The following is a 230,686-nucleotide window of genomic DNA, read 5'->3' on the forward strand; positions in this document are numbered from 1 at the left end:
ATGTAAACATTCTCTAAGTTATTTATTTTATCATCGTAAGATAAGCACCTAAATGAAAAAGTTAGCAAAACCAATAGATATGTGAATTTAAATCTTTCGCCCACCACAAAGCCTCCCTGCATAACTTGTCATTCCATTATTATAGTATGCTTCTATTTTTTATGATAGCAACTTTTTATTGCGCTCAATCGTTTTAGATTTATAATGAAAGTATTGTAATTTAAAGCAAATCAATGACTATTGCAATTCACGAATTAGAGAGGATCATCAAACAATCGTTCCCCGACGCTGATATAAAGATTCATGATCTTGCTGGAGATGATGACCATTATCATTTAAAAATAAACTCCAAGTGTTTTCTTGGAAAGACAAAAATAGAACAGCATAAAATGGTATATAAAGCTCTGGAAGGTCAGTCTATACACGCCTTGCAACTGGAAACTAATACTTAAAAATAAGGTGAATTTATGAGCAATTTTGAACAAATAAAAAAAGATATAACAGAAAATGATGTGGTATTGTATATGAAAGGCACTTCTGATTTTCCTCAATGCGGATTCTCTGGACTCGTCGTGTCAATCCTAAAAAAATTGAACGTGAAGTTTAAGTATATTAACGTGTTGGAGAATGATGAAATACGTGAATCTATAAAAAAGTTTTCTGATTGGCCAACAATTCCACAATTATATATAAAGGAAGAGTTTATTGGTGGTTGCGACATCACTCGCGAGATGTACGAAAAAGGCGAACTGCAAAGTTTATTGAAGGAAAAAAAAATTATTGCGGAATAAGTACCAAGAAACCAGTGCCCAGACGCTGGATAACGTAGTATAGCTATGAAAAAGGATCTTATGTCTTAAACCGTATCCGTTCAGGGGAGCGGCAAAATAGTAACCGTTCACGGAATATTCCCAATTAGGCAGGAATAGCGACTAAATTCTGTAGTTTCTGGACAGGATTCTGATCATTCAAACGTGCAGTCAAAAATATCGAAAGCATTCTTTCAATGAACTTTTCTCCACGTTCTGACCAAGTGAAAAAACTATTTTTACGATAAATGACGTACCGTCTAGCCTGACGTTCTGCAAGGTTATTGGTTGTCTCGATCAGATCAGGATTGCGCACGAATCTCCACATCATATCTTCAGAACGTAGTATATTGGCAGCCATTCTCGAGGCCTGAGTTCCTTTTGCAACCCTTGTTATCTCTCGCAAAAAATGTTTCACCCTTTTTCGAATCTTCCTCATTAACCGGAAAAATCTTAAATTGTCTATCAGGTTTTGTTTACGTGCTCTATCTACCACAAATACCCTGTTGCTCAGCGATTTTAATGCTGCGCCAATTCTGCTCACTTCAACATTTTTACTGTAAAAAAACCTTTCAAAGTCCCTTGCTAAATGGGCCCAGCATATCTGTCTGTTTTCACGATTAAAGTAATTATACGCAGCATACCTATCGCTTATAACTATTCCATCATACTCTGGCAATAGCCCTTTTAATATCTTCTTTCCGCGAGATCCAACTAACTTCATAAGTGTTGCTGTTTTATTCGTTACTACCCAACTCCAACCTTTCTTTCCCTGGTTCCTATGGCTTGTTTCATCTATATGTAAATACTTGCTTTTCCGTAGCTCTTCTCTTATTTTTTCGTATTCAGATATACATTTTTCTGATACTCTACCCTCGGTCTTTGATACCAAACCTAGGCTTATATTCAGATTAAATATGCTGCTCAAAATTTGCTGTACTTCCCTTTTTGAATTGATAAAAAATCCACTAAAACTGCTAATTACTGCTTTTGCATTAGCTCCTAAAAGATCCCTTGTCACACCTTCAGGCAGACTAGCTGAGATCCTTTTCTTACACGCCTTACAGTAGCCTTTTTGTAGCCTATATTCAGTCACTATCGGTTTAATTTTTGGCAATTCAACCTTTTGATGCACAGTTTCTTCTTCTAAAATAACTTGGCTTCCACACATGCAAATTGTATCAATTGAACATTTTACCACCTCATCTGCTACCATCAATTCCCGCTTGTGCGCTTCATGTCCTGGCTGCCCGCCTGGTTTTTTATCGCTCTTCTTTTTTGTCTTTTTGCGATATACATCTTGCGATGGTGGCAGCGATGAATTTTTTGAATTTAAACCCAGCTTATCCTCTAGCTCAATTATTTTTGTCCTTAACTTATCATTCTCTGCTTTCAGAGTACCAACTTCTGACTCCAATACCACAATCTTTTCTTGTAGCACCTCTATCATCAACCCCTCATCTATCTAGTTTATTGTTTTTTATACTAATTATGCAATTTTTGTAAACTACTTTCTTATACCGTGAATGGACAAAGTTGATAAGCCTAAACGCCATCATGTCTTTAGGAGAGTCTGCTAATGAAGGCTCTTAAGTTGACGCCATTGCGTGAACGGTTACGCAAAATAAGGTAGACAAAGCAAGATAATAATGTTGATGTTAACACTATTGTCAAGTTTACTGGCCTTTCTATTAGTGAGATTGAAGAATTAAGTGTGAGCGGTTACAAATAATTTACCATTTCTTCTGGTTTCACTATCCTTTCAAACTCTTCCTCAGTGAGCAGTTGAAGTTTTGCTGCTGCTTCTTTTAGAGTGATATTTTCTTTATAAGCAAGCTTCGCTATTTTTGCTGCATTGTCGTACCCTATATGCGTATTTAATATAGTGACCAACATCAACGACTGATTCAGTAAATCTTTTATCCTCTCTTCATTTGCTTTAATACCAATTACACATTTTTCTGTAAAATTTAAACTTGCGTCAGCTAAAAGTCTTATAGACTGCAAAACATTGTAAATTATCACTGGCTTAAACACATTCAATTCAAAATGACCGTTTGAACCACTAATGGTTACAGCAACATGATTTCCCATAACTTGAGTGCATACCATAGTCACCGCTTCACACTGAGTTGGATTCACTTTACCTGGCATAATTGAAGAACCAGGCTCATTTTCCGGTAACATTATTTCCCCAATTCCGCATCTTGGACCAGAACCAAGCAACCTTATATCATTTGCAATTTTCATTAAACTGACTGCTACTGTATTGAGTGTTCCACTGAGCTCAACTAAAGCATCATTTGCTGCTAGCGCTTCAAATTTATTGCCTGCTGAAGTAAATGGAAGGTTAGTAATTTCTGCAACTTGGCTTGAAAAATCTTCAGCAAAACCCTTTTTAGTATTGAGTCCCGTGCCAACTGCAGTGCCACCTTGTGCAAGCTCATATATATCACTTAAAGTTGATTTTACTCTCTCTATCCCCTTTTTAATCTGGACTGCATAGCCAGAGAACTCCTGTCCTAGTGTTAGGGGCGTTGCATCTTGCAGATGAGTACGTCCTACTTTTATTATATCTTTAAATTCCTGAACCTTATTATCCAGCACCTTATGCAATTTTTCAAGATTTGGAATAAGCAAGCGGTTTATCTGGTCTGCTGCTGCTATATGCATTGCTGTTGGAAAGGTGTCATTTGACGACTGACCATAATTCACATGATCATTTGGATGTATTGGAGATTTACTACCCAAATTACCACCTAAAATCTCTATTGCACGATTGCTGATCACTTCATTCATATTCATATTAGTCTGCGTTCCGGATCCGGTTTGCCAAACAACAAGCGGAAATTCATTATTAAATTTGCCATCTATTACTTCCCTCGCGGCTGTGCAAATTGCGTCCCCTACCCTATCATCTATAACACCATGTTTCATATTAACACGCGCTGCTGCAAGTTTTACTATTGCTAATGCTTTAATCAGAGGCTCTGGCATTTTTTCTGTGCCAATCTTAAAATTTTCTAAAGAACGCTGAGTCTGCGCTCCCCAGTAATGTTCACTTGGTACTTTTACTTCCCCTAAGCTGTCTGATTCTATTCTCGTCTTTCTATCCATATTTTCCTCCTGGTGTTATGCAAACTGGTTCACTACATAATTTTTTCATGCCTACTTCTTGGTTAATTAAATCATACTAGATCCAAGTAGTCAAGTGTACGAACATTGCAATTTTCAGGTAACTTGCATGGTAGATGCAAGTAGCTGACACTGATTCACTTTATGATGGTGTCATTCCAGTCTGGAATCCAGCCTTTTCATAATCATCAAAACGTTGTATTTTAACATAAAACGGCTACTTTTATGCTTACCAACTTAATAAAATTCCTGGATCCCAGTGTCTGGGCACTGGGATGACACCCTTCTGGTGGACTCAAATCACGATGTTTGCACAGCTGTACGCTTAGTTCTGGTTGCACGCTACCATTCTTGTACATCCATAAATAGAAAATTTACGCTTTAAAAGGATCATATACATCGATTTCCTTAGAATTACTCTTTTTCAATTTTTCACTTAATAATCTTAAAATAGGCTGTAAATCACCATTAATTGATAAGCACAGCACTTCTTTATTGAGATAATTAGCTAGGTGATTCTTCTTTTCCAGAATTTCTGCTTCCCTCAATAAGTCGCATTTGTTTAATACTACAATCTCTTCTTTTTCAACAAGATCACTATTGTAAAGTTCCAATTCATTATGGATACAACTATAAGCCGAAACAACGTCATCGTGAGTTACATCGATTAAATGAAGTAAAATTTGACACCTTTCTATGTGCTTTAAAAATTTATGCCCGAGCCCAACTCCAAGGTGAGCATCAGTAATTATTCCAGGAATATCTGCTATTACAACTTCGCTATCATCCACTTTTACCATGCCTAAATGAGGTCTTACGGTGGTAAATGGATAATCGCCTACTTTTGTATCGGAATTTGAGCAGCGAGTCAAAAATTTTGATTTACCTGCGTTTGGCATGCCAATAATTCCAACATCTGATAAAACTTTTAGTTTTAATAATACATGTTTTTCTTCGCCAGGCTGACCGTAAGTAAAATGTCTTGGTGCCTTATTAGTAGAAGATTTAAAATTAGTATTTCCAAGTCCACCTTTTCCACCCTGTGCTACTTGAAATTCCATACCAGGCTTGTCAAGGTCTACTATTATCTCTTCACTTTCTTCATCAATTATTTGTGCACCGACTGGAACTTTAAGTATAACGTCTTTCCCTGCTGTGCCAGATCTATCCCTGCCTGCACCATTTTTTCCACTATCTGCTTTAATGTGTCTTCTATAACGAAAATGAAGCAAAGTGTTGAGATTAGCGTCGCTGATGAAAACTATGTTTCCACCCTTTCCTCCATTACCACCATTTGGACCACCAAATTCAACGAACTTTTCTCGACGAAAACTTGCACAGCCATCACCACCGTCACCAGCTTTTAAACACAATTTTACTTCGTCTATAAAACCCATGCTAACCCACGATAATATTTAGCATCCTTTCCTAATGCGCTTTCTATTCTGATTAGCTCGTTATACTTCGCGAGTCTATCAGAACGCGATAGCGACCCGGTTTTTATTTGCCCGCAATTTGATGCAACTGCTATGTGGGATATTGTTGTGTCTTCTGTTTCACCTGAGCGATGAGAAATAACAGCTTTATAGCCATTTGATTTTGCCATTTCAATAGCAGCAAAAGTTTCTGTTAACGTCCCTATTTGATTTGGCTTGATCAGTACAGCATTTGCCATTTTTTCCTCTATTCCTTTGCATATCAGTTCACAATTTGTAACAAACAAATCATCCCCAACCAATTGAATTTTACTCCCCAATTTTGCAGTAAGTAATTTCCAACCTTCATAGTCGTCTTCACTCATTGCATCTTCTATAGAAATTATTGGATATCTTTCCACAAGATTACAATAATATTCAGTCAACTCTTCTGAAGTAAGATCTCTGTGTTCAAATTTGTAAATTCCATCTTCATAAAAAGTAGATGAAGCAACATCAAGGCCTAGTGCAAGATCACTTTGCGCTGAATAACCTGCTGATTCTATAGCGTATATGATCAAGTCAAGTGCTTCTTCAGTACTTTCAATATTTGGTGCAAAACCACCTTCATCTCCTACGTTTGTGCTATAACCTTTTTTCTTAAGAATGCTACGTAAGTTGTGGAACACCTCCGCAGACATTCTGATTGCTTCACTGAAAGTCTCAGCCCCGACCGGAAGAATCATGAATTCTTGGAAATCGAGCTTATTGTCTGCATGTACTCCACCATTAATTATGTTAATGAGTGGAACCGGCATAACACTCATCTGCTCTCCTCCCAAATATCTGTAGAGCGGCATATTGAAGCTGTTTGCTGCTGCTTTTGCAACCGCAAGAGACACACCCAAAGTTGCATTTGCTCCAAGTTTAGATTTATTTTTTGTTCCATCCAGTTCAATTAATGCTTTATCAATTGCATTTTGGTCCGCTGCATTCATTCCAAAGATTTCATCTGCTATTATCCCATTTACAGCTTGAACAGCTTTCAGCACTCCCTTACCACAATACCTTTTCTCATCTTGGTCCCTGAGTTCCAAGGCTTCTAATTTACCAGTTGAAGCTCCAGAAGGTACAGATGCTCTACCTATTACTCCATCACAGAGTTCAATTTCCACCTCAACAGTAGGGTAACCCCTGCTATCTAAAATTTCTCTTGCAAATACATTGTTGATTATCTTATTCATTACATTAACCCTTTACTAGATTCACAATTGTGTGCACGGAACGTTCTGTCTCGGAAGATGTTATCCCAGCGCTGTAACATTTCAGTGTATGAACATTGCAATATACAGGTAATTTGAGTAGCGGATGGTGTCATGCAAGTAGCTGACACTGGAATCCAGCTTTTACTATACAGCCACCTGGTGTGCTCATTTACGATTAAGTTTTCTGGATCCCAGTGTCTGGGCACTGGGATGACATCATTCTTAGTGGAAGTTACCCCCATATCACAACGTTCGTACAGTTGTGTGCTTCGACACTGGGATGGCTTTGTTGCATCGCTCTTCGGATAGTAGGTAACGTACAATAAATTCATGAAGCTATCTCAAACTTAGCCATGCCTATTTCAGTAAATTTGTTAAGCAAATAACACTTGAGTAGCAGTTCCTTCTCACGATTAATTTCAGATTTGCTCCTAAAACTAAACCCAAATGTCTTTTTTAATCGCGAGAAAAAACCTTCTATATAAGATCTTTTTCCATAACTCATCTCTTTTTTCCACTTCTTTATACCATCTTCATCATATGACTTTATGAGCTTGACTGCAGAATTTCTCTCAGCCATATAGTCTAACTTTGGATGCTCTGCTGCGTTGTTTTTCGGAGGAATTTTCGTTTTTATACCATATTGATTACACAGCTTATAGAGCTTTTCTCTGTCATATGCCCTATCTGCATATAGTACTTTTATGACATACTGAAAATCGACTTCTTTTAGCAAATCACAAGCTCCATAGTGATCAGAGTAGACACCGTTACTGTATTTTACAGCTATGGCTTTTTTGCTGTTTGTATTCAACATTACATGCAATTTTCTTGTCTGTTCATAGCTGCGATACTTTCTATCTTCGCTATTTTCTTTGCTATGACCAGGAGTGTTGTTGTATATACTAATTCCTGTACTGTCTATAGCAATTTCGATATCTTCCATATTATTTTTATCAATTCTGCAATCATTGATCTTAATATTGAGTTTCTTAAACCTTCTTGATGATTGTGAATAGCTGATAACTTGCAAATTTTTCCCAATTTGCTCAAGGTATCCTGCTATAAACCCAACTGTTTGCCTCAGGCCTATTCTAAATAAACAAGTTATTATGTGCACCAAAATTACAACTTTATCGCTATAAATATTGTTGCCACCTGGTATTTTTGGACCATTCTCGTACCACTTTTCTATGGCTTCGTTGATATAATGAAAAATATTTCCTCTTTTTTCTAGAAATTTGTTATATTCGCTATGGTTACTGACCCTCATTTTTTGTGGCATATTTTTTCTTCAACAGTTAAATCGCTATTTATAATGAATTTTGTCAGTAACTGCCAGTTCTTTTCACTTGAGCGATGCAACAAAGCCCACTGGGATCCAGCCTTATTACACAATTTTATCATATAAATCCTCCCAGTCCGGATTCTTTTTCTCAATTAAATTCATTTTCCATATATATAATTGACTAGATTCCAGTTTGCATGACACCAGTACTTGCATTTATTCTATCGTTTAACTAGATGTTTGTATAGTTTCTGCTATGAGCTTTGCAGCTTCCTTTGCCAATTTAGCTATATTACTACCAGCACCAATAAATAATACTATATCACCTGGACTTGTCGAATCACTAATAAAATGTGAAATGAGCAAAGCATCATTCATAATTTTTGTGTTATTAAATCCATTACTGATTAAAGCTTTTTGTATATCATCAATTCCACAACCAGGAATGGGCTTATCTTCTGGAGGATGAACAGGAGTAAGGATGACATAATCAAACATCATGAAAATTCGTATGAATTCATCAAAAAAATTACGAATGCGAGCAAAACGAAGTGGTTCGATAATTCCTATTACTTTTCCTTTAGTAATCGAACGTGCAGCCGTTAAAGTTGCATATATTTCATTTGGATGATGGGCATAATCCTCAATTAACTTAACACCTTTAATATTGGCAATCAAAGAGAATCTTCTTGCTACTCCTTGAAATTCCAAAAGGCCTTTTTTAATATCTGCATCGCTAATCCCGAGTTTTATCGCAACTGATATTGCAGCCAAGGCGTTGCTTACTTTGTGAATACCTATTGCGTTTGATAGTACTATGTTTTTTAAAGGGCTGGATCCCAGTGTCACGCACTGGGATGACAGAGGGTGATGGGATGACACCTGCTTTTTTGTCATGCAAGTAGCTGATGCTGGAATCCAGTTGTTCAACACGTCAAATTCTATGCTGTTAGCATGCTGTTTAATGTTGCTGGCTCTTATGCTACCATTCTCAAACCCAAACGTTATAGAATTACTCGCATCATAATCGATGTCTACAGAATCAGGTAAAACTGCAGAACCTGCATTATTCACGAATTGGGAAAATGCATTTTTGATATTATCAAATGTGCCGTAATAATCTATGTGGTCATTGTTGATACTTGTTATGACAGCAATCTTTGCAGGGATTTTTAGCATAGTTCCATCAGACTCATCAGCCTCGATCAGAAAAGTGTCACTCTTTCCAAGTTTTGAATTACTCTGATACGAATTTAGTATTCCTCCTACAATTACAGTTGCATCAATATTAGAATGATCAAAAATGGAAGCAATCATAGCCGTTGTTGTTGTCTTTCCGCTTGAACCTGAAACCGCTATCACATATTTACCTTTCATAATTTCAGCAAGTATGTCTGATCTATGCAAAACGGTTTTATTGTTATTTTTTGCCGCAATTAACTCCACATTATCAGATTCTATTGCAGAAGAATGTACAACTATTTGAGCTTGGCTTATATTATTAGCATTGTGACCAATATAAACCTCTATACCTAGCTTTTGTAACTTATTTATATTGTCGTTTGATTGTGCATCACTGCCTTGAACTTTGTAATTGGAATTGTGAAGAATTTCAGCAATAGCGCTCATTCCGATTCCACCTATACCAATAATATGTATTATTCCTTTTTGAGTTTTGTTAATATTTAGCAGTAGATGTTTACTCATTACTAAATTTATTATAGTATAATTTAAAATCCTCATAGTATCGAACCCTCTTACCGAATACAATGATAAAAAACCTAACCTTTCTATGCCTAATATTTGTTTTGATAAGTAGCTGCAGTGTTAGCAACAGGTTTAACTGCACTGCAGGTCATTATAAAATTGGCAGCAGCTACACAATAAATGGTATAACTTATTATCCAAAAAACTGTAAACACTATGAAGAGATAGGGATAGCATCGTGGTATGGAATAGAAGATCATGGCACACTTACAGCAAATGGTGAAGCGTTTAACCGTCACTTGATCTCTGCAGCGCATAAGACTTTGCCCTTACCCTGCTTTGTTCTTGTCACTAATTTAGAAAATGGAAGAAAGCTTGTTACAAGGGTTAACGATAGAGGGCCTTTTATTGAAGGCAGAATAATAGACTTATCAGAAAAAGCAGCTCAAGTCTTAGGATTTCATAAATCTGGGCTTGCAAAAGTAAAAGTTCAATACCTAAGAAAGATGTCAGAACAATTGATACAAAATACTCCTCATTATAGAAAGCAGTATGAAAAAGAAATACAGAAACGTCACCCAAAACAAGACAATGCAGAAAGTAAGGGATATGTTGCATTTTTTAAAAGTGCTCAGGCTGCTAAGTCAGCTGCATCAAAGCTTCGCAATCAAGGAATAAAAAATGTTAGATTGCTTTTTAAGAACGATCAATATTGCGTGAAAGTGAGTTATAGGTAGTGGTGAGTGCAGAATTTGAAAGATTTGGTTAATGTAAGGAACGCTGGCTAACTATTGTAAGTTAAAAATGTGATATAAAAAAGATATCAACAATTTATAGCTATACCACCGCGATATCTCTTAGCCGCTAACACGTAGCGGAATGACGAGCTTATCGTCACGCCACCGCTAACCGTCATACCGCGATTTATTCGCGGTATCTCAGCCGCTAACAAGTAGCGAAATGACAGCAATCCTACGTCATACCGTCACGGTATCTCTAGATCCCGCTAACAAGTAGCGGGATACTTGACCTTTACAGGGATGACAGTTGTCGTTTAGCTGCAAATGTTAAGAAATTTACCAAATAAAAAAAAAGGCAAAGAAACCCTAGGGTAGCTAGTATTCAAATTCTCCCTTGTCTATTTGACGTCTTTTACTGTCTTAAACACTTTATAAGCGCGTTTCGGCTTGTATAGGTAGAAACCTAAAAGTTTTATAAAGACATGAGGTGCACATAGTGCAAAAAATTAAGCATGATTTACGCCAAATACATTAAGTTTTTTGTCATTAATCCACTGCAGAGATTGCGAAGATAAATAAATAGCTTCAGTTTCATGATAAGAGGGCTGGCGGAGTTTGTCAAGTAAGTTTTTCGTTTCATCCAATGCGCTGCCAAAAGTTTGTTATGCAAGAATGCACTAGCCATTTCTCACAGATTCATTTAAACTTAATCAAGTAGGAGTATTATTAACGCGAAAAGAGTTTAATTAGAGATTTAAGTGATATGGCGCGTGAGGAAGATATAAACCAATTAGTAGAAAATGGATTTGATATTAACTCAAAAGATGCAAGTGGAATCACTCTCTTGCATAAGTTCACAAAAGAAGGCGATTTAGTTGGAGTAAAGTCATTACTAGAGCACGAAGCTGATTTCAATGTCGTAGACAACGAAAATAGAAACCCTCTGCATTACGCCATTATGCATGGACACAAGAAAGTTGCTAAACTTTTTGTTAACCAACTGACAATTAATTCCAAGGATAAAAATGGATTCACTCCACTGCACCTTGCTGCACTACAAGATGACACGGAATTAATAGATTTTTTGATAATAAAAGGCGCAAAAATTAATGAAAAAGATGTCAAAGAGGGCTATACTCCTCTTCATATAGCTTCACTATACGGTTCTAAAAAAAGTGTTCAAATTTTAATTGATAGCGGAGCAAATCTCGAATGTGAAGATAACAATTTTCGTACTCCTTTGTTTTTAACCATTTATCAATGCACCGCACATTATGACAGCAGAGCAGAAATTATAGAATATCTGATAAAGAAAGGTGCAAATGTAGAAGCCAAAGATGCAGAAAATAACACTACGCTTTTCCTAGCAGCGTATAACAACAAAATGCAAATAGTAAAGCTTATTGCAAAAAAACAGCAAGCAAGTAACGATAAAATTAAACTTAAAGAGTTTTTTTGCACAAAAAATAACCATGGTTTTGATGCATTAGATTGCGCTATTGAGCATAATAATAGAAAAATGGTAACATTTCTTGTATCAAAAGGAATAGATGCAAATGATCAAGATTTTAATGGCAACGCCAGGCTGCATAAAGCTAGCCATAATGGTAACACTAAAACAGTTAAGCTCTTATTGAGGCTTAAGGTAAACATTAATGCTGTTACTAAATGTAACAGAACTCCCTTGCTACTCGCAGTTAAAAAAGGCCATACACAAATTGTGAAAATGTTATTGGAAGTTAGAGCCAATATGAACATTTGTGAGCAACAAGGTTTTGCACCTCTACATCTTGCTGTTCAAAAGGATTATTTTGATATAGCTCAGTTGTTAACAGAAAAAGGTGCAGACCTTAACATTAAGTGCAATAACGGTCATACCGCAATAGATATGTTCATTAGCAAGGCTCATAGCAAAAAAAACATCGAAGAAAATTACAAAAAATTTTGTAGATTTTTGATGCTTTACCTGAAAGAGCTACATAGTAAACACAAAGCCTGTTGTATACTTTCAACCCTAGCTCTAAGCTTAACAATTATAGGCTTACCATTTATTTTCAAGCCTATTATTAAATACAGAGAAAGAAGTAAAATATATAAAAAAATTAGGGCTATGCTGGTCTACATTTAAGTACAAGAAGAGTATACAAAAAATAAATAGCCAAAGCTAATACACGACAATTATCTGCTCGATGAAAATGAGATTAAATACATTTTTAATATTTTTATAGAAATCTATTAGTATAGATTTTGTATGCTGTTCTAATGGCTATTTTTAAATGCTTAATACTCCTCTTCATTATTTCTTGCACACATCTACCTACCAAGCAATATCCTATTAACATAGACAATTATAAGCACGATTATCCGTTGCAACAATATAACACCTCTTTGGAGATTAATGAACCGGCAATACCAGAAATTATGCCTTTACCAATAGAGTTTCCCGATCTCACAATCAGTAATCAGCTTATTTCTATTAATGTTAGTGAAGAAGTATCAGTAAAGGATTTGCTGATTGAGATAGGAAAACTTTCTGACGTTAACTTGGATATGGACCCAAAAATATCAGGTAATATTATTTTAAAGCTAAAAGATAAGGATATAAACGAAGTAATTCAGAGTATAGCAAATAGCGCCAAACTGCGTTACTCAACAAGTAATGGTGTAATTAGAATTGAGCAGGACTTGCCATACGCACAAAATTATTACGTAGACTTCATCAATATTCAACATTCTGCTCAAAGCAGTTTCGTTATTAATAACAATATTACTAACAGTGATGGAAGTAACGTTGATAGGGACTATAACAATGTTATGAAGTCTCAATACAGTAGTGACTTATGGAATTCATTAGAAAAAGGCTTGAATGCAATAATGGATGTTAACGGGGTGGATGATGGCAAATTCCTTTCATCCAACAGAGAAGCTGGTGTTATTATTTTGAATGCTAGAAAAGATGTCCACAAAGCTGTTGAAGAATATATTAATAAGGTTAAGAAGTTAGCGTCTTCTCAAGTAATGATAGAGGCAAAAATAGTTGAAGTTGTGCTAGATGACAAATACCTTTCTGGTATGAACTTAAATGACTTACAAGATGGAACTAAGTCTATAATAAATCAAGATAACTCCATTATTAACCTAGCAATGAACTTTGGTGCGAATGATCTAGGAGATTTAGTAAAAAATTTAGACAAATTTGGCACTTCAACTGTAATTTCAAGCCCCAGAGTACATGCTATAAATAATCAGCAAGCGATGATTTCATTGACTAAAAACCATATTTATTTTACCTCCGATATACAAAAAGATACTAGAAACTCTAATCAGACCTTAATTACCAAGATGAATAGCGTCCCAATAGGTGTTGTGCTAATAATCCACCCAAGCATTAACATTGATACTAGTGAAATATTCATGGATATACATCCAACTTTATCAAGAATTAACGGCTACACTAAAGATCCAGATATAGAGTACGTCGCACAGCAGAGTAAAATGAAATTAAATAGCGACATTCCAATTGTTGAAATCAGAGAAATGAACTCTATGTTAAAAATTAAGAGCGGTGAAATTATGGTAATCGGCGGGCTTATAGAACATAGAGAAGATAAGCAAAGCTTATTGCATCAGAAATCAAAAAGGCTAGCGAATAATATTAGAACAGTAGAAACTGTCATTTTTTTAAAAGCAACAATCGTACCAACATTTGGTTTGTTAGATAGAAAAGATAAGAATTTATATATATATTAAATTATCACTAAAAATTAAATATCAAACCAACTTCAATATTGTGAGTAGATATGTCATCTGCAACAGGTATCGGAACGCTAAAGTAACGATAGCCGAGAAAGGTTTTGATTTCTGGGATTATTGAATAATCAACACCAAGTTTTATTTGATAAGCAAACCAAGGAACATTCAGTGGCATTGAATTTTGGGGTGACCCATTAATCCTTTTTAATCTAAAAACTGTTGGTCCTATACCAAGACCGATGTACGGAGCAAATTGTGTATCCTGAACGCTGGGATTATAATAGAAGTTTAACAAAAACGCAAATATACTTGCTGATTTATCAAATACCGGAGGAGAATTACTATCTTCAATATTGGCTATAGAATACGCGGCTTCAAAATCAATTTTACCATTTTCTCCAGCATAGTAACCTAAAGACATGCTGCTAAACCACTGGAAATCAATTTTACCATCAAATTGCTGTATACTTTTAATTTCATCTGCCACTATATTTTTTATTATAAAACCATAATGACTTTCAACTAAAGTTAGGACTCTCTCCCCTATTGCCTTTATACCCTTTACAAATGTTTCTGAATTATCATGGTATACCTTACCACCGTTAGCGCTAACATAAAAATCAAGTTTTTTTGATTTTTCTTTTGTAGGCTCAGCTTGATCTGCAATACGTGACCACATATTTTTCTGATCAGCTACTTGGAGAATAGAAGGTTGTTCAATAGGACTATTTTCAGGTTCTTGATATTTTAAATCCTCTGTTAGTACTTCTTTTTCAGTAACCTCTTTAGAATGCATTACATCTTCATTATTGTCCGTTTCTAGTTTTAAGAGTTGTGTTCCAATAACTTGTTCAACGTGTACATAATTACCGATATAAGTAATAAAAAAATAGACACATGAAATTAAAATCAAAAATAAAGTAATAGATCTTTTAGTTATCACAAATGAACCCATAATTATCATTTATAGTATAACCATCATATCATATATTTCTTTAATGTACAAAAATTAAGAAAGAGTATTTCCAATTAAATAATTATTCTCTACGCCTGTAACATTAACTTTCACAATACTTTTAGCTTGCGCTCTTGATTCAAGCTTTATTAATGCAAAATTTTCTGCTCTACCGACATTATTTTGCTCAACCAGAACACTTTGCTTAGTGTTGATCAAGGATTGACAAAAACTGCTCATAATTTCTTTATTTACTTCTCTTAAATTTTTTACTCGTTCTTTACGCACATTCTCTGGTACTTGTGGCATTCGTGCAGCAGGTGTATTTTTCCGCTCTGAATATGGAAAAGCATGTAGGTAAACTATATTTGTTTTTTTCAGTAAATCAACTGTATCCTGAAACATTTCATCAGTTTCTGTTGGAAATCCAGCAATAATATCAGCGCCAAATGCTATATTAGGCCTCAAGCCCTTCATTTTATGACAAAATTCTATCACTTGTTCTCTGTTGTGACGACGCTTCATTCTCTTTAGTATTAAATTATTACCAGATTGTAAACTCAAATGTAAATGAGGCATAAGTCTTGACTCATTAGCTATTAAATCCATTAATTCGTCGTCAACTTCAGCAACATCGATAGAGGAAAGTCTTAGCCTCTTCAACTCTGGTATATCCTTTAAAACTCTCCTAATCATTGAACCAAGTGATGGCTTACCCAACAAATCTGTACCAAAGTCAGTAATATCAACCCCTGTAAACACTACTTCTTGATATCCATTTTCTACAAAGATCCTGATTTGCTCTATAATACTGTTTATTGGCACAGATCGATTATTCCCTCTTGCCTCAGTAATTGAACAAAATGTGCAGCTATGATTACAACCATTTTGAATTTCAATAAATGCCCTTGACTTATCTTCAAATCCATTAATTAGAACAGGTTCTACTTGGTTATCACTGACCAAGATTTTATCGTCATTTAGTAAGTAATTTTCAGCTTTTAGCTTATCTTGATTACCGAGCACTTTACTTACACCAGGAATGCTACTGTAAACTTCTGGATCCAACTGAACAGCACAACCAACTACGATAATTTCTTTATTTGGATCATTTTTGTAAATCTTACGTATCTTTTGCTTTACCTGACGTTCTGCTTCGTTTGTCACTGCACAGCTATGCACCACAACAACATTTTCTCTCTTTGCTTTTTTTAATGCTTCTTTGATTAACTCGCTCTCGTAAAAATTTAGACGACAACCAAATGTTATCACTTCATTCATGTTAGTATTTTTTGCTTTAATAGACCTAAATTATATCAAATATCCAAGCAAAGTCTCTTGCATGACTATTTTTTTGTAAATAAATGCTATGCAAGCAGCAGACACTGGGATCTCAACGATTTTCACTCAGACACAGTATCACTCCTTTGCTTAGAGGTTGTCCGGAAACAAGTAAAAGGCTATAATATCTGAAATTTTAGTACGGGGTAAAGATGAGAAAAAAGTATCCAACAGATCTAAGCGAAAGGGAATGGGCAAGAATAGAAAAACACTTCAGAGTATCATACAAGAAAGGAGGAAGGCCGCCAAAGTATAGCAAAAGAGAAATATTAGAAGCAATTTTCTATGTATTGCGTACAGGGTGTCAATGGCGGTATTTACCAAATGATTTTCCGCTATGGAAGACTGTGTATGAGCAGTTCAGGCAATGGAAGAAGCAGGGAATTTTTGAGAAAATGAATTATGAAATTACAAAATATAGTAGAAGAAAAATAGGAAGGAATGAGCAGCCGAGTGCCTGTATAGTAGATAGTCAATCTGTAAAGACTACAGAAAAGGGGGGATCAAAGGCTATGATGGAAGTAAAAAAGTAAAGGGTAGAAAAAGGCATATAATTACAGACACTCAGGGTTTTATACTAGGTTGTTACGTAGGCGCTGCTAACGAAAATGATAGAGATGGTATTAAAATAGCATTAAACAATATGAGAACAAAATATACTAAAGTTAAAAAAATGTGGGCTGACATGGGATACCAAGGAAGAAATTTAAAGAATCACATAAAGGAAGAATATGACATAGATATTGAAATTGTTACAAGGCCTCCATGTAGATTTTGGGTGCACAAAGATACGCCACCTGAGCTACTACCAACAAGAGAACAAGGGTTTAAAGTACAGCCAAGAAGATGGGTTGTAGAAAGGACTTTTGCTTGGGTTAATAGGAATAGAAGGCTATCGAAGGAGTATGATTTACTCACAACATCCACTGAGAATTTCATATACCTAGCTATGAGTAGGGTTATGTTAAAGAGGGAATATGCTTGAATTTACTAGTTTCCGGACAACCTCTTATTATAGTCTTTTGACCTTTGACCTTTTTAAGATACAATCCGGATTGGATACTGAGTTGGTGAGTATAAAAGTATAGCTTCTACGTCATACCGCTGCGGTATCTCTTAGCCGCTAACAAGTAGCGGGATGACGATTGTCGGTGAATCTAAGTTACCTTAGCTACATTTCTAGCTGTAACTATAAATGTATGGATTTTTTATCGTGCCATGTTATAATTAACGTCTTGCTAAAAATTAAATATTGATGAATGAACTAAGAAAGTTAAGTATTACACAAATGCATGACGGGCTCAAAAAAAAGAGTTTTTCTGCCGTTGAACTCGTAGAGGCGCACATCAGTGCGGTTGAAAATGAGAAATTAAATGCATTTATAACAAAAACCCCAGAGATAGCAATGAAAGCTGCTAAAGCTGCAGATGAACATTTCTCTAGGCAAAAGGATGATTTAATCTCGCCGCTCATGGGTGTACCAGTTGGCATCAAAGATCTATTCTGTACAAAAGGAATAAAAACAACAGCATGCTCAAAAATGCTGGAAAATTTCGTTCCGACTTACGAATCTACGGTGTCTGACTTGCTTTTAAAAAGTGGAGCAGCCATGCTCGGTAAGCTTAATATGGATGAATTTGCTATGGGTTCTGCGAACACAAATAGCTATTTTGGCCCTGTTGAAAATGTGTGGATTAGAAAAAGCGATGGGGAAAAAGTTGTTCCTGGTGGATCATCTGGTGGATCTGCAGCATCGGTTGCTGGATTTTTATGCGCTGGAGCGTTAGGGAGCGACACCGGTGGATCTGTACGCCAACCAGCAGCTTATTGTGGAGTAGTTGGAATAAAGCCAACTTATGGAAGATGCTCGCGTTTTGGTATGATTGCATTTGCGAGTTCTCTGGATCAAGCAGGAGTCATTACTCGTTCTGTCTCTGATTCAGCATTAATGCTGGAAGCAATTTGTGGCTATGATACAAAAGATTCAATATCGAGCGAAAAGCCAGTGCCTAAATTTTCTAGCTTTATAAATGGTGATGTCAAGGGTAAGTGTATTGGTATACCAAAAGAATATAGGATGGATGGAATTTCAGAGGAAATAGTTCATAATTGGGAAAGAGTTGCTTCCTATTTAAAAGAAAATGGCGCTGAAGTTGTTGACATTACTCTGCCACATACTAAATATGCAATACCAGTCTATTATTTAATCTGTTCTGCTGAAACTTCATCCAATCTTGCTCGTTACGATGGTGTGCGTTATGGATTAAGGGTTGATGCTGATACCCTTGAAGAAATGTATTCACTAACAAGAGCAGAAGGTTTTGGTAAAGAGGTGAAAAGAAGAATTTTAATTGGCGCTTATGCGCTTTCTTCAGGTCATTATAATGAATATTACGAAAAAGCGCAGTGCATTAGGGCATTAATCAGAAATGATTTTATAAAAGCGTTTGAAAAAATAGATTACATACTTGTGCCATCTGCTCCAACAGAAGCTTTTGGCTTAAATGAAAAGCCAGATCCGCTAATTATGTGCATCAATGATGTGTTTACTGTGCCGGCAAGTCTGGCAGGATTGCCTGCTATTTCTGTTCCTGTTGGGCTCTCCAATGAGGGTTTACCACTTGCCTTGCAAGTGATTGGAAATTATTATGATGAAGCTGGAATATTAAATGTGGCAAGTGTGATAGAGCAAAATTGCGGCAGAATAATTAGACCTCTTGCATAATCTATTTTTTGATAGTAATTTTTGCATTAAAATTTGCTTACGCTCCTCAACGTACTCTATGGTTCCATTTTTAGATGAATAGCAAAAACAGGGTATATTAATCTGTTTACAAAATTTTCGTGTAACAGTTCACACTTAATTAAACAGACTGAATTCTGTAATTTTGGGATGTTGAAAAATTTACCTCACGTTGTCATTCCAGCGCATAACGCTGAAATCCAGATTTATAGAAACGAAAAAACTTGCTTGACACATTTTGCCAACCCCCTTATTACGATGTGTAGTACAATGATACAAATTAAGAATTCCCCCATCCTGTGCTGGTTCTTCGATCTGAAATCCTACTTCTACCTGATCACAACCAATGTTAATTTGTCCTATTAATGCTTTAATAATGCCGCGCTTAGTTTGCCAATCTAGCTGTTCCAGGTTCGATTTTACACTAGAATAAAAATTCTTTATGCTATTTATAATAAGACTTATTCCTTTTTCTACTGCCTTCTGATCAACTACCTTTTTTTTCTCTTCTTCTATCCCTTGTAAGCGTTCTTTCATTTTTCTCATTGTCTGTTTAAATTCTTCCTCGCTTATATATCCTTTCTCTCCTGCATTTTCTTGACTATAATAATCTTCCATTAATTTTTCGATACCTTCTTTTATTTGATTTTCTCTTCTTGCAAACTTTTTCTCTGATGATTCATCATTTTTATTTTCTAATACTCTACGTTGGTATTCCTTTTTTATCATCTCTGGGTTTTTTAGTACATCTTTCACCTTTTCCCATACTGACCTTACCCAGAAAAAGTGGAGAGAAAGAAAGGAGTTTTTTCGGGTAAAATAAAATTTTGGAGGATTAGAAATGGCAAGAGAATATACGGCAGAATTCAAATTGGAAGCTGTTAAGCTGGCAAATGAACAAAGAAAGGTAGGTCAACCAGTTGCAAAAGTAGCAAGAGATCTAGGAATAAGGGATAGTGTATTAGGAAAATGGATGAAGAAATATAACGAAAAAAAGTCAGCGGCAAATGCATTTCCAGATGTAGCACCTTATGACAAAGAGAGATTTGATTTACAGAAAGAGTTAGCAAAAGTAACAAGAGAAAGAGACATTTTAAAAAAAGCCCTGGCCAGTCAAAAAGAGTAAAATATTTTTTCATAAAAGAGCATAGTAAACACTATAAAGTGCAGGAATTATGTAGGGTTTTCTGCTAGTGGCTACTATAAGTGGACTACAAGGAAAATAAGCAGTAGAGAATCAGCAAATAAAGAGTTATTAGCAGATATTCAAAAAATATATCAAGCTTCTAAATGTAGATATGGAGCTCCTAAAATTCATGCTGAATTAAAGGCTTTGGGTAAAAGTTGCAACTTAAAAACAGTGCAAAGTATTATGCAGAAAAATGGTATTCAGGCTATATTGAGAAGAAAATTTAAAATTAAGAAACAACAAACGGACAGTAGCTCCCAATATATTAGACCAAAACTTTATTGTCGATAACCAAATAAAGTATGGGATTACTTATATAAAAACCAAAGAAGGATGGCTATATTTGGCAACAATAATCGATCTATATTCACGCATGGTAGTTAATGAGCAGTTCAATAAATAAACAATAGGTTATGGACTCTTTATTAATGGCCGTTAACAAGCGTAAACCTGCCAAAAATCTACTATTACATAGTGATCAAGGTTCACAATATACTTTGCAAGGTTATCAATATCTCTTATCCATAAAAAACATAGATGAGTCATAAAGGTTGTTGTTACGACAATTCTGTTGTGGAAAGCTTCTTCAGTTCTCTAAAAAGGGAGTTACCAATAGACACCTCTCGGCACTCTAAACAGCATATCAAAACTGCTATATTTGAATATATAGAAATTTTTTATAACAAACAACGTCACTATTAACTATTGCATTCCTGAGCATTTTGATTCATCATTCTCTTTGTGAAAAACATTCCAAACTTTCTCTCCACTTTTTCTGGGTAAGGTCACATGTCAATGGCTCCATAAGTTCACATTCTATTCCCAAACTTTTTTTAACTAACTTTAAAATCATAGAAAATACTGTCGAAAAAGGAAGTTTTCTTGTTCGTGTAAAACTCAACACAATGGATTTTCTGAAAAGTTTTCGAGTATATTGCATTTTTAATTTGTAAGATAAGATCTTTTCCTTTTTGCATGCCTCACCTAAAAAAGACACATTTTAAACTTTTTTGTTGCAATAAAATAGAAACAAAAGTGCTGTCCCTTGCACTCTTTGGATAATTTAATGATAAAAAATTTGGAGAGAAATTTTATACACTATCGCTGATATTTTTCCTTAAGTTGACGCCATTGCCTGAACGGATACATGACAAATCTATCGTTTATCAAATCGTCGGTAAGCCTAAAGCTATAGCCATTAAGCACGATAAAGAAAATCATTCATAATCGCTATAGCAACTAGTGTAGACACTTGACGTTCCTTGTGATTTGATAAATAGAGGTTTTTATCTGACTTCACAACAAGGGCTTCTGGATGACTTTGAAAGTGAACATTACCATGCTTATCTTCAATAGCCTCTATTACCCCCTCACTGGAAAATGCTGCAACTTTATATCCAAGTGACTCCAATTTTCTTCTATTTTCTGGTGTATTACTTACTGCTCCTGAATGAGCATCTGGAAAATATGTTGAAAACCAGCCATTTTCATTAGGTATTAGGAATTTGGCTACTACTTCTGCTAAACGACTATTTGGAACGATCTTTATCTGCTGGAGAGGTACATCCTCTTTCTGTGGATTAGGTGCTGATTTTAAATGAGATCTTCGTTTCTCTTCATCACTCACAACACTCACTACTTCAATTCCCTTTGCATTCATTATGCCTTCACATATGCCAAGCAAATGAATTACAGGGTTATCATCCACTATTTTTACAATTGCTTCAGTAACAAGCTGGCGACAAGGAGTGGGTGCTGAGTGTAAATTATCCGGAATAAATATTCTATTTATTTTGTGCTCTTTAACAAACTTTGCAACTTCAACTTTTATTCGGTCTAATGTTAGCTTCTTTGCCAATGTTTCATCTTGTTTTGCAAAGATAAGCGACTTTTCTTGGATTTCTTTTAAGTTAATTATTTTATTGTAATCAATGAGTACGGTTTTAACTCCAAAGTTATTAAACATCTCGTAGATATTTTGAGATAGCCCAAGCTCATGTGCTTCTTCCGTTTTCAACAAACCAACAACTATGTCATTATTTACTGTATTTTCTGCCGTCAAGACAGTTGACGCTGGTTCTTCTTTTCTGGTTACATGTTGAGATGCCGGTTTTTCACTAACGCCAGCATAAGTAATATTGCTTAATAATAGAACTATAATTAATAAGATATTAAATAGTTTATTATAATATTTATATACCATGACTTGCCTCCCTAATATTTATATTACGATATAGAGTATTTTATAACAAAAAGGCAAGTTCGCCAAGAAAGAGAAGGTGGCCTGAGCAGGAATCGAACCAGCGACACAAGGATTTTCAGTCCTTTGCTCTACCAACTGAGCTATCAGGCCAACTGTATACTTTTATTTTTAGATAAAAAATGTTATTATGTCTATCAAAAGTTTTTAAAGTAGTTTATAAAAATAAAGGATGAACATTAATGACAAAATAGGAATCTACCCTGGCACATTTGACCCTATAACTTTTGGGCATCTTGACATAATCAAAAGAGCGTGTAAACTAGTCGATAAATTAATAATAGGGGTTGCAGAAAACGTTAATAAGCATACTGCCTTTGACACAAAGCTACGCACAAGCATGGCTGAAAATGAAATTAAAGGACTAGGAATTGATGCAGATGTTATATCTTTTAATGGGTTGCTAGTGAAGTTTGCCAAAGAGCAGAATGCTTCTGTTATTATTAGGGGATTAAGAGCAGTATCGGATTTTGATTACGAGTTTCAAATGAGCTGGGTAAATTATAAACTTCTTCCTGAAATCGAAACCATATTTCTTCCTGCTTCTGAAGATACTCAATTTATCTCATCAAGCTTTGTAAAGGAAATAGCAAGATTAGGAGAAGATGTTAGCAAATTTGTATCAAAAGGTGTTCAAAACGAATTGATTAACCTGAATAGGATAAAAAATGGAGAATAGTGCTTGTTGTTTTTTATTTCTGAATGGGTATATTCAATATATAAAATGTTATAAGCTAAAGGAGCAGCATGTCAAAAGTGAGGGTTAATAATAGAAAAGTTTGTTGTCATGGTGATGAGAATGATGAGGGTTCCGGCCATCCATTAATATATTTAGATATGGGAGAAGAAGAGGAAATAGCCTGCCCTTATTGTGAAAAGACGTTTGTCCATGACTGCACTGTAGAAGCGGTTGGGGAGCTGACTAGGGATGAGCTCTAATGGCACTTCTGCAGACTTAGCTTATGTAAATAGCAATAAGAGGGGCAGTAAAAATGAAACTGTCCATACGGTCGAGCACTCCCCCATGGCCAGGTATCATATTTCCACTATCTTTAACACCGTAAGCTCTTTTAACAAGCGACTCAGTGAAATCGCCAAGTTGCGCTAGAATAGCAATTGCAAGGCCAATGATTGGAGAATAAAAAATTGAAAATAGACCAAAAAATATTGATCCAAAAATTGTGCACACTACTCCAGCTAAAATCGCACCAAGAAGTCCTGCCCAAGTTTTTCCAGGGCTAAGAATTGGGCAAATTTTAGCTCCACCAAAATTCTTACCAAATAGGTAGGCAGTAACGTCAATTCCCCAAATGGTTAAGACGAACCATACTAATGCGTATTTTCCTTGTGGTAGATTATATAAATATATTAATGAGGCGCTTGGTAGTGCAATCAATAATAATGCAAAAACGTATAAAATTTTATTTCCTTGGGTTAGATTATACCATTCAAAAGAAGATAAAACTGCTATTGAAAAAATCAATAGGTAAAACGATAAATCACTGAAATATGTAGCAAAGGAAAATATGAATAATATTACTATTGAGGACAACATTCTAATTATAAAATTATTATCTACCATATTTTTTCTCTCTTTTTGTATAATCTTCTAATGCTTTACTCAAATCTTGACAAGAAAAATCAGGCCATAAAGTATCACAAAAATACAATTCAGCATAAGCTGCTTGCCATAATAAAAAGTTGCTTAACCTTTTTTCGCCACCAGTGCGAATTAATAAATCCAATTTTGGCAAATCTTTAGTATATAGAAATTTTTCAAATTCCTCTTCTGATACATAAGCAATATTTTCTTTTATAATATTGCTTATAGCTTGTGTAATTTCTTGCTTTGCTCCGTAACTGACTGCCACAGTGAGTAATAAACCATCGTTCTTATGTGTCATTTCTTCTGCTTTTTTAATTTGATCCAATATTTTACTGGGTAACAGACTTAAATTGCCAATAAAATTCAACTTAATGTTACAATTGTAAATGAAATTGACTTTATCTTCATTAGTTAAAACGGAGTAAAATAAATCAAATAGACAGTCAGTTTCGTTTTTAGGTCTAAGCCAATTCTCCATAGAGAATGCATACAAAGTTAAGTAGGGTATAGTTAAGTCCGTACAATACTTGGCAATATCGTATGCAACTTCACTGCCCTTTTTATAACCATCAATTTTTACTCTTCCTTGATTGTTTGCCCATCTACCATTACCATCCATAATAATTGCTAAATGTTTCGGTAAAGATTCTTGATTCAACATTTAAATTTAACCTAATTTTGACTTGAGTGAAATTTTTTGGATTTCAATGGACACCTGGAAGGTGTCAGCTACTTGCATGACAGGAAGAGAGTTACTGTAGTGACACCAATAGTTGATACTTGAATGCAAAATTGGTGTCATCCCAGTGCTCCGACACTGGGATCCAGGAAATTTGATTTCAAACAAGTGCATCAGATAGTTGTATAGTAAAGGCTGGATTCCAGTGTCAAACACTGGAATGACATCATTTGCTATGTAAGCTTTCTCCATATCATTTAGTGATTCAGTATATCCTTTTCTTTGATGGACAATTCACCATCAATCTTTTTTATATTATCATCAGTAATATTTTGTATTTCCTTCTTAGCACCATGAAAATCATCTTCTGAGATTTCTTTATTTTCCTTCATTTTTTCTGTTTCTTCCATAATATCTCTACGTATATTTCTAATGGCAATCCGTGCATTTTCAGCAAACTGATGCAATAATTTCACTAATTTTTCACGGGTTTCTTGTGTCAAGTCCGGAAGAGCTATACGTATGGTATTGCCCTCAACAACAGGATTTAAATTCAAGTTGGCATTTAATATAGCATTTTTCACTTCACCGACAACATTAATATCCCAAATTTTAATTGATAGAGTTTTGTTATCTATAACCGAAACACCTGCAACCTGATTTAACTTTTGATGTCCACCATAGATATTTACAACTATACCATCAAGCAACGATGCGCTAGCTCTACCAGTGCGTACGCCTTTAATATCATCATGAAAGGACTGAATAGTTTTTAGCATTCTTTCTTTTGTTTTAGCTTTTATTTCATTTAACATAAATTACCTAATGTTTACAATCTGAAACTATAGTATAAGTACCTTGACCCTTAATAATATTGACTATTTTTTCTCCCTTCAAAGAAAAAACTATAATTGGAATAGAATTCTCACGAGCAAGTGAAATTGCTGATGCATCCATAACTTTTAAATCACGAGTCAATAAATCCGTGTAAGAAAGCCTATCATACATTACAGCATCCTCATTTTTTTTCGGATCAGCGGAGTATACACCATTTACTTGCGTACCCTTTAGAATAACATCACAATTCATTTCAACAGCACGTAAGGCTGCAGCTGTATCTGTAGTAAAAAATGGGTTGCCTGTGCCTGCTGCAAAAATTACCACTCTACCTTTTTCTAAATGACGAATAGCTTTCCTTCTGATGTAAGGTTCGCATACAGTGGCCATGGGTATTGCAGATAATACCCTAGAAGCTACTAAATTTTTTTCTAAAAAGTTTTGTAAAATTAAAGCATTGATTATAGTTGCAAGCATTCCAATATAATCACTGCTTGCTCTTTCACAACCACTTAAAGACGCAGATGTGCCACGAAAGATATTACCACCACCAACAACAATACATACCTGAACTCCAAGATTACAAACTTCAACTATGCCTTTAGATAACTCACCTATAGTCTCCATATCGTGACCAAATTGCTTTGATCCCATCAAAGCCTCACCAGAGATTTTAAATAACACCCTGGAATATTTTATTTCGCTTTTTTCATTTGTTGAAATAAACATTTTTTGCTATTTAATCTGCATCACCCAAAACAAGTAACTTGTAATTAGAGAGTTTAACAGCACTCAACTCGCTTGATTTTATAAAATCAGAAATCTTCATCTTATCATCCTTTATAAATTTTTGCTCCAGTAAAACAACTTCTTCATAGTACTTAGCCATTCGTCCATCTACTATTTTTTTTGCTACTTCTTCAGGTTTATTTAAGCTCCTCACTTGCTCTTCAATTATAGAACGTTCGTTGTTCAACTTCATTTGATCTAAATCATCTATAGACAAGGCTTCAGGCTTCATAGCAACTACATGCATAGCTATTTGTTTCCCAATCTCTTGTAGCTTCGCCTTATCACCAGATGATTGCAATGCAATTAAAGCACCAATCTTACCTAAGCCATGCGCATCACCATGTACGTAGCCAGCAATAACTCCATCCTTAGCTTCTAAGTAACAAAGCTTGCTTAACTCTAGCTTCTCACCAAGAACTGACGTACCATTCATAATAGCTTCCTGCACTGTGCCAATGCTTTCATACTTGGCATTTTTTAACTCATCAACGCTAGTACAGCGTTCTTGATGAGCAATTGATGCTAAATTTAAAACTAACTCTATAAATTTCTCATTCCTTGCGACAAAATCGGTTTCGCAATTGAGTTCAATCAATACACCACAATTTTCAGTCAAACACATAGCAACGAGCCCATCTGAAGCTACTCTATCAGATTTTTTGTCAGCTTTAGCAAGACCTATTGTACGTAACTTATCAACGGCTTTCTTAATGTCACCATCACATTCTTCTAATGCTTTTTTACAGTCACTTAAGCCAAGCCCTGTTCTATCACGTAATTCTCTTATATCATCTAGATTCATCTTCATTTGTTACTACCTCCCTTTCTTCTTCTTTGTAAACTTTACTACGTCTCCTTTTAGTTTGCACAATACCATCTTCTTTTTCTTGAATAAACTCATCACCCCTTATATCATCAATCTTAACTCCAGATTTTGCTAGACTAGACTCTATTCCAGCTAATATAGAGTCGGTAGCTAATTTACAATAGAGCTCTATTGATTTTCTTGAGTCATCATTTCCAGGTATTAGATAAGTAATACCATCTGGGTCAGAATTAGTATCAAGTATTGCAACTATTGGAATTCCTAACTTCTTAGCCTCCTTAACCGCTATATGCTCTTTATTAGTATCAATGATGAATAAGATATCAGGAATTGCTCCCATTTCTCTAATACCGCCAAGCGCCTTATCAAGCTTTTGCTTTTTCTTTTCAATGTTTCCCAATTCTTTCTTTGTTAAAATGCTATCCTCGTCATTTAATATTTTCTCATATTGCATCAAGGTTTTTATCGAAGAAGAAACAGTGCCCCAATTAGTAAGCATACCACCAAGCCAACGATGATTCACATAATATTGACCACAACGAATCGCTTCACTTGCAATAATATCAAAAGCTTGAAACTTTGTACCAACAAATAGAATGCGACCACCTTGAAATGCAACGTCATATAAAGCCTTCATGGCCACCTGTAGCAATGGTAGTGTTTTTCGCAAATCAATTATATGTATACGATTTTCTTGATGCACTCCATATATGTATGGAGCCATTTTTGCGTTCCAGCGACTAATTTTGTGACCAAAATGTACACCAGATTCAGCTAAATCACGCACAGTGACTTTAGGCAAATTTGTCATATATCATTCCTCCAAATAGTTTATCTTCCATGGCATAACCCTAATGGGACTACTTGTACAAGCCATGTGTGAAATTAAATTATTTACATAGTAATAGAAAAGACAGCAAAGCGCAAACAAAAAATATTGACAAAGGGCAACATGTTTATTAGCTTTAAAGTTGAAGCCCGAAAACGCTAAAAAGAAATTAGGGGGGTGTAGCTCAGTTGGTTAGAGCGCATGCCTGTCACGCATGAGGTCGTGAGTTCAAGTCTCATCACTCCCGCCATATTAGTTTTAGCATAACTTAGAATTCGCAGTATTATTGCCGGTATTGAGAAACGCCTTCACCAAACTTGACATGGCATGGTATTGTAATTAATACTTAAATAGGTTTGTTTTTATCATTAACAATTAGGATTAAATATGCTCATTTCTGAAGTTTTTGCAGCAGATGCAACTAGCAATACATCAAGTATCGGCGCATCTTTTGCTAGTTTTACTCCATTGATTTTAATATTTGTGGTATTTTATTTTCTCATTATTCGCCCGCAACAAAAAAAACTAAAAGAACATAGAAAGATGATAGATCAAATAAAACGTGGTGATACAGTCATTACTTCTGGTGGAATAATAGGTGAAGTTAATAAAGTTGATGAGGCAAATGCACAATTTATAATAGAAATAGCACCAAAAGTTGAGATAAAAGTTCTAAAGTCCGCTATATCTGAGGTTTTAAGCAAAGAAACTCAAAAAGTAGCAGCTAAACCAATTAAAAAGGTAAAATCGAAAGAGTGATAAAAAGAATATAAATCAACCAGTAATAAAGGCAAAAATGCTTAACATGTTTAGAAAAAAGTTTGTTTGGTGATCCATTTGTGTGCGGAATATTTGGTGTAGTAAGTAGCGGTGATTCAGTAATACCAACCTTACTAACTGGGTTACAAAAATTGGAATATAGGGGATATGATTCCTCAGGTATAGCAATCATAAATAACGAAGGTAAGATAGAAGTCAAAAAATCAGAAGGTAAAGTCGAAAGGTTATGTGAAGTTGTTGATGACAGCAAGATGTCTCACAGTACAGTTGGTATAGCACATACTCGCTGGGCTACACATGGAGTCCCAGGCCTTAAAAATGCTCACCCCATTCGTACAAATAACGTTGTTGTTGCTCATAACGGCATAATTGAGAATTACAATCTGCTAAAAAAGGGCCTAGAAGAAAGGGGCATGTCATTCCATACTGACACTGACACAGAGATCATACCAAACATGCTAACCTTATATCTCGATGAAGGATTGTCGCCAGTTGATTCTCTATTTAAGTGTTTAAACAACCTACACGGCTCATTTGCCTTGGTCTTATTATTTGCAGAATATCCAGACGCCTTATTTGTTGCGAAGAGAAATTTGCCTTTAGCAATAGGCTATAACTGTAACACAGTGTTTGCTGCATCTGACTCTAATGCTTTAAGTGCATTTGTGGAAAAAATATCGCATTTGGAAGATGATGACATTGCAGTGATAAAATCTAGTGGAGTTAGTATATACAACAATGGTACACAAGTTAAACGCAGTATAGAAAATAGTAGTCCAAGTGATTTTCTAATTAGCAAAAATGGTTACCCTAGCTTCATGTTAAAAGAGATTTTTGAGCAACCGCGTGCATTAAACAAAACAATAAATCAATTTTACAAGCAATATAAAGAGGTAATATTTGCTAACAAAAAATTGTTTTCTGAGCTGAGTTACATTACTATAGTTGGATGCGGGTCATCTTATTTTGCTGGGCTAATAGCAAAGTATTGGCTGGAAAATGTCGCTCAAGTTCGAGTATATCTAGAAATCTCATCAGAATTTAGGTATAGCAACGTCAAGCTGGAAGAAGGCAGCATTGGGTTATTTATCTCTCAATCTGGCGAAACTGCAGATACCATAGAAGCGCTGCGTTATGCGAAATCACAGAAGCAAACAATCATAAGTATAACTAATACATTTAGCAGCAGCATTGAAAAGATCTCAGATATTGTGTTACATACTCTTGCTGGGCAAGAAATTGGTGTTGCTTCAACAAAAACCTTTTCTGCGCAACTTGCAACTTTAGCATGCTTTGCCGCGGAGCTTGGAAAAATAAAAGGTATACTGGGTGGAGAGAGAATAAAACAGCTAAGCAACGCTATTAACTCTATTCCCAAGTATGTTGAGCATGTTTTAAATGTGATGAAAATACAACATATATCAGGCAGCATATTAGAACACAATAACGTTATTTTAATTGGCAGAGGAAGTTCATACGGAGTTGCAATGGAAGGCGCATTGAAAATAAAAGAGCTTTCATACATCAATACCATTGGTATTGCAGCGGGAGAAATGAAGCATGGTTCTATTGCTTTAATAGACTCTACTGTGCTTGTTATAGCAATTATCCCTTATGATGATTTATTCTTTAAAACGCTATCTAATATACAAGAGATTATTGCAAGAAAAGGCAAAGTAATTGCCTTCAGTGATAAACAAGGAGCGCCATTCCTAAGGGGAGTTTGCGCAGATGTGGTGCAACTTCCAGACACTGATAACTTTATCTCTCCAATCATCTACAGTGTTGCTATGCAATTCCTTGCTTACTTTACTGCAGCAAAAAAAGGGTTAGATGCAGATTGTCCAAGAAATTTAGCTAAGTCTGTCACGGTTGAGTAGTTCATTTAAAGTTAAAGCTAAACTTCTAATTAAGGTAACCAGACTGCATTCTGTGATTTTTAGCAAAACACGATACACAATCGTCATTCCGCTACTAGTTAGCGGAATCTATGCCGAGATACCGCGAATGAATCGCTGTATGACGGTTCGCGGTGGTATGACGGTTAAGTAATTCGTCATCCCGCTGCTTGTTAGCGGGATCCAGAGATACCGCGGCGGTATGACGGTTCGCGGCGGCATAGCTATCTTCAAAAATATGGTTGAATAATTGTTAATAATAGTGTATAATTATTAATATTTTTAAGCACTTTGGCTATGGCTTTATCTAAGTTTCTCGACCCTAAGCTGGATTTGACCTTCAAAAAAATATTTGGCACTGAAAAAAATAAGAATATTCTCATACATTTTTTGAATGATATTTTAGGGTTTACTGAGATAAATACTATACAAGAAGTGGAATTCCTCAGTACTATAATGGATCCTGAAATTGCATCTGATAAACAAAGTATAGTTGATGTTCTTTGCAGGGATTCTAGTGGGGCCAGGTATGTGATTGAAATGCAGCTTACTCGCGATAAAGGCTTCGAAAAACGAGCTCAATTATATGCTGCTAAGGCTTACTCAAGGCAAGCTGATAAATCTGGTAAGTACATTGATTTAAAGAAGGTTTTCTTTATTGCTATCTCTAATTGTAATTTATTTCCTGATAAGCTTGATTATATATCCAGCCACACTATAAGAGATGAGAAAACCAATGAGCATGACTTAAAAGATTTTCAATTTGTATTTATTGAACTACCTAAATTTCCTAAGAATAAGGAAGAACAGCTAGAAAGCATAGTGGATCGTTGGTTATTTTTCTTCAAATATGCAGATGAAACTACGGAAGAAGACTTAAGGAAAATAGCAGAAAAAGCACCGATAATAAAGTTAGCCTACGATGAATTAGACAGGTTTAGCTGGAATGAAAAAGATTTAGTAGCTTATGAAGAAAGAATAATGGATCTACGCAAAGAAGAAGCCATTCTTGAATACAGACTTGATCTTGCTACTGAAAAAGGAATCCAAATTGGCGAAGAAAGAGGCATCAAAATCGGTAAAGAGGAAGGCAAAATTGAAGGGAAAATTGAAGGGAAAATTGAAGTCGCAAAAGCAATGCTGGCTAATAATGTTGATGTTAACACTATTGTCAAATTTACTGGCCTTTCTATTAGTGAGATTGAAGAATTAAGTGTGAACAATTACTAATTAAGAACTTTAGAGGTTGTCCGGAAACAGGTAAAAGGCTATGATATTTGAAATTTTAGTATGGGGTAAAGATGAGAAAAAAGTATCCAACAGATCTAAGTGAAAGGGAATGGGCACAAATAGAGAAGTACTTCAGAGTATCATACAAAAAAGGAGGAAGACCGCCAAAATATAGTAAAAGAAAAATGTTAGAGGGAATTTTCTATGTATTGCGTACAGGGTGCCAATGGCGGTATTTACCAAATGATTTTCCGCTATGGAAGACTGTATATGAGCAGTTTAGGCAATGGAAGAAACAGAGGATTTTTGAGAAAATGAACTATGATATCACTAAATATAGTAGGTCAAAAATGGGAAGAAATGAAGAGCCGAGCGCATGCATAGTGGACAGTCAGTCGGTAAAAACCACGGAAAAAGGGGGGTCAAAGGTTATGATGGTGCGAAAAAGGTAAAGGGGAGAAAAAGACATATAATTACAGATACTCAGGGTTTTATACTAAGTTGTTACGTAGGAGCTGCTAATGAAAATGATAGAGATGGTATTAAAATAGCATTAAACAATATGAGAACAAAATATACTAAAGTAAAAAAAATGTGGGCTGATATGGGGTACCAAGGAAAAGATTTAAAAACCCATATAGAGGAAGAATATGGCATAGATATTGAAATTGTGAAAAGGCCTCCATGTAGGTTTTGGGTGCATAAAGATACACCACTAGAACTATTGCCACAACGGGATCCTGGATTTTTAGTACAGCCGAGAAGGTGGGTGGTAGAAAGGACTTTTGCTTGGATCAATAGGAATAGAAGACTATCAAAAGAGTACGATTTACTTACAACATCTACTGAAAGTTTCATATATCTGGCTATGAGTAGGGTTATGTTACGGAGGGAATATGCCTAAGTTTACTTGTTTCCGGACAACCTCTAACTTTGCTATTTTTCTCTCTAGATTCTTGCAAAGTTCTACAAGATTAACCACATTACCTCACGTTTTCTCTATGATTATTTTTTTAGATTACTTGTCTACCTTATTTGCCGTTCTCCTGAACGAATATACATAAGCTATAAAAACTATCTAATAGCTACCCAAAACCCTTATTTCCCACTCAAGTTCAACATTAAATTTATCCTTTACTGCATCTTTTACTTTGTTGCCAAGGTTTTCCAAGTCAGATGCAGTTGCATTATCGTAATTGAGCAAGAAGTTACAATGTTTCTTAGAGATTCTAGCTCCACCAATATTTAACCCTAGGCAGCCAGATTTATCAATTAACTCCCATGCTCGGTAGTTTTTTGGATTTTTGAATATGCACCCAGCAGTTTTTCCTCTTATTGGCTGGCTTTTATTTTTCCTCTCAATAACTTCCTTTAACCTTTGCAGTATAAGCTCATACTCTGAGTTTACTCCTTTAAACTCAGCTTCAACAAAAATCCAATTTCCTTTTAGGCTATGTCCACGGTAAAAATACCCCATTTCTTCGCTGGAGAACTCATATAGGTTTCCATCCTCTAGATTCACTGCTTTTATGGATTGTACAACGCTTGCGATGTCACTACCATACGCACCTGCATTCATTTCTATTCCGCCACCAACTGTTCCTGGAATTCCAACTAGAAACTCAAGTCCACTAATTTGTTGCTCTCCTGCAAAGTAAGCAAGGTTCCTGAGCAGCGCAGCACCACCTGCAACAATGGAGTTGTTACCTTTACTTTTTATATATGAAAATTCCTTACCCAATTTTACTATTATTCCTCGAATGCCACTATCCCGCACTATTATGTTGGATGTTGCACCGATAACGTTGATTGGCAACTCAGTGTTTTTAATCAAGCATGTTAAATCTTCAATATCACGTGGTTTAAATAATATATCAGCTCGTCCACCGACATTTAACCACGTTGCTTTAGACATTAAGATGTCATAACGATAGACTCCACGTACTTTAGGTAAGCTTATAAGCATTTTGATTTCAACTCTAACCCTGCATCCATACCCATTTTCTCCGCATCTTCTATAAATGAAGTGCGCTCAGTGAAGTATATATTTTTTTCATCTGCCAACATACAACGAAGATGTAGCATATTTTCGCTCACATATTCAGCCAAAGCTGCAAGTGGTGTAAAACATGAACCATTCACTGTCTTCATAAAACTGCGCTCTGATTTCACTCTTATAAAAGACATATTATTATTAATTTTCTCTAAAAGATCGATAATTTTTACATCATTCCTTCTACATTGAATACAAATCGCTCCCTGTCCCACTGCACTTAACATAACTTTTGGTGGCAATACCTCTGTAATTAAGTGATGTTTTTCTAATCTTATGAGCCCTGCTTCAGCTAAAATTATTCCATCAAAACTTTGATTTTGCAATCTAGTTGTTACATTTCCACGTAACGGTACTATATTTAAATCTGGTCTAAAATTTAGTAACTGAACTTTTCTTCTTATTGCAGAAGTGGCAATAATAGCCTGTTGTGGCAAAGACTCAAGGCTATTGTGTTTATGAGAAATAAACGCATCGCATGGACTTAGCCTTTCTAAAACACAAGGAATTGTTAAGCCCCCTGAGAAAAACGCAGGCACATCCTTTAACGAATGAACTGCCATATCTATATTATTTTCGAGCAATTCAGCCTCAATTTCTTTAATGAATAATCCTTTACCTCCTATTTCAGCAAGATTTGCGTTTGCATACTTATCTCCAGAAGTTTTTATCTTAACAATTTCAATAGATAAGTTAGGAAAAGAGTCCAGCAACTTTTGTTTTGCTTCCAAAGCCTGGGCAACTGCAAGCTTGCTTCCTCTGGTACCTATTTTGACTAGCATATGTACGACTGTTTGAATACCAAACCTTAACCTAATTAATTATTTAAACACTTTGGTAACGTGTATCGCATGAACTTCGGTTACCCTCTCTCTGATGTCATCCGAGTAGCTGACTACTTGGATCCAGTTTATATGAGCCTTTGCATTTATTGTACTTTAACTTAAAACCAAAAGCAACTTTGCCTTTACAAAATAATAACCTTTTATATGCATAAATAAGCTTACTGGATTCTAGTGTCAAGCTACTTGCATGACAAGGTATAAACCTTATCGTCATACCACCGCGAACCGTCATACCGTCACGGTATCTCTAGATCCCGCTAACACGTAGCGGGATGACGAATTATTTAACCGTCATACCGCGATTCATTCGCGGTATCTCTAGATCCCGCTAACAAGCAGCGGGATGACGGTTGTCGTTTAGCTATAAATATTAAAAAATTTACCAAGCGAAAAAAAAGGCAAAAGAAGCCCCGTGGTGGTTGGCTATTTACTATGTACTAAAATATCGGCGTTTTTTTTATTCTAAAACGCTTGATTAAGAGCGATTTAGCTGCTTTTAACTTGCAACTAACCTACACCGCAAGTGTTTAAGAAATTTACTAAGCAGGAAAAAAGGCAAAGAAACCCCGTAGTAGCTAGCATTCAAATTCTCCCTTGTCAATTTGACGTTTTTTGCTGTCTTAAACGCTTTGTAAGCGCGTTTCGGCTTATATAGGTAAAAACCTAAAAATTTTTAAAGACATGCGATGCACGCAGTGCGAAAAATTAAACATGAGACGCCAAATACCCTAAGTTTTTTGTCATTAACCTGCACAGATTGCGAAGATAAATAAATAGCTTCAGTACCATGATAGGGGGGCTGACAAAGCTTGTCAAGGAATTTTTATGGCCTAGCGTCACGTGCTGGAATGACATTTGGGAATATGTTATCCGTTTGTCACTTCTAAATGATAAGAGCCTCAATGAATTTATTAGTTTATTACATGTCTCTTTTCATGTATAAATCTATAGAAAGTTTTATACGGAAGTTGTTTTATGAGCAAAATTATAGAAATCAGAGCACCAAAAACTCTTGGTGGTGAATCAGTTACAGAAGGTATAGTAAAAATAAAGAAGGGTATTGGAGAAGCAGTAAAAGTAGATGACTTGATCTTTGAAATTGAAACTGACAAAACAGCACTCGAATTAACTGCAGAAGCTTCAGGGCAAATAACTGAATTTCTTATAAAAGAAGATGATGTAATAAGTCCTGATCAATTGTTAGCAAAGCTTTCCATGGGAGAAGTAAAAGAGGAAGCGAGAAAAGAAGATAAAAGCGAAAGTGCTGCTAAAAAAGATGCTCCATCAGCTCGTAAAATTATGGAAGAAAATGCAATCAGTGCAGAAAGCGTCAAAGGAACTGGCATGGGAGGCAGAATAACAAAAGCAGATGTGATAGGCCATATGAACAAAGCTGAACAACCTGCAATAAAACAATATGAATTGCCAAAAAGTGTAGTAAATGGAGAGCAAAGAGAGGAACGAGTAAAAATGAGCAAAATAAGGCAAGTAATTGCCGCTCGTTTGAAAGCATCGCAAAATACTGCTGCAATACTGACCACGTTCAATGAAATTGACATGAAAAATGTCATGGATCTAAGAGCAAAATATAAGGACGCCTTTGAAAAAAAATATGGAATAAAACTTGGTTTTATGTCGTTTTTTATAAAGGCAACGGTGCAAGCATTGAAAGAAATTGCTGAAATTAACGCTGAAATCTCAGGCGATGAAATCATATATAAACATTACTATGACGTAGGTGTTGCTGTTGGCACCGATAAAGGTCTTGTTGTACCAGTTATTCGGGGTGCCGATCAGATGTCATTTGCAGAAATTGAGTTGACTTTGGTTGCTCTTGGCAAAAAAGCTCGCGAAGGTAAATTACAAGTATCAGAAATGGAAGGTGCAACATTCACTATCTCAAACGGCGGAGTATACGGTTCGCTTCTTTCTACTCCGATAATAAACCCTCCGCAATCTGGAATACTTGGAATGCATTCAATACAAAACAGGCCAGTTGCTGTTGGTAATGCAGTAGAAATCAGACCTATGATGTACATTGCTCTCTCTTACGATCACAGAATAGTTGACGGCAAAGGAGCAGTAACTTTCCTCGTTAAAATAAAAAATTATATAGAAGATCCAAATAGATTAGTTTTGGAAGTGTAGCTCAAATGAATTGTTGTTAATCCAGTATTGCTAAAAACCTAAATGTCATCTAGTTCTGCCAGCAGTTTAGCAACTTCCGGATGATCAGGGCCATAATGTTTCTCAAAAATAGGCAAGGCCTGTTCAAGCAATTTCTCTTGTTTCTTGTGATCGCCCAAAGCGCCATAGGCAATACCAAGATTTGCCAGTAGTTTGGCAACTTGAACATGACCAGAGCCATAATGTTTCTCAAAAATAGGTAAAGCTCGTTCAAACAACTCTTTTGCTTTCTGATGATCGCCAAAAGTGCCATAAACGATACCGAGGGTTGCCAGTAATTTAACAACTTCAAAATGGTCGAGGCCGTAATGTTTCTTTCGAATTGCTAGAGCCTGTTCAAGCAACTCTTTTGCCTTCTGGGGATTACCTAAAACCCTATAAGAATTACCGAGGTTTGCCAGTGTTCTAGCAACTTCAAAATGGTCAGGCCTGTAATGTTTCTTTTTGATTGCTAAAGCCCGTTCAAGTAACTCCTTTTGTTTTTTATAGTCACCTAAATCCACATGAGAGATACCAAGGTTTGTCAGAGTAATAGCGACTTCAAAATAATCGGGGCCATAATGTTTCTCTTGAATTACTAAGGCTCGTTCAAGCAACTCTTTTGCTTTCTGAGGATTACCCAAATCCCTGTAAGCGTTACCTAGATTCACTAGTGTCCTAGCAACTTCGAAATGGTCGGGGCCATAATGTTGTTCATTAATTGCTAAAGCCCGTTCAAGTAACCCCTTCTGTTTCTCGTAGTCATCTAAATCCCCATGAAAGACACCAAGGTTTGTTAGTGTAATAGCAACTTCAAAATAATTGGGGCCATAATGTTTCTCTTGAATTACTAAGGCTCGTTCAAGCAACTCTTTTGCCTTCTGATACCAATTCCCATTACAGGGCAAACAGATGGACAATGATGGAAGAAAAGCCATACTGAAGTAAGTAAAATAGCGAGGTTTAAATGGCATTAAGATCAAAATTATTGGATGAAAAAGTAGTAGAATCAGCAAAAGAAATGCTGAAGAAAGTAAGGAATAATGCATATGTTTCAAAAAAACTAAATGCTGTAATTGCAGCAAAAAAGTACAGTATAACGGCTGTAGCAAAAATATATTGCATTTCAAGAAGCGCACTAACTTCGTGGGTAAAACTCTTGAAAATTGGCAGAGAAGAAAAACTGTTTGCTCCTTCACAACGTCGTAGAAAAACTAAATTAAATCAGGCTCAACTACAGCAAATTGAAGAGTGGATAGAAGAAAATCCTAATATCACCATTAAAGAAATGAGAATAAGAATCCAGGAAAAGTTCGGATTAAATATCAGCAAATCTACAGTACACCGCCATATGCAAAAGATGAAATTCTCATATATTACACCAAGACCAGTTCATAATGGACAAGATAAAAGCAAAAAAGAGGAATTCAAAAAAAAATCTCAATGGAGCTATTAGCAAGTATCCAGAAAAAGAGCTATTTTTCTTTGATGAATCACGGTTTGGCACACATTCAAAAGTTGGACATGGGTGGTTTAAAAAGGGGATTAGAACACAGGTTAAAACAAAATTAGGTAGGCAAAATTTCTATCTCTATAGTGCAGTTAATCCTAGAAATGGAGAGAGTTCTAGCTTATTTGCACCAAATGTCAACACTGATTGCATGAACATATTTCTTGAGCAAATTTCGCAATATCTAGAAACACGAGAGGCTTTTCTCGTTATGGACTGTGCTAGTTGGCATAGGTCAAAAAATTTAAAGGTACCTAAAAATATCGACATTATATACCTACCTCCATACTCACCTGAGCTAAATCCTGTTGAGAGGCTTTGGTTATATATAAAACAGAACATTTTGCGCAATAAAATATACGATACAATTGCTCTACTTGAGGGTGCTTTGTGCAAATTTATTACTTCTCTTGCCAGCTCCACAACTAAACAACTCTGCAATGTTTCCTATTTGACTGGACAACAATGAGAATTGGTATGAGGATCACTTAAATTCCTGTAAGCATTACCTAGATTCACTAGTGTCCTAGCAACCTCAAAATGATTAGGTTTATAATATTTCTCTTGAATTACTAAAGCTCGTTCAAGCAACTCTTTTGCCTTTTGAGGATCACCTAAAGTACCATAAACGATACCCAGGTTTGCCAGTGGTTTAACAATTTCAAAATGGTCAGAATCGTAATGTTTCTTAAAGATAACTAAAGCCCGTTCAAACAACTCTTTTGCTTTCTGAGGATCACCTAAAGCATAATGAGCGGTGCCGAGATTTGTTAGTATGGCAGTAACTTCGAAATGGTCAGGGCCATAACGTTTTTCATTAATTGCTAAAGCCCGTTCAAGCAATTCCTTTTGTTTCTTATGATCACCCAAATCCCCATAAGCGATACCGAGGTTTGTTAGTGCTATAGCAATTGTGAAATGATCGGGGCCATAATGTTTCTCAGAAATAGGTCAAGCCCGTTCAAGCAACTCCTTTTTTTTCTTGTGATCACCTAAATCTCCATAAGCATTACCTAGATTTATCAGTGTTTTAACAACTCCAGAATGACCAAAGCTATAATGTTTCTCTTGAATTATTAAAGCTCGTGCAAGCAGCATTTTTGCTTTCTTGGGATCGCCTAAAACTATGTAAACGCCACCTAAGTTTGTCAGTAGTTTAGCAACTATAAAATGATCAGGGCCATAATGTTTCTCTTGAATTATTAAAGCCCGCACAAGCAACTCCTTTTTTTTTCATGATTACCTGACGCACCATAGGCAATACCAAGATTTGCAAGTGGTATAGCAACTTCAGGATGATCAGGACTGTAGTGTTTCTTAAGGACGGGTAAAGCCCGTTCAAGCAACTCTTTTGCTTTTTGAGGAGTACCTAAAGCCCTATAAGAGTTACCAAGGTTTGCCAGTGTCCTAGCAACTTCGAAATGGTCAGGGCCATAATGTTTCTCTTTAATTGTTAAAGTCCGTTCAAGAAGCTCCTTTTGTTTATCATGATTGCCTAAAGTCCCGTAGGAACTACTTAGGTTTGTCAGTATGGCAGCAACTTCGAAATGGTCAGGGCCATAATGTTTCTCAGAAATAGGTAAAGCCCGTTCAAGCAACGTCTTTTTTTTCTTGTGATCACCTAAATCCCCGCAAGCGATACCGAGGTTTGTCAGTGCCGTGGCGACTATAAAATGATCAGATCCATAATGTTTTCTAAAGATAGGTAAAACCCGTTCAAGCGACTCCTTTTGTCTTCTAGGATTACCCAAGTAATAATATCCATCACTCATTCGTATTAACAAATCCACAAGATAATCCTTCTCTATTGTTTGCTTTTCTAAAGGATTTTTTCCTAGCCAATCATCTATATGTGATAAGAACGTTTCTAAATGTGGTAACAACTGTCGTTTCTTAGCATAATCTTCTAATTTGTCACTGTCGTCAGGGAAGCTTTCTTTTAATAATTGAAAAACGGTTTTTATATCTTTTTTAATTTTTCCACTTTCCTTTGACTTTAGCCTAATTACATCTTGTACTAAACAGTGAATAGAAACACTACTACTCTGCTCATTGGACACTAGCATCGAATATCTCAATAATATACCTAATACTTCTTCAAAAGGTTTTTCTTCAGAATTGTTCTCTACAATCTCAGGAAATATTCTTAACAAATCTTTAGGAATATCATTGTCTAAATATGCACAAGCTACTAACAACTTGCTTGCTAGTTTAGACTCATTACGAATTGCGTCCATTGTAATATCCCAAGTAATAAACACAGGCTCATGGTTAGAATCCTTAGGTAGTGTTTTATGAGATAATAAATAAAGCTTCCTTTCTGCATAAATTTCTAAGTAACGTGAGATAGTCATTTTGTTTTCTTTGATGTAAGCGCAAGCCTGAGCTAATGCCAAAGGTAATCTACCTAACTTTTCTGCCAATATACCTATATTTGGCCTATCGCTTTCTGAAACCTGGCCTAGAATTTTCTTAACATATAATTCTGATTCTGGAGGAGTAAAAACGTCTACACCTATACTCCCTTGTGGCCATTCAGTATTACGAGACGTAACTATTATTTTGCCGCCTTTTGTAGGTCTGAGCTTAGAAATGACTTCATAATTTGATACATTATCATAAATCAACAACCAGCCTTCACGTTTAGAATCTTCTAGCCAGTTTTTCACATAATAAGCTCGCTGTGCAATAGAAATGTTGTCTTCATCGTGAATAATATTTAATTTTCTTCCTAAATTAACATATTCACTGAGTAGTTGATCTTCATCTTTTGCATTAAACCAACATATTGCCTTGTATTCTTTCCCATGTTTTTGAATAAAATCTAGCACTGACTGTGTTTTACCTACTCCACCTAACCCGTACAAAGCAGTTAATATAACTGGCTCATTTTTTGTCTTTAGATGATTTACTATTTCTTCATTGAGATATTCTCGTTCAATGAAATTTCCACTAGCTATTTTAGGTGGAATGTTCCACCGTTCAAATAGATCTTCTCTAGGTTTGAGACTATAAAGATGTTCTATAGCTTCCCTAAAATAATCGTCTTTTCTTGTTAGATAAGAAACTTTGCTACCCTTTTGTGCCCACCATTTCTCTACCTTGTCAAATACACGGACAAAAACCGTATCAATATCTTCTTCCCCTGATATTTTGTATATATTCCCTATTTCTTTCTTAATAATATCATCTAATTTTGAATGATTAGGTTGATCAACTACAAACCTTATTCTAAGTAAAAAATCTTCTATTTCATCGTCACTACCACAACTGAAGTATTTTTTCAGTTCAGTATGATTTTTTATTTTGTAGCACGTTCCTTTTTGACCTTCATAAATATTTAAAGTGTTATCATTTGTTAACTTTGACTCTTCCAGATACTTCTCTAATGTTTCTACGCTTCCTTGCTTCTCTGTACCTTTTTTTAGGTTCACATTGACATTAGTATGAATGACAAGCGTAATATCACTGTTCTTACACTCAGGGTTTTGCTTAATCTCAGGATGAGATTCAAAATATTTGTTTAACCCGAAATCTTCTTTCTGTTGCTTTCTATCATTTCCATCAATAAACAAATCTTCAAAAGTAATATTCTTCGAAGAGCGATGTGTATTGCAGTGCTTAGCTTGAACCAAGATAATTCTCGATTTGTTCTTCTGATCTTTATACTCAAAAAAAATATCATCAAAGGCTCCAAAAGCTTCCATGTTTGATGCTAACCAAAAGTCAATTTTACTACTTAACCCATGAAGTAGATACAGCATTAATAATTTTACTTCATACTTGCGACCATGATCACCTGTTGATGTGCCATCTCTCTTCTTAAATGTACGATTACTAAGTACTTCAGACTGTTTGTTTTCTACATTCATACCCTACTAAACCTACGAATAACTTCTTTCTATAAAAAATTAAAGTCACCAAGTGCCTAAGATAATGCAACAGATTCTTTAACATTGTAATAACAGTGCCGAACAGGGTCAATTTTGTTTGCTGTCTTAAGCATAAAGATTCCCCGAATCTAATATGTCATTGCTGTAGGCTGCATTTAGTAATATAATCTCATATTAAATAAGACTTTACTTAAGTTTATGCTAGATTCTCCGCTAATTTTGACAGCCATTCTTATATTTTTTATTTTTACGTTGTCATTCTTTTTTATAAGAAAGATATTTGGATCAACAAACAAGAAGATAATAAAATCCTTTAGGAAAATTGTTCAGCAAATAAATGCATTAGAAACAGAAATGCAGAGCTTATCTGATGAGGAGCTTGCTGGTAAAACTGAAGAATTCAATCGAGAATTGAAAAATGGGAAAACGTTAAATGATCTTCTCGTACCTGCATTTGCAGTTGTGCGTGAAGCCTCTCGAAGGTTTCTTAACATGAGGCACTTTGATGTTCAACTGATTGGTGGAATGGTGCTCCACAATGGCATGATATCAGAAATGAAAACAGGAGAGGGAAAGACACTCGTTGCAACTTTAGCAGCATATCTAAATTCCTTAGAAGGGAAAGGCGTACATGTCGTAACTGTTAACGACTATCTTGCAAAACGAGACACAGAGTGGATGAGCAAATTATATAATTCTCTTGGGGTTTCTGTTGCGTTTATTACGAATAACTTGACAGACGAAGAGAGGAAAGAGGCTTACAGTGCAGATATCGTGTATTCCACAAATAACGAGCTTGCCTTTGATTACCTGCGAGACAATATGAAATTTTCTCAAGAAGACATGGTTCAGAGAGGCTTTCACTACGGAATAGTTGATGAAGTGGACTCAATACTCATTGATGAAGCTCGCACTCCGCTTATTATTTCTGGCCCGGTTGAGGAAAACAATCAGATATATAAGCATATCAATAAAATAGTAACCAAATTAGTTGACTCCGATTATGAAGTAGATGAAAAAGGTAGAACGGTATTCTTGACTGAAGATGGTATTTCACGAGTGGAGGAACTACTAAGGTCATACAATCTCATTCCTGAAAATTCCTCGCTCTATGATACTGACAGCATGATAATGACTCATTATATAGACCAAGCATTACGTGCATATAAGCTGTTTACTGCTGATAAAGATTATATAGTAAAGGATGGCAAGGTAGTGATTATTGATGAATTTACTGGGCGTATGATGGAGGGCAGGAGATATTCCGATGGTCTTCATCAGGCACTTGAAGCGAAGGAGAATCTTGAAATTCAGCATGAAAACCAAACTTTAGCATCGGTCACATTTCAGAATTACTTTCGTATGTACAATAAACTTTCCGGAATGACGGGAACAGCAGCAACAGAGGCAGAAGAGTTTCGTGATATATACAGATTAAATGTAGTAAAAATTCCAACCAATGTACCTGTAAAAAGAGTTGATATTGATGATGAAATTTACGGTACAGAAAAGGAAAAATTTAATGCTGTGTTGAAGTTTATAGAAGAATGCTACAAACGCCTTCAACCGGTCCTTGTTGGCACGGTGAGCATCGAAAACTCTGAGAAGCTTTCTGCGCTTTTGCAAAGCCATTCTCTTAAGCATTCAGTATTAAATGCTCGTTATCATGAACAAGAGGCGTACATAATAGCGCAAGCTGGAGTGCCAGGTAGTATCACTATAGCAACTAACATGGCAGGACGTGGAACTGATATTCAGCTTGGTGGAAATGCTGAAATGATTGCAAAGGTGGAGCTAAAGAAGATAAAAAATGCTGATGAAAGAGAAAAAAAATACCAAGAAATAGTTGAAAGAGTAAAAAAAGATAAGGAAATTGCTATAAAAGCTGGTGGTTTATGTGTGGTTGGAACCGAAAGACATGAAAGCAGGAGAATAGATGATCAATTACGCGGCCGTTCTGGTCGTCAGGGGGATCCTGGACTTTCTAAGTTCTTTTTATCGCTCGAAGATGACCTAATGAGAATATTTGGCTCTGATAGAATGAGAAGTTTTTTACAAAAAGTAGGGCTAAAGAATAACGAAGCTATTCATCATCCATGGATCAATAAGGCACTCGAGAAAGCACAAAAGAAAGTTGAAGCTAGAAACTATGACGTGCGGAAATCTCTACTTAAGTTTGATGACGTAATCAACAACCAACGTAAAGTTATTTTTAAGCAGAGAAACAATATCTTAGGCAACGAAATTAATGATTTACTTGAAGTATATAGCGAAGTAAATGAGAGCGTAATAGAAGGTATAGTCCAAAGTGGCTATTATGAGGATTATATTGAAGATATAGTCAAAGAATTCCATACAAGGTATGGAATAACGCTTGATAAAGAAGATTTAGCAAAGTTTTTAAACAAACAAGAAGCTTTGGATTATATAAATGATAAGATACAAGAATTTTTTACTGAGAAAGAAAAATATTTCAACAGTCAGCACACTACAGATTTGTGGAATACGATCGTGAAGCAAATGATGATAATGACACTTGATCATTTATGGAGGGAACACCTTTCAGTTCTAGAGAGCCTAAGACAAAGCATAAGCCTACGTGCCATGGGGCAGAAAGATCCACTGAATGAATTTAAACGCGAAGCTTTCTTGATGTTTGAGTCAATGCTTGAAAAATGGAAGGAACTCACCATTCACCGCCTAGCGCACTTTAAGTTGGCAGATAACCAAGAGATAGGCAATAGGTTACATTCTGCTAGAAATAGCAGACTTCCCAAAGTCTCAAGAAACGACAAGTGCCCTTGTAATTCTGGAAAGAAGTACAAACACTGCCACGGCGCGGTTACTGTGGTGAATTAATAATTATGGTTGTACAGTTTGTTTATTTCCATCAACATTACTGCAGCTAACCTCACTTAGCTTACTGTTTAATGAATGCTCTGATGACTTATATGCAACCCCATAGGAAATTCCACCAACGATCAGTGCAGATGCCACAGTAATTCCAACTATTGCTAGTGCAGGTAATGCAGTAGCATAAATGAGTGCTAATGGAGCAACAATGGCAGCTAATATACCTACAGTAATTCCTGCTGTTATAGCTTCAGGTCTATGAATAAATGATGGATCTGCACCATAATTTAGCAGAAGTTTCGCTACTTTTGGATGTTGATAATTTAGTCTTGGATGTTCACCATGAGTGTAATAAACAGCATAATATAAAGGAGTTCTTCCGTCTTTATCTTGTGCATTAACGTCTGCTCCCTCTTCTAGCAAAACTTCTACTACTTGTGTGTATCCATTCTCAGCAGCATAATGTAAAGGACTTCTTCCATATCTGTCCACTACATTAACATCTGCCTCTTTTTTTATAAGATGTTTTACTACTTCTATATGACCACTATAAGCAGCATAATGCAAAGGAGTCCCTTTATCTTCATTTTGTGCATTAACGTCTGCTCCTTCTTCTAGCAAAACTTCTACTACTTGTGCATGTCCATGCTGAGCAGAATAATGTAAGGAGGTTTTTTCCCATTCATCTTGTACATTAACATTAGCTCCGTTTTTTGTTAAGTATCTTACTACTTTTTCATAGCCATTTTCAGCTGCTATAAGTAATAAATTGCACTTGAGCACTATAAACGTGTAATTTATATCAAATTCGTTTTTTTTCCACTCATCATATGTAAGTTGATTTTCCTGCTGCAGCTTATCTTTAATTCTATCAATTAAATTTTCCTTACTCAGATCTGGACTACTGTTGACTTCTTGTAGTGTTAACCTTAATGTCATTTCCTTCTCCAAGATATAAAATTTTATTATGGCATATGGAGTGGATTATGTCAATGAAAAACTAAGAAACTGGTTCTTCTTTTTTTCTATAGCTTTAGGTTTACCTACAATTTGAAAAACAACAAATTCGTCATTCCGCTACTCGTTAGCGCCTCGGCGGTATGATGTAGGGAAACCTTTCTTGGGTTAGCTATAAAGTTAAAATTCGACCAGGGCAGCCGCAATAAGGTAGCAAACGCCATCATGTCTTTAGGAGAGTTTGCTAATGAAGGCTCTTAAGTTGACGCCATTGCCTGAACGGATACGCCAATTTTTATGTTCATTTGTAACCGTTTATTATTTTACACCCCAGTCTTTTTCAAATATTGCTAGTCCTTGGTCAGTAAGTGGGTGATTAATTAATTGTCTAAGTACTTTTGCTGGCACAGTAATTGAATCAGCACCAAGCCTTGCAGCTTCTATTACATGCGCTGGGCTTCTCACTGATGCAACAAGAACTTTAGTATCAAAACCGTAATTAGAATATATAGTACATATATCTTCTATTAGCGATAAGCCATCATAGCTTATATCATCAAGGCGACCAATAAAGGGGGAAATAAAACAAGCACCGACCTTAGCGGCAAGCAGTGCTTGTCCAGGAGAAAAACATAATGTGATGTTAACAGGTATTTTATGCTCTGTCCATAACTTTTTACAAGAAATTAATCCTTCATGTGTAAGAGGTAATTTGATCACAACATTATCAGCAATTTTTGCTAAATTCAGACCTTCTGTGATCATCTCTTCATGGCTATCTGCAACAACTTCAACACTAACAGGCCCTTTTATAATAGAGCATATTTCACGCACTAAATCCTCGTATTTATCTTTACGCCCGGACTTTGCTATTAAAGAAGGATTAGTTGTTATGCCGTCAATGAACTCCTTTAGTTCTTTAATTTCATTTAAATCAACGCTATCAAGAAAAATTTCCATATTAATCTCCTATAAAAAAAATACCCTTGCAAAATCTTGTCATCCTACCGCTTGACTTACAACCGTATGAACTTCCTGCGTTGTAAACATCAAACGGCCGATAACACAACTGTACAAATATTGAGACATAAGAGTAATTTGTACCAAGAAAAAAGATGTCATCCCAGTGCCCAGACCCCTTAGACAATGTACCATCTTTTGATTTTGTCCATTCTGGGCGGGGTTTTCAAGTTCTTTGATCTTAAATACTACATCTACTTTATCAAGATCAATGTTGACTTCTTTTACTAATGTCCTAATAAGACTACGTTTGGCTTGCCAATCTAGGTCCGATTTAACACTAGAATAAAAGCCCTTTATGCTATTTGTAATAAGATTCATTTTCTGCCGTATTCCCTTTTACCTTTTTCTTCTCTCCTTTAATCTCTTTTAAACGTTCCTTCATTTTTTTTATTGCCTGCTTAAAGTCTTCCTTACTTATAGTTAGTGCATACTTTGTTGCCGTAAAAACTTCTGGTACCCAAACAATTGTAATAAGTATACACAATCTTTGTCAACTATTTTCGGCACTGGTATATTGACCTTACCCAGAAAAAGTGGAGAGAAAGAAAAGAGTTTTTTTGGGTAAAATAAAATTTTGGAGGATTAGAAATGGTAAGAGAATATACAGCAGAATTCAAATTGGAAGCTGTTAAACTGGCAAATGAACAAAGAAAGGCAGGTCAAACAATTACAAAAATAGCAAAGGATTTAGGAATAAAGGGTGGTTTATTAGGAAAATGGATAAAGAAACACAACGAAAAAAAGTCGGCAGCAGATGCATTTCCAGGTAGAGGTAACATGGCTCCTTACGACAAAGAGAGGTTTGATTTACAAAGAGAGTTAGCAAGAGTAACAAGGGAAAGAGACATTTAAGAAAAAGCCCTGGCCAGTCAAAAAGAGTAAAATATTTTTTTATAAAAGAGCATAGTAACTGCTATAAAGTACAGGAATTATGTAGGATTTTCTGCTAGTGGCTACTATAAGTGGACCACAAGAAAAATAAGCAGTAGAGAATCAGCAAATAAAGAGCTACTCGAAGCTATTCAAAAAATATATCAAGTTTCTAAATGTAGATATGGAGCTCCTAAAATTCATGCTGAATTGAAGGCTTTGGGTAAAAGTTGCAATTTGAAAACGGTGCAAAGTATTATGCAGAAAAATGACATCAGGGCTATACTGAGAAGAAAGTTTAAAATTAAAAAACAACAAACAGATAATAGAGCTGTAGCTCCCAATATACTAGATCAAAACTTTATTGTTGATCAACCAAATAAAGTATGGGATTACTTACATCAAAACCAAGGAGGGATGGCTATATTTGGCAGCAATAATTCTCACGTATGGTAGTTAATGAGTAGTGCAATAAATAAACAATTGGTTATGAACTCTTTATTAATGGCCATTAATAGGCGTAAACCTGTTAAAAATCTACTGCTGCACAGTGACCAAGGTTCACAATATACTGCGCAAGGGTATCAATATCTCTTAGCTGTAAAGAATATAGATGAGTAATAAAGGCTGTTGTTACGACAATTCTGTTGCAGAAAGCTTCTTTAGCTCATTGAAAAGAGAAATACTTATTGATACTTCACAACACTCTGCTCAACAAACTAGAACTGCAATATTTGAATACATAGAAATTTTTTATAACAAACAACGTCACTATTAACTATTGCATTCCAGAACAATTTGATGCATCATTCTTTTTGTAAAAAACATTCCACACTTTCTCTCCACTTTTTCTGGGTAAGGTCAGATACTATAAACTATAAAAAAATTTCTCCGATAGTTCATATAGCAAGTAAATTCACAAAATGAAGACTATTATTTTTATTACAGGTGTATCTACGGTTGGAAAATCAAGTTTGGCTCATATATTAGGTTCAAAGCTTTTTATGCCTAGAAACTTTGCAATTCCACTAACTATAGCTAACCCAAGAAAGGTTTCCCTACGTCATACCGCCGCGGTATCTCAGCATAGATTCCGCTAACGAGTAGCGGAATGACGAATTTGTTGTTTTTCAAATTGTAGGTAAACCTAAGCCACTTTAGCTATACTTGTAGAGAAAAAAGAATAGATGATGATCCTAAATATTTAATAAATTTGACCACTGAGGAATTTCAAAAATCTCAATTTTTTATTAATTGTGATATGGTACATTCTATCTTCATATAGCTTTCCTCTTCATACCTCAACTAATGAAATCAGAAGCATCAACTCCCTTTTGCAAGCAAGCAGCAATAACAGTGTTCATCATTAGAAATGCAATGGTCATTGGGCCAACGCCCCCGGGTACTGGGGTCATAGCTTTGGCTTTCCCTTTTATTCCTTCAAAGTCAACATCACCTACAAGCTTTCCTACGTTAACGCTATTTATGCCAACATCGATCACTATTGCACCTTTCTTTATCCAGTCTGCTTGAACAAAATTTGGCTTTCCGACTGCTGCAACTACTATATCCGCTTTAGAGCAATATTCAGCTAAATCCTTGCTTTGTGAATGCAAGATGGTGACAGTGCAGTTTTCTTGCAATAGCAGGTAAAACATTGGCTTGCCCACGATATTTGACCTACCAATTACCACTGCGTTTTTACCGGAAAGGTTCTCTTCAATTGACTTAATTAAATGCAAAGAACCTTTAGGAGTGCAAGGTATAAGGCAGTTTTTTTCACCTTTAACTAATTTGCCAACGTTTTCATCATGAAAGCCATCTACATCTTTTTCAACACTTACTGTGTTAATTACTCTGCTTGCACTAATATGATTTGGTAAAGGCAATTGCACTAAAATGCCATGCACAGATGGATCTTCATTTAATTCATTGATTTTTTCAATTAATTCATCTTCTGAAATATTATCAGGCAAAACAATGGTCTCAGAACTTATGCCTATTGATTCTGCTTTTTTCTGTTTGTTGCGAACATAAACCTGACTTGCTGGATTGCTGCCCACGAGAATTACTTTCAGGCAAGGAAAAATGTTATACTCTCTCTTTAAAATATCAATTTTTTGTGATAGCCTCTCACATAGGTCGTTTGCTATTTTTTTACCATCAATAATAATTGTCACTTCCTTGCCACTCCTTAAAGTCGGGTAATTTGATATCAAATAAATCCAATACTTTGCCAACAGAATGATTAATAATATCATCCAACGATTTCGGTTTAATATAAAAAGCAGGCACTGGTGGAGCAATAATTGCTCCCATCTCCGTTAATTTTAACATATTTTGTAAATGCCCAAGATGCAGTGGTGACTCTCGCACCATAAGAACTAACTTTCTTCTTTCTTTTAGCGTTACATCTGCAGCCCTTGTCAATAGATTGGAAGTAACACCTGATGCGATTTCAGACATTGTCTTCATAGAGCATGGTGCTACAATCATCCCTGAGGTTTTAAATGAGCCGCTTGCTATTTTTTCTCCAATCTTTTCTTCAGAATAGTAAAAATCTGCAAGTGATGTAATATCTTCAAGTTTTTCTTTAATCTCGTGAGCTAAAGTTATTTTCCCAGCACGACTTATCACTAAATGAGTTTCATAATCGACGTCTTTCAACGCTTCTAAAATACGCACACCGTAAATAGAACCAGATGCTCCACTTATTCCAATTACAATTCTGCTATTCACTTAACTCTTCTTCGTAGCTCATTCCCAATGCACGTTTATAGGTATCAAGCAATATTTCTTGTTCCTCTCTGTCATCATCATCCATCTTCCTCAGCCTAATAATTTGTTTCATCACTTTTATATCCCAACCTTCATCTGCGGCTTTTGCATATACATCACGAATGTGATCTTGCACATCCCTCTTTTCTTGTTCAAGTTTTTCGATTCTCTCTATGTAACCCTTTAACTCTTCAGCCGTTATTTTTACTGTATCTTCCATGAAACTCCACTAATTAATTGCTGCTACTAGTATTACCAGTTTTTACTTGCACTTCAACAACAGTAATAATATTTTTATCTTTTTTTAAAATCTTAAAGCGAAACCCATACATGGAAAACTCCTCGCCTTCGTCAGGAATGCGCTCTATTTCATTTACAATCATACCTGCTAGAGTTGTAGCTTCTTCATCAGGGAGATTCCAGTATAACTGCCTGTTAATGTCCCTAATAGTAGATTTTCCTTCTATGTGATACATATTATCAGATATTTTCTTTATAAAATTCTCCGTAATCAAATCATGTTCATCCGAAATTTCTCCAACTATTTCTTCCAGTATATCCTCAAGAGTTACAATTCCCTGCAGTGCTCCATACTCATCAATAACAAATGCAAGGTGTTTCCTGTTCTTACGGAAGTTGTGAAGTTGCACGCTGAGCGGTGTACTTTCTGGTATGAACCAAGGCCTTGACATAACTTGGGTAATGTCAACTTCTTCCGCTTTATTATTCTTTTCACGCAAAGCATTTATTAGAGCTTTCACGTGAATTACACCTACAATGTTATCTGGTTCCTTCTGCCATAAAGGTACTCTACTGTGACTGCTGGTTAAAATCTCTCTTATTAACTCTTCTTTATTCCGATCTATATCAAGAGAAAATAGGTTTCTTCTATGGGTCATAATTTGTGATATCTCTGTCTCAGCCAAATCAAGTATGCTGCTTAGCATATCTAAATCCTGTTGCAACATAGTTCCTTCACTGCGGTGAAGAGTAATCATATTACGCATTGCATCCGCTGCAGATATCACTTCCTTATCTTTATGCAGCCCACATAATTTTAGGATGAGGTTAACAATAAATTGAATACCTAGTGTCAATGGAGAAAAAATCTTTACAAAAAACAATACAAAATAAGCAGAAAATGATGCAAATTTTTCAGGATTTTGAATAGCATAAGTTTTTGGTAGAACTTCGCAGAACAATAAAATACAAAATGTCATTATAATTGTTGATAGGAGAATGCCCTCATTTCCAAAAAGATTGATAAATATTGCTGTAAATAAAGCAGAGCAAGTAATATTAATAATTGTATTGCCGAGCAATACCGTTCCTATTGTCAATTCTTTCCTATTTAATAAGCGATCTATTACCCTGGCTTTTTTGTTACCGTCTAGCTTTAGCTTATTAACTCGAGAACGGCTAATTGAGGTTAAGCCTATTTCTGCTCCTGAGAACAAAAACGATAAAACTAACAAAACAAAAATTGCTGATGATACTAAGACCAATAACCAATCCATTAAAGTACGATGTTATTGTGATAAAAAATAAAATTAATTTTACATGTTATGAGAGGCATTTGCAAGCCTGAATTTATATTGCCGAATTTTATATACCTTTAATCTTAAAAAACAAATCATAAAGCATATTACACGCTGCGTTCACATGCTCATCCTCAATGATAAGTGGTGGGGTTACCCTTACTACTTTGTTGTTTAAAACCCTAGTTATTATTAAACCTTTATCAAGAGATCGACTAATAATTTTATCAGCTACAGGAGTTGCTAGTTCTATTCCCATTAGTAACCCTTCTCCACGAACTTCTAAAATCATCTCAGGAAATTCTTTAGCTAAAAGCAACAGCTTTTCTTTTAAATCTTTACTAATTTTTTTAACATGATCAAAAAAGCCTTCTTTTAGCATTATATCGAGCACTGCATTACCAACAGTCATGGCAAGTGGATTGCCACCATAGGTTGATCCATGAGTTCCTGGAGTGATTGCTTCTGCTATATAATCTTTCACTAAACATGCAGCTAAAGGAAAACCGTTACCCATAGCTTTTGCACAGGTTAGCATATCAGGTTCAATGCCGACATTTTGATAATGAAATAAAGAACCGATGCGTCCATATCCGCACTGCACTTCATCAAAGCACAAAATTATTCCTTGAGCTTTTGTTATTTCCCTTACTTTTTGAAGATATTCTACGTCTAGTGGATATACTCCACCTTCGCTTTGTATGGGCTCTAAAAATACAGCAGCTATTTCATTGTTGATTTTTTCTTCTAATGCTTTAATGTCATTTCTTGGCACTTTATCAAAACCAGAAAGGAGCGGAGCAAAACCTTCGCGTGATTTTTCATTGCCTCCAGCAGAAATTGCAGCAATACTGCGGCCATGAAAGCCTCCTTCAATTGTAATAATACGATTACGTTTTGCTTGCCCTTTTGAATAAAAGTAACGACGAATAAACTTAATTGCAGCTTCTGTTGCTTCAAGCCCACTTGAGCAGAAAAAAACTTTATCTGCAAAAGTAAGGGTTGTTAAACGCTCGGCAAGCCTTTCTTGCTCGGGAATAGTGAAAATGTTAGAGCAGTGCCATAATGAGCTCGATTGCTCTTTCAGCTTATCTGTAATGTATGGATGACAATGCCCTAAAGAAGTTGTAGAAATACCTGCAGCAAAATCTAAATATTTTTTACCATCTTTATCAAAAAGATATGCCCCTTCTCCCCTGACTATAGGAGTGTCAAGTCTATTATACGCATTAACAACATGATCCATTTTATAAGTATTGTGGTATTATCTATACTATACCTGAAATGAATCCATTAACACAAAGCTTTTCCTTTAACCTCTTATGCTACTTCAACTAAAAATTTGGCTAATGCAAACCTTTTTTGTCATTCTATAGCTAAAGTGACTTGGTTTTACCAACACTTATTAGCCATTGTAAAAGTTTTTGTTTCTATTGAATGATAGTTGTAGCCTATGCAAGAAGTTTATTGACTTTGAGCGCACTTTAGCCTATACAATTTTAATATCTTAAACTACTGGACATGCCCGATCTAAAGACAATGATGTTAAATTTTGGACCTCAGCACCCAGCTGCACATGGAGTGTTGCGTCTTGTTTTAGAGATGGATGGTGAAGTGATCGAGAGGGCAGATCCCCATATTGGGCTTTTGCACCGCGGTACTGAAAAATTAATAGAACATAAAACGTATCTTCAAGCTTTGCCTTATTTTGATCGCCTTGATTACGTATCACCAATGTCACAAGAGCATGCATATTCACTTTGTGTGGAGAAATTGTTGCAATGTGAAGTGCCAATTAGGGCAAAGTATTTACGTGTCTTGTTTTGTGAACTGACGAGAATACTAAATCATTTACTGAACGTTTCTTCTCAAGCACTTGATGTTGGAGCAATGACCCCTCTTTTATGGCTCTTTGAAGAAAGAGAAAAAATACTGGAATTTTACGAAAGAGCTTCAGGTGCAAGGTTTCACGCAGCTTACATCAGGCCAGGTGGAATTGCAGCAGATGTTCCAGAAGATTTGATTGAGGATATTGCAAAGTTTATAGAGCAATTTCCAAAATATATAGACGATGTTGATGAACTTTTAACAGAAAATAGGATATGGAAGCAACGCACTGTAGGAATTAGTGCAATATCAATTAAACAGGCACTTGATTGGGGCTTTAGTGGCCCAATGTTGCGCGCTGCTGGGCTTGCTTGGGATTTGCGAAAAAGCCAGCCATATGAGATATATGATCAACTAGATTTTGATATACCGATCGGCCAAAATGGCGACTGTTATGACCGTTATCTAGTTAGAATGGCAGAGATTAGGCAATCTATCAGTTTGGTGAAGCAGTGCATAGAGAAAATGCCTGAAGGGCAAATAAAAACTGAAGATAGAAAAATTTCTCCACCGTCAAGAGCAGAGATGAAAAAATCTATGGAAGCTCTGATTCACCATTTTAAGCTCTATTCAGAAGGATATCACGTACCAGAAGGTGAGGCTTACGCAGTTGTTGAGGCACCAAAAGGTGAGTTTGGAGTGTATATAGTTTCAGATGGTACCAATAGACCTTATAGGTGCCGAATAAGAGCACCTGGCTTTGCGCATTTACAAGCCTTAGACTTTATGGCAAAAGGACACATGCTTGCTGACGTTGCAGCAATTATTGGCTCACTCGATATAGTTTTTGGTGAGATTGATAGGTAATCATTGGTACCCGTTCAGGCAATGGCGTCATGCAAGTAGCTGACACATAACTGTACGAACATTTGTTTGCAAAGGCAGTATGTTAAGTGTTATAGCCGATTTTGCCTCAAACACAAAGGCAGTGCCTTGACTACTTGGATCCAGAAAAATTGATTGTGTACTATACAACATTTTTGATCAAAAGCGTAACCGTTCACTGTTAGACTGCATTCTGTGATTTTTAGCAAAACATGATCTTTCATTTGAGCTTCCTTCAATTTAAAATAAATACAGAAAATTGCTGCCTATAGCTAAACTGACTTAGATTTACCAACAATCGTCATCCCGCTACTTGTTAGCGGCTAAGAGATACCGCGGCGGCATAGCTATCTTCAAAAATATGGTTGAATAATTGTGTGTATAATTATTAATATTTTTAAGCACTTTGGCTATGGCTTTATCTAAGTTTCTCGACCCTAAGCTGGATTTAACCTTCAAAAAAATATGTAGGGTCAAGAACTGGCGCGCCTACTTTAGGGTTTGGTGGCTGATCCATTGTTTTCACAATAGGCCTCAATCCAAATTCCCATGTTAACGTTTCCAGCTCCCGCCTCGTCAAACGCAGCATCCGCACTACGCTTTCCTAGCAGATTCTTTACCAAAGTTTATAACATATTGTGCTGGTGATGCTTTCGGTTTGTAATACCTTATTCTGTAGTCTGAATATAGACCCAGCGTTTTGTATATCCATTCGCTACTCCACTTCTTCCAACCAAACCCTCTCTTCACTTTCAGCTAATAAGTGATTTTCTATTTCACCTTCCAAACTTGCCTCCAGCAGCTTTTTTATAAATGGTGTAAATGCTCCATCCCTTCCTGTTAATGGTCTGCCTTCCCTTATTGATGACAGTATATTTGCTTCCAGTTCTTTGTAATCTACCAAACCGGTAGTTCTGTTTACTACTTTCTGACTCATTGTCAAACCTCCATTTTTTTTATATCAATTTATTACTTTTTTTTTGGTTTGACACACTTTTTTGAACATTCCCTGTTAAGATGCCTAATCTACTTTCAGCTCCTCAGTATGTAAACTGCGTGGTAAAGACTCTAATTCCTTTGCAGCACTTAAACTTTTATTTTTTGCATGTATACCAAGCTTATTGAATTCTCGAGCAGCAGGAAACACCCTTGCTTCAAGAGAGCCAGCAGTTTTATTATAATGATCAACAGCACTTTTTAAGCTCCTGCGCAAATTATCAAAGTTTTCACCCATTGTGCAAATGCGCTCATATAAAATATGACCTAGTTCACTGATTTTCTTTGCGTTTTCAGCTATCATCTCTTGCTTCCATCCATACGCTATTGCTCTCAGCAACGCAATTAGAGTGATCGGTGTTGCAATGATCACTTTTTTTTCCACTCCAATCTCTATCAAAGCAGGCTCATATTCCAGTGCTGCGCTAAAAACCCCCTCCCCTGTTAAGAAAAGCACCACAAGTTCTGGCGTATTTTCAAATTGATTCCAATACTCTTTTTTACCCAAGTCATTTATGTGTTTTTTTATTGCCAGGGAATGGTTCTTTAATTTCTCCTTTTGTATTTGCAAATCATTTTGTGATATAGCATCCATGTAAGAATCAAGCGGCACTTTAGCATCTATTATTATTTGCTTTCCAGATGGCATTTTGATTATTAAATCAGGACGCAATAAATTATCCTCGTTTTTATCAATCACTGACGGCTGAGTAAAAAAATCGCAATACTCAATCATTCCTGCCATTTCTACCACTCTTTTGAGTTGCATTTCACCCCATTTGCCCCTAATGTGAGGTTTCCTCAGGGCATTAGCAAGGTTGGAAGTTTGGTTCATCAGCGCTCCAATTTGCTCCTTTAAACCTTCATAGGCCCCTACCCTCTCCTTTTCTAGCTCACGTATTTCATTATCGAATTTTTCTAATTTTTCTTTTATTGGAGTTACAACTTCGTTGATCGTTGCTTGTCTTTTTTTGAAATCGCTTTCCGTTTCTTTTAATTTACTATCGATTACTTCCTTTGCTAAGTTCAGAAAATTATTGTTATTTGTTTGCAAAGCATCAAGAGAGAGCGCTTTAAAAGTGTTTGTTAATCTCTCCTCTGCTTTTGTTAGTAATTCTATTTCCTTTTTCTTTTCCTCACGTTCTTTTTGCAGAGTTACTTCAAGTTCTGCTCTTTTGACCCTTAAATCAACTATTTCTTCATTCTTCGTAAGCAAAGTTTGCTTTGTTTCTTGAAGTTCTTGCTCTAATTTACATAAATTACCCTCAAGGTTTGCTTTCTTTTCGCTCAGTTTTTTTACGATAATGTAGAAAAATAGTAATAGAGAGACAACCAGAGCTATAGAATTGAAAAGCATCAGAATAAAAAAGCTGTATTTACAATTCTATATGATTTTTCTGTGTATAAGAAAGAAAAAAGGAGCACCTAAAGAGGTGACCTTACCCAGAAAAAGCAGAGAGAAAGTTAAGACGTTTTTATCATGAGAATAAATTGTGCAGGAATGCAATAGTTAGAGGTTGTCCGGAAACAAGTAAAAGGCTATAATATCTGAAATTTTAGTACGGGGTAAAGATGAGAAAAAAGTATCCAACAGATCTAAGCGAAAGGGAATGGGCAAGAATAGAAAAACACTTCAGAGTATCATACAAGAAAGGAGGAAGGCCGCCAAAGTATAGCAAAAGAGAAATATTAGAAGCAATTTTCTATGTATTGCGTACAGGGTGTCAATGGCGGTATTTACCAAATGATTTTCCGCTATGGAAGACTGTGTATGAGCAGTTCAGGCAATGGAAGAAGCAGGGAATTTTTGAGAAAATGAATTATGAAATTACAAAATATAGTAGAAGAAAAATAGGAAGGAATGAGCAGCCGAGTGCCTGTATAGTAGATAGTCAATCTGTAAAGACTACAGAAAAGGGGGGATCAAAGGCTATGATGGAAGTAAAAAAGTAAAGGGTAGAAAAAGGCATATAATTACAGACACTCAGGGTTTTATACTAGGTTGTTACGTAGGCGCTGCTAACGAAAATGATAGAGATGGTATTAAAATAGCATTAAACAATATGAGAACAAAATATACTAAAGTTAAAAAAATGTGGGCTGACATGGGATACCAAGGAAGAAATTTAAAGAATCACATAAAGGAAGAATATGACATAGATATTGAAATTGTTACAAGGCCTCCATGTAGATTTTGGGTGCACAAAGATACGCCACCTGAGCTACTACCAACAAGAGAACAAGGGTTTAAAGTACAGCCAAGAAGATGGGTTGTAGAAAGGACTTTTGCTTGGGTTAATAGGAATAGAAGGCTATCGAAGGAGTATGATTTACTCACAACATCCACTGAGAATTTCATATACCTAGCTATGAGTAGGGTTATGTTAAAGAGGGAATATGCTTGAATTTACTAGTTTCCGGACAACCTCTAATATGGAAGATATCGAAATTGCTATAGACAGTACAGGAATTAGTATATACAACAACACTCCTGGTCACAGCAAGGAAAATAGCACTGACAGAAAATATCGTGGCTATGAGCAAACGAGAAAATTGCACGTAATGTTGAATATAAACAACAAAAAAGCCATAGCTGTAAAATACAGTAACGGTGTCTACTCTGATCACTATGGAGCTTGTGATTTGCTAAAAGAAGTTGATTTTCAGCATGCCATAAAAGCACTATATGCAGATAGAGCATGTGATCATACGCGTCAAGTTAAGAGATTGTGAGCAAATTTAGAGAGGTTAAAGTGGATACTCTAGCCCTTCTACGTTTGTCTTTTAATGAAAATCGCGACCAAGTTATAGTGAGTTTTTTAAGAAATGCTTTTAAACTATTAATCTTGGTTAATACTAAAAATAACTCTCTAACCCGCCTTTTTAGCTCAATAAATGCCTTTGTTAAGCTAAGTTCTGTATTCTTTTTCACTTCTGTGCAACCAACTATGCCGTAAAATATAAGAATTGCGCACAATTTAGCATATAGTTCACATAATACTCTGCATGGCTTTCCTTTTAGCTTATCAAGCCTGATATGACTTTTATACAATTTAAATAATTTGCCACCTTACTCTGTAATACTTGCTCAGCACTAATTTTATTTTCTGGAACATTAGTTATACCAATTCAACAATTTTTGATTTCTTTTAGAGGATCCTGCGATCTTGCTAATCTATTAGCTTTCCTTCTTCTGGCTATAGACTGTTCTTCAGTTAGTTTCTGACATATAATTCTTACTCTAATTTTTGCTTCTTTTCCTAACAATACCTCGTTTTCTAAAAATAACTTATCCTCTAAACATTCTAATAACTCCATTTTTTGATTTGTTTCTACATCATATACGTTGGTATCGACGACTTATGAAATAAGCTCCTATTTCATTGATTTGTTTAAAAGAACTTGGCACAAAATAACCGAGATCAGATATTAGCAAATCATTGCTTGATATATTACTTAAATGTTTCCTATATCCCTGGTCTGATCTTATTCCCTCCGTTAAATTAAGTTGGTCTATTATCTGATTCATGTAATCGAAAACTAATTGTAACTTTATTCCAGACTTAGTATTGCTTTCATAGCCACTGTAGCTAGTACCATAACCTTTATACATCTCTTCCATACTGTTAGGTAGAGTAATATAGCTACTGTCCAATAATTTAACACTATTAAATTGCTGTAAGATTTTGCAATCAACTTGCAAGATATTTTTAAAGAGAACCACAGATTCATTATACATCCTTTTCATAAATTCCACTGCTTCTTCAGTAAATCTAAAATCCAAACCTTGTTTTGTTATATCTATCGAGTCCTCGTTTAGTAATTGACACATTGTTTCTACGCTACAATTATCAACTCCTATATTACCCAAGACCATGGCTTTTACGAATGATGAACCTTTTAGCTTTCTCTTTCTTTTTATAAACCTTGTTGTAATTGAGATTTTCTCTGCTTTTTCATTAAAAAATTCTTTGAGCTTTTTTGATAAGCAAGTTATTTTATTCATTGGTTCTCTCACTAAAAGTATATCTGGGAGAACTTATACCTTATTATTCTATCTCTTTCATACCTTTATTTCCTTAACTTGACGCGTATGGAGCATGTGATAGGCACAAGTTTTATAAGTTGTGTAACAAATATGATATAAAGACAAAAATTCCACCAATAAACAATGCGGCAGAACATCCAGAAATAGATTATATGTCTGACAGGAATGCTGCTATTAGGTTAATAAAATTATACGGTGAAGATGGCATGAAAGAATGGAAAAAAGAAGTAAATTATGGGAAAAGATCTTATATTGAAGGGTTTTTCTCAAGATTAAAGCAAATATTCGGATTTAGTTTTAGGAATAAATCTGAGATAAATCGAGAAAAAGAACTAAATGCTATTTGCTTAATAAATTCACTGATATTGGTATGGCTAAATTTGAGATAGTTACATGAATTTACCATAAATCACCATCTCATAAAGTGTGATGCAACAAAGCCATCCCAGTGTCAAGCACTGGGATGACACCCTTTTGGATAGAAACCAGTGTCAGGTACTCGGATGACACCATTTACAACCACTCTCCTACCCTTTCTAGCTGTTTATAGCTGTTAAATCTCAAGAATTTATCAAAATATGGAGAGGCAATAAAGGGTGTGGAATCACTTAAATAGTTAGATAAAAAACCAGGCAGATCATTTTTTAATTCTTGCATTTTGTATCTATAATTTTGTATAGAAATAACTTTTATTTTATCATAATCAAGTTTCCAATAAGCAAGTTCTGAGACTTCTCTTTTTGTTATATGTTCTACCGCTAAGGCTTGTAAAATTAATTGCGGAAAAAACCCCGACATCACTTCTTCATTGGAAGGTGGTGTACCAAGCTTATAGTCTATAATTGCTACTTGCCCACTTGGTAGATACTCAACTCTATCACATCTTGCTGTCAGTAAGATTTCTTGTGGGATCAGATCTCTATTCGTCATCCAAGCAGTTTCATACTGATCACAAGAACCAGTGTCACGCGCTGGAATATGAAATATCGGACAGGAAAAGCTCTTTTCCAACTCAACATAATTGCTTCGAGTTTCATCAAATTCGACAAAAGATTGAATTATCTTTTGTAGTCTTACCCACCACATATTTGAAAAATTAAACTGACTAGTCGAGAATGCTTCTCGTGCAATGCTCATTGGAGATTTTTTGTTGCGTAAATATCTTGCAAGAATGTTGTGTACCATAGTGCCAAATTCCAATATCGATGGCTTAAAATTCAAGTCTCTTAATTGTTTAAGGCCCAGTATATACTCAACGTAAAATGAATAAGGATTACGAATTAGCTTTTCTATTGCACTGCAAGACATCACCTGCATTTTTTCTTTTCTAACTTCGGTTTGAGGTTTTGGCATAGGCTGAGTACATGGAACAGTACATTCAGGCGTATTTAATATCCTTAGCCAATCACGATAAGGATATTTTGACCCCTGCAACAGAATTTCCAAACGCTGCAATAGCATTGGTTTTCTATGGCTTAGCGATCTTGTAATATAAACCTTACTTGCACAAAACAAATTGTGTAAAGTATAAAAAAAATACCCCTGCTCTTCTTGCGCAGAAGGAAGATTAAATTTTTCTCTCGTAAGTGCATTCAAAAGCGGACTTTGAAAGCTTGGCGCTTCATTAAATCCAGCAAGTATCACAACTTTGTTGTGATATAAGCTGAATTTATTCAAGTCACTTGCTACAGAGAAAAACTCTTTCTCTAAAAATAAGGTCAGAATTTGGCTATATAACTCTAAGGAGCATTTAATTTCTACACCCTCACATGCATTTGAAAAATTACAGGTAAAATTACCTATTTCACTATTTAGCTCTGAAAAATTTATACCAGATAATATATTAATACACTGCAAATGAGTTGCTACCACATCAAAAATAGAGCAATTTATAGAACGAAGTAAAGGATTAAATATAACCTCTAACTTACTGATAATAAGTAATATATCTTCTTTGTATTTTAGCTTTTTATGGGCATTGATAGCATTTATAATATCGCTCAGGCCATTTGTACTAAAGTTGCGTAATATCTCTATTTCAAATTCAGATAAAATCCGAGTGTACTCTTCTTGAGTGTAACCAAAAGTCACTAGCCTATGTTTAAGGAGCGAAAGTAATGACACACTGCTCCAATTTGAGGTCAAAACTTCGATACTATAAAGCAGAAGCGTTATATAAGGGTAATTTTCCGGTATGGCACTGTGTTGCCTTGATAAACATGCTATACGAGCTGCAAGTAATTTATCAAAGACGACCAAAGAAATGTTTTCATAACCTTCATTTTCTATAATTAATGATGTCACTTGTGCTTCTTCCTCTCTGGAATCACAAGTGATGACTTCAATATTGCCAACATGTCCACTACTAACTTTGCTTAGATCGGCAGTTGTATCAAAGACGTAATCTAGATATTCCTCAGGACTTCCTGTTATCCCAGCCCTTTCTTCTGTCATCCAAGTAGCTGACACTGGGATCCAGTTTTCATTATACAGCCACCTGGTGCGCTCATTTAAAGTTAAGTTTTCTGGATCCCAGTGTCTGGGCACTGGGATGACACCAGAACACGCTTCTGGCAGAAAACTAACATCCCTTCTATCCACTTTTAAATAATCGAGTAGATCTTTCAGGCAATATTGATAGTGTTTTTTATCAAGCAATTTCCAGTCTTTCTCTTTAATTTTCAAATTCAGGTTAGGCAAAATTATTTTTCCAAATGGCAGATCATATATAGCCTTAATTAACGACTTATCCTTTCCAATTCCAACAAAGATTATATGTTGGTCTTTTTGTAAAGAGGTTATCATATTGTTTATGTAATCACTCTTATGTTTTAATATATCTACTACTTCTAAATCTTTTAAAGTTTTACTCCAAGTCTCAGTGAGTAAGCTTATGAAATTCTCTATTTTTTTTGAATGTTCATCAAATTGATAACAATCCGTTGTTTGGGTAGATTGAATTTTATCAAGCAATGATGGCAGGCTATAAGCTAAATCAATTGGGAAATTATCATTATTTTTTCTATTCCATTCCAATATGAATTGAATGAGTAGCAGCGTCCTTTTTATTGGACTTATAACTTTAACTCTATCAAGATTTAATATTAAATCTTCCTCATCAATGTTCTCTAGCGAAACTATCTCTGGCAAAATTATGCATTTTTCAGCGTTATAATTCTTGAATGCACTCAGCAGCGCTATCACATCCCTCTTGCAAGGAAGTATGACCTTTATCTCGGGAATTTTTTCTCTTTCATATTCAGAAAATATGTGCTGAACCAGCACATCAAAAAGGGATTCATCCACATTAACAGTAAAAACTCTTCCCACTAACAGTAACAATTAATACAATACTTTTATTGTATAGAAATTATTTAAAATATAAATGTGCTCGCAGTTTCTTATGCTATGATATATTAAAGTCTTTCACAATATTACATGGCAAACATCAGAATAGAAGTTTTAAATAAATGTGAACAATTTGGCCGCAGAAGGGTAGTTAATGTTTACTTGATTTACATAAGCAAAGAATTACCATCAAAATTACATGAAGAAATTTGTGGGCTATTTTATAATAAAGTCATACAAGACTGCCGTTATTATTCCTACAATGAAAACCTTGAAGAAGTTCAATATAACTTCATAGAACCACAAGCAAAGTGGGGCTTGGAGATAAGCTTTTTACCTGGCATGACTGACAATGTAGGCAACACAGCGAAACAAATTGTTAGAGAATATTTAATAAACAAGGACTACATTGATGAAAATGTTTGTATAAAAGCAAGAAGTTCAAAATTGATTCTAAGTCAAGCAACTGAAGATGATATAAAACAAGAATTTAATCCTATCACTGAGTATTGCATTCTTGTTTATAAAGAAAACGGCAATTGCTATTGGAGGCATTACGGTAAATTAAAAGGTGTCATCCCAGTGCCCAGACACTGGGATGGCTTTGTTGCATCGCTAGCTATGATGGATTAAAGATAAAAAAGATAGGGAATATCAGTAGCTTATTATTCTGGTATTTATAACAAGAACGGTCAGTGAATACCTAAATTTGAGTAAAAGAAATTTCACTACCACTCACTAATCTGGCTAAAATTCAAGAATTTCAATGCTTTAGCTATTTTCAATAGAATTAAATTTATTAATATAAATAACAAATTACTATTCTTAAATTTGATCAGATTGATTGCAAAAAAACAAGATTTTCAATAGGTTGCTTATAATCCTAACTATAGTTAGCCTTTCATAAGTAGCGATGCAACAAAGCCCACTGGGATCCAGAAAATTTCAAGCAATTGTATAATGAAAACTGGATTCCAGTGTCAAGCACTGGAATGACAGAAGGTAGGGTTGGGATGACAGAGGATAGTACTAAGTCCGTTGACCTCAATGTAAGTGACCAAGAGCTTGAAAAGATCAGCAGAGATGGAATCGATGGTAATGGCACTTTAGGGCTCTCTCTGGCAGCAATGAAAGCTATAAAGGATTACTTTAAAAAACTTAATAGAAATCCATATGATATTGAACTTGAGTCCCTAGCACAAACTTGGTCTGAACATTGTAAGCACAATATCTTTTGCTCTCCCATTGATGAAATAAAAGATGGCCTATACGCACATTATATCAAGCGTGCAACGCGTGAGATAAATTCTGACATATGTGTGTCAGTTTTCTCTGACAACGCAGGAGGAATAATTTTTGATGACGATTACTTGATTGTAGATAAAGTTGAAACTCACAATAGCCCTTCAGCTCTTGATCCATTTGGTGGAGCAATGACTGGAGTGCTTGGAGTAAATCGTGATATAGTTGGTTTCGGTAAAGGCGCAGAGCCTATAATGAATACCTATTACTTTTGCTTTGCCAAAGAAGCAAAAGGCAAGTTTTATAGGGATAAAGAGCGCACTGATGAGATCTTACCGCCAAAATATATAATGAAAGAAGTGATTCACGGTGTTAATGTTGCTGGTAATTGCTCTGGTATTCCAACACAACTTGGATCGGTATATTTTGACGATAGATTTTGTGGAAAGCCGTTAGTCTTTGTTGGCAGTGTCGGAATTATTCCACGCAACATAAATAACGCACCTTCACACATCAAAGGGCCTAAAAACGGCGATAAAATCGTAATTATTGGCGGAAGAGTTGGAAGGGACGGAATTCACGGTGCAACGTTTTCCTCAGAGGCTTTGTCGGGAAACAGCCCTTCAACAATTGTGCAAATTGGTGACCCTATAACACAAAAAAAATTATCCAACGCCGCCTTGGAAGCAAGAGATCTTGATCTTTATAATGCAATAACGGATAATGGAGCAGGCGGTCTATCATCATCTATTGGTGAAATGGGAAAAGACGGATTTGAAGTTGATTTGAGCAAGGTTCTCCTTAAAAACGATGGTATGGCTCCGTGGGAAATATGGATATCAGAATCACAAGAGAGAATGACCTTAGCAGTGCCAGAAGAAAATCTCCCTATGTTTAAGCAAATCATGAAAAAACATGATGTGGAGGTTTGTGTGATTGGAGAGTTCAATGAGAGTGGTAAAGCTGTTGTTAAATGTCCTAAAGGGAAAGTAATAATGGATATCGGAACTGAATTTCTGCATGATGGTAATCCTAAAGTGCATTTACAGACAAAGCCGTGGTCTAAGGAGTCTGCTGTATCCTTTCCTGTCATCCCAGTGCTTGACACTGGGATGGCTTTGTTGCATCGCTCTTCGGATAGTAGGTAACGTACAATAAATTCATGAAGCTATCTCAAACTTAGCCATGCCTATTTCAGTAAATTTGTTAAGCAAATAACACTTGAGTAGCAGTTCCTTCTCACGATTAATTTCAGATTTGCTCCTAAAACTAAACCCAAATGTCTTTTTTAATCGCGAGAAAAAACCTTCTATATAAGATCTTTTTCCATAACTCATCTCTTTTTTCCACTTCTTTATACCATCTTCATCATATGACTTTATGAGCTTGACTGCAGAATTTCTCTCAGCCATATAGTCTAACTTTGGATGCTCTGCTGCGTTGTTTTTCGGAGGAATTTTCGTTTTTATACCATATTGATTACACAGCTTATAGAGCTTTTCTCTGTCATATGCCCTATCTGCATATAGTACTTTTATGACATACTGAAAATCGACTTCTTTTAGCAAATCACAAGCTCCATAGTGATCAGAGTAGACACCGTTACTGTATTTTACAGCTATGGCTTTTTTGCTGTTTGTATTCAACATTACATGCAATTTTCTTGTCTGTTCATAGCTGCGATACTTTCTATCTTCGCTATTTTCTTTGCTATGACCAGGAGTGTTGTTGTATATACTAATTCCTGTACTGTCTATAGCAATTTCGATATCTTCCATATTATTTTTATCAATTCTGCAATCATTGATCTTAATATTGAGTTTCTTAAACCTTCTTGATGATTGTGAATAGCTGATAACTTGCAAATTTTTCCCAATTTGCTCAAGGTATCCTGCTATAAACCCAACTGTTTGCCTCAGGCCTATTCTAAATAAACAAGTTATTATGTGCACCAAAATTACAACTTTATCGCTATAAATATTGTTGCCACCTGGTATTTTTGGACCATTCTCGTACCACTTTTCTATGGCTTCGTTGATATAATGAAAAATATTTCCTCTTTTTTCTAGAAATTTGTTATATTCGCTATGGTTACTGACCCTCATTTTTTGTGGCATATTTTTTCTTCAACAGTTAAATCGCTATTTATAATGAATTTTGTCAGTAACTGCCAGTTCTTTTCACTTGAGCGATGCAACAAAGCCCACTGGGATCCAGCAGGTAAAGCCTGCAAACATTTTACGCCAAAACTCATCTAATGGTGGAATTGAATGTGAAATGGATTCCAGTGGGCTTTGTTGCATCGCTAGCTATGATGGATTAAAGATAAAAAAGGTGGAGAATATCAGTAGCTTATTATTCTGGTATTTATAACAAGAACGGTCAGTGAATACCTAAATTTGAGTAAAAGAAATTTCACTACCACTCACTAATCCGGCTAAAATTCAAGAATTTCAATGCTTTAGCTATTTTCAATAGAATTAAATTTATTAATATAAATAATAAATTACTATTCTTAAATTTGATCAGATTGATTGCAAAAAAACAAGATTTTCAATAGGTTGCTTATAATCCTAATTATAGTTAGCCTTTCATAAGTAGCGATGCAACAAAGCCATTCCAGTGTCAGCTACTTGCATGACACCCTTTGCGTGTCAGCTACTTGCATGACATCAAGCCAAGAAACTGAACTAAAAGAAATGCTGAGCAGACCAAACATTTGCAGCAAAGAGTTCATAGTGGTGCAATATGATCATGAGGTTCAAGGATCGTCAGTGTTAAAACCACTGCAAGGCAAGGGAAGAATGTGCAGCGAAGCTATTGTCTCAAGGCCTGTTCTTTCTTCAAATAAAGGTGTTGTAAAATCGCAAGGATTTGGCTCAAGTTATGGAGAAATTGACACCTACCACATGGCAGCATGTGCAATTGACACCGCGATACGCAACTATGTAGCCGCAGGAGGAAATATAAATCATCTAGCGTTGCTCGACAATTTTTGCTGGTGTGATGCTTATAATCCAGAAAGGCTATGGCAGCTAAAGAGAGCTGCAGAGGCTTGTTACGACTTTGCAACTGCATTTAAAACACCATTCATATCCGGAAAAGACAGTATGTTCAATGACTTCAAGGGATATGATGAAAATGGCGAGAAAGTGATAATCTCCGCACCACCTTCATTACTCATCTCAGCAATTGGAATTATAGAAAATATTGAAAATGCGGTATCGCTTGATGTGAAAATGCCGGGAGACTTGATATATGTACTTGGAGAAACACTTGATGAACTTGGTAGATCTGAATATCAGTTATATAGTGGAATAGGTAATAACAACGTACCAAAAGTTGATGCAAAGAGCGCTAGGAAGTTGTATGAGCGTTACAACCAGGCAATAAAAGATGGCATAATTGCCTCTGCAATTGCACCAAACTTAGGCGGATTAGTTATTGCTCTGGCAAAATCGCTAATTGCAGGAGACCTTGGTGCTGAAATCGATCTTTCACTAGTGCCAATAGGAAAAATACAAAATACAGACATAATAAACAAGATAATAATGTTTTCTGAATCGCAAAGTAGAATTTTGGTTACTATTGCACCACAAAATCAGAAGAGGTTTGAAGAATTGTTTGAAGGTGCAGTTTATTCATGTATTGGCAAAGTAACAGAGAAAAAGGTGCTAAACATAAAGGATGTTTTAAAAGTAGATCTGAAAGATGTGGCATGCTAATATAAAATATTTTTCTTATTATGCTAAATAACTCTTTTACTATATGTAATGTTTATTTAGAATGAATGTATGTTATTAATTTTGGGTAGGTAATTATGTCTATTTTATCGATACTCCTGTTTATCAGTCTTTCTTTACTCAACACTTCAAATAAATTGATGATATGTGCTGCCTTATTTGTGGGAGCTGCTTTAGTTGTAAATTCAATGGTTGAATTTTATGGCAGAAGCAAAGCTACGTACAACTTAATAGTGTGTACAGCGCTATGTTGTGTTTTTAAATGGCAAAGTTTTAATTTGATGATATTGATTTCATATACTGCAATTTTAGTATCTCTTCTCTCAAGCATAATTATTTTTGAAAAATTGAAGTCCAAGTTGAATTTTCATATGGCAAATTTCATTACTTTAATTATAGCATCAGTGGTTGATAGTGCCGTTGTATGTGTTGGATTACTATACAAATTTTCTGCAGGTAAATGCTTATCAATATACATTAGAGATTTAATTTTTAAGTTTTCTTATGTGTCAGTATTGAGCATCTGCTTGTTTGTAGGAATGTATTTATTTTGCTTGGCGAACAAGAAGTATTTTAAGATTTCCACATAACCTGTTTTCTGATATAGCTAAACTGACTTTGGGTCCTGGGGGTGTATTTGGTGGTCCTAATACGTAACAACAGTTTAGAATTTATAGGTAGCCTAAACTCACAACTGTACAAACACTATGATTTGAGCCTATCAGGGGGGTGTCATTCCAGTCTGGAATCCAGAAAAAAGAATGGTGTCATCCCAGTGCTTGACACATAGCTGTACGAACATTCATTTTTGAAGGTAAATTGCACAGCAAATGGTGTCATTCCAGTCTGGAATCCAGAAATTTTGCTTATAACTGAGCTGATGAGCTAAAGGTAGTTGTCTTACGCTAAAACAAACGTTTTTAATTAAGTTGCATAGAACCAGTGTCTGGGCACTGGCCCACTGGTGGGAATTGCTCCTAAACTACAACGTTCGTACAGCTATGTGCTTGACACTGGGATGACATCATCAGGGCACTGGCCTACTTAACCGTCATACCGTCGCGGTATCTCAGCCGCTAACAAGTAGCGGAATGACGATTTATCAAACGCTGCCTAATTTTCCGTAACAGTTGAAAAAATCAATAGAAAATCAATATATCACTATAAATTCACGTATTTTGAGGCTATAATGGTTAATACGCTATATGGTATAATATGGACGATTTTATCAGAGTTAAGGGCGCAAGGGAACATAATCTGCAAGGTGTAGACGTCAATATACCGAAAAATAAGCTAGTTGTTATAACTGGGCTAAGTGGTTCTGGCAAGTCTAGCCTTGCATTTGATACGATTTATGCAGAAGGCCAACGCCGGTACGTTGAAAGCCTGTCAGCTTACGCGCGTCAATTTCTCAACATTCAGGATAAACCAGATGTTGAGTCGATTACAGGTCTCTCTCCTGCAATATCTATCAACCAGAAATCGATCTCAAAAAATCCAAGGTCAACAGTTGGAACTGTTACCGAAATTTACGATTACTTGCGCTTAGTATATGCACGAATAGGAGTTCCTTATTCACCTGCAACTGGATTACCAATAACAAAACAAACGGTGTCTCAAATTGTAGACACTATAATTGCGTTACCTTTAGAAACTAAGATATATATACTTGCCCCTGTTGTGCGTGGTAGAAAGGGAGAACATCTTAAAGAGATATTGGAAATTAAAAGACAAGGTTACGTAAGGTTCAAAATAGATGGTGAAGTGTACAATGTAGATGACTTGCCTAAACTCGATAAGAACAAGAAACACGACGTTTTTGTGGTTGCAGATAGAATATCAATATTGGGCGATATAGGAAATCGACTGCCAAGTAGTATAGAATCCGCACTAAAACTTGGTAATGGTCTAATGTATGTAGAAATAGTAAACCTACCTGACAACCATAATTCCGAGTATAAAAATGGTCAAATTCTAACTTTTTCAGAGAATTTTGCATGCCCCGAGTCTGGTTTCACTCTTGAGGAAATAGAACCAAGATTATTTTCTTTTAACAGCCCTTACGGTGCATGTGGTTCGTGTAATGGGCTTGGTAAAAAACTAAGTGTTGATATAAAGCTAATAGTACCGGATGAAACTCTTTCAATATCTGAGGGTGCTTTAAAGCCAGTGGGATCAATGTTCCGTCAAGTGCACACAGGTTATGGATTTCTAAAAAGTGCAATTCTATCACTGGCTGAAAACTACAAATTTAACCTTGATATTCCGTGGAAGAACATAGATCAAGAAGTAAAAGATATGATACTCTTTGGCTCTAATAAATTTCAAGGTTTGATCAGTATCTTGGAGAACCAGATGGATTATGATGAAACACTTGTTGAGCGATATTGCTCTGTCACTCACTGCAGAGAATGTACTGGCTATAGATTGAAAAAAGAAGCGCTTACAGTGAAAATTGATAGCAAACATATAGGTGAAATATCAAGGCTCAGCATCGATGAATCCCTTAAATGGTTTGAAAATTTGCCAGACAAGCTCACAGAACAACAGAAGCAAATCTCAAGTAAAATATTAAATGAAATAATCAAGAGGCTAGCATTTTTAAAGAATGTAGGGTTGAATTACCTAACGCTTGATCGAGAATCTAGCACTCTCTCTGGTGGCGAGAGTCAGAGGATCAGGCTTGCTTCACAAATTGGCTCTGGTTTAACAGGAGTGCTGTACGTGCTTGATGAACCCTCGATAGGCCTTCATCAATGCGATAATGATCGGTTAATTGCTACACTGAAAAACTTGAGAGACATGGGTAACACTGTAATCGTTGTTGAGCATGATGAAGATACAATAATGGCTGCTGATTATGCGATTGATATTGGTCCTGGAGCTGGCGTAAATGGTGGAAAAGTTGTTGCAGAAGGAACACCAGACCAGGTGCAAAGAAATTCAGGGAGCATAACAGGGCAATATTTAAGTGGAGAGAAAAAAATTTTAATTCCAAGAAGAAGAAAGCAAGCAACTCAGTTCATAAAAGTAATAAATGCATGTGAAAATAACTTAAAAAATGTGAACGTTAAATTTCCTATAGGGAATCTTATTTGTGTTACTGGAATATCAGGAGGGGGAAAATCAAGTTTAGTCATAGAAACGTTATATAAATATTCAGCACATAAGATACATCATTCGTCTGCACGGTATGGCCAATGCGATAAGATAGAAGGCCTTGAATATATAGATAAAGTTATAGAAGTTGATCAGTCGCCAATTGGTAGAACTCCTGCGTCAAATCCAGCAACATATGTCGGTATGTTTACTCATATAAGAAATTGGTTTGCAGGTCTTTCGGAGTCAAAAGCAAGGGGGTATAATATAGGCCGGTTTTCATTTAATACCAGAGGGGGAAGGTGTGAGGCTTGTAAAGGTGATGGGCACTTAAAGATAGAGATGCATTTTCTACCGGACGTTTACGTGAAGTGTGAGCAGTGTAAAGGACGAAGGTATAATCGGGAAACATTGGAAGTTACTTATAAAGAAAAATCAATCTCTGATGTGCTTGATATGACGATAGATCAAGCTTGTGATTTTTTTGAAAACCTTCCAATGGTAAAAGAAAAGTTGGTTTCTTTGCAGGAAGTGGGGCTTGGCTATATAAAACTCGGACAGTCGTCAACAACGTTGTCTGGGGGTGAAGCACAACGAATAAAGCTGTCCAAAGAGCTATCAAAACGATTTACCGGAAGAACATTGTATATTCTTGATGAGCCAACAACTGGATTACACTTTGAAGATATAAATAACTTACTAAAAATACTCCATAGATTAGTCGATCTGGGAAACACTGTTATAGTTATCGAGCACAATTTGCACGTTATAAAAACTGCAGATTATATAATAGACATCGGACCAGAGGGCGGAATAAAAGGCGGAGAAGTGATTGCTACTGGAACTCCAGGAGAAGTGGCAAAAATTCCAGAAAGTGTTACAGGCAGGTATCTTAAAACGTATTTATTATAAACTATTTCTTAATTATATTAGGCTAGGTTGCATATTTATGATTTGGAGATAAGAATGTCAGTATATCGATACTTTAGAAGGTACGTTGAATATGGAGTTGTACCTGCTAAGAAAGCAGAAGATAACACACTAGTTCCAGAAAATAGTTTCTATAAATCTGTACGTTACGTTGATAATGTGCTAGGACCTGTGAAAGATGTAATTTGTGGAGTTGAGAGTAAAGACAATTATAACAAGTATTATCAAGATAATGATAAACGTGGGTCACAGGGCAGAGAAAGTGTATTCATTGTGTGCACTTGGTGCTATTTTAGCAGCCAACATAATATTGCAACCTTTATGTTTGATACTATAACTAAAGTGACTTAGGTTTACCGACGATTTGATAAACGACAAATTCGTCATCCCGCTGCTTGTTAGCGGGATCTAGAGATACCGCGGCGGTATGACGTAGGAAAACCTGACTTGCACTAGCTACAGCACTCAGCAGTGGCTCAGTTTGAACTATATTGAAATGAAATAAAAAGTGAAAGAGTGTAAGCTTAAGTTACTTTAGCTATACTATATAAATTATTTTATAATATATTTAATGAGTTGTGAACCTTCTCTTACTAAAAAAAGCTACAAATCTCATATTTCCAAGCGTATGCGTAAGTTGCGAATGTATCATTGATGAAAATCTTAATCTGTGTAGTGAATGCAACAAAAAAATCAATTTTCTAACTAAGCATTACTGCAATGTTTGTGGCGTAGTAATCTCAGACAATATTTATACGTGTGGTAAGTGCATCATCAATCCTCCACCGTTTAAAGTATTAAGATCAGTTTTTGCTTATGATCAACATAGTAGAAACATGAGAGGTTGTCCGGAAACAAGTAAAAGGCTATAATATCTGAAATTTTAGTACGGGGTAAAGATGAGAAAAAAGTATCCAACAGATCTAAGCGAAAGGGAATGGGCAAGAATAGAAAAACACTTCAGAGTATCATACAAGAAAGGAGGAAGGCCGCCAAAGTATAGCAAAAGAGAAATATTAGAAGCAATTTTCTATGTATTGCGTACAGGGTGTCAATGGCGGTATTTACCAAATGATTTTCCGCTATGGAAGACTGTGTATGAGCAGTTCAGGCAATGGAAGAAGCAGGGAATTTTTGAGAAAATGAATTATGAAATTACAAAATATAGTAGAAGAAAAATAGGAAGGAATGAGCAGCCGAGTGCCTGTATAGTAGATAGTCAATCTGTAAAGACTACAGAAAAGGGGGGATCAAAGGCTATGATGGAAGTAAAAAAGTAAAGGGTAGAAAAAGGCATATAATTACAGACACTCAGGGTTTTATACTAGGTTGTTACGTAGGCGCTGCTAACGAAAATGATAGAGATGGTATTAAAATAGCATTAAACAATATGAGAACAAAATATACTAAAGTTAAAAAAATGTGGGCTGACATGGGATACCAAGGAAGAAATTTAAAGAATCACATAAAGGAAGAATATGACATAGATATTGAAATTGTTACAAGGCCTCCATGTAGATTTTGGGTGCACAAAGATACGCCACCTGAGCTACTACCAACAAGAGAACAAGGGTTTAAAGTACAGCCAAGAAGATGGGTTGTAGAAAGGACTTTTGCTTGGGTTAATAGGAATAGAAGGCTATCGAAGGAGTATGATTTACTCACAACATCCACTGAGAATTTCATATACCTAGCTATGAGTAGGGTTATGTTAAAGAGGGAATATGCTTGAATTTACTAGTTTCCGGACAACCTCTAATTTAAATTTAGGTGCACTTAGCCCATTCTGGTGATAACAAATTGGAATAGATAAGATATGATAACTAACTCTTCTGCGAGTATATAGTTTTGCCGGACACAACAGTACGTACTACGTGTCCTTTTACTTTGCGACCATCGAAAGGAGAATTCTTTGATTTACTAGCAAAGTTGTCAGTTTTAATTTCCCATTCATGATTGAGGTCAACTAAAATTAAGTCTGCAGCAAGGTTTTTTTGTATACGACCACGTGGTATGTGTATTATATCTGCAGGCTTATATGTCAATTTTGCAAGCACATCAAGTAGACCCATTTGCCCACTGTGATAGAGTTCAAGTGAAAGGGGCAGCATTGTTTCAAGACCAACAATACCAAATGCAGCATTTTCAAGTGGTAGATCTTTAGAACTACGATCATGCGGAGCGTGATCAGTTGCAATGCAATCAATCACACCTGTCTTTAAACCTTCAACCATAGCTAAACGATCTTCTTCAGTGCGAAGCGGCGGATTCATTTTTGCAATTGCCCCATGTTGTTTTACTATATCTTCAGTCAAAGTGAAGTGATGAGGGGTTACTTCGCACGTAACATTTAATCCCAAATCTTTTGCACGTTTAATAGCATCAAGTGAATCTTTTGAAGAGACATGTAGAATATGGTAGTGCACATTTTCCATATCCTTCATTAGCAGTATATCACGATTTACCATAACCGATTCTGACGCACTCAAGATCCCCTTTACTCCCAATTCTTCAGAAATTTTACCTTCGTTGATTGCGCCACCAGCAGATAAATTTAAATCTTCTGCATGTTGAGCAATAGGGACATTCAGCATACTTGAATAAAGCAGTGCCTGTCTCATAATCATTGGGTTCATAACTGGCATGCCATCATCAGTGAACCCAACCGCACCTGCTTCCTTTAAAAGTGCCATTTCAGTCAACTTTTCTTCCGAAGTGGTGATTTTAGCGTAAAATTCAACGTTTACATGTGAAGTTTCAAGTGCTCTATATTTCAAATATTTAGCCAAAATAACGCTATCAATTGCTGGAACAGTGTTTGGCTGACAAACTACAGTTGTAACTCCCCCCGCAGCTGCAGATTTGCTGCCTGTATATATAGTTTCTTTATGTTCCTGGCCTGGTTCACGAAAATGTACGTGAATGTCAATAAGGCCTGGCATTAGAACAAGCCCTTTACAGTCTATTGTTTCATCAACTCCACTTGTTGAAAATAATGATTCACCAAAGTCAACAATTTTATCCCCTTCAGTCAATAATGAACCTTTTATATCAAGTTTAGTTTCCGGGTCGATAATACGAGCATTAGTATACGCAATTTTATAGCCTTCCTTTTGCCCTGTTTGCAACAAATCCCAAGTTTGAGTCATTATATTTGAGTATCGATTATAAAATAAATCTAAAGTTTTTTTAATAAAACACAACCAAATTAAAACACAGACTAAGAGCTGTCTTGAATTAAAGTGCTTTCATTATCCTAAAGATTTGGTTCTTATAACCTAGTTAGCTCAGTTTTAACGTTAATGTGTGAAGCTCTGAGTTCTGTTGAAGGATTTTCCAGCTGAATATCTAGCTCATTCTGTATGTTCGATAAACAAATTAAAGCTGAATCAAAAATTTCATCACACTGCTTTGCTTCATGTATATCATCAATTATTTCCTCGAATTCTTCCACATCATCCATTTCTTGCGGCGCACTTTTTAATATCGCTTTTATTTGGTTTAAGTTTTGACGAATTTTCTCCTGATATCCAACAATTCTCTCTTGATATATATCAATCATTTTTTGACATGCGTTGCCTCTAAATGGATGTTCTTTTTTCTCTTTTATGTAAGAATTTTGAAAGTCTTTACAGTTAAGGATTGCTTCTCTATGTTTTTTTATGTCATTAATTGCGCTGATTATCGACTTATCTATTTTCTTTAAATTTTCTTCCCGTTCTTCTCTTTTAATTATACTTTTGGATTCATTTTTTATCTGGTTCATTTTGTCATACAGGTTTCTGCATCCTTTGTAAGATGCCATTGGTTGTAACATTTCTTCTTTTACACCTTTATTGTAAAAATTCTTCAACTCATCACTTGATAGTATTGTTATAGCATCTTCCCTTTTACCTTGTGATTTAGGATACTTTTTATTCAATAAACTAACATGATTTAACAAGAAATCTCTAACTAGCCCTTCTTTTTTTACTTCGGATAATCTTTCTAGTGTTTCTATATATTTCAGAGTTTCCGCAAAGAGCTGTCCACCAGAGGGAGCAAATCCTTGAAGTGATTTACTCTGTGCTTTACAAAAATCGGTTTGTAAAAAATCTTCAGCTTGTTTTTTTATTACTGAAAGTTCATTAAAGGCTTTTTCTGGATTGATTTTTCTCAAAATACTAATAGCTTTTCTAATCGCTTTTTCTCTCTTTTTATTATCTTGCTTTTCATTTAATATGAGATGTTCAGTTTTGGTAAAAGCATTACCTTGATCACTCTTTGCAATGTTACAAACGATGTTTTTTACAACTTCTTCGGTTGCTGCATAATCTATTTCTTTTGCAAAGCAGTCAACAAATGATTGCCAAACTTTTTTATTAACAAGTTTACTTGTCTTATTTTCAAAATCTTCTATATCTTTGAATCCTAAAATAGTATAGAGATTTTTTTCGATTATTGGTTCGGCATGTTGTTTTGCCACTTTACCTTTTATATTGAATGGAAATTTACTAATCTTAGTTGTACCCACAATGTTACCTCAATATTAACGCTATCTATAAAAGTATAAAGATTTAATATTTAATTTTTAATTAATACTAGCACAGCTAACTACGGGAGCATTATGCTAGCATCAATTAACACTTTAACTTCTTACTTGTCATCAGTAATATTGTTTATATAAAAACTATAATTTTTTATGCCTGAACTTGGGAATATATTGCTATTGCTAGCCTGCTTATTGTCTTTGACATATTTGTTTTTACCGCTTAGTTCTTGTCGGTTTATTACCACTGCCATATTTTTTTGTGTATCAGCGTCAATGGCTATTTTGATCTACTGCCACATTACAAATGATTTTTCACTTGAAAACGTATACTACCACTCACACACAACAAAACCTTTGATCTACAAGATTTGTGGTGTTTGGGGAAATAAAGAAGGGTCCATGTTGCTTTGGGCATTAGTGCTTACCTTTTACCTATTTCTGATGGATATTTTTACTGATAACGACAGTAAATTGAAGAAAGTATCCTTGATCACCCAAGGCTTGATTTGCTTTTGTTTTTTACTGTTCACTTTACTTGAATCCAGCCCCTTCACTAAAATGCCAAGCGTTGAAAAAGATGGTCTTGGTTTTAATCCGATATTGCAAGATATAGGCCTTGCTATTCATCCACCGATATTATATTTGGGGTACCTTGGGTTTAGCGTTCCTTTTTCGCTCTCTATAGCTGGATTAATTGCAAAAGTTGAAGGAAATGTTTGGGCTAAAATTGTCAGGCCTTGGGTACTTATTTCTTGGTCGCTGCTCACTTTGGGCATCAGCTTGGGTAGCTGGTGGGCATATCGCGAACTTGGGTGGGGTGGATTTTGGTTTTGGGATCCAGTGGAAAACGTTTCTTTGATGCCGTGGCTAATTGCAGTAGCGCTGACACATTTGTTGCTCGTGGTACGGAATTTCAATGTTTTAAAGAACTTTGCTATTTTACTTACGCTTACAACTTTTATATTGAGTGTGACTGGAACATTTCTAGTCCGCTCAGGAATACTCACCTCAGTGCACACGTTTGCAGATGATCCAAGGTATGGACTGTATATATTAGCTCTACTTGGTGTAATTACAGTCAGTAGCTTAGTAATATTTGTAGTATTTACGAGAAAAAATCACACGTCTGCGATGTCATTCCAATGCTTGACACTGGAATCTGAAAAGAAACCTGCTACTCAAGTGACAGAGGGTAGAAGATTCTTTTCACGCCTTACGATGATGCTGATGAACAATTTATTATTCATCACTGCCTTTTTCATTGTGTTCGTTGGCACTTTATACCCTACAGTGCTCGAATATTTAACCGGTGAATTAATTTCAGTTGGAGCACCATATTACAATTCTTTATTTAATCCTATTGCACTGGCTATTCTAGCCCTCACGATAATTGGGCAATACTGCAGTTGGCAGGGAAATAGTCTATTGCCAATATTCCGTGAATATAGATTTTCATTTTGTAGTGCTGCAGCTATTTTGCCGTTTATTTTTCACATGGAGCTAATAATTGTGCTATCAATTACTATCTCCATAGCATTATTAATCTTTGTTTTAGAAGCATACAGTAAAAGAATTTGTTTATTTAAGGTAGCATTTGGTGAATCAATTTTATTAGCAAGAAAAGTTTCTAAATCCTACTATGCAATGATGGCAGCTCATGCTGGAGTGGCAATTCTAGTGCTTGGTATAGCATATTCGGTTGGTTGGCAGGAGAAAAAAGAAAATTACTTAAAAATAGGGGATAGCATAACAGTCAATAAATTTAAAGTTACTTTACGAAATATTGAGCTAATAAAAGAAAAAAATTTCCATGCAGTGAGAGGTACAATGTATATCAGGAATTTGCTGAATAATAAGATATTAGGTGAGATGACCCCTGAATATAGATTTTACCTTGCGGAAGGTCAAAAAAATGTTGAAAGCAGTATCTACCACAATTTGCTTTCTGATATTTATGTTGTAATTGGAGAGATTGATAAGAGTAAGAGCAAAATTGCAGCTAAAGTGCACTATAAACCTGGAATGTCTATAATCTGGCTTGGATCCTTTCTCATCGCTTTTGGTTCGCTCTTTGCTGCTTTTCCTTTTAGTAAACGGGCGAAGGTTGTCTAGCTGTCGTGGATTTATTAACAACGCTCCTAGGTCCAGAGTGCAATATATGAGAAATTACCGGGCTATAGATACTGATTTGCAAAGGTTAGAACCAAAGAAAGTTATATTTTTTTATTGACAGACCTATATATTACGATATTCACTAAGGGATTAGTGAGTAATGGTTATACAATATGAATGGTGGGGTATCAGGCAAGGAAAAAGTTATACGCACTGCTTTCGATTTTAAGGAGCCTTACAGCGATTGGCGTCAAATTTTTAAACGTCCTAATCAACAGTATAACCCTTCCAACTATGATTCGTCGAGCGAAATAAATGAACACGATATAGAAACTCAAAAGATTAAAGAAGGTGATGGCCATGATTCAGGTATTAGTTCCGATGATGAGGATGACCGGACAACTTATACAGCAGTACAATTAACTAATGATTCTCTTGATAGCCAAAGATATACAGGAATATATATTCCAACAACAACTGATGGTTGGGTAGGTGAAAATAATCATCAGACTGGTTTATCAGGTAATTTGCCAGACGGAAGTAATAATCCACAAATTTTTGAAAGTACTGATTCAGTAGAGCATAATTCTACCTGCAATGATCATGTAATTTGTGATTCAGGTCACAATTCTGACGATGAGGATCAGTTTAAACTGTTGTACGAAAAGGAGAAAATAGAAGCACAAAATAATCAAAAATATACAGAAAATGTATGTAATCCAACAAATGGTGGTTTGTTAGGTGAAAGTGATAATCAACAGATTTCTGAAGATACAGAAATAACTTCTGATTGTAATCCAGATGATTCAGATCCAAAAGGGAATGAGGGCTATGGTTCAGATGGTTCTTGTGAAAGTAAAGAAAATTTGACAAAGGGCGCTGGTGGTAGTAATCAGACTTTTGAAGGTGAACAGAAAAGCTCAGAATTTCCGAAAGTTGACAATTGGTTAGATAGTGATGGGAACTCAGAAGATAGTTCGGACTCAAAAAAGGGTTCGTACTATAGCTCAGGTAATTTTGATTCAATGGAGTTAACAGATGATTTGGATTCAGAAGATGATAATCCTTTTCTAAAAGACTCACTTTTTATGAAACTAAAAATGTCGTTAACTCAAAGTAAACAGGATCTGATTGATAAATGCTGTGGGGAGGTGAGAGGTATAACAGAACAAAATGAACAAAAAGATATAAAAAATACTCCAGAAAGTATTAAGTGCATAGTAGCTAAATACTTAGAAAAAGAAGTAATGTTAAATTTAAAATGTAGTTGTTGTAACAAAACTGTAACAAATACAGTATTTGAAGAAATAAAAGATCTTACTAGTGGTAGTCATATAAGTAACAGAAGTAACACTTTTGTATTTGATAACTTTCCCTATCAAAGTAAAGATAAAAACTGTAACAAAGAAAGTGAAGATCAAAACTGTAACAAAAAAAATGAAGTGTCCGAAGAGGACATTATCAAAAGCATTGTTAGTAATTTATTGTTAGAAGGTGGGAAGGTAAAACGCCATAATTTTTTCGATGGGAATGAGTTTGAGCAGATAGTTACTTGTAATGGATTTGATGATGGTCTTTCTGAGAAATGTAAGGAAATTGAAAGCAAGCTAAAAGGTTTAGCATATGAAAGTATTGTAAACAAAAGCAAGCAGACTCAAAATGTATTAGGAGTAGACAAGGATAATAGATATTTTTGTATAGAGTACTCGCAAGATAGTATTGTTGAAGTTGCAGAAATCCTAAACAATGAAAAAGCCAAAGACTTAAATTTAAGAGTTGGCATACTCAAAATTGGAGAAAGTATAGTAAGAGTTGAAAATGTAGAAGAAATAGGGGGAAAAAGAAATTACATGGATGTCTCAAAAGGTGGTATTGAAATGTCTTTTACTACTGAGGTAGGAGAGATAAGTATTTATCTAAGTCCTAGTGAGAAAGGCAGCAATAAAATAAAAGTGGAGATTGATGGGGAAAACAGAGCAAGGCTTAATGAGTTAAAAAATAGGGGAAAAAGTTTAGGGGAAAACTGTCTTTTAGGAGGAAAAAGTGTTGAGGAAGCTATAGAGCATGAAAGTTTTGAAAGATATGGCAGTGTACCTAACACTGCTATGAAGGAACCTAGCTTAGGTTGCGTTGCTAACATAGCAAGGGGGGGATAAGCTTGCAGAGATAAAATGATGGGCCAAATTGGCGGTATTTTGCTCTTGTAATGTACTTCAAAATTGCAAAGTTTGCACTAGATAGAACTTAATTGACAGACAAGAATCAACTGACAGAAAAATTTACATAGTCAAACAATCACAGAATAAACTAGTGAATTTTTTGAAAAGTATATAAAATTCAAGTTTAAGTAAATAGCATGGCACTTAGACTCATTCCAGATAACCTCAATATAAAATTTAGTAAATATAGGGATTTGACTGCATTAATTAGCATTATTCTTATCATCTTTTCAATATTCACTGTTGTGCTGCGTGGAGTGAACTTAGGCATAGACTTTGCAGGCGGAATTTTGATAGAGATAAAATCTTCAGATGAGAATCACTCTATTCTCGATGCATTAAAAGAAAATGGTTTTACAGTGCAGAGTTCAAAAGCGGGTGATAATTTAGTCATGCGTTTTAAAGATGAAGGAGATGAAGATAAAATCAAAAAGATAAAAAGCATACTAGAAGAAAAGCTGGGGAGCTCAATAAGCTATCGTAAAATAGACTATGTTGGCCCACAAATAAGCTCAACACAAATATTTGAAGGAATGTTATCCATGTTGATCGCAATTGTTGGAATATTTTTTTACGTTTGGTTTAGATTTAATTGGCAATGTGGATTCAGTGGAATAACAGCACTGATTCATGACGTGATTTTAACTGTTGGTTTTATTAGCCTAACTGGCATTGAGTTTAATATTTCATCAGTTGCAGCTCTTCTCACTGTCATTGGTTATTCAATCAATAACTCAGTAATTATATACGATCGGATTCGAGAGTATTGCAAGAGTGGTAAAAGTGGGCGGATGAGTGAGATAGTAGATGCAAGTATCAACGCTACATTATTTCGCACTATATTAACCTCGGGTACAACCCTTCTTGCTGCTCTTCCTTTGGCATTAATCTGCACAGATGCAGTGAAAGACTTCAGCTTGATCATTTTTTTTGGTATTTTGATTGGCACTTGTTCTGCAATATTTATTTCTGCTCCTATATTAACCTACAGAGCTTTGATAAGTAGATTGTAGAAGTGTTTAGTCGCGGTATAATATCAACTTATTATCTCTTATAGTGAAATGAAAATACCTTAAAAAGCTCATTCCAAGTAGTGAATGAGACATAGAATGAGTGTTAACGCTTGCCTGTACATCATTAATCAAAAAATTTCCTATTTTAACTTGAGGTATTTGAACCACTCCAGCTTTTATTTGACCTTTCGCAGTTTCATATATTTTAAAATCCTGAACATTTTGTAAGTTAATACCAACATGTAATGCGTCTTTTTGTGATAGAACAATATCGGTTGCTCCAGTATCAAGCAAAAACGTTATATTGCGATCATTGACTTGAGCCTGAATATAAAAGTGTCCATCATATGACTTCGTAAATTCAATACTTCCACTATTCTGACCGCTATTTTGAATTCTTCCTTTATATGGTAAAAAAGTACTGAGAAATCTGTCGCTTAGTTTGTCCCTTTGTGAATCAATAAGCATTGCAGTAGTGGCTATTATTAGCAACCAAATAACTAGATTTTTCACCGCGTTCATATTGTTAAAATTTGAAGCTATTAAAATAAATTTTAAAGATCAGCGTTAAAAGTTATTATTAAAAATAAGTAAATTTCATTGTTTTAGTACAATATTTAGTATACACTTTAAGAAGATATGTTTGATTTAATTTCATGTCAGAAGCAAAAAGTTTAATTTTGGCAGCTATCCTTTCCATGTTAATCATGGTGTCTTGGCGTATTATTTATGATAATTTTTTTAGTACAAACCAAAACCAGCCATTGATTGAAAATATTGAACATATCGAATCTTTTAACGACCTTGCTCCTATAATATACCAAAATCGTTCTGAAATTATTAATTCTACTCGAGAACAGAGGGTTAGTTTAACCAATAACATGATTAAAGGATCAATTTCTCTGAAAGGTGCAAGGTTTGATGACTTAATTTTAACTAATTACCACTTAGAACCGAGTTCTTCTTCTCCACAAGTGGTGTTACTGTCACCTGCAGAATCAAAAGATGTATATTTTGCAGAATTTGGGTGGCTCGATCCGAGTAACAAGATTAAAGTTCCAGATTCTAAAGCAGTCTGGCGAGCAGATAAACTTAATCAAAAAGAGGTCAATTTATCTTGGGACAATGAGAATGGCATTTTATTTAGAATGAAAATTAACCTCGACGATAATTACATGTTTAAAGTTGAGCAAGTTGTTGAAAATAATACAAAGGATAATGTAGTTTTGGTTCCTTATGGTAAAATTAACCGTAAACGTGACAATATCAACGAATCTTATTGGATATCCCATGAAGGAGTACTGGGTGCATTTGATAATAAACTAGAGGAGTGGACATATAAGGATATTTCCAAAAAACATTTAATAAAAGCAAGCACGAGTGAAAAAAATTGGTTTGGTTTTGCTGATAAATACTGGCTCACAGCCATCATACCTGAAAAATCTGATAAAATAAATGTAAGCATTAAACATACTAACGCTAATGATATTGATAAATTTCAAGTAGATTTTGTTAAGTCTTATAAGAGTATACTTCCTGGTGCAAGCACTTCTAATGTGAATTATTTTTTTGCTGGAGCAAAAAAGTTGAATTTACTGGATTCTTATAAGGATACTCTCAATATACCTTTGTTTGATAAAGCTGTAGATTTTGGTGTTCTTTACTTTATAACTAAACCAGTGTTTTTACTGCTTGAATACTTTAACTTCGTTTTAAAGAATTTTGGCTTAGCAATATTATTGCTGACTTTAGTAATCAAACTTTTGATGCTTCCCTTATCTAATAGATCATATGTTTCAATGTTCAAGGTGAAAAGCTTGCAGCCTGAGCTAACTCGTGTAAAAGAGTTGTATAAAAATGACAGCTTAAAGCAGCATAAAGAGACAATTGCATTGTTTAAGAGAAACAACGTAAATCCAATGTCGAGCATTTTTCCCATGCTAATACAAATACCGGTATTTTTTGCTCTATATAAAGTATTATTTGTTACTATAGAGATGAGGCATGCTCCTTTTTTTTTATGGATTAAGGATCTTTCAGCTCCTGACCCAACGAACATCTTTACATTATTTGGGTTGTTTAATTATAACTTTCCTATTTCTATAGGCATTTTACCTATAATTTTCGGTGCCACCATGATAATTCAGCAGAAGCTAAGTGAGAAAGATCAAACCAGTAAAGATGATATTCAAGTAAATGTTATGAAGTTTTTACCTTACATTTCTGTCTTTATTTTTTCTTCTTTTCCTGCCGGCCTGGTAATATATTGGATATTTAGTAATATTATAACTCTAATTCAACAGTCATTAATAAAGTTGTTTTTAACAAAAAAAGTGGTAGTAAATGTCGAGAATACTAATAGTTAATTCGATTTATTATACTGAAACAGCGAACCTTTTGCTTGAAGGTGCAATTGATAAATTAAAAGGCAGTAATGCCAGTTACGATGTAGTTGAGGTTCCTGGTACATTTGAGATACCAGCTACAATTCTTTTTGCAGTCAAGAGTGGGCATACTAATTATGATGGTTATTTAGCTCTTGGGTGCGTAATTCGCGGTGAAACCGATCATTATCAATATGTTTGTAAAGGAGTAATTGAAGGCTTAAATGAGGTTGTTATGCATTATGCAATACCCCTTGGTATGGGTGTAATTACCGCTGACAGCAAAGATAAAGCACTAGTTAGAGCTGATAAAAACAAAAAGAACGTTGGTGGCCATGCAGCCTCAACTGTTTTGCGTATGATAGATTTACACAATAAATTAAAATAATGGAGGAAAAACCAGTAGATAAAAAGTGGCGCATAAAAAGAAGCACGGCAAGATTTCTTGCTGTACAAATTGCTTATTCAAATATTTTCGTAGGTTACAACAAAAGCACTTTTAAACTGGAAAATTGTGAGCTTAAGGACTACATAAATAAGTTGAAAGATATATTTGAATGTGAAGAATTTGAACATCAGTTCTTAGAAAACTTGTTATATAAGGTTATAAAAAGCAGTGAAGAATATGATAAAATAATAGAGTCTTATTTACACCCAAGTTGGTCCCTTTCACGGTTAAATCTTATAAGCTTATCTATTTTGCGTGTTGCAATATGTGAGTTAGCTAATTGTGATACGCCAGTTCCAGTTGTCATTAATGAATATACTAACATTGCATCTGATTTACTTGATAAACCAAGCGAAATTGGTTTTATTAATGGGTTATTGGATAAGGCAAAAGATGCAGTTAAATTAAATAAAAATCCTTAGCAATTATAGCCAGCAAGCACAAGGTGTCATCCGAGTAGCTGCTGTATGAACATTGTCTACCAGATCCCAGTGTCAGCTACTTGGATGACAAGAAAGGGAGCACTGGAATGACATTATCTGTTGTGCAATTTACCGTAACCGTTCACGGAATATTCCCAATTAGGCAGGAATAGCGACTAAATTCTGTAGTTTCTGGACAGGATTCTGATCATTCAAACGTGCAGTCAAAAATATCGAAAGCATTCTTTCAATGAACTTTTCTCCACGTTCTGACCAAGTGAAAAAACTATTTTTACGATAAATGACGTACCGTCTAGCCTGACGTTCTGCAAGGTTATTGGTTGTCTCGATCAGATCAGGATTGCGCACGAATCTCCACATCATATCTTCAGAACGTAGTATATTGGCAGCCATTCTCGAGGCCTGAGTTCCTTTTGCAACCCTTGTTATCTCTCGCAAAAAATGTTTCACCCTTTTTCGAATCTTCCTCATTAACCGGAAAAATCTTAAATTGTCTATCAGGTTTTGTTTACGTGCTCTATCTACCACAAATACCCTGTTGCTCAGCGATTTTAATGCTGCGCCAATTCTGCTCACTTCAACATTTTTACTGTAAAAAAACCTTTCAAAGTCCCTTGCTAAATGGGCCCAGCATATCTGTCTGTTTTCACGATTAAAGTAATTATACGCAGCATACCTATCGCTTATAACTATTCCATCATACTCTGGCAATAGCCCTTTTAATATCTTCTTTCCGCGAGATCCAACTAACTTCATAAGTGTTGCTGTTTTATTCGTTACTACCCAACTCCAACCTTTCTTTCCCTGGTTCCTATGGCTTGTTTCATCTATATGTAAATACTTGCTTTTCCGTAGCTCTTCTCTTATTTTTTCGTATTCAGATATACATTTTTCTGATACTCTACCCTCGGTCTTTGATACCAAACCTAGGCTTATATTCAGATTAAATATGCTGCTCAAAATTTGCTGTACTTCCCTTTTTGAATTGATAAAAAATCCACTAAAACTGCTAATTACTGCTTTTGCATTAGCTCCTAAAAGATCCCTTGTCACACCTTCAGGCAGACTAGCTGAGATCCTTTTCTTACACGCCTTACAGTAGCCTTTTTGTAGCCTATATTCAGTCACTATCGGTTTAATTTTTGGCAATTCAACCTTTTGATGCACAGTTTCTTCTTCTAAAATAACTTGGCTTCCACACATGCAAATTGTATCAATTGAACATTTTACCACCTCATCTGCTACCATCAATTCCCGCTTGTGCGCTTCATGTCCTGGCTGCCCGCCTGGTTTTTTATCGCTCTTCTTTTTTGTCTTTTTGCGATATACATCTTGCGATGGTGGCAGCGATGAATTTTTTGAATTTAAACCCAGCTTATCCTCTAGCTCAATTATTTTTGTCCTTAACTTATCATTCTCTGCTTTCAGAGTACCAACTTCTGACTCCAATACCACAATCTTTTCTTGTAGCACCTCTATCATCAACCCCTCATCTATCTAGTTTATTGTTTTTTATACTAATTATGCAATTTTTGTAAACTACTTTCTTATACCGTGAATGGACAAAGTTGATAAGCCTAAACGCCATCATGTCTTTAGGAGAGTCTGCTAATGAAGGCTCTTAAGTTGACGCCATTGCGTGAACGGTTACCAATTTACCTTCAAAAATGAATGTTTGTACAGTTATGTGTCAAGCACTGGGATGACAAGAAAGGGAACACTGGAATTTTTGTTTCAGCATTAGCCATGCATCTAAACAGATACGTTGCCTTGAGAATCGCAACATCCATGCAGTTATGCGCGTAACACTAAAAATCAAAAAAAACAAAGAGGCAGACTTAATCTACCTCTTTTATTTCACTTGGCTATACTGTCTGTTGTTGAGAAGCAACTTGTTCAACAATAAGCGAGCCTAAATAAGTGTTAACCTCTTTAGCACCCTCTTTTTCTAAACCTAATGTTTTATTCCATTCTGTTTTATCTACCATACGCGTCAAGTTAAGGAATGTAGAGAGCTTAAAGTAGATACCCTGGTCTTCCTATATCTGTCTTTCAAAGAAAACTTTGACCAGATTATAGTAAGCTTTTTTAGAAAAATTTTTAAATTATTGACAATATTGTTTAATATCAAAAAGAGCTCTCTAACCCGCCTTTTCAATTCAATAAATGCCTTTGTTAAACTGAGCTCCGTGTTCTTTTTTAGTTTTACACAGCCAATCATTCCGTGAAATACGAGAATAGCACATAATTTTGCGTATAGCTCGCACAATACTCTAAATGGATTTGTCTTTCCTTTTAGTTTATCAAGATTGATATGACTTTTATATAGTTTAAATAGTAATTCGATTTGCCATCTTACTCTATAAACCGTCAATATTTGTTCAGCATTAATTTTACTCTCTGGAACATTAGTTATAAATATTGACCAATCTAATAACTTTTGATTCTTTTGAGAAGATGTATATCCATGTGACTTTGCTAATTTATTAGCCTTTCTTCTTCTAGCCATAGACTGTTCTTCAGTTAGCTTTTGACATATAATTCTTACCTTAATTTTTACTTCCTTTCCTAATAATACTTCTTTTTCTGAAGATAAGTGACCTTCCAAATACTCCAATAGCTCTATTTTTTGATTTGTTTCTATATCATATATATTGGTATCAGACTTATAACGACTAACAAAATATGCACCTGCTTCATCAATCTGTTTAAAAGAACTAGGCACAAAGTAGCCCAAGTCAAATATTAGCAAATCATTGGCTGATAAACCGTTCAGATAATCCCTATAACCTTGATCCGACCTTTATTCCTTCCATAAAATTTAACTTATCTAGCGCTTGATTCAGGTAATCAAAGACTAACTGTAGCTTTATTCCTGATTTGGTATTATTCTCACAATCTCTATAGCTACTGCCATATCCTTTGTACATATCTTCCATGCTACTGGGCAGGCTAATGTAGCTGCTATCCAATAATTTAACGCTTCCAAATTGCTGTAAAATTTTGCAATCAATCTGTAGACTTTTTTTAAATAAACACAAAGCTTCGTTATACATTTTTTTCATGAACTCAACTGCTTCTTCACTAAACCTAAAATCTAAACCCTGTTTTGTAATTTCTATCGAGTCTTCATTTAGCAATTGGCACATTGTTTCTATGCTGCAATCATCAACTCCTATGTTACCAAAAACCATAGCTTTTATGAATGATGAGCCATTAAGTTTTCTCTTTCTTTTTATAAAACCTACTGCAATTGATATTTCGTCTGCTTTTTCATTAAAGAATTCATTGAGGTCTTTTGATAAGCAAGCTATTCTGTCCATTGTAAGTTCTCTCATTCATATATCCAAGAGAATTTATACCTTATTATTTTCCTTCACTCTATCAACTTTACTTACACTTTTCCTTAACTTGACGCGTATGGTTTTATCTACTGTCTCGAACTTACCTTCTTTGTTTTTCACTTCTAGTGAATCTATCTCGAAGAGTGAAGTATTGCCTAGCTTATTGGTAAACTGATTAATATCAACAATAATACGGTAGTTCTTGCCTTCTAAGCTGAAGTCTATATAATATTTATCCTTTTCTACCTTACCTTCTTCATCTTTAACTTGGTTATTCCTTGCAATTTCCCTAAATGCGTCTTCTGTTACTAGCAACCCATCCTTAATAACCTTCAGAGCTTTCAACTCAGATATTTCGTTATTTTTGCTGATAGCATATATTGCTAAATAAGTCAGCGCAGCAGCAACAAATGCTAAAACGCCCATTCCAAGTGGTGTAGCTGCAAAAGCTGCTAGCTTGCAAGTTGAAGGCCTCCAAAGCGGTGTTGAAAGTATTGCTAATCCACCTATAACGTATATAGCAGTAAATGCAACAAATACAGTGTTTGCTTTGTGGAGCTGGCCACAATGATTTTTGAAAGTTAGCATAAACGACTTCATTTAATAAAATATTAATATGCTTAAATTGTGTATAAAAGAACTGTCATAGTCAAGCTTTTTCGTAAGCTACCTGCCGCTTGAGCCAAAGCCCCCTGCATTGCGACCGGTTTCTTCTGCGCAGAATTCTTCTCTGTCATCCCAAATTACCTGAGATACAGGAGAAATAAGGATTTGTGCGATTCTATCTCCTCTTTTTATTTCGTATGGCTGATTACTTAGATTAATTAGACAAATTTTAACTTCACCTCGATAATCAGAGTCTATAGTGCCCGGAGAATTTAAGACAGTGATTCCATGTTTTGCAGCAAGACCAGAACGTGGGCGGATTTGCCCCTCAAAACCGTTTGGTATTGCAATCACAATTCCAGTTGGAACAAGTAATCTTTCAAGTGGATTTAAAACAGCAGAATCATTCAATGCAGCATAAAGATCCATGCCAGCACTCTGCGTAGTTGCATAACATGGAAGAGACAAGTCTTCTCCGTGTGATAATCTTTTTATTTCTACTTTAATTTTACTTCTTTGCACTCCAATTTACCATCTATGAAGACTCAATTATAGCATGTAAATTGTATCTGCAAAAGTGATAAATGTTACATCGTAAATGATGTCATTCCAGCGCGTGACGCTAGGCCATAAAATTCCTTGACAAGTTCAGTGCTCCTTTTTTTGTCATCCCAGTGCCCCTATGATGTCATTCCAGTCTGGAATCTAGTCCTTATTATGCAGCCACTTGGTTGAAATTAAGTCTTCTGGATCCCAGTGTCTGGGCACTGGGATGACACCCTGACAACCTTCATCCCGCTACTTGTTAGCGGGATCTAGAGATACCGCGAATGAATCGCGGTATGACGTGGATTGCTGTCATTCCAGTGTCAGCTACTTGAATGACACCCTCTTGGTATTCGTGTGGTTGTAAGCAGTATAGCTATAAATCACTCACAATCAATATGCTTGAATTACTCTCAGTAAATAAATCAAGCATAATGTTAGGTATTCTACCATCAACTATGTGAACAACTCCAGCACATTCCTCCGCCATTTTAACGTATGCCATAAGCCTTTCAATAAATTTTTCCCCTTTAATTTTCCCACAATCAATCGATGCATTTAAATTTTTAACAGATATCTTCCTGCCACCAATTTTATCTATTTCTTCATCTGTGTCACTCAAGATTATCATTTTAGATGCAGAAACTGCAATTGCAATTGCGCTTGCAGTGCTATCGGCATCAATATGATACGTTTCCCCATCTTTTCCATGACCAATTGGTGCAATAACTGGTATAAAATCTGATTCTTCAATAAAAAATAATATATCAGGATTGATTTCAGTGGGTCTACCGATGAACCCCATGTCTAATATCTTTTCGATATTATTTGATCTATCTTCTCTAAGCGTAGCGGTTATTTTTTCGGCTTTAATTAAGTGACCATCTTTTCCACATAATCCAATAGCTGAACCACCAGCAGAATTTATATACTGAACAATTTTTTTATTAACTGAACCACACAGTGCCATTTCAATGATTTTCATAGTGTCTTTGTCTGTAAGTCTGATACCATTCACAAACTTACTGTTCATATCCAGCATTTTTAACACTGAGTTAATTTCATATTCTCCGTCATGAATTATTACCGGATTTATACCAAGCTGCTTCAACAAGACAACATTATGCACAAAAGTATTAAATAGTGTTTCATCTAAGATTATTGTACCACCGCATTTAATGACAAAAGTCTCGCCTACAAAGCTAGGTATGTTAGATAGCACTTCAAGTAATATTTCTGCTTTTTGTTCAAATGATACCTCACCCTTTAAAAATTCACTACTCTTCATTTTTTTATCTTGTAAACTTGAAAAACTCATCTCTTACCTTGGTTATTTTATGCTTAACACGGATGCTCATTTGATGAATTGACACATTCTCATTATTAATCCATTTTTGAATATCTTCTATAACAGCACCTAAGCTTTTTTGACTTACTTTATCTATTTTTGTTAGCACAATGTTAAAGTTAATGTTATTATATATTAACCAATAAATGAAGTCTTTGTCTATTTCTTTTAATCCTACCTTGCTATCTATCAACACAAACACTCTTCTTAGATTTCTTCTTTGAATTAGATAATACTCAATTAAGTTTAAATATTGTATAATTTCCTCCTTACCTGCATGAGAATAACCATACCCTGGCAGGTCAACAAGCCTGAACTTATCATTGTACATAGAGTAAAAATTTATTTGTCTAGTGCATCCAGGTTTAGAGGAAACTCTGGCAGCTTTTTTGCTGTTTATCAGTAAGTTAATCAGACTGGATTTTCCTACATTTGATCTACCAGCAAACGCAATCTCTGGAGCCGATTCATCTGGTAATGTTTTTATGTCCGAAGCTCCAAATATGAAATTGCAGTTTGATGTTATCTGTTTTGCCATTATATTCAACTAGAAGGTAGTAGGTATATTATAGTGTTATTGCTTGATATAAGAAATTTTTTATTTCAGTATATATTACTTAGCTAGATCTGTGCTATATGGATATGGAAAATAATTTACAAGACTTAAAGAAAAAATTTAATGATATAGAGAGGAATTTGGAAAATCCTACCAATTTAAGTCAAAAAGAATTCATTACCCTTTCAAAGGAATACTCTGAGCTCAGGCCAATAATCAAGATAATTGATGAATATAACACGCTGAAAGAGGAAATTTCAGACTTAGAAGAAATAATGAAAGATGAAAACAGCGAAGGTGATATAAAAGAGTTAGCAAAAGAAGAATTTTTCGAAAAGCACAAGGTATTATTACCAAAAATAAAAGCAAAATTAAAGTTAGCATTATTGCCCAAAGATGAAGATGACTCAAGAAATGCAATATTAGAAATTAGAGCAGGTACAGGCGGAGAAGAAGCAGCATTATTTGCAGCAATGTTATTTCGTATGTATCAAAAATATGCAGAAAGAAGAAATTGGAAGTTCGAGCCAATAAGCATTTCTAATACAGGTATAGGTGGCTATAAGGAAGCTTCTGCACTCATTAATGGAACAGAAGTTTTTGCAAGGTTGAAATTTGAATCAGGGGTGCACAGAGTACAGAGAGTGCCAGAAACTGAATCCTCAGGAAGGTTGCATACCTCTGCCGCTACTGTTGCGATATTACCTGAAGTAGAAGAAGTTGACTTTAAAATAGAAGAAAAAGACTTACGAATAGATGTTTATAGATCCAGTGGTCCTGGAGGGCAATCAGTGAATACAACTGACAGCGCAGTAAGGGTCACCCACTTGCCAACAGGGATAGTTGTGATACAGCAAGATGAAAAATCGCAGCACAAAAATAAAGCTAAAGCGCTCAAAGTATTGAGGGCAAGGCTATACGAAATTGAAAGACAAAAAAAAGAAATGGAAAGGTCAACAATGAGGAAAAGCCAAATTGGCTCTGGTGATCGTTCCGAGCGCATAAGAACATATAACTTTCCACAATCAAGAATAACAGATCATAGAATTAATCTAACTTCACATCGGTTAGAGCAGATTATAAAAGAAGGTGAACTAGATGAATTTATTGAGGCATTAATTTCACGCAATGAAGCAGAAAGATTGGCCGGGGAAAGTTAGCAGCCTACAATGGAATATCTTTATTAATTACATAGGATCTTTTAAACGCAATAGATAGACAGTAAAAACAAGTTCTAGTACTATCGCGGATAAAACAAGAACAGCTACACTAATTGTTTGACCATTGTAAATGTAGCTTGTTAAGCCGATAAAAATAGCCATGATAAAAGCTCTAATGAACGAGACTGCAGAAGAAGCTGTGCCTTTAATTTCAGGGAAAACATTTATTGATGCATTAAAAATCACTGGCTGGAAAATTGCACAACCGATAGAAAAAATAATCATAGACAGTGTTACTAAGAGGTTGTCCGGAAACTAGTAAATTCAAGCATATTCCCTCTTTAACATAACCCTACTCATAGCTAGGTATATGAAATTCTCAGTGGATGTTGTGAGTAAATCATACTCCTTCGATAGCCTTCTATTCCTATTAACCCAAGCAAAAGTCCTTTCTACAACCCATCTTCTTGGCTGTACTTTAAACCCTTGTTCTCTTGTTGGTAGTAGCTCAGGTGGCGTATCTTTGTGCACCCAAAATCTACATGGAGGCCTTGTAACAATTTCAATATCTATGTCATATTCTTCCTTTATGTGATTCTTTAAATTTCTTCCTTGGTATCCCATGTCAGCCCACATTTTTTTAACTTTAGTATATTTTGTTCTCATATTGTTTAATGCTATTTTAATACCATCTCTATCATTTTCGTTAGCAGCGCCTACGTAACAACCTAGTATAAAACCCTGAGTGTCTGTAATTATATGCCTTTTTCTACCCTTTACTTTTTTACTTCCATCATAGCCTTTGATCCCCCCTTTTCTGTAGTCTTTACAGATTGACTATCTACTATACAGGCACTCGGCTGCTCATTCCTTCCTATTTTTCTTCTACTATATTTTGTAATTTCATAATTCATTTTCTCAAAAATTCCCTGCTTCTTCCATTGCCTGAACTGCTCATACACAGTCTTCCATAGCGGAAAATCATTTGGTAAATACCGCCATTGACACCCTGTACGCAATACATAGAAAATTGCTTCTAATATTTCTCTTTTGCTATACTTTGGCGGCCTTCCTCCTTTCTTGTATGATACTCTGAAGTGTTTTTCTATTCTTGCCCATTCCCTTTCGCTTAGATCTGTTGGATACTTTTTTCTCATCTTTACCCCGTACTAAAATTTCAGATATTATAGCCTTTTACTTGTTTCCGGACAACCTCTTAGAGGTTGTCCGGAAACAAGTAAACTTAGGCATATTCCCTCCGTAACATAACCCTACTCATAGCCAGATATATGAAACTTTCAGTAGATGTTGTAAGTAAATCGTACTCTTTTGATAGTCTTCTATTCCTATTGATCCAAGCAAAAGTCCTTTCTACCACCCACCTTCTCGGCTGTACTAAAAATCCAGGATCCCGTTGTGGCAATAGTTCTAGTGGTGTATCTTTATGCACCCAAAACCTACATGGAGGCCTTTTCACAATTTCAATATCTATGCCATATTCTTCCTCTATATGGGTTTTTAAATCTTTTCCTTGGTACCCCATATCAGCCCACATTTTTTTTACTTTAGTATATTTTGTTCTCATATTGTTTAATGCTATTTTAATACCATCTCTATCATTTTCATTAGCAGCTCCTACGTAACAACTTAGTATAAAACCCTGAGTATCTGTAATTATATGTCTTTTTCTCCCCTTTACCTTTTTCGCACCATCATAACCTTTGACCCCCCTTTTTCCGTGGTTTTTACCGACTGACTGTCCACTATGCATGCGCTCGGCTCTTCATTTCTTCCCATTTTTGACCTACTATATTTAGTGATATCATAGTTCATTTTCTCAAAAATCCTCTGTTTCTTCCATTGCCTAAACTGCTCATATACAGTCTTCCATAGCGGAAAATCATTTGGTAAATACCGCCATTGGCACCCTGTACGCAATACATAGAAAATTCCCTCTAACATTTTTCTTTTACTATATTTTGGCGGTCTTCCTCCTTTTTTGTATGATACTCTGAAGTACTTCTCTATTTGTGCCCATTCCCTTTCACTTAGATCTGTTGGATACTTTTTTCTCATCTTTACCCCATACTAAAATTTCAAATATCATAGCCTTTTACCTGTTTCCGGACAACCTCTTAAGAAATCTTACACTGTCTCCGAATAAACACATCCTCTTATCTTTCCCTAATCTGTAAAGTTATTTTGTCTATCAATCTGATTCCAAAACAGCAAAATTATTGTATAATGTTACTTTGAAGTTTTATTTTCAATGCACAAGTTTGCAATACTTTTTTCTATACTGCTTGCAATAGTTGCTTACTACCTAAACAATGAAATCATATTTGAAATAGCAAAGCTATTTAGTGATATCTTTATCAGCTTGCTCAAATTAATAAGCTTACCTCTGGTTTTTTTATCCATAGTTTCCACAATTTCCGGGCTCAAAGACTCAATTGAAATCAAAGTCTTAGTTAAGAAAACACTATTTTATACTCTGCTTACAACTATTATAGCTGCGTTTGTTGCATTATCGTTTTATTTGTTAATAGATCCAGCAAGAAAAAATTTCATAAGTAATACAATAGGGAGTATTAACAGCAATAACCACAGTTATTTTTCATATTTAAAATCACTCATTCCTTCTAATTTTGTGCAAGTTTTTCTTGAAAATAATATGATTGGTAGCATATTAATCGCTTTTTTGATGGGTGGAGCTATTGTTTCACTTTCAAAAGAAAAGCAGGATATATTATATCAAGTATTCTCTGCACTTTTTGATACGCTACTTAAAATTGCTCAAGGGTTATTAAAATTTATTCCGCTTGCTGTTTGGTCTTTTATTACTTGTTTTTTGCATGAATTAAAAGGCGGTAGTGAGTTCTACAATCTTTTATGGTATTTTGTTTGCATAATGTCTGCAAATTTTGTGCAGGCATTTCTGATTTTACCGCTATTTATGTGGTATAAAGGCATATCACCAATTCAAACGCTGAAAGGGGTTATGCCAGCACTCACACTTGCGTTTTTTTCTAAATCATCCAGTGCAACATTGCCAACAACTATAGAATGTGTGCAGAACAAGCTAAAGGTGCCAAAGAAATTATCGTCTTTTATTTTACCAATATGCACAACAATTAACATGAATGCATGTGCTGCATTTATACTAATCACTGTAATGTTTGTTGCAGAAATGAACGGATACGTATTTTCCTTAAGCGAAATGTTGATATGGATTTTTTTAGCTACAGGGGCTGCAATTGGTAACGCTGGAGTGCCGATGGGGTGCTATTTTATGGCAACCAGTTATCTCATGTCGATGAATGTTCCTCTGCATATTATGGGACTGATTTTGCCTATTTATACAATCATCGATATGTTTGAAACTGCAATAAATGTGTGGTCTGATGTTTGTATCACTCAGATAATTAATAAAGAATGTAATAGTGAAACTTAAAAAATGATATTAGACGAAAATAACCTAATAATAAAAGAATTTAAAGAAGCAGAAGCAATTTTGCATGGGCATTTTGTTTTATCATCCGGGCTGCATAGTGACACATACATACAGTGTGCGAAGATTTTTGAAAATCCAAGCAGAGCCATGAAAGTTTGCGCATTATTAGCAGATAAAATAAAAAAAGAATTAAATAGCTCCATAGATTTAATATTATCTCCTGCAATTGGTGGAATAATTGTGGGTTATGAGATTGGCAGGCAGCTTGGAATAAAGACAATGTTTTGCGAGCGCGTTAATGGTAAGTTTGAATTACGCCGTGGATTTAAGATCAAAAAGGGTGAGAAAATATTGCTCATTGAAGATGTAATAACCACAGGTAAATCTTCACTTGAAGCAGTGGAATGTGCAGAAGGGGAAGGAGGTAAAGTTGTTGCTGAAGCTTCTTTGATAAAGAGAAATAGTGAAACGAAACTGCCTTTTCCTGTCATATCTTTGATTGAACTGAACATCAAAAACTACAGCGAGGAAGAACTTCCAAGTGAATTAAAACAACTACCCATAACAAAACCTGGGAGTAGGGAATATTTAACAAAGTAATCCTATAATATCTTGGAAACACAGCATTTATACACAGCTTTAGTTATTTACTCCAAGTGTATTTTATGTATACTTATTACTAAATTAATTTTGAAATGATAGAAAATGAACGAATTTAAATCGATCCGAAATATAGCAATAATCGCACACGTTGACCACGGTAAAACTACTTTACTTGATAACATGTTAAAACAAAGTGGCACATTCCGCGAGAATCAAGAAGTTCAAGAACGAGTGATGGATAGTGGCGACCAAGAACGTGAGCGCGGGATTACAATACTTGCAAAATGCACATCAATAATGTGGGGTGATGAAAAAATCAATATTATTGATACGCCAGGGCACGCAGACTTTGGTGGAGAAGTAGAAAGGGTATTGTGCATGGCAGACGGCGTGTTGCTGCTGGTTGATGCTGCAGAAGGTCCCATGCCACAAACAAAATTTGTGCTCTCAAAAGCACTAAAAGCAAATTTGAAGCCAATTGTGATAATCAATAAGGTCGATCGACCAGACAGCAGAATTGATGAAGTATTAAATGAAATATATGAGTTATTTTTTAACCTTGATGCAACCAACGAGCAGCTAGATTTTCCAGTGTTGTATGCTTCAGGTAGAAATGGCTGGTGTGCTAAGGAGCTTTCTGATGAAAGAAAAGATTTAAGCCCATTATTTTCAACGGTTATAGATTATATAAAACCTTCTGTTTATAATCAAAATGCACCTTTTGCTATGTTGGTCACTCTACTTGAGTCTGATAAGTTTCTTGGCAGAATATTGACAGGAAAGGTTTATCAGGGCATTGCAAAAGTCAATTCAGATCTTAAGGTGCTTGACCTCGATGGCAAAGTAATTGAACGAGGAAGATTAACTAAGTTGCTCTCATTTTCTGGCTTGAAACGCATTCCAGTAGAACAAGCTGTGGCAGGAGACATAATTGCAATTGCAGGGCTTGAGGAAGCTTCAGTTTCAGACACTATAGCAGCACCAGAGGTTACAACTGCAGTAAGCTCAACTCCAGTTGATCCGCCGACAATGGCGATTACTCTGAGTGTTAATGATTCACCTTTTGCTGGGCAAGAAGGTACAAAGCTTACCTCAACTGCTATAAAGGATCGCTTATACGCGGAGGCAGAAACAAATGTTGCAATTACTGTGACTTTAGCACCAAGCGGTGAAGCGTTTGAAGTAGGTGGACGTGGTGAGCTACAGCTTGGGGTGTTAATTGAAAATATGAGGAGAGAAGGTTTTGAGCTTTCGGTATCACGCCCTCGAGTGCTATTTAAGGAAGAAGATGGCAAAAAACTTGAACCTATAGAGGAAGTAGTAATTGATGTAGATGATGAATATAGTGGAATCATCATGGAAAAACTCAGCTTCCGTAAAGGTGAAGTAACTGACATGAGACCTTCTGGTAATGGCAGGACAAGATTAACGTTTTTAGTGCCATCAAGAGGATTAATCGGTTATCAAGGAGAGTTTTTAACTGATTCTCGTGGCACAGGCATAATTAACCGTTTATTTCACAGTTATGCTCCACATAGAGGTCCAATTTCTGGAAGGCGCAATGGAGTTTTAATTTCTACAGATAAGGGTGAGGCTGTGGCATATGCAATTTTCAATTTGCAAGACAGGGGAATTATGTTTATTAAGCCACAGGATAAGGTATATTGTGGCATGGTTGTCGGCCAGCATAGCCGTGACAATGATTTGGAGATAAATGTGTTAAAGGGTAAGCAATTAACAAACGTAAGAGCTTCAGGTAGTGATGAAGCTATAAAGCTCACTCCACCAAAGATAATGACACTGGAGGATATGATAGCGTATATAGATGATGATGAATTGGTGGAAGTAACTCCAAAATCTATACGTTTACGCAAGAAATTCCTTGATCCAAATGAACGTAAGCGTGCAGGAAGGGCAAAGAATAAGGAGTAATCAGAGGTTGAACATTTGCGAAAAATAGTGTATAATTATTCGTCTCCTAATTGTATTTAATTATGGCCTTTTCGAAATTTCTCGATCCAAAAAACAATTTCGCGTTCAAGAGAATATTTGGCACTGAGAAAAATAAAGATATTCTCATTCACTTTCTCAATGATATATTGGGCTTCGCTGGCAAAGATGAAATAGAAGAAATAGAATTTCTCAGCACTATCATGGATGCTGAGATTGCCTCTAAAAAACAAAGTATTGTTGATGTTTTCTGTACTGATTCTGCTGGAACCCAGCTAATTATTGAAATGGTGCGACCTGAAAGTCTTCGGTCATATTGTTTAAAAGGAGAGGAATTCCTTCAGAAAGAAACTAAAAGAGTTCTAAAACTTATTAAACCAGATGTTTTGCCATCTGAGTCTACGCATCAGTGCGAATCGGGTAACCGGTTGGTGCCAAGCGATGCGGACAATGAACCTCCTCTTGAAAAAGAAGATGCTCAATCGTGAAAGGAGCATAAACTACAAGCATCATGTGGTTGGAGAGCTAGGCTTAGTGGTATGGTGAACGTAAGTGAAGCTTCATAAGTATCGTAACGATTAAAGAGCTAAAGATGCTGATAAGCTCCGACCAAAAGGTAATGTGACATTTTTCATTTCTGGATGTACGCAAATCACCGGTATAGAGAAGTCACCTAACCCACTGTTGTATGACAGAAGGAACAGGGTAAGCCTGTATTTCCGCCTATATGGCAAGCAAACCGCAAGGAACGCTGATGAAAATGCAGGTAAAGGATAATGGAGAAAGCGAATGCCATTTTGTAACGAAATGTATAGAATTTGTAACATTAATTCGCGTGAAAACGAGCAGATTTCCATTTGGTCCCTCGTGACAAGAAACTTTGTTAACCACTTGAAGTAGAGAAGCAGATGACCTTACCCACAGAAATGATGAAGAAATTAGGAATATTTTTTACAAAAAGGACAATACTAACAAAAGAACTTTATTCTATTTATACCAATTCTCATTGTTGTCCAGTCAAATAGGAAACATTGCAGAGTTGTTTAGTTGTGGAGCTGGCAAGAGAAGTAATAAATTTGCACAAAGCACCCTCAAGTAGAGCAATTGTATCGTATATTTTATTGCGCAAAATGTTCTGTTTTATATATAACCAAAGCCTCTCAACAGGATTTAGCTCAGGTGAGTATGGAGGTAGGTATATAATGTCGATATTTTTAGGTACCTTTAAATTTTTTGACCTATGCCAACTAGCACAGTCCATAACGAGAAAAGCCTCTCGTGTTTCTAGATATTGCGAAATTTGCTCAAGAAATATGTTCATGCAATCAGTGTTGACATTTGGTGCAAATAAGCTAGAACTCTCTCCATTTCTAGGATTAACTGCACTATAGAGATAGAAATTTTGCCTACCTAATTTTGTTTTAACCTGTGTTCTAATCCCCTTTTTAAACCACCCATGTCCAACTTTTGAATGTGTGCCAAACCGTGATTCATCAAAGAAAAATAGCTCTTTTTCTGGATACTTGCTAATAGCTCCATTGAGATTTTTTTTTGAATTCCTCTTTTTTGCTTTTATCTTGTCCATTATGAACTGGTCTTGGTGTAATATATGAGAATTTCATCTTTTGCATATGGCGGTGTACTGTAGATTTGCTGATATTTAATCCGAACTTTTCCTGGATTCTTATTCTCATTTCTTTAATGGTGATATTAGGATTTTCTTCTATCCACTCTTCAATTTGCTGTAGTTGAGCCTGATTTAATTTAGTTTTTCTACGACGTTGTGAAGGAGCAAACAGTTTTTCTTCTCTGCCAATTTTCAAGAGTTTTACCCACGAAGTTAGTGCGCTTCTTGAAATGCAATATATTTTTGCTACAGCCGTTATACTGTACTTTTTTGCTGCAATTACAGCATTTAGTTTTTTTGAAACATATGCATTATTCCTTACTTTCTTCAGCATTTCTTTTGCTGATTCTACTACTTTTTCATCCAATAATTTTGATCTTAATGCCATTTAAACCTCGCTATTTTACTTACTTCAGTATGGCTTTTCTTCCATCATTGTCCATCTGTTTGCCCTGTAATGGGAATTGGTATTAGAGGTTGTCCGGAAACAGGTAAAAGGCTATGATATTTGAAATTTTAGTATGGGGTAAAGATGAGAAAAAAGTATCCAACAGATCTAAGTGAAAGGGAATGGGCACAAATAGAGAAGTACTTCAGAGTATCATACAAAAAAGGAGGAAGACCGCCAAAATATAGTAAAAGAAAAATGTTAGAGGGAATTTTCTATGTATTGCGTACAGGGTGCCAATGGCGGTATTTACCAAATGATTTTCCGCTATGGAAGACTGTATATGAGCAGTTTAGGCAATGGAAGAAACAGAGGATTTTTGAGAAAATGAACTATGATATCACTAAATATAGTAGGTCAAAAATGGGAAGAAATGAAGAGCCGAGCGCATGCATAGTGGACAGTCAGTCGGTAAAAACCACGGAAAAAGGGGGGTCAAAGGTTATGATGGTGCGAAAAAGGTAAAGGGGAGAAAAAGACATATAATTACAGATACTCAGGGTTTTATACTAAGTTGTTACGTAGGAGCTGCTAATGAAAATGATAGAGATGGTATTAAAATAGCATTAAACAATATGAGAACAAAATATACTAAAGTAAAAAAAATGTGGGCTGATATGGGGTACCAAGGAAAAGATTTAAAAACCCATATAGAGGAAGAATATGGCATAGATATTGAAATTGTGAAAAGGCCTCCATGTAGGTTTTGGGTGCATAAAGATACACCACTAGAACTATTGCCACAACGGGATCCTGGATTTTTAGTACAGCCGAGAAGGTGGGTGGTAGAAAGGACTTTTGCTTGGATCAATAGGAATAGAAGACTATCAAAAGAGTACGATTTACTTACAACATCTACTGAAAGTTTCATATATCTGGCTATGAGTAGGGTTATGTTACGGAGGGAATATGCCTAAGTTTACTTGTTTCCGGACAACCTCTTAGAATATAAAGTTACAATAAATTTTCCTGTCATCTCCAAATAAATTACATTAACTTAGTATTGTATATTGTTAATAACTTAAATAATACAACCATTTTCAGCAACAAAAACCAAAGGTCTTGAGATACAAGATATTTGTATGGTTACTATGATAGTTCCTTTTTTAAGAAAGTTTTAAATTTCATACCTAACAATAAACAACTTTAGGTTTAAATTTATGAAATCAGTTGTTATATACATCAGCAAATACGAATTTAACTGGTGTTATGGACTTAAATAAATTTACCGAAAAAGCAAAAAGTCTAATTCAAAGTGCTCAAATGAAAGCGTTGGGAGCTGGGCATCAGATTTTTATGCCTGAGCATTTACTAAAAGTGATGCTTGAAGATGAATCAGGTTTAGTTCAGGATTTGATAAACGCTTGTGGTGGAAGTGTGCAAAGTATTTCTGATGCTGTGGATAGCGCAATAAAAAAGTTGCCAGTAATTGAAGGTCCAGGAAGTGGTGGCCTTCAACTTTCAAGAGAAATAGCAAAAGTTTTTGAAGATTCAATTGGTATTGCAAGAAGAAATAAAGATTCATTTGTTGCTGTTGAGCGTTTACTACAGGGCCTCACTGCACAAAAAGATGATACTGTAGGCAAAATTCTGGCAGAGAATGGTGTGACTCTACAAAAACTGAACTCAGTTATTGCAGAAATGAGAAAGGGCAGCAGTGCGGACTCGCCAAACAGTGAGGAAAAATTAAACGCGGCAAAGAAATATACAAAAGATGTTACAGAGCTTGCTATGCAAGAAAAGCTTGATCCTGTAATTGGTCGTGATGAAGAGATCAGAAGAACTATGCAGGTATCACTGAGGCGGACAAAAAATAATCCAGTGCTGATCGGTGAACCTGGTGTTGGAAAAACTGCAATAGTTGAGGGGCTTGCAAATAGAATTGTTGCAAACGATGTGCCACTTGGTTTGCATGATGCAAAGGTCTTAGCTTTGGATCTTGGAGCACTAATTGCTGGCACTAAGTTTAGAGGAGAGTTTGAGGAAAGGTTAAAAGCAGTGATTAATGAGATTTCGAGAGCGGAGGGAAAAATTATATTATTCATCGATGAATTGCACACTTTAGTTGGAGCAGGAGCAACAAGTGGTGCAATGGATGCCTCGAATCTGCTGAAGCCTGCTCTTGCGCGTGGAGAAATTCGCTGTATAGGAGCCACAACTTTAGATGAATATCGTCAGCATATAGAAAAAGATCCTGCACTTGCAAGGCGTTTTCAGCCTGTGTTTATCTCTCAACCAACTGAAACTGATACCATTTCAATACTCAGGGGTTTGAAGGAAAGATATGAGGTGCATCATGGTATAAGAATTACAGATGGTGCAATAATTGCTGCTGCAACGTTGTCCAATAGATATATAACAGATAGGTTTTTACCTGATAAAGCAATTGATTTGATTGATGAAGCAGCAAGCAGGGTGAGAATTGAAATGGATAGCAAGCCTGAAGTTATTGATGAACTTGAGAGAAAGGTTATACAGCTAAAGATTGAAGCAGAGGCTTTAAAAAAAGAAAGTGATGAAAATTCTAAACAGCGTTTAAAAAAGATAAATGAAGAGATCGAAAATCTAAACAGTAAATTTGCTGACTTGAACAGCAAATGGCAGATGGAAAAGAATAAAATAGCTAGAATACAAGAAACAGCCGAAAAATTAGATAACGCTAGAAAAGAGTTGGAATTAGTTCAGCGTAGTGGGAATTTGGGAAGAGCAGGAGAGCTGATGTATGGTGTGATTCCTCAGCTTGAGAATGAATTAAAAAATCAGGAAAAGGTTACTGATAGTTTCTTAAAGAAAGAAGTGACTGGAGATGATATTGCAAACATTGTTTCAAAGTGGACAGGAATTCCAGTTGATAACATGATGCACAGCGAAAAGGAAAAACTTCTCAACATGGAGAATGAAATAGGAAGAAGAGTAATAGGGCAGAAAGATGCAATAGAAGCGATAAGTAATGCAGTTAGGCGCTCTCGCTCTGGTGTGCAAGATACTAATCGACCTTTTGGTTCATTCTTATTCTTGGGTCCAACCGGAGTTGGAAAAACAGAATTGGCAAAAGCCCTTGCTGAATTTCTGTTTGACGATCAATCAGCGCTTTTGCGTTTTGATATGTCAGAATATATGGAAAAACATTCTGTTTCAAAGTTAATTGGCGCGCCTCCAGGGTATGTTGGCTATGAACAAGGTGGCAGATTAACTGAAGCAGTGAGGAGAAGACCATATCAGGTAATCTTATTTGATGAGATAGAAAAGGCAAATCCTGATATATTTAACCTATTGCTACAGATCTTGGATGAGGGTAGACTCACTGATAGTCATGGCAAATTAATTGATTTTCGCAATACCATACTGATTTTAACTTCTAACCTTGGTGCTGAGATAATGCTTAAAGGAGCAAAAGAAAATAGCCCTCTTGAAAAGCCCTCTGTCATCCAAGTAGCTGACACTGGGATGGCTTTGTTGCATCGCTAGCTATGATGGATTAAAGATAAAAAAGGTGGAGAATATCAGTAGCTTATTATTCTGGTATTTATAACAAGAACGGTCAGTGAATACCTAAATTTGAGTAAAAGAAATTTCACTACCACTCACTAATCCGGCTAAAATTCAAGAATTTCAATGCTTTAGCTATTTTCAATAGAATTAAATTTATTAATATAAATAACAAGTTACTATTCTTAAATTTGATCAGATTGATTGCAAAAAAAACAAGATTTTCAATAAGTTGCTTATAATCCTAATTATAGTTAGCCTTTCATAAGTAGCGATGCAACAAAGCCCACTGGGATCCAGGAAAAAAAGTGGATTCCAGCGTCACGCGCTGGAATGACATCGGAAGGAGGAGTTGCTAACTCTGTAAAAAGCGAAGTGATGCAAATAGTTAAATCAACATTTCGTCCAGAATTTTTAAACAGACTGGATGAAATTATTATATTTCACAGTTTAACCAGAAATGACATCTATAAAATTATAGATGTTCAATTTTCTTATTTACAAAAAACACTTGCTAAGCGTAAACTGAGTATAAGTTTGTCGCAGGAAGCTAAAGAACTAATAGCACAAACTGGCTATGACCCTGAATATGGAGCAAGGCCCCTAAAAAGGGTGATACAAGAGTGTATTCAAAATAATTTAGCTAAATTAGTTTTATCAGGGGAAGTAGTAGAAAATGATGAACTAATAGTGTACGCTCTTGATAATGAAATCTTAGTTAAAAAGGTTTAAGTTCACTGTGTATTTTTGTTAAAAAAATGTGTATAGATCATAATGTTGACACTGAGTCTTTATTTAAGTTAGCTGATCAAGAAAATCAGCAAGATAAAGAAAAAATTAAAAAATTTATTAAGTATTTTTATAGTTTTGTTTATAAAAGCGACCTAAAAGCCAATGATAAGTTTTTGCTATATATTGTAAACGATGCTTACAATTTTGTTTCTCAAAAAGAGAAAGATGAAAGTAAGTTAGTAGTAAGTAATATAGATGATATACCAGGAATAGAAGGCGATTTTACCACGATTAAGATAACAAACGATGATATGCCATTTTTGGTTGACTCCGTTATTGCAACTATTAAGTCGCACGATTTAACCATATGCTATTACAGCAACAGCATAATTAACATTAAAAGAAAAGATGGCCTAATAGATGAGATTTACCCTTTGGAAGAAAGTAATGGAATAAAAGAGTCAGTTATATATGTAATTATCAAAGGTATAAGTGACAGTTTTGTTGATACATTAAAAGAATCTCTACAAAAAACGCTGAAAGCAGTTAATTGTGTTGTGAAAGATTGGCACTTAATGCTTAAGAAACTTGATGAGGCAAGTCTTTCTGTCATCCCAGTACTTGATACTGGGATCCAGGAAAAGGACACGTGGATTCCAGTGTCACGCACTGGAATGACACCAGACCGAAATCAAGAGCAAAAAGATTTTCTAGTTTGGTTAAAGAATAATAATTTTGTATTTCTAGGTTATCAAGAATATATTGCTGGTAAAGATGAAAAACTCGTCTGTGATGGCAAAAAGGACCTTGGCCTGATGAGAGTAGGTCAAAGTACGTTGATTCCTTCTGCAAACCTTGATTCCCTATACATATTGAGATCAGATCTAATCTCAATAGTCCATCGGCGTACATACATGAATTGTATAGGAGTAAAAGAATTTGATGACCAGGGTAATGTAGTAAAGGAACGGCGTTTTTTCGGGCTATTTACTTCTGTAGCGGAGGTCCAAGATATTCGAACTATTCCAATAATAAAAGATAAAGTTAAAGTTATAGAAAAAAATGCAGGATTTGTAACCGGGGGCCACAACAATAAAGCTTTGATTTCTATTTTGCAAGTGTTCTCTTGTGATGAATTATTCCAATCAAATGAAGACGAATTATTTAAAATTTGCATTTCGATCATGTCTCTTGCGATTAGGCCAAGGGTCAGATTATTTTTAAGAAGAGTCGGGGATTTTATTAGTTGCATAGTGCTGATACCGATGCGTTATGCTAGCGCTAGGCTAATGTTCAAGATACGTGACATATTGAAGGATGAGACAAGTGCAGGAAGTTCAGATATTTATAACAATCACATTATCAATGAATATGATTTGATGAAATTGCATGTAGTGCTAAAGGCTAAAAACGCTAGTGTTCCTGATGATGAAGTTTTGCGTATCGAAAACAAATTAAGGAACATTACGGAAAAATGGGAAGATCGTTTTATAGACAATTTATATAATACTTTTAGCACTGTTGAGGATATATTCATCCGTTATTGCAAGGCATTTCCAATAAGCTATCAAGAGAGTTTCGAACCTCATGACGCATATTACGATATGAAAAAATTGGAGATAGTGAGGAAAAAAAGAGTTAGCGAGGTCGATTTAAGACTTACTCGTGACAATCTTAATTATCAATTAAAGGTTTACACTTCGAGCAATGGAGGTCTTGAATTATCGAAGATATTAAGAATTACTAAGAATTTGGGAGCTAAGATTCTATCTCATAATGGCTATTACATAGAAATTAACGGCGGAATATGGATACACCATTTTGTGTTGTCAAGAGTCGATGAATTAATAGACAACATTACTCTAAAAGAGCAATTTGAAATAACACTTGCGAAAGTGTTTAGCAAGGAAATTAAAAATGACTATTTCAATAGTTTGATCATTATTGCTGGGCTCAAGTGGAAAGAAGTGCTTCTGGTTAGAGCGTTAAGTGCTTACCTAAAGCAGACGTCATTTAACTACAACCCAGAATATATCCAAAAGGTAGTCTCAGAGTATCCAAAAGTAGTAAAGTATTTGATACAACTATTTCATGCAAGATTTGATCCTAACATAGACATTGATAGAGCAGAAACTACGGACATTGTCAGAGAAAAAATTGAGGAACTTCTAAAAGAGATCAGCAATGTTTCACATGATTACGTTTTACGCTCGATATTTAACTTGATAATGGCTATTTTAAGGACCAGTTATTATCAAGACGATAAACCATATTTATCTACAAAATTTGACTCAAGTAAAATAAATGGTTTGCCTGATCCTCGTCCGTATCGCGAATTGTATATTTATTCAAACCTTTTTGAGGGAATACATCTAAGAGGAGGGAAATTAGCCCGTGGTGGCTTAAGGTGGTCGGATAGGACGGAAGATTTTCGCACTGAAGTTTTGGGGCTCATGAAAGCTCAGATGACAAAAAATGCGGTTATTGTCCCTGTTGGTGCAAAGGGTGGATTTGTAATAAAGCAAGCTTATAAAGATAAGAATATTTTAAGAGAGAAAAGTGTTGAGTGCTATAAGAGTTTTATTAGAGGAATGCTTGATATTACTGATAACGTGGTTGATGGTGAAATAATTCCACCAGAGAATGTGATTAGGTATGATGAAGACGATCCATACTTGGTAGTTGCAGCAGATAAAGGCACTGCTTCATTTTCTGATTATGCCAACCAGATAGCCTCTGAATACAATTTTTGGCTTGGCGATGCATTTGCATCTGGTGGATCAGCAGGTTATGATCACAAAAAAATGGGTATTACAGCCAGAGGTGCATGGATTGCAGCACAGAGGCATTTTTGGAAAATGAATAAGGATATTTACCAGGATACAACTGTTATTGGAATTGGAGATATGGCTGGCGATCTATTTGGAAACGGTATGCTGCTTTCAAAAAATATACATTTAATCGGCGCATTTAACCATATGCATGTTTTTGTTGACCCAAACCCTGATGCAGAAAAGAGTTTCACAGAGCGTAAACGTCTCTTTGAGTTACCATTTTCAACTTGGATGGATTATAATAAAGATTTGATTTCTAAGGGTGGAGGAGTATTTGAGCGTAGCAGCAAGCAAGTAAACATTTCTCAAGAAATAAAAGAATGCTTTGATATAACAGAAGATATGCTACCTCCAAGTGATTTGATTAGATATCTGTTGAAAGCAAAAGTGGACTTCATATGGAATGGAGGAATTGGCACGTTTGTTAAGGCAAAGAGTGAAAATCATAGCATGGTCGGTGACAAAGCAAACGATGAGCTGAGAGTAAATGGTAAGGATATTAGAGCTTCTATGTTTATAGAGGGTGGAAATCTTGGTTGTACACAGCTTGGAAGAATAGAATATGCTGAAAAAGATGGATATATCAATGCAGATTTTGTTGATAATTCAGCCGGAGTGATATGTTCGGACCTTGAAGTTAACATTAAGATTGCATTTGTTTCAGCTATGAAAGCAGGGGGTATTTCTTTAGAAAAAAGGAATGAAATACTGGCAAGTATGGTGGATGAAGTTGCATCCAAAGTGCTTGAGAACCACAACAAAATTGAAACAAAAGCATTACTTCTTGAGTGTTTGCAAGCTAAAGAGAGATTGGAGCAGCACCACAGGTTACTGCTCAGTTTAGAAAAATCTGGGCTGTTAAACCGAAGCGTAGAATTTCTTCCAACTGAAGAAGAGATAGCAAGGATGTTAACTGGTGCAGAAGGTTTCAGTTCTCCTCAGCTCTCTGTTCTAATGTCTTATGCTAGAACAGCAATAAAAAATGAAATTATACATTCCGATCTGTCTGAAAAAGATCTTATATCTCATGACTACTTGCTAGGTTATTTTCCTAAAAAGATGGTAACAAAGTTTAAGGATTTCATATTAAAACACCAACTTCGTAGAGAAATTATCTCTACTTGCATTGCAAATGATGTAGTGAATAGAATGGGCTGTATATTCATCAATAATTTGGCTGAGAACACTGGAATTAAGATACAAGAAGCGGTTAACATATATATTGTTGTTAACCACCTGTATGATTTAAACAGCCTGTGGCAGAAAATTGATGAATTGGATGGAAAAATTGATGTTAACTCATACTTACAAATAGTGAGGAACGTGCAGAAATTTATTGGCAGAGTATCATTTTGGCTAGTGAAAAATCTTGGCAAGCTTAGCTTTGTAGAATTGGATGATGTTACAAAATTTAAAGATGCAATTGAAACTTTAGGCCAGAACTTAACTGATGTTTTAGATGAACACCTATTAAAGATCTATAGCCATGGATCAACTTCTTTAGTAGAACTTAATATAAATAAAGATCTAGCAAAAAAAGTTGCTGATCTATGCGTTCTTGCTTATGCACTGGACATTATATCTGTTGCTGAACAGACATCTTTGTCCATTCTTGATGCTGGTAAAATATACTTTGAGTTAAAGTCGCTGTTAAGATTCGATCTGATTAGAACAATTGCCATCAAGATGAAAAGCCGCTCTTCTTATTGGGATCGCAGCTTAGTTAATGATTTATTGGACGATTTAAGCAATTACCATCACAAGCTAGCTGTTAAAGTCATAAAAGCTACTGATAACCCTGAAGATAAGGTTCAAACCTGGGCTTGTAATGATAAGGACTACATAGAACGTTATAATAGTTTTTTAGATGAGATGGTTGCTTCTAAACTTGATTTAAGCAAATTAATATTTATAATCAGAAGGATTAAAGTACTTGCTTCATAGGAAAATGTTCAATATAGGTCTTTCAGAAATTTTAGTTGTAGCTTTAGTGAGCATAATTGTTCTTGATAAAAATAAGGTGCCTGTATTTATTGATCTTATTAGGAATGTGTATAAGTATCTTATGATTATAAAATCAAAAGCTAGGAGGTTATTGAAAGACGCAGGAGTTGAAGACTTATATAAAGAATGTAATGCTGAGAAAGTAAATTACATAATTGGTAAAAATGGTAAGCTTTATCCTACTTATGATATAGATAATACATCTAAAGATAATGACAGCAAAGATTCTGATAGTAGATGATGTACTATCTAATGTCAAGCTTTTAGAAGCTCGACTAAAAGCAGAGTACTATACGGTTATCGTAGCTCATGATGGTGAAGAAGCTATAGATTTAGTAGCAAAGCAGCAGCCCGATATTATATTACTTGATATCATGATGCCAAAGATGAATGGCTTTCAAGTTTGTAAGGAGCTAAAGAGTGATCCCTTGACAACCCATATTCCAATAATTATGGTAACTGCGCTGCATGATACTCATGATAGAGTGCAAGGTATTAATGCTGGCGCGGATGATTTTCTGACTAAACCAATAAACGAAACTGCTTTATCTGCACGAATTAAGTCTCTCACACGCTTAAAGATGATTATTGATGAATTGCGTTTGAGAGGAGAAACTAACGCTGAGATTGGTGGAGTCGCAGGAAACAGTATTATGGATTATTCCAATCAGATTTTTGATGCTAACATACTTGTTATAGATGAGGATGTTCATCAAGCAGAGCAGATATATAATATATTAAAGCAACGCTTTAGGTCAATTAAAATACTGAGTGATCCAATGGAAGCATTGAAGGTTGGTATTGAGAATGGTTACGACCTGATCATTTCTGATATGCAATTTTCAAAAACTGACGGCTTGCGTTTGTGTTCTGAGTTTCGTAGTAAGGTGGAAACACGTTATACACCAATTCTGATTCTTTCTGAGGATTATGATAAAAACAATTTAGTAAAAGCACTTGATGTAGGTGCTAATGATTATTTAACAGTACCTTTGGATGAGGGTGAGCTAATAGCAAGGGTTAATTCGCAAGTAAAACGCAAAAGATATCAAGATGCCTTGAGAATGAATTTATTTAATAATGCGGAAATGTCTATAAAGGACCCATTAACTAACTGTTATAATAGAAGATATTTTGATGCACACTTAAGAAACATTGTTAAGGACTCTGTGGAAAAGGATAGAAGGTTGTCTCTTATGATACTTGATATAGACTATTTTAAGATAGTGAATGACAGTTTTGGGCATAGTGCTGGAGATGAACTTTTAAAGCAAATACAGAAAAGAATTTCTGAAAATATCAGAGTGACAGATTTACTAGCTAGGTTTGGTGGTGAGGAGTTTGTTGTTGTAATGCCAGATACCAATGTATCAGATGCGTATACTATTGCGGAGAGAATACGAAAAATTATTGCTAAAGAACCTTTTGTACTTGCGGATAAAAATACAACCCATAATGTAACTGTGAGCATTGGAATTGCAGAAATGCAAGGATCTGACTTTGATGATATTAAAAAATTTATAGTACGTGCTGACAGATATTTATATAAAGCAAAAAACAGTGGTAGAAATAGAGTGGTTACTGGCTATAGCTAAAGTGGCTTAAGTTTACCGACAACCGTCATTCCACTACTCGTGAGCGGAATCTATGCTGAGATACCGCGAATGAATCGCGGTATGACGTGTTGCTTGGGTTAGCTATAGATTTCTGAAATGATTTCAAAAAAATGATAACTAAGATTAAAGCGACAACATGAGGTTTCTCAGCTCTGGAAATTTCACGTTTAACTGCAAAAATAGATACTTATTTAAAAAATATCCTGTGACTTTCAGTCCTAACTGAAATTCTTGGAATGAGTAGCTGTTTTGTAGGGTATTATTGTATACATCATGCAACATTTGTGGAAAAGGTAGGAGTTTATCTGCATAATAATCTCCTACTTTTTTTGACACTGCTCTACCAGTTTTTGGAGAAATAAATTGCAGATTTTCCTTAACACCTGTTACAGCGCATTTGGATAAGTCTAACTTGAATCCCAATTGCGTAAGAAGCAGAAGCTCTAAGTTAAGATAATGGCTTTGCCAAGACTGATTGTTGTGTTTAATTACATCGATGAAATATCGAAAATTGTCATACAGCATGGCACAGGGTTCACTTTCTGGAAGCACTTTTTCTAAAATAGAGGAGAAAGAAACAATAGTAATGCTTTTTAACCTATCTTGAAAGAAATGATGGAATGGAGATTCGATTAATTCGCACTTAAAAAAACCTAGATTTTCAGGTAACTTAGCACTCCATTCTGCATGTAATAGATTACTTATCTGAAACTTATAATTGCTATTGTTTGTTAGCTTAGTTAATCCCCTGCGCTTTCCATGATTTTTTGTAAACAGAGAGAGAATTAAGTTTTTATCGCCGTATTTTTTAGCAGCTATAATGATGCCTTCATCTTTCCATCTCATTTAGAGTATATTGACCGTATGATATTATAGGATAGTACACCTAGAGCTTGTAATCCATAAAAATCACTTACTCCGTTACTGTCTGCTTCCAAAGTTTCAAGGCTATGAGAGAGTAAGGTATTGGCTGCCACCCTTCTTCCTGAGCCTCCATGCTGAGCTTTTGGTTTTTGGTTTGCTAAATAATTGTTTGAATGATTTTAGTAACCATTACTTTTCCTTATCTGAAATTTTGGATAATTCAGCTTCTAATTCTTCTATCGTCGGTAAAGCTGTTTTTATGTTCTCTGGTAGATTTTCAGTTATTCGATATTCCGCTAATCCTATTGGTTTATTTATGTCTTTGAGTGTATATTTAGCAAGTACATCGTCTTTAGATTTACATAAGATTAACCCTATAGAAGGTTGATCTGTCGAGTGCTTCAGTAAATCATCAACTGCAGAAAGATAAAAATTCATTTTACCAGCATATTCCGGCTTAAAATCCTTATCTTTTAGTTCAATCACTACGAAGCAACGTAACTTTAAATGATAGAATAATAAATCAATATAAAAGTCTTTATTACCAACATCTAAATGAAATTGTCTACCAACAAATGCAAATCCTTCACCGAGTTCTAACAGAAATTTTTCCATATGCCCTACGAGTCCTTTTTCTACTTCTCTTTCATGAGCATCCTTACCTATACTTAAAAAATCAAAAATATACGGATCTTTTAATGTGTAATGTGCTAGATCGGATTGTGGAGATGGTAATTTTTCTTTAAAATTAGTTATTGCTTTTCCTTGACGTTTATGTAGTCCAAGTTCTATCTGCATCACCATAATGTTACGTGACCAGCCATGTTCAATAGCTTTTTTTACATAAAATAATCTTATTTCATGACTTTCTATTTTTTCCAAAAGAGTGATATTGTGATACCAAGTTAATTGTGCAAGAGGCTCCTGCACAAATTCAACATCAGGATATTCTTCGGCAAACTTACGCATATACTTCAGATTTCTCGTGCTAAAGCCTTTCATTTCTGGAAATGTACTTCTCAAATCCTTACTTAATTGATCAATTACCTTAGCTCCCCAGGTATGTTCTTTTTGGCGTTTTAGGATCTCTGTACCAATATGGTGGTAAAGCAAAATAAGCTTACTATTTACTGCAAGTGCTGCCTTATAACGGTTTGTTGCAATACGATCTTTCAACTGCTCTAAAAGTTCTGTATATTCTTTTCCTATAATTTTTGTCATACGGTCCCTTTTAATCCATTATACAATTCTTTGTCTGTCGAGAAGACAATCTTTCGCTTGCCTGCAACTTTGAAGGGATTCCTTATTGACTTCAAAGTTGTCCATCAACTAAAATATATTGACTTTATGTGCAATATTAGCTTTAAACCAGTAAAACAAGCTGCTTAACATATGCGTTTTTTCTATTCTAATTATATTCTTTTTTTGTCTTTATGTTGTTTTCTGCTTTTTTCGTTACCTTCAACAAAAGCCCAAACGAATGATACGTCAGTTGTTCCTATACCACAAAGGAAAAAAGAATTGGTTGAGCACACTGTTGTAGCACAACCGAGGCAAATTATCGAAATGCAAGAAGAAGTCATTATTAACGAGGGTAAAGAATTCATTCCAATTCCAAAAAGAAAAAAAAGTGTAGAGAAAAAACTAAGAAGGGATGTTAGAGGGGCAAAAAATGAAATAGGAAACGAAAAAAGCGTTGAGAGCAAAAAGGATGAATTAGTTGTAACAGAAATTATTAACTCTATAAGAGACAAGCTCACAAAATGCTGGAGCATTCCTGAAAGCATAGCTTACAAAGAAAATTTTAATATAAAAATTAACTTATTGTTATCCAGTCAAGGCGAGATAATTATGGCGGATGTAGCAGACAGTGATTCCTATCGAAATAATCCACTTTTCAGGTCGATAGCAGATAACGCAATGCGTGCAGTATATAAATGTAGCCCATTAACCGGCTTGCCTACTCAGCACCACCACATTTGGCGTGAAGTAACACTAGACTTTATTCTATAGCTAAAGTAATTCTATAATTTAATAAGCCCACTGTATCCGTTCAGGATAGCAGCAAGGTAGTATAACCATAGAGTAAAAGTGAGTTTACAACAAATGGTGTCATCCCAGTGCTTGACACTGGGATGACGTTATACGGTTCTTGGATGCAAAGAAGAGTGAGAAAAACTCCATAGTTAGCAAACTTTCAATCAGAAACAGCCAAAGATCTCTCTAAGATGTCAGTTTCTTTTGTATCTTCAACTTTACCGTCCTGGTCGAATGAAATTTGCAGAGACTTACTACTATACTTCCTTTTTCCTAAAAAGTTGGCTTGTTTAATTTTATATGAGACATAGTACCAAACATTGTCATCGAACTTTGATACTAATGTTGGTGATCCTAAAGTGTGAACCACTTTTTCTTTATCGTCACCTACTTTTATCTTGCTCCACAATTCAACACTAATGCCAGGAGCTCCGTGATTGTGAATAGTGTGAGTGCAGCTCACTGTAAATAATAAAATAAAAGATATTAATACTCGCATTTCTGTTGATAAATTACTTGAAGCTATAATACACTAATAAATTATCTGCCGTCAAATTTCAAAAAAGTTAAATTGACTGATTCTCAATATCACTTAATATAATATTTACTTTAGAAAATAATAGGTGTCTTATGTCATTGTTAGAAGCAGATCCAATATACAAACCTTTTAATTACCCTTGGGCGTATGATGCGTGGCTGCAGCAACAAAGAATCCATTGGATACCTGAGGAAGTTCCACTTGCTGATGACGTAAAGGATTGGAAAACTAAACTTTCAAGTGTAGAAAAAAATCTACTAACCCAGATCTTTAGATTTTTTACTCAGGCAGACATTGAAGTAAATAACTGCTACATGAGGCATTATTCAAATATATTTAAGCCAACGGAAATATGCATGATGCTTGCAAGCTTTTCCAATATGGAAACTATACACATTGCAGCTTATTCTTATCTTTTAGACACAATTGGCATGCCAGAAAGCGAGTATCAAGCATTCTTAAAGTATGATGCTATGAGAAAGAAGTATGAATACATGTTAGAATTCGAGGAAAGCAAAAAACACGATAAAAAACATGTAGCTAAAACTCTAGCGGTGTTTGGTGCATTTACCGAGGGGTTGCAGTTATTCGCATCATTTGCAATTTTGCTCAATTTTCAACGCTTTGGAAAAATGAAAGGCATGGGACAAATAATTGCCTGGTCAGCCCGTGATGAAACTTTGCACACCAATTCAATTATCATGTTGTTTAATACATTTATTAAAGAAAATAATGAAATTTGGGACGACGAGTTTAAAGAGGAATTATATTCTGCATGTCGCACCATTGTTGAACTTGAGGATGAATTCATAAAGCTTGCTTTTGATTTCGGAGACGTTGAAGGACTATCCGCAGAAGAAGTGCGCAATTACATACGCTACGTAGCAAACAGACGGTTAATGCAATTAGGTCTTGAGTCCATATATGATGTTAATGATAATCCTATTCCGTGGCTTGATGAAATACTAAATGGCGTGGAACATACGAATTTCTTTGAAAATAGAGTAACAGAGTATAGCCGTGCAGCAACTCAAGGCACATGGGAGGAGGCTTTTACTGAAAACGACACGAATAATAAGTGAGTGCTAATTTCACTCTTCTTTGTCATTCCAGTGTCAGCTACTTTCATTACACCATTTGCTGTGCAGTTTAGACAGTTTTGCTTTACTTAACAACTAACTTACCATATATATGTCCATAGGACATTGGTATATAAGAACGTGCTACAACTATTAATCTTACTCACGGTCATCACTTCAGTTGCATTCTTTGGTCATTTAGTTCCAATGGAAGCAAAAACCTTCTTGTACTCAACGAGCCTGAGTATAAAAGAGGTTTTGCTATTTATAATGCCTTTTATTATTTTTGCGTTAATCTTTAGCAGTGTTAACAATCTTAAGCAGTCAGCTATAAAGTTCATATTGTTACTTATTATAATGATCTTCTTGTCAAATCTGGCTTCAAGTTTAATAGCTTATTCTGTTGGGCATTTCATCATACAAAACACTCATTCAATACAAGATATAACGTATGAAGAAACAATTGTTCCCTTATGGTCGTTTAGGCTGCCTGCATTGCTTTCTAATTTTTATGCCCTTGCCTGTGGATTTGTGTCCAGCATAGTAGTGTCCACACTGCTACCCAAGAAAAGCAAAGAGCTTTCGAACAAAATGTTAGATTTAACTCTCTTTATTTTGAAGACGTTTTTGACGCCGATTATTCCAATATTTGTACTTGGGCTTGCTTTAAAAATGCAGCATGATCAAGTTTTATCTATAATATTTAAGGATTACTCAATAATTTTCATTATTATAGCATCTGCAACCTACCTTTATGTTTTCCTCTTATATGGAGCAGCAAATTCATTCAAGATCACAAGCTGGATAGCTAGTATAGGCAATATGATACCGGCATTTATTACTGCGATGAGCACAATGTCTAGTAATGCAACTATGCCTCTTAGTCTTGAAGGAAGCAAAAAAAATGTAAAGCAACCTGACATAGCATCGTCTGTTGTGCCAATAACTGCTAGCTTTCATTTAGTAGGTGATTGCTTTTTTATCATAATATTATCAATGATAATTGCCTCCGGTTATTCATTGTGCACAACAGACTATGTAACTTTCCTTCTCTATTTTTTGTTATTTAAGTTTGCTATCGTTGCAGTGCCGGCAGGAGGAATTATGGTAATGCTACCTATTCTTGAGAAATACCTCAAATTTTCTCCAGAAATGCTTTCGTTAATCACAGCATTGTATATAGTGTTTGATCCAATGATCACTTCAGCAAATGTTATGGGTAATGGTGCCTTTACTATGATATTTTCAAAACTCTATGATAAGCTTAAGTAATGTCTATTTTAGCGATTGATACTGTAGGTATTGGTAGTTCAATAGCAATAGTTGATTATGATGGTAACTGTTTTGTAGAGCACAATTCCACCAGCAATAGTCATGCAGAATCATTTTTTCAAATACTAAGTACTTTATTTGATAAGCACAACTATAATTATGATAAAATAGATCATTTGGCGGTAGTAGTTGGACCAGGAAGTTTCACTGGAATTAGAGTTGGTATATCAGCTGCACAAGGTATAAATCTTGCTACAAATAAGCCGTTATACGGGGTTAGTGCGCTGGAAGTTCAAGCCTACGCAATATCTTTGCTTTGTGCAAATAGCAAAAAAAATATCAGAGCTATAATCAAAAATGCTCAAGGGTTTTATACACAGTTATTTGATTTCAATTTATTGCCGCTGTCTGGTCCAACTGCAGCATGTGACCCTGGTCACGCTACAAGCAGTACACATATGGATTGCAATTTAAATGCTAGCCATGCAGGGCTATTAGTTCATTATAGACTAAAGAACAAGCAAAAATTAAATGAAGTTGAAGCTCTATATTTAAATGAGCCTCAGTATATGAAATTGCTATAGACTATTTTTTTGCATACACGCAATTTGGCTAAGCTTGTGCATCTGGTTTACTATCTCTTGAGCTACTTCTTTTATACTCATATTTGAATTTTCTATCTCTATAGCACTCGGTGGTGTAAATAAATTGTTAATCCTACATTGCTCTATCATGCTATTTAGATTAATCACCTTCCTATTTTTTCTTTGCCTTTTTAATGCAATACGCTTTTGTAATGTCGGTAGATCACACCTAAGTACCACAGGAAGGATTTCTGTGTTCATTTTTTTACTAAGCCTTACTATTGAATCATACATCCTCATGTTCTGGTCATTATTTTCCATCAACTCATCAATAAATATGTAATTTTTTGAGTGAATCGGATAATTTTCTATTACCTGAAGCATAATTTGCATAATGCCATATATTCTATCTTGAACTTCTTTAGGTATTTGATCACGTTCAAAGACACCATCGTATATAGAGCAAGCTTGAACATTGTTATAGAACTTACTATTTACAATTAATGCGTTTATCATATTAGATAATTCTATTGCTGTGGAAAGTTTACCACTTCCCGAAAGACCAGAGAGATATATGAAAAATCCTGCTGGCTGTTTTTTTGGTAACCGTTCACGGAATATTCCCAATTAGGCAGGAATAGCGACTAAATTCTGTAGTTTCTGGACAGGATTCTGATCATTCAAACGTGCAGTCAAAAATATCGAAAGCATTCTTTCAATGAACTTTTCTCCACGTTCTGACCAAGTGAAAAAACTATTTTTACGATAAATGACGTACCGTCTAGCCTGACGTTCTGCAAGGTTATTGGTTGTCTCGATCAGATCAGGATTGCGCACGAATCTCCACATCATATCTTCAGAACGTAGTATATTGGCAGCCATTCTCGAGGCCTGAGTTCCTTTTGCAACCCTTGTTATCTCTCGCAAAAAATGTTTCACCCTTTTTCGAATCTTCCTCATTAACCGGAAAAATCTTAAATTGTCTATCAGGTTTTGTTTACGTGCTCTATCTACCACAAATACCCTGTTGCTCAGCGATTTTAATGCTGCGCCAATTCTGCTCACTTCAACATTTTTACTGTAAAAAAACCTTTCAAAGTCCCTTGCTAAATGGGCCCAGCATATCTGTCTGTTTTCACGATTAAAGTAATTATACGCAGCATACCTATCGCTTATAACTATTCCATCATACTCTGGCAATAGCCCTTTTAATATCTTCTTTCCGCGAGATCCAACTAACTTCATAAGTGTTGCTGTTTTATTCGTTACTACCCAACTCCAACCTTTCTTTCCCTGGTTCCTATGGCTTGTTTCATCTATATGTAAATACTTGCTTTTCCGTAGCTCTTCTCTTATTTTTTCGTATTCAGATATACATTTTTCTGATACTCTACCCTCGGTCTTTGATACCAAACCTAGGCTTATATTCAGATTAAATATGCTGCTCAAAATTTGCTGTACTTCCCTTTTTGAATTGATAAAAAATCCACTAAAACTGCTAATTACTGCTTTTGCATTAGCTCCTAAAAGATCCCTTGTCACACCTTCAGGCAGACTAGCTGAGATCCTTTTCTTACACGCCTTACAGTAGCCTTTTTGTAGCCTATATTCAGTCACTATCGGTTTAATTTTTGGCAATTCAACCTTTTGATGCACAGTTTCTTCTTCTAAAATAACTTGGCTTCCACACATGCAAATTGTATCAATTGAACATTTTACCACCTCATCTGCTACCATCAATTCCCGCTTGTGCGCTTCATGTCCTGGCTGCCCGCCTGGTTTTTTATCGCTCTTCTTTTTTGTCTTTTTGCGATATACATCTTGCGATGGTGGCAGCGATGAATTTTTTGAATTTAAACCCAGCTTATCCTCTAGCTCAATTATTTTTGTCCTTAACTTATCATTCTCTGCTTTCAGAGTACCAACTTCTGACTCCAATACCACAATCTTTTCTTGTAGCACCTCTATCATCAACCCCTCATCTATCTAGTTTATTGTTTTTTATACTAATTATGCAATTTTTGTAAACTACTTTCTTATACCGTGAATGGACAAAGTTGATAAGCCTAAACGCCATCATGTCTTTAGGAGAGTCTGCTAATGAAGGCTCTTAAGTTGACGCCATTGCGTGAACGGTTACGTTTTTTTGTGTTAATATTTACCATATTATTTTCAATCTTGAAACTTACATTTATAATAACATAAAAATGAAGCTTTAAAACATATGAAATATTATATAGAAAATTATTTTTGTAGTTAAGATATTATGTAATTTAAAAACATAAATTCTGTATATAAACTCTATAATAACGATAACTATTTTTAAGCAAGCTACAACACAAAAGTGTTTGGTATTCAGAAAGCAAGACAGAGTGGCATAGACTTATTAGTTTACTACAAGTCTCTTTTCGCGTATAAACCTTCAGAAGATTCTAACAGAGGATTGTGTTGTTAACAAAGAGCAGAGTAAAAAGGGATCTAGTCTATGCCTATCAGATTTTGTCCTACCTTAAGTTCGATGATCATACATATACTCACCTTTCAGTGCGTTCTGAAGATCAAAAGTCGTTTTATATTTATCCGTTTGGTATGCGTTTTGATGAAGTAGATGAACGTTTGTTAATGAAAGTATCATTTGATGGAGATGTAATTGAAGGCAAAGAATATCAATATAATAGAACTGGCTATATAATTCATGGTTTTATTTATCAAGCAAGGAAAGATATTCAAGCAATTTTTCACTTGCATACACCTTCTATTGTAGCGGTTTCTTCTCTCAAAGATGGGCTGCTTCCTATAAGTCAATGGGCACTGCACTTTTACAATAAAATCTCTTACCATAATTATAATTCCCTAGCACTTAGCGATACAGAAGGAAAGAGGTTAATAGCTGATCTGAAAGAAAATTTTGTCATGTTAATGCGTAATCATGGATCTATAACGTGTGGTCGGACTATACAAGAAGCAATGTTTTACACGTATCATTTAGAACAAGCGTGCAAAACTCAATGTTTAACGTTAGCAATGAATAAGGAGTTATCAATTCCAAGTGAAGAAATTTGCTCAAAAGCTGTAAAGGATCTCCTATCTTTTGAAAGCAATCTTGGTGAGAGGGATTGGCACGCATGGGTTAGACTAATTAAAAGTAAGTTGTAAGAGACTTTCGCACTACTATCTGTCATCCAAGTAGTGACCTTACCCAGAAAAAGTAGAGAGAAAGTTAAGACGTTTTTGGAGTAAAATAAAACGTTTTTTCAAAATATGACAAATAGAAGAGAATATACAGCAGAATTCAAATTAGAAGCTGTTAAGCTGGTTAAAGAAACAGGTCAAGCAAGTACAAAAATAGCAAAAGATCTAGGTATAGATGGCAGTATGTTAAGTAAGAAAATATGATGGAAAAATGTCTGGAGCATACGCATTTCCAGGCAAAGGCTCCTTATGACAAAGAAAGATTTGATCTAAAAAAAGAGCTAATAAGAGAAAGAGACATCTTAAAAAAAGCCCTGGGCAAAGAAAAAGAGTAAAGTATTCTTTTATATAGAAATTGCTATAAAACACAGGAACTATGTAGGGTTTTGTACTGGTGGTATGGGTTGCTAAGGAAAAAAGCAGTAAAGAATTAGCAAAAGAAGGGCTTCTAGCAGATATTCAAAAAATACATCAAGCATTCTAAATGCAGATATGGAGCCCCTAAAATTCACGCTGAATTAAAAGCTTTAGGCAAAAATTAAAACAGTACAAAGTGTTATGCAAGAAAATGGCATTAAAACCAAGCTTAGACGAAGGTTCAAAAATAAAAAACAGCAAATAAGCAACCGAGTTGTGGCTCCGAACACATTGGATCAAAATTTTACTACTGATCAGCCAAATAAAGTTTGGGATTACCTACATAAAAACTAAAGAAGGTTGTTGGCGGCAATAATTGACCTATATTCACGCATGGTGGTTAATGAGTAACATGATAATTAGTTATAGATTCTTTATTGATGGCCGTTGATAAACGCAAACCCGATAAAAATCTGCTGTTACATAGCGATCAAGGGTCACAGTATACCTCTCAAAATTACCAATTTCTATTGAATACAAAAAACATCATTTCCAGCATGAGCCATAAGGGCTGTTGTTACGATAACTCTGTTGCAGAAAAGTTCACTTAAAAGGGAGCTGCTTATTGATACTTCTCGCTCAACAAACCAGAACTGCCATATTTGAATACATAGAAATCTTTTATAACAAATAACGTAGACATTCTACTATTAACTATTGCATTCCTGCACAATTTATTCTCATGATAAAAACGTCTTAACTTTCTCTCTACTTTTTCTGGGTAAGGTCAAACATGCAATACCAATAATGCTAATATATTTTATAATTTTTCTCATAAGATATTTTACAATGCTTCTAATAATATTAGATATCATCTATAAAATTAAAAAATCCATGAAAGGGGATGAAAATATGTAAAAAAGTATTATTGATTAATTAAAAACAGATTTTGATTTGATAATACTAATAAAATCGATTTATCTTAAATTTACGTTGATTTTTACCTGTTATTTTTTGTAGTTTATCCAACGTAAATTCCAGGTAAAACAAAGTCGTTATCTCCAACCGTTACAACCAACTCTCCTTCTTTAATTTTTATTTGATTAGGTGTATGGTCCCATACCATCACACTCTGGGATCATACACCTAAAGTACTCCGACACTGGGATGACACCCCGGGGTTTCTGGGATGACAAAAAAGAGCCCCCTGAGCAAAAATCTTATAGCCACTTGAATGATAATTGACTTTTTGCCTAAAATAACTAAGAAAGAAACTTCTCATCAAGATAACTTAAATATATACTAATTCTCTTATTTTTAAACGATTTCTCATCATGAATTGCACGATCAAAAACCTGAATTTGACTTGTTATAATGCTACAATTATTATTTGCAACTTCTAATACGCCACTATCAATTACAACCTTCTTTTCTGTTTGGTTACTCATTTTAACAGTAATCATACCAGGCAATAAATAAATTAAGTAAGGAGCATGGTGAGCTAAAATCATAAGCTCCCCTTCGAGCCCAGTTACTGAAAGAGAAACCACTCCACTGAATGAAATTTGATCATCAGGAGAGAAAAATTGCACTTTAAAAGTATTCATAATCTTTAACTTTTATTTAGCTTCAGCTTGTATTAATTCAGCCTTTTTTATTGCTTCATCTATATTCCCCACCATATAAAAAGCAGCCTCTGGTAAGTGATCATATTTGCCTTCAACAATCCCTTTAAAACTGGAAACAGTATCAGAAAGTGAAACAAATTTACCAGGCATGCCAGTAAATATTTCTGCAACGTGAAAAGGTTGAGAAAGAAATTTCTGAATCTTACGAGCCCTATCAACAATAATTTTATCTTCATCAGATAGCTCATCCATACCAAGTATTGCGATAATATCTTGCAGTGATTTATAAGTTTGCAATATACGTTTCACCTCAGAAGCTACATTATAATGTTCTTCACCAATGATTTCAGCAGATAAAGACTGAGAAGTTGAATCAAGTGGATCAACAGCAGGGTATATTCCCATTTCAGCTATTTGCCTTGACAACACTGTGGTTGCATCAAGGTGAGAGAATGTAGTTGCTGGGGCTGGATCAGTCAAATCGTCCGCAGGAACATATATAGCTTGCACAGAAGTAATAGAGCCAGAAGTTGTTGAAGCTATTCTTTCTTGCATTGCACCCATATCAGTTGCAAGGGTTGGCTGATAACCAACAGCTGACGGTATTCTTCCAAGTAAAGCAGAAATTTCAGAACCAGCTTGTGTAAATCTAAAGATATTATCCACAAAAAATAGAACATCTTGGTTTTCACGGTCACGAAAATACTCTGCCATAGTAAGTGCTGTTAAAGCAACTCTAGCCCTTGCTCCAGGAGGCTCATTCATCTGACCATAAACCAAAACAGCTTGAGATTTTTCATGCTCATTTATATTTATTACATTTGAAGTGATCATCTCGTGATAAAGATCGTTACCTTCACGCGTTCTCTCCCCTACCCCGGCAAACACAGAAAATCCTTTATGAGCTTTTGCTATATTATTAATTAATTCCATTATTAGGACTGTTTTACCAACACCGGCTCCACCAAATAAGCCAATTTTTCCTCCTTTAAGATAAGGTGCAAGAAGATCTATAACTTTTATTCCCGTAACTAAAACTTCTTCCTGTATTCTCTGTTCAGTAAAACTTGGAGGTGCTCTGTGTATAGTCTCTAAGTTATACTTTCCCTTCAGTGGACCACACTCATCTATAAGCTCTCCAACAACATTAAAAATCCTTCCTAAAGTTGAACGCCCAATTGGCACCGATATTGGTGCACCTGTATCAACAAATTCATCCCCCCTTGACATGCCATCTGTGCTATCCATAGCAATACAACGAACTATATTGTCACCTATATGCTGCGAAACTTCTAAAACCAGCTCCTTATCCTTATATTTTAGTTTGCTTTTTAAAGCATTAAATATTTTAGGCAATTCACCTTCAAATTTTATATCAACAACTGCTTGAGTTACCTTAATCGCTCTACCTATATTCATCTCTTTATTTTTATCACCTAACACTATAATTCCATAAAAGAACTTCTAAAGAAAATAAATTTTATATTATTAATAGAAATTTTGCAACATTAAAACGCTTACTAGTTACGCTTCATTACAAACAATGCAAATGCATTTAATAGCCAAGTAATAATAAACAATACTAAACTAAGCGCATAAGCAGCAAGAGTTTGTACACTATTGAAATCCTGATCTCCGGTAAGTAATGTAGCGATCTGCACGGTAATGGTAGTAACTGAATTAAGAGGGTTAAAAGTCAAATTTGCGTTGATTCCCACAGCCATTAGCACAATCATTGTTTCACCTATCACTCTTGAAATTGACAATAAAATTGCACTTAAAATTGTAGGCATTGCATAAGGTATTGTTATATGCCATATAGTTTCCGCTGGAGTTGCACCAAGTGCCATGAAGCCATAACGCAAGCTTTTTGGAACAGATCTTATGGCATCTTCGAGTAAAGAAATAATAAAAGGAAGAATCATTATCCCAATCGATAAACCGGCAACTAAGGCACTTTCTGAGTGTATACTTAAACCAAAAAAATTTGCTACCTGCTTTATAAAGAAAGACAAAAACACAACCGCGAAATATCCATATACAACCGTAGGAATAGCAGACAAAACTTGCAAAGTTGTATTAACAATATAACGCACTTTCTCACTCGCATATTCACTAATATATATTGCAGAAAATAAACCAAGCGGAACGACAACTAACATTGCTATAATAGTTATAAGTAATGTACCAACTAAAAGCGGCGCTATACCAAAACATCCTATCTTCTCTTCATTGATAGTGACTACATTGTGGCCCCATTTCAAGCAAAACAAGAATTCTGAAATAGCTACTTTATTAAAAAAACTAATGGATTGAATAAAAATAGACAGCATTATAAATAAAGTGATAAAAAATGATATGGCCAAAGCCACAAATAACGAAAGTTTTATTATCTTATTTCTTTTATTTTTAAAGATAAAAGCAAGCATGAAAAAAAGTAACGCTATAGAAATAAAAGTTACAAAACAATTATTATAGAATACTAACAACCAAGTTAGCATCCATACACAACTAAGATATAGATAAGATTTAACCTTATTTACTTCTTGAAACCTACTAAAACAAAATAAAAGGATTAGTAAGACAGGTATGACTATCACCGAATTCATTCTTCCATGCATCAAATTTTATTCTACGAAAATGTCATACAAGTTCACCATTATTTGACAATAAAGTAAAACAATTTAAAATAAATAATTATATTAATATAAAAACAATGAAGAGAACATTTCAACCAAAAAATTTGATAAGAAAGCGCAGACACGGATTTCGTTCACGTATGGCAACAAGAGCTGGAAGAAAAATCCTTAATAGGCGCCGTTCATTAGGGTGTAACAAATTATGCGCATAGTAAGTATAAAAAAAAAGATTTTTCTTCTGCTTTCAAAAATAAGTTAGCACTCAACAGTCTTTTTTATCGTGGGCTTTATATATCACTGTACGCTATAAAAGAAAGAGAACCTGAAAAGTACATTCATACTATTAGAGTAGGTCTGGCTATCAGTAAAAAAACCGGAAAAGCAGCAAAAAGAAATAAAATAAAAAGGCAACTACGAATGCTTGCTAAAATTAGCATTTTAAATATAAGTAATATAGGGCACTACTACATAATACTAACTCATAGAAACATTATGCAAGCAAGTTATAAAAATTTACAAAAAGATCTAACTATTTGCTTAAAAAAGATAAAATAAAAAAAAATCTCAATTAAGGTATTTACAACTATATTTTTTATGATAATATAGGTAAAATTTTTAAAAATAGTTAATGGGTGTGGTGAATGGTAGAGCATATAAAAGAGGTAAATAACACAGGCTTTGGTCAGATGTATCAATTCTTATTTCTTCCTAAAGGAACAGGAACAGATTGGAGGTCAGCATTTCGCCAACAAGAAGAATTATTTAAAAAAGTGGGAGGTAATGTAATATTACCAGAAATCAGTAATTCTCCTTCAAAAGGGAATCAATTAGGGGAAGTAGGAACAATGCTAAATAATGTAGAAAATGACCAAGAACATATAAGAAAAAAAAGATATCGTAGTTAAAGTAAAAACTTAAAGAATAGTAACAAAACAAGAAAGTTAAAATATAAGTATACCTACTGTCTAATTAACAAAGAAATTTTTATAAACTTGGCGGCGACCTACTCTCCCTTTTCAAGTACCATCAGCGCTAAAAAGTTTCACTTCCGAGTTCGAGATGAGATCGGGTGGTTCATTTTTGCTATAGCCACCAAGTCAATAAAAATTTCTAACTTAACAATTTTAACTTAATATTTAACACTGCATACACACATATAGAAAGCAAATAAATCAATCAGGCTATTAGTACTAGTTAGCTTCACATGTTACCATGCTTCCACACCTAGCCTATCAACGTGGTAGTCTTCCACGGCCTTAATTGGGAAATCTTTTTGAAGAGGGTTTCTTGCTTATATGCTTTCAGCAATTATCCCATCTATACATAGCCACCCAGCGATGCTATTGGCATAACAGCTGGTACACCAGAGGTATATCCATCTCGGTCCTCTCGTACTAGAGTCAGACCTTCTCAAATTTCCTTCACCCACGGCAGATAGAAACCGAACTGTCTCACGACGTTCTAAACCCAACTCACGTATCACTTTAATCGGCGAACAGCCGAACCCTTGGGACCTTCTTCAGCCCCAGGATGTGATGAGTCGACATCGAGGTGCCAAACGGTGTCGTCGCTATGAACGCTCGAACACCATCAGCCTGTTATCCCCGGCGTACCTTTTATCCGTTGGGCGATGACCCTTCCATACAGAATCACCGGATCACTATGACCGACTTTCGTCTCTGCTTGGCTTGTCAGCCTCGCAGTCAGGCAAGCTTATGCCATTATACTATCAAGCTGATTTCCGACCAGCTCTAGCTTACCTTCGCACGCCTCCGTTACTTTTTAGGAGGCGACCGCCCCAGTCAAACTACCCACCATACAATGTCCTAGCTCCAGATAATGAAACATAGTTAGATATCAAAAGTGTAAAGGGTGGTATCTCAAGGTTGACTCCATTATAGCTAGCGCCATAACTTCAAAGTCTCCCACCTATCCTGCACATCACACTTTTAATAGCAATGTAAAGCTATAGTAAAGGTGCACGGGGTCTCTTCGTCTAACCGCGGGTACCCCGCATCTGCACGGGGAATTCAATTTCGCTGAAGTGATGTTGGAGACAGTGGAGAAATCGTTACGCCATTCGTGCGGGTCGGAACTTACCCGACAAGGAATTTCGCTACCTTAGGACCGTCAGTGTTACGGCCGCCGTTTACTGGGGCTTCAATTCGGAGCTTGCACCCTTCCTATTAACCTTCCAGCACCGGGCAGGCGTCAGACCCTATACTTCCACTTACGTGTTTGCAGAGTCCTGTGTTTTTAGTAAACAGTCGCTACTCCCTATTTTGTGCCACCTACTCATAGTTGCCTAAAAGCAGGTTACCCTTCTTCCGAAGTTACAGGTATAATTTGCCGAGTTCCTTCAACATCATTCTTTCAACACCTTAGTATACTCTACTCATCCACCAGTGTCGGTTTGCGGTACGGCCTCATAAATATAAGTGCTATTTCCTGGAGCTTCTTTTAAGCATAGATCAATCCAATAAGATCTATACAAATACGAAACCCGTCACACTTAAGAGGTTTAGGAATATTAACCTAATTGCCATCGACTACTCCTTTACGGACTCGCCTTAGGAACCGACTAACCCTACGCAGATTAACTTAACGTAGGAACCCTTAGATTTTTGGTGAGAGTGTTTTTCACACTCTTTTACGCTACTTATGTCAGCATTCTCACTTCCGATATCTCCAGCAGTTTTCACAAACCACCTTCACAGACTTACGGAACGCTCCGCTACCGCGCCTATTGATCGAAATCAATAAGCACTCACATCTTCGGTATACAGCTTTAGCCCCGGTACATTTTCGGCGCAGAAAAACTTATTTAGACAAGTGAGCTGTTACGCTTTCTTTAAAGGATGGCTGCTTCCAAGCCAACCTCCTAGCTGTAATGGTTTTTCTACTTCCTTCCCCACTTAGCTGTAATTTTGGGACCTTAGATAGTGATCTGGGTTGTTTCCCTCTTCACCACGGACTTAGCACCCGTAGTGTGCCTGCTGTATAATTAATTGTTGGTATTCGGAGTTTAGTTAGATTTGGTAAGACGGTGAATCCCCCTAGTCTATCCAGTGCTCTACCCCCAACAACATACATACAACGCTCTACCTAAATAGATTTCGCGGAGAACCAGCTATTTCCAAGTTTGATTGGCCTTTCACCCCTAATCACAACTCATCCAATAATGTTGCAACATTAACTGGTTCGATCCTCCAGTGTGTTTTACCACACCTTCAATCTGGTCATGACTAGATCACTTGGTTTCGGGTCTAATCCATAAAACTAAAACGCCCTATTCAGACTTGCTTTCGCTACGCCTACACCTAACGGCTTAAGCTTGCTTCATAGATTAACTCGCTGACCCATTATGCAAAAGGTACGCTGTCACTCTAAATATCAATAAATTGATATAGAGCTCCAACTGTTTGTAAGCACTTGATTTCAGATTCTATTTCACTCCCCTCCCGGGGTTCTTTTCACCTTTCCCTCACGGTACTTGTTCACTATCGGTCGTTAAGGAGTATTTAGGCTTGGAGGATGGTCCCCCCATATTCAAACAGGATTTCACGTGCCCCGCTCTACTCAAGGATTTAAAAACTTTCTACTTATACAGGACTATCACCTTCTATGGTTACTATTTCCAGAGTATTCTAATTCTTATTCTTAAATCACTAGCCTTTTCCGCTTTCGCTCGTCACTACTAACAGAATCTCGGTTGATTTCTTTTCCTTTGGCTACTTAGATATTTCAGTTCACCAAGTTTGCTTTACATACTTAGTACGTAATAACTAGCTAAACTAGTTGGGTTTCCCCATTCGGAAATCTGCGGATCAAAATTTGTTGACAATTCCCCACAGCTTATCGCAGCCTGCCACGTCCTTCATCGCCTCTTAACGCCAAGGCATCCATCAAGTGCTCTTAATAATTTATTTATCCGACTATATGCAGAATATGCAGAGTTAAATATTATTAAAATTGAATTGAGATTAAATTAATCTCTACCATAAAACTTGTCAAACATCTAAAAACTAAATTAATCTTTTATATATTATAACCTAATAAATAATATGTCAACGCCTTTTTGCACAAAACATTTACTTATATTATCAACAACAATATACTAGCAATCCTAAACAGTATAATCTGAGAAATATGTGGTAAACTTATATATACAGTAAAAATTAATAAAAAAGATATTTTGTAAGATAAAATGTGTTAAAATCAATTGCCTAAAAATGATAATAAACATTCGGAGTATTTCTAACGTATGAAAAGTAATCTCTCTTTTATAAAAAACGTTGCTTTAAATTGTATGTCTAAGCTCATTGGCGTATTAAATATTAAGAAAGTAAAACACTTCATTGTGAATAAATATAATACTCTTCATAAAGAAATGACAGTGCTTCTTAAAAAATCTAAGAACCTGTTAAACACCAACATTGAAATCGGTTTATATCACTTTTATAAAGGTAGCATATCAGATGCAAAGTTACGATTTTGGTTAATTAGCATATTTTACCCCCATTTACCTATAGTCTGGTATAACATCGGAAGGTGTCATTTTGCGGTAGGGAATACTAACAAAGCTTATAATTATTTAACAAGGGCACTAAAATTAGATAATGACCACGAGGAGGCGTCTTACTATATAAAAAAAATGACAAACTCAGCGCCTATTACAGAATTGCCAAAAAACCTCATAAGACAATATTTTGATTACACAGGTGAATATTTTGTTGAGCATTGGTTGATTGCCAAACAATATAGAGGGCATGAACTTGTACACATGATAATTACAAAAATCTTCAACAACTCCACTTCTGAGCTCAATATACTCGACCTTGGTTGTGGAACTGGAATATGTGGTCATTTCTTGAAAATAAATAGTATTGGAAACCATATAACAGGAATTGACATTTCAAGTAGAATGCTAAATATCGCAAGAGGATGCTTTATAAAAGGTAAGCCTGTTTACAATGAATTAATACATATGGAAATGAAAGAGTTTCTTAAACAAGAGAAAAACCAGCAGTATGATGTAATTATCTTTGCTGAAGTGCTACATTATCTACATGACTTTCAAGAAGAATTGGAATTAGCAAAAAGATCTACGAGCAAAAAAGGGGTTATTGTATGTTTAATAAGAAGAAAGGAAGGTGAAGGTATTGACTTTGTAAATAAAGGAGACTATTTTCGTCACTCAGAAAGTTATGTTCAACATGTTGCAAAAGAAATAAATATGCAAATAAGTTATATGAGTTACTGTAAAATATATGGCAGTCAGGTTGACGGTATCTTGTTTGCATTACAGCATCAACAAGAAAGTCCGAAAAACCTAACTTAAAAATCGCTCAAAATGACTTTTAAGTATCTATATATAATAAAAGAATAAAAGGAACTTTATGAATAACATTACCATTAATTACGCAAAGGACAGCAAATTAACCGACTTTGGAAAAGCAGTTCTATCAGACAGGTATTTAATAGAAAATGAAAGTTATCAAGACCTCTTTGCACGTATTGCTAATTACTATTCTGATAATAAAGAACATGCGCAGCGTTTTTATGACTACATGAGCAACTTGTGGTTCATGCCTTCAACACCAATACTCAGCAATGGTGGCACTAAGAGAGGGTTACCTATCTCTTGCTTTCTTAATGAAACCGAAGACAGCTTGCAGGGAATAGTTGATCTATGGAACGAAAATGTTTGGCTTGCTGCACGTGGAGGAGGCATAGGTAGTTATTGGGGAAATTTACGCTCAATAGGCGAAAGCGTAAAGGGTAGCGGCAAAACATCAGGAATTGTTCCATTTATTGTAGTGCAAAATGCTCTAACGCTTGCAATTAGTCAGGGATCCCTAAGGCGAGGAAGTTCAGCAGTCTACCTTCCTGTATCTCATCCGGAGATAGAAGAGTTTCTAGATTTACGCAAGCCAACAGGCGGTGACCCAAATCGCAAAGCGTTAAATATACATCATGCTGTAATAGTAACAGATAAATTTATGCAGGCTGTTGAGAATGATCAAGAATGGAATTTAATAAGCCCTCACAACAATAAGGTTATTTCAACTGTAAAAGCGCGGGATATATGGATCAAAATATTAACAGCAAGAGTTGAAACTGGAGAACCTTACATTATTTTCCTTGATGCAACAAATAACAATAAGCCAGAATCTTACAAAAAGCTCAACTTAGACATCAAGATGTCAAATCTATGCAGTGAAATAACTTTAACCACAGGTTATGATCACCTGAATAAGTCACGCACTGCTGTGTGTTGTCTATCATCCGTAAACCTTGAGTACTACGAAGAATGGAAAGACAATAAACTCTTCATAGAAGATATAATGCGCTTTCTTGATAATGTATTGGAAGATTTCATAAATAAAGCACCGAATGAAATGCAGCGAGCAAAATATTCTGCAGCCAGAGAACGCAGTATTGGTCTTGGTGTGATGGGCTTTCATTCATTTTTACAAAGCAAAATGGTTCCTTTTGAATCAGTAACAGCACAACAATGGAATAAAAAAATATTTAAGTATTTACGCGAGCAAGCAGATATAGTTTCTAAAAAATTAGCAGAAGAAAAGGGAGCATGTCCTGATGCCAAAGAAGTTGATCTAATGGAAAGGTTTACACACAAACTCGCTATTGCTCCTACTGCCTCGATCTCCATTATTGCAGGTAATACCTCCCCTGGAATAGAACCATACGCAGCAAACGTATTCATACAAAAGACACTTACAGGCTCATTTGTAGTGCGAAATAAATTCTTGCAAAAACTATTAGCAGAAAAAAATCAAGACAATGATAAAATATGGTCTTCAATTTCAACAAACGAGGGTTCCGTTCAGCATTTAGATTTTCTTAGTGAGCATGAAAAATTGACATTTAAAACAGCGTACGAGCTTGACCAAAGATGGATTATAGAACATGCAAGTAATAGAACTTCGTATATTTGTCAATCTCAATCAGTAAATCTGTTCTTACCTGCCAACGTACATAAACGTTACTTGCACAAAATACACATGCTTGCTTGGAAAAAAGGATTGAAGAGCTTATATTACTGCAGATCACAATCAATGCAGAGAGCCGATAAGGTCTCGCATGACATATTCAAAAAAAGTGAAATATTGCAACAAAAAACAGATATTGACTACGATGAATGTCTGTCATGCCAATAGCGGCCTTACTCAAAAAAGTAGAGAGAAAGTTAAGCAAATGGGTAAATAGACTTCTTGCATAACCATATAACGCACTTTTATTGGGAATAGAAACGAAAAAACTTTCTTGACAAACTCCGCCAGCCCCCTTATCATGATACTGAAGTTATTTATTTATCTTCGCAATCTGTGCAGGTTAATGACAAAAAACTTAGGGTATTTGGCGTCTCATGTTTAATTTTTCGCACTACGTGCATCGCATGTCTTTAAAAATTTTTAGGTTTTTACCTATATAAGCCGAAACGAGCTTACAAAGCGTTTAAGACAGCAAAAAACGTCAAATTGACAAGGGAGAATTTGAATGCTAGCTACCCTAGGGTTTCTTTGCCTTTTTTCCTGCTTGGTAAATTTCTTAAACACTTGCGGTGTAGGTTAGTTGCAAGTTAAAAGCAGCTAAATCGCGGTTATTAAGCGTTTAGAATAAAAAAACGCCATACTTGAAAGTATAATGTAAGTAATTAGCCAACCACGGGGCTTCTTTTGCCTTTTTTTTCATTTGGTAAATTTCTTAAACATTTATGGCTAAACGACAATCGTCATCCCGCTACTTGTTAGCGGGATCTATTGCCGAGATACCGCGAATGAATCGCGGTATGACGATAAGCTCGTCGTCCCGCTACGTGTTAGCGTCGTAGCGGTATGGTGTAGGAAAATTAGCTATATAGCTAACTTGTACCACGCGTTAAAGCTTTTAAACAGGTCTTGGTTTACTTACTCCATTATTTTCTTTATTATCAGATATCATTTTAAATAATATGGAGGAGCAAATTGTCAGCAATTGCCATTATTGATTTTGGTTCACAGTTTACACAGCTTATCGCAAGACAAGTAAGAGGAATGGGTGTTTATTGTGAGATATTTCCAAGCAACATCAGTTTTGAAACAATATCAAAATTCAATGGGTTTATTCTCTCTGGAGGACCACAATCTGTAAATGATGATTGTTCTGAAACAAGTAGAGTAGTACATGAAATTATAAAACTTAATGAGGCAACAAACGTTCCTATACTTGGAATATGCTATGGACAGCAACTCATTTGTCATTATTTTGGAGCAAAAATAAAAGAGAGTTTCAAACAGGAGTTTGGTAGAACTAAAATCAAGATACTAAAAGAATCCCCCATTGTAAAGGATACCTGGGATGTTAATTCTGAAGTGGATGTATTAATGAACCATGCGGACAGTGTTGATACTATACCACAGGGATTTACTGTTATCGCATCAGGTGTGATAAATCAAACAATTGCAATGATTGTCAACGAACAGCGGAAGATTTACTGTACTCAGTTCCATCCTGAGGTTAAGCCCACAACAAATGGCAGTAAATTGCTCTCTAACTTCTTGGATATTGCAAATTGCAAAAGAGACTGGACAATGAAGTCGTTTATTGAGAAGCAAAAGGAAAAAATCAAAAATGTAGTAGGAGAGAAAAAAGTAATCGCTGCAGTAAGTGGTGGGGTTGATTCAAGCGTTGCAGCGGCTCTCACACATAAAGCTATAGGAAAACAATTGAACTGTATTTTTATCGATACTGGGTTGTTACGCAAGAACCAAACCATCGCTATGTTGAAAGAGATTCCGATAAATTACGTTGATAAATCAAATTTATTTTTGAGTAGGTTGAAGGGAATAACTGATCCAGAAGAAAAGCGAAAAATTATCGGTAACACTTTTATTGAAGTGTTTGAAGAAGAAGCAAAAAAAATAGGTGATGTGGATTTTTTGATGCAAGGTACCATCTACTCTGATGTAGTTGAGTCAGGGCATGCCTCAGACAACACTAGTACAATTAAGTCTCACCATAATGTTGGTGGGTTGCCAGAAAAGATGAATCTGAAGTTAGTGGAGCCTTTACGTTACCTCTTTAAAGATGAGGTAAGGCTACTTGGAAAAGAAATTGGGCTTTCAGACGAGATAATATTTCAACATCCATTTCCTGGACCCGGACTTGCAGTGAGGATTATAAGTGAAGTCGATAAAGAAAAGGTGCAAATATTGCAAGAAGTAGATGAAATATATATTAATACGATGAAAAATTACGATCTATATGATAAGATATGGCAAGCTTTTGCTGTATTATTACCAATAAAAACTGTAGGCGTTATGGGAGATGGTCGTACGTATGGATATGTTTGTGCTTTAAGGGCTGTAACATCATCTGATGGTATGACAGCCGATGCATTTCCATTTGAAGATAAGGATCAACACTTGCTAGTATTTTGGGATTTTTTACGCAATGTCGGCAGTATAATTGTTAATAATGTTCCCGGAGTAAATAGAGTTGTTTATGATATCACTTCTAAACCACCCGCAACTATTGAGTGGGAGTAAATCAAAAAGATCCCGCTGCTTGTTAGCTGGATCTAGAGATACCGCGAATGAATCGCGGTATGACGGTTAATTTTCTTTATTTTGCTTATAATTTCCACAAGCAGTGCAAACATAAATGAAGAATACAAATATCCTTTTGGTAATTCTATATGAAATCCATGAAGTATGAGGTACACACCGACAAGTAAAACAAATAAAATGGCGATTATTTTTAACCCTGGGTTAGATTTGATTAACTGGGCGGTATAACTTGATAAAAACAGCATTGCTAGCATGGAAAATGTAAATGCTGTAGCAATTATTACCATGTTATAAGTTAGTGCTATAGCAGTTAATATCGAATCAACCGAAAAAACTAAATCTATTAATATAATTTGTAGCACAACTAAAAAAAATTTTGATTTAACGTTTGCTTTCTTTTTATTTTTCTTACATACAAAGATGTCATCCCGTAACTCCATAGAGCTCTTAACAATAAGGAATAATCCCCCTGCGATCATAAGTAAATCCCTTGCTGATGCAGTGTGAAATATAGGTTTTTGCATTGATAATATAGATGATGTAAAAAATAGTATTACAAAACGCATTAATAGTGCTAATCCAAGGCCCATAAGGCGCACTCTTTCTCTCAGCGCATTTGGTACCTTATCTATTGCTAGAGAAATAAAGATTAAATTGTCTACACTAAGTATAGTTTCAAGTAGTGTAAGTGTCAGTAAAGTCCAAGCATCAGTTAGCATTTTTGTTTCAAATTCGGTTCTTCTTACTCTACAATAGATGTGTAAAAATTAAGTGACTTCACTCAGAAGTTTTATAGCAGTTCTCCAGAAAAACAGGATATATAAAGTTCAGCAGCTTCTTCTATTTTCGTTTTTGAGCAAAATCAATAATAAGAGAGTTTCTTATTTTCATGCACGCAAATAAGATAAAGCCTTATTTTCATTTTTGACTTTATTTGAAAATAATATATACTATAAAAATAGTGTGCTCGGTTGAATGAATGTATATTAAAGGATCACCATCAGGCAAAGTATTCGCTGGTTATCAGGCATTTATACCAAGCCCCTTGCCACCAAAATTTGAATGGGACAATGATTTAGTTAATAGTCTTTAAACCCTTACTTTACTATAAGGAAAGTGGTTGAAAACTTAGGTGTCGTATTTACAACAGCCCAAAGAGCAATCGTAAAGCTTGAAGATTTAGGCATCGTTTCACAAACTTCTCAAGGAAAGAGAGATCGGGTTTATTGTGCAACTGATATTTTGAATATTCTAGAAGAACCAACTAAGATTACAGAGAACTTCGATAGCACATTGTAGCTATTGTGATGAATAAATTCAGCAAACAGCAAGCTTAAAGAGTCTGATCCAATGGACATGCTGAACAAAAAGTAAGGAGCTCCTTTTGGAGGATTATATTAACTTATTAATTAATTGCTTGACTTTTAGCAGGATTTATTATATTATTTATTAATGAGTAATGCAATCAAACCAAGGAGGATAGCATGATAAATAATTTGGATTCAATAATTCTTGGAATAAAAGATGGTGAAAAGGCGATTGAAGATTTAAGGGTTGTTCTTAAAAAAAGAAAAGAAGAAGTTATTACTACACAGACATTTAATTACGCTTTACGATGCCCAAAAACTACAAAGGAAGCGATAGTACACGAAATTCTGCTTCATTTTATACAAAATCCTGGCGAGCAATCACTAGAACAAGTGATACAATGCTTAGATAGAGCAATACAATCTGGGATATATGCAAAAAACAACCCAATAAGAAATCTAGATGAAGAATTTCGTACTCATATAAACTTTAAAGATGAAGAGGGAAATACATTACTACATCATGCAGTTATAGGTAATAAAACTGAAGAAATAACCACCCTTCTTGTTACATATAGTGCAAATCCTTTGATACAAAACGCGGATAATAAAATTCCTTCAGATTTAGCTCAAGGAAAAACAAAAGAAGTGCTTATTAAAAGTATGAAAAAACAAGCTCATACGAAAAAAGAAAGCGCTATGATAGGCAGTTTAGTGCCTGGCATAATGATTGGTGGTTTTCTTGGTGTTGTACTTGGAGCTGGTGTGTATGTTGCAGTAAGTCTTTCTGGTGGTATGATACTAGGTGTAATGATAGCATCTGTTCTTGTTGCTAGTATAGCTGTTGGGCTGGCCATGTATTTTTTGAGTCAAGACTATGAACAGGCTAAAGCGATAGAAAAAACTATTAGCACTGTTAGCTCTGAAATATCTGTTGGTGCTGCAAATGGTAAAAATGATAAAGAAGGGCAACAACTTACATAGAAAAAGCTATAGTATTTTTCAAACTAAATAATAAACCTTGTAATTAGGATATTCTGGATTCCAGCGTCACGCGCTGGAATGACAACTGCGTTTTTTGTTTTTTTGTCATCAAATACTCCTACTCTTTATGTCATCCAAGTGTCCTGACTACTTGGATCCAAGAAATTTAATTGTTTTAAATTTTCCCCTCTATACACCTATTTAAAATTTATGTTATTCACATGTGCAATATAATCTATAATAACGTTTATCAATACAATATATTAAAAAATATTATGAGCTTCGTAAAAGAAAAAAACACCCCTGTGATGGAGCAGTATTTGAACCTGAAAGCTCAATACAAAGATCATCTGCTATTTTATAGGCTAGGAGATTTTTATGAATTGTTTTTCGATGATGCTATTAAAGCTGCGAAATTGCTGAATATAGTGCTCACTAAGAGAGGTAATTCGTGTGGGCAAGAAATACCAATGTGTGGAGTGCCAGCACACAGTAGTGAATCTTACCTACACAAGCTAATAGATTTAGGATTCAAAGTAGCAATCTGTGACCAATTAGAAACTGCTGATGAAGCAAAAAAGAGGGGCTATAAATCCATAGTAAAACGTGATGTAGTGCGAGTTGTAACTCCAGGTACAATTATAGAAGATTCACTACTGGAGGATAAAAGCAATAATTATCTCGCGTCCATAGTTGAACAAAATGACGAATATGCTATTAGTTGGCTTGAATTATCGACGGGAAAATTTTTTCACACTTTAACGAGTTTGAAAGCTCTAGATAGTGATTTGTTGCGTATATCACCAAGAGAATTATTAATTTCTGAAAAACTCACTGAGGACGAAAAAATTAGATCGATTTTAAAAAACTATAAAATATCAATTACACAACACGCCCAGAGTTTTTTTGAGTATAGTAAATCTCACAGAACGTTATGCGAGTTTTATAAAATCAGGGAACTTGGGAGTATAGGAAATTTCAGCAAAGTAGAGATCATGGCGTGCGGTGCACTGCTTGAATATGTCAGAGTAACACAAAGGGGCTCCATTCCAAGGCTTGAATTCCCAAAAACCTATAAGCAACAAAATTTCATGCTTATTGATGCTTCAGCAAGGAGAAATCTTGAGTTGTTTTCAACTCAATTTGGTGAAAAGAAAGGTTCACTAATTTCAGTTATTGATCATACAGTTACAGCTTCTGGTGGACGCCTGCTCAAACAAATGCTCGCTTCACCCCTTGCTTGCTCCAAGGCAATCAATTTGAGGCTCAGCACCGCTCAATTTTTTGTAAATAATCATGAGCCACGCAGAAAAATACGAGAGATATTATCTAACATTCCGGATATTGAAAGGTCTTTATCGCGCTTAATACTAGGGCGTGGTTCACCAAAGGATATGAACCTATTAAAAATAGGCCTAGGAAAAACTTTAGAGTTGTCTGAGTTTCTGTCTACCTTGCATAATTATTGTTTAAGTGAAAAATCAGAAATTAACTCTCAGATGTCATTCCAGTGCTTGACCAGAGAAAAGGAACCAGTGTCTACTACTCAGGTGATAAGTAGTGACGAAAGTGAACTAAGCACAATACATAAAAGCCTTGGCAATCATAAAGACCTATTTGAACTGTTAAATAGTGCTATACTTGATAATAACCTCAGTTCCGTGAAAGAAGGAGGATTTATTCACTCAAAATACAACTCAGAATTATCTGAGTTATCCTACATATTAAATAATAGTAATAAACTAATAACCAAACTCCGTGAATCTTATCGCGACCTAACTGGTATTGCCGCACTTAAAATATTACATAACAACATACTCGGTTATTACGTTGAAGTGTCGGCAAATCACAAAATAACTTCGGATATATTTATTCATAGACAAAGCTTAGCAAATAGCATGCGCTACACTACTAATGAATTGAAAGAACTAGAAAATAAAATTCTTACGGCACGTGATGCTGCAATCGGCTTAGAAATGAAAATTTTTAGTGAACTGTGTAGTGAAGTTGCTAAAGAGTCTGAAAAAATTGCTCTTGCTGCAAATGCTTTGGCAAAACTTGATATTAGAACCGCATTTGCAGAGCTTGCAGTGCAAAATAATTACGTAAAACCCATTATTGATGACAGCAAAGAGTTCAATATCTGTAGCGGAAGACATCCAGTGGTTGAAGTTAACGATAAATTCATTGCAAATAGCATCAATTTAGCTGGTATACATCTAATTACTGGTCCTAATATGGCTGGAAAAAGCACTTTCTTGAGGCAAAACGCTCTCATTGCAATTTTAGCTCACATGGGGTCATTTGTGCCAGCAGAGAGTGCACATATTGGAGTGATTGACAAGATATTCAGCAGGGTTGGCGCAACGGATAATATAACAGCTGGTTATTCTACCTTCATGGTAGAGATGATCGAAACAGCAACGATAGTAAATCAGGCAACGGACCGTTCCTTGGTGATACTTGATGAAATTGGTAGGGGCACAGGGGTGTATGATGGATTATCTATTGCACAGGCGGTGATTGAACATATTCACAATGTAAATAAGTGCCGCGCCATTTTTGCAACTCATTATCATGAATTAACTAAAGTAAGCAAATACTTGAAGAACGTGAAATGTTTTTGTGTAAAAATAAGAGAGTGGAACGGAGAGGTTATCTTTCTACATGAAGTAATTGAAGGCATTGCAGATGAGTCATATGGAATACATGTAGCAAAACTTGCTGGTTTTCCTGATTCTGTTTTAAATAGAGCAAGTGAGGTATTTGAGGAGCTGAAGGCTTGAATCATTATTATAAGTGAAGAATTACCTATACAATCGTGGTAGTAGCTATAGAAACGAAAAACTTACTTGACACCCTTCGCCAGCGCCCTTATCATGACGTCCAGTACAATGTTGCAAATTAAAAATCTCTCCATCCTGGGCTGGTTCTTCGATTCTAAATGCCACCTCTACCTGGTCATGACTAATCTGAATTCGTTCTACTAATGCTTTAATGATACCACGCTTAGTTTGCCAATCTAGCTGTTCCAAGTTCGATTTTATACTAGTATAAAGACTCTTTATACTGTTGATGATAAGGTTCATTCCCTTCTCTATTGCTTTTTGATCAACTACCTTTTTCTTCTCTTCTTCTATCCCTCTTAAGCGTTCCCTCATTCTTTTCATCGTCTGTTTAAATTCTTCCTCACTTATATATCCTTTATCTCCTACATTTTCTTGACTATAATAGTCTTCCATTAACTTTTCGATGCCTTGTTTTATTTGATTTTCCCTTCTTGCAAACTTCTTATCTAATGATTCATCATTTTTATTTTCTGCAATTCTACGGTGATACTCATTTTTTATTATCTCTGGGTTTTTTAGTAAATTTTTCACTTTTTCCCATATAGCTGTTTCTAACATATCTGTACGGACCAATTTATTAGTACACTTCTCCCTACCATCAGTAATACGTATAGTACTACTACAGCGATAATAGCTAAACTTTTTTCCCTCAACTCCACATTGTGCACCACTATACGCATATCCACAGTTTTGACACACAACTAGACCTTGTAATAGATATTTCTTTTTTCCTCCCTCTCTCTGCATCCTTGCTCTTTTTCTATTTTCATCCAGTTGCTTTTGTACTTTATTAAATAACCCTTCATCAATTATTTTTGGTACTGGTATATAAATCCAGCTGTCCTCATCTGTGCGACAGATAGAAACCTTTTGTTTATTTCTTTCTCTTCTTTCAACCCTCTTTAATTTACCAAACGCTGCTTGTCCTTTATATGCTGGATTTCTTAATACCTTCCAAATTATTATTGGACACCACACCTTCTTTCCAGTTCTTGTTCTAATTGACTTATCTCTTAGTCTACGTATCACTTCCCTTATACTTATTCTCTCTTGCCCTACCCACATGAATATCTGCTTTACTATTTTTGCTTCCTCTTCATTTATTTCAAACTTTGTCTTTTCTCTATCTACATGCTTTATACGATTATAACCAAAAGGTGCAATGCCAATTACACTTACACAGCCTTTTTTTGCTCTATGGAGTTTTCCCCTACGACTACGTTCCATAATCTTTGTACACTCATATTCTGCCACTAATCCTTGCATTCCCAATAACAATTTGGACTCTGGATTATTTTCAGTCTTATGATTTAAGAAGATTACTTCTACTCCTGCTTTTTCAAATTCATCAAGCAATATCATTTGATGTGCAGATTTTCTTGATAATCGGTCAGGTGAATGAATATAAATTTTATCAATTTGATCTTCTCCTACTTTATCACGTAATGCATCTAAACCTTCACGTTCTAAACTCCACCCACTAAGCCCATCATCCTTAAATTCATACTCATTCAATAACTCATGCTTATCTGCAGCAATTCTATGCTTGAGCTCGGCAATTTGACTCTCTATTGTATTGTTCTGCGCTTGACTCTTCGATGAAACTCTTGCATATAAGGCCACTGTTGTCATTTTTCTTTATCTCCTTTTCATTTTTTCTTTTTACCGCATACCTAAGTAACAGCTCATAGGCTTCTGCTAGATGTTGTTCCGCTAATTCATCTGGCTCGTATCGGCAAGTTAATGTTCTTTTTCTCATAGTTTCTCCTGCAAATGTTTTTGTAGTGCAAGGAGCCTTACCACTCCTTTTTTCCATCAATCCATTTACTCTTATGAAAAAGACCAACTTTTATCAGCTACAGCCTTCAAATTTGGTCTAGCCCTTCCTTTGCCAACTGCAGTTGTGCTTTCCGATACGGTTCTCATTTTTTTAAATAATTCTTCAATTCTGTCTATTTCTTCCTTTAATAACTCAGTTATCTCTTTACTATTTTTTGCATAATCCATCGCTGTCATTCCAAATTTATCCGCTTGCTCTATTTCTCCTCCAGCTTTTACCAGCTCCTCCACTATTTCTTTTTCACCTACCATGCACGCAAGGTGTAGAGGTATGCATTTATTTCCATATTCCTCAGCATTTACGTCTGCTCCTGATTTTATCAATTCCCTCACGATTTCTAGACGTTTCTCCGTTACCGCTAGGTGCAGTGCTGTATATCCTCCTACATCTTTGGCATTTACATCTACTCCTTTTTCGACTAATAACTCCACTGTTTTTACCTCTACTGCATAATGCAAAACTGTTCTTCCTTTTTCGTCTCTTTCATAAATATTTTTAAATGAGTCCTCTAATAGTGACTCCTCTTTTTTACCGAGCTTTACCATAATTTACCCCCACCTTTCTTTAAAATTAAGTCCCTTTTTTAAGCCTTCTTTCCTACTACATTTTCTGCCTCATCTATCATCTCATTCACTTGGCTGATTATCTTGCTTGCTAAATTTTGACATTCTTTCTTTATTAGCGATTTGTCTCTCTTCCTTATTTCTCCTATCTCTATTATTTTTACCTCCGGCATATAGCTCCCATTCAACATGTCTGCTATTTCTCCTACTAGCCTCTCTATTCCATAGCACGTCAGTTCTCTACTTTTTGTTACTCCACCTTGTTCTCTCAGAAATTTACTTGCCTTTTCATTCTCTCCACTATTCCATAAACAATACTTTTCACTTTCCCATATGTAATACATTGGTGTTGAACCGTACTTATTCAGCTGATTAACTACAGCTCCTGCTTTTACTAGCTCTTTTATTATTTCAGCTTTCGCTGCTATCTTGCATGCAGAGTGCAGTGGCGTACATCCACTGACATATTGAGTAGCATTTACTTCTGCTCCCGACCTTAGCAGCGCTTTTACATTTTCTAAGCTTTTTGCAAATACTGCACAGTGTAGTGGCGTATAACCATTTTTATCTCTTGCACTGATCTCCGCTCCTTTTTTTATTAATAACCTCACTGTTTTGTAATTGGAGATTTCTACTGCTTGGTGTAATATCGTCTCTCCTTCTTCATTTCTTTTATTAATGTTTTTAAACCCGTTACTTGATACTTCTTTAAAAAACTTACTAAAAGATTCTCTCTTTTCTTTGCTAAACTTCATACTTACCTCACAAAATTAGCTTTTCTAGCGCCAGACAAATTTCTTATATTTACCTGCTGCTATTCAAGTCATGTCTTTTTTAGCATGAGAAAGCAAGTCTTTTTCTTTTTATTTCATATATTTTAACCTATTATTAATATAATATATGAGGATCTAAATATAAGTATTTAACTTATTACACATATCACTTGACTATTTTTCCAACTTCTGTGCAAATGTCGATGTTCGTGCCACTTCAGTACTCCTGGATAAAATACTAAAATGTAATTTTCTAATTCGTGTGTTGAGTCTTTTTGCTCTGAATCCAAATCATTTTTATAGTAAACGTTGTGTTCTGCTAAAACATATTTTCTGACCTTCTGATCTGTATAATTTTCTACTTTGTAACGATGGATAATGCTGAATCTTTCTAAAATTGGCTTGTGTTTTAGATTCCAATATTGCCCTGAAAGTTTATCGCTTCCCAATAGAAATTTATTTCCTTCTTCTTCTGTGCTACCAACCGGAAAGCATGCATTTATTTCTCCTAATCTCCAACTGTCCGATAATACTATCTGCGCTTTAGCAAATTTAATCGATGGTAATAAGCTTTGAGTTAGAGGATACAGGGCTTTGAAGTTATACCACTGATGACTTCTTTCATAAATGCCTTTGTAATCTCTTGTGTGAGGCTCTGTTTCTCCAAGTACTGCTACATCTAAGCGATATATGTCATTACTAAATGCTTGCTCATAATGAACACGAAAAGTACTAAACTTGAAACTTGAATTCAAGACTTTTAGCTCAAATGTGTTCTTTCTACCAAATGACAGTACTGGTCCATCTTTTTCAACCTTTATACCTGAGTAATCCGATAACAAATTTCCAAAAAAACTTTCATCTAAAATAAACCTATCAACGTTGTAGTAATCATTAAACATCCTCATTAGCCGCGATCTTGCTGGCAATGACAGCTTTGCAAATTCTACTACTGCATCTACAAAAAAGTCATTTGGAACATCTTTTATACCTATCTGCAGCTCAAAGAAGTGCTTGCCAGGTGGTTCTTCGATAATTGTAATATCTTCTATATTTGTCCATTTTAGTGCTATTTTTAGTGATGCTGGAGTTCCTCTCAGTCTTTGAAATTTTACTCCTTCTACTACGGCTTTTCTTTTATCTTTTACCCAGCGCAATATCTCTTCTAAACCATATTCTTCTATTATCCACGGCAGTATTTCATCTTTAAGACTAAATTTAAATCCCCTGATGCAACTTGGATCAACTTTGTAATCGATTGCATCAACCAGTGCTCGCTCTTGCTTTGTTACGTTTGGTGGTAATAAATTTTTCATTTGTCTTTTCTTTCAAGTTGGTTTAATTTCCTTTATTTAGGTAGCTTATGAGTAAGCAAGAGATCATTGCAGAACTGATCAAAAATAAAGATGTTCTTAATATCGAAAACACTTTCCATAATATTTGACCATATTATCGATACTTTAAAAAACAAGTTACAACTCCTGGAAGAGAATCAATACTTTCGTCTCCCTAACATTGGTCATTTTTATCCAGTAAACCTTAAACCACTTATTGCACGCAATCCCCTCACTGATGAAACTTTTACGATTCCACAAAACAAAAAAATACGTTTTAAATCCTATCTAACTTGACGTAGCCAAGCACTGCACACTCATTACCTAGCACCATAACATCCTCTCTTGGCTCGATTAATTCCACATTTTCTACACCATCTACAAATAGATTCGCTATTATCCACGATCTTGTTACACTCCACCCTAATCTTTTTGCTAATTCAAACTTCTTAATAAATTGCTTCTTGATTTCCTCCTTCGATATCAGAGGACTTATGCTCATTCTGCTGTGAATATCTATTTCCGTAATATTGCAACCAATTACTGTTACTGTATCGGTTAAAACCCTTATATCATCTCTAGTAACTTGCTTTCTTACAATTTCAAGTAGCTCTTCTAACACTATGCCAGTTGTGGATAATTGTGTTGATAAGATTGAAATTTGTACTTTTCCTGGTATAGGTGATTCTACTAGTGCATCTTTTACTCTACTATCTTCTGACAGTGCATGATATTTATAATATTCCTTACTTCCTCCTGTTGACCAACCTGCTATTTTTGCTTTTACCCTCTTTCTAAATCTTTCATCCTCTTCTTCTTTTTGTCTTTCCACTCCATAAAACTCAGCCAAATTATCAAGATCTTCTCCTGTCGCAAATTTCAGTAAGTTACTCTTTACTGCTTCATTTATTCTTTCTCTAAGCAAAAGTTCTCGCCATGCTGCTACTTCTAATACCTTCATTGCTGGATCACTTTCTACCAATCCTGTAAAACTTGCATCTCGCTTTACTAACTCTTCCTTCATTCTCGAAAATATTTCCTCATATCTTAGTTTTTCAATAATATTAGATGTTTGCATTTCTAAACAACTACTCCACTAATATTTATGAACTTGCCTTCTGAAAGATAGACACCTTCTAAATTCAATGTTACTCTCCCTTCTTTTACTCCTTCAACTTTTACTTTTTCTAACTTAAATCTCTTTTCCCATTTTTCCAAAGCTTCTCCTGTTGCTGCATATATCTCAAGTGTTAAATCTCTATTTATTGGCTTATCCACCAATTCAAATAATCTTGACCCATAATCTCTCCTCATTATTCTACTGTTTACTGGAGTGGTCAGTATATCAATTATCGATTGCTTTAAGTGCTCTATTCCTTCTAACGCTTTTCCTGTTTTAGCATCCATACCCTTCATTTCTATTTTGCAAAAACGCTTTCACTGCCTTTTATTACTTTAAAACCACATGAAACTATATCTCCTACTCTTCCTACACTAAGACCATTTGCAAACACTGTTTTTGATCCTTGAATCATTACTTTTCCTTCACTAAAACTTTCTCCTTGTCTACATATTGACTTACCGTTTACAAAAACATTGTTACTCCCACTAATGCAGAAATGTGGTATAGCTTCTCCACAGTAGTCTCCTAACCTCACTATTCCTTTGTTCAATTTAAGTCGATCCTTTCTGCTTTCAGTTTTATTCCACTTTTTGTCATTTCTATACTTGATCCCCCAACTTTCAGTGTTATTTTGTCTACTACTTCAATCTCTAAATGATGTTTATCTTTATCGTATGACAACTTTGTTCCATCTTGAAATGTTAAGCTACTCACCTCTTTTTTATTTTCTGGTGCAGAGTACTTTTGTTGATATATTCCAGGAAGTACTACTCCTAATGATAACTCTCCCAATGGTGACAATATTACTACCTGTTCATTTATGCTTGGTGGTAGCCAGCTTCTTTCCTCTCCTGCTCTAGAAGTTATCCATGGAAGAAAATCTGTTAAAAGTTCTCCTATCTTCACTCTTACTTTTGCTTTCTCATAATCTACTTCTTTTACAACTCCTATTCGTACAATGTTTGCTAACTTTCTTTGCAGCTCTGAAATAGCAAAATTACTCTCTAACATTTTCTTCTATTATAATCGTATGTGGCTTAATCTTATTTTCTGTCCATATCGATTTACCTAAATGAAGCTGATGACTCCAATCAACCATCCACACCAAATATGCATCTAATTCGGGTCTAAATCCGTCAATTTCTGCAGAGATAAATTCTCCTGGTGAAACATTTTTTATATTCCATGTATTTTTGTTTACAACTTTTGCCACCTCAGCAGCTAATGTTCTGACAATAATAGCTGCATTTTCTATTGTGCTATCAATCACAATTCGTGCTTCAAATCTTGCTTTCAGTGCTAATTCTTCTGTTCCTGGATCTTTTCCCGATTCTAAACTCACAAGCTCTACAAATAACGCTGGCGCTAATAATTCTTTCCTTATCGATGGATAAATTTCACAAGTTTGAATTGCTGGTATTTCTTTCTTCAGCGTAGTGCAGATTGCGTTATGCAAATCTTTAAAATTCATATATTTCTTGTAATATCACGTTCAAAGAACTTTTCAAACACTTCCTCAACCTCATAATTAACAAGATTCCCTATTATCCTTGAAGCCTCAGGTTCGAGTGACAATTTAACTTCCTTTATTGGCAATGCTGCTCTTCCTTCACGTTTAAACATACCGCTATTTCCTTTTGGCATAACTGCTGCAAATCCTCCTATAAACTCATGCTTTCCTACTTTCGATCCTCTTCTTGTTTTTTGTATTTTGCCAATTGTCGATGCTCTAATGTCGTAGAGATTTCCTCTAATTAACACTTCTAATCTGCTTGTTTTTGCTTTAAAAATTCTTAATCTCTTTCTTATCAAACTTAATTTTATCTTCTTTTCCTCACTGATTTCCTTAGCTGCTTGCGCTTTTAACCATAGTGCTGTTCTATTTAGTGCTTTTATAGCTGCCAGTTTTACTTTCTGCTCTTTTTCGTCAATATTGTAGACTATTTCATTAATATTGTTACTAATTTTAATATCAAACACTTTCTATTGCCTCAATTTTCCATATTTCACTCGAAGAATCTTTTAACGGTGGTTCAAAAATCTTGTAGAACCTTTTTTCAATCTTGATATAATCACCTATGCTAAAGGAAGTAACGTCCTGATCACGTATTTCTATAGAAGCAATTTGCTGAGTTAATGCTCCATCTGCACCTAGAGAGTACGTAGTCTCAGGACGTTTAATTAGCACTTTTATTCTACGAATGCCCTCCTTATTTTTATTACAATATGTGGCTTTCACTCCTAAATGCTCAAAACAATCTTCCAATAATTTTCCTATATTCATCAACTAGAACTAATTTTTACCAAAACTCCCGGACGATGGCACATTGGCAATGGATTCGACTGCGTATGTAAATCAGTTCCTCTATCAAATCTTCTTGGCTCTTGTTTTGCATAGAGTGGCTGTCCAAGAGTATTTACTGTCTCATTAAAGTCTGCTGGTGCAAAATATGTTGTAAATGTACTTGCTGTTCCTAGTGGAAAACAGTGACCTGTATCTCTTTCTATAAATCTTCTCACGGTTCCTTCAGGATCAGTTGCTTGCCCTCTATATTCCTCAAATGTGATTCCACAGAACGTAAATCCTGACCTCATATCATTCCTTAGCGCTGCTCCTTCTTGCCATCTTTCATATGCTTCTTTTACTTTAGCATGAGAAGTGAGTGCATCAAAAAACTCAGGGCTTACCAGTGCATGAATCCCGGTCATATATTCACCACTTAAGTTGTCTTCAATATGCCGCAATACTTCCAGACACTTACGTTTTACATCAGTTGTTGCTGTTCCCAGGGCAAAATTTACTACTTTTGGTGTTATTTCAAATTCGTTGTACAGATTTAATAATTCTGACCCATCAGCATCTAAAATTATTCCTTTTAGCGCTCCCATTCGCAAATGCTCTAATGTTATTGCATGTTTGTTTCTCATTAGCTGCAAATGATCAGTTATTACATCTGCAAGCGCTTTAAGTTCACTCTCTGATCCAAATGCCCTTATTCCTTGTACTTCTTCTGGCAGCACTACATCATCATGCGGAATGTGCGGAATCGTAAATGTTCTTACCTTTCTTTTTCCTCTTTTTCCTACTGTTGCTGGTGCTCCGGGTACTTGCGTTGGTAGTAAACTTAACACTCCGTTGTGTTCTTCTATCGTAATATGTCTAAATCTTACTGACCTACTTGGAAACAAATTTAAATTTTCAACACGTCCATAATTTATCGGCAATATATTCATCGCATTTGTTAGTGCCGTCATGCTAAATGCTGTATTCGTAAATGGATTTTGCATTCTTTTTTCCCCTTATTAATTTAAGTTACACTCCCTTGCGGACAATGATCCCTCGTCCTTCAAGTTGCTTTATTGCTGCAGCTTTTTGCTCTTCAGTGATACCTGTTGGCCACACAATTGCATGATCTGCTAGCATTGCTATACGTGTAATGATTACTGCTTTGGCATTTTCTGTCGCATTTACATCACTTACTATCGCACCTATTGCTGTTTGTGTACCATCTGTTGCAGTTGGATTTATTATCTTAATCATGTTATCCTTATCACTACCAACAACTGTACCAAGTTTAAGATTTTGTCCCTTGGCTACCGTTATTTGGTCTCTTGAATATAGACTTGATGCCTCATACTTTAATAAGTCACCTAGATTATTTTGTTCGATTATACAACTCATAAAATTTCCTCATTTATTTTCCCCTTTAGTTTTACCGCCATGTTTGTAATTGTTGTACGCGGCGGTTATAAAAAAACTTAAATACTTGATTGCGCTCTAGTCCTTGCTACCTCCATCATCAACTCTTCTCCTGAATTCTGCGGTATTGCACTCAGTATCTCTGTCTTTTTCGTTCTCTCTGCAAGTAATTCCATTAAAACTTCCCTGGCTTGCTCAATACTTACGCCTTGCTCTATAAATTCTTCTATTTTCTCTGGCATTCGTGATAAGTTACATAAACGTATTAATTCAAGAACTTCAGTACGATACTTAGTTAAATTATCAGTTTCTAGGTCAGTTGTAGTTTGTTCATTCATAGTAATACTCCTGTTTTTATTAATAGATGAAAGAATTGTAATTCCATCTGCAAGACCTATTTCTATTGCTCTCTCGCCAAAATATAGCCCTGCCTCCGTTGATCGAATCTTTTCAATTGAAAGACCTCTGTTCCTCGCTATTAGCTGCACAAACATTTCATATAGTCGGTCTACTTCTTTTTGTAAGCTTTCCAGACTTTCAGACGTCATTGGCTCATGTGGATTTAAATCATTTTTTCTACTTCCTGCAAATACTGTGGTATATTTTATTCCACATTTTTCATTAAATCCACTTTGATCTATATGACTTGCAATTACCCCTATGCTTCCTACTCCTGAGGTTCTGCTCACAAATACCTTTTCAGCGCTAGAGGCTATAGCGTACGCAGCAGAATATGCATCATCATTTGCTATCGCTATTATCCTCTTTTTTCCTCTTGATTCATAAATAAAGTCAGCTAGGTCAAATATACCGTTTACCTCTCCTCCGGGGCTATCTATTTCCAGTATAATTGTCTCTATGCTACTATCTGCTAATGCTTGTGTAATTTGTTCTTCTATTTGCTCATATGATGTCATTCCGAGCATTTCATCAAATGCACCAGGTTTTTTAGTTAAAATGCCATGTATCGGTATTATTCCTCTTTCACTATTTCTTACTGCATGTTTTATATTTTTAAAGATAGGCTGCTTTCCTGTTTGTAGTGACAGTAACTCAAAACTCCTTGGTTCTACCATTACACATCTGTTTAGCCATTGTTGTTTCATATCACCTCTTGATTTGCAGTAACCTCAGAATCAAAACTTAAGCCCAGTTCGCTTGCACGTCTTTGATCTTCTGCTATTTCTTGGTCAATTTCTTCAACATCGTAACCCATTTCTGATACTACTTCCGATCGACTCTTAAATCCATTTCTTACTGCCATTTGTTGTGCTTGCTGATCTTTCAGTGGATCCACCCAATCAAATCCCTGTGGTATCCATTTTACTTCTTCTTTCGCTGCTTTTACTACTTTTTCATCTATACTCAGTTCTCCACAAAGCACTGCTAATTCTAGCCATCTATTCCAAATAGGTCTACAAAACTGGAACACTATCACGTTATGCTGTAACATTGCACACCTTCTGCGAAACTCTATCAGCCCTGCTCGAATGGATGAATAATTAACACCTGTTAAATCTCCTGTTAGCTGCTCATATGTTATTCCTGTACCTATTGCTATTGCCCTCAGTTGCTGTCTCATGAATGCTTCATAACTTCCTCCTACGTCTGATGGTTCTGAAAATTTTATGTCCTCTCCTGGGTCTAAAAGCTGCATTGTTCCAGGTTCCAGGCCAGATAGTGCTACTCCTTGCTCACTTGCTTCACCTTCTCCCATGATATTTGCTTCTGGATCGAGTCTCGTAATAAATCCAGCAAACATTGCTGCAGTTTTCTTTCTCACCAGCTCTGCATCATCATATTGATCAAGCTCATAAAGCTTCAGCAGTATATTAGAAAGCCAAGGCTCCCCTCTGATTTGCCCAGGTCTTAATGGTCTATAAATATGTAAAACATCATTTGCTGGCACTCTCACTGATTCACCAAACGAGCCTTCACCAGGGTGTTCTTTAAATAGGTAATATGCTTCTCTTTGCCCAAGCTTGTTAAACTCAATCCCGTTTCTTATTACATTACCATTTCCTAAAGTTTGATTTGTTTTATTATCTAAATGTTCAGACTCAAGTACTTGCAGTTGTAATGGCACAGAAAATCTATCTTCCAGCTTTCTCGTTCTTAAACGTACAAAACATTCTCCTCCCTCTATCATACTTCTGCATACTAGAGCTTGTAATCCATAAAAATCACTTATTCCACAGCTATCTGCTTCATCTGTCCATTTTAGCCATAATTCTTGCACTTTCTTTCTAAATTCTCCATCTCTTGCTTTTGATTGTGGTTTTATTCCTGTTCCAATAGAGTTACTTACTATTGTATCAATGATATTTGCTGCATATGGATTTTTTCTTACCATATCCCGAGAGCGGCTACGTAAGTGCCCAAGGCTCTGAGAAAGTAAATTATTTATGCTTCCTGTTTCTCCTTGCCAATACATCACTCTTCTTCCTGAGCCTGACGCATCCCAAGCAGAACTTTTGATTTTTGGCTTACTAAATAGTTGTTTGAAATTTTTCAGCATCATACTAACCAAAATTCTCTTAATTCTTTCAAAGTTCCGTTAAATTTATTTCTGTCACATTTTCCGATTCCTTCTACTTCATGTGGCTCTGGATTTGTTTTACCGTCAGTATATTGCCATAAAATCCAATCATTCCAGCCTTTTGGTAATGTGAGCTCTTTTCTCCAGCTTGCTATCCATAATGGACATTTTGTCAAAGTTGGTGTGGCAAAATCCTTAAGAAAATAGCTACTGCCATAAATTAGGGGTAATCTTCCTGTTACTTCTTCAACTCTCTTTACAAATTCCTCAGCTTGCTTAACTGCAATATTTTTGCCACTTTTGTTTTCTTCAATATCCAGCGCAAGTATGGTATTTTTGCTTTCGCCTACCGTTTTTAGAAAATGATCAGCTTGATTCTTGCCGTTTCCTTCTGTGCCAAAATGATATGCTCCCCAGAGTAATCCTTCTTCTTCAGCTTTCTTTCTTCTTTTCGCATACTTTGAATCCACATATTTTAGCCCTTGTGTTGCCTTGTGAATTACTCCAACTATACCATTCTCTTTGTCTAGCTTAAAATTCACATTTTCTTGCCAATGTGACAAATCTATTATTCCATTTACCGGACTCTCTCTATTCTCCCATAGTTTTATAAAAGTTTTTAATTGCTCTAAAAATTCAGAATATTCCTCTTTTACAATCAACTATGTTTTTTAAAATTTTTTGAGTTTAGTCTCATTTGTTCATAATTTTGCATTTTTATTCAATTGAAAAATGTATTTTGGCAACAAAGATCCCAGTTTATACAGAAAGAAATTTATATCAAACAGCAACCACTGCTTAGATTTTATGGTTAACGAATATGTGCTTTAAATGTGTGTAGACGCACATATCCGTTAACCTATTTTCTATGCAGATTTTTTTATTTCATATTAATTGCTTCTTTAAGTCTTGCATTGGCAATTACTATGATTTTTCGCATTAGAGCTGTTATAGCTACCATCTTCTTTTTACCTCTACCAATAAGATTAGAGTAAAAAGCACCAAGTGCAGATTTAGATCTTGCAGCGGCCATAGCAGCTGTAAAAAGCTTTGCACGAACATTGCTTCTACCACCTGTTATCCTTCGGTAACCAATAGTTTTACCGCTTTCTTTTGGATGTGGAGCAACCCCAGCAAGACTTGCAACTTCTTTTTTGTTTAGGTAGCCAAGTTCTGGCATTAGACACACAAAAACTTGAGATAGCTTGAGACCTATTCCTGGCACTGTTCTCAGGATCTTTTGACGCTTTTGTAACTCTGGATTTTTATCAATAATTCTTTGTATGGCATCGTTGAACTCATTTATCTGATTGGTAAAAAAGTCTATTGTTTTTTGGCAACTTTCCTTTATATAGTCGTTTTCAGGTGCTGCAAGCCTACATTTCTCTTGAGTTCTCATTTGCGTAATGTCATCACGACGTTGACAGAGTGCAACTAAGGCAGTTTGTTCTTTTGACATAGGCACAAATAGAGATAGAGCACTATAGCGTTCAAAACCATATTGAGCAAGGGCTTTTGCATCTGATTGATCAGTTTTTGCTAAAGTTCCATGTGATATGATAAAACTTTTTACTTTACGAGTATTAGCTCGATGCACAGCAACATTCATATCAACAAGAGAACGTGCTAAACCAAGCTCATATTTTCCTGTATTTTCTAAAGTTACAAAAGAATTAGGTAGAATATTTGAAAATTCTTGAAACAATTGTTGCCAACCAGCATCATTATTATTGAACTTGATAGTGTTTTTTTGGTTGTACACTGCAGCAACATTTTTGAATTTTCCAATATCAATGCCAATAAAATTTTGATAAGATGCAATCATAATAACCTCGATAGTTTAATTAATTTAAGATTGTAAACGGGTGCACATATATGTCCCACACAACTATTCAAACGTATCGAGGGATAGGGCTAGTGTACCTTGATGGCTACGGTTGTAATACCAATTTTCATTCGGTCGCACACGCCCGTGATAGCCCTATTCCTATAGTGAGTAGGGTTATCTTTCCCTCTTATCTCTTTTATATCACATTTTTAACTTACAATTTTCATAGCTGTTCACTTCTTGGTATGTTAAACCTATTTTACTTGCTAATTCTATTTGAGTATGCCCTCGCATTAACCTGCTATTTTCCATTTTTTGCCCTATTTTGTAACTTATAGGACTAACATCTCTTACAGAAACAAACATATATACCTTATTTAGAAATAAATTTTCATCCAATTTGATCAGCAGATAAACCAACTATTTGCAAAATAATATCAATAGAAAGTCCTCCTTTTACTAGATCTCTTGCAACTTTGATCCTTTCCGCTTTTCTCACTTTTTTTTCACAAATCCTTATACCTTCAAACAGAGACTCTCTTAATGCATTACGTAGTTCTTGGCTCTCAATTTCTTTGTATTCTTTAATCAAATCAGGTAGCTCATTTTCTATCTCATCTCCTGTGAGTTCAAGTAGGTCCATGATGTTAATTGATAATACCTTTGCTATTCCATATAATTTATCAAGTGGAACAGAAGTCCTTCCTTGTTCATAGTTGCTTATTTCGTGACGGGTTGTATTCATTTTCTCTGCTAAATCTTTTTGAGTATACTCTCTCACTAGCCTCCATTCTTTTATCTTCTTTCCTATTTTGTAGTAGATAGAACCTGTTTTTTCTTCAACACATTCATCAGCAGAGAGACCAATTGTTTTCGAAACAACGTCAACAGAAATTCCTGCTTTGACCAAACCTTTTGCAATCTTTATTTTCTCTGCTTTTTTACTACTTTTCTCACTAACTTGAACAAATTTGGTTAGTAAACAAAATATTTTACGTAGCTCCTGATCATTAATCTTTTTATATTCTCTTACTAGATTTAATATTTCTTCTCCCTCATCTTCAAGACAGCTTTTTGATATAGGAATTAGATCCGTAATACTGATTGATAGTGCCTCAGCTATAGCATATAACCTTTCAATTGGAACTCTACGATTCCCTTTCTCATATTGCAGTATCACCCAATACTTTACACCAATTTTCTCAGCTAAATCTTTCTGAGTATACCCTCGCTCTAACCTCCAACTTTTTAATTTTTCTCCCACTTTATAATCTAGACTTTTTTCCACAAAAAGAACCATACATATAATATTTTATACTATAGCTCAAAGGCTCCAGATATAATGGTAAAAAAAACCTCTGGAACCTTAAAGTTGCCTGTAGACGCATTAAAGTTCCCGAAAGGTTTCTTTACTACCTCCACATACCCTATTTACCCATGAAGACGGAGACAATACTTCATCATTGCTAATCTCTTTTATAGCATACTTTTCACTCCATATGCCACATCTAGTGAAATTACCTTTCTCTACTGCTTCTTGAAGTTTTACTCCCCCAAAAAGGCAGTTTTTTCCTATTTCTTCGTCTCTTTTTTGTAACTCAGCCCACATTTCCTTATTTTCTACTCTCACTTGCACCTGATCTGCCTCTTGGTACAATACAATATTTAGCTTACCAATGCTCGTAGGAAATTCTAACATGACAGAGCTGCCATCTGAAATATCGGTATAGTTTCTTATACCTCCCTTCTCACTTTTAACCTCAACTGCATCATTACCAATTTTTAAAATATTACTTCCTAACTTTCTGTTTGCTTCCAGTATTTTGGCAACTTCTACTTTACTGTTCTCAGAAAATTCCACAAAAAACGTCCTATTATCTATTTCTAGATCTATTAAAGCTCCTTCCTGAATAGCACTTTCGCCAGCTTTCTCTAGTTCTTCTAGTCTCTTATCTATCTGTGGCTGAACTTCTGGCTGTAGCTCATTATAGATTTCACCTATCAGTTTATTCTGCAGTAGAGTATCATGAAACTCTGCACCACTTAGCATTAATTTACGCATTATCTTTTTTCGATCATCTTTTTCTAACCTGTGAAAGTGTGTGCCTAATATCATGTATTCTGCAAAGCTCCATTCTCCATCATTACATGCATTTAGCCTTGCTCCAGAAGCTAGTGCTTCGTCTACAGCCTTGTGCAGTTCATTTGGACTTTTTGCTCTTACCACAGCACTTTTAAGCCAGCTCAACTTTTCTGCACTTGGCTTTATTTTTTGCAAAGCTGAAGCAAATGGATTTAACCCTTCTGGATAATCTGCTTGATTACTCAAAGGTTTTGTGCCATAAATATAGTCAAATCCTTTCCCATAGTTGATTTGGTTTTCGCGAACTTCTCTACCAGGGAAAGGTACTATTTCTTTATCTCCAGGCTTTTTAGCTTTATTAGTTTTGCTTACAAAGGTGTCTTTAGTACGACCAATTCCTACAATAGCATTTAACATCTCACCTTTTGACAATTTATCAAGATCAACGTTTAACTCGTAAACACCTCCCTCTTTATCACTAAAAGGTACAATTATTCTATTATTCATATTAGCCTCCGCTATTAAATATACTTTCTAAGTGTACAGTTATTATATACTTTATTACTCATTATAAATCATAGTGGGTAGATTTGCAAATACTTTCTGCTATAACAATCCACTTTCTCTAAAACTAAAATAGCCCCCACTTGTAATGATAATATGATCAAATAATCTAACGCTTACAGTACTACATGCTGCTGCTAAGCTCTTTGTTACTGCTTGATCTTCTTCTGAAGGTTCTAAACTTCCCCCAGGGTGGTTATGTGACATTATTATTGATGTTGCATTTTTTATTAATGCTTTTCTTGTAATCTCCTTTATATACACTGGTGCTTTTTCCATTTCACCAATATAGGATTCTTCTCCAATTAGTTGACGCCTTTTATTCAAGTACAGTATTTTTACACATTCCCTCTCTGCATGACCTATACTTACGTTTAAGTACTCTACTAGCCCTTGTAAGTCCATTATTGGCTCACTCTTAAGCTTTTCTCTCAGTACCCTTTCCAGTGTTTCCTTAACGCACATAATCATTGCTACTGCAGAATCAGTCACTCCTTCTATAACTTTCAGGTCATCCATTTCTCTACCTAAAATCCTTCCTACTCCTGCATAAGTATTCACCAGATTTTTAGCAATTTCCTGAGCTTGTGGCCTTTCATGCACTGCACTTAGAAACGTTTCCATTATTTCACGATCAAGTAGTGCTTTGCCTTTGCTTTCTAATATTCTGAATTCTATTTCCTCTTTACTTTTATTCATATAATTTACCCTTCACTAATAACAAAATGTTTTTATATATTTACTGCTGTTTTTTTGTCAGCATTGGCATAAGGCCATAGCTTTCGAGTGAAGTCAAATCAATTTTTCAATCTTTTTTACTTATTTTTTCATCAAGAAGTGAAAATATTCATATATAATGATTTTTTATTTTAAATTTGTTGAATTTCGTTCGAAGAGATGCCTACCGCTTGCAAAATAATATCAATAGAAATTCCTCCTTTCACTAAATCCTTTGCAATTTTCATCTTTTCTGCTCTTTTCACTTTCTCTTCGCAAATTTGTATGCTTTCAAACAGAGATTTCATTAGTGCATAACGTAGTTCTTGGCTTTCAATTTTTTTGTATTCTTCAATTAAATTAGGTACCACTTTATCATCTGCATCCTCTGTTAGTTCAAGTAGGTCCATGATATTAATCGATAACGCCTTTGCTATCTCATATAATCTTCCCAGTGGAACAGCAGTTCTTCCTTGTTCATAGTTGCTTATTTCGTCACGTGTTGTATTCATTTTCTCTGCTAAATCCTTTTGAGTATACTCTCTCACTAGCCTCCATTCCTTTATCTTTTTGCCTATTTGGTAGTATATGGAACCCATTTTTTCTTCAATATATTCATCAGCAGAGAGGCCAATTGTTTGTGAAATAATCTCAACAGAAACTCCTCCTTTAATCAAACCCTTTGCAATTTTTACTTTCTCTGCTTTTTTACTACTTTTCTCACTAACTTGAATAAATTTGGTCAGTAAAAAAAACATTCTACGTAACTCCTGACCGCCAATCCTTTTATATTCTCTTATTAAATTTAGTTCTTCATTTTTAAGGCAGATTTTCTCATTTGATACAGGAATAAGATCTATGATGCCAACCGATAACATTTCTGCTATAGCATACAATTTCTCAATCGAAATTTTACGTGTTCCTTTTTCATATTGTAGTACTACTTGATACGTTACGCCAATTTTTCCCGCTAAATCTTTTTGAGTATAACCTCGCTTTAACCTCCAGCTCCTTACTTTTTGTGCTATCTGATACCTTATTGAGATGTTTGCCATAAATATTATACAGGTTAATACTACCAAATAAAGATATACAAAATGTTTGCATTTTAGTTGAATATTTCTTCATAATTGTGTATAATTATTAATGCTTTTTATCTTACTTTCTCATGGCTCTTTCAAAATTTTTAGATCCTAAGCTTGATTTAACATTTAAGAAAATTTTTGGTACTGAAAAAAATAAGAATATTCTTATTCACTTTTTGAATGATATTTTGGGATTTACTGAAATAAATACTATACAAGAAGTCGAATTCCTTAGCACCATTATGGACCCTGAAATTGCCTCTGATAAGCAGAGTATTGTTGATGTTCTGTGCAGAGATTCAACTGGGGCCAGATACGTGATTGAGATGCAACTCGCTCGTGATAAAGGCTTCGAAAAACGGGCTCAATTATATGCTGCTAAGGCTTACTCAAGGCAGGCTGATAAAGGTGGTAAGTACATTGATTTAAAGAAGGTTTTCTTTATTGCTATTTCCAATTGTAATTTATTTCCTGATAAGCCTGATTATATATCTAGCCATACCATAAGAGATGAAAAAACTAACGAGCATGATTTAAAAGATTTTCAATTTATCTTCATTGAGCTGCCAAAGTTTCCTAAGAATAGAGAAGAGCAGCTAGAAAATGTAGTAGATCGTTGGCTATTTTTCTTCAAATATGCAGAAGAAACGACCGATGAAGATTTAAGAAAAATAGCAGAAAAATCACCGATAATAAAGTTAGCATATGATGAGTTAGATAAGTTTCATTGGAACGAGAAGGACCTAGTGGCTTATGAAGAAAGAGTAATGGATTTACAGAAAGAAGCTGCTATCCTGGAACAAAAACTCGATGATGCTAAACATAAAGGTAGACAAGAAGGTAGACAAGAAGGCATCCAAATCGGCCATGAAAAAGGTAAAATTGAAGGTATAGCAGAGGGTGAACAACAAGCTAAAATAGCTGTGGCTAAAAATCTACTTAGTGCTGGAGTCTCTACTGACATCATATCACAAACCACAGGTCTTTCTTTCGGTGAGATCAAACAGCTGCAGGCAGAAAAGACCACATAGTCCCCTCAATTTATCGCTCTGCTTATTCCTTGGACCACTGATGTTCCATTTAAGAATGTATCCGGCTTTTTAGATAACTGTACTTTCCTTGAAACTTCCTGACCTAAAACTTTAGAAGGCTTTTCTACTTTCTGCTGTAGTATCATAGTTTCTTCCTTAGCTAAAACTTCTTCTAAGTTACTCTTTAAATGATCTAGAAACTTATCAGTTTGTTTAAACTCTGGACACGCTTCTTTTGCAAATGAATATAGGGTTTTTGCTATTTCAGAAAATTTTCCATTTATTATTTTTCCAATTATAGCTGATTGCACTACCACAGGATCAAAGTTTAGATTTGTCACTGATATTCCTGACTTAATAGCAGTTTTATTCAACACTTTCTCAAATCTATTTGTAATATTTAATGCATAACCCTGTGCCTCCAGTGAAGATATAGACTGATCTACTGTAGAAATATACTTTCGACCCGTAACCTTTCTAATCAATAAGTCAAGCAACATTATTGTGCTATTCACATCTATTTGCGCATCAACTTGCGAGATTGAACTTGTAGTATTTGATGTTCCCACAGATTTAGAACTTAACAACCCACCTACAGAATCTCTTACCCAACCAAATAAATCATTTATCCATCCAGTCGACCTAATACCGCTACTTGTACTACGACGATGACGAATTTGCTCTCTGTGTCTACTATGCCTATGTCTATGCATTACAGGTTGGTCTGATAACATAATAACTTCTGGACTGCTTTTTGTATGATTGAAGACACCATTATAGACTTGATCCTTATGTTCTTTTTTCACAACATTCACATCTCTTGCAGTACTTATTTCTTTCTGATGCTCTTTTAGAATTATTTCCTTATCAGCAAACTTTATTGATAATGTTGACATTTTAAGTTCTTCATAAAACTTACTTAATACTATCGTACATAGATCATTTTTAGCTACATTAACATCAAAAGCATTCGTTACTATTAGATCACTACCATGATCACTAACAAAGCTATAGTTTCCTGCTCTTCTAGGTGTTATTAGTTCAGTGTTTTCTTCTATATCTTGACTTGTTACAATAATAACTTCTTTATCCTTTTCAAACATCAAAGGCTGTGGTTTCAAACTCCACTCATTATTATCAAGGTTGATTTTCATAGGAGCATTATCCACAATCACATGAGTTTTGTTATACCAATTAACCCCATCTTTTAATCTCACAGTACAATACTCATGTTTTCTCATCTTGCTTACAGATGAATCTTCTGTTGGCTTCACTTCAACTACTGTTGCTTTTAATAACAAATCATTTGCAGATTTTAGAACTTTTAATTGAAAATGATCTTGATTTGAGAGTTTACCTCTTACCTGCCTTACTAAATTTCTCAGGTCAATCGTATCTACCGAACTTTCTATATCAAGGTCATAAATAATCACTTCAGGTATAGCAACTTCAAACTTTTTGCTTTCAGAGTCAATTACATATACATTTTCACCACCATTGCCCACTAAATGACTCTTTTGTAGTGGATTATTATGTATTACCTCGTAATTTCCACTTCCTATTGCAACTGTTTCATTACTTAACAGTGATTGTATAAAGAATGACATTCTATTTAGTCGATTTGCTACAACCAAGTAATCCTTTATAATTTCATCAACTGATTTATTAGTGTTCTCAAGCATATACAAGTTGCCCTTATTTCCTACTTTTATTTCAGTATTATTACCTAGTCTATAAGAAGGATTAGATGCACCAGAGATTGTTATATTAAATTCCTTGTCTGACATTGGTGAAAAATTGAACGTAATTATATGTGAAGTCTTATTTAGTACATTTATATTTCTCACGTCGACATTCTTTATCTGAGCAGGTTCATACTCAAATGCAAAAGTATTATTTAAGTTCAACGCTTCAGCAGTATAAATGAAATCAACTTTAGTGCTACCAAGTGCATATGGTACAATATAGTGAAAATCTCCTTCCAATGCTCGATTGTATATAACGGTATTAGGCCCTACCACTACTTGCATCTCATAAGCGCAATCCTTGTCATGTATGTTTATGTGATCTACAAACTCTTCACTACCACTTTGGCCATCCACGAACTTAATATCACTAGCATCACTATCACATGTAATAAACACTTGATCTGCTTTAGCTTTTCTACCTAAGAACTTATTTATTCCACTCATTCCGAAAAAGTTTTTTCGATAATGATCTTCAACCTGTCCTATATGTAATTTTACGTCTATAGATCCTTCTTCTGGAGCAAATGATGTAAGATCTAAAGTATTCACTCCACCTTCTCCATAAAAATATCCTGTTATAGAGCTTCCCTGTAAAATAAATATATCGTCTTTATTACCACCGAAATATCTTTTAGATCCATTATTCACTACAAAGATATTCGGACTATCTATAAATCCTTTTGCATAATCTTCACCTTCTCCTAAGTTAATTAGAGTATAATTTCCTGTTTTATTAGTAGATAAGTCAGTTATGCCAATTACATTTTTACACAAATAAGATCCATAACTTGGAGCAAAACTATAATTTCCTTGTGGTAAACAGAATAAATAACCTCCTCTTGGATTATCTGGCTTTGCTCTGCTCCATTTTATATCAGTTCTTTTTCTATCAAGCTGTACTGTACTGTCTAAATCTACCTCAAATTTAGTTGTGCATTCCTCAGCATAACGTGTAACTGTATGTGTTTTTAAACATCTACCTCCCAACCCACCACTACTGCATTCGCTTGTCTTATATGGTACTTTACGACAAGAATCTACAACTGACTTACCAGTAGGAAAGACATAGCTTTGAATATCGCTATGTTGTTTTAAATACTCAAGTCCTTGCCTTGCTAATTGATTGCTAACTTGTTTTTCTTGCAGTAACTCTTGTATATGATTTTCAGGTTGCATACCTATAAATGCACATAAACCTTCAACAAATTTCTCTTTTCCAGTTAAGTGAATAATTTGATCAATTTTATCAACTCTTTTCACTGCCATATAAATATCAGTACCAACAAATACTACAGCTCCAATTGTTGCTCCAATAGGTCCAGTAACAGAGGACACTCCTTCTAATACTTCAAAAGCTTCAGCGATTTCTATACCAATCTCTGCAGCTTCAACTCCTAGGTAAATGCTATCTCCTACTACGCCAACCAATGCTTCTTCAGTACCATTTTTAAATGCTTTTACCTGATTTACTAGATCATAGACAACAAAGGCAGAAGTACCACGGGCAAGAAAAGGAGAGGCAGCTCCTAAAGATCTACCAAGTAATAACTTTCCCTCTGAAGCTATCTCTAATCCTTTCATAGATGCAGCTTGAGCAACTTTAGCAAATCCTTGACCACCGGCTATAAAACCAACATTAATTGCTACACCTTGATAATCTCCATTTAAAAAGTCAGCCAAAACATTTTTAGCCATCATTCCATGCATAGCAATACCGGATATTTTCCCGACTCTAGAGAGATGACTTATGACTTTTTGATTACTAATCAGCTTATTAACCAAACTTTGAGATTCACCAGTAATTTTTACCCCACTGGCCAATTGAATTAGCTGACTCTGCTTTTCCTGCTGCAGATCTTTAATGTAATTAAGAAACTTTTCACTATCTATCTTAATCTTACTCAAATCTCTTTTCTCATCTTTTTCTGTATTGAATTCATCCACATCTTTCCAAGTGAATTGACATTCACTTTCTGCTTCTCTTTTGCTTCTCTGTGGCAAACAGTCTTCTGCTTTAAATCTCTTTGACTCTTGTAAGCTACTTTCAGATCCTCTTCTTTTTAAGTTATTTTTTCTCAATTCTAGAATTTCATAACATTTTTCGAGAAATTCACTTTTAGATTGATTAGGATGTTCACTTCTCCACTTAATTAGGTCTATTATTTGGTTTATGTAATCGCTTGAAAGTTTATATTCAAATTCACCTGCAGGATCAATCACTAGAAGCTCTTTTTCAGCATCAATTAACTTTAGTCCTGCTTTTCCTAGTATAAATAAATAATCTATACTCTCTGATGCTGCAATTGTAGTTTTACGTTGCTCATTTAATATACCTTTAACAAGTTCCAGTGTTGTCTTGAGTTGTTCAGATGTAAAAGGTAATTTCCTATTCTCTTCTACGGAAAAGCCGACAAAACGCACAAGCATCTTAAGAAAAGATAGCTTATTAACCTGTGGAAGCTCTTTTGCCCCTTCCCCGGCTCTATTTACAACATAATTAATTAGGTCAACAAAAATGCCATTTGAGTAAATGTATGTATCACCACCAATCTTATCATATAAAACAGAGTTAAATCTTTCTGACATTTCAGAAGTGAGGATCTCTAAAACCCTAGATATTAGAACACCTTTTCTTTCTAGCCACGTTAGACCTTTATCTTTATAGATCTCATTGATAGACGATTTAGTATATTCAATAATATTTGCATGATGAGCAATATGAGTGAAAAAAGATTGCAAAAATCCACATGTTGTCATGTCTCCCAACGCTGAATCAATCAGACCGCCGTTTCCGACACTCAAGCCTTTCAGAAAATTTATTGTTTTCTCTGTATACTTCTTCTGAATACTTTCATCAGAGTCAATATACAATTTAATATGATCCATGAAATCTTTGTAATCAAACTCAAGAGCAAGAGATAAGTATGGCAAATTTTCTAAGTTTATCTTTCTTTCTAAGATTGAATATAAAAATTCCAGGGGATTTTTGTATTGATCTGCATTATGAGTACCGCTTATCCTGCTAAAATTCTCCTTAATTTCATCAAAAACTGGCAGTTTTACTTGTAATATCTTTGCTAAGTATTGACGTTCGAGCTTATCTTGCTTTTTACACTCATTTAAGAAATAACCTATTGCACCATCAAGCCTTCTTTCTAAAATACTATCTACAAAACTAAGAGGTTGTCCGGAAACTAGTAAATTCAAGCATATTCCCTCTTTAACATAACCCTACTCATAGCTAGGTATATGAAATTCTCAGTGGATGTTGTGAGTAAATCATACTCCTTCGATAGCCGTAACCGTTCACGGAATATTCCCAATTAGGCAGGAATAGCGACTAAATTCTGTAGTTTCTGGACAGGATTCTGATCATTCAAACGTGCAGTCAAAAATATCGAAAGCATTCTTTCAATGAACTTTTCTCCACGTTCTGACCAAGTGAAAAAACTATTTTTACGATAAATGACGTACCGTCTAGCCTGACGTTCTGCAAGGTTATTGGTTGTCTCGATCAGATCAGGATTGCGCACGAATCTCCACATCATATCTTCAGAACGTAGTATATTGGCAGCCATTCTCGAGGCCTGAGTTCCTTTTGCAACCCTTGTTATCTCTCGCAAAAAATGTTTCACCCTTTTTCGAATCTTCCTCATTAACCGGAAAAATCTTAAATTGTCTATCAGGTTTTGTTTACGTGCTCTATCTACCACAAATACCCTGTTGCTCAGCGATTTTAATGCTGCGCCAATTCTGCTCACTTCAACATTTTTACTGTAAAAAAACCTTTCAAAGTCCCTTGCTAAATGGGCCCAGCATATCTGTCTGTTTTCACGATTAAAGTAATTATACGCAGCATACCTATCGCTTATAACTATTCCATCATACTCTGGCAATAGCCCTTTTAATATCTTCTTTCCGCGAGATCCAACTAACTTCATAAGTGTTGCTGTTTTATTCGTTACTACCCAACTCCAACCTTTCTTTCCCTGGTTCCTATGGCTTGTTTCATCTATATGTAAATACTTGCTTTTCCGTAGCTCTTCTCTTATTTTTTCGTATTCAGATATACATTTTTCTGATACTCTACCCTCGGTCTTTGATACCAAACCTAGGCTTATATTCAGATTAAATATGCTGCTCAAAATTTGCTGTACTTCCCTTTTTGAATTGATAAAAAATCCACTAAAACTGCTAATTACTGCTTTTGCATTAGCTCCTAAAAGATCCCTTGTCACACCTTCAGGCAGACTAGCTGAGATCCTTTTCTTACACGCCTTACAGTAGCCTTTTTGTAGCCTATATTCAGTCACTATCGGTTTAATTTTTGGCAATTCAACCTTTTGATGCACAGTTTCTTCTTCTAAAATAACTTGGCTTCCACACATGCAAATTGTATCAATTGAACATTTTACCACCTCATCTGCTACCATCAATTCCCGCTTGTGCGCTTCATGTCCTGGCTGCCCGCCTGGTTTTTTATCGCTCTTCTTTTTTGTCTTTTTGCGATATACATCTTGCGATGGTGGCAGCGATGAATTTTTTGAATTTAAACCCAGCTTATCCTCTAGCTCAATTATTTTTGTCCTTAACTTATCATTCTCTGCTTTCAGAGTACCAACTTCTGACTCCAATACCACAATCTTTTCTTGTAGCACCTCTATCATCAACCCCTCATCTATCTAGTTTATTGTTTTTTATACTAATTATGCAATTTTTGTAAACTACTTTCTTATACCGTGAATGGACAAAGTTGATAAGCCTAAACGCCATCATGTCTTTAGGAGAGTCTGCTAATGAAGGCTCTTAAGTTGACGCCATTGCGTGAACGGTTACTCGATAGCCTTCTATTCCTATTAACCCAAGCAAAAGTCCTTTCTACAACCCATCTTCTTGGCTGTACTTTAAACCCTTGTTCTCTTGTTGGTAGTAGCTCAGGTGGCGTATCTTTGTGCACCCAAAATCTACATGGAGGCCTTGTAACAATTTCAATATCTATGTCATATTCTTCCTTTATGTGATTCTTTAAATTTCTTCCTTGGTATCCCATGTCAGCCCACATTTTTTTAACTTTAGTATATTTTGTTCTCATATTGTTTAATGCTATTTTAATACCATCTCTATCATTTTCGTTAGCAGCGCCTACGTAACAACCTAGTATAAAACCCTGAGTGTCTGTAATTATATGCCTTTTTCTACCCTTTACTTTTTTACTTCCATCATAGCCTTTGATCCCCCCTTTTCTGTAGTCTTTACAGATTGACTATCTACTATACAGGCACTCGGCTGCTCATTCCTTCCTATTTTTCTTCTACTATATTTTGTAATTTCATAATTCATTTTCTCAAAAATTCCCTGCTTCTTCCATTGCCTGAACTGCTCATACACAGTCTTCCATAGCGGAAAATCATTTGGTAAATACCGCCATTGACACCCTGTACGCAATACATAGAAAATTGCTTCTAATATTTCTCTTTTGCTATACTTTGGCGGCCTTCCTCCTTTCTTGTATGATACTCTGAAGTGTTTTTCTATTCTTGCCCATTCCCTTTCGCTTAGATCTGTTGGATACTTTTTTCTCATCTTTACCCCGTACTAAAATTTCAGATATTATAGCCTTTTACTTGTTTCCGGACAACCTCTGAAAGCAGATCTCATTAATATTTTGTGCTGCTGACAGTCCTTTACTTATTTCTTTTAGGTAATGTGGTATTCCTCCCATTGCCATATAGATCTGTAATATCTGCTGATTGTTTAGATTAACTCCTAAATATCTTAAATACTTTTTAGTTTCGCATAGGTTAAAAGGCTGCAATCGTATTCTTGCAGTAATACGATTATGTAATCCACCTTTATTATATATTAAATTTTCTAACATCCAAGAAGCTGCTGAACCACACACAACCAATTTTAGCTTTTTTCGGTATGTCCAATACACATTCCAAAAGTGTTCCAGTGCTACTAAGAATCCTGATTTTCGTGCAGCTAGCCATGGTAACTCATCAAAAAATATCACAACTTGTTTATCTCTATACATATCAATCGAAAGAGTTAATTGATGTAACGCATCCATCCAGTCTTTAGGCGTAGTCATCCTTACGCCATTGTAAAAAGCTTTAGACAATGATTCTGCAAAGATCTCAAGCTGCGCCTTTAAGTTACCTTTGTTAAGGCCTGTCTGCTCAAATAAGATTACATCACGTTTGCTAAAAAATTGTTTTATTAAATATGTTTTTCCCACACGACGTCGACCATACACTGCAATAAACTCAGCAAATTGTGAGCAAAGCCTACTTTCTAAAATAGCTATTTCTTTTTCTCTACCAATTATTGGCTCGTTCATACAATTTGTCGCGACGTATGCTAGCATTATATTCCGCAGTTATAAGATAATCAATTTTATTTTACCGCGGCTTATGTTAGCGTGATATACCGCGGTAAAGAGTCTCAAATGCCTGCTCGATTTTTCGCCACCTGTATCATCAAGTCTTCTGCTGAATTCTGTGGTATCGTACTCATTATCTCTGTCTTCTCCACTTGTTTGGCTAATATCGACATTAATACCTCTTGCACTTGTTTCGGACTCATGTTCTGTTTTATAAATTCTTCTATCCTTTCTGGCATCTTTGATAAATTACATAATCTTATTACCTCTAATACTTCCGTGCGGCAGCTCTCATACCCTAAACATCTTCCTTGTTCAATTAGATCATCAAAATCAATTGCGTGTTCTTTTATCTCAGTTTTAGTCATGTTACTCCTATAATTGTCAATAAATTCTGAAAATGTCGTAATTCCATCAGCAAGTCCTATCTCTATTGCTTTCTCGCCAAAATATAGCCCTGCTTCTGTTGATTTGATTCTTTCCGTGGAAAGGTTTCTGTTTCGTGCTATGAGCTGCAAAAACATTTCATATAAGCGATTTACTTCATCTTGAAGACTTTCCAAGCTCTCAGAAGTTATCGGCTCATGTGGGTTTAAATCATTTTTTCGACTGCCAGCAAAAACTGTGGTATATTTTAGGCCTTGGCTTTGATCAAATCCACTTTGATCTATGTGACTTGCTATTACTCCAATGCTTCCTACTCCTGATGTTCTGCTCACAAATACCTTCTCAGCGCTTGAAGCTATAGCATATGCAGCAGAGTATGCATCATCATTTGCTATCGCTATTATCCTCTTTTTTGCTCTTGATTCATAAATAAAGTCAGCTAGGTCAAATATACCGTTTACCTCTCCTCCGGGGCTATCTATATCAAGCAGAATAGTTTCTATATCTTTGTTTGATAATGCTTCTTCTATTTCTTCTTGAATTTTCTCATATGATGTCATTCCCAGAAAATCGTCAAAAGCCCCTGGTTTTTTGGTCAAAATTCCATGTATTGCTATTACTGCTGTTTTTTCTATATTCTGATTTACTGTATGTTTTATATTTTTCAAGATAGGTTGTTTTCCCTTATATAGTGACAACAGGTCAAAGCTTTTTTGCTCTATCATCATCGGCCTACATAGCCAGTTGGTTTGTAAAATTTCCATAAAGTAAACGAGATTTATTTTGTTTGTGTCCTGACATCAGAATCAAAGAAAAGGTTGAGAGAATCAGCACGCTTTTGATCTTCTGCTATTTCTTGGTCAATTTCTTCTACATCGTAACCCATTTCTGATACTACTTCCGATCGACTCTTAAATCCATTTCTTACTGCCATTTGCTGTGCTTGCTGATCTTTCAGTGGATCTACCCAATCAAATCCCTGTGGTATCCATTTTACATCTTTAAATACTTGATTATCTGTTGTAGAAAGCTCTCCAGATAAAGTGGCAAGTTCTAGCCATCTACTCCATACTGGTCTGCAAAACTGGAATACCATAATGTTGTGTTGCAGCATAGCACATCTACGACGAAACTCTATCAGCCCTGCTCGAATGGATGAATAATTAACACCGGTTAAATCCCCTGTTAGTTGCTCATATGTTATTCCTGTACCTATTGCTATTGCCCTCAGTTGCTGTCTCATGAATGCTTCATAACTTCCTCCAACATCTGATCAACTATGTTTTTTTAAATTTTTTGAATTTAGTTTTATTACAACTCTTGTTTATAACTTTGTATTTTTATTCAATTAAAAAATGTATTTTTGGTAACAAAAACCCTAGTTTACTACAGAAAGAAATTTATATCAAACAACTACCACTGCTTAGACCGTATGGTTGATGAATATGTGCTTTAAATTTGTGTGGGCGCACATATTCATCAACCTATTTTCTATGCAGATTTTAAAAATTTACGTTGACTGCTTCTTTAAGTCTTGCATTAGCAATCACTATAATTTTACGCATTAGAGCTGTTATAGCTACCATCTTTTTTTTACCTCTACCAATGAGATCAGAATAAAAAGCACCAAGTACAGATTTAGACTTTGCAGCAGCCATAGCAGCAGTAAAAAGCTTTGCACGAACATTGCTTCTACCACCTGTTATCCTTCGGTAACCAATAGTTTTACCGCTTTCTTTTGGATGCGGGGCAACTCCAGCAAGACTTGCAACTTCTTTTTTGTTTAAGTAGCCAAGTTCTGGCATCAGGCATACAAAATCTTGAGATAACTTGATACCTATTCCCGGTACTGTTCTAAGTATTTTTTGGCGCTTTTGTAACTCTAGATTTTCATCAATGATTTTTTGTATTGCATTATTGATCTCATTTATCTGACCGTTAAAAAAGTCAATGGTTTTTTGGCAACTTTCTTTTATATGCTCGTTTTCAGGTGCTTTCAGTCTACATTTCTCTTGAACTCTCATTTGTGTAATGTCATCACGTCGTTGACAAAGTGCAACTAAGGCTGTTTGTTCTTTTGACATAGGCACAAATAGAGATAGAGTACTATAGCGTTCACATCCATATTGAGCAAGAGCTCTTGCATCTGATTGATCAGACTTTGCTAAAGTTCCATGAGATATGACAAAGCTTTTTACTTTGCGAGTATTAGCTCGATGTACAGCAACATTCTTATCAACAAGAAAATGTGCTAAGCCAAGCTCATATTTTCCAGTGTTTTCCAAAGTTACTAGAGAATTAGGTAGGATATCTGAAAATTTTTGAAACAACTGTTGCCAACCAGTAGCATCATTGTCAAACTTGATAGTGCTCTTTTGGTTGTGAGTTGCGGCAACATTTTTAAATTTTCCGATATCAATTCCAATGAAATTTTGATAAGATGTAATCATAATAAATAACCTCGATAGTTTAATTAATTTAAGATTGTAAACGGGTGCATACATATGTCCCATGCAACTATTCAAACGTATCGAGAGATGGGGCTAGTGTACCTTGATCTGAACGGTTGTAATACCAATGGCTCTTCGGTCGCACATGCCCGTGATAGCCCTATTCCTATAGTGAGTAGGGTTATCTTTCCCTCTTATCTCTTTTATATCACATTTTTAACTTACAATGGCTCTGAAAATTTTATGTCCTCTCCTGGGTCTAAAAGCTGCATTGTTCCAGGTTCCAGGCCAGATAGTGCTACTCCTTGCTCATTACTTTCACCTTCTCCTAAAATATTTGCTTCAGGATCGAGCCTTGTAATAAACCCTGCAAACATCGCTGCTGTCTTTTTTCTCACTAATTCTGCATCATCATATTGATCAAGTTCATAGAGCTTTAGCAGTATACTCGAAAGCCATGGCTCTCCTCTAATTTGCCCAGGTCTCAGTGGTTTATAGATATGTAAAACATCGTTTGCTGGTACTCTCACTGATTCGCCAAATGAGCCTTCTCCTGGATGTTCTCTAAATAAGTAATATGCTTCTCTTTGCCCAAGCCTGTTAAACTCAATCCCGTTTCTTATTACATTACCATTTCCTAAAGTTTGATTTGTTTTATTATCTAAATGTTCAGACTCAAGTACTTGCAGTTGTAATGGTACAGAAAATCTATCTTCCAGCTTTCTCGTTCTTAAACGTACAAAACATTCTCCTCCCTCTATCATACTTCTGCATACCAGAGCTTGTAATCCATAAAAATCACTTACTCCGTTACTGTCTGCTTCATCTGTCCATTTTAGCCATAATTCTTGCACCTTCTTTCGAAATTCTCCATCTCTTGCTTTTGATTGCGGTTTTATTCCTGTTCCAATAGAGTTACTTACTATTGTATCAATGATATTGGCTGCATATGGATTTTTTCTCACCATATCACGTGATCTACTACGTAAAGTTTCAAGGTTTTGAGACAGCAAATTGTTTATACTTCCTGACTCTGGTTGAAAGTGAAAAAATCTTCTTCCTGAACCTGCTGCATCCCATGCAGAACTTTTGATTTTTGGCTTACTAAATAGTTGTTTGAACGATTTTAATAACATTTTGCCTCTTTGATCATGCAGCAGTTTGTTGCGCAATTTGACATTAAAAAATTACAGCAAGCTGCTGGAGAGTCTGGCTGTTAACACTTATGCATGAGGCTCTTGCACAAATACCAACGCTTATTCTGGGCTGCGTTCATAAATGTCCTTCCGATGTCCCATTGCAGTAATAGTTACTGTGTGTTTTGAGTAGTTTATCCTATAAATTACACGATAATCACTTACTCGTATCCTAAAATACCCTTTGAATTCATGCGATAATGCTTTACCTATTGCTTTAGGGTTGGTTGCAAGACGACTATCTACAGCTCTTCTCACTCTAGATCTTATCGTTGGTGGTAATGCAAGAAAGTCCTCCTCAAGAACTCTTTTTGAATAGATAATATCGTATCCCAGCTTGTATCTCCACCTTTAGACTGTTTTTGCAGATAATATTCTACTCCAATCTACATCCTCACTTCTAATTTCTTCATCACCTCTAGCATCACGCTCAAGAGAAAGCTTAGCCAACTTTATATCTACTTCATCTATTTCATCATCTTCTTCAGATAATTTACTTGCTTCAATTTCTTCTTCCACTAGGTCCTTTACAACTTCTTCTATAGTTCTATTTTGAACTTTTGCCATTTCTATAAGGTAGTGAGCAAACTCCCCCTCAAAATTTACATTAACATTAAGCCTTTCTTGATTTTGATCCATATTTTAACTAGAAAATACCAATTTTAAACTATAACATTTTTACACAATTTTGTCAATCCCCTTACTTGTCGCAATCACAATTCTTCTCTTCGGTCTCACACCTGCAACTTTCAGCTCAGCTTTAATACGTTGTCTTAAGCTCAGTAGATCCTTTATCTGAACTTCAGCATATCTCACAACATGGTCACCATATGCAATTGATACCACTCGTTCTCCGTTTTGTAGTTTCTTTATCGCTTCTTCGACTTGAATTAAATACTCTTCGCTGTACATCTTACTTCTCATTCAACCATTTGCTTTGTCTCACTTTTTTAGGTTTTTTGCTTTCTGGCTTTTCACTTAAACTATTCCATTTACTCTCTGGCCAACGATCGATTCCAAGCGCAATAGATGCTGCTCTTGCGTAAATTCGGCAGTCTAGCACTTCATTTCTTTCTCTTACCTTTTGCCACTCCTGTTTGGTGTATCCTTTTACTACCTTGCTGACTAATTGCTCTGCTGTTAGCTGCTTAAAATATTCAGGTGCATACTCAGGAAAATGACAATATCCAGGTAGAGCTTTTCCTTCTTCTTCTTTGAAAATATTAAGTAATTGAAAAAGCTCTGACTTTAATATTGATACTCCTACTGGCCAGAGCTTTATTCCTCTCTTTAGCTTTTGACCACCAACTGTTACATCTACTCTACTTGGGCTGCTAAGTGGCACTAGGGCTTTATTTACACCTTTGACTGCCATTACTCTTCCAGATCCTTGATGACCTCTTACCCAGTTATATACTTCTTGCGTTGCATATCCAGCATCTACTGCCATCATGCTTATCATGTATTCAAGACCATTTTCACCGATAAAATGATGATTGAGGAGCTCCGAAAGCTTTCCCCATACTTCTCCTCCTCCAGTATCTCCTTCAAATACTCGGTAGTCTATTGACCAACTTTCACGACTTTTTCCCCATGCTACAACTTCCACCTCTAGACGATCTTTTTGGACATCTACTCCTGCAGTAAGTACCACTTCTCTCCTTGGTACTGTGCCAATCTGAAAAAATTCTCTCCTGTTAAATAATTGCTTCCAGTCTGGTACTTCTCCTTTATCTACCCAGGTTTCTCCAAGTGTAGTATTTATCCAAACCTTCAGTAATTGTTCACTTTCTTTTGCATGGAGAAAATCTTCTACTGCTTGTTGCCAACTATACCACCCAACTGGACTATAAAGACTTGAAAGATGAAATCCTTTTTTCTCACCTTTCATTGGATTTGTAGCTCTCCATTCTCCACGTTCAAGCATCTCTGTCTTTTGATGATTTTCTATCTTTTCACCACATTCTATACATATATAGTGTGCTGTACTTGGATTTTTATCTTCCCATTTTATTTGTGACCATTTTAGAACTTGATAGTAATTACAATACGGACAGGGAACAAAAAAATATCTCTTATCTGTTGCTTCAAATTCTTTCTCAATTCTGCTTATTCCATGAACCGTTGGTGTCGATACTAAAAAAATCTTTCGCCTTGCAAATGTATTAGTTCGAGCAATACTGAGCAGTACTGGATCTCCTTCTCCTCCTGAATCTCCTGGGTAGGCATCTATTTCATCAAGAAAGAGATATTTTGCTGGCATAGATCTCAGTCCTACACTACTATTCGCTCCAGTTATTACTACTATTCCACCTGGAAACTCCTTACTTTGTACAGTATTCCCTGAATCTCTTGACCTTGGGTCTTTTACTTTACTTTTTAAACATGGTGTACTCTCTATTAACGGTGCAAATCTTCCCTTCGACCAACGTTTTCCCATTTCAACTGTTGGCTGTACTACTAGCATTGGCCCTGGTGTTTGATCTATGATATAGCCAATCCAATTATTTCCTGCTTCTGTTCCTCCAATCTGCGCTCCTTTCATGAATACTACTTTTTCTGCTGGTGAGGACGGAGAAAGTGAATCCATTATTTCTTTTAAATAAGGAGTTCTTTCTGTTCTCCATTTACCTGGCTCTGATGCTGCAGTTGGCGCTAAAACTCGATACTCATTCGCCCACTCTGATACTTTAAGCTCTGGATCTGGTTTTAAACCTTCAGAAAAAGATGTGGCGTATATCATTGTCTGCATCTACTCATAATTGGTTCTATCTCAATATTGTTAACAGTAGAGTTTATTCCTCCACACTCCTCCAATTCCATAAACATCTTTTTCTGAAATTCGTTTTCTATATATCTTTTGCTCATCTCACTTATCATTAGTGCTATAACAAGCGCAAATACCCCTGTTATTGTTGCAAAAATGATTGCACTGCTTATTGTTGTTGCTGTTAAACCTATACATACCGCTATTGCTACTGCACTTACTGAGGTAAAAACACAGATCACATTGTTGTATTTTCTTACTTTTGCATCTCTATGTTCTATACACCTATAATAAACTGGTACAGACTTGCCTATCTCGTCTGGTAATTTGATGCTCTTTTCTTTAAATAAAGTTTTTAGCAATTCTAAATTATTTGACTTGATTGCTAAGTGCAGAACATGTGTATAATTTGCTCCTTTTTTCAGCAATAACTTTACTACATGTAAATGCCCTTTTTCCGCAGCAAGGTAAATCGGTGATAGACCTTTATTATTTACAATATCAATATTGATTTCTTCTTTTAAAATTGCATCTACAATCTCAATTTCTCCTCTTTGTGCAGCTAAATGGAGTAGACTATTCTTTTCAGAACCGTATTTATTACTCATCAAAGCCTTCTTTATCTCAGGTTTAGCGTAATCAAATGGTGTTTTACCGCTATCGTCTTTTACCAGAGGGTCTATATCTTCTCGCGTTAGTAAAACTTCTATTGTTTTCAGTCTTTCAGCATAATGTAGTGGTGTTTTATTTTCGTAGTCTTGCAAATTGACTTGAGCATTAGGCTCCTTTATTAAGGATTTGAGGATATCAAGACATAAGTCTCTTTCATCGTAATTAGCATTACTTACAGCTATATGCACAGGTGACAATTTCATTGAGTTTTGTCCCATTCGTGCACTATTCACATCTGCTCCAAGCTTCAGCAGTAACTTTACTATCTCCAACTTTTTATTATTAACTGCATAGTGCATTGGTGTCTGATTTCGTGCATCAAAGACATCTATTTCAGCTTTTCCTTCTCTTATCAAAATCTTTACAACTTCTGCATGTCCTATGCCTGCTGCTAGATGTAATGGAGTATGGTGCAAAGCATTTCGTACATTAACGTCAATACCTTTTCCTATCAAATATCTAACTGCATTAACTTCACCTATCATTGCAGCTAAATGAAGTAAGCTATCTTGTTCTGACCCGTACTTGTTATTAATTAGCGCTTGTAATATTTCTGCTTTTTTCCCTTCTTTGGCGTAATCAAGAGATGTTTTACCTTCATTATCTTCCACAAAAGGATTAATATTCTTCTTCGTGAGTAACAAATCCACCATGCTTAATTCATCAAACTCTATAGCGCAATGCAGTGGAGTTTTTCCGTTTAACCCTCTGACATTAACATCTAATCCAGGTTGATTAATGAGGCATTTTATTAACTCTAAACTTAAGTTATCAGCCATTTTATATTCAAAATCTTTTTTATATTTGAAATTTAGTATTAGATAATTCTTGTAATGAGTTTGTAATCTCCTCAGTTAGCGCCATATGAATCTTTTCAGTGTCACTCAGTGATGCAAGTAGTGCTGAAACTCTATTTGGAATATTAAGCAGATTATTACGGACAACTCTTGCTACATTAAATGCATCGCGCTTTACTTCCTCTACTGCTACAAGTTCACCAATCTCAGCTTTTGCCTTTGCCTCAAGTAGTTTACCTCGTTCCATTTCATTTTTTATTCGCGTTTTTAGCAACATTGTGGAAAGGTTACTTGTATTTTCGTTTTCTGGATTTTTCCTCCTCAGTGGCTGACTTGGATCTCTTATTGCTGCCACCGCTTCATTTGCTTGTTCTCTATTGATCAAACCATTCTCCAACTCAACTATTCCTTTCTTTACTAAATAACAGACATATTGCTTTGATACTCCTATCTCTCTTGCCCATTCCGTCTGCGTGATTTTTTCCACTCTTTTCCTCCACTTTTTTTGCTCCTTTTTACGAATTTTCTTCTTGAATTTCTGCAAAAGTTTTACCAGTACTGGCTAAAAGGGCATCTCTTCCGGTATATATTTGCCAACGTTTTATGGTTACATCTACAAATTTTGAATCTAGCTCTATTGTTCTGCAGATTCTTCCTGTTCTCTCACATGCAATCAATGTGCTGCCAGAACCACTAAATGGATCAAGTACAGTATCCCCAGGTCTACTGCTATTAACTATTGCTCTCTCCATTAGCTCTACTGGCTTCATTGTTGGGTGCAGTGAGTTATGTATTGGCTTATCATAAAACCACAGATCACTTTGATTTCTTCCTCCATGCCACTCACGTTTATTGCCGCTTTTCCATCCATAGAGCATTGCTTCGTATTGTCTTTGATAATCTGATCTGCCTAGCGTAAAGTGATTCTTTGCCCAAATGATAAATGTTGACCATTTTCCTCCTGCCTCCTCAAATGCTTTTTGCAACGTTGAAAACTCTGATGATGATATGCAAATGTAAATTGCACCTTTCGTATATGCTAAAATATGGGAACAGATATCGTAGAGAAAAAGTTCGTACTTTTCACCTTGATTATCGTTTAATATTTTTTTATCTTGGCTACCACCATAATCAACATTATATGGAGGATCACAAACAGTAATGTCTGCCATTTTATCATCTAACAGCGCTTTATATGATTCAACTACAGAGCTATCACCACAATAGATTCTATGATCACCTAAAATCCAAAGATCACCTGGTTTTGTTACTTTTTTGTCATCAATAGCTAAGTCAGAAAAATCTTCTTTTTCACCATTAAAATCATCGAGAAATCGTTGAACTTTTTCTAATTCAAATCCAGTCATTTTAAGATCAAACTGTAAATCTTCTAACTCTTGAATTTCTACCTTTAAAAGATCATCATCCCACTTTGCCCAATTAGCTGACTGATTCGCCAGTAACCGAAAAGCTTTAGTTTGTGGTTCATTTAAATTATCACTTAAGACCACTGGAATACTCTCCATACCAAGTTTTCTTGCTGCTTTAAGTCTTAAATGACCATCAACCACAGTTCCATCGCTTTTTGCAACTATTGGTATACGAAAGCCAAATTCCCGAATAGAAGCACACATTCTATTTACTACGTCATCATTTTTACGAGGATTACGATCATATTCAACTAGGTTTCGAGTAGGATAGTAGTGGATTGCTAAATTCATATAATTGCTATACTAATTAAAAAGTTAATATTCAAAATATCTCTGACGCTAAAGAAGGCCTGGGGTCAGCACCACCAAACCCGCCAGTATGGCCGAAAGGACCCACTTTTACGGTATTTTTAATATGTTAAAATCTTTACTAAGATTCATAACGTAGAACATTAATGCCAAAGCATCTGCTTGATTATCATCTCTAGGTGAAAAACCTTTTTCACGTATCGCTTCAATAACTTCACTCTTACTTGCATTACCTTTGCCTGCTATAAAGCGTTTTATAGTTTTAACATTAACACCTTGGTAGGGAATATTGTTCTCTTCACACCAAGCAGATAGAACGGCAAGAAAACCACCGTAGCAATGCGCTGCATCAGTTCCTAGATGTCTTCTTACTTCCTCAAAATACACTGCAGTGAACTCATGTTTCAAAGAATTAAGCCAATTGTGAAAACTTAAAAAACACATTCCACCTCCACTGAAACGGCTACCATGAAAACTTTTGCTTCCACTTTCAATTACTCCATCTGTAAGAATTGCCCAGCCTGTTTGTTTGCCGAGGTCCAGTGTTAGGATTGACATTTATATTCAGAATTTGTTTCGCTAGAGTGCTATATAATATATATTCAGGATTTGAAAAATTTTTGTCCAAAAAATCTTCTTCTTAAGCAAACTTTTTAGAAAAAACTTGGTTAAAAATCAGTAAACAGCCATTGCATAATTACTGGTCAAGACTTTCAGATTTCTATCTTAACTATTTAAGTAGTCTATTATGTTATTATGGTGTGGTTAGTTTCTTATGAACATTTATCCAAATCGTAAATTTTGGGAAGATGATTTAGAAGTCCATGTTAACCATTTGCTTGATCGTTTTCACAATACAAAAATACGTCAGTCTTGGATAGATTCACTTTCTGGTAAGCAATTAAATATTATTTTTCAAAACTCCTTTAAAGATAAATTAAATGCTCAACTCTTTGATGATGAAAGTTACGATAATACATCTGTACAATACAAACGTAAAGTGATTGCTAATTATTCCGATTCTCTCGTTACTTACTACTTGATTACCTGTTTTGACCGTGCAAAACTAGAAGTTACTGTCAGTGAAATTGCAAGATCTGCATTAACTACAGAACTCATGAAATCCTACCTTGTAAAAAATAATAATAAATATGATAAGAAGTCTTTGCTGTTTCTACTGTTTCATGCAGATTACAATCTTTTAAAGTCTGTCTATCACTTTGAAAAAATACAAAGAAAGAGTTTCATGTCTTTTGCCTTACAAAAAATACCAAGACGACCAAGTACTCCATTTAAGGACTTTATCTCAGAGGAAATCATACAACAAATACTGAAAGAAGATAACATTAAGAGAAATGACAGTTTCGAGAATCAACTACAAGGTTTCTTCTATCATCAGAATCGTTTATATGTGTTAATACGCAAAGCTAGCGATATAGATTTGTTGTTAAATTCAAACAAAGTCATTCATGGCCATAAGGCAGAGTGGATGATTTTGGATTTTCTACTAAATGGCACTCAGGTAGATCTTGGTGCTAGAAATATCGATCAAGCTATAGAAATAGCAAATAGCATTGCAAGTTGTTACTTTGGCTGCAAATGTATTTTTGTAGATGTGCAGGATAAAAACTTCGCGGAACAGGTGCATAAATTTATAGAAACTTGTATTAATGAATCTGATTCAAATATTCGTGTTTTTGAGTTAAAGTTTCAGTCAAATCGTTTCAATTACAGCTATACTAATATCACTTTGACTGTTGCTCCATATGATCCTATTGCACCGGAATTGCATGTTTTAAAGCCATTTGTAGGAGACATAGTGCCATTGATAGAGTCGATTAAAGTAATATTTCAAGGCAAAAAGATAGGCTTATTTTTCAAGCGAAGTGATAAGTATATAGCAATTTACTACTCTGAACATCCTCTGAATAAAAGGGAAAGAGAGGATTTTAAAGCATACATAAAACAATTTTATGGTCTTACAATCTTGCCAAGAGCAAATCTCTGATCTTCTTAATTCTGGCAGCTCTTGGGTTAACCCAAATCAAAATTACATCAAAGCAGCAAGGTATTTGTCAGATCTTAAATTAATTCAGATGCAAGAGAGGTCTTACATTATCTGCTCTCGTAGACAAGATAAATTAGATTGGCCAAATATAGTTGATCCATACTGTAACAATGAGATTTTCATTGATGAGGACTTTAACGAAGCATGCGATAACATAATTTGTGAAAATTGCAACCGTGATATTTTACCTAATACCTACAAGAAGCAAAGATTTCATCGCTTATCTGTATATTTAAACCCAGAGAAAATCATGCATTGGTTTGAAGGTCAGCTAAGTAATACGCATTTCATGTGGCAAAAGGTGGAAAGAGGAGTTTATCATGTTGGTGACCAAGGTCAATTTGTAAATCTCATTGTTCTTGATTTTTGCACCAATCCAACATTCTTAACGATAGATAAGCTTAAAGCTAATCCAACTGTATTAATAATACTGAGAAAAAATCCATCAAACATACCTCTTGATTTGCCCATAGTAAAAATGGTTGACCTTTTCTTTCAGCATAAGACTTTAATTGAAGTATTCCAAGAAGCAGCACAAAGAGGAGTACTAGAGTTCATACCAAATACTTCAATGCAAATCTTACATACTGCACTTAATCTAATTGAACCTTCTAAGAAACTCTTTCTGCTAGTAGCTCTTTTTTAATCAAGACATAACCAAATTCACTAGCTTTTTTGCTTAGAGTCTTCACTATTTTTTCCTTATATAACTTTTCATAGTAATCAATGCCCTTCTCTACATATTCCTGTCCATACTTTAGCATACTATAAAAAATGCACGCCAATTTCCTAGCCGTAGCGGTAATCGCTTTCGGTGCTCCTAGTCGTTTTTTTAACCTTCTGCAATATGCACCAATCCCACTGTTGCTTCTTGACACACACTGGGCAGCCATCCTAAAAGCATTTGCAGCACGAGCAATAACTTTGCGAGTTCTCGTCCCAAATACTTTTTCCCCTGTAACTTTATTAGCAGGACTTAGCCCCAACCAAGAAGTAAAGTGCTTCTCTGATGGCCATTTATCGTGGTTCAAACCAACTTCTGAGATAATTGTTTGTATAGTTAGCACATCAAGCCCAGGAACTTTAGTAAAATCAATACCGGTTACTCTATACAGTTCTTCGTGTAAAGGAAAGTCTGGTCTGTTTTTTGAAAACCTATTCTTTATTTTGCTGCATCGCTTATTCTCGTCAGATTTTGTTTCAAATGTTTTGTAATATTGTTCGATGCTTTTGTCGCATTCTGCTATTTTTTCCTGATAAATATTATACAATTCAAATTCTTGCTTTAACACAAATAAGAGTTCCTTTCTGTAGTCGCCTTTTAGCGCTTTTGCCATGGTAGATCTATCATTTCTTATCCGTACATCTCTCAATTCTGATAATTTTTCAGGATTCCTTTCACCTTCAATTATTGCTTTGATAATTTGCATACCGGTCACTCCAGTAATATCACTTATGACTTTGTGTAATTGAACGTTCATTTGAATTAACGCTTTTTGCATACGTAGAATATGTGTGGATGCACTTTCAATCAGGTTGCTACGTTGCCTAACGTAATTACGCAACACACACATTTGATCATCAGGTCTAAACGACCCATGGAGTAATCCATAGCTGTGTAATTGTTGTAACCATTGACAGTCTTGAACGTCGGATTTTCTACCAGGCACGTTCTTAATATATCGTGCATTTACCAATTTTACCTCAAATCCATATGACTCAAGTATTTGAAACAAAGGAATCCAATATACTCCTGTTGATTCCATAGCTACTGTTCTAACTTTACATTTCTTTAACCACCCTGCTAAGTTATGAAGATCAACTGTAAAGCATCCAAATTTTTTGACACGTTGTTCATCTCTTCCTTCAGGTACACATACATAATGTACAGCTGAGCCGATATCAATTCCTGCTGTATCAGGATTCACTATTTCTAGTTTACTTTTTGCCTTTATCATGGTAATTATCCTACTATAACTTATAATGGAGAAGCACTTAAGCTTGGGACGGTTAGATTATACAATCTTCTAATCGAGGTAGTCATAATAGACTCCATCAGTGGTTTAACCGTTCCTCCAAAACCACGCTCCTAAACGGGCACTTAAGCACCATTGATCAGTCGGTTATAACTGCAGAAGTACTTCTTGATAAATTATATATAAAAATTGCTATGGAAGTGAAGAAATAGTTTCTTTCCGGTTTAACAAGATTTTTTTCTTGTTCGACGCTCCTAAGGTAATGTCCTTCCATTCCTTTGATTTTCTTTCCTTTAATGATCCTCTTAAACTTGCAGCATCACATTTTATTCTTAAAGTTTGTGGTGGACTTTGTATTGTAATTTGATTTGCCTTATATACTCCCATAGGTAGTAAACCTGTTTCTTTGTATCCGAGAAAAATTTGTAAATTACCCTTAAGTTCTAAAGCGCTAGAGCTATAACTAATATATATCTCGGCTTCGTCACTTGTAGTACCGGATCCATCAGTAACACGTAGTAATATTAAACCCTTTTTTAAAACCTCTGTTACTGGGTTATTTTTTGCTACTATATCAAAGTCTGGCGTCATTCATCTAAAATATTTATGACAGATTCTTTCGATATTTTCTGAATTTTAGGAAGCTTAATCTTTAATCCAGCGGGCAAAAAGCTTGCGTATTCTGCAAGTCCTGGATTTTCAAGCAATACTTCCTCCACTGCTCCACTACTGTATCCATAATGTTTCCAGCAAATGTAATCCAACATTTCGTTTTCTTTAGTGTAATAATAAATCACTTGCTGTAACTTTTTAACTTCAAAATAAACTCAACTTTTCTTGGTTTTCCATCAGGAAAAAATAATATCTGTTTTTCTTCTACATTAGTAATGACAAAATTCCCAAGTACATTTCCTGAATTATCAACCAGAACGTGTGGTTCTTTAGTATCACGTATATTTTTTAGCTGTTCTAAGCCATTACTCTGATAACGTGGATAAATTACTCCTGTCAAATCAATACATTCAATTCCTGAGCCAATGTTTTGTAGCGACGTTTTTTCAATACATTCAATTGTATACCACCTTTCTTCTTTAATGTATCTTAGGCTTGTTAGTTCAAGCTTACATTTCCCAAGCAACATTAATGCAACTCTTCAACTATATCAAAAAGTGCTCCACGTGCTTGTTCTCTAAACCTTTCTATTACTGCATCAGCAACACTGCGCACATCTTCAGACTTAATGTTGATATTAAACGTTTGATAGAATGCTTGGTTATATACTTTCGATTCCCTATTTTCATATCTACTTTTCTTGAATGCTTTCTCAACTTCTTCTTGTTCTATAGCTCTTTTTTCTTCTATAACACTTTTAATTTTAAAATTCTCAAAATTGCTTTTGCTATTTTCTGAAAATTGTTTAATAGCACTATTATTTGTCAATGAGGTTCCGTTACTGAAAATGCTATTTTTAGAAAGCTCATTAACAACATTTCCATTATTTTCAAATTTTCTAATCGGACTATTCTCAGCAAATATACTACTTACTGTATTTCCCATCCATGAAAGAGCTTCTCCTATAGGTTTAATGAGTGATTTCCAAAAGCTAGAGAAAAAGTCTTTCACTTTTTGCCAGTTAGTGATAACAAGAGCTGCACCAGTGACAAGACTTGCTACTAAAAGTCCAATCGGGTTACTCATTACAGCAAACGTTATTGCTCTTAGTCCTGTTATTACTGCAGGAAAAACTGTAGCTGATAAAAATGAAAATACTCCAAGTAGGTTTGCTTTCAGACCAAAAATCGTACTTCCTAGCAATGTAAATCCGTATCCTAGTCCTACTGCTGCAATTTTTAAACTTATCAAAGCTGCTAAAGTACTCATGATTGCCGTAGTTAAAGTTGGATGTTTTTCTGCAAAAGAAGCTATACGCTCTGTTATTGTTTTCAAACTTCCAGCTACATAATTTAAAGTAGGTAACATTACTGACCCTAGATTCATTCCAGCTTCAAATACTGCATTTTTAAGTAATTGTAATTTATTAGCTGTAGTATTTGCCCGATTGTTAAATTCGTCCTGCATTGAAGCGTTATATTTTTCTTTATCAGCTAAATGTTCAATAGCTTTCTTGTAAATGTCTAAGCTTCCTACTAAAAGAGCAATGTCATCTTGAAACCCAGCACCAAATAGATTCATAAGAATACCGGCACGCTCTTGATCATCTATTTCTTTTAAAGTTTCAAGAAATTGCAATATTGCCTCTTGAGGATTTTTTTTAATGGTTTGTTCAAGCTCTTCTATACTTGTTCCCATCTCATCTAATGCATCATGAAATTCAGGACTTTGCTCTCTTGCAGTCTGTAGTTTACTAAGAAAGTTATTTATAGCAGTTGCTGCTTTTTCAGGTTGTTTACCTAAGCTTATGAACGCACTTGCTAAGCTACTTGCTTGATCAATTTCTAAACCAAACTGTTTAGCATTACCACCAATTCTATTCAGTGTAAGAACCATTTCCTTAGCTTTGGCAGCAGTATTATCTGAAAGATGGTTTATTATGTTACCTACATTTTCCATACCATCAACTTTAATTCCATAGACATTGGATATTTTCGCAATAGCATTACCAGCTTCTTCTGAAGACATGTCAAACGCTGTGGTCATTTTAGCAACTACTGTTGTAAACTTCATAAGATCATCTTTGTCAATACCAAGTTGACCACCACTTGCAGCTATTTGTGCTAATTCTGCAGCTGACAAGGGTATTTCACGAGATAATTTCTTTAATTCTTTAGCAAACTTTGATGCTTCATCTTTAGTATCATTTTGCACAAATTTTACTACTTTTTTTACATCAGCCATAGCACTTTCAAAATCAATCGCAACCTTGATCGGAGCTGCAAGCGAAAGACCTAGTCCAATAGTCTCTATAATTTGTGACTTAAAATGTGCTTTGCTTGCTAAAAAACTTTGGTGATTACGTATTGCAGACCCAAGCTTACCATACTTACCTTTTAGCGCTTCAACAGATGAGCCAAGTTTATATTGATTACTTACTAATGACTTAATATTTCTTCCACTTTTTCTTACTTCTTCATTAAATGAATGCAAAGCATCTCTCTTTTTCAAATATGCTTCTTTTGCTTTTGTTGCGGAGGTTTTGGCCTTGTCAAATTCTGCTTTTAAAGTTTTGCTTGGTTTCTCTATCGCTTTCATTTGTTTAGCTAAAGATTTTACTTGATCTTCAAAGCCTTTCCATGACCTCTTGCTAGTCAAAACATCATGACCTAACTGCTTAAACTTTGATACTGATTTTAAAGATGAGTCAAGCTTTCTTATATTCTCACCAAGATGAGTAAGTTGACTGCTACTTCCTTTTATTACAGTACTGAAACTGCCATCTAGGACTGCTCCAATTTTTATAGATAACGTTGACATTGTACCTTCCTCGCTGCTTCATTCCATAGGATAAATTCATTAATTTCCATTTCAAGTATTTGCTCAACCCCGCCCCCTACAACAGAGCTGAACATTAATACTTCTGACCTCAAGTCCTTTGAATAACTGGTGAAAAAAAATCCTTTAATACCTCTTGCACTTTCACATAATCAGCAATATCTAACTCTTCAATCGCTTCTTTTGCAACTGATGTCAAATTGGCAGTCAAAGTTACTTCCTTACTTAGATCACTACCATTAAGTCTCTCAATAGCTAGATAATCTCTAACTTTTGGACGTCTAACGGTAAGTTCTGAGACAGAAATACCATCAACTGTTATTGGGTTGTTTAGTGTTATAGTTTGTTTGGTAGAAGTCATAGTTTTAAATCCTCCTGATTAAGTTTTATCGCTATGACTCCCCCACCAGAACCGTGCTTGCAGCTTTCCCGCACACGGCTCCACAATGTAGTATTCACAGCATTTCCTATTTTGTATATAATGAGTAGCATATTCTTGGTTTTGGTAATGGATTAACTTGTAGATAGTGTATAAATTGCTTTGAATTCATACTCTTCTTCTGACTACGTCGGTTTATCCATTTATACGCTAGCTTGATTACCCGCCAGAAGAATTTATTCAACCACCGGTAATTTCCGCTAACTCCGAAGTAGTTATAGTGTCCTGTTAGTTTTGCTTTAAGTATTGACCACCAATCTTTAAGGTGAACTTTATTTCGGATCTTTTTCACCCATTCTTTGATTTCTTTAAGTTTTCTAGATAGATTTTCTTTCGAGGTTTTATGACCTACCATTACTCTACCTTTACGACTCCTTGTACCATAATGGGTGAATCCTAGAAAGTTGAAACTTTCCGTTTTTCGTTTCTCCCTTATTCCTTGTTGCCACTCCTTTTTGCCAAACTTTACTATTCTTGTTTTGTCTTCAGATATTTCCAGTCCAAATTTTCCTAGCCTTTGTTTCAGTGACTCTAAGAGTTCTCTAGCATCTTTTTCTCTTTCGCAGCAAATCAGGTGATCGTCTGCATACCTAACTAGCTCCATATAACCTTTAGATCTTAGCTTGAATTTCTTTTCAAACCACAAATCCAGCACATAATGCAAGTATATATTAGCTAGTATAGGACTTACTATTCCCCCCTGAGGTGTGCCTAGTTCAGTTGCTTCATAATGTCCTGCTTCGACTACTCCTGCCTTAAGAAATCGTTTTACTAACCACAGTATGTTTGGGTCTGTTATCCGTTCTCTCAAGCATCTCATTAGCCATTTGTGCTGGACATTATCAAAGAATTTCTTGATATCAACTTCTACTACATAGTTAGTTGGTCTGTACATAACTGCTTTATTTAGTGCATTTACCGCTTGATGACAGCTTCTACCAGGACGAAAACCATATGAGTTATCCAGAAAGTTAGCTTCATAAATATTTTCTAATATCTTCTTCAGCATTATCTGGACTAACTTATCTTCTGTTGACGGTACTCCAAGCCCGCGTTTCTCTTTGCTTCCAGCTTTTGGTATATATACTCTTTTCACTGGTTGCGGTTGATATCGCTTTCTTTTCATACTATCCACCAGAGTGTTGAGCTTCTCTTCAAGATTTTCTCCATAAGCTTCTACTGTCACCTGGTCTATACCGCATGCTTTGTTATGCTTTAGCTCTTTATAACATTCAGCAAGATTCTCTGCGTTTATCAGATGAATTAACGATGTAAATTTCAATCGTTTATCTTGCCTGGCTCTTACTGCTATCTGATTTAGTTTTCTTTGCACGTTATTCCAACCTCCGTTGTATTGGCATAGCAATTCCTAAACCAGTCACTATATTGCTGACCGCTTCCCCTTGTATGTGGCTTTCCCACACTCTGAGTACTATCAATCAGTCCGACTTCCTTTATATCTTCCGTCAGTACTCGCCTTTGTTGACTTGTTCCAACGTACCTTAATAGGAATACAAAGGATCTCCCAAGTTTACGTAAACTCCATCTCAACACGTGATACGGCCTCAGATCCCGATAGAGTGAGTGATAACTTGCCCTATTGTTACCCTTCTTGCTGTCTTCCACTATATGCAACGTGTCGACCTCTATGACATCGAGAATTTCGGGACTCAATACCTTCACTTTCGTTGTACCCTGTGTTGTCCATTCCACTAGCTTTACTACGCTCGTTACCTTACGCAGCATAGTGGTTTGTTCCAGCCTGCTGGCTAGGCTTTGCCTGGGTTGGATTTTCACCAACTGGACTTTACGCACTTTGCTTGGCGCACGCATAAAATTCTCCTATAAAAAATAAAATCTTGTAAAATGTTGTAACTATTTGATCAACATCTAAAAAATAGAATTCTAAAAATCTTCATATTCCAAGCACCGTTTGAAGTAGTGCCATCTGATCAACACCATTTATCTTTCTAATCATATTTTCAGCATCGATTTCTATTAATTCATTACCACCTATCGTAAGTTTGTAGTAATGGGCAGCTACAGTACACTTTAGAGTTGCTTTTTCAGCAGGTTTCCAGCTACCAAAGTCAAATTCTTTGAATATTCCCCTGAGATTGATTACTACAGCTTCAATATCGTTACTACCACTCCCTTGCATTCCACCACGGAGCGTCAAAGCTACTGAATTTCCATTTATCAACCCAAATAGCCGAAAGAGCTCTGTATCATATTCAGAAAAAGTGAAATCTGCTTCAAGCTTTTCCATGCCCATATCAATATTTATTGGAATATCCATACCACCAGCTCTGTATTCATCTGTTTTAATGGTGAGCTTCGGCAAGGTTATTTCATCTATTTTTCCTGCATAACCACGACCATCAACAAATACATTAAAATTCTTTAAAATCTTAGGTAGCATCTCTCTTTCTCCTTTTTACAATATTGTGCCACTCACAAGGTGTGACCTAAAAGTAATCTGTTCTGCCGGATACGGTGGTGTAAATTCAAAGTCAAAATATACTTTTCCACTTGCAATATTTATTGGCGTATTGAGTTCAGGTGTTGCATAACATTTTCCGCTGATAATAGCTCCTTGCGCTTTTAAATTGGCCAAATAAGAATTCACCCCCTCAATTACATCATCTATATAAGTTTTGGTAATATTGCGATCAACTGCCCATAGATGAGCTCGAAGTAAACTATCATTGATTAAATCTGCAGTACGCCTCACTGACAGAAAAGCCCATTTCGAATCATTTGAACATGTTCTATTTCCCCAAAGCCTATAGCCATTTTGATGAATTATCGTTGTTACCTCATTTTCATTTAAGTGGTTTGCTCTACAATTTGTATTACCGAGCGTAAAATCAATAGGCCTGCTTGTTCCAACAATACCGTTTATTTCTTTATTTGAAGGTGAATGCCAAAATCCTTGCTCACTATCTACTTTCGCTATTAAACCAGCTACAAACGGGCTAGACGGCAAAATTTCTTCTTTTCCTTCAATAAATACCTTTACCCAAGGATCAACTACGTAAACTCTGCTACTGCCTACACTTTTTCTCCATTTTATTACTTCTTCATCATTAGTATTTGGCCCATCTGCTACTATTATGCTTCTCAGCTTTTCTGCTATAGAAATTAATGCTGCAACTACTGGATTTTTGCCATCTTCTGGTAGTTGGTGAGTAAACTGAGGTGCAATTAATATTCTTGGGGCAACATGAACTATACTTTCACTGGTGAGGAATGCCTCTATCCCTTGATATTCTCCGGTTTCTTCATCAACACCGCCAATTATATTCTTCAGCGTCTCTTCTTCTTTTAATTTTGGATCACTGTTTTCACTTTCTTTAACTCGAATAACTACTACTGTTGCACCAATTTGGGACAATATTCCATTTACTGCGGAGGGCAAGGTTCCATTTTTGCCAAGTTTTGCCGCTTCTTTTGGGCTTCCTGCAACTAACACTGGTTTATTTAGCGGAAATTTTTGCTCATCTGCTTCAGGTGCAGTACCAATTACACCTATCACTGATGATTTAGCTGTACGTACTGTCTTTGCTCCTGAGGTTACCTCAATAACATTTACGCCATGTAAAAATTCTTCAGCCATTTCTTTGTATTTTTTTCCTGAAATCATCTAGCAAAGTCTGTAGCTCATTTTCACTTTTGGCTTCTTCAATCTTTCTTTTGGCTAAATCTTCAAGCTCTTCACATTTAATTATTGCTTTTACTGCTTTTTTCACTTTTTCCTCAATTATTCTTGCCATTTCAATAACCTTAATACCACGGACTTTTGCTAAAGGTTCTATAATTGCTTTATCCTTTTCATCCTGGTCTGCTAGAATGCTTTTTGCGGCTTCCGCTTGAATCTCATAAGATTTAGCTTTTTGGTGAGAATGACCTGCATATTGGTGAGTATGATTATCATAATAGAAACGCATACTATCAAATGCACAAAGCTTCGCATTATCCAGTAACTCCTTTTGTATATCTTCTTTAGTACGCTGAGCAATTTTTCCTCCCTCTGTTAAACAATAACTTTTTTGCCAATCAAAATCTTCTGGTGCTTCATACCAATCATTTCCGGTTGGCTTGCTTTCAAGTGTTGTTGTTTCTACTTGTTTATGGTTTTCAAAACGTATGTAAATGCTCACAGTTTTTCTCCCTCCCTATTTAATTTACTGCCAAATCTCACATGTACTAGATAACCCAGGACATTGCCACGCTCTTAATGTCCTTTCTACATCTATTTCAAGTCCCGTGGTTAGAAAATTGCTGCGAAAATTATATATTCCCCACTGAATAAATTGACCATAGATTGTGCTATACGTGTGCTCACTTGCAAAGAACTCAGGTGTCTCACCAACTCTTTCACCTTCTGAGTGAAGATTAGATGACGTATAAAGTAACACTGTAACGGTTTTTCCTGCTGGAATGAGTATGTTACCTGATGCAATAAATTCAGGACTGTTAATTTCATGCTGGTAAATACGTGTCCAAGTAATTCTCGAAATCTCTGACTTCCTTGTATTAGTTTTATCAGGTGTACCTATAAATAATCCTGCTCCTCCATAATTAACTTCATCTTTATACCACATTGCAGATCCAACAAAGTTTAGAGTTTTACTTATATCTACATTGCTTGTGTTTTTTACGAATATTACTCCCAATGCAGCATAAGGGTATTTCAGCATATTGAATTGCTCCGAAAATCCATCATACATGAATCTTGGGTATGATTCTCCGTAGATAAATGTACCTTTACTTCCTTCTAAAAAATTTAGTTGTCTTGGCCGATAAAAACTAACATAGCTTGTATCATATGTGTGAGTACCTGCTAGTAGTTGTAGCATATAGTCTGTTTTTGTTACATCACTACTCCACTGACCAAGCTCAGTTGTAAAAGTTCCGTGGCCAAAGTAATTATTTTTTCTACTTAGTACACCAAATAAAAAAGGTAATGCTCCAGATTCAATCATATGACGATTTCTTACTTCTTTCATGATTGATGAGCCACTTGGTACATCGTTTATGGAGTTAAGCTTGGTTGGTTCTCTGCTCCTTATTTCCTTCATAATTGATGAACCACTTGGCACATCATTCACAGCACGAAAGTTATCTACTAAACCCTTAAGACCATCTTTATGATCATTGCCAACACTATTTATTGCTGCAATATTGGCATTCTTTCTCGTATCAAGTAGCGATAAATTTGTTGTTCCTTTTTCATCAATTCTCTTTAATAACTGCTTCTCTGATTCAGAGATCACTGCTAAAGAACTAGCTTTTTTATTATCCAGATCAGTTAAGTGTTTTTTTGCACTATCAAGAAGTTCTTTTAGCTTACCATCTGTCATCTGCACAATTTCAGAAACTGCACTTTTGTCGACTATTGATTCCAATGCTTTAGCAAGATATGCTAATTGATCTGGTGTACTGTTTTCTGCTAAATCCTTAAGCCTCTTTTGTAGTGCATCAATTATCTCTTTTACCTCAGTCATCTGCACAATGTCAGCAATAGCTTTTTTATCTGCTATCAATTCCAGCGATTTTGCAAGATATGCCAGTTGATCAGGTGTGCTGTTTGCTGCTAAATCCTTTATCCTTTGGTATATTGCTTCTTTCATTTCCAAAAATTTAAAAAAGTCTCAAAATTAAACCGCTCAAAATTACTCTTAAGTTGATTATGCTCATCTTCTCTTTCGGTAATATCTTCATCTATTTTCTTAATTGTGGTACGGATACGAACAACATCTTGCACAGCAATGTTTTCTGGATGAGGCAAAGAGTATCCTCTACTTGTTTTATCATCTGACATTCTGCTAAGTGATAATGATTCGTAGATTTTTGACTTTTGGACGATAGACAACCGTTCCACTTAAAACCAATTTTATCCTTGTATCATTACCATTAAAATTTGATAGCACATGAGTTCTCTCTACCAAATTTTCTCCAATTGGTTTTCCTGATGTTAAATTTACTAATTGCCAATCCACGTTTTTTTGTACATATGCTTTAACATCTGCAGTGCCAGGTATCAGCGCATCATATGTTATGGTAATCTTAGTGTTAGCTCCTGCTGTAATGCTTCTTGTAACATAATCTCCGAACTCTGAAAGATTACCCAGAACTAGCTGTAACCCAGGATAGAGAACAGGACTTTTTTCTCGCCCTCCTTTTAGGCTTGCTTTTACCGTTAATTCCCCATTTATTCTTTCACGCAGCGCGAGCGGCAAATTATCAGATAGAAAATTTTCTTTTCCCTCTTCATCTGTCAGAATAAATTCTACATTGGTATCAAATGCTACTTTTTCGACGTTCGTCAAAACAATTAAATCTGATACATTATTTACAGTAACTTTGCCCAGGTCAACAACATAAGAAACTTCACTAAATTTTGCAGCTAGTAGTCGAAACGTTAAATCTAAATTTTGATGTGGAGTCCAGGTGCTTGCATTGCTAGATGACAGTAATACTCCTACTTGATATGGTTGACTTGTTACCCAACGGCTATTTACTGCATCATATTTGCCAAGTTCTGCTATCTTTACTGCAGTACCAGGATCATCAGTAAGCAGTACTATTGCATACTCTCGTTCTGCATGGCAAAACACTGGCGACCATTCTATACGTGTTGCTGTGCCATCTATCTTTATATCTTTTGGCTCAATATAACTTTCAGCAATGACAGTCTGCGAGGGCATTCCCACTGCTGTTTCTCTAATCTGCACAACAACACGTTTTTTGCCGCTATTTGTGAACCATAAGTCTAAACCCCCTATGTGCCTACTTTCACTTAGTGTAAATGTCTGGGCTAAAGGATCAACTCGTCTTGCTGCGATCACTCTTCTTCTTTCCTCTATGGTAATTGTTTTTTTACCAGTATAAGTTGCCTCTCCATAGCTTCCTTTATCCCCATAAAACTGTACTAATTTAGTACCTGCTGGAATATTTGCTGGGATTTTTATTTTTCCCTTTAATTTTCCCTGGTTGTTAGCTGTTATCATATTTTTCACCTCTTATGCCATAGGCTGAATGACGATACCATCAAACTTCACTTCTTTGAGCTTTTCGTTTGGGGAAAAACCTTCAATTTCAAAATCTTGTACTGCTTCTCTCATAAATTCAGCTTCGTATGAAGTACTTGACAGCAATTCTGTTGTTTCTTTAACATTAAATACTCTGGTTACTGGACTTTTCCAATTTGTGGTGGCCTCGGTCCAGTGATCAATGTTTTTATTTAGAGTAACTTTTGCGGTTACTTTATCAAAAGCTTGATATGGATTAATTTTTTCACTTTTAGTCTGTAAAAGCTGTTCCAATACCGGCTCAAGTTCATACGGCAAAAGATATCTTTCCCCACCTTTTTCAATATCTGCAACTTCTACATCTATTGGCAGAACTAGCTCTCTATTTACTATTGCTGCAGACTGCGAAATTCCTTGATCACGCATATCATCATCAAAGAATGGGTCAACAAATACTCCTTTTTTGGTAGTAGGTTCTCTTGAATTTGCATCATTGCGTAGACGTTCCTCTGCAACCAGCGCATAAAGATCATTTATTCCTTTTTTCATTGCTTCAAGTTCATTCATCGGTACAGCATGAATAGCATTATTCACTATTTTTACCCCTTCTTTTTCTCCGTTTTTCCATGTCTGATGAATGTAGCAGAGCAAAAGTTGTCCGCTAGGTGCTTTAGGCATTGATGGTCGCCAAGGGTGAGCTATACCTTTTATTCTCCTTACTGCTCCTTTGCTATCGATAGTAATTAAATCATAGCGGGGCATTTTCCAGGTGTAATCAATCAGAACCAAGCTGTTATCAACTGCTCCTTTTACTTTGCATCCCTCTTCACTTATATCTTCAGGGCTTACATGAGTACGACAGCGGTAAGTTATTTGATAACTACTTCCAGGAGCTGGCTCTTTACCTGGTAATGACCAATCAACGTTTCCTGCATTTAACTTATAGTCTATACTATTTTCATAAATAACATTGCCTTGTTTAATTTGAATAATCTCAAGTACCGCAGAGTCAGGTATTGGATCAACAGCTCCTGAGTATGAACCGTGAGTAATGGTAATGGTTTTTTGAACAGTTATATCTACTTTTTTAATTTCACTTATTGGAAAATCATTAACTTTAAGTTCCATTACTCTTTGGCTATTTGGCTGAAAAGTATGCGGTTCTGATTCAACTGATTTTATATCCGGATCTTCATCAAAAGAAACACGAATACTGTGAGGAAGTTCAATCTCATAGCCATCAACATGAGCTTTGCCCTCATTAATCACAAATATTTTTTTTCCTCCTTCCCCCTCTTCCTTTTGCAGGAACATTACTTCAAGACCATTTACGACGTAGGAACCATTTGCTTCTTTGTCATAACGAGCAAGAGCGGTAGTTACTATATTTGCTTGTGGTGGCGGTGAATGTTCTATTAATACTCCATTTTCGATGTTGTAAATTGGGTAAAATTCGCCATTTGTAGAGTTAACAGTAACACTTTCTATTTGGTATCCCCAAATGGTGGAAACTTTAAGCCTTGCAGCTCCTACTTCCTGATAGTTTCTTGTACCAACAGCAGGATCACGAAGATTTGCGTCCTCAAGTTCTGTAATCGTAGATTCTAGATAATAAACACCTATACGCACTATGGTACTCAGTGGAATAACAAACTCTTTTGCCTCTACCTTTCTCACCGCTCCACGCAGATAGATTTTTCCTCCTTCAAGTGTAACTTTACCAGTTTCTCTATCTATAATACAATTGCTTCCTGTTATAACATCACCATCACGAAATATTGCATCACCTATACCTTTAAGCTTAGAAAGAGCATACTCCTGAGTCTCGTTTAGTTCTGCAGATTGCAAACCTCTTCCAGCAAGAAATAAGCTTTTCTCATATTCTTTGTCAGGATTAAAGCGGTTGTAATAGGCGTTTAAAGTCATTTAATGCTAGAAAAATTCAAAAAGTTACAACAAATGAAAAAGTTTCCCTGGTTGCTGCAGTTCTGATAAGTGGTACGGTGTATTCTAAAACTAACAAAATTCCAGGATTTTCCACGTCTTTTGGCTCGAAATATCTCTGTCCTTCAGGTAATCCTTCTTTTATTTTAGTACCAACCATAACCCCTAATTCCCGTATAACTTGATTTGCTGCGTCCGTGAAATCGAAAGTAAATTTAAGGTACAAGTTATTAGTTGGTACATTTAAGGGCCTAAACCTTCCAGAAGGAGTTATAAGTTCGCCATTTTCATCACCTGTGCAGAATAGCACTTCATCCGCAGTACGTCTGCCAAGTTCATTCAAGAGCTTTATAGAATTTATAGGTTCAGGTGGTGTGCTTTCAGTATACTGTACAGTAACTTTATCACTTACTGGAATAGAGCTATTTTCCGTACGTTTTATTACACCAGTACTGCTATCAACTGTATAGTCTATACTTGGCTGATAAATTATTTGTCCTGTAAAAACCCTTACATCTTTAATAGTGTGGTGATCTAGAGCTATTTCACCCTCAACAAAAACTTTTTCGACCTGATGGCTACTTTCCCAATTGGCATCACCACTACCCCAAGCAAGATGTATAACTTGCTCTTTTATACTTGCTGCTATTGCTGCTCTTCCTGATTGTGTAAGAATTGACACCTGTGATGAGTTTGAAAGGCTTATATAATATATATTCAGGATTTGGAAAATTTTTGTCCAAAAAAAATGAATTTTTGCCTAATTTTTTGTTGCAGTATTATTTAAAAATCGAACTGTATTATTCTCGAAAAAAAACAATAGAATATCAATAGGTTAAAAATTGCATCTGTATTATTTATTTTTGCCCCTGTCCTACAAAGTGGACCTGTAAGTTCTCATCCTTAAAGCATTAATTGTTTTAGGGAAAAGTTATGAAACTAAAAACTGCCATAGTTGTTCAAAATATACGGTATCAAGCTAAGAGATTAAAACTTTTTGAATGCTTTGCTCATGAAACTCATGAAGATCTTGAGCAAGAACTTTTCTGTGAAATTTGGACTTATCTTGATAGATATGATGAAAGTAAAGGTAGCTTTAACACTTTTGTAGCAAGATTAACTGAACGTCGTGCCAATAACTTATTGGAGAAACAACTATGTATGAAGCGCAATATTAATAACTATGTCAATATTGAGAAAACAAAAGCTTTTGAAGATGAAGTAGCGAAACGTACTGATGTAGATTACATGATTTCAACACTACCAAGAAAGATGCAAAAGATATGCGAGCAACTCAAGTACTTTAACTTATATGAAGTTGCTAAGATGAACAACATATCAAGAACTACTTTAAATACTATGGTAAGAAAAATACGTATAAAACTCTCTTCCATCTACTACAAGGGAAAAAAGAAAAATTGAACATAAATTCTACCTTTCCTGAATATATAACATATACCATTGAGGTGAATAAATGACTTTTAAAATTTTAAACAATAATGAAAGATTGAAAACAACTACAGGAATAAAAGTAGTAATTTTTGGTCCTTACGGTATTGGTAAAACCAGCCTCTTAAAGACTATAAGTGAACCAACACTATGTCTTGACTTTGAAGCAGGTCTGCTTGCTGTTCAAGATTGGCAGGGAGATTCTATTAGTGTTCGTACTTGGAATCAAGCTCGGGATATTGCCTGCCTAATTGGTGGTCCGAACCCTGCACTAAAATCTGATCAGGCGTATAGTCAAAAACACTATGAGCATGTCTGTAGCAAGCACAATGATCTTCTTTCTGAAGTTTCTAAATACCGATGCATCTTTGTGGATAGTATAACCGTCGCTTCACGTTTATGTCTATTATGGGCAAGGATGCAACCTGAAGCTTTTTCTGATAGATCAGGAAAAGAAGATAAAAGAGCTGCTTATGGGTTACTTGCTCAAGAGATGATGGCTTGGCTCAATCAGTTTCAACATATCAGAGATAAAGACATCATCATAGTTGGCACGTTAGGTCAATATCTCGATGACTGCAATCGTTCAACATGGCTGCCTCAATGTGAAGGAGCTAAAACTGCTAGTGAAATTCCAGGTATTGTTGATGAAGTAATTAGTATGGTTGGAATCAAGAAAGATGATGGCACGGAGAAACGTTCATTTGTCTGTCAGACTATTAATACTTGGGGATACCCTGCTAAAGATCGAAGTGGCTGCCTTGATATGGTTGAAGAACCGCATCTGGGTAAATTACTTGTGAAAATTAAAGCCAAAACTTTTGCGCCTATTGCTTAATTAAAAATTGGAGAATAGTTATTATGGAACAAAGCTTTTTCAATATCGGTCAAAAAATTCCCTTTTTCAGCGTAAAAGAGTATTTAAACGACAAAGCACCGATACCAGAAGATATAATCTCACCAAGGATTTTAACAAAAAGAGGTCTATTGGTACTAGGTGGCCCACCTAAAATTGGCAAAAGCGATTTTCTAATTTCATGGCTTGTCCACATGGCTGCTGGAGTTTCATTTTTGGGTATGACTCCAAGCAAACCTATGAAAATTTTCTATCTGCAAACTGAAATTGAATATGAATATATGAAAGAACGTTTGCAACAACTTCAACTGGATAACGAACTTTTGAATATAGCTGCCAATAACTTAATCATTACACCAAGAGTACAATTATCTTTCAGCAGTGAAGAAATAGATGAAATTAAAAATGTTATTAAAGAGCGTTTTAACCCTGATATTATTGCAATCGATCCTCTTCGTAACATTTTTAACTCAAGTGAATATGGCAATGAAAACGACAATAGCGCTATGTTATTCTTCTTGCAAAAAACACTTGAAAGACTGAGAAATGTTATCAATCCAGATTCGGGTATAATACTCACTCACCATACAAAAAAACTATCCAAAAAAATGTTAGAAGAAGATCCATTTCAAGGCCTAAGTGGTGCTGGATCTTTACGTGGATTTTATAGCACTGGCATGGTGATGTTTGCTCATGATGAGGAAAGCACTGTCCGTCAAATAGTATTTGAGTTGCGAAATGGTGAACGTGTGGCAAGCAAGCTTGTCAATAAGATAAATGGTCGCTGGAAGGTTGTAGACCAATGGAGTAACTGATTCTTTTTTTCACTTAATTTGTAGGAGACAATATGTTATCAGATTTTTTAACTGATTTTAATACTGCAAAATTACAAAGTAATTTAATACCAAAAGGTACAATAGTTAAGGTAAAAATGGCAATTAAACCAGGAGGTTATGAAAATTGGTTCACTAAAAGCTATGCTACCGGCAGCATCTATTTAAACGCTGAATTTACCGTCACTGAAGGTCAATATGCAAAACGTAAGATTTTTCAAGTAATTGGTATTAAAAGTGGCAAAGCAAGAGTTGAAGGAGAAGATACTTGGGGAGAATCTGGTCGTTCCATGCTTAGAAGTATTTTGGAGTCAGCACGAAATATTCATGCACATGACACTTCAGAGAAAGCAGTTATTGCTAGAAAAATCAACTCTATAGCTGATTTTAACGGGTTAGAGTTTACTGCAAAAGTTGGTATTGAAGCTGATCGGTATGGAGAAAAGAACAAGATTGCTACGGTTATTACTCCAGAACAATCTGAAGTTGATTGGTTGCCATTTTGAAGTACGACGAAGAGAAGCTCTGGATTGCTGTAATTGAGAGAGCTATCAAAGATGCAGCAGGAAAAAATCTAGAGCTAAAGAAAGAAGCAATTAAATGGTTTGATTCAGAGTCTTTTGAAACTGTTTGTGAGCTAGCTAATCTCAGCTCTAAACGTATGAAAAGTATGTATGGGGGTTTTATGCAGAGAAAGGAAATAAAAGGATTATTGATTGATAATATTAAGGAGTGTGTACCTTACCTAATTCCAAACGGTAATTTTTATCGAGAGAGGACTTATGTTGGCAACTGTGACGGGGATACGATTACAGTTAAAATAGTGGGTAAAAAAGCTGGGAATTGGCGTAATTTTACCAAAGGGACTAGTGGTGACATTATTGATCTTTGGACTTTAGTTAAAGGTGATATAAATTCCGCTAAGAAGTGGTTAAATACTAAAGAAAACATAACAGAACATAAAGTTACATCGTTTTCAGCAAGGCATTACTTAAATGATAAATCACCAATGCCAAAAGATATAATAGGTCCAAGAATTTTAACTCCAGGCGGTCTTTTGGTGATAGGTGGAACTCCAAAAATAGGAAAAAGTAATTTTCTTCTTTCTTTATTAGCACATATGGCATCAGGAGTGCCGTTTCTCAACATGAAGCCTCCAAGACCATTAAAAATATTTTATCTGCAAAACGAGATGGAATATGGTGATATGAAAGAACGCTTACTTCAGCTTAAAATTGATCAAAATCTTTGGAAAGAAAATTTATTTATTACCAATAAAATGCCATTAACTTTAAATTCTGAAGAGGTAAGAGCAATAATAACAGAGAAACTTGATGCAAAAACGGTAGATCTTATTGTTATTGATTCTTTTCTCGATTATAGGGAGATAATCTCTTTTGTAAGAAGTGACATGGAGAAATTACGTTCAATAACTAATCCTATGGCCGGGATAGTGCTCACACATTGTACCAAAAAAGTGTCTTCGACTGTATTGGAGAAAAATCCATTTCAAGCTTTAAGCGGCTCAAACATTTTGAGAAGTGTTTATACATCTGGCATCGTTATATTTAAACCAAACGAACGTATAAATACTCTGAAAGTGGTGTATGAACTTAGAAATAGCAAGCCTATGACAAAATACATTCGCAAAGTTAATGGATGTTGGAAGACTTCTAAAGTTATAGCTACCGCTTAGTTTTAAATTGAAAATATATTCAGAGGATTTTATGGATATCTATTGCAATTTTAATACTGCAGCTTCACGAAAAAATGCATCGTTAGTAGAAAAAGAACAGCTTAAAGCTCAGCTTCTGTTAAATATCAGATCATGCCTTTCTTATCTATTGCCAAGAGGGATTTTTCGTGGTGATAAGTTTTATGTAGGCAATGTACAAGGTGATAAAGGAAAGAGTCTAGTAGTAGAATTAAGTGGCAGTGAAGCTGGCCTATGGCATGATTTTGCAACAGGAGAAGGTGGTGACATTATCGACCTTTGGGCGGGAGTAAATAGAAAAAGTACAAGAATAGAGTTTCCTGAAGTAATGGCTTCTATAGCTGAGTGGCTTGGTCATTTCAAGAATTCAAGTAGTCCAACTGCATATTGGGATTATTACGATGAAAACGGCCAAGCTATTGTTAGAGTCTATCGTTATGATGATAATAATGGAAAGCGATATCTTCCTTTTGATATAAAAAAATCTGACTTTGGTGCACCGAAGATAAGGCCACTCTATAATATTCCAGGTATTTTGAAGTCCGATAAAGTTATTCTTGTTGAAGGAGAAAAATGTGCAGAAGCGCTGATAGAGAAAGGAATAACTGCAACAACAGCAATGTCAGGAGCAAATGCACCTATTGAGAAGACAGATTGGACTCCACTTAAAGGTAAACATGTTATTATTTGGCCAGATAATGATGAACCAGGCAAACGATATGCTGAAAATGCTGCAAAAAAGCTGTTAGATCTTGGAGTTGCATCACTTGCTGTGCTTGAAATTCCTCAAGATAAGCCTGAGAAATGGGATGCCGCTGATTGTGTAAAGGAGGGTATAAGCATTGAAGAATTTTTAGCTTCAACTCCTTTACTTACTATTGATACCCCATCTACTGACATTCCAAATACTTCAAATATGAAAAGTTTAGAAAGATCTACAAAACAGCCGCTTAACATTTTAGACTGGAGTGTGAGTCGTTATTTAGGTTCAGTACCAATACAAAGGTTTCTTGTTGAAGGTTTATTTCCTTTAGGTGTTACCTCAATAGTAGCTGCTATGGGAGATACAGGTAAAGGTATGCTACTCCTTGACTTGGCACTTAAGGTTGCAAGTGATGCAGATCAGATATGTGGTTTTGGTTCCCTTGTTACAGAGCATGGATCAGTGGTGATTTTTTCAGCAGAAGATGATGCAGGTGAGATACACCGTCGTCTTGATCGTCTTGATCCTAGTAGCAAGAGAGCAGAATATCAAAATCGATTATTTATTATACCTATTCCAAATACGGGAGAGCCCTTTTCTATAGTGAAAAGCAACATGCGTGGTAAATGTCCTGAAACTTCAGATAAATTTGAAGACATCTGTAGACAATTAGATAAAGTAAAAGATCTAAAACTAATAGTATTTGATCCACTAGTATCATTTGTCCATGCTAATATAAACTCAGATCCAGAAATGGGATATTACGCAATGGGGTTACTTGCAAACTTAGCAAATGAAACAGGAGCAGCTGTAATTGTAGCACATCATATGAGAAAACCCAAGTGCAGTGAACCGATTACGACTGTGGAACAGGCAAGAGATGCGATAAGAGGTACAACTGCACTTGTTGATGGAGTTAGGTGTTCTTTTGCATTATGGCCTGCTTCAAAAGAGCATCAGAATACTGTGTTTAATACATTAAAGGTTAGTAAAGTTAATAATGCAGTATACCAAGGAGCTATAGTTAAGTCTAATGGAGCAACAGATAGGAATATAAGAACTTACTTACGCTCCTCAACTGGCTTGCTTGAGGATATATCTGAGGAATTTAAGCTTGGAAAATTATCTGATGAATACTTAAAAAAGATACTGATGCAAGCTATTGCAGTGTCAGCAGAAGAAGGTCATCCGTTTACTCATACAGGTGGACCAGGAGTGTTTCAACAACGGCATAGATTACCAGCTGCATTTCATGGTGTTAGTAGGCATAGACTTGAACGTTTAGCACAGGAACTATTAAACGAAAGAAAAATAGTAAAAGGTATGGCTACAAACTCAAAAGAGGATAAATGGCTTGATATCAAAACTGGTTCTTTTGCCAAAGGAGAAGGTAAGTTTAAGCTAGGTGCAGGAAGGTTTGAAATAGGTAACTTCTAAAAAATACTTAAAGCTCACTTATGAAAGTTTTGTGGGTTCATTTTGTCTCTCTGAAAGTAAGGTTTTAAGAACAAAAAATGAATTCCACACGACCAAATTTCCATGATTTCCGGAAAATTTATCAAGATTTGGAAATTAGAGTATATTCACACTTAAACTATTGAAATTCGTTGATTTTTAGCCATCTAATATAAGAAATATTACGTTTCCATTTCCAAAAAATTTAGCTAATTTGGTAATACTCAAACCCGCTACAGTGGCTGATTTCCACTTTCCGAGAATCTTATATATTATATATATATAAATAATAATAAATGATATAATAATAAACTAATATAAAATACAATAACTATAGTAATGGTTCATAGTAACTTTTGAGCAAAAAGAAAGAAGTTTGGAAAAGTAGTCACTAATAGAAATACAACACAGAGACAAAAATACGAAAAACCTACTATTGCATTTTGAACAACTTGAAAAAAAGTAACCGTTCACGCAATGGCGTCAACTTAAGAGCCTTCATTAGCAGACTCTCCTAAAGACATGATGGCGTTTAGGCTTATCAACTTTGTCCATTCACGGTATAAGAAAGTAGTTTACAAAAATTGCATAATTAGTATAAAAAACAATAAACTAGATAGATGAGGGGTTGATGATAGAGGTGCTACAAGAAAAGATTGTGGTATTGGAGTCAGAAGTTGGTACTCTGAAAGCAGAGAATGATAAGTTAAGGACAAAAATAATTGAGCTAGAGGATAAGCTGGGTTTAAATTCAAAAAATTCATCGCTGCCACCATCGCAAGATGTATATCGCAAAAAGACAAAAAAGAAGAGCGATAAAAAACCAGGCGGGCAGCCAGGACATGAAGCGCACAAGCGGGAATTGATGGTAGCAGATGAGGTGGTAAAATGTTCAATTGATACAATTTGCATGTGTGGAAGCCAAGTTATTTTAGAAGAAGAAACTGTGCATCAAAAGGTTGAATTGCCAAAAATTAAACCGATAGTGACTGAATATAGGCTACAAAAAGGCTACTGTAAGGCGTGTAAGAAAAGGATCTCAGCTAGTCTGCCTGAAGGTGTGACAAGGGATCTTTTAGGAGCTAATGCAAAAGCAGTAATTAGCAGTTTTAGTGGATTTTTTATCAATTCAAAAAGGGAAGTACAGCAAATTTTGAGCAGCATATTTAATCTGAATATAAGCCTAGGTTTGGTATCAAAGACCGAGGGTAGAGTATCAGAAAAATGTATATCTGAATACGAAAAAATAAGAGAAGAGCTACGGAAAAGCAAGTATTTACATATAGATGAAACAAGCCATAGGAACCAGGGAAAGAAAGGTTGGAGTTGGGTAGTAACGAATAAAACAGCAACACTTATGAAGTTAGTTGGATCTCGCGGAAAGAAGATATTAAAAGGGCTATTGCCAGAGTATGATGGAATAGTTATAAGCGATAGGTATGCTGCGTATAATTACTTTAATCGTGAAAACAGACAGATATGCTGGGCCCATTTAGCAAGGGACTTTGAAAGGTTTTTTTACAGTAAAAATGTTGAAGTGAGCAGAATTGGCGCAGCATTAAAATCGCTGAGCAACAGGGTATTTGTGGTAGATAGAGCACGTAAACAAAACCTGATAGACAATTTAAGATTTTTCCGGTTAATGAGGAAGATTCGAAAAAGGGTGAAACATTTTTTGCGAGAGATAACAAGGGTTGCAAAAGGAACTCAGGCCTCGAGAATGGCTGCCAATATACTACGTTCTGAAGATATGATGTGGAGATTCGTGCGCAATCCTGATCTGATCGAGACAACCAATAACCTTGCAGAACGTCAGGCTAGACGGTACGTCATTTATCGTAAAAATAGTTTTTTCACTTGGTCAGAACGTGGAGAAAAGTTCATTGAAAGAATGCTTTCGATATTTTTGACTGCACGTTTGAATGATCAGAATCCTGTCCAGAAACTACAGAATTTAGTCGCTATTCCTGCCTAATTGGGAATATTCCGTGAACGGTTACGAAAAAAAAAGATGAAGGACCTAAAAGTGAAAGACAAAACAATTTATAGTAGCGTTTTAAAAAGACTCTATGACCCGAGGGTATAATTATACCACCTTGACCTAAAGAACGCTTATAACAGCCCTTAAAAGCCGATTAACACCATGTCTTAACTTAGAAGAAAAACCTTATGCTGATTTTATCACGTTTTACTTTAGTTGTAAAGAAATTTTTTTAATGTATGAGACAGATTTGTATAGTCGATATTTTACGTAACTTATGGCGCTTAATTGGTTATTTAGTATCTCTAAAACTTAACGAGTTGCTTTTATAACCAAAGTAAAAGGGTTAATACGGTAGCCATAATCTTTACGTGATGATCCAGGCCAACCAACTGTTTGAATCACATCATTACGTTCGATGTTTAATCCTAACTTTTTAGCTAAAGTGGTTTTTATTGTTCTTTGGATTGTGTTTATTGGTTTTCTAATGTAATGTTCTGGGTCTGCTTCTGGATCAAGATTTAGGCGCTTTTCTATTTCAGTGATGCTAAGCAACATGTGTTTTTCAGGGGGTAATTCTTTTTTACAATCATGCAAAAATTGTTCAAATAATATGCGAAAAACCTTCATACATGCTACAGCTTTCTTATTTAGAATCTCTATATTGTTTACGTAAAGTGAGCCCTCTGTCAATTGCAACTTGAGTAATTCCTTCTCTTTAGGAGCGTCGAACAAGAAAAAAATCTTGTTAAACCGGAAAGAAACTATTTCTTCACTTCCATAGCAATTTTTATATATAATTTATCAAGAAGTACTTCTGCAGTTATAACCGACTGATCAATGGTGCTTAAGTGCCCGTTTAGGAGCGTGGTTTTGGAGGAACGGTTAAACCACTGATGGAGTCTATTATGACTACCTCGATTAGAAGATTGTATAATCTAACCGTCCCAAGCTTAAGTGCTTCTCCATTATAAGTTATAGTAGGATAATTACCATGATAAAGGCAAAAAGTAAACTAGAAATAGTGAATCCTGATACAGCAGGAATTGATATCGGCTCAGCTGTACATTATGTATGTGTACCTGAAGGAAGAGATGAACAACGTGTCAAAAAATTTGGATGCTTTACAGTTGATCTTCATAACTTAGCAGGGTGGTTAAAGAAATGTAAAGTTAGAACAGTAGCTATGGAATCAACAGGAGTATATTGGATTCCTTTGTTTCAAATACTTGAGTCATATGGATTTGAGGTAAAATTGGTAAATGCACGATATATTAAGAACGTGCCTGGTAGAAAATCCGACGTTCAAGACTGTCAATGGTTACAACAATTACACAGCTATGGATTACTCCATGGGTCGTTTAGACCTGATGATCAAATGTGTGTGTTGCGTAATTACGTTAGGCAACGTAGCAACCTGATTGAAAGTGCATCCACACATATTCTACGTATGCAAAAAGCGTTAATTCAAATGAACGTTCAATTACACAAAGTCATAAGTGATATTACTGGAGTGACCGGTATGCAAATTATCAAAGCAATAATTGAAGGTGAAAGGAATCCTGAAAAATTATCAGAATTGAGAGATGTACGGATAAGAAATGATAGATCTACCATGGCAAAAGCGCTAAAAGGCGACTACAGAAAGGAACTCTTATTTGTGTTAAAGCAAGAATTTGAATTGTATAATATTTATCAGGAAAAAATAGCAGAATGCGACAAAAGCATCGAACAATATTACAAAACATTTGAAACAAAATCTGACGAGAATAAGCGATGCAGCAAAATAAAGAATAGGTTTTCAAAAAACAGACCAGACTTTCCTTTACACGAAGAACTGTATAGAGTAACCGGTATTGATTTTACTAAAGTTCCTGGGCTTGATGTGCTAACTATACAAACAATTATCTCAGAAGTTGGTTTGAACCACGATAAATGGCCATCAGAGAAGCACTTTACTTCTTGGTTGGGGCTAAGTCCTGCTAATAAAGTTACAGGGGAAAAAGTATTTGGGACGAGAACTCGCAAAGTTATTGCTCGTGCTGCAAATGCTTTTAGGATGGCTGCCCAGTGTGTGTCAAGAAGCAACAGTGGGATTGGTGCATATTGCAGAAGGTTAAAAAAACGACTAGGAGCACCGAAAGCGATTACCGCTACGGCTAGGAAATTGGCGTGCATTTTTTATAGTATGCTAAAGTATGGACAGGAATATGTAGAGAAGGGCATTGATTACTATGAAAAGTTATATAAGGAAAAAATAGTGAAGACTCTAAGCAAAAAAGCTAGTGAATTTGGTTATGTCTTGATTAAAAAAGAGCTACTAGCAGAAAGAGTTTCTTAGAAGACGTTAGTAATTTAATAGATAGAGCAAAGAATCATCTTTCTGTTCAATTCAACTCTACTCTAGTATTGCTAAACTGGCAAATTGGCTCCAGAATTGACCAAGATATCCTAAAGCACAAACGTGCAGATTATGGGAAGCAGGTCATCACTCAGCTTGCAAAAGAACTTCAGATTAAATATGGACGTGGGTTTGATAGAGCGTCATTATTTCGTATGGTGCAATTTTCTAAATTCTTTCCTGATCAAGAAATTGTCGCGACACTGTCACAACAATTGAGTTGGTCACATTTTGTAGAAATTATTGCAATTTCTGATGAGCTGAAGCGTAATTATTATATAGAAATGTGTCGTATTGAAAGGTGGAGTGTTAGGGCACTACGTAGTAAAATCGATACTATGTTGTATGAACGTACAGCACTAGCAAAAAAACCTGAAGATTTCATAAGAAGGAGTATAAAAAATTTACGTGAAGAAAATATGTTAGCACCAGAATTCATTTTTCATGACCCATACTTCCTTAGCTTCATGGAATTGCCATCAAGTTATAGTGAGACTGATCTAGAAAATACAATCTTGGATGAATTGACAAAGTTTTTACAAGAATTTGGAAATGATTTTTGTTTTGTAACACGTCAAAAAAGGATGAGTACTAAAACAACTGACAGGTATTTGGACCTGCTATTTTTTCACAGAGGATTAAAGCGCCTTATAGCAATAGAACTAAAAATAGGTCGCTTTGAACCAGCTTATAAAGGACAGATGGAATGGTATTTAAATTGGTTAGATAAAAATGAACGAAAAGCAGGTGAAGAAAAACCGTTAGGGATTATTTTATGTGCTGATAAGGATCAAGAGGATATAGAATATCTTGAACTCGAAGGCTCTAATATTCATGTTGCACAGTATTTAACACAGCTTCCTTCTAAAGAAATTCTTGAAAAGAAGTTGAGGAAGGCTATTTCTATAGCACGTGAAAAACATGCAAGTATTAAGTCAGAGCCATGAAAAATATATGAAAGGAACGGACGCTAAAACAGGTAAAGAATTAGAGGGAATAGAACATTTAAAGCAATCAATAATTGATATACTGACCACTCCTATTAACAGTAGAATAATGAGAAGAGATTATGGTTCAAGACTATTTGAATTAGTAGATAAGCCAATAAATAGGGATTTAACTTTGGAAATCTATGCAGCAACAGCAGAAGCACTGGGGAAATTTGAGAAGAGATTTAAGCTAGAAAAAGTAAAAATGACAGAGGTGAAAGAAGGAAAAGTAACGCTTGACCTAGAAGGATTATACTTACCAAGCGGGAAAAACATTCATTTTGATGAAATTGTAGTTTAAAGATGCAGCAGCTAAATATTGTAGAAAAGCCAAATTTCGAGGAAATATTTTTAAGAATGAAGGAAGAGTTAGTCCGTAGAGATGAAACCTTTTCAGCATTAGTTGAAAGTGATCCAGCGATAAAGATTCTTGAGGTAGCAGCATGGAGGGAATTGTTACTAAGACAAAGAATAAATGAGGCAGTAAAAAGTAATGTACTGAAGTTTGCAATGGGAGAAGATCTTGATAATTTAGCTGAGTTTTATGGAGTGGAGAGACAAAAAGAAGATGATGATGAACGATTTAGAAAAAGAATTAAAGCAAAAATAGTGGGCTCAAGCACGTGTGGAAGCAAAGAACACTATCGATATCATGCACTGTCAGCAGATAGTAGAGTAAAGGATGCGTTAGTAGAATCACCTATACCAGGGAAAGTACAGATCTCGATTTTATCAACACAATTATCCATAACTGGCATAGTGTCAGAAGAACTACTTGAAATTGTAAAAAAGCAGGTTACTAGAGATGATATAAGGGTTTTAACCGATACAGTAACAGTAATTGGCTGCAATATTATGGAAATAGATATTCACAGCAGAATGAGTATAAGTCCTATAATATCAAAGGAGGAAATCAAGAAGCAGTTCATTAAGAAGTTTGAAGCAAGCAAAAGGTTGGGATGGAACGTAACAAGATCATGGATAATAGCGAATTTATTTGTAGATGGTGTAGAAAACGTAGAATTAATCGAGCCAAAAGAGGATGTTGTGGTGCTAGGTAACGAGTGTGCAAATTTGCGAAATTTAAAGATTGAGTAATGCTATTACCCCCAAACGCAACAAAGCAAGAGCAAGCACTGGTTGATGCAACAGATTATAAGGTTGATCCGAGCTGTATCAGAGGATTTAAGTTTAGTCTTAAAGAAGAAACATTGCCTTGGATAATAGAAGAATATGGTTTAGAAGAAATACTGCGCTGGGTAAAAGATAGAAGAAAAGCCATAGTAGAAGGAGTAAAATTTCAAAGACTGAGAGGAACACCTGCATCACTTAAAATAGCGCTCAAATGGGCAAGTATAGAAGATATTACAATTATTGAGGAGCCACCTGGTAAACATTTTTTCGAGTTGCAAATAGGAATAAGAGATGTTCCAAATGACTTTTTTGTAGATGCAGTAGTAGAGCTGACAAAACTATCATTACCTGCAAGATCCAGATTGATGAGAATTTTTAACGATTATTATAATGCGCAGAGATTTACATTGGATGAGAGTTTATTTGGAGATCTTCTTTCTGATTATTCAGGGGTAAAAATAGAAAAAGATGGACCAGTGTTGTCATTTGGAAGAGTAAATTTTTTCAGGTCTAGTGGTCCAGTTATTAGGATTATAGAAAACTATCTACGCGATCATTATGAACGAGCTTTAAGCAATGATATATATCGCCTAGATGTAGCAATCCTTGGAGAAACCGAGCCTCACACAAAGAATTATAACGGTATTTATGAAAGAAATCATTTGTGGTACAACTTAAAAGCACTATATCCATTACCACAGAGTTTATTACCATCGATTAAATTTGCAAAAGCGCAGATAGTATTATCAGACAGTTGGGATTTAGGAGACATAAATACGTGCTTTCCAGTTAGTAGCGTGGAGGAAAGAGGGAATAAATTTGTATTGGGAAGTAGTAAACTATCTGAACAACTATGGAACTTAAAATACGAGCAAATTTTAGAAAGGTTTAGCGTCACTCATTTTTATCAAACAAAGAATTTCATTGACCAGAAAATAGTAGGATACGTTATAGCAGAACACAATGTTTACTATAAAAATGATTCAGAGCAAAAAGACTCAATACACGAATTAGAAAAGCACATTTTAGTGTTTTATCCAGGAGTACTGAAGTGGCACGAACATCGACATTTGCACAGAAGTTGGAAAAATAGTCAAGTAATATGTCTAATAAGTTAAGTACTTATATTTAGATCCTCATATATTATATTAATAATAGGTAAAAGTGTATGAAATAAAAAGAAAAAGACTTGCTTTCTTATGCTAAAAAGGACATGACTTGAATAGCAGCAGGTAAACATAAGAAATTTATCTGGCGCTAGAAAAGCTAATTTTGTGAGGTAAGTATGAAGTTTAGCGAAGAAAAGAGAGAATCTTTTAGTAAGTTTTTTAAAGAAGTATCAAGTAACGGGTTTAAAAACATTAATAAAAGAAATAAAGAAGGAGAGACAATATTACATCAAGCAGTAGAAATCTCTGATTACAAAACAGTGAGGTTATTAATAAAAAAAGGGGCAGAGGTAAATGCAAGAGATAAAAATGGTTATACACCACTACACTGTGCAGTATTTGCGAAAAGCTTAGAAAATGTAAAAGTGCTGCTAAGGGAAGGAGCAGAAGTAAATGCCACTCAATATGTCAGTGGATGTACGCCACTGCACTCTGCGTGCAAAATAGGAGGAGCAGGAGTTGAAATAATAAAAGAGCTGGTAAAGGCTGGAGCTGAAGTTAATCAACTGAATAAGTACGGAGCAACACCAATGTATTACATCTGGGAAAGTGAAAAGTATCGTCTATGTGATAGCAAAGAAAGTGAAAAGGCAAGTAAATTTTTGAGAGAAAAAGGAGGAGTAACAAAAAGTAGAGACCTGACGTGCTATGGAATAGAGGGGCTAGTGGGAGAAATAGCAGACATGTTGAATAGGAGCTATATGCCGGAGCTAAAAATAATAGAGATAGGAGAAATAAGGAAGAGAGACAAATCACTAATAAAGAAAGAATGTCAAAATTTAGCAAGCAAGATAATGAGCAAAGTGAACGAAATGATAGATGATGTGGTGAGAAGGAAGGCTTAAAATTTAAAGAAAAGGTGGGGTAAGTTATGGTAAAGCTCGGTAAAAAAGAGGAGTCACTATTAGAGAACTCGTTTAAAAATATTTATGAAAGAGACGAAAAGGGAAGAACAGTTTTGCATTATGCAGTAGACGCAAAAACAGTGAGATTATTAGTTGAAAAAGGAGCGAATGTGAATGCAGCAGATGTAGAAGGACACACAGCACTGCACCTAGCGATAACTGAGAAACGTCTAGAAATCGTGAGAGAATTGATAAAATCAGGAGCGAATGTAAATGCGGAAGAATATGAAAATAAATGCACTCCATTGCACCTTGCATGTATGGTGGGGAAAGTGGAAATAGTGGAGGAGCTAGTAAAAGCAGGGGCTGAAATAGAACAAGCAGATAAATTTGGAGTGACAGCGATGGATTATGCTAAAAATAGCAAAAAGATAACCGAGGTATTAAAGAAAGAAACAGACAGAATTGAAAAGCTATTTATGAAGGGCTAAAAATATGGAGAAAGAAATAGAAAAGAAAGTAATGAATTTAGAGAGAAGACCTTTGGATGAGCTGAGAAAAATGTGGAAGAAGGCATATGGGGAAGAAGCGCCAAGGTACTCAAAGAAATATCTGATACCGAGACTAGCTTATAGAATACAGGAAAAAGCGTATGGAGAAATGTCAAGAAAAGGATTAAAAAGACTAGAGTATCTGGCAGATCGGCTAGAGAAGGGAAAAAGAATAAGTAGCGATAAATTACCAGTAGAAGGGACAGAATTAATACTAGAGAGAGGGGAAGAGACGCATGCAGTAATGGTAACAGATAAGGGTTTAATCTACAGAGAAGAATTTTTTACGTCATTGTCAGCAGTAGCCGGAAAAATAATGGGAATGAGCTATAACGGACCTTTATTATTCGGGATGCGTGATAAAAATGGAAGTTGAAAATGCTAAAAGAAGTAAGATGTGCAATATATACGAGAAAATCAAATGAGGATGGACTAGAACAAAAGTTTAACAGTTTAGATGCGCAGCGAGTAGCATGTGAAAAATACATAAAGAGCAGAGAAGGCTGGGTAGCATTGGCCAAAAGGTACGATGATGGCGGATTTTCAGGGAAAAATTTAGAAAGACCAGCAATAAAGGAATTATTTGAAGATGTAAAAAAAGGAGAAGTAGATTGTGTGGTAGTATATACACTAGATAGGCTATCAAGGGAAACAAAAGACAGCATTGAAGTAACATCATTTTTTAGAAGGCATAGAGTAAATTTTGTAGCAGTAACACAAATATTTGACAATAATACGCCAATGGGAAAGTTTGTACAAACAGTATTGTCAGGAGCAGCACAACTAGAAAGAGAAATGATTGTAGAGAGAGTAAAAAATAAAATAGCAACATCAAAGGAGCAGGGATTGTGGATGGGGGGAACTTTGCCGCTTGGATATGATGTAAAGGATAAAGAATTAATAATAAATGAGAAAGAAGCGAAAATAGTAGGGCATATATTTGAAAGATATGTAGAGCTGAAGTCAATGGCAGAGTTGGCAAGGGAATTAAATAGTCAAGGTTACAGAACAAAATCGGATATTTTTAAAAAAGCAACGGTAAGGAGAATAATAACGAATCCGATATATGTGGGAAAAATCAGACATTATGAGAAACAGTATAAAGGAAAGCATGAGGCAATAATAGAAGAAGAAAAAGGGAACGTTCAAAAAAGTGTGTCAAACCGCATTTTCAATTCAACTCAATTTTTAACCTACCAGGAAAAAAGATATCAAGTTGAGACATAGTTAAAGCCCAATTAGGCAAAGCAGTAATCCACTTTTGCTCTACCTTTTTTATAGCACAATATACCTGTTTGTACAAGGCATTTGTACTGGTAAATGAACCTTTAGTTTTAGTAAATTTCCTGATTTGTCTATGCAACCCCTCAATTGGATTGGTGGTGTAAATCATCTTCCTAACTGGCCCAGAATACTTAAAATAACTAGATAAATTTTCCCAATTGTTTTGCCACGATTTTGTAACTAAGGGATATTTTTCACTCCATTTTTCTTCCAGCTCAAGCAAATAATTCTCAGCGATTTCTTTACTTGAAGCACGATATATTTTTTTTAAATCATTCATGAAAACTTTTACATCTTTGCTAGATACATATTTCAGTGAATTCCTTATCTGATGCACTATACATAGCTGTACTTCTGCTTTAGGAAATACACTATTTATAGCTGTAGGAAAGCTTTTTAGTCCATCAATGCAGGCAATTAGAATATCTTCTACTCCTCTTTCTTTGAGGTCATTTAGAACTCCCAACCAGAAGTTAGCTCCCTCACTTTCAGCCAAATAAAAACCTAATACTTCTTTTCTGCCATTTTGATTTATGCCCAATATATTATACATGCATTTACTTATACAATGTCCGTCCTCCTTGACCTTAAAGAACATGCCATCCATAAACACTATTGGATACACTGATTGCAGTGGGCGGCTGCGCCATTCATTGATTACTGGAAGCAGTTTATCAGTAATACTAGATATCTCTGCTGCTGATATTTTGTGGTCATATATTTCCTCAACGTGTGAAGCTATGTCTCTGTATCCCATGCCACTGGCGTATGTACTTAAGACCTTTGCTTCAAGTTCTGGATGTAGGCTTGTTTGCCTTTTTTTGACTATTTGCGGTTCAAAGCTTCCCTCCCTATCTCTTGGTGTTAGCAGCTCAAATGAGCCTGCACTCGTGCGTAAAGTTTTTGCGTTTCTCCCATTTCTTCGGTTATTTTCTTCACTTTCAACTGACATGTGGCTTTCTATTTCACCTTCCAGACTTGCCTCTAGCAACCTTTTTATAAACGGTGTTAATGCTCCATCTCTTCCTGTCAATGGTCTTCCTTCTCGTATAGATGACAGGATATTTGTTTCTAATTCTTTATAATCTACCAAACCAGTAGTTCTATTTGCTTGACTCATATCAAACCTCCATTTTTTATATCAATTTATTACTTTTTTTTCGGTTTGACACACTTTTTTGAACGTTCCCAAGAAAAATGGCAAAAAGCACAAGAATTGATAAAGAATCAACCATATCGAGAGTAAAATATGAGGAAGCGCTGCTAAAGGGGATGATAAGATGCAGATGCTGCAAAGTAAACATGACGCTGACATACTCAAAAAAAGAAAATAAAAGGTATCGATATTATATATGCAATAACCATTTAAGAGGAAAAGATTGTGGATCAGTGAACCGAACAGTAGTAGCTGGAGAAGTAGAAAAAGAAGTAATGAAGAGAGCAGAAGATTTATATGGAAAATGTGGAGAAAATGCGGAAGAGTGGAGAAATCTAAGTTTTGGAAAGCAGAAAGAAGTAGTGAAAAAGTTAATAAAGAGAGTAATGGTAAGAGATGATGGAATAGAAGTTAGTTTAGATGATAAGGTGGAATTTATACCAATAAAAAAGAAAGGAAATAAATGCACAGTAGTAGAACCAGAAGGTAAAACAAACAATGCACTACTGAAAGCAGTGGTAAGAGCTCACCTATGGAAACGGCAGCTAGAAGAAGGAAAATATAGAAGTGTGAAAGAGCTGAGCGTTAAAATTAATATAGGTACAAGACGTATACAACAAATTTTAAGGTTAAATTATTTAGCTCCGAAGATTAAAGAAGACATAGTAAATGGAAGGCAGCCAAGAAGTTTAAAGCTAGCTGATTTGAGAGAAACACCGATGCTGTGGAGTGAGCAACTAGAGAAATTTTATGGTCTTGATTGTAAAAGAAACTGATATGTATATCTTGTATATGGTTAAGATAACTCTGGAATAGTATAAAGAATCATGTCATTATTAAAATAAAACTCATCTGCTGCTGTGTACTCTTTATTGATTTTGTAAGAATCGTAAACATCGTAATCTGCTTTTGTATGGTAATCACAATATTGAAACTTACCCTCTTTATTGAAAAAGCCAAATTGATCAATTAGTGTAGCCATTTTCTTGCCCTTTCCACTGTTTGTTAATTCAAAAGCATAAGCTGGGCAGTGATTTGGAGAATTTGGATTAGCAGTTCCTTCTGTGATAAAAAAAGATGGTTTATGGTTAAGCAACTTGCAGAAATTTGGTTTATATTCCTTTTTCATACAGTTTAAATTTATGTACTGATATTCATTTGGTACATTTGAGTATTGTGGATCATACTTTTTATATTCAAAAAATTCATTACCTAGGAAATTGCAAAACGTTAATTTATAATCTTCATTATTACTGGGCTTAACAACTTTAAGGTAATGAAAGTCTCTAGGAATTTTTACTTCCTCATCTGTAATATGACTACGCATGACTAATTGACCGTTGAACATGTAGTAACCTATTTTTGGTAGGGTTGCTACAGTTTTACCATTCAAGACAATATTTGCTTCATAGATGTCATCCGATAATTCTTGTCCTTTTTGCAAAGTAAATTTTTGCTCAGCCTTAATTAAGCTATCTATTGTTTCTAGTTCTGCTACATTTGGTTTATATTGATATTGATAGCCATTATGCGCTGGAAGACGGTTTCCATCCTTGTCTGATATATAGACAGTTCTAGAACAATCTGCATTATCTTCTATTGTAAAATAAAGCCCACCTGTTTCTTCTTTAATCTTTTGTAGTACTGGATCATTTTCATCGTCAAAATTGATGAAGTTTAGTACTCCATTTTCTGCATTATGTCTAGAAATGGATAATTCCATACCAAAATAAGGAACATCTTTTATGTCGTAAAGTGAAATCCCTATTGATTTTGTTCTAAGCTTATTTATAATGTCATCCCTGCTTACACTTGTTATAGCCTCCTGTTCTATAATAAAATTCTCGCCATTTAATTGCAGAGGTGAATTTCCTTTACATAAAACTATTGAATTTTTTTCCAATTTTAATTTCAAATCATCAGCATCATCACCCACTCTAACCATACCACTGTGTGAGTGGACAGTATATACATTATCATTTCTCTTTAATATATAATATGCAATAGGAAGTTTAATCAGCTTTTTGCAAAGCGAATCTTTATTATCTATTCTAAATGTATACTTTTTCATACCATTTCCACTCGAATTCACTTTAACAATTTTTTTATCTTAAATAGCCAACAACTTCCTGATCAATAGCATTGAAGCTGCTTGGAGGGGTAACATCGCTTATAAAACTTCTTGGCTGCTCATTATCTGCTACTATTTTTTCAGTATTAGCAAGCTGTTTATTACCTGCTAATGTTCTTTTCATACTATCTTCGAAAATAGTCAAAAACTTACCTGTCTGTTTATAGTGTGGAAAAGCTTTTCCTGCAGCTGAACATAGGAATTTCAACAACTTATTACGATTTTCATCATTAAATAACGACTTGCTTACAATTTCTTTCATTAGTTTTGATGGATCGAAATTTAAGCTTTTTTTTGCAATGCCGCATTTCAAGGCTGTTTCTCTTAATACTTCTTCAAATTTTGTTAGAATATCTGCTGCATTTATTGTTTTTACTGTTTGATTGAGCTCCTGTACTTTATTTTTTACTTTATATTCGTCCTGTCCTATCACAGGATAAAAGAAACTTATTACTTGAGATACAAATGGAGTTGGTCTACTTGCTCCACTTGCTTCTGATAAATTGTTTAATTCTCTAATTTCTCTTTTCCTCCTACGTGCAGGACAGATTTGATCTGTAGGATTTGTGTTACAAAAGATACTTTCTATTTTACTATAAAGCGCTTCTACATTCTTCTTTGATCGAAATGCTTTATCAGCAAAATTGTCAGCCTCTTCTTTAAAGACTTTAGCTTCTCCTGTTAAATTTACCACCTTACTGTATAATTTTGTAATCTTATCTTCAGCGTCTTGAGCTTCTTTTGCTGATTTTTCAGAAGCAGTTTTAGCAACTTCTACTGCCTTTTTAGCATCCTGAATTTCAATTTTTGTTTTGTTGATCTCGTGTAAAAATTTATCAGCGAGTGCAGCACCTATTCCATCTTCTCCCTTTGGGCCTGGCATTCCTGTTAAGCCAGCATCTCCTTTACTACCCTTAGGACTAGATTTACCAGTGTAACCTTTTGGACCTTGTAACCCTTTAGGACCAATATCTCCTCTATCACCTTTTGGTCCAGGAATGCCTGGTAATCCATCTTCTCCTTTGTCACCTTTTAGTCCATCTGGACCTTGTAGACCAGGTATACCTTGTACTCCATCTATACCTGATTCACCTTTCTGTCCTTGTAAACCCTGTTCACCTCTATCACCTTTTGGTCCAGGAATGCCTGGTAATCCATCTTCTCCCTTTGGGCCTGGCATTCCTGTTAAGCCAGCATCTCCTTTACTACCCTTAGGACTAGATTTACCAGTGTAACCTTTTGGACCTTGTAACCCTTTAGGACCAATATCTCCTCTATCACCTTTTGGTCCAGGAATGCCTGGTAATCCATCTTCTCCTTTGTCACCTTTTAGTCCATCTGGACCTTGTAGACCAGGTATACCTTGTACTCCATCTATACCTGATTCACCTTTCTGTCCTTGTAAACCCTGTTCACCTCTATCACCTTTTGGTCCAGGAATGCCTGGTAATCCATCTTCTCCCTTTGGGCCTGGCACACCTTGTACTCCATCTATACCTGGCGCTCCAATATCTCCTTTAGGGCCTTGAACTTTTCCTAGATTTTGTCTTAATTCTTCAGAAATGCTTTGTGTGAGCTCAGTACTATTTGCAAGTTTTGCTACTAATGTATTATTAGTGTCACTTAATAATGCATCTGCTAGCTCTTGAACTCTGTTATCAACTAATGCAGTGGCTATTCCTATGTGAATATCGTGATCATCGATAATTCTTCCTGCAATTTGCTGCTCTAGTATTAAATCTCCGTCTTGATTACGGCATTCAAGTACCTGATTAGCAATGGTACCATTATTAATTAATTTCTGTGCAACTTCTTCAGGACTTGCATCTGTACCATTATTTCCTCTTTCTCCCTTTGGCCCATATGCTCCGGTAACTCCCTTTGCACCCTTTTGTCCTTGTAAACCTTGGTCACCCATATCGCCTTTATCACCTTTCAGTCCAGGTATACCTGATAATCCAATGTTTCCTTTTTCACCCATATTACCTTTTGAGCCTGGCATTCCTACCAGACCAGAAACTCCATCTATTCCTTTAGGACCTGATCTACCAACGTGGCCTTTGTGACCTTGTAGCCCTTGAGGACCAACATTGCCTTTTTCACCTTTAGGACCATCTACACCTGGCATTCCATCTATTCCTGATTCTCCCTTTTTACCTTCCAGACCTATATTTCCTTTATCACCTTTCAGTCCAGGTATACCTGGTACTCCATCTAAACCAGAAGCTCCATCTACTCCTTTAGGACCTGTATCTCCCTTACTACCCTTAGGACCTTGAATTTTTCCTGGGTTTTGTCTCAACTCATCTGCTACTCCTTTTTGTAAAGCTGGGTCATTCACTAAGATTTTTTTACCTTGATCATCTTGTGCTTCCAGCACTGCTTTTCCTAATTCATCTACTTTTTTAGTGTTAAAGAACTGATGAACAATATTTTCAACTATTGTTTTTACTGCACCCACATCACCTTTTAATTGAGCATACTCAAGCAAAAAATCAGCTAATTTTTCCTTATCTATTTCTTGCTTTACCATGTGTAGAGCTTTTGTTTGCTCACCTAAATCACTATGAAGCAGAAGATACTTGGCAAGTCCCCATCCACTTATCTTACCTTTTACAAGATTACTAGCTTCTCCCTTGTTCATACTGCTTTTATCAACAAGTAGTTCAGCAAGTTTTTCTGCAAATTTTTCATATTTGTTGAAGGCCATAGGATCGGGGTTATTTTGTTGTGTAGCATCGCTTGTTATTGTGTTTACAATATCCCCTGCAATTTTTTTCACTTCCTCTGGAGAAAGTTTATGTACTACCCCTTCAGTGAGTTTTGCTGAATCAATTTTATTCACAAGTTCTTGCGAATCGAGATTAACTTTACCGGCAATCTGAGTTGCAAGATTTTCACCTCTGCCATCCTTTGCATCAAGTACTGCTTCTCCTAGTTCAGCTTTTTTGCTAGTAACCAATTCGGTCGCAATTTCTCTAGCATTTGTGGTACTTCCTTTGTCACCTTTTATACCTTGCACTCCATCTTTACCAGCTGGACCCTGAGGACCAGATGCTCCATCCTTACCAGGTGTTCCAGTATTTCCTTTAAGACCCCTTAGTCCAGGTAAGCCTGGCATTCCATCTATACCAGAAACTCCATCTATTCCTTTATCTCCTTTTAGACCTGTATTGCCTTGCTCACCTTTCTTTCCAGGCTTTCCATCCAATCCTGGTACTCCAGGTATACCTGGCTCGCCTTTTGAACCAGATATTGCTGCCACTGACTTCATATTTAACTGCAGATTCCCAATTCTCTTTTCTAAATCTTTAATTTTTTGCTCTAATTCTTCAATTTTTCCATTATTCATACTAACCTTTAAATCATGTAAATAGTAGTAATAAGGGTATAAATAATAGCTCTGCTGGTCAAACTCCTCCTCCTCATCATAATCTATATAAATATGTTCTTCTTGCTCAAAGCTCTCAGGTGTCAGAGCATAGAATTTCTCGCATTTACCATATTGACTTAATATGCATCCTACATAATTGTCATTATTTAATCTTTTTATTCTAAAAAGAGGATTGTTTTTTTTTAGATTAAGATTAGTACCAAACTGATCTGTTGTATCGATAGAAACATTTCCAGAGAATAGCTTTAATTTTTTATTACTAAAGCTAGCAGCAATATTATTCAATATTCCAATCTTATTACCAAGTCTATCATATACTTCAGCACTTTTATAAGCGCTTGATAGAATTTCTTCTGGTCCATTTAAAAAATTCTTTCCAACACGTATTTCAAGTCTCTTATCAGGTAATTTTTCAAGCTCTTTCAAGACAAAATCTACGTCTTTATTACTCATTATATCTTTTGGATCTACTAGAACCCTACTATTTATTAGCGGCACAAGATCGACTGAACATTCTCCAGCATAAGACTGAATGTATTCTTGACCTCGATATTCTATGATATTGCTAGGTATAGAATTGAAAGTAGCTATCTTGGAAATATTGGGATTATAGTAGTAAACATAATAATATTGATCTGAGCCATCAACCAAAGCCAGCTTGTAATCACCACCTACTTTTTCTAGCTTTAAATTTAGCCTTTGAGATGAATTAGTTAGTATTATGTTCATCGGTCTCAGCATAAAATTAGATATAATAAAACTTTCCTCATGATCAAAGACATACGATATATAAGGTAAGTTAATTCTTTCTTCGTCATTTATTTTGACATTTACAAGCTTACTTTCACCATCACAAAAAGTATCTCCTGGCTCTAAATTAAAACGCATCTTCGCTCCTCTTGTTTTTATACCTTAATATATAGTAATTCTCACAATTCCCTACCACAAGCTCTTGCATTTACTTTGAGTAATTGATTTCTATTAACTTCTTCTACAAAGCTAGATGGATTTCCCATTGTACAATCTGACTGTTTAATAGTCTTACCTAACTCTTTAAAAACACTACTATTTCTTTCGAAATACCCATTTTCTATGGCTGCTAAAACACTTTTTCCCCCTAAAAGACAATCCTGTCCTAAATTTGATTTATTCTCTAACTTAGAGAATCTTACTTGATCGGTAAGTCTCACCTCTATTTTATTGCTATCTTCTTCACTAGGATATAGATAGATACTGATCTCTCCTACTTTGGTAGTAAAAGACATTTCAATGCTACCTCTTGATATGTCTGTGTAATTTCTCATTCCTCTTATATTTTCAACTCTAATTATACTTTTGTCAACTTGAACTATACCAATATTTAGATTTAAATCTTTAGCTTTTTCATTGTTGAATATCTTTGCAACTTCAATAGTACTATTTTGTGGATAATCTATATAAAAATATCCGTTATCTATTTCTAACTCAAAATCGTATTCATTAATTTGCTTACTTTTATTTATAGTACTTTCCAATGCCAATTCTTTAAGATTTGAAAGGTTTGCGTTTCGTTTATCCAAAGCATCTCTATCTGAACAAATTACGTTTACGAAATCTTCATGTTCTTTGTTGCTAAATTCATTTAAAGATGCACCTTCTGATATTATCTGAAATATTTTTTTCTTGTGTAAAAACTCATAAATTCGAGTAGTATCAGCAGATAAATATAGCTTTTGGAATGTATCAGCTATACGATCTATCAAGGATATATCAGATTTATATGGAAAAGTGAACATTATTCCTTGTTCCAGTGCTTCGCTTATAACTTTATCAAGTTCTTTTTCGCACTCCTCATAATCTTCTTCGCTACTAGAATAACCTAAAATGTCTAGATAATCATAGATATTATCTATTTTTTGCCAGATACTTTCATACTTTTCTCTTTCTCTTATATTTAGTTTTACTTTTGCTAAAGAAAAAGAATCTTCTTGACGAATTAAAAAAAAAGTATCTTTTTCTAAATGAACTGTGGTTTCACCATAGGATAGTTGACTGTAACGCCTACCAAAACTTTCATCATAATCAGGGCAAGGGCTAACATTGTCGTCATCGTCACTTTCACTATCTGTCCCATTCCATACTCCAATCTCGAAATCAGTACTTTCAAGGTTTTTATCTTCACTTGTTTGATAATATTGATTGTTTTCTACTCCTTCGTATAGCCGGGTTGATTCTTGGTCATCATTATCATTAGTATGCCTAGTTTCCACTTCAGGTATAAACTGAGGTTTTGCTATTTCTTCTCTTACGTTTTCTTTATTTATTTCATCTGCAAGAGACACTTCATTACTAATATAGAAGTTTTTCTGTTTTAAACCCTCATTTTCCTTCCGCAATTCACTAAATTCTGCAAATAGTTCTTTATAATCTGATGAAGAAATGTAAAACTGATTTCTTATATCATTAAGTTCCATCTCCTTTTCTAATATCTGATTTTCATAATCACCTTGCAAATTCTTTATACTGTCTATCAGCGCTGTACTTTCTTTTCTTACTCTATTTAACTTAGCTTCAGCCAGATTCAATTTTTGCTGTAACTCTTCATTTATTTTATCTACTAACTGAATTTCATCCTTTGCATCTTTCAATTGATCGTTTAAGTTCTTAATTACATCATTTTTGTTCTGCGTTTCTAATAATGATATTTCCACTTCCTGTTTTAGCTGTTCGATATTTTTATCATTTTCAATTAATTTTCCCGTTTTTCTCTGTAACTCAGCTTCAAGCCCTTTAACTTTCCCTTCTAAAACTTGCTTTTCCTTGGTGAGTTTACTTGCTTCTTCATAATACTCTTCCGTTATTTCTTTATAGTGTTTTTGTAGCTTTACATTTTTTTTAAGATCAAAATTTCCTTGTCGTAGCTTTTCTATTTCATTTTCTAAATTACTTACCACTTGATTATCCTCACCACTAATCTCAAATATCTCTTTAGGAAAGCCTTCAAATACACAAGGTGAAGTACCTTCAAGGCTATCACTACTAAATGAGCTATATTGTGCTGCTTGCTTTGAATTAAACATACCTATACTTCATACTAAAACAAACAGATAATATAGTATATGTACTATATATCACAAGCTCAATTGATTTCAACATAATTTATTTACTAATTCGTATTGTGAATTTTTATAGAATAGGTTTATGTGCAAAATATTACGATACCATTAAAGCAGATGGATAAGGCACAGTTTTTTTGAAAGTACCATACTAGTTAGTGTTATAAAGATTTCAATTATTTATTCCTTCAAAAAGGATCGTATATTTTTGAGGACAAGCAGCGTAAAAATAGGGTTGTGAAAATAGAATTTTGAAATCTTTGCAACAAAATTGGGCAAAATAGTTCGTATATAAATTTAGCAAAAGTGAGCCACTATAGCTGGTTTTAGCATATAGTAAAATTATTATAATAAAAAGTTCGTATGGATCACTTGGTAGACCATGCCATCCCAAGAAAAATACTTCTCACGCTTGCTGGTTTTTGTTGCTGAAAGTGGTTGTATTATTTAATTCATTAGCGATATATAATATTAAATTAATAGTAATTCATTTAATAATAAGTATTAAGATAAACTTATAAAAAACAGAATTTAAAAGTGAACAAAAGACCTTATATTAAGCCTGTTAAGAGCCTTTTACTGAAAATCACTTTAGGTTAGAAAATTTTTCTAAAATAGTAATTGACAAAGTTTTAAAGGTAGAGCAACATGCCTAAAATATATTAAATCTTGTTAGGGAGAATAAGTATGGATTACGAGAATGTACAAAGGGTATTACTAACATCTATCAAAGAAGATGATCCTCATAAAGGATTCAAGGAATTAGAAATTAAGAGATATTGTATTGCATATCAGACGTTATTGCGTGAATGGGACAGGACAATAATAACACCATTTATTAAGGAAATTTTAGAAAGTGGGACCTGTTGGAAAATCGATGACACCTTAGGTCATGTTGAGCTTGATAGGTATGCACTAGGGAAAAAATTGTTAGACTTGAAAACTGAAGATGGACAAAAATCTCTTCTTGATTCCTTTGACCGTTACAGAATTGCATGCTGGTGTTGTTTTGAAGACGAGATAAGAGCTGTTTTTGAGGAATTTAAATTAACATTAGGTAATAAGCCAGTAGAGAGTTTAGTTAAGGGATGTGATAAAGGGGCTTTAATGATCTACTGGTCACATGCCATAAATAATCAGGAACATCAGTTAGAATTAAATAATGAGCATCCATACGTTTACGCTTTTAAATGTGCGATGCTAGAAAAGCATGTTGAAGCCTTGGAGTTCTTTTGGAATAAGTTACAGTCAATTGATTCTGTATCTCAACAGAGGAAAGAAGATTTGTTAATGGAAGTAGCATACAATAAGGGGCGTTTTTCTACTGATGATGTTGGTATGGTCGATTTTTGTCTACGTTACCTTCGTGAAGATAAGTATCATGAATTATTAAAAAGAGATTTTAAACAACATGGATGTTATTATACTTTAAGTATATTAAGAAGAAACCATTCTTTCAAAAATGCTAGAAAGCTATTTGAACATTTAAAGCCAGAAGATTTATCTCCTGATGGATATTCTACGTCAATGTTTGGAGCATTAGACTCAATTGTTTCCATGCCAGATGATAGTTTTATTAAGTCTGGTAGTGACATGCTTACTTCCATGTGGAATCGTCCTGGCTTTGAAACTCATAAGCAACACTTTTTAGATGAGTTGAGTATAGGATACTCATCTAGAAATAGAATTGCTTGTCTGATCAAAAATAATGCGGATATTAAGGTATTGCCGGAAATTATTAAATCTCTTAATCAAGAGCAAATGCAGTCTATTATGGAAGAAGATAAATCAATACATGAGATATTCACTAGAATTAGAGATAGGCAATTAGTTAGTGGAGATGGTGATCAGTTACCAAGTTCATCATTAGATGTAGAAACTATACAGCAGAAGGTAACTGATGTTAGAAGAAAAGTGTAGAGTTTCTCTCTTTGAAAATTCAGTTACTTAGACTTAAACGAAAGCATACAAAGAATTTTAGTGAGAGTAAAAATTGTAAAAGGTTAAAATCAGGAGGCGGTTATGGTTAATAACGATCAACAGCAAGAAAAACCACAAGATTTCGAGCTAATGGAGTTACTTTTTAGTAAGGTAGATTCTTCAACTTCTGATGCAGCGGATTCACTGGATAAATCTTTTGAAGCAAGATATCAGTCATTGGTTGATCAAATACAATCCTATTTACATTCTAGTGAAAAGCCAGGCTTTTTTCCTCATAGGTTTTTAGGTTCTTTTTCCAGTGTATTAGATACTAAACTTAATGACAAGCTAGGTATAAAGAAATTACACTTTCGTTTTGAGGGATCAAGAACCTTAAAGGTTGTGGCAGAAACAGAAAACAAAACACATGTTTTTATTTTCACTGAAGATATAGAAGCTCAACATTCTAAACAAACAAATACTAAGAATTTTGAATTCACCACAGGTGAGTGGAAGAATGTGATGGGTAGAGATTATACTCCATTAGACGAACGTAAGCTTCAAATTGATGTGATAAAAATTTTGAAAGATAAATATGAGTTAGTAAAAAGCAGACCAAAGTCAGACAAAGATGTTAAGTCGAAGAAGTTACATTTATATCTGAAGAATAACATATTGGAGTGTAAAGCTAAAGATATATATGGAAATACTCAAACAATGCAAATTGATTCTGGTGAATTAAAAGGTAATGATGCATTTAAAAATAAATTTTTTGATGAAATTAAGCAGTTTCTAGGTAAGTCAGGTAAAGATCTTAGTGATGATGTTAGAAAAGAATTATCAAGACTTACGTCAGTAAAGGGATATACCTTAAAGGGTGATGGAGAAGATGAAAAAATAAATATTAAGGTGGAAAGTAAGAAGAAGATTATAGATCAACCCATCGAGCCTACAGTGAAGTTTCAGAAAGTGGCAAAAAAGTTAGGTAAGTCTGTTTATTTAGAAAGTTATATTGAAAAGCTAGCTAACCCAGGTGCAGAAGTAGATCAAGTTCGGAAAAATCTCGAAGACATTCTAAATTATATTAAGAAAGTTCATACCAATTTAGACTTACAAGATAGTGTTTATGGCAATAGAGCTCGCGAAGCTGATCAACATGGCTTTGTAGCAGGAGTATTTGATAACTTTCGATATCGTGATAATACCAAACTATATCTGGAGCAGTTTGCTGGTGGAGGTTATGCTGATGTTGTTTTGCTTGTTCGTGGGCCTAATCGTGCTGTTGATTCAGTTCCAATTCTTATTGAACTTAAGGCTGGAACTGAAGGGCAAGTTGATCCAAATGATGCACTGGAGCAAGCTAAAGGTTACATTGAAGGTTTTAGACCAAATAAGATGAGGGTTTTAACCAATGCAGATAATGCTATTGCTGTTGGGTTAAATTTAGATAATGCGGAACCGTTTAAAACTGAAGTAAAACCTATTAAACAACCTTCTTCTTTGATGGAGGATTTTATAAAGTTAGCTCGTAGGTGGAATAATCAACAACTTTCTGAAAAAGATTTCAAGCAAGAAATAGCAGATTTGTTATCAAGCGAATATCATACTTTTCCAGCAAATAAAGAAACAAAAGATCATTACTATTTCAGTCGAGACATATTAGGTCAATCAATTTTAATCAACAAGATTGATCAAGATCAGGGTAACGTAAAAAAATATATATATTCATACAATGAGTATCCGCTAAATTGGCCTCAGGGAACAGAGTACACTTTGTCTAAAAGCCCTGTTACAACATTAATATTTGTTCAAGGTAATGAAGGGCAAGAAAACACAGCATTCATTTTTCATATACGAGAGTCCAATACAAAAGAATTCTATGCTGATAAAAAAATTCCAGTGCTGAACATACCTGGAATAGGAGGAGTAAAAAATGTCATAGAAATTAAAATGAGTCTCAAAAAATATGAAACAGGGTTGTCTTTTGAAGAGCTTTTTGAAATAGAACAGATAAGTAAATATAATCCAAGTGGTGCCGATCAGCAATTTACAGGTAGTTTTCTTAAGATACCTAATTCTGATGAATTAAAGGTAAAATTTGATCAAGCAATTACTTCTCAACATGCTTCTGACGGTGAGGTTTCATTGCAAGCATATAAAGCGTTGCTTAGTGAAGTAGCAGATATGATTTACCCTATTAAAGATTTGATTACTAATGAAGCAAGATTACAAGCGGTTCTTAATGGTTTGCTTAGTAGCTACAGTGATTTAAAGTTAAAAGAGACTTCTACAAAACAACAAGATTCTGCGAAGACTGTAATTATACCTGAATTTCAAGTAGGAGCAGGTGGTCGTGTTGATATGGTAATTCAAGGTATTGGTCCTTCACCTCAGGGTACTAAAGAATACACTCCTATAGCGCTGGAATTTAAGCTTATAGATAAAAACTTAGACGAAAAAAGAATGAAAGAAGAAGTTGATAAATTAACAAAAGAACAAAATGTTAGATATGCTAAAGGGGCAGCACTGAAAGCAATTACAGATAGTGATAAAATGTTTTTCATGGGTGTAGTTGTTAATGTGAAGGCTAAAGATAAAAATTCTTTAATATTAACGAGTGATAAGTTTGTTCCTGCTCTAGTAGTTCATAGTTCTATCTTTAGTATTAGTCAGCATCAATGTTCTAAAGGAAGGAGAACACGTAGTATAGGAATACCTTGTATAGATTCATTCGATGAAGAAAAGATTACAAACGAAGAAAAGAGGAAACGTGTTAAAGAGTTATTTGGCATTGAATCTTATGACGAAAAAATTATAACCATAGATTCTCCTCAAGTGAGTATTGATAGTGGTAAAGTGAATGTAAAATTCAAAGACAATAACGGTAATGATAAAGAATTAATAATAGATAATGCTGCAAATATTAAGAGTATAGAAAATTATGTACTGGATAAGAAAAATCTTGAAATCAAGTTAAAAGTAAGCAGCGATAAAGAGTATGCTATAATAGAAGCAATTAAAGAGCAAGGTAGCGAATATTATTTAAGAATTGATGATTATAGAATAAAATTAGATAGTATATTTCAAGATGGAAAAGAAGTAATCTTTGATAAATTACATCAACTATCAAATGATAAGCAGTTATTAGAAAATAAAAAATATATTGAAGATATAGGTGATGTTCAAACTAATCAAGATTACAACAATATTGTAGAGGAAATTAAACAGAGCTTATTAGCAAAAGGAGTTAGAGAAGATACTTTCGATAGGTTTAAAAGTCATTTTGATGATCTTGGTGAAAAAGTTTTTGCAGATTATATTAGTAATGTAGAAAGCAGCCTTAAAGAAAAAAGAATTGCATTTGATCATAATAAATTTGATTCAGCAAAAATAAAAGGAGTAAAAGGTGGAAAGTTTTTTTCCATGATGGCTATATATGACTTGCTTGATAGTATAGGTGATACAGCAACACTTGGACGGCATGATAATGATGCTTTAAAGCAAGTATTTGGTATCAATGGTATACTAGATGCTATGGATGATGTTAGGACGAGTGTAAGTATTTCTCCTAATAGTAAAGTAGGAAGATTGATTAACAAAATACCACAACCTATACGCCAAGCTTTTGTTAAGATTATCGATAATCCTGTAGTTCAAAGTATTACATTTGCGACTATCGCTTATCAATTTGGATATAGTGTAAATGAAATAGTTCAAGGTAATCATCATCCATTAAATTATTATTGGACAGCTAGTAGTGGTGTAAAATTAGCAAGCATGAGTATAAGGCCTATAAGTGCAGGAGTTAGTTTTACAGTAAAAAGTGTAAGTGCTATTACTAAGATTTTAAGAGGGTTATCTGCTGCAGGCAAAGTTTTAGGTAGGATGTCAGTATTTACTATGGTTCCTGATATTGTGTTTTCATTGCATCAATCCTTATACAGTAGAACAATGGAAGCGCAAGCAATAGCAGCACAAATTCCCATATCTAATATCGATCGTACTAAAATATTTTTTTCAAATTCCGAAAAAGCAATATACGAAGACTATATAAGGATAAAGGGTTATTTAAATACTGTGAAAAGCAATGCCATAAATTACCTTAATTCTGATCCTAATATAGCTGCAGTTGTGCAGTATGTTACTAGTATTGAAGAAAAATATAGTGAGATCATTAGAACCATTGAGAAAAAACATGTATGTGCTGGAAGTGGACTCGGTTGTTCAGATCAGTGGACATGTGAATTAGAAAAAAGATATGAGAGTATCTCTTTCAATAAGGTTAATACGACTTCTAATGTAAAAGATGATTTATCTTCATTAAATATATCTAGACCTCTCTACTTAGAATTTTATCAGCTGGATGACATAGGCGCTACAAGATTTAAGAGTACTAAAAAATATGAAGAGTTTCTTGCAAAACAAGAAAAGAAAAAAGTTTATTTGATTAGTAAAGAGGCAAAGTACCTTCCCCATATAACTCAAGACGAGTACAATAGCGGGCTAAGAGTCGTAATGGCCCCATCAGGACATTTAATACCACAACATCAATGTAGTGGCATAATTAATGAACAACGTATATTCCGGCCCTACGCTTTGGATAAGGTATATATGCCTTGCAATACTGGCAAAACCTATAGAAACTGTCAAGAGAGCTTTACTCTCTCAGGTGAACCTTTTATTTTTACTAGTCCAACAATAAAAGATCCTAGTAATACAAAAAAGCAAACCTTTCCTAAAGGATCAGTATTATACATTTCAGGACCGAAAACATTGACAGCAGCTGCAAATTATCCAGCAGTAATGCATATTCCAGAGGGTAGTAATATACGTTATATTGGCTCTAAAAACAATGAAACTATTTTTATTATTAATAATTCTATGTCTGGTACCCTCAAAGGTGGAGCAGGAAAAGAAAATACTCTAGTAATGAATGTTAAAGCTAATAATATCGCTGCAAATTTGCATAGTGGAACTATACGTTATGGTAATAGTAATAACATAAGATTGGTTAACACATATAACTATGTATCTAACTCTGACAACAAGCAAAATATTACTACTCACTGTGAAACGAGATTAATTAATGTAAAAAACGCGGAAGTTTGGCAAAATTCATCTAACTGCACAGATAAAGATTATGAAGTTAGAGTGGTCAACAAAGAAAATGTACATCACAGAGGATTGAAGCAAACAGTGTTTATTATTAATGAAAACAGTGATAGTGCTAGGATAGTAAGTGATTTAGGCAGTACAGGAAAAATAAAGGGGAATATTGACGTAATAAGTGTTCAAGTTGCTAATATCACACAGTGGGGAATAAGTGAAGATATAGAAAAGGTCGGCTATAGCTTAGATCTTTTAGCTAATGATACACAAAGTATTGTTTCAAGTACTAAAATCGATGATTTTAAAAATCTAATAATTCAAGTAAACTGTAGTGGAGTAACAGAATCTGTTGCAATACAAGACAAGTCTTTGTTTGATACGGCGGAGGATATTAGGTATCAAAAGTTGAAAAATTCAGGCAATGACATTAGTGGAGAAGTTATACAGGATAGTGAAAAGAAGTTAAAAGCATTTATACAAGCAAGTATTCTAGGTCAAGAATTGCCTAGCACTTACCAAGTTGCAAAAGATATTGCTAGTAAGAGTAATTTGGACATACCAATATCTCAAATAGAAGTCACCAAAAATCACATGGGAATACCTAGTGAAAAAGTGATAATTGCTGATATGTACTCAGGTCAGGTAGTTGTTGATTTTAGCTATAATAATTCTGATGTTACAAGTAGTTATCAGAAATATCATAATAATGGAGGAAGCCTTAATTATGATCGCTATATGGTAGCATGTAATCACTATCAAGATGTGACGGTAGAAGGAGAAAAAGGGCAACATCAGTATGTTATCAGACTACCAGATACATTAAATCACGAAATCTCGTTATTCCCCATAAGACTTAATTTAAAAATAAAAAGCAAAGCAGTGCCTTATCAGAACGTACCTTACAATATTATTGATTTTGCTGGATTGAATGTAACAGATATTGATAGTATAGGTATAGAAGAAGGTGAAAGGAGTTATATAAATGAATGTTATAACAAATCAATCTCTGACCTTACAGAGGACAGTTTAGAGATAAAAGATATTACAGTACTTGATAGCAAAGGTACTAAGTGGTCTTTGTCTATTGGTTTAGTTGATTACTTTAAAAGTCCAGAGCATCAGCAAATTGTATTACAAATGAACAATAAGCTTTATAAAATTGACAGTACAAATTTAAAGCTTGAGCATGTAGAGATGGATCCTAACTCTTTCAGATACTATCAGCCAGA

181 protein-coding genes, 2 tRNA genes, 2 rRNA genes and 29 pseudogenes (2 of these 214 cut by a window edge) are annotated in these 230,686 nt (G+C 35.3%); 86 read left to right on the forward strand and 128 right to left on the reverse strand.

Annotated features, from left to right (window positions below; translation table 11 throughout):
* Positions 1-104, reverse strand: the 5' portion of a protein-coding gene (locus OPR21_RS03365; RefSeq protein ID WP_265030212.1) for a P44/Msp2 family outer membrane protein. It extends 805 nt beyond the left edge of the window; 104 of the gene's 909 nt are visible here — the first part of the coding sequence; it begins with the start codon at positions 102-104; the stop codon falls past the left edge of the window.
* Positions 105-233: 129 nt separating this feature from the next.
* Here OPR21_RS03365 and OPR21_RS03370 point away from each other — a divergent pair, with 129 nt between their 5' ends.
* Entirely contained in the window at positions 234-452 is a 219-nt protein-coding gene (locus OPR21_RS03370; protein WP_006280012.1) for a BolA/IbaG family iron-sulfur metabolism protein, read from the forward strand.
* A gap of 15 nt (positions 453-467) precedes the next feature.
* A complete protein-coding gene (gene grxD, locus OPR21_RS03375; RefSeq protein ID WP_006280013.1) occupies positions 468-791 on the forward strand; it encodes a Grx4 family monothiol glutaredoxin in 324 nt (107 codons plus the stop codon).
* A gap of 124 nt (positions 792-915) precedes the next feature.
* Here grxD and tnpC (OPR21_RS03380) read toward each other — a convergent pair whose 3' ends face one another.
* The 8 genes and pseudogenes from tnpC (OPR21_RS03380) to murC form a co-directional block, all read right to left on the reverse strand.
* A complete protein-coding gene (gene tnpC, locus OPR21_RS03380) occupies positions 916-2,259 on the reverse strand; it encodes an IS66 family transposase (protein WP_265022247.1) in 1,344 nt (447 codons plus the stop codon).
* 272 nt (positions 2,260-2,531) lie between these two features.
* A complete protein-coding gene (gene fumC / locus OPR21_RS03385) occupies positions 2,532-3,926 on the reverse strand; it encodes a class II fumarate hydratase (protein WP_265030213.1) in 1,395 nt (464 codons plus the stop codon).
* 392 nt (positions 3,927-4,318) lie between these two features.
* Entirely contained in the window at positions 4,319-5,341 is a 1,023-nt protein-coding gene (gene cgtA / locus OPR21_RS03390) for an Obg family GTPase CgtA (protein WP_006280016.1), read from the reverse strand.
* Entirely contained in the window at positions 5,329-6,603 is a 1,275-nt protein-coding gene (eno, locus tag OPR21_RS03395; RefSeq protein ID WP_265030214.1) for a phosphopyruvate hydratase, read from the reverse strand. The genes cgtA and eno overlap by 13 nt, the downstream gene beginning before the upstream one ends.
* 80 nt (positions 6,604-6,683) lie before the next feature.
* Positions 6,684-6,833, reverse strand: a pseudogene (locus OPR21_RS08750) (WPE palindromic element domain-containing protein); the annotation flags it as partial.
* A 119-nt stretch (positions 6,834-6,952) separates the two neighbouring features.
* Positions 6,953-7,909 carry an IS5 family transposase gene (locus OPR21_RS03405; protein ID WP_265029893.1) on the reverse strand — a complete coding sequence of 319 codons (957 nt, stop codon included), beginning with the start codon at positions 7,907-7,909 and terminating at the stop codon, positions 6,953-6,955.
* Entirely contained in the window at positions 7,894-8,031 is a 138-nt protein-coding gene (locus OPR21_RS03410) for a hypothetical protein (protein ID WP_265030216.1), read from the reverse strand. Before OPR21_RS03410 ends, OPR21_RS03405 begins: the two co-directional genes overlap by 16 nt.
* Positions 8,032-8,140: 109 nt before the next feature.
* Positions 8,141-9,655 carry a UDP-N-acetylmuramate--L-alanine ligase gene (gene murC, locus OPR21_RS03415; protein ID WP_236514979.1) on the reverse strand — a complete coding sequence of 505 codons (1,515 nt, stop codon included), beginning with the start codon at positions 9,653-9,655 and terminating at the stop codon, positions 8,141-8,143.
* 26 nt (positions 9,656-9,681) lie between these two features.
* On the opposite strand from murC, the gene OPR21_RS03420 reads away from it, so the two are divergent.
* The 3 genes from OPR21_RS03420 (at position 9,682) to OPR21_RS03430 (ending at position 14,109) form a co-directional block, all read left to right on the forward strand.
* On the forward strand, positions 9,682-10,356 hold the full coding sequence (locus OPR21_RS03420) for a septal ring lytic transglycosylase RlpA family protein (protein ID WP_006280020.1): 675 nt from the start codon (positions 9,682-9,684) through the stop codon (positions 10,354-10,356).
* Between the two features lie 766 nt (positions 10,357-11,122).
* Positions 11,123-12,487: an ankyrin repeat domain-containing protein gene (locus OPR21_RS03425; RefSeq protein ID WP_265030217.1), complete on the forward strand. Its 1,365-nt coding sequence runs from the start codon at positions 11,123-11,125 to the stop codon at positions 12,485-12,487.
* Positions 12,488-12,606: 119 nt separating this feature from the next.
* Entirely contained in the window at positions 12,607-14,109 is a 1,503-nt protein-coding gene (locus tag OPR21_RS03430; protein ID WP_458694382.1) for a type II secretion system protein GspD, read from the forward strand.
* A 7-nt stretch (positions 14,110-14,116) separates the two neighbouring features.
* Here OPR21_RS03430 and OPR21_RS03435 read toward each other — a convergent pair whose 3' ends face one another.
* Together OPR21_RS03435 and mtaB are read right to left on the reverse strand one after the other, a co-directional pair.
* Entirely contained in the window at positions 14,117-15,055 is a 939-nt protein-coding gene (locus tag OPR21_RS03435; protein WP_049973647.1) for a P44/Msp2 family outer membrane protein, read from the reverse strand.
* 66 nt (positions 15,056-15,121) lie between these two features.
* On the reverse strand, positions 15,122-16,348 hold the full coding sequence (gene mtaB, locus OPR21_RS03440) for a tRNA (N(6)-L-threonylcarbamoyladenosine(37)-C(2))-methylthiotransferase MtaB (RefSeq protein WP_265030219.1): 1,227 nt from the start codon (positions 16,346-16,348) through the stop codon (positions 15,122-15,124).
* 212 nt (positions 16,349-16,560) lie between these two features.
* Between mtaB and OPR21_RS03445 the strand changes: the two are divergent.
* Positions 16,561-17,393, forward strand: a pseudogene (locus OPR21_RS03445) (IS5 family transposase).
* Between the two features lie 270 nt (positions 17,394-17,663).
* Positions 17,664-19,133, forward strand: a complete 1,470-nt coding sequence (gene gatA, locus OPR21_RS03450) for an Asp-tRNA(Asn)/Glu-tRNA(Gln) amidotransferase subunit GatA (RefSeq protein ID WP_044471200.1) — start codon at positions 17,664-17,666, stop codon at positions 19,131-19,133.
* Between the two features lie 180 nt (positions 19,134-19,313).
* Here gatA and OPR21_RS03455 read toward each other — a convergent pair whose 3' ends face one another.
* Positions 19,314-19,907 (reverse strand): hypothetical protein, encoded by a 594-nt coding sequence (locus OPR21_RS03455; protein ID WP_231115873.1) that lies wholly within the window; start codon positions 19,905-19,907, stop codon positions 19,314-19,316.
* Positions 19,908-19,992: 85 nt separating this feature from the next.
* On the opposite strand from OPR21_RS03455, the pseudogene OPR21_RS08755 reads away from it, so the two are divergent.
* A pseudogene (locus OPR21_RS08755) lies at positions 19,993-21,085 on the forward strand (IS3 family transposase).
* Positions 21,086-21,109: 24 nt separating this feature from the next.
* Here OPR21_RS08755 and OPR21_RS03465 read toward each other — a convergent pair.
* The 3 genes and pseudogenes from OPR21_RS03465 to OPR21_RS03475 form a co-directional block, all read right to left on the reverse strand.
* A pseudogene (locus OPR21_RS03465) lies at positions 21,110-21,317 on the reverse strand (IS4-like element ISWosp8 family transposase); the annotation flags it as partial.
* A 221-nt stretch (positions 21,318-21,538) separates the two neighbouring features.
* Positions 21,539-22,402, reverse strand: coding sequence for a gamma-glutamyl-gamma-aminobutyrate hydrolase family protein (locus OPR21_RS03470; RefSeq protein WP_082246099.1), 864 nt, complete (start codon positions 22,400-22,402; stop codon positions 21,539-21,541).
* A 218-nt stretch (positions 22,403-22,620) separates the two neighbouring features.
* A tRNA-Phe gene (locus OPR21_RS03475) sits at positions 22,621-22,693 on the reverse strand.
* Between the two features lie 79 nt (positions 22,694-22,772).
* On the opposite strand from OPR21_RS03475, the gene coaD reads away from it, so the two are divergent.
* Positions 22,773-23,279 (forward strand): pantetheine-phosphate adenylyltransferase, encoded by a 507-nt coding sequence (gene coaD / locus OPR21_RS03480; protein WP_006279325.1) that lies wholly within the window; start codon positions 22,773-22,775, stop codon positions 23,277-23,279.
* 68 nt (positions 23,280-23,347) lie between these two features.
* Complete coding sequence (locus tag OPR21_RS03485; RefSeq protein WP_006279326.1) at positions 23,348-23,539, forward strand: zinc-finger domain-containing protein; 192 nt, start codon at positions 23,348-23,350, stop codon at positions 23,537-23,539.
* Between the two features lie 16 nt (positions 23,540-23,555).
* Here the strand turns inward: OPR21_RS03485 and OPR21_RS03490 are convergent, their stop codons facing one another.
* The 7 genes from OPR21_RS03490 to rpsB are packed head-to-tail and all read right to left on the reverse strand — an operon-like array spanning position 23,556 to position 28,151.
* A complete protein-coding gene (locus tag OPR21_RS03490; protein ID WP_077188153.1) occupies positions 23,556-24,182 on the reverse strand; it encodes a phosphatidate cytidylyltransferase in 627 nt (208 codons plus the stop codon).
* Positions 24,172-24,867 carry a polyprenyl diphosphate synthase gene (gene uppS / locus OPR21_RS03495; RefSeq protein WP_006279327.1) on the reverse strand — a complete coding sequence of 232 codons (696 nt, stop codon included), beginning with the start codon at positions 24,865-24,867 and terminating at the stop codon, positions 24,172-24,174. The genes OPR21_RS03490 and uppS overlap by 11 nt, the downstream gene beginning before the upstream one ends.
* A gap of 6 nt (positions 24,868-24,873) precedes the next feature.
* Positions 24,874-25,137, reverse strand: coding sequence for a hypothetical protein (locus OPR21_RS08690; RefSeq protein ID WP_410529735.1), 264 nt, complete (start codon positions 25,135-25,137; stop codon positions 24,874-24,876).
* Positions 25,138-25,142: 5 nt separating this feature from the next.
* A complete protein-coding gene (gene frr, locus OPR21_RS03505; RefSeq protein ID WP_006279983.1) occupies positions 25,143-25,700 on the reverse strand; it encodes a ribosome recycling factor in 558 nt (185 codons plus the stop codon).
* Positions 25,701-25,707: 7 nt separating this feature from the next.
* Positions 25,708-26,445, reverse strand: a complete 738-nt coding sequence (gene pyrH / locus OPR21_RS03510) for a UMP kinase (protein ID WP_405196809.1) — start codon at positions 26,443-26,445, stop codon at positions 25,708-25,710.
* A 16-nt stretch (positions 26,446-26,461) separates the two neighbouring features.
* On the reverse strand, positions 26,462-27,322 hold the full coding sequence (tsf, locus tag OPR21_RS03515) for a translation elongation factor Ts (RefSeq protein WP_265030220.1): 861 nt from the start codon (positions 27,320-27,322) through the stop codon (positions 26,462-26,464).
* Positions 27,303-28,151, reverse strand: a complete 849-nt coding sequence (rpsB, locus tag OPR21_RS03520) for a 30S ribosomal protein S2 (RefSeq protein WP_010962661.1) — start codon at positions 28,149-28,151, stop codon at positions 27,303-27,305. The genes tsf and rpsB overlap by 20 nt, the downstream gene beginning before the upstream one ends.
* 191 nt (positions 28,152-28,342) lie before the next feature.
* Here rpsB and OPR21_RS03525 point away from each other — a divergent pair.
* The 5 genes from OPR21_RS03525 to OPR21_RS03545 all read left to right on the forward strand — a co-directional run bounded on the left by OPR21_RS03525 (position 28,343) and on the right by OPR21_RS03545 (position 32,981).
* Positions 28,343-28,419, forward strand: a tRNA-Asp gene (locus OPR21_RS03525).
* A gap of 137 nt (positions 28,420-28,556) precedes the next feature.
* The gene (gene yajC / locus OPR21_RS03530) at positions 28,557-28,928 is read left to right on the forward strand and encodes a preprotein translocase subunit YajC (protein ID WP_015589055.1); all 372 of its coding nucleotides are present in this window, start codon (positions 28,557-28,559) and stop codon (positions 28,926-28,928) included.
* Positions 28,929-29,008: 80 nt separating this feature from the next.
* Positions 29,009-30,829: a glutamine--fructose-6-phosphate transaminase (isomerizing) gene (glmS, locus tag OPR21_RS03535; protein ID WP_077188156.1), complete on the forward strand. Its 1,821-nt coding sequence runs from the start codon at positions 29,009-29,011 to the stop codon at positions 30,827-30,829.
* 315 nt (positions 30,830-31,144) lie between these two features.
* Positions 31,145-32,077 carry an Rpn family recombination-promoting nuclease/putative transposase gene (locus OPR21_RS03540; protein WP_265030221.1) on the forward strand — a complete coding sequence of 311 codons (933 nt, stop codon included), beginning with the start codon at positions 31,145-31,147 and terminating at the stop codon, positions 32,075-32,077.
* A gap of 71 nt (positions 32,078-32,148) precedes the next feature.
* Positions 32,149-32,981, forward strand: a protein-coding gene (locus tag OPR21_RS03545; protein WP_265029708.1) for an IS5 family transposase whose coding sequence is annotated in 2 segments (ribosomal slippage) — positions 32,149-32,515 and positions 32,515-32,981 — 834 coding nt in all. Because the reading frame shifts where the segments join, the coding sequence is not laid out codon by codon here.
* A gap of 174 nt (positions 32,982-33,155) precedes the next feature.
* On the opposite strand, the gene murB is transcribed toward OPR21_RS03545, so the two are convergent.
* Both murB and hemC read right to left on the reverse strand, forming a co-directional pair.
* Complete coding sequence (gene murB, locus OPR21_RS03550) at positions 33,156-34,043, reverse strand: UDP-N-acetylmuramate dehydrogenase (protein ID WP_236515092.1); 888 nt, start codon at positions 34,041-34,043, stop codon at positions 33,156-33,158.
* On the reverse strand, positions 34,034-34,912 hold the full coding sequence (gene hemC, locus OPR21_RS03555) for a hydroxymethylbilane synthase (RefSeq protein ID WP_265013873.1): 879 nt from the start codon (positions 34,910-34,912) through the stop codon (positions 34,034-34,036). The genes murB and hemC overlap by 10 nt, the downstream gene beginning before the upstream one ends.
* A 1,038-nt stretch (positions 34,913-35,950) precedes the next feature.
* Between hemC and odhB the strand changes: the two genes are divergently transcribed.
* The gene (odhB, locus tag OPR21_RS03560) at positions 35,951-37,123 is read left to right on the forward strand and encodes a 2-oxoglutarate dehydrogenase complex dihydrolipoyllysine-residue succinyltransferase (RefSeq protein WP_077188159.1); all 1,173 of its coding nucleotides are present in this window, start codon (positions 35,951-35,953) and stop codon (positions 37,121-37,123) included.
* A gap of 38 nt (positions 37,124-37,161) precedes the next feature.
* On the opposite strand, the gene OPR21_RS03565 is transcribed toward odhB, so the two are convergent.
* Complete coding sequence (locus OPR21_RS03565) at positions 37,162-38,079, reverse strand: tetratricopeptide repeat protein (RefSeq protein WP_265030222.1); 918 nt, start codon at positions 38,077-38,079, stop codon at positions 37,162-37,164.
* A gap of 29 nt (positions 38,080-38,108) precedes the next feature.
* On the opposite strand from OPR21_RS03565, the gene OPR21_RS03570 reads away from it, so the two are divergent.
* A protein-coding gene (locus OPR21_RS03570) for an IS630 family transposase (RefSeq protein ID WP_265029892.1) occupies positions 38,109-39,120 on the forward strand; the annotation gives its coding sequence in 2 pieces (ribosomal slippage) (positions 38,109-38,570 and positions 38,572-39,120; 1,011 coding nt in all).
* On the opposite strand, the gene OPR21_RS03575 is transcribed toward OPR21_RS03570, so the two are convergent.
* From OPR21_RS03575 to OPR21_RS03585, 3 genes are all read right to left on the reverse strand, one after another.
* Positions 39,099-39,521, reverse strand: a complete 423-nt coding sequence (locus OPR21_RS03575; RefSeq protein ID WP_265030223.1) for a tetratricopeptide repeat protein — start codon at positions 39,519-39,521, stop codon at positions 39,099-39,101. The genes OPR21_RS03570 and OPR21_RS03575 overlap by 22 nt on opposite strands.
* Before the next feature lie 81 nt (positions 39,522-39,602).
* The gene (locus OPR21_RS03580) at positions 39,603-39,866 is read right to left on the reverse strand and encodes a tetratricopeptide repeat protein (RefSeq protein WP_265030224.1); all 264 of its coding nucleotides are present in this window, start codon (positions 39,864-39,866) and stop codon (positions 39,603-39,605) included.
* Positions 39,854-42,523: a tetratricopeptide repeat protein gene (locus OPR21_RS03585; RefSeq protein ID WP_265030225.1), complete on the reverse strand. Its 2,670-nt coding sequence runs from the start codon at positions 42,521-42,523 to the stop codon at positions 39,854-39,856. The genes OPR21_RS03580 and OPR21_RS03585 overlap by 13 nt, the downstream gene beginning before the upstream one ends.
* A gap of 219 nt (positions 42,524-42,742) precedes the next feature.
* Between OPR21_RS03585 and secA the strand changes: the two genes are divergently transcribed.
* Positions 42,743-45,403 carry a preprotein translocase subunit SecA gene (secA, locus tag OPR21_RS03590; protein WP_006280033.1) on the forward strand — a complete coding sequence of 887 codons (2,661 nt, stop codon included), beginning with the start codon at positions 42,743-42,745 and terminating at the stop codon, positions 45,401-45,403.
* A gap of 3 nt (positions 45,404-45,406) precedes the next feature.
* Here secA and OPR21_RS03595 read toward each other — a convergent pair whose 3' ends face one another.
* The 3 genes from OPR21_RS03595 to OPR21_RS03605 form a co-directional block, all read right to left on the reverse strand.
* Positions 45,407-46,336, reverse strand: coding sequence for an ankyrin repeat domain-containing protein (locus OPR21_RS03595; RefSeq protein ID WP_006280032.1), 930 nt, complete (start codon positions 46,334-46,336; stop codon positions 45,407-45,409).
* Between the two features lie 336 nt (positions 46,337-46,672).
* Positions 46,673-47,314, reverse strand: coding sequence for a fructose-6-phosphate aldolase (gene fsa, locus OPR21_RS03600; RefSeq protein ID WP_236515101.1), 642 nt, complete (start codon positions 47,312-47,314; stop codon positions 46,673-46,675).
* A gap of 361 nt (positions 47,315-47,675) precedes the next feature.
* The gene (locus OPR21_RS03605; RefSeq protein WP_006280029.1) at positions 47,676-47,861 is read right to left on the reverse strand and encodes a hypothetical protein; all 186 of its coding nucleotides are present in this window, start codon (positions 47,859-47,861) and stop codon (positions 47,676-47,678) included.
* Positions 47,862-47,965: 104 nt separating this feature from the next.
* On the opposite strand from OPR21_RS03605, the pseudogene OPR21_RS08760 reads away from it, so the two are divergent.
* Positions 47,966-49,068 (forward strand): annotated as a pseudogene (locus tag OPR21_RS08760) (IS3 family transposase).
* A 480-nt stretch (positions 49,069-49,548) separates the two neighbouring features.
* Here the strand turns inward: OPR21_RS08760 and folD are convergent.
* From folD to OPR21_RS03650, 5 genes are all read right to left on the reverse strand, one after another.
* On the reverse strand, positions 49,549-50,427 hold the full coding sequence (gene folD, locus OPR21_RS03630; RefSeq protein ID WP_155968464.1) for a bifunctional methylenetetrahydrofolate dehydrogenase/methenyltetrahydrofolate cyclohydrolase FolD: 879 nt from the start codon (positions 50,425-50,427) through the stop codon (positions 49,549-49,551).
* Positions 50,411-50,986, reverse strand: a complete 576-nt coding sequence (locus tag OPR21_RS03635) for a UbiX family flavin prenyltransferase (protein WP_006280027.1) — start codon at positions 50,984-50,986, stop codon at positions 50,411-50,413. The genes folD and OPR21_RS03635 overlap by 17 nt, the downstream gene beginning before the upstream one ends.
* Positions 50,979-51,245 carry a DUF2312 domain-containing protein gene (locus OPR21_RS03640; protein WP_010082293.1) on the reverse strand — a complete coding sequence of 89 codons (267 nt, stop codon included), beginning with the start codon at positions 51,243-51,245 and terminating at the stop codon, positions 50,979-50,981. Before OPR21_RS03640 ends, OPR21_RS03635 begins: the two co-directional genes overlap by 8 nt.
* Positions 51,246-51,258: 13 nt before the next feature.
* Positions 51,259-52,542 (reverse strand): HlyC/CorC family transporter, encoded by a 1,284-nt coding sequence (locus OPR21_RS03645; protein ID WP_265030226.1) that lies wholly within the window; start codon positions 52,540-52,542, stop codon positions 51,259-51,261.
* 88 nt (positions 52,543-52,630) lie between these two features.
* The gene (locus OPR21_RS03650) at positions 52,631-53,809 is read right to left on the reverse strand and encodes an aspartate aminotransferase family protein (RefSeq protein WP_038249924.1); all 1,179 of its coding nucleotides are present in this window, start codon (positions 53,807-53,809) and stop codon (positions 52,631-52,633) included.
* 275 nt (positions 53,810-54,084) lie between these two features.
* Between OPR21_RS03650 and OPR21_RS03655 the strand changes: the two genes are divergently transcribed.
* Complete coding sequence (locus OPR21_RS03655) at positions 54,085-55,257, forward strand: NADH-quinone oxidoreductase subunit D (RefSeq protein WP_077188163.1); 1,173 nt, start codon at positions 54,085-54,087, stop codon at positions 55,255-55,257.
* 27 nt (positions 55,258-55,284) lie between these two features.
* Here the strand turns inward: OPR21_RS03655 and OPR21_RS03660 are convergent, their stop codons facing one another.
* The 3 genes and pseudogenes from OPR21_RS03660 to OPR21_RS03670 form a co-directional block, all read right to left on the reverse strand.
* Positions 55,285-55,428: a hypothetical protein gene (locus OPR21_RS03660; RefSeq protein WP_153296793.1), complete on the reverse strand. Its 144-nt coding sequence runs from the start codon at positions 55,426-55,428 to the stop codon at positions 55,285-55,287.
* Positions 55,429-56,017: 589 nt separating this feature from the next.
* Positions 56,018-56,212 (reverse strand): annotated as a pseudogene (locus tag OPR21_RS03665) (IS256 family transposase); the annotation flags it as partial.
* A gap of 84 nt (positions 56,213-56,296) precedes the next feature.
* A complete protein-coding gene (locus OPR21_RS03670) occupies positions 56,297-57,628 on the reverse strand; it encodes a DNA recombination protein RmuC (RefSeq protein WP_077188164.1) in 1,332 nt (443 codons plus the stop codon).
* A 215-nt stretch (positions 57,629-57,843) separates the two neighbouring features.
* Here OPR21_RS03670 and OPR21_RS03675 point away from each other — a divergent pair.
* Positions 57,844-58,676: pseudogene (locus OPR21_RS03675) on the forward strand (IS5 family transposase).
* A gap of 22 nt (positions 58,677-58,698) precedes the next feature.
* Positions 58,699-58,995: pseudogene (locus tag OPR21_RS03680) on the forward strand (transposase); the annotation flags it as partial.
* On the opposite strand, the pseudogene OPR21_RS03685 reads toward OPR21_RS03680, so the two are convergent.
* Positions 58,991-60,277, reverse strand: a pseudogene (locus OPR21_RS03685) (IS4 family transposase). The pseudogenes OPR21_RS03680 and OPR21_RS03685 sit on opposite strands and share 5 nt — an antisense overlap.
* Before the next feature lie 80 nt (positions 60,278-60,357).
* On the opposite strand from OPR21_RS03685, the pseudogene OPR21_RS03690 reads away from it, so the two are divergent.
* A pseudogene (locus tag OPR21_RS03690) lies at positions 60,358-60,716 on the forward strand (IS5 family transposase); the annotation flags it as partial.
* Between the two features lie 116 nt (positions 60,717-60,832).
* Here OPR21_RS03690 and OPR21_RS03695 read toward each other — a convergent pair.
* Positions 60,833-63,649 carry a WPE palindromic element domain-containing protein gene (locus tag OPR21_RS03695; protein ID WP_186809130.1) on the reverse strand — a complete coding sequence of 939 codons (2,817 nt, stop codon included), beginning with the start codon at positions 63,647-63,649 and terminating at the stop codon, positions 60,833-60,835.
* Between the two features lie 108 nt (positions 63,650-63,757).
* Here OPR21_RS03695 and OPR21_RS03700 point away from each other — a divergent pair.
* Together OPR21_RS03700 and OPR21_RS03705 are read left to right on the forward strand one after the other, a co-directional pair.
* Positions 63,758-64,231: pseudogene (locus OPR21_RS03700) on the forward strand (phosphoribosylformylglycinamidine synthase); the annotation flags it as partial.
* Positions 64,232-64,629: 398 nt separating this feature from the next.
* Positions 64,630-66,024 (forward strand): annotated as a pseudogene (locus tag OPR21_RS03705) (AIR synthase-related protein); the annotation flags it as partial.
* Positions 66,025-66,069: 45 nt separating this feature from the next.
* Here the strand turns inward: OPR21_RS03705 and OPR21_RS03710 are convergent.
* Both OPR21_RS03710 and OPR21_RS03715 read right to left on the reverse strand, forming a co-directional pair.
* The gene (locus tag OPR21_RS03710; RefSeq protein ID WP_265029893.1) at positions 66,070-67,026 is read right to left on the reverse strand and encodes an IS5 family transposase; all 957 of its coding nucleotides are present in this window, start codon (positions 67,024-67,026) and stop codon (positions 66,070-66,072) included.
* Positions 67,011-67,163 (reverse strand): hypothetical protein, encoded by a 153-nt coding sequence (locus tag OPR21_RS03715; RefSeq protein WP_265030227.1) that lies wholly within the window; start codon positions 67,161-67,163, stop codon positions 67,011-67,013. The genes OPR21_RS03710 and OPR21_RS03715 overlap by 16 nt, the downstream gene beginning before the upstream one ends.
* 364 nt (positions 67,164-67,527) lie before the next feature.
* On the opposite strand from OPR21_RS03715, the pseudogene OPR21_RS03720 reads away from it, so the two are divergent.
* The 6 genes and pseudogenes from OPR21_RS03720 to OPR21_RS03745 form a co-directional block, all read left to right on the forward strand.
* Positions 67,528-68,634 (forward strand): annotated as a pseudogene (locus OPR21_RS03720) (AIR synthase-related protein); the annotation flags it as partial.
* A 658-nt stretch (positions 68,635-69,292) separates the two neighbouring features.
* On the forward strand, positions 69,293-69,442 hold the full coding sequence (locus OPR21_RS03725; RefSeq protein WP_186809131.1) for a hypothetical protein: 150 nt from the start codon (positions 69,293-69,295) through the stop codon (positions 69,440-69,442).
* Positions 69,443-69,867: 425 nt separating this feature from the next.
* Positions 69,868-72,663 (forward strand): excinuclease ABC subunit UvrA, encoded by a 2,796-nt coding sequence (uvrA, locus tag OPR21_RS03730; RefSeq protein ID WP_006279734.1) that lies wholly within the window; start codon positions 69,868-69,870, stop codon positions 72,661-72,663.
* 54 nt (positions 72,664-72,717) lie between these two features.
* A complete protein-coding gene (locus OPR21_RS03735) occupies positions 72,718-73,032 on the forward strand; it encodes a hypothetical protein (RefSeq protein WP_010082388.1) in 315 nt (104 codons plus the stop codon).
* Between the two features lie 227 nt (positions 73,033-73,259).
* Positions 73,260-73,520: pseudogene (locus OPR21_RS03740) on the forward strand (double zinc ribbon domain-containing protein); the annotation flags it as partial.
* A 60-nt stretch (positions 73,521-73,580) separates the two neighbouring features.
* Positions 73,581-74,413, forward strand: a pseudogene (locus tag OPR21_RS03745) (IS5 family transposase).
* Positions 74,414-74,504: 91 nt separating this feature from the next.
* Here OPR21_RS03745 and OPR21_RS03750 read toward each other — a convergent pair.
* Entirely contained in the window at positions 74,505-75,830 is a 1,326-nt protein-coding gene (locus OPR21_RS03750; RefSeq protein WP_077188568.1) for a dihydroorotase, read from the reverse strand.
* A gap of 122 nt (positions 75,831-75,952) precedes the next feature.
* Positions 75,953-77,194, reverse strand: coding sequence for a hypothetical protein (locus OPR21_RS03755; protein WP_265030228.1), 1,242 nt, complete (start codon positions 77,192-77,194; stop codon positions 75,953-75,955).
* Positions 77,195-77,362: 168 nt separating this feature from the next.
* Here OPR21_RS03755 and OPR21_RS03760 point away from each other — a divergent pair, with 168 nt between their 5' ends.
* From OPR21_RS03760 to secF, 3 genes are all read left to right on the forward strand, one after another.
* Complete coding sequence (locus OPR21_RS03760) at positions 77,363-79,324, forward strand: heme lyase CcmF/NrfE family subunit (protein ID WP_006279652.1); 1,962 nt, start codon at positions 77,363-77,365, stop codon at positions 79,322-79,324.
* A 173-nt stretch (positions 79,325-79,497) separates the two neighbouring features.
* Positions 79,498-81,480, forward strand: coding sequence for a hypothetical protein (locus OPR21_RS03765; RefSeq protein WP_265030229.1), 1,983 nt, complete (start codon positions 79,498-79,500; stop codon positions 81,478-81,480).
* Between the two features lie 200 nt (positions 81,481-81,680).
* The gene (gene secF, locus OPR21_RS03770) at positions 81,681-82,556 is read left to right on the forward strand and encodes a protein translocase subunit SecF (protein ID WP_006279649.1); all 876 of its coding nucleotides are present in this window, start codon (positions 81,681-81,683) and stop codon (positions 82,554-82,556) included.
* 6 nt (positions 82,557-82,562) lie between these two features.
* Here secF and OPR21_RS03775 read toward each other — a convergent pair whose 3' ends face one another.
* Positions 82,563-83,078, reverse strand: coding sequence for a TIGR02281 family clan AA aspartic protease (locus OPR21_RS03775; RefSeq protein ID WP_006279648.1), 516 nt, complete (start codon positions 83,076-83,078; stop codon positions 82,563-82,565).
* A gap of 134 nt (positions 83,079-83,212) precedes the next feature.
* Between OPR21_RS03775 and yidC the strand changes: the two genes are divergently transcribed.
* Genes yidC through nusB form a run of 3 tightly spaced genes read left to right on the forward strand, consistent with a single transcriptional unit; the run spans position 83,213 to position 85,810 of the window.
* On the forward strand, positions 83,213-84,922 hold the full coding sequence (yidC, locus tag OPR21_RS03780) for a membrane protein insertase YidC (protein ID WP_077188570.1): 1,710 nt from the start codon (positions 83,213-83,215) through the stop codon (positions 84,920-84,922).
* A complete protein-coding gene (locus OPR21_RS03785) occupies positions 84,900-85,328 on the forward strand; it encodes a 6,7-dimethyl-8-ribityllumazine synthase (protein ID WP_265030230.1) in 429 nt (142 codons plus the stop codon). Before yidC ends, OPR21_RS03785 begins: the two co-directional genes overlap by 23 nt.
* The gene (gene nusB / locus OPR21_RS03790; protein WP_007549265.1) at positions 85,328-85,810 is read left to right on the forward strand and encodes a transcription antitermination factor NusB; all 483 of its coding nucleotides are present in this window, start codon (positions 85,328-85,330) and stop codon (positions 85,808-85,810) included. Before OPR21_RS03785 ends, nusB begins: the two co-directional genes overlap by 1 nt.
* A gap of 159 nt (positions 85,811-85,969) precedes the next feature.
* On the opposite strand, the gene tnpC (OPR21_RS03795) is transcribed toward nusB, so the two are convergent.
* From tnpC (OPR21_RS03795) to yihA, 7 genes and pseudogenes are all read right to left on the reverse strand, one after another.
* On the reverse strand, positions 85,970-87,313 hold the full coding sequence (gene tnpC / locus OPR21_RS03795; RefSeq protein WP_265022247.1) for an IS66 family transposase: 1,344 nt from the start codon (positions 87,311-87,313) through the stop codon (positions 85,970-85,972).
* A 383-nt stretch (positions 87,314-87,696) separates the two neighbouring features.
* Complete coding sequence (locus OPR21_RS03800) at positions 87,697-87,819, reverse strand: hypothetical protein (RefSeq protein WP_255324039.1); 123 nt, start codon at positions 87,817-87,819, stop codon at positions 87,697-87,699.
* Between the two features lie 5 nt (positions 87,820-87,824).
* Positions 87,825-89,154 (reverse strand): annotated as a pseudogene (locus tag OPR21_RS03805) (IS4-like element ISWosp9 family transposase).
* Positions 89,155-89,187: 33 nt separating this feature from the next.
* Entirely contained in the window at positions 89,188-89,763 is a 576-nt protein-coding gene (locus tag OPR21_RS03810) for a hypothetical protein (RefSeq protein ID WP_236514537.1), read from the reverse strand.
* Between the two features lie 78 nt (positions 89,764-89,841).
* Positions 89,842-90,303: a dUTP diphosphatase gene (gene dut / locus OPR21_RS03815; RefSeq protein ID WP_006279458.1), complete on the reverse strand. Its 462-nt coding sequence runs from the start codon at positions 90,301-90,303 to the stop codon at positions 89,842-89,844.
* A gap of 400 nt (positions 90,304-90,703) precedes the next feature.
* The gene (gene argB / locus OPR21_RS03825; RefSeq protein ID WP_006279509.1) at positions 90,704-91,615 is read right to left on the reverse strand and encodes an acetylglutamate kinase; all 912 of its coding nucleotides are present in this window, start codon (positions 91,613-91,615) and stop codon (positions 90,704-90,706) included.
* Between the two features lie 4 nt (positions 91,616-91,619).
* Positions 91,620-92,213 carry a ribosome biogenesis GTP-binding protein YihA/YsxC gene (yihA, locus tag OPR21_RS03830; RefSeq protein WP_015588868.1) on the reverse strand — a complete coding sequence of 198 codons (594 nt, stop codon included), beginning with the start codon at positions 92,211-92,213 and terminating at the stop codon, positions 91,620-91,622.
* A gap of 98 nt (positions 92,214-92,311) precedes the next feature.
* Here yihA and prfA point away from each other — a divergent pair, with 98 nt between their 5' ends.
* Positions 92,312-93,391, forward strand: coding sequence for a peptide chain release factor 1 (gene prfA, locus OPR21_RS03835; protein WP_007548640.1), 1,080 nt, complete (start codon positions 92,312-92,314; stop codon positions 93,389-93,391).
* 27 nt (positions 93,392-93,418) lie between these two features.
* Here prfA and OPR21_RS08570 read toward each other — a convergent pair.
* The 3 genes and pseudogenes from OPR21_RS08570 to OPR21_RS03850 all read right to left on the reverse strand — a co-directional run.
* Positions 93,419-93,691: pseudogene (locus tag OPR21_RS08570) on the reverse strand (multidrug effflux MFS transporter); the annotation flags it as partial.
* 24 nt (positions 93,692-93,715) lie between these two features.
* Positions 93,716-94,548, reverse strand: a protein-coding gene (locus tag OPR21_RS03845) for an IS5-like element ISWpi1 family transposase (protein ID WP_236514306.1) whose coding sequence is annotated in 2 segments (ribosomal slippage) — positions 93,716-94,179 and positions 94,179-94,548 — 834 coding nt in all. Because the reading frame shifts where the segments join, the coding sequence is not laid out codon by codon here.
* Between the two features lie 86 nt (positions 94,549-94,634).
* Positions 94,635-95,467 (reverse strand): IS5 family transposase gene (locus OPR21_RS03850; protein WP_265029708.1). Its coding sequence is split into 2 segments (ribosomal slippage): positions 94,635-95,101 and positions 95,101-95,467, totalling 834 coding nucleotides; the frame shifts between segments, so codons are not numbered across the junction.
* A gap of 193 nt (positions 95,468-95,660) precedes the next feature.
* On the opposite strand from OPR21_RS03850, the gene OPR21_RS03855 reads away from it, so the two are divergent.
* The 4 genes and pseudogenes from OPR21_RS03855 to OPR21_RS08495 all read left to right on the forward strand — a co-directional run.
* The gene (locus OPR21_RS03855) at positions 95,661-96,845 is read left to right on the forward strand and encodes a dicarboxylate/amino acid:cation symporter (protein ID WP_010082165.1); all 1,185 of its coding nucleotides are present in this window, start codon (positions 95,661-95,663) and stop codon (positions 96,843-96,845) included.
* A 3-nt stretch (positions 96,846-96,848) separates the two neighbouring features.
* A complete protein-coding gene (gene pyrE / locus OPR21_RS03860; RefSeq protein WP_006279657.1) occupies positions 96,849-97,445 on the forward strand; it encodes an orotate phosphoribosyltransferase in 597 nt (198 codons plus the stop codon).
* A gap of 105 nt (positions 97,446-97,550) precedes the next feature.
* On the forward strand, positions 97,551-99,380 hold the full coding sequence (gene typA / locus OPR21_RS03865) for a translational GTPase TypA (RefSeq protein WP_065094924.1): 1,830 nt from the start codon (positions 97,551-97,553) through the stop codon (positions 99,378-99,380).
* 62 nt (positions 99,381-99,442) lie between these two features.
* A pseudogene (locus tag OPR21_RS08495) lies at positions 99,443-99,688 on the forward strand (PD-(D/E)XK nuclease family transposase); the annotation flags it as partial.
* A gap of 713 nt (positions 99,689-100,401) precedes the next feature.
* Here OPR21_RS08495 and OPR21_RS03875 read toward each other — a convergent pair.
* Positions 100,402-101,413, reverse strand: a protein-coding gene (locus OPR21_RS03875; RefSeq protein WP_265029892.1) for an IS630 family transposase whose coding sequence is annotated in 2 segments (ribosomal slippage) — positions 100,402-100,950 and positions 100,952-101,413 — 1,011 coding nt in all. Because the reading frame shifts where the segments join, the coding sequence is not laid out codon by codon here.
* Positions 101,414-101,557: 144 nt separating this feature from the next.
* On the opposite strand from OPR21_RS03875, the gene OPR21_RS03880 reads away from it, so the two are divergent.
* From OPR21_RS03880 to OPR21_RS03905, 6 genes and pseudogenes are all read left to right on the forward strand, one after another.
* Positions 101,558-102,390 (forward strand): IS5 family transposase gene (locus OPR21_RS03880; RefSeq protein WP_265029708.1). Its coding sequence is split into 2 segments (ribosomal slippage): positions 101,558-101,924 and positions 101,924-102,390, totalling 834 coding nucleotides; the frame shifts between segments, so codons are not numbered across the junction.
* A gap of 292 nt (positions 102,391-102,682) precedes the next feature.
* A pseudogene (locus OPR21_RS03885) lies at positions 102,683-104,875 on the forward strand (ATP-dependent Clp protease ATP-binding subunit); the annotation flags it as partial.
* A gap of 435 nt (positions 104,876-105,310) precedes the next feature.
* Positions 105,311-105,694: pseudogene (locus OPR21_RS03890) on the forward strand (ATP-dependent chaperone ClpB); the annotation flags it as partial.
* Positions 105,695-105,720: 26 nt separating this feature from the next.
* Positions 105,721-110,472, forward strand: coding sequence for an NAD-glutamate dehydrogenase (locus OPR21_RS03895; RefSeq protein ID WP_077188567.1), 4,752 nt, complete (start codon positions 105,721-105,723; stop codon positions 110,470-110,472).
* 4 nt (positions 110,473-110,476) lie between these two features.
* A complete protein-coding gene (gene tatB / locus OPR21_RS03900) occupies positions 110,477-110,773 on the forward strand; it encodes a Sec-independent protein translocase subunit TatB (protein ID WP_265030233.1) in 297 nt (98 codons plus the stop codon).
* Entirely contained in the window at positions 110,745-112,127 is a 1,383-nt protein-coding gene (locus tag OPR21_RS03905; protein WP_265030234.1) for a PleD family two-component system response regulator, read from the forward strand. Before tatB ends, OPR21_RS03905 begins: the two co-directional genes overlap by 29 nt.
* A gap of 144 nt (positions 112,128-112,271) precedes the next feature.
* On the opposite strand, the gene recO is transcribed toward OPR21_RS03905, so the two are convergent.
* Together recO and OPR21_RS03915 are read right to left on the reverse strand one after the other, a co-directional pair.
* Entirely contained in the window at positions 112,272-112,994 is a 723-nt protein-coding gene (recO, locus tag OPR21_RS03910) for a DNA repair protein RecO (protein WP_065094880.1), read from the reverse strand.
* Positions 112,995-113,201: 207 nt separating this feature from the next.
* Complete coding sequence (locus OPR21_RS03915; RefSeq protein ID WP_077188564.1) at positions 113,202-114,233, reverse strand: PDDEXK nuclease domain-containing protein; 1,032 nt, start codon at positions 114,231-114,233, stop codon at positions 113,202-113,204.
* A gap of 171 nt (positions 114,234-114,404) precedes the next feature.
* On the opposite strand from OPR21_RS03915, the gene OPR21_RS03920 reads away from it, so the two are divergent.
* Positions 114,405-115,025 (forward strand): hypothetical protein, encoded by a 621-nt coding sequence (locus tag OPR21_RS03920; protein WP_006279909.1) that lies wholly within the window; start codon positions 114,405-114,407, stop codon positions 115,023-115,025.
* Positions 115,026-115,209: 184 nt separating this feature from the next.
* Here the strand turns inward: OPR21_RS03920 and OPR21_RS03925 are convergent, their stop codons facing one another.
* Complete coding sequence (locus OPR21_RS03925; protein ID WP_006279908.1) at positions 115,210-115,548, reverse strand: outer membrane protein assembly factor BamE; 339 nt, start codon at positions 115,546-115,548, stop codon at positions 115,210-115,212.
* 131 nt (positions 115,549-115,679) lie between these two features.
* Here OPR21_RS03925 and OPR21_RS03930 point away from each other — a divergent pair, with 131 nt between their 5' ends.
* The 3 genes from OPR21_RS03930 (at position 115,680) to tsaB (ending at position 118,522) form a co-directional block, all read left to right on the forward strand.
* The gene (locus OPR21_RS03930) at positions 115,680-116,669 is read left to right on the forward strand and encodes a ribonucleotide-diphosphate reductase subunit beta (protein WP_077188563.1); all 990 of its coding nucleotides are present in this window, start codon (positions 115,680-115,682) and stop codon (positions 116,667-116,669) included.
* Positions 116,670-116,807: 138 nt separating this feature from the next.
* The gene (locus OPR21_RS03935; RefSeq protein ID WP_265030298.1) at positions 116,808-117,938 is read left to right on the forward strand and encodes a dicarboxylate/amino acid:cation symporter; all 1,131 of its coding nucleotides are present in this window, start codon (positions 116,808-116,810) and stop codon (positions 117,936-117,938) included.
* The gene (gene tsaB, locus OPR21_RS03940; RefSeq protein WP_077188562.1) at positions 117,938-118,522 is read left to right on the forward strand and encodes a tRNA (adenosine(37)-N6)-threonylcarbamoyltransferase complex dimerization subunit type 1 TsaB; all 585 of its coding nucleotides are present in this window, start codon (positions 117,938-117,940) and stop codon (positions 118,520-118,522) included. Before OPR21_RS03935 ends, tsaB begins: the two co-directional genes overlap by 1 nt.
* On the opposite strand, the gene OPR21_RS03945 is transcribed toward tsaB, so the two are convergent.
* Together OPR21_RS03945 and tnpC (OPR21_RS03950) are read right to left on the reverse strand one after the other, a co-directional pair.
* On the reverse strand, positions 118,517-119,149 hold the full coding sequence (locus OPR21_RS03945) for an AAA family ATPase (RefSeq protein WP_265030235.1): 633 nt from the start codon (positions 119,147-119,149) through the stop codon (positions 118,517-118,519). The two genes, tsaB and OPR21_RS03945, sit on opposite strands and share 6 nt — an antisense overlap.
* Complete coding sequence (tnpC, locus tag OPR21_RS03950) at positions 119,150-120,493, reverse strand: IS66 family transposase (protein WP_265022247.1); 1,344 nt, start codon at positions 120,491-120,493, stop codon at positions 119,150-119,152.
* A 474-nt stretch (positions 120,494-120,967) separates the two neighbouring features.
* Here tnpC (OPR21_RS03950) and OPR21_RS03955 point away from each other — a divergent pair, with 474 nt between their 5' ends.
* Positions 120,968-121,678 carry a class II aldolase/adducin family protein gene (locus tag OPR21_RS03955; protein ID WP_265030236.1) on the forward strand — a complete coding sequence of 237 codons (711 nt, stop codon included), beginning with the start codon at positions 120,968-120,970 and terminating at the stop codon, positions 121,676-121,678.
* A 105-nt stretch (positions 121,679-121,783) separates the two neighbouring features.
* Positions 121,784-122,765 (forward strand): annotated as a pseudogene (locus OPR21_RS08765) (IS3 family transposase).
* 568 nt (positions 122,766-123,333) lie between these two features.
* Here OPR21_RS08765 and OPR21_RS03970 read toward each other — a convergent pair.
* The 3 genes from OPR21_RS03970 to pstC all read right to left on the reverse strand — a co-directional run bounded on the left by OPR21_RS03970 (position 123,334) and on the right by pstC (position 126,308).
* Positions 123,334-123,678 (reverse strand): F0F1 ATP synthase subunit epsilon, encoded by a 345-nt coding sequence (locus OPR21_RS03970; RefSeq protein WP_006279902.1) that lies wholly within the window; start codon positions 123,676-123,678, stop codon positions 123,334-123,336.
* 12 nt (positions 123,679-123,690) lie between these two features.
* A complete protein-coding gene (atpD, locus tag OPR21_RS03975) occupies positions 123,691-125,118 on the reverse strand; it encodes a F0F1 ATP synthase subunit beta (RefSeq protein WP_265030299.1) in 1,428 nt (475 codons plus the stop codon).
* A gap of 101 nt (positions 125,119-125,219) precedes the next feature.
* Complete coding sequence (pstC, locus tag OPR21_RS03980) at positions 125,220-126,308, reverse strand: phosphate ABC transporter permease subunit PstC (RefSeq protein WP_038199744.1); 1,089 nt, start codon at positions 126,306-126,308, stop codon at positions 125,220-125,222.
* A gap of 107 nt (positions 126,309-126,415) precedes the next feature.
* Between pstC and rpmH the strand changes: the two genes are divergently transcribed.
* The 3 genes and pseudogenes from rpmH to OPR21_RS03995 all read left to right on the forward strand — a co-directional run bounded on the left by rpmH (position 126,416) and on the right by OPR21_RS03995 (position 127,243).
* Complete coding sequence (rpmH, locus tag OPR21_RS03985) at positions 126,416-126,550, forward strand: 50S ribosomal protein L34 (protein WP_006279898.1); 135 nt, start codon at positions 126,416-126,418, stop codon at positions 126,548-126,550.
* Positions 126,551-126,617: 67 nt separating this feature from the next.
* Positions 126,618-126,893 (forward strand): annotated as a pseudogene (rnpA, locus tag OPR21_RS03990) (ribonuclease P protein component); the annotation flags it as partial.
* An 86-nt stretch (positions 126,894-126,979) separates the two neighbouring features.
* Positions 126,980-127,243, forward strand: coding sequence for a hypothetical protein (locus tag OPR21_RS03995; RefSeq protein ID WP_077188558.1), 264 nt, complete (start codon positions 126,980-126,982; stop codon positions 127,241-127,243).
* 85 nt (positions 127,244-127,328) lie between these two features.
* On the opposite strand, the gene rrf is transcribed toward OPR21_RS03995, so the two are convergent.
* Positions 127,329-127,435: ribosomal RNA gene (rrf, locus tag OPR21_RS04000) — 5S ribosomal RNA — on the reverse strand.
* Positions 127,436-127,501: 66 nt separating this feature from the next.
* Positions 127,502-130,267 (reverse strand): 23S ribosomal RNA (locus OPR21_RS04005).
* A 335-nt stretch (positions 130,268-130,602) separates the two neighbouring features.
* Here OPR21_RS04005 and OPR21_RS04010 point away from each other — a divergent pair.
* From OPR21_RS04010 to guaA, 3 genes are all read left to right on the forward strand, one after another.
* On the forward strand, positions 130,603-131,679 hold the full coding sequence (locus tag OPR21_RS04010) for a methyltransferase domain-containing protein (protein WP_264702764.1): 1,077 nt from the start codon (positions 130,603-130,605) through the stop codon (positions 131,677-131,679).
* 58 nt (positions 131,680-131,737) lie between these two features.
* Positions 131,738-133,522 carry a ribonucleoside-diphosphate reductase subunit alpha gene (locus OPR21_RS04015; RefSeq protein ID WP_265030237.1) on the forward strand — a complete coding sequence of 595 codons (1,785 nt, stop codon included), beginning with the start codon at positions 131,738-131,740 and terminating at the stop codon, positions 133,520-133,522.
* An 807-nt stretch (positions 133,523-134,329) separates the two neighbouring features.
* Positions 134,330-135,892 (forward strand): glutamine-hydrolyzing GMP synthase, encoded by a 1,563-nt coding sequence (guaA, locus tag OPR21_RS04020; RefSeq protein ID WP_265030238.1) that lies wholly within the window; start codon positions 134,330-134,332, stop codon positions 135,890-135,892.
* A gap of 32 nt (positions 135,893-135,924) precedes the next feature.
* On the opposite strand, the gene OPR21_RS04025 is transcribed toward guaA, so the two are convergent.
* Positions 135,925-136,632, reverse strand: coding sequence for a TerC family protein (locus OPR21_RS04025; protein ID WP_010082284.1), 708 nt, complete (start codon positions 136,630-136,632; stop codon positions 135,925-135,927).
* 397 nt (positions 136,633-137,029) lie between these two features.
* Between OPR21_RS04025 and OPR21_RS04030 the strand changes: the two genes are divergently transcribed.
* From OPR21_RS04030 to mutS, 3 genes are all read left to right on the forward strand, one after another.
* On the forward strand, positions 137,030-137,212 hold the full coding sequence (locus OPR21_RS04030) for a hypothetical protein (RefSeq protein ID WP_006279522.1): 183 nt from the start codon (positions 137,030-137,032) through the stop codon (positions 137,210-137,212).
* 185 nt (positions 137,213-137,397) lie between these two features.
* The gene (locus tag OPR21_RS04035) at positions 137,398-138,204 is read left to right on the forward strand and encodes an ankyrin repeat domain-containing protein (protein ID WP_265030239.1); all 807 of its coding nucleotides are present in this window, start codon (positions 137,398-137,400) and stop codon (positions 138,202-138,204) included.
* A gap of 275 nt (positions 138,205-138,479) precedes the next feature.
* Positions 138,480-140,990, forward strand: coding sequence for a DNA mismatch repair protein MutS (gene mutS / locus OPR21_RS04040; RefSeq protein WP_265030300.1), 2,511 nt, complete (start codon positions 138,480-138,482; stop codon positions 140,988-140,990).
* Positions 140,991-141,035: 45 nt separating this feature from the next.
* Here mutS and OPR21_RS04045 read toward each other — a convergent pair whose 3' ends face one another.
* The 5 genes and pseudogenes from OPR21_RS04045 to OPR21_RS04065 form a co-directional block, all read right to left on the reverse strand.
* On the reverse strand, positions 141,036-142,685 hold the full coding sequence (locus OPR21_RS04045; RefSeq protein WP_265030240.1) for a recombinase family protein: 1,650 nt from the start codon (positions 142,683-142,685) through the stop codon (positions 141,036-141,038).
* Positions 142,594-142,869, reverse strand: a complete 276-nt coding sequence (locus OPR21_RS04050) for a hypothetical protein (RefSeq protein ID WP_252153916.1) — start codon at positions 142,867-142,869, stop codon at positions 142,594-142,596. Before OPR21_RS04050 ends, OPR21_RS04045 begins: the two co-directional genes overlap by 92 nt.
* A 110-nt stretch (positions 142,870-142,979) precedes the next feature.
* Positions 142,980-143,438 (reverse strand): annotated as a pseudogene (locus OPR21_RS04055) (ankyrin repeat domain-containing protein); the annotation flags it as partial.
* Between the two features lie 38 nt (positions 143,439-143,476).
* Complete coding sequence (locus OPR21_RS04060) at positions 143,477-144,211, reverse strand: ankyrin repeat domain-containing protein (protein ID WP_265030241.1); 735 nt, start codon at positions 144,209-144,211, stop codon at positions 143,477-143,479.
* A gap of 167 nt (positions 144,212-144,378) precedes the next feature.
* Positions 144,379-145,545, reverse strand: a complete 1,167-nt coding sequence (locus OPR21_RS04065; RefSeq protein ID WP_265030242.1) for a phage tail protein — start codon at positions 145,543-145,545, stop codon at positions 144,379-144,381.
* Positions 145,546-145,635: 90 nt separating this feature from the next.
* Here OPR21_RS04065 and OPR21_RS08580 point away from each other — a divergent pair, with 90 nt between their 5' ends.
* The gene (locus tag OPR21_RS08580) at positions 145,636-145,860 is read left to right on the forward strand and encodes an HU family DNA-binding protein (protein ID WP_406829256.1); all 225 of its coding nucleotides are present in this window, start codon (positions 145,636-145,638) and stop codon (positions 145,858-145,860) included.
* Here the strand turns inward: OPR21_RS08580 and OPR21_RS04070 are convergent.
* From OPR21_RS04070 to wmk (OPR21_RS04155), 18 genes are all read right to left on the reverse strand, one after another.
* Positions 145,841-146,641, reverse strand: coding sequence for a baseplate assembly protein (locus OPR21_RS04070; RefSeq protein WP_265030243.1), 801 nt, complete (start codon positions 146,639-146,641; stop codon positions 145,841-145,843). The two genes, OPR21_RS08580 and OPR21_RS04070, sit on opposite strands and share 20 nt — an antisense overlap.
* Before the next feature lie 2 nt (positions 146,642-146,643).
* Positions 146,644-146,979, reverse strand: coding sequence for a GPW/gp25 family protein (locus OPR21_RS04075; protein WP_265030244.1), 336 nt, complete (start codon positions 146,977-146,979; stop codon positions 146,644-146,646).
* A gap of 2 nt (positions 146,980-146,981) precedes the next feature.
* Entirely contained in the window at positions 146,982-147,236 is a 255-nt protein-coding gene (locus OPR21_RS04080) for a PAAR domain-containing protein (RefSeq protein ID WP_012481797.1), read from the reverse strand.
* Positions 147,233-147,697, reverse strand: a complete 465-nt coding sequence (locus OPR21_RS04085; protein ID WP_038251007.1) for a phage baseplate assembly protein V — start codon at positions 147,695-147,697, stop codon at positions 147,233-147,235. Before OPR21_RS04085 ends, OPR21_RS04080 begins: the two co-directional genes overlap by 4 nt.
* Positions 147,684-148,157: a hypothetical protein gene (locus tag OPR21_RS04090; RefSeq protein ID WP_138265010.1), complete on the reverse strand. Its 474-nt coding sequence runs from the start codon at positions 148,155-148,157 to the stop codon at positions 147,684-147,686. The genes OPR21_RS04085 and OPR21_RS04090 overlap by 14 nt, the downstream gene beginning before the upstream one ends.
* The gene (locus OPR21_RS04095; protein WP_406829261.1) at positions 148,154-148,639 is read right to left on the reverse strand and encodes a phage tail protein; all 486 of its coding nucleotides are present in this window, start codon (positions 148,637-148,639) and stop codon (positions 148,154-148,156) included. Before OPR21_RS04095 ends, OPR21_RS04090 begins: the two co-directional genes overlap by 4 nt.
* A 19-nt stretch (positions 148,640-148,658) precedes the next feature.
* Entirely contained in the window at positions 148,659-148,970 is a 312-nt protein-coding gene (locus OPR21_RS04100) for a head-tail joining protein (RefSeq protein WP_265030245.1), read from the reverse strand.
* Positions 148,970-149,974: a major capsid protein gene (locus OPR21_RS04105; protein ID WP_265030246.1), complete on the reverse strand. Its 1,005-nt coding sequence runs from the start codon at positions 149,972-149,974 to the stop codon at positions 148,970-148,972. Before OPR21_RS04105 ends, OPR21_RS04100 begins: the two co-directional genes overlap by 1 nt.
* 25 nt (positions 149,975-149,999) lie before the next feature.
* Positions 150,000-150,368, reverse strand: coding sequence for a head decoration protein (locus tag OPR21_RS04110; RefSeq protein ID WP_077188124.1), 369 nt, complete (start codon positions 150,366-150,368; stop codon positions 150,000-150,002).
* A gap of 77 nt (positions 150,369-150,445) precedes the next feature.
* On the reverse strand, positions 150,446-151,492 hold the full coding sequence (locus OPR21_RS04115) for a S49 family peptidase (RefSeq protein ID WP_265030247.1): 1,047 nt from the start codon (positions 151,490-151,492) through the stop codon (positions 150,446-150,448).
* The gene (locus OPR21_RS04120) at positions 151,489-152,907 is read right to left on the reverse strand and encodes a phage portal protein (protein WP_264735626.1); all 1,419 of its coding nucleotides are present in this window, start codon (positions 152,905-152,907) and stop codon (positions 151,489-151,491) included. Before OPR21_RS04120 ends, OPR21_RS04115 begins: the two co-directional genes overlap by 4 nt.
* Complete coding sequence (locus OPR21_RS04125; RefSeq protein WP_265030248.1) at positions 152,904-153,587, reverse strand: glycoside hydrolase family 25 protein; 684 nt, start codon at positions 153,585-153,587, stop codon at positions 152,904-152,906. Before OPR21_RS04125 ends, OPR21_RS04120 begins: the two co-directional genes overlap by 4 nt.
* Before the next feature lie 218 nt (positions 153,588-153,805).
* On the reverse strand, positions 153,806-154,750 hold the full coding sequence (locus tag OPR21_RS04130; RefSeq protein WP_264377456.1) for an IS110 family RNA-guided transposase: 945 nt from the start codon (positions 154,748-154,750) through the stop codon (positions 153,806-153,808).
* A 204-nt stretch (positions 154,751-154,954) separates the two neighbouring features.
* The gene (locus OPR21_RS04135; RefSeq protein WP_265030249.1) at positions 154,955-155,119 is read right to left on the reverse strand and encodes a helix-turn-helix domain-containing protein; all 165 of its coding nucleotides are present in this window, start codon (positions 155,117-155,119) and stop codon (positions 154,955-154,957) included.
* A gap of 25 nt (positions 155,120-155,144) precedes the next feature.
* Positions 155,145-156,053, reverse strand: coding sequence for a WO male-killing family protein Wmk (wmk, locus tag OPR21_RS04140; protein ID WP_265030250.1), 909 nt, complete (start codon positions 156,051-156,053; stop codon positions 155,145-155,147).
* An 87-nt stretch (positions 156,054-156,140) separates the two neighbouring features.
* Positions 156,141-157,343, reverse strand: coding sequence for a hypothetical protein (locus OPR21_RS04145; protein ID WP_265030251.1), 1,203 nt, complete (start codon positions 157,341-157,343; stop codon positions 156,141-156,143).
* Between the two features lie 99 nt (positions 157,344-157,442).
* On the reverse strand, positions 157,443-158,099 hold the full coding sequence (locus tag OPR21_RS04150; RefSeq protein ID WP_265030252.1) for a JAB domain-containing protein: 657 nt from the start codon (positions 158,097-158,099) through the stop codon (positions 157,443-157,445).
* 170 nt (positions 158,100-158,269) lie between these two features.
* A complete protein-coding gene (gene wmk, locus OPR21_RS04155) occupies positions 158,270-159,172 on the reverse strand; it encodes a WO male-killing family protein Wmk (protein ID WP_265030253.1) in 903 nt (300 codons plus the stop codon).
* A 113-nt stretch (positions 159,173-159,285) separates the two neighbouring features.
* Here wmk (OPR21_RS04155) and OPR21_RS04160 point away from each other — a divergent pair, with 113 nt between their 5' ends.
* Positions 159,286-160,233 carry an Rpn family recombination-promoting nuclease/putative transposase gene (locus OPR21_RS04160; RefSeq protein ID WP_265030254.1) on the forward strand — a complete coding sequence of 316 codons (948 nt, stop codon included), beginning with the start codon at positions 159,286-159,288 and terminating at the stop codon, positions 160,231-160,233.
* A gap of 5 nt (positions 160,234-160,238) precedes the next feature.
* Here OPR21_RS04160 and OPR21_RS04165 read toward each other — a convergent pair whose 3' ends face one another.
* The 17 genes and pseudogenes from OPR21_RS04165 to OPR21_RS04240 all read right to left on the reverse strand — a co-directional run bounded on the left by OPR21_RS04165 (position 160,239) and on the right by OPR21_RS04240 (position 178,932).
* Positions 160,239-165,188 carry a latrotoxin-related protein gene (locus tag OPR21_RS04165; protein ID WP_265030255.1) on the reverse strand — a complete coding sequence of 1,650 codons (4,950 nt, stop codon included), beginning with the start codon at positions 165,186-165,188 and terminating at the stop codon, positions 160,239-160,241.
* Positions 165,185-165,280: pseudogene (locus OPR21_RS08585) on the reverse strand (IS5-like element ISWpi1 family transposase); the annotation flags it as partial. The gene OPR21_RS04165 and the pseudogene OPR21_RS08585, both read right to left, overlap by 4 nt.
* A 24-nt stretch (positions 165,281-165,304) precedes the next feature.
* The gene (gene tnpC, locus OPR21_RS04170; protein ID WP_265022247.1) at positions 165,305-166,648 is read right to left on the reverse strand and encodes an IS66 family transposase; all 1,344 of its coding nucleotides are present in this window, start codon (positions 166,646-166,648) and stop codon (positions 165,305-165,307) included.
* Between the two features lie 170 nt (positions 166,649-166,818).
* A pseudogene (locus tag OPR21_RS04175) lies at positions 166,819-167,564 on the reverse strand (IS5-like element ISWpi1 family transposase); the annotation flags it as partial.
* A 37-nt stretch (positions 167,565-167,601) separates the two neighbouring features.
* Complete coding sequence (locus OPR21_RS04180) at positions 167,602-168,324, reverse strand: AAA family ATPase (protein WP_265030256.1); 723 nt, start codon at positions 168,322-168,324, stop codon at positions 167,602-167,604.
* A gap of 104 nt (positions 168,325-168,428) precedes the next feature.
* Entirely contained in the window at positions 168,429-169,517 is a 1,089-nt protein-coding gene (locus OPR21_RS04185; RefSeq protein ID WP_265030257.1) for a S49 family peptidase, read from the reverse strand.
* Positions 169,518-169,531: 14 nt separating this feature from the next.
* Positions 169,532-170,026, reverse strand: a pseudogene (locus OPR21_RS04190) (phage portal protein); the annotation flags it as partial.
* A gap of 229 nt (positions 170,027-170,255) precedes the next feature.
* Positions 170,256-171,203: an IS110 family RNA-guided transposase gene (locus OPR21_RS04195; RefSeq protein ID WP_265029711.1), complete on the reverse strand. Its 948-nt coding sequence runs from the start codon at positions 171,201-171,203 to the stop codon at positions 170,256-170,258.
* Between the two features lie 227 nt (positions 171,204-171,430).
* Positions 171,431-172,339: pseudogene (locus tag OPR21_RS04200) on the reverse strand (phage portal protein); the annotation flags it as partial.
* Positions 172,340-172,459: 120 nt separating this feature from the next.
* Positions 172,460-172,657, reverse strand: a complete 198-nt coding sequence (locus OPR21_RS04205; RefSeq protein WP_237350101.1) for a type II toxin-antitoxin system RelE family toxin — start codon at positions 172,655-172,657, stop codon at positions 172,460-172,462.
* Positions 172,658-172,750: 93 nt separating this feature from the next.
* A complete protein-coding gene (locus OPR21_RS04210) occupies positions 172,751-173,038 on the reverse strand; it encodes a hypothetical protein (RefSeq protein ID WP_265022891.1) in 288 nt (95 codons plus the stop codon).
* 39 nt (positions 173,039-173,077) lie between these two features.
* Positions 173,078-173,311: a gpW family protein gene (locus OPR21_RS04215; RefSeq protein WP_265030302.1), complete on the reverse strand. Its 234-nt coding sequence runs from the start codon at positions 173,309-173,311 to the stop codon at positions 173,078-173,080.
* A gap of 1 nt (position 173,312) precedes the next feature.
* Entirely contained in the window at positions 173,313-175,142 is a 1,830-nt protein-coding gene (locus OPR21_RS04220) for a phage terminase large subunit family protein (RefSeq protein ID WP_265030258.1), read from the reverse strand.
* Positions 175,139-176,617 (reverse strand): ankyrin repeat domain-containing protein, encoded by a 1,479-nt coding sequence (locus OPR21_RS04225; RefSeq protein WP_265030259.1) that lies wholly within the window; start codon positions 176,615-176,617, stop codon positions 175,139-175,141. Before OPR21_RS04225 ends, OPR21_RS04220 begins: the two co-directional genes overlap by 4 nt.
* A 19-nt stretch (positions 176,618-176,636) precedes the next feature.
* A complete protein-coding gene (locus OPR21_RS04230; protein WP_265030260.1) occupies positions 176,637-177,122 on the reverse strand; it encodes a hypothetical protein in 486 nt (161 codons plus the stop codon).
* Between the two features lie 28 nt (positions 177,123-177,150).
* A complete protein-coding gene (locus OPR21_RS04235) occupies positions 177,151-178,356 on the reverse strand; it encodes a DNA modification methylase (protein WP_265030261.1) in 1,206 nt (401 codons plus the stop codon).
* A gap of 108 nt (positions 178,357-178,464) precedes the next feature.
* Entirely contained in the window at positions 178,465-178,932 is a 468-nt protein-coding gene (locus OPR21_RS04240) for a crossover junction endodeoxyribonuclease RuvC (RefSeq protein ID WP_265030262.1), read from the reverse strand.
* A gap of 217 nt (positions 178,933-179,149) precedes the next feature.
* Here OPR21_RS04240 and OPR21_RS04245 point away from each other — a divergent pair, with 217 nt between their 5' ends.
* Positions 179,150-180,382: a hypothetical protein gene (locus OPR21_RS04245; protein ID WP_265030263.1), complete on the forward strand. Its 1,233-nt coding sequence runs from the start codon at positions 179,150-179,152 to the stop codon at positions 180,380-180,382.
* Positions 180,348-181,088, forward strand: coding sequence for a hypothetical protein (locus OPR21_RS04250; protein ID WP_265030264.1), 741 nt, complete (start codon positions 180,348-180,350; stop codon positions 181,086-181,088). Before OPR21_RS04245 ends, OPR21_RS04250 begins: the two co-directional genes overlap by 35 nt.
* Here OPR21_RS04250 and OPR21_RS04255 read toward each other — a convergent pair.
* The 15 genes from OPR21_RS04255 to OPR21_RS04325 form a co-directional block, all read right to left on the reverse strand.
* Positions 181,054-182,400 (reverse strand): IS110 family RNA-guided transposase, encoded by a 1,347-nt coding sequence (locus tag OPR21_RS04255; RefSeq protein ID WP_174515809.1) that lies wholly within the window; start codon positions 182,398-182,400, stop codon positions 181,054-181,056. The two genes, OPR21_RS04250 and OPR21_RS04255, sit on opposite strands and share 35 nt — an antisense overlap.
* A gap of 210 nt (positions 182,401-182,610) precedes the next feature.
* Positions 182,611-183,009, reverse strand: a complete 399-nt coding sequence (locus tag OPR21_RS04260) for a hypothetical protein (RefSeq protein WP_265030265.1) — start codon at positions 183,007-183,009, stop codon at positions 182,611-182,613.
* Positions 183,006-183,185 (reverse strand): tail protein X, encoded by a 180-nt coding sequence (locus OPR21_RS04265; RefSeq protein ID WP_265030266.1) that lies wholly within the window; start codon positions 183,183-183,185, stop codon positions 183,006-183,008. Before OPR21_RS04265 ends, OPR21_RS04260 begins: the two co-directional genes overlap by 4 nt.
* A gap of 26 nt (positions 183,186-183,211) precedes the next feature.
* The gene (locus OPR21_RS04270) at positions 183,212-183,559 is read right to left on the reverse strand and encodes a phage tail protein (RefSeq protein WP_265030267.1); all 348 of its coding nucleotides are present in this window, start codon (positions 183,557-183,559) and stop codon (positions 183,212-183,214) included.
* Entirely contained in the window at positions 183,559-185,850 is a 2,292-nt protein-coding gene (locus tag OPR21_RS04275; RefSeq protein WP_265030268.1) for a phage tail tape measure protein, read from the reverse strand. The genes OPR21_RS04270 and OPR21_RS04275 overlap by 1 nt, the downstream gene beginning before the upstream one ends.
* A gap of 109 nt (positions 185,851-185,959) precedes the next feature.
* Positions 185,960-186,229, reverse strand: a complete 270-nt coding sequence (locus tag OPR21_RS04280; RefSeq protein WP_265030269.1) for a phage tail assembly protein — start codon at positions 186,227-186,229, stop codon at positions 185,960-185,962.
* Positions 186,230-186,335: 106 nt separating this feature from the next.
* Entirely contained in the window at positions 186,336-187,640 is a 1,305-nt protein-coding gene (gene ltrA / locus OPR21_RS04285; protein WP_017531706.1) for a group II intron reverse transcriptase/maturase, read from the reverse strand.
* Positions 187,641-188,222: 582 nt separating this feature from the next.
* A complete protein-coding gene (locus OPR21_RS04290) occupies positions 188,223-188,729 on the reverse strand; it encodes a phage major tail tube protein (RefSeq protein WP_265030270.1) in 507 nt (168 codons plus the stop codon).
* A 15-nt stretch (positions 188,730-188,744) separates the two neighbouring features.
* Entirely contained in the window at positions 188,745-189,926 is a 1,182-nt protein-coding gene (locus tag OPR21_RS04295; protein ID WP_265030271.1) for a phage tail sheath subtilisin-like domain-containing protein, read from the reverse strand.
* The gene (locus OPR21_RS04300; RefSeq protein WP_265030272.1) at positions 189,919-190,470 is read right to left on the reverse strand and encodes a hypothetical protein; all 552 of its coding nucleotides are present in this window, start codon (positions 190,468-190,470) and stop codon (positions 189,919-189,921) included. Before OPR21_RS04300 ends, OPR21_RS04295 begins: the two co-directional genes overlap by 8 nt.
* Before the next feature lie 24 nt (positions 190,471-190,494).
* Positions 190,495-191,943 carry a hypothetical protein gene (locus OPR21_RS04305; RefSeq protein WP_265030273.1) on the reverse strand — a complete coding sequence of 483 codons (1,449 nt, stop codon included), beginning with the start codon at positions 191,941-191,943 and terminating at the stop codon, positions 190,495-190,497.
* Positions 191,940-192,134: a hypothetical protein gene (locus OPR21_RS04310; RefSeq protein ID WP_015589010.1), complete on the reverse strand. Its 195-nt coding sequence runs from the start codon at positions 192,132-192,134 to the stop codon at positions 191,940-191,942. The genes OPR21_RS04305 and OPR21_RS04310 overlap by 4 nt, the downstream gene beginning before the upstream one ends.
* Positions 192,135-192,138: 4 nt before the next feature.
* The gene (locus OPR21_RS04315) at positions 192,139-193,323 is read right to left on the reverse strand and encodes a hypothetical protein (protein ID WP_265030274.1); all 1,185 of its coding nucleotides are present in this window, start codon (positions 193,321-193,323) and stop codon (positions 192,139-192,141) included.
* Between the two features lie 12 nt (positions 193,324-193,335).
* Complete coding sequence (locus OPR21_RS04320; RefSeq protein WP_265030275.1) at positions 193,336-195,270, reverse strand: DUF4815 domain-containing protein; 1,935 nt, start codon at positions 195,268-195,270, stop codon at positions 193,336-193,338.
* 16 nt (positions 195,271-195,286) lie between these two features.
* Positions 195,287-195,970, reverse strand: a complete 684-nt coding sequence (locus OPR21_RS04325; protein WP_265030276.1) for a hypothetical protein — start codon at positions 195,968-195,970, stop codon at positions 195,287-195,289.
* Between the two features lie 251 nt (positions 195,971-196,221).
* Between OPR21_RS04325 and OPR21_RS04330 the strand changes: the two genes are divergently transcribed.
* The 7 genes from OPR21_RS04330 to tnpC (OPR21_RS04360) all read left to right on the forward strand — a co-directional run bounded on the left by OPR21_RS04330 (position 196,222) and on the right by tnpC (OPR21_RS04360) (position 204,273).
* Complete coding sequence (locus tag OPR21_RS04330) at positions 196,222-196,710, forward strand: sigma-70 family RNA polymerase sigma factor (protein ID WP_265024098.1); 489 nt, start codon at positions 196,222-196,224, stop codon at positions 196,708-196,710.
* A 52-nt stretch (positions 196,711-196,762) separates the two neighbouring features.
* Positions 196,763-197,575 carry an ATP-binding protein gene (locus tag OPR21_RS04335; protein WP_265030277.1) on the forward strand — a complete coding sequence of 271 codons (813 nt, stop codon included), beginning with the start codon at positions 196,763-196,765 and terminating at the stop codon, positions 197,573-197,575.
* Positions 197,576-197,598: 23 nt separating this feature from the next.
* A complete protein-coding gene (locus OPR21_RS04340) occupies positions 197,599-198,408 on the forward strand; it encodes a helicase RepA family protein (protein WP_265030278.1) in 810 nt (269 codons plus the stop codon).
* Between the two features lie 32 nt (positions 198,409-198,440).
* Positions 198,441-198,932, forward strand: a complete 492-nt coding sequence (locus OPR21_RS04345) for a hypothetical protein (RefSeq protein ID WP_264707826.1) — start codon at positions 198,441-198,443, stop codon at positions 198,930-198,932.
* On the forward strand, positions 198,929-200,122 hold the full coding sequence (locus OPR21_RS04350; protein WP_265030279.1) for an AAA family ATPase: 1,194 nt from the start codon (positions 198,929-198,931) through the stop codon (positions 200,120-200,122). Before OPR21_RS04345 ends, OPR21_RS04350 begins: the two co-directional genes overlap by 4 nt.
* Before the next feature lie 31 nt (positions 200,123-200,153).
* Positions 200,154-202,280, forward strand: a complete 2,127-nt coding sequence (locus OPR21_RS04355) for an AAA family ATPase (protein WP_265030280.1) — start codon at positions 200,154-200,156, stop codon at positions 202,278-202,280.
* Positions 202,281-202,929: 649 nt separating this feature from the next.
* Positions 202,930-204,273: an IS66 family transposase gene (gene tnpC / locus OPR21_RS04360; protein ID WP_265022247.1), complete on the forward strand. Its 1,344-nt coding sequence runs from the start codon at positions 202,930-202,932 to the stop codon at positions 204,271-204,273.
* Positions 204,274-204,591: 318 nt separating this feature from the next.
* On the opposite strand, the gene OPR21_RS04365 is transcribed toward tnpC (OPR21_RS04360), so the two are convergent.
* The gene (locus tag OPR21_RS04365; RefSeq protein WP_265030281.1) at positions 204,592-205,014 is read right to left on the reverse strand and encodes a hypothetical protein; all 423 of its coding nucleotides are present in this window, start codon (positions 205,012-205,014) and stop codon (positions 204,592-204,594) included.
* Between the two features lie 259 nt (positions 205,015-205,273).
* Here OPR21_RS04365 and OPR21_RS04370 point away from each other — a divergent pair, with 259 nt between their 5' ends.
* The 9 genes and pseudogenes from OPR21_RS04370 to OPR21_RS04410 form a co-directional block, all read left to right on the forward strand.
* Positions 205,274-206,620 (forward strand): IS110 family RNA-guided transposase, encoded by a 1,347-nt coding sequence (locus OPR21_RS04370; protein WP_174515809.1) that lies wholly within the window; start codon positions 205,274-205,276, stop codon positions 206,618-206,620.
* A gap of 17 nt (positions 206,621-206,637) precedes the next feature.
* Positions 206,638-207,627 (forward strand): PDDEXK nuclease domain-containing protein, encoded by a 990-nt coding sequence (locus OPR21_RS04375; protein WP_265030303.1) that lies wholly within the window; start codon positions 206,638-206,640, stop codon positions 207,625-207,627.
* A gap of 7 nt (positions 207,628-207,634) precedes the next feature.
* Entirely contained in the window at positions 207,635-207,970 is a 336-nt protein-coding gene (locus tag OPR21_RS04380) for a GPW/gp25 family protein (RefSeq protein WP_265030304.1), read from the forward strand.
* A 2-nt stretch (positions 207,971-207,972) separates the two neighbouring features.
* Positions 207,973-208,767 (forward strand): baseplate assembly protein, encoded by a 795-nt coding sequence (locus tag OPR21_RS04385; RefSeq protein ID WP_265030282.1) that lies wholly within the window; start codon positions 207,973-207,975, stop codon positions 208,765-208,767.
* Positions 208,767-209,921, forward strand: a complete 1,155-nt coding sequence (locus tag OPR21_RS04390) for a phage tail protein (protein WP_265030283.1) — start codon at positions 208,767-208,769, stop codon at positions 209,919-209,921. The genes OPR21_RS04385 and OPR21_RS04390 overlap by 1 nt, the downstream gene beginning before the upstream one ends.
* Positions 209,922-210,088: 167 nt before the next feature.
* Positions 210,089-210,817 (forward strand): ankyrin repeat domain-containing protein, encoded by a 729-nt coding sequence (locus tag OPR21_RS04395; RefSeq protein WP_265030284.1) that lies wholly within the window; start codon positions 210,089-210,091, stop codon positions 210,815-210,817.
* A gap of 26 nt (positions 210,818-210,843) precedes the next feature.
* Entirely contained in the window at positions 210,844-211,308 is a 465-nt protein-coding gene (locus OPR21_RS04400) for an ankyrin repeat domain-containing protein (RefSeq protein WP_155968581.1), read from the forward strand.
* Positions 211,309-211,312: 4 nt separating this feature from the next.
* Positions 211,313-211,744 carry a DUF2924 domain-containing protein gene (locus OPR21_RS04405; RefSeq protein WP_265030285.1) on the forward strand — a complete coding sequence of 144 codons (432 nt, stop codon included), beginning with the start codon at positions 211,313-211,315 and terminating at the stop codon, positions 211,742-211,744.
* 2 nt (positions 211,745-211,746) lie between these two features.
* Positions 211,747-212,556: pseudogene (locus tag OPR21_RS04410) on the forward strand (recombinase family protein); the annotation flags it as partial.
* Here OPR21_RS04410 and OPR21_RS04415 read toward each other — a convergent pair.
* The gene (locus tag OPR21_RS04415) at positions 212,540-213,772 is read right to left on the reverse strand and encodes an IS256 family transposase (RefSeq protein ID WP_265030286.1); all 1,233 of its coding nucleotides are present in this window, start codon (positions 213,770-213,772) and stop codon (positions 212,540-212,542) included. The pseudogene OPR21_RS04410 and the gene OPR21_RS04415 overlap by 17 nt on opposite strands.
* A 69-nt stretch (positions 213,773-213,841) precedes the next feature.
* Between OPR21_RS04415 and OPR21_RS04420 the strand changes: the two are divergent.
* Positions 213,842-214,584: pseudogene (locus tag OPR21_RS04420) on the forward strand (recombinase zinc ribbon domain-containing protein); the annotation flags it as partial.
* Positions 214,585-214,604: 20 nt separating this feature from the next.
* On the opposite strand, the gene OPR21_RS04425 reads toward OPR21_RS04420, so the two are convergent.
* Genes OPR21_RS04425 through OPR21_RS04435 form a run of 3 tightly spaced genes read right to left on the reverse strand, consistent with a single transcriptional unit; the run spans position 214,605 to position 222,392 of the window.
* Entirely contained in the window at positions 214,605-215,879 is a 1,275-nt protein-coding gene (locus OPR21_RS04425) for a hypothetical protein (protein ID WP_265029621.1), read from the reverse strand.
* 34 nt (positions 215,880-215,913) lie between these two features.
* Positions 215,914-220,221: a collagen-like protein gene (locus tag OPR21_RS04430; RefSeq protein ID WP_265029622.1), complete on the reverse strand. Its 4,308-nt coding sequence runs from the start codon at positions 220,219-220,221 to the stop codon at positions 215,914-215,916.
* A 41-nt stretch (positions 220,222-220,262) separates the two neighbouring features.
* Positions 220,263-222,392: a GumC domain-containing protein gene (locus OPR21_RS04435; protein ID WP_265029623.1), complete on the reverse strand. Its 2,130-nt coding sequence runs from the start codon at positions 222,390-222,392 to the stop codon at positions 220,263-220,265.
* A gap of 723 nt (positions 222,393-223,115) precedes the next feature.
* On the opposite strand from OPR21_RS04435, the gene OPR21_RS04440 reads away from it, so the two are divergent.
* Together OPR21_RS04440 and OPR21_RS04445 are read left to right on the forward strand one after the other, a co-directional pair.
* On the forward strand, positions 223,116-224,348 hold the full coding sequence (locus tag OPR21_RS04440; RefSeq protein ID WP_265029624.1) for a hypothetical protein: 1,233 nt from the start codon (positions 223,116-223,118) through the stop codon (positions 224,346-224,348).
* Between the two features lie 102 nt (positions 224,349-224,450).
* Positions 224,451-230,686, forward strand: partial view of an ankyrin repeat domain-containing protein gene (locus tag OPR21_RS04445; RefSeq protein ID WP_265029625.1) — the 5' portion only. It continues 4,966 nt past the right edge of the window; 6,236 of the gene's 11,202 nt are visible here — the first part of the coding sequence; its start codon is at positions 224,451-224,453; its stop codon lies beyond the right edge, outside the window.

Source organism: Wolbachia endosymbiont (group A) of Philonthus cognatus (assembly GCF_947251755.1).
Classification (GTDB): domain Bacteria; phylum Pseudomonadota; class Alphaproteobacteria; order Rickettsiales; family Anaplasmataceae; genus Wolbachia; species Wolbachia pipientis.

Bases quoted from the DNA above. Each gene is read 5' to 3' on its own strand.
- OPR21_RS03370 (WP_006280012.1), top strand. From the start codon at position 234: ATGACTATTGCAATTCACGAATTAGAGAGGATCATCAAACAATCGTTC.
- grxD (WP_006280013.1), top strand. From the start codon at position 468: ATGAGCAATTTTGAACAAATAAAAAAAGATATAACAGAAAATGATGTG.
- tnpC (WP_265022247.1), bottom strand. From the start codon at position 2,259: ATGATAGAGGTGCTACAAGAAAAGATTGTGGTATTGGAGTCAGAAGTT.
- fumC (WP_265030213.1), bottom strand. From the start codon at position 3,926: ATGGATAGAAAGACGAGAATAGAATCAGACAGCTTAGGGGAAGTAAAA.
- cgtA (WP_006280016.1), bottom strand. From the start codon at position 5,341: ATGGGTTTTATAGACGAAGTAAAATTGTGTTTAAAAGCTGGTGACGGT.
- eno (WP_265030214.1), bottom strand. From the start codon at position 6,603: ATGAATAAGATAATCAACAATGTATTTGCAAGAGAAATTTTAGATAGC.
- OPR21_RS03405 (WP_265029893.1), bottom strand. From the start codon at position 7,909: ATGCCACAAAAAATGAGGGTCAGTAACCATAGCGAATATAACAAATTT.
- OPR21_RS03410 (WP_265030216.1), bottom strand. From the start codon at position 8,031: ATGATAAAATTGTGTAATAAGGCTGGATCCCAGTGGGCTTTGTTGCAT.
- murC (WP_236514979.1), bottom strand. From the start codon at position 9,655: ATGAGGATTTTAAATTATACTATAATAAATTTAGTAATGAGTAAACAT.
- OPR21_RS03420 (WP_006280020.1), top strand. From the start codon at position 9,682: ATGATAAAAAACCTAACCTTTCTATGCCTAATATTTGTTTTGATAAGT.
- OPR21_RS03425 (WP_265030217.1), top strand. From the start codon at position 11,123: ATGGCGCGTGAGGAAGATATAAACCAATTAGTAGAAAATGGATTTGAT.
- mtaB (WP_265030219.1), bottom strand. From the start codon at position 16,348: ATGAATGAAGTGATAACATTTGGTTGTCGTCTAAATTTTTACGAGAGC.
- gatA (WP_044471200.1), top strand. From the start codon at position 17,664: ATGAATGAACTAAGAAAGTTAAGTATTACACAAATGCATGACGGGCTC.
- coaD (WP_006279325.1), top strand. From the start codon at position 22,773: ATGAACATTAATGACAAAATAGGAATCTACCCTGGCACATTTGACCCT.
- OPR21_RS03485 (WP_006279326.1), top strand. From the start codon at position 23,348: ATGTCAAAAGTGAGGGTTAATAATAGAAAAGTTTGTTGTCATGGTGAT.
- OPR21_RS03490 (WP_077188153.1), bottom strand. From the start codon at position 24,182: ATGGTAGATAATAATTTTATAATTAGAATGTTGTCCTCAATAGTAATA.
- uppS (WP_006279327.1), bottom strand. From the start codon at position 24,867: ATGTTGAATCAAGAATCTTTACCGAAACATTTAGCAATTATTATGGAT.
- OPR21_RS08690 (WP_410529735.1), bottom strand. From the start codon at position 25,137: ATGGAGAAAGCTTACATAGCAAATGATGTCATTCCAGTGTTTGACACT.
- frr (WP_006279983.1), bottom strand. From the start codon at position 25,700: ATGTTAAATGAAATAAAAGCTAAAACAAAAGAAAGAATGCTAAAAACT.
- tsf (WP_265030220.1), bottom strand. From the start codon at position 27,322: ATGAAGATGAATCTAGATGATATAAGAGAATTACGTGATAGAACAGGG.
- rpsB (WP_010962661.1), bottom strand. From the start codon at position 28,151: ATGACAAATTTGCCTAAAGTCACTGTGCGTGATTTAGCTGAATCTGGT.
- yajC (WP_015589055.1), top strand. From the start codon at position 28,557: ATGCTCATTTCTGAAGTTTTTGCAGCAGATGCAACTAGCAATACATCA.
- OPR21_RS03540 (WP_265030221.1), top strand. From the start codon at position 31,145: ATGGCTTTATCTAAGTTTCTCGACCCTAAGCTGGATTTGACCTTCAAA.
- murB (WP_236515092.1), bottom strand. From the start codon at position 34,043: ATGCTTATAAGCTTACCTAAAGTACGTGGAGTCTATCGTTATGACATC.
- hemC (WP_265013873.1), bottom strand. From the start codon at position 34,912: ATGCTAGTCAAAATAGGTACCAGAGGAAGCAAGCTTGCAGTTGCCCAG.
- odhB (WP_077188159.1), top strand. From the start codon at position 35,951: ATGAGCAAAATTATAGAAATCAGAGCACCAAAAACTCTTGGTGGTGAA.
- OPR21_RS03565 (WP_265030222.1), bottom strand. From the start codon at position 38,079: ATGGCTTTTCTTCCATCATTGTCCATCTGTTTGCCCTGTAATGGGAAT.
- OPR21_RS03585 (WP_265030225.1), bottom strand. From the start codon at position 42,523: ATGAATGTAGAAAACAAACAGTCTGAAGTACTTAGTAATCGTACATTT.
- secA (WP_006280033.1), top strand. From the start codon at position 42,743: ATGCTAGATTCTCCGCTAATTTTGACAGCCATTCTTATATTTTTTATT.
- OPR21_RS03595 (WP_006280032.1), bottom strand. From the start codon at position 46,336: ATGACATTAAGGTTAACACTACAAGAAGTCAACAGTAGTCCAGATCTG.
- fsa (WP_236515101.1), bottom strand. From the start codon at position 47,314: ATGGAAATTTTTCTTGATAGCGTTGATTTAAATGAAATTAAAGAACTA.
- OPR21_RS03640 (WP_010082293.1), bottom strand. From the start codon at position 51,245: ATGGAAGATACAGTAAAAATAACGGCTGAAGAGTTAAAGGGTTACATA.
- OPR21_RS03645 (WP_265030226.1), bottom strand. From the start codon at position 52,542: ATGGATTGGTTATTGGTCTTAGTATCATCAGCAATTTTTGTTTTGTTA.
- OPR21_RS03650 (WP_038249924.1), bottom strand. From the start codon at position 53,809: ATGGATCATGTTGTTAATGCGTATAATAGACTTGACACTCCTATAGTC.
- OPR21_RS03655 (WP_077188163.1), top strand. From the start codon at position 54,085: ATGCCCGATCTAAAGACAATGATGTTAAATTTTGGACCTCAGCACCCA.
- OPR21_RS03660 (WP_153296793.1), bottom strand. From the start codon at position 55,428: ATGTTGTATAGTACACAATCAATTTTTCTGGATCCAAGTAGTCAAGGC.
- OPR21_RS03670 (WP_077188164.1), bottom strand. From the start codon at position 57,628: ATGCTTTTCAATTCTATAGCTCTGGTTGTCTCTCTATTACTATTTTTC.
- OPR21_RS03710 (WP_265029893.1), bottom strand. From the start codon at position 67,026: ATGCCACAAAAAATGAGGGTCAGTAACCATAGCGAATATAACAAATTT.
- OPR21_RS03715 (WP_265030227.1), bottom strand. From the start codon at position 67,163: ATGAGTTTTGGCGTAAAATGTTTGCAGGCTTTACCTGCTGGATCCCAG.
- uvrA (WP_006279734.1), top strand. From the start codon at position 69,868: ATGGACGATTTTATCAGAGTTAAGGGCGCAAGGGAACATAATCTGCAA.
- OPR21_RS03735 (WP_010082388.1), top strand. From the start codon at position 72,718: ATGTCAGTATATCGATACTTTAGAAGGTACGTTGAATATGGAGTTGTA.
- OPR21_RS03750 (WP_077188568.1), bottom strand. From the start codon at position 75,830: ATGACTCAAACTTGGGATTTGTTGCAAACAGGGCAAAAGGAAGGCTAT.
- OPR21_RS03760 (WP_006279652.1), top strand. From the start codon at position 77,363: ATGCCTGAACTTGGGAATATATTGCTATTGCTAGCCTGCTTATTGTCT.
- OPR21_RS03765 (WP_265030229.1), top strand. From the start codon at position 79,498: ATGAATGGTGGGGTATCAGGCAAGGAAAAAGTTATACGCACTGCTTTC.
- secF (WP_006279649.1), top strand. From the start codon at position 81,681: ATGGCACTTAGACTCATTCCAGATAACCTCAATATAAAATTTAGTAAA.
- OPR21_RS03775 (WP_006279648.1), bottom strand. From the start codon at position 83,078: ATGAACGCGGTGAAAAATCTAGTTATTTGGTTGCTAATAATAGCCACT.
- yidC (WP_077188570.1), top strand. From the start codon at position 83,213: ATGTCAGAAGCAAAAAGTTTAATTTTGGCAGCTATCCTTTCCATGTTA.
- OPR21_RS03785 (WP_265030230.1), top strand. From the start codon at position 84,900: ATGTCGAGAATACTAATAGTTAATTCGATTTATTATACTGAAACAGCG.
- nusB (WP_007549265.1), top strand. From the start codon at position 85,328: ATGGAGGAAAAACCAGTAGATAAAAAGTGGCGCATAAAAAGAAGCACG.
- tnpC (WP_265022247.1), bottom strand. From the start codon at position 87,313: ATGATAGAGGTGCTACAAGAAAAGATTGTGGTATTGGAGTCAGAAGTT.
- OPR21_RS03800 (WP_255324039.1), bottom strand. From the start codon at position 87,819: ATGGTAGATAAAACAGAATGGAATAAAACATTAGGTTTAGAAAAAGAG.
- OPR21_RS03810 (WP_236514537.1), bottom strand. From the start codon at position 89,763: ATGCTAACTTTCAAAAATCATTGTGGCCAGCTCCACAAAGCAAACACT.
- argB (WP_006279509.1), bottom strand. From the start codon at position 91,615: ATGAAGAGTAGTGAATTTTTAAAGGGTGAGGTATCATTTGAACAAAAA.
- yihA (WP_015588868.1), bottom strand. From the start codon at position 92,213: ATGGCAAAACAGATAACATCAAACTGCAATTTCATATTTGGAGCTTCG.
- prfA (WP_007548640.1), top strand. From the start codon at position 92,312: ATGGATATGGAAAATAATTTACAAGACTTAAAGAAAAAATTTAATGAT.
- OPR21_RS03855 (WP_010082165.1), top strand. From the start codon at position 95,661: ATGCACAAGTTTGCAATACTTTTTTCTATACTGCTTGCAATAGTTGCT.
- pyrE (WP_006279657.1), top strand. From the start codon at position 96,849: ATGATATTAGACGAAAATAACCTAATAATAAAAGAATTTAAAGAAGCA.
- typA (WP_065094924.1), top strand. From the start codon at position 97,551: ATGAACGAATTTAAATCGATCCGAAATATAGCAATAATCGCACACGTT.
- OPR21_RS03895 (WP_077188567.1), top strand. From the start codon at position 105,721: ATGTGTATAGATCATAATGTTGACACTGAGTCTTTATTTAAGTTAGCT.
- tatB (WP_265030233.1), top strand. From the start codon at position 110,477: ATGTTCAATATAGGTCTTTCAGAAATTTTAGTTGTAGCTTTAGTGAGC.
- OPR21_RS03905 (WP_265030234.1), top strand. From the start codon at position 110,745: ATGACAGCAAAGATTCTGATAGTAGATGATGTACTATCTAATGTCAAG.
- recO (WP_065094880.1), bottom strand. From the start codon at position 112,994: ATGAGATGGAAAGATGAAGGCATCATTATAGCTGCTAAAAAATACGGC.
- OPR21_RS03915 (WP_077188564.1), bottom strand. From the start codon at position 114,233: ATGACAAAAATTATAGGAAAAGAATATACAGAACTTTTAGAGCAGTTG.
- OPR21_RS03920 (WP_006279909.1), top strand. From the start codon at position 114,405: ATGCGTTTTTTCTATTCTAATTATATTCTTTTTTTGTCTTTATGTTGT.
- OPR21_RS03925 (WP_006279908.1), bottom strand. From the start codon at position 115,548: ATGCGAGTATTAATATCTTTTATTTTATTATTTACAGTGAGCTGCACT.
- OPR21_RS03930 (WP_077188563.1), top strand. From the start codon at position 115,680: ATGTCATTGTTAGAAGCAGATCCAATATACAAACCTTTTAATTACCCT.
- tsaB (WP_077188562.1), top strand. From the start codon at position 117,938: ATGTCTATTTTAGCGATTGATACTGTAGGTATTGGTAGTTCAATAGCA.
- tnpC (WP_265022247.1), bottom strand. From the start codon at position 120,493: ATGATAGAGGTGCTACAAGAAAAGATTGTGGTATTGGAGTCAGAAGTT.
- OPR21_RS03970 (WP_006279902.1), bottom strand. From the start codon at position 123,678: ATGAATACTTTTAAAGTGCAATTTTTCTCTCCTGATGATCAAATTTCA.
- atpD (WP_265030299.1), bottom strand. From the start codon at position 125,118: ATGAATATAGGTAGAGCGATTAAGGTAACTCAAGCAGTTGTTGATATA.
- pstC (WP_038199744.1), bottom strand. From the start codon at position 126,308: ATGAATTCGGTGATAGTCATACCTGTCTTACTAATCCTTTTATTTTGT.
- rpmH (WP_006279898.1), top strand. From the start codon at position 126,416: ATGAAGAGAACATTTCAACCAAAAAATTTGATAAGAAAGCGCAGACAC.
- OPR21_RS03995 (WP_077188558.1), top strand. From the start codon at position 126,980: ATGGTAGAGCATATAAAAGAGGTAAATAACACAGGCTTTGGTCAGATG.
- OPR21_RS04010 (WP_264702764.1), top strand. From the start codon at position 130,603: ATGAAAAGTAATCTCTCTTTTATAAAAAACGTTGCTTTAAATTGTATG.
- OPR21_RS04015 (WP_265030237.1), top strand. From the start codon at position 131,738: ATGAATAACATTACCATTAATTACGCAAAGGACAGCAAATTAACCGAC.
- OPR21_RS04025 (WP_010082284.1), bottom strand. From the start codon at position 136,632: ATGCTAACTGATGCTTGGACTTTACTGACACTTACACTACTTGAAACT.
- OPR21_RS04035 (WP_265030239.1), top strand. From the start codon at position 137,398: ATGATAAATAATTTGGATTCAATAATTCTTGGAATAAAAGATGGTGAA.
- mutS (WP_265030300.1), top strand. From the start codon at position 138,480: ATGAGCTTCGTAAAAGAAAAAAACACCCCTGTGATGGAGCAGTATTTG.
- OPR21_RS04045 (WP_265030240.1), bottom strand. From the start codon at position 142,685: ATGACAACAGTGGCCTTATATGCAAGAGTTTCATCGAAGAGTCAAGCG.
- OPR21_RS04050 (WP_252153916.1), bottom strand. From the start codon at position 142,869: ATGGAAAAAAGGAGTGGTAAGGCTCCTTGCACTACAAAAACATTTGCA.
- OPR21_RS04060 (WP_265030241.1), bottom strand. From the start codon at position 144,211: ATGAAGTTTAGCAAAGAAAAGAGAGAATCTTTTAGTAAGTTTTTTAAA.
- OPR21_RS04065 (WP_265030242.1), bottom strand. From the start codon at position 145,545: ATGAAAAATTTATTACCACCAAACGTAACAAAGCAAGAGCGAGCACTG.
- OPR21_RS08580 (WP_406829256.1), top strand. From the start codon at position 145,636: ATGTTCTTAATATCGAAAACACTTTCCATAATATTTGACCATATTATC.
- OPR21_RS04070 (WP_265030243.1), bottom strand. From the start codon at position 146,641: ATGCAAACATCTAATATTATTGAAAAACTAAGATATGAGGAAATATTT.
- OPR21_RS04075 (WP_265030244.1), bottom strand. From the start codon at position 146,979: ATGAAGGGTATGGATGCTAAAACAGGAAAAGCGTTAGAAGGAATAGAG.
- OPR21_RS04085 (WP_038251007.1), bottom strand. From the start codon at position 147,697: ATGTTAGAGAGTAATTTTGCTATTTCAGAGCTGCAAAGAAAGTTAGCA.
- OPR21_RS04090 (WP_138265010.1), bottom strand. From the start codon at position 148,157: ATGAATTTTAAAGATTTGCATAACGCAATCTGCACTACGCTGAAGAAA.
- OPR21_RS04100 (WP_265030245.1), bottom strand. From the start codon at position 148,970: ATGAATATAGGAAAATTATTGGAAGATTGTTTTGAGCATTTAGGAGTG.
- OPR21_RS04105 (WP_265030246.1), bottom strand. From the start codon at position 149,974: ATGCAAAATCCATTTACGAATACAGCATTTAGCATGACGGCACTAACA.
- OPR21_RS04110 (WP_077188124.1), bottom strand. From the start codon at position 150,368: ATGAGTTGTATAATCGAACAAAATAATCTAGGTGACTTATTAAAGTAT.
- OPR21_RS04115 (WP_265030247.1), bottom strand. From the start codon at position 151,492: ATGAAACAACAATGGCTAAACAGATGTGTAATGGTAGAACCAAGGAGT.
- OPR21_RS04120 (WP_264735626.1), bottom strand. From the start codon at position 152,907: ATGATGCTGAAAAATTTCAAACAACTATTTAGTAAGCCAAAAATCAAA.
- OPR21_RS04130 (WP_264377456.1), bottom strand. From the start codon at position 154,750: ATGATTGCATCTTATCAAAATTTTATTGGCATTGATATTGGAAAATTC.
- OPR21_RS04135 (WP_265030249.1), bottom strand. From the start codon at position 155,119: ATGTTTGTTTCTGTAAGAGATGTTAGTCCTATAAGTTACAAAATAGGG.
- wmk (WP_265030250.1), bottom strand. From the start codon at position 156,053: ATGGTTCTTTTTGTGGAAAAAAGTCTAGATTATAAAGTGGGAGAAAAA.
- OPR21_RS04145 (WP_265030251.1), bottom strand. From the start codon at position 157,343: ATGAATAATAGAATAATTGTACCTTTTAGTGATAAAGAGGGAGGTGTT.
- OPR21_RS04150 (WP_265030252.1), bottom strand. From the start codon at position 158,099: ATGAATAAAAGTAAAGAGGAAATAGAATTCAGAATATTAGAAAGCAAA.
- wmk (WP_265030253.1), bottom strand. From the start codon at position 159,172: ATGGCAAACATCTCAATAAGGTATCAGATAGCACAAAAAGTAAGGAGC.
- OPR21_RS04160 (WP_265030254.1), top strand. From the start codon at position 159,286: ATGGCTCTTTCAAAATTTTTAGATCCTAAGCTTGATTTAACATTTAAG.
- tnpC (WP_265022247.1), bottom strand. From the start codon at position 166,648: ATGATAGAGGTGCTACAAGAAAAGATTGTGGTATTGGAGTCAGAAGTT.
- OPR21_RS04180 (WP_265030256.1), bottom strand. From the start codon at position 168,324: ATGAACGAGCCAATAATTGGTAGAGAAAAAGAAATAGCTATTTTAGAA.
- OPR21_RS04185 (WP_265030257.1), bottom strand. From the start codon at position 169,517: ATGGAAATTTTACAAACCAACTGGCTATGTAGGCCGATGATGATAGAG.
- OPR21_RS04195 (WP_265029711.1), bottom strand. From the start codon at position 171,203: ATGATTACATCTTATCAAAATTTCATTGGAATTGATATCGGAAAATTT.
- OPR21_RS04210 (WP_265022891.1), bottom strand. From the start codon at position 173,038: ATGGATCAAAATCAAGAAAGGCTTAATGTTAATGTAAATTTTGAGGGG.
- OPR21_RS04215 (WP_265030302.1), bottom strand. From the start codon at position 173,311: ATGTACAGCGAAGAGTATTTAATTCAAGTCGAAGAAGCGATAAAGAAA.
- OPR21_RS04220 (WP_265030258.1), bottom strand. From the start codon at position 175,142: ATGATATACGCCACATCTTTTTCTGAAGGTTTAAAACCAGATCCAGAG.
- OPR21_RS04225 (WP_265030259.1), bottom strand. From the start codon at position 176,617: ATGGCTGATAACTTAAGTTTAGAGTTAATAAAATGCCTCATTAATCAA.
- OPR21_RS04235 (WP_265030261.1), bottom strand. From the start codon at position 178,356: ATGAATTTAGCAATCCACTACTATCCTACTCGAAACCTAGTTGAATAT.
- OPR21_RS04240 (WP_265030262.1), bottom strand. From the start codon at position 178,932: ATGTCAATCCTAACACTGGACCTCGGCAAACAAACAGGCTGGGCAATT.
- OPR21_RS04245 (WP_265030263.1), top strand. From the start codon at position 179,150: ATGAACATTTATCCAAATCGTAAATTTTGGGAAGATGATTTAGAAGTC.
- OPR21_RS04250 (WP_265030264.1), top strand. From the start codon at position 180,348: ATGGTCTTACAATCTTGCCAAGAGCAAATCTCTGATCTTCTTAATTCT.
- OPR21_RS04255 (WP_174515809.1), bottom strand. From the start codon at position 182,400: ATGATAAAGGCAAAAAGTAAACTAGAAATAGTGAATCCTGATACAGCA.
- OPR21_RS04260 (WP_265030265.1), bottom strand. From the start codon at position 183,009: ATGACGCCAGACTTTGATATAGTAGCAAAAAATAACCCAGTAACAGAG.
- OPR21_RS04265 (WP_265030266.1), bottom strand. From the start codon at position 183,185: ATGTTGGATTACATTTGCTGGAAACATTATGGATACAGTAGTGGAGCA.
- OPR21_RS04270 (WP_265030267.1), bottom strand. From the start codon at position 183,559: ATGTTGCTTGGGAAATGTAAGCTTGAACTAACAAGCCTAAGATACATT.
- OPR21_RS04275 (WP_265030268.1), bottom strand. From the start codon at position 185,850: ATGTCAACGTTATCTATAAAAATTGGAGCAGTCCTAGATGGCAGTTTC.
- OPR21_RS04280 (WP_265030269.1), bottom strand. From the start codon at position 186,229: ATGACTTCTACCAAACAAACTATAACACTAAACAACCCAATAACAGTT.
- OPR21_RS04290 (WP_265030270.1), bottom strand. From the start codon at position 188,729: ATGCTACCTAAGATTTTAAAGAATTTTAATGTATTTGTTGATGGTCGT.
- OPR21_RS04295 (WP_265030271.1), bottom strand. From the start codon at position 189,926: ATGGCTGAAGAATTTTTACATGGCGTAAATGTTATTGAGGTAACCTCA.
- OPR21_RS04305 (WP_265030273.1), bottom strand. From the start codon at position 191,943: ATGAAAGAAGCAATATACCAAAGGATAAAGGATTTAGCAGCAAACAGC.
- OPR21_RS04310 (WP_015589010.1), bottom strand. From the start codon at position 192,134: ATGTCAGATGATAAAACAAGTAGAGGATACTCTTTGCCTCATCCAGAA.
- OPR21_RS04315 (WP_265030274.1), bottom strand. From the start codon at position 193,323: ATGATAACAGCTAACAACCAGGGAAAATTAAAGGGAAAAATAAAAATC.
- OPR21_RS04320 (WP_265030275.1), bottom strand. From the start codon at position 195,270: ATGACTTTAAACGCCTATTACAACCGCTTTAATCCTGACAAAGAATAT.
- OPR21_RS04330 (WP_265024098.1), top strand. From the start codon at position 196,222: ATGAAACTAAAAACTGCCATAGTTGTTCAAAATATACGGTATCAAGCT.
- OPR21_RS04335 (WP_265030277.1), top strand. From the start codon at position 196,763: ATGACTTTTAAAATTTTAAACAATAATGAAAGATTGAAAACAACTACA.
- OPR21_RS04340 (WP_265030278.1), top strand. From the start codon at position 197,599: ATGGAACAAAGCTTTTTCAATATCGGTCAAAAAATTCCCTTTTTCAGC.
- OPR21_RS04345 (WP_264707826.1), top strand. From the start codon at position 198,441: ATGTTATCAGATTTTTTAACTGATTTTAATACTGCAAAATTACAAAGT.
- OPR21_RS04355 (WP_265030280.1), top strand. From the start codon at position 200,154: ATGGATATCTATTGCAATTTTAATACTGCAGCTTCACGAAAAAATGCA.
- tnpC (WP_265022247.1), top strand. From the start codon at position 202,930: ATGATAGAGGTGCTACAAGAAAAGATTGTGGTATTGGAGTCAGAAGTT.
- OPR21_RS04370 (WP_174515809.1), top strand. From the start codon at position 205,274: ATGATAAAGGCAAAAAGTAAACTAGAAATAGTGAATCCTGATACAGCA.
- OPR21_RS04380 (WP_265030304.1), top strand. From the start codon at position 207,635: ATGAAAGGAACGGACGCTAAAACAGGTAAAGAATTAGAGGGAATAGAA.
- OPR21_RS04385 (WP_265030282.1), top strand. From the start codon at position 207,973: ATGCAGCAGCTAAATATTGTAGAAAAGCCAAATTTCGAGGAAATATTT.
- OPR21_RS04390 (WP_265030283.1), top strand. From the start codon at position 208,767: ATGCTATTACCCCCAAACGCAACAAAGCAAGAGCAAGCACTGGTTGAT.
- OPR21_RS04395 (WP_265030284.1), top strand. From the start codon at position 210,089: ATGAAGTTTAGCGAAGAAAAGAGAGAATCTTTTAGTAAGTTTTTTAAA.
- OPR21_RS04400 (WP_155968581.1), top strand. From the start codon at position 210,844: ATGGTAAAGCTCGGTAAAAAAGAGGAGTCACTATTAGAGAACTCGTTT.
- OPR21_RS04405 (WP_265030285.1), top strand. From the start codon at position 211,313: ATGGAGAAAGAAATAGAAAAGAAAGTAATGAATTTAGAGAGAAGACCT.
- OPR21_RS04415 (WP_265030286.1), bottom strand. From the start codon at position 213,772: ATGAGTCAAGCAAATAGAACTACTGGTTTGGTAGATTATAAAGAATTA.
- OPR21_RS04425 (WP_265029621.1), bottom strand. From the start codon at position 215,879: ATGAAAAAGTATACATTTAGAATAGATAATAAAGATTCGCTTTGCAAA.
- OPR21_RS04430 (WP_265029622.1), bottom strand. From the start codon at position 220,221: ATGCGTTTTAATTTAGAGCCAGGAGATACTTTTTGTGATGGTGAAAGT.
- OPR21_RS04435 (WP_265029623.1), bottom strand. From the start codon at position 222,392: ATGTTTAATTCAAAGCAAGCAGCACAATATAGCTCATTTAGTAGTGAT.
- OPR21_RS04440 (WP_265029624.1), top strand. From the start codon at position 223,116: ATGGATTACGAGAATGTACAAAGGGTATTACTAACATCTATCAAAGAA.